Here is a 201,852-nt window from a genome sequence, read left to right as displayed (position 1 = left end):
ACAGGTACAGTAAGCGGGCTTATCGTTACGGATTGCCCCAGAGCTAGAGTTGTCAGGAAAGCGTTTGCGTAACCAAAATACGTTGCTGGGATACTACTGACGGTCTCATCCGCCGGCAGTGTGAAGCTTGATATAGAATTAAGTGGAGACCCGGTGGGTAATGTTTTAACTGTTCCAGTCGCATTGATCGTGAACGTACCATAAGGCTGCGCCATCGTTCCAGCTAGAGCTGTCGATGCGCCTATGGCGCTGAGAGCAAGAACGCCTGCAAAAACTATTGCCTTCTTCATCGCATTGTCTTTCATTTTAAATCGGAAAAAAAACGCAGACCCTTATCTGCAATTGCGTAATGCAATCGCCATGCCATTTAATTTTCTCAACGAAAACAACGCGAAACTCATTACATAATATTACTATGTAAAAAAACCAGTAATATCATTTCAAAATACTATGTATTATTAAAAATTATTTCTATCAAAATTAGTGATTATCAAATAAAATATTTTTATAAATATCGTGATCTGTTTTTCAGTAATATAATTACCACTGGTTTCCAACCATACGGACACGATACATGTCGCTACCACCGGCGGGCTGGGGCCACGCACCGTCACGGCGCTGTGCCATCTGGTCGAGCATACGGCATCGCTCGGCGGCACTCTGGTCATCGCGACGGATGCCGATCAGGCCGGCGGGCATTGTCAAGTTGATCGGATGAGGCGCGATTTGACGAGATCCGATTGATCAGGCGGCCAGTTTGGCGGTGTAGTCGGCCCAGAGCGAGAATGCGTCGGCCCGGCTGTGGCGGAATGATCGGGCGGAGAGGCGATGGCGTTTCGGGCGGAACAGGGTGACGATCTGGTCGTGGGTGGCGAGAAATCTCTGGGCATGGCCGGCGGACTTGAACCGGCCCATGATCTTTTCTCGTCGCCTTGTATGGCGGTGAGAAGCTTCGATCCGATTGTTCAACCGCTTATGGGATCGATGATCGGCACTGCGGCAATCCGTGCGGAATGCGACGTCGTAGCTTCGCAGCTTGTCGGTCACCACGACGCGCGGCTGCCCCCATCGGCGCATCAGCTTGCGGAGAAATCGTCGGGCGGCATCGGCATTGGGGCGTTTCTGGACCAGGATTTCCAGCACATCACCCCGGTCATCGACGGCGCGCCAAAGCCAGCGCGGCTCACCGCCGATGGTGATTACCATTTCGTCGATGTGCCATTTATTGCCTGCCGGCGGCCGGTCGCGCCGGATCTGTGAGGCCATCTGTGGTCCGAACCGATCGACCCACACCCGGATCGTCTCGTAGCTGACCGTCACACCCCGTTCAGCCAGCAGATCTTCAACGTCCCGCAGGCTCAGGTTGAACCGGTAATAGCTCCAGACCGCATACGCGATCACCGATCGGGGAAAGCGATACCCCTTCAAAGGCAACATCAAGCTCAGGTCGATCATGCCAAATCGCTACGGACACCCGCTGCCCTCGTCAACCTGACAATGCCTCTCCCACGCTTACGATCGGCGGCCGGGGATGTTGGCGCAGGGGCAACCGGCGATGGGCGTTCGGCCTCGGCTCCCGGCCGGTCGTGATCCTGGAACCGAAGAGGCTTGAGGGCGTCCCCCACAAATCAACTTGACAATGCCGCCGCTCCCTAATTCCTGAATGCTGGCAGCGCCGGTCGCAGATCCGTATGGATAAAATCATTGCCCTTGAAAAGCAGGGGATGATCAGTCGTCACGGCGAGCGCATAGGAAAAGCAATCTCCGATGTTCAACGCGGCGCGATGTCGCCCGCGCCCGAAGCGGCGAAAGGCGTCAATCGCGATCATCGCCTGTTGCGGCGTGACACTGACGATCTCGAAGCCGCCATCGCGCAGCAGAAGCTCGAGATCTGCCCGACCGGTCTCCCCTTTGCGACCCTCGATGACGAAGGACAACTCAACCCTGGTGACTGCGGAGATCAGTCGGACCTGTGCCTCATCCAAAGCGCGGGCGAAGTCGTCCGCGTCCGGTTCTCCAAACAGGATCGCAATCAAAGCAGAGGTATCGACGACCATTCAGCGCCACATGCCGGTTTCATCATAGCCGACGATCTCATCAGGGCTGCGTGGGTCGAGGTCGGGAAGCGCCGAACAATGCCGACCGATCTCCATCAACCGGTCCGCCAGCTTTAGCGTTCCACCTCGGCGCCGAAGTTCCCGCTCCAGCCTTTCAACCAGAGCCTTGCGGATAGCATCCGTAAGCGTCTCGCCTGTCAGCGCGGCCACCTCACGGGCAAGTCGGTCAGTTTCCTTGTCTTTCAAACTCAGCGCCACTGCGCCCTCCCGGTTCTATAATTCGAACCAAGATATAGAATGAAAATTTCATCGTGTCGACGTTCGGGGCAGTCACGCGGCAGGGGCACCGAGCGGCAGAAGATCGACGACATTGAATACCACGGCGGTCTCGGCAAAGGCCAACTCGCGCTAAAAGACGCGCTGGGACATTGTCAAGTTGAAGCGAAAGCTCTGCGGATTCAGCAATTAAACTACCTGCTTACCCATCTTGATCAGCCGCATTCCGTCATGTACAAAACAGGAACATTGAGGCATGAGCGGAGGTTTTCGATGGCGCGCAATGCGGTGCAGTTACAAAAAGGGCTGAGCGAGGCCGAATTTGATCGGTTGTACGGCACCGAGGAGCAATGCCGAGCTGTCGTGATCAAGCTGCGCTGGCGCGATGGGTTGGTGGTGTAACCTGACGTCTGGAAATTCATTTTGGGTTGGGAGTTGGTGCCCTTGCCGGGGCATGCCCCGGCAAGGGCTGTTCATTCTGGTATTCCATGCAGTTGTTCACACCAACATGGAGACCGATGAATGGACGCCAAAAAGGATACGATTATCGAGGCACTTTTGGAACATCTGATCGAAAACGGCGCAGGCGATATCGCCACGGTATTTGCCAGGACCTTCGAACTCGCCATGCAGATCGAGCGCGAACGCTTCCTCCACGCCAGTCACTACGAGCGCAACCCCGATCGTCAGGGTTACGCCAATGGCTACAAGCCCAAGCGGATCGATACCCCGGCCGGGTCGATCACCGTCGATGTCCCCAAAACCGCCGGTCACGTGGGCGAACCCTTCTACCCACAGTCCCTCGAACGCGGCCGACGCTCGGTCCGCGCCGTCATGGTCGCCGTCGCCGAAATGTACATCAAAGGCGTCTCCACCCGCGACGTCGAGGCCGTCATGCGCGAATTCGGCATCGAAAGCCTCTCCTCCGCTCAGGTCAGCCGCGCCAGCAAGCTGCTCGATGACGAACTCGCCGCCTGGCGCACCCGACCCCTCGCCGAGATCCGCTACCTCATCCTCGACGCCAGATATGAAAAAATGCGCGATAATGGCGTCGTCCGCGATGCCGCCGTGCTCTCGGCCATCGGCATCGGACCCGATGAACGCCGCCGTGTCCTCGGCGTCTCGGTCGCCCTTTCCGAGGCCGAAGTCCATTGGCGTGCCTTCCTCGAAAGCCTCCATCAGCGTGGCCTGCGAGGCGTCGAATTCATCGTCTCCGATGACCATGCCGGATTGCACGCCGCACGCCGCGCCGTCTTCGGCGCCGCACACTGGCAACGATGCCAGTTCCACCTCGCCCAAAACGCCATCCACCACGCCCCCAACCACGCCATCCGCAAACGCATCGGCGCAGAACTCCGGACCGTCTGGAACGCAAATTCCCTCGCCGCTGCCCAGATCGCTCTCACAACCCTCGTCAATGCCTATCGCGACACCGCACCAAAGCTCGCCGATTGGCTCGAACGAAATATCCCCGAAGGCCTCACCGTCTTCACACTGCCAGAACCCCACCAGCGCCGGCTTCGCACTTCCAACCCCATGGAACGCGGCATCCAGCAGGAACTCAAACGCCGCACCACCAAAATCAGGGTCTTCCCCAACGAAGCCTCCCTCGAACGCCTCGTCAGCGCCGTCCTCGTCGAAATCGATGAAAAATGGGCCGCCGACACCAAGGGCTACATCAAGTGGGACTACCAGGATGCCTGACCCCCGCTCGCCCTATTTTCCAGACATCAGGTTGCTCAATCGATGGGTTTTCCTGCCCGATCTGCGGCGGGACAACCTACAGTGAAGTCAAGACGCGCGACTTGTTCCAATGCAGCACCTGCCGTCGCCAGACCTCACCGATCGCGGGGACGATTTTCGCGTCGACCAAGCTGCCACTGCGCACGTGGTTTCGGGCGATGTATCATCTGACGCAGAGCAAACAGGGCATATCCTCGATCGAACTGGGGCGGCGCCTCGGTGTACGCCAGACCACGGCGTGGATGCTCAAGCACAAGATCCAGCAGGCGATGATGGAGCGCGACGGGCGCAAGCGCCTGAAGGGGCGGGTTGAAATCGACGACGCGGTCCTGGGCGGTGAGCGTTCGGGCGGCAAGCGTGGACGCGGGGCACCGGGCAAGACGCCGTTTGTCGCCGCGGTCGAAACCACCGATGACGGCAAGCCAGCACGCTTGAAACTGCGCCGCGTGGCCGGGTTCACCGGCCAGGCGATTTCACGATTTGCATTGAACAGCCTCGATCCGTCCTGCACCGTGGTCAGTGATGGGCTTGCCTGTTTTCATCGCGTGACCGATGCCGGATGCCAGCATCAGCCGACCCTGACGGGCAGTGGCCCCGCGGCCGTTCGCAACCCCGCCTTCAAATGGGTCAATACCGCGCTCGGCAATATCAAATCCGCAATCAACGGTACCTACCGGGCAATCAGCACCAAACACGTGCCGCGATATCTCGCCGAGTTCGAGTACCGCTTCAACCGCAGATACGACCTCGCCAGCATGATCCCCCGACTCGGCTACGCTATCGTCACGGCGCCGCCTATGCCGTATCGCTTGTTGAAATTGGCTGAGACGGCATTGTCAGGTTGACGAGGGCAGCGGGTGTCCGTAGCGATTTGGCATGATCGACCTGAGCTTGATGTTGCCTTTGAAGGGGTATCGCTTTCCCCGATCGGTGATCGCGTATGCGGTCTGGAGCTATTACCGGTTCAACCTGAGCCTGCGGGACGTTGAAGATCTGCTGGCTGAACGGGGTGTGACGGTCAGCTACGAGACGATCCGGGTGTGGGTCGATCGGTTCGGACCACAGATGGCCTCACAGATCCGGCGCGACCGGCCGCCGGCAGGCAATAAATGGCACATCGACGAAATGGTAATCACCATCGGCGGTGAGCCGCGCTGGCTTTGGCGCGCCGTCGATGACCGGGGTGATGTGCTGGAAATCCTGGTCCAGAAACGCCCCAATGCCGATGCCGCCCGACGATTTCTCCGCAAGCTGATGCGCCGATGGGGGCAGCCGCGCGTCGTGGTGACCGACAAGCTGCGGAGCTACGACGTCGCACTCCGCACGGATTGCCGCAGTGCCGATCATCGATCCCATAAGCGGTTGAACAATCGGATCGAAGCTTCTCACCGCCATACAAGGCGACGAGAAAAGATCATGGGCCGGTTCAAGTCCGCCGGCCATGCCCAGAGATTTCTCGCCACCCACGACCAGATCGTCATCCTGTTCCGCCCGAAACGCCATCGCCTCTCCGCCCGATCATTCCGCCACAGCCGGGCCGACGCATTCTCGCTCTGGGCCGACTACACCGCCAAACTGGCCGCCTGATCAATCGGATCTCGTCAAATCGCGCCTCATCCGATCAACTTGACAATGCCTGACGATCTGGTCGTGGGTGGCGAGAAATCTCTGGGCATGGCCGGCGGACTTGAACCGGCCCATGATCTTTTCTCGTCGCCTTGTATGGCGGTGAGAAGCTTCGATCCGATTGTTCAACCGCTTATGGGATCGATGATCGGCACTGCGGCAATCCGTGCGGAGTGCGACGTCGTAGCTCCGCAGCTTGTCGGTCACCACGACGCGCGGCTGCCCCCATCGGCGCATCAGCTTGCGGAGAAATCGTCGGGCGGCATCGGCATTGGGGCGTTTCTGGACCAGGATTTCCAGCACATCACCCCGGTCATCGACGGCGCGCCAAAGCCAGCGCGGCTCACCGCCGATGGTGATTACCATTTCGTCGATGTGCCATTTATTGCCTGCCGGCGGCCGGTCGCGCCGGATCTGTGAGGCCATCTGTGGTCCGAACCGATCGACCCACACCCGGATCGTCTCGTAGCTGACCGTCACACCCCGTTCAGCCAGCAGATCTTCAACGTCCCGCAGGCTCAGGTTGAACCGGTAATAGCTCCAGACCGCATACGCGATCACCGATCGGGGAAAGCGATACCCCTTCAAAGGCAACATCAAGCTCAGGTCGATCATGCCAAATCGCTACGGACACCCGCTGCCCTCGTCAACCTGACAATGCCTGCCGAGACGCTTCTGCTCTACGGCATGCAAGATCTGGTGCTGCGACGATCGATGATCGACGAGAGCCAGTCCCCGATCGAGGTCAAGCGGATCGAGCGGGCGAAGCTGGAGGCGTTGCTCGGGGTTTGCGAGACGGCGTCATGTCGCCGTCAGGCGATACTGGCGCATTTCGGGGAGCGGATGGCCGAACCCTGCGGCAATTGCGATACTTGCCTAGCACCGGTCGAGACCTGGGACGGCACCGTGGCGGCACAGAAGGCGATGTCGGCGGTGTTTCGAACCAATCAGCGTTTCGGGGTGGGGCATCTGATCGACATTCTGCTCGGTGCGAATACCGAGAAGATGCGCCGGTTCGGGCATAGCCGGCTGCCGACCTTCGGCGTGGGCAAGGAGTTCGGCAAGCCGGTCTGGAGTTCGGTCTTTCGCCAGTTGATCGTCCAGGGAGCGGTCGAGATCGACCATGATCATTTCGGGGCGATCAAGCTGACCGCGTTGGGCCGCGATATCCTGCACGGCAAGGCGGCGATTTCCTTCCGGCGCGACCGGGCGACCCGAACGGCAACGGCCGCTGTTGCGAAGAAGAGCGAGCGGATCGAGCTGGGCAAACGCGACGCCCAGCTGTTCGCGATGTTGAAGGCCGAACGCACCTATCTCGCGAAAAGCCAGAACGTGCCGCCCTACGTGATTTTTCAGGATGACACGTTCGCCGCGATCGCCGTTGCGCATCCGCATAGTCTGGCCGAGCTGGAAAGGATACCCGGGATCGACAGGACGAAGATCGACCGGTACGGAATGGCGATCCTCGATGTCATCGCAGCATTCGAACGCCCCGATGATGCCGATGAGACTACCGACGGCGATGACCAAGGCGCGATCGATCCAGATTCCTGAGCCGCATGAGTATCCGCTTTGGGGCATTATCTGATGGTGAGTCCCCTCTCGCGTTCGGCGCGGCAGCAACCAGAGCATAGGATCCCGCAGCCAGCGCGGCCACCGACGCTTGTCGATTGGCGATATGCCGATATATAAAAGGCGTATCGCCAGGAGTTTGTGCCGTGAACATAGCCATGACAGGTCTCGAAGCGGTCCGCGAAATCAGGAGCGGTCTGCCTGTCGAGCGCGTCGACGAAGCGATCCGCGACGGGCTTTTGACCGCGGTTGAAGTTGATCAGATTGCGGTCCCTCGCAAGACACTGGCGCATCGCCGTCAAATCGGCCGCCTGTCTGTCGAGCAATCGGATCGTTTTGCCCGGTTGCTACGGATGATCGCGACGGCTGAGGATGTCTTTGGAACCCGCCAAAAGGCGGCACAGTGGCTGAGGCGCCCGACGACCGTTCTCGACGGTCAGGCTCCGTTACAGTTGCTCGATACCGACGCCGGCGCAAGAGAGGTCGAATCGCTTTTGATCCGGATTTCCCACGGGATTGCCGCTTGATCGAGGCGTGGCGGATTACGAAGCGGCGCTACGCGGACTTGACGGGCTCAGGGGCCAAAATGGCAGGTGGCCGCTGGAACTCGCGGGGGTTCGCCGTGGTGTACTGCGCAGATCATCCTGCTCTGGCCGCACTTGAAGTCAGGGTTCACCTCGATCTGCCTCCTGAACTTTTGCCCGACGACTTCGTGCTGATGAAACTCGAACTGCCGTATGAGCCGCCGGAAGCGGTCAAGACGATCCCGACCGACCCCAGCGCCTGCGGCGACGGTTGGATAATCCAGGCACGAACCGCTGTGCTGCGGGTGCCGTCGATTCTTGTTCCGGATGCGTTCAATTATCTCCTGAACCCCGCCCATCCGGCTGCAGCAGAGGCCAGACTGATCGACATCAAGCCATTCTCCTTCGACGCGAGACTGTGGGGCACACAGACGTGACGAAAGCGCCGATACCGCGATCGAGGCCGTGGGCATTCCGACCACTTTCGAGCTTTGCGGGAACCTCGTGGCACCGGGCGGCATGATTGCAAATATAGGCGTGCACGGCACCAAGGTCGATCTGCATCGGGAACGATTATGGGATCGCAACGTGATGATCACAACCAAGCTGGTCGACACCGTCAGCACGCCGATGCTGCTCAACGTACTGCGCGCCAACAAGCTCGATCCCAAGCGCCTCATCACACATCATTTCGCACTCGAGCAGATCATCGATGCGTATGAAACCTTCGGCCACGCCGCCAAATCGCGCGCGTTGAAGGTCATCATTACGGCGGGAGCCCTACCCGGCTTTGCGCATGACAACCAAAAAGGACCAATGCCATGATCGGCTCTTCACCTTCACTCGATTGCCCCAAAGCCGGTGGAGAACAGCAAGAACGACGATGCAATCGAACGTGATTTAAGGAAAACTCACATCAGCGCATCGCCGCGTATGATCGGTTTTCTGTCCATGGTTGAGCCCCGCCCCCCTCGGGGTTCAACGGCGGACTGTGCGGGGGATGGGCGCCATTTTCACATTTTGCGGCAGGCCAACTCCGCGATCCTCGTTTGGCTTGCGATACACAAAAAAATAGCGGCACTCTCGTGCCGCCAAGTTTAGGGAGGAAACGTCCAAAAACAGCCAGGCGACAAAATCGCCGCTGCTGGATAATGAGATAGAACGGATCATGAGGTGGGGGAAGATAAATTTGTGCAATGCAGCAATTTGTGAACGGGATGAGTGCCGGATGGATCGGAATCAGGCATGATCTGCTACCTGCATCGGATGATAGCGACGATGACTCGCCTGGATTATGTCGTATCTCGCTAATCCTGCAGCCGGTATCAACGAGCCCTGAAGATGGTTACCGGTCGCAAACCTCTTCATGATGCCGTAACAGCCGTTCGCCGAACTGCTTGCCTCGTTCACCAAGACCACCAAAATCCTCTCCGACCCCGCTGACGAACGCGGCGCAACAAACTCCAGGAGGAAACACCAACCATGAACGATATGACGATCAACAAGCCGATCGCTACCGCTTCGCAGAAGGCGGTCGAAGCTTGGCTCGACAGATTCAATAGAGCCCTGAATGCCGGCGACACCGAAGCTGCGGCCTGTCTCTTTGCGCCAGTCAGCTTCTGGCGTGATCTGGTCGCCTTCACCTGGAACATCAAGACTGTCGAGAACCCTGATGGCGTTCACGACATGCTGGACGCGACACTCGATAATGTCCGCCCGGTCACCTTCACCCTTGCCGAGCCACCTACGGAATCTGGCGACGTCATCGAGGCGTGGCTCATCTTTGAAACCAGGCTCGGCCGCGGCGAGGGTCTCCTGCGCCTTCGGGAGGGAAAGGCCTGGACCCTTCTCACCACCCTCGCCGAACTCAAAGGTCACGAGGAACCCAAGGGCTTCCGTCGGCCGATGGGGGCGGAGCACGGTGTCAGGCGAGGTCGCCAGAGCTGGCAGGAAAAGCGCGACGAGGAAACCCGCAAGCTCGGTTACGAAACCCAACCCTACGTCCTCGTCGTGGGTGGCGGGCAGGGCGGTATCGCCCTTGGCGCGCGGCTGCGCCAGCTCGGCGTGCCCACCATCGTGATCGACAAGCACGACCGTCCCGGTGACCAGTGGCGCAAGCGTTATAAGTCACTCTGCCTGCACGATCCGGTTTGGTACGACCATCTGCCGTATATCGATTTCCCGGCCAACTGGCCGGTCTTTTCTCCGAAGGACAAAATCGGCGACTGGCTGGAAATGTATACAGAGGTGATGGAGATCAATTACTGGACTAAAACCACCGCCAAGAGTACCGCCTTTGACGAGCAAAGTGGCACGTGGCGCGTCGTCGTTGATCGCGACGGTGCGGAAATCGAACTCCGTCCGACCCAGCTTGTCCTCGCCACCGGGATGTCAGGCAAACCTAATATTCCCCAATTCAAGGGCATGAATCGCTTCCGCGGTGAGCAGCACCATAGCTCGCAGCATCCAGGACCGGATGCCTATGTGGGCAAGAGGGTCGTCGTCATCGGCTCCAACAACTCGGCGCACGACATCTGCGCCGCCCTCTGGGAGCACGACGCGGATGTCACGATGGTTCAACGCTCCAGCACCCATATCGTCCGCTCGGAGTCGCTGATGGAGGTTGGCCTCGGCGATCTTTATTCCGAGCGCGCGGTTGCCAATGGTGTGACGACCCGCAAGGCCGATATGATCTTTGCTTCGCTGCCCTACCGAATCCTGCATGAGTTCCAGATCCCGGTCTACGCCAAGATCCGCGAGAGGGACGCCGACTTCTACGCTGCCCTCGAAAAGGCCGGTTTCCTGCTGGATTTCGGCACCGACGATTCCGGCCTGTTCATGAAATATCTGCGTCGGGGCTCAGGCTATTATATTGATGTCGGCGCATGCGATCTGGTGATCGACGGTAGTATCAAGCTCAAAAGCGGCGTTGAGATCGACGAGATCACCGAGACCGGCGTGAAACTGGCCGATGGTGATGAACTCCCGGTCGACCTCATCGTCTACGCAACCGGCTACGGCTCGATGAACGGCTGGGCCGCCAATCTGATCAGCAAGGATGTTGCCGATAAAGTAGGTAAGGTTTGGGGTCTCGGTTCCGGTACGCCGAAGGATCCCGGACCCTGGGAGGGCGAAGAGCGCAACATGTGGAAGCCGACGCAGCAGGAAAACCTTTGGTTCCACGGAGGGAACCTCCACCAGTCACGCCATTACTCACTCTATCTCGCCCTCCAGCTGAAAGCACGGCAGGTCGGCATCCCCACACCCGTCTACGGCCTGCAAGAGGTGCATCATCTTTCATAACGTGGGCCTGCGTACTGGCGGGTCATCTCCGCCCGGAGCCTGCAATTCCCACAGAGGAAACGTATCTCATCCGGTCGATTCGCCTGGGCTCCGGGTGGAACTGCTCATAAGTGCGCGGCTGGGGGCTGACGGGTATACCGGGTGATAACGGATAAAGATCATCATGGGGACTGAGCGTCGACACTGCGGGCGAGACGAGAAGGATCTGCGGATTGTCGTGACGGGCAAGGTGCCGGGTACGATGTTTGTAAGGATCGCAGCGCGGCACGAAATTTCGAGAGGGCAGTCGAATGGTCGCCTCTTATAAATGGCAATTCAAGTCCAAGTTCCGCGCGAATGCTTATGGTTGGAATGGGTCGCGCCCTCACTCATCCCCTCATTACGTAGCCGGCATGGAATTGCCGAATATGCCGCTGCTGCGCAGCATTTCCGTGAACCGCCGCATCAGGGGCAGTAGCCGGTGCTTCGGCATGTTCGGGATCAATTCATAGAGCATGCACCCCTGACGGAACAACGAGTGTGAGCGGGTCTTCGAAGTGTTGGACTTGAGCTGTCGATCCATTCCCAGGCTCTCGCCTGCCGTCCCGAGCATGGTCAGCAGCGCCATCGCAAACGCGCTGATGAGCAGCAGCCGATCGCGCCGCTCTGGTTCGGCGATGCGGATCTCAGCCATCCCCATCCCAAAACGCAAATCCTTGACGTCCCTGAAGCTGGGTTCGATCGTCCAGCGCCGGGAATATTGCTTGATCAATGTCCCTGCAGACGCCACGGCGTCACTGCTCGCCAGGCACCACGGCTCCTTCATGTCACGCGCATGTACGCACACCACGGCACCGACCTGATAGGCGTGCGAGGCGGTGACGCGCGCACCACGCAGTTTGCGCGCCCGGCCCGATTTGCCGACCCAGTCCGCCGCGGTTCGCGTCTCGCCTGCGGCATCGGTGACATGGATGTTGCCGCGGAAGCGAATGATATAGGCAAAGCCAAGCTCCGTAAGATACGCGAACAGCTTGTGGTCACCGAAGCCGCGGTCGGCCAGGATGGTCACGCGGCAGCCGGGCGGGACAACCTCCGACAGGCGGCGCAGGCAAGTATCCTCGATGGCGTTGCGCTGATCTTTCAATTCCTCTTTCCACATCGACAGCCACAACAGAGGCATCGCCCGGCCATGCTTGCTCACCAGGTTGAGCGCCAACGTTGCCTGATCGTCGCCGTCGAAATCCGTCCAGTCCATGGCAACGACGATGTCGGTCTGCGAACCCACCAGATGCGGTACCCAACGGGCGAAGCTTTCCCAGACGTCGATACTCTCGTTACTGAGCATGCGATCAACCTGCTTGATCGCGTGCTTGGTCACCAGCCCGCGCGCCTGTGCCAACGCCTGACCGATCATCGCGACGGCGAGCGACGCGCCGGTCATCACGCCCAGTGTCGCAGCAGACAGGGAGTCAACGCGTTTGGCGTGGAGATCGTGGGCATACAACTCGTCAATGAATGCGCGGATGTCCTTCAACCGCCCACCATCACGCTTTTTCGATGCTGCAATTCCCATGATCCACCCTCATCCATGCATTCCAACGCTTGGTAGAGAATCGCAGCGAATCGGCGCAATACCTGGACCTATGGAAAATGGGGGGATTCCTGAGGGTCGCGCCTTGCGGTCGACCGGCTCAGGGCAGCCGTCGCCGAAATCAGGTCGGTCGTAAAGACAGATCCCCTTCTGGCTGGCGAAGGCGTCATATTGCTCGCGGAGCGCATCTGGCCATCGCTCCAAAGCATCGATAGCTCGTCCGGGGCACTCGGCTCGGCGGTATCGCGCACCCTGGACGACCTGATTCCAATCCTGATCGCTGCCCCAGCAAAACCCACTGCGCGAGGTAAATGGCTATCGCGCTTGTTCGAAGCCGTTCAGGAGGATGGCGTTGATTTCCTGTCGCCGCTCGAGGAGCGGTGGGGCGAAATTGCCCAATATCCCAAATTGATGGAAGAATATGTAGACCTGTTGGTCGGAACCGTGCGCCTCGCTTGGGCCGACCATGCAACCTTTTCCTATGTCAGCGGCACATCGATCTGCCTGTCCTGCTTACTGGAACTCGGTCGATACGAGGAACTCCAGGAACTTCTTGCCATCCGGAGGATAAAATTCTGGCCATGGCATCGGTTCGGGGCCGACGCCTTGGTCCGTCAAGGGCTATGGGAAGGCGCGATTGCCTATGCCGAAGCCGCCCGAGATCAGACGAATTCGAATTTCTCCGACCCGTCCATAGATCGGTTTTGTGAAACCGTTCTGATCAAGAACGGGCGGTCCGACGAAGCCTATCGGCGTTACGGCCTTAAAACCGCCCGAGGGACGACGAACCTCGCGGTCTACCGGTCGTTGCTCCGCCAATATCCGGACCGGGATCGGCGTCAGATGTTACTGGATCTGATCGATGCTCGCGGCGATAAGCCGAAATGGTTCGCCGCTGCGAAGGATGCTGGATTTTTTGATATCGCCCTTGAGTGCGCGTCAATGTCTGGTGCTGACCCATCGACGTTGGTGCGCGCCGCACGGGATTTTCAGAAAAAGGAACCCAAATTTGCCGCCATGGTTGCCTGGTTCGCTCTCTCCAGTTTGCTCTCCGGCGGTGGGTATGATCCCGTGCCGGCCGATGCGGCGGATGCGGTGACCTATCTTTGGGCTGCCGCTCTTGAAATTAGGGCACTCGGTTGGGGTGGTGTAACCTGACGTCTGGAAATTCATTTTGGGTTGGGAGTTGGTGCCCTTGCCGGGGCATGCCCCGGCAAGGGCTGTTCATTCTGGTATTCCATGCAGTTGTTCACACCAACATGGAGACCGATGAATGGACGCCAAAAAGGATACGATTATCGAGGCACTTTTGGAACATCTGATCGAAAACGGCGCAGGCGATATCGCCACGGTATTTGCCAGGACCTTCGAACTCGCCATGCAGATCGAGCGCGAACGCTTCCTCCACGCCAGTCACTACGAGCGCAACCCCGATCGTCAGGGTTACGCCAATGGCTACAAGCCCAAGCGGATCGATACCCCGGCCGGGTCGATCACCGTCGATGTCCCCAAAACCGCCGGTCACGTGGGCGAACCCTTCTACCCACAGTCCCTCGAACGCGGCCGACGCTCGGTCCGCGCCGTCATGGTCGCCGTCGCCGAAATGTACATCAAAGGCGTCTCCACCCGCGACGTCGAGGCCGTCATGCGCGAATTCGGCATCGAAAGCCTCTCCTCCGCTCAGGTCAGCCGCGCCAGCAAGCTGCTCGATGACGAACTCGCCGCCTGGCGCACCCGACCCCTCGCCGAGATCCGCTACCTCATCCTCGACGCCAGATATGAAAAAATGCGCGATAATGGCGTCGTCCGCGATGCCGCCGTGCTCTCGGCCATCGGCATCGGACCCGATGAACGCCGCCGTGTCCTCGGCGTCTCGGTCGCCCTTTCCGAGGCCGAAGTCCATTGGCGTGCCTTCCTCGAAAGCCTCCATCAGCGTGGCCTGCGAGGCGTCGAATTCATCGTCTCCGATGACCATGCCGGATTGCACGCCGCACGCCGCGCCGTCTTCGGCGCCGCACACTGGCAACGATGCCAGTTCCACCTCGCCCAAAACGCCATCCACCACGCCCCCAACCACGCCATCCGCAAACGCATCGGCGCAGAACTCCGGACCGTCTGGAACGCAAATTCCCTCGCCGCTGCCCAGATCGCTCTCACAACCCTCGTCAATGCCTATCGCGACACCGCACCAAAGCTCGCCGATTGGCTCGAACGAAATATCCCCGAAGGCCTCACCGTCTTCACACTGCCAGAACCCCACCAGCGCCGGCTTCGCACTTCCAACCCCATGGAACGCGGCATCCAGCAGGAACTCAAACGCCGCACCACCAAAATCAGGGTCTTCCCCAACGAAGCCTCCCTCGAACGCCTCGTCAGCGCCGTCCTCGTCGAAATCGATGAAAAATGGGCCGCCGACACCAAGGGCTACATCAAGTGGGACTACCAGGATGCCTGACCCCCGCTCGCCCTATTTTCCAGACATCAGGTTGCTCAATCTCGGTTGGGCGGAAGAGGAACTGGGCAAGCTGATAAGCCGGAGCTGCGCGCCTGGCAGGGAGATGTTTCAGCGCGTCATGAAGACGGCAATCGATCAACGGAAGCAAACGTCATGACCGGCTTGGCGGGCAGTACATGGATGTTTTTTTGCTCTTCCCGATCCATCACCTTCCGCGAGATCGTCGGGTTTGGTGCCGAAGACAGACCTGCAGGTTTGCGCTTCATCCCGGTCATAGATCGGCAGAATTGCTACACCCGAAAGTCGCCGTCCCCGGGGGCCTGCGCTTGGCTCATCGCCTCAGAGGGCCAACATTTGCTCATGCCGCTGCTGCTGATGATGAGCATCATCATCAGCATGGTGGTGATAGTGACGGTCGCGATGATGATGGTGATGATGCGTCAGTTTCCTGATTGGATCTGGAACCCCGGATAGGCGAAAGCACCCGCGATCAGCGCGCAATCACTTTCGGTGACGCCGACGCTGCGCGCGATCTCATACCAGCGATCCCGTACCGTGAGCGTCATCTCCATAATGATCGCCTCCGCAGCCTCACGGGTCAGCATGAAGCGACTGCATTGAGAGAGCAGGTTTTGCGCGTTGGCGAACCGGCCTTGGTCGCCGATCAGCAAGGCGAGATCGCGATGATCCTGGCTGACAGGTGATGTTGGCGTCAGGTCGTAGGCTGGCGACAAGCGCCAGTCGGCATGCTTGGCAATCATCGCGTGATTGCGCGGATGATCGTCTGTGTTGGAGATCAGGGCGTTGAAGCACATGCGCCTAAAGAGCTCTTGCGCGTCGGCGTCGGGACGCGCGCTGGCGCGGCGCAGCTCTTCGACCAACAGCACATACGACCAGCGATCGCGATTGCCCGGTGCATCATCGGTGCGCAAAAGAGTGAGGCCGCTGATCATGCGCGCGCGGTGGTAGCCCCCGCCGGCGCGCTCCCGATCGAAGCGTTTCACCAGCAGCACGTCACGGTCGCCGATGTTATCGAGTCGGCTTTCGGCGGTGCTGAGGCCGCACGCTCGGGCAAGCATCAGCATGGCATGCTCAATGCGCGCCATGTTCCAACGGTCGTCTTTGCGATTGAACTTCGCGATCCAGAGTCCGTCATCATCTTCGACGACGGCCTTTGGACGTGCGCCGCCCACCGACGTCCCGACCAACAGCAGTTCTTCGACCTGCGCGGCTTCTACGCCTGTCTGCGGCACCTCGTCGGCGATGATGGCGTCCGCGATCTCCTGAAGCTTGGCGAGCTGAATCGTCCTGTTGAACGCGCGCAGCGGCGCTGGCGGCACTTGGTTCAAACCAAAGCCGAGCGCCCCCGCGCGGTCGTCAGGGGAGTGGAGCAGATAATCGAGTTCGCCCAGCTGCGGCTTGCCGGCATGGCGCTCGATCACGCGCCGCCCCCAATAGTCGGGGCCGGCATCTCGGAGCGCGCCAAAAACGCCGCCCAATGCTATCGTCTCATAGGTACGATCGAAGAGCTTAAGTTCGACGGGGTCAAAGGCGACGGCGTCCTGCCGTGCGAGATAGCTACGGCCATAGACGAAGCGGCCGAGGATCAGGCTACTGCGTTGACGCTCTTGAACAAACCGGCCCGCAGTCACCGGCTCGGTTGCGCCGGGCAGCGTGATGTAGACAAAGCATTCGGTGGCGGTTCCGTCAGAAGTTGAGCCTGAGCATGCAAAGCGATGGGTTTTCGGCGGTATTTGATCACGGTATTTGAGGTTTGGCCGAGAGGCGACCTCGCGGATCGTGGATAATCTGTGGGTAGGGAATTCCTTCCTTCCATTCATTCCTTGGTAAGACTGAAAGACCATTCCTCGGCGCCGACCTGCATTTGCTACCGCCGGGAGCGCAGGCAGGGTCAAGGAGGCTCCGCGCCGCAGGCGTGGATGCCTTGACGCTGCCGAGCACCCGGCGATGCTGGGCAGGGGTGGGCCGGAAGGATCAGCCGCTGGATGCCTGAGTTTCGATGTGGGCGATCAGTGCCTGGAAGTGATCGACGAATTCCGGGTCGTAGTACTGCGGTTCCTCGAGGGCGAACGCGATGACTTTGCGGTAACACTCGATCGCCTGGCGATGGTCCCCCTTGGCCTGATGCAGCCGGCCCAGGCACTCGTAGCCGTCGTGGACGTTGGGGAAGCGTGCCAGAACGTCGTGGGCGCCCCGTTCAGCCTCATCGAATTGCTTCGCCTCGATCAAAGCAAACACCGCATTGGCGGCATCATCCAGATCGTGGTTGCAGTCCTCGCAGAGATGGGCCGAGAGGGGCGACACTGCGGCGCTTGCGGCGCGCGCGCGGGCCTCACGGGCGGTTGCCTCATCTTGAGCCATGCAGCAGCGCTTGTATTTCTTGCCGCTGCCGCAGGGACAGAGATTATTGCGTCCGACTTTGGTCATCCCGCCAATTTCAATTCAAAGGATGGTGCCCCTTGTATCAAGCAGTGCTGGCTGATGCCAAGTTTCATGAACAGTTGCTCCTGTTTGATCGCGATATCGCGGCGGCCGCCCGGGCGTCAGGATGCACGACATGCGGTGGCGTCCTTCATTCGGCGCAATTTCAGCGCAAACCGCGCGGTGGTCCCCCAGGTTTGAGTGAGGCGTTCGGCCAACGCTTCAGCTTCTGCTGCGCGATCGACGGTTGTCGCAAGCGAACCACCCCGGCATCGCTGCGCTTTCTGGGTCGTAAGGTTTATCTCGCCACAGTGGTGACGTTGATTTCGGCGATGTGCCATGGGCCCACCGCCACCCGCCTGCGGCAATTGTCAGCCACGCTCGGGATCGATCGGCGGACGGTCGCGCGCTGGCGCGTCTGGTGGCTCTCGACATTCACGTCCGAGGAGAGCGCGTTCCGCCCGATTGCCGCGGCAGCCTTCATGCCTCCGGTCGACACCGCAACTCTGCCAGCCTCGGTGCTCGCTCGTTTTCGCGGCGGCATCGAACAACAGCTCGTCTCCCTGCTTCGGTTCCTGGGGCCGTTGACCGGCGGAGCCTCGGCGATGCGCGCTTTCTGACGGGCGTCGCCGACCCGCAGAAGATGCACGTCGCCGACGATCGGCGAGGTGCTTACCGTAGGCCCGCTGATTGTTTTGGAGGGCGGACGTGACGGAACGAGGCAGATCGCGTGTTCAGGATCGCTGGGCGCAACTGCGGTTCTCGGTGATCGGTCACTTGTTGGCCGCACCGCCGGAGGCGGGCGCGCTACGCGCGGCCCTGAAGCAACTGGCGGCCCGTGAATGGCGGCATCCGAGTACCGGTGAACCGGTTCGCTTTGGTGTCTCGACGATCGAGCGCTGGTTCTACATCGGCCGGAATGAGCGCCAAGACCCGGTGGGTGTGCTGCGGCGCAAACGCCGCGAGGACGCCGGTCAGCAGGCGTCGATGACTGATGAGCTCCGCGAAGCCTTGCGAGCTCAATATCAAGCCCACAAGAGCTGGAGTGTGCGGTTGCATCACGACAACCTCGTCGCCCTGGCCGAGACCCGGTCAGAACTGCGCCCGGTGCCCTCCTACGCCACGGTCCGGCGCTTCCTGACGACCCACGGCATGACCAAGCGGTCCCCGATGACGGCGCGCCAGACCGCCGGTGCCCTGGCTGCCGCAGCCAGGCTCGATGCCCGGGAGGTCCGCAGCTATGAGTGCGAGTATGTGAACGGGACCTGGCACTGGGATTGTCATTCCGGTTCGCGCAAGGTGCTGACACCGCGAGGGGAGTGGCGAACGCCGATCCTGTTCGGCGTGCTCGATGACCGCTCGCGGTTGGCCTGCCACCTGCAATGGTATCTGTCCGAGAGCGCGGAGGTCATTGCCCACGGTCTGTCGCAGGCCATGCAGAAGCGCGGCATGCCCCGCTCGGCCATGAGTGACAACGGCGCGGCGATGACGGCGACCGAGATCACCGAAGGTCTCGCCCGGCTCGGCGTGGTTCATCAGACCACGCTGCCCTACAGCCCCTACATGAACGGCAAGCAGGAGGTCCTCTGGGGATCGGTCGAGGGTCGGCTGATGGCCATGCTCGAAGGTGTCAATGACCTCACCCTGGCCCGGCTCAACGAGGCGACCCAGGCCTGGGTAGACTACGACTACAATCGCAAGCACCACAGCGAGATCGACGCCACCCCCCTGGCGCGCTTTCTCGCCGGCCCCACCGTGACACGACCATGCCCGGATGCCGCAACTCTGAGACTGGCGTTCACCCGCAGCGAGCAGCGGACCTTGCGAAGGAGCGATGGCACGATCGTCATCGAAGGCCGCCGGTTCGAAGTGCCGAACCAATATCGGCACCTCACCACATTGGAGGTCCGCTTCGCCGCCTGGGATCTTACCTTGGTTCACCTCGTCGATCCGCAAACCGGCACCGTGCTCTGCAGGCTGTTCCCCCAGGACAAGGCCGCCAACGCCAACGGTCTGCGCCGCGGTTTGCAGCCTGTCAGCGCTGACCCGGTCGCGCCGCCGGCCCGCGGGATCGCGCCGTTGCTGGCCGACATGATCAAGCGGCAAGCGGCAACCGGATTGCCCCCAGCCTATCTCCACAAAGACGAAGGAGACGACGCGTGAACAACAAACTGCTCGCACTGTACGGTCTCAAGTGGAACCCGTTCACGCCCAACGTGCCGACCGAGGCTCTGCATGTCTCGCCTCGTCTGGAGTCGTTCTGTTGGCGCGTCCAGCATCTTGCCGGCGAAGGCGGCTTCGCCCTGGTCACCGGTGCGCCGGGTTCCGGCAAATCGGCCGCCTTGCGGATCCTGGCCGCGTCGCTGGCAACATTGCGCGACGTGACCGTCGGCGTGATCAGCCGGCCTCAGGCCAACATCGCCGATTTCTACCGCGAGATGGGCGAGTTGTTCGGCGTCGAGTTGCGCCCGCATAATCGCTGGGGTGGCGCTAAAATCCTGCGCCAACGCTGGCAGGCTCATATCCAGACGACCCTCTCCAGGCCGGTACTGCTGGTCGATGAAGCCCAGGAGATGCAGCCCGCCGTCCTCGCTGAACTCCGCCTCCTCGCCTCAGCTGACCTCGATTCCCACATCCTCCTGACCATCGTCCTGGCCGGCGACGGACGGCTCGCCGAACGCCTGCGCTCCGAGGAGTTCCTCCCTCTCGCCAGCCGCATGCGTGTCCGCCTGGCAATCGAACGCGCCACCCCCCAGGATCTGCAGGAGACCCTGCAGCTTGCCATCCGCCAGGCCGGCGCCCCCACCCTGATGACCCCGGAAGTGATCGCGACGATCTGCGATCACGCCCAAGGCAATCTACGAACCCTGATGATCATGGCGGCCGACCTGCTGGACGCCGCTGCACAGCGCGAGGCGCGTCAGATCGACGAGACGCTGTTCTTCGAAACCTTCGCCATACCCACGCCAAACACAACCAAGGCGACCGCCCGCCAACGGCGATGACCCCGCTTCCGGTCCAGCCAGCCTACCACCTCACCGACCGCCCCGAGCAGCACCGCTGGCTCGTCGAGGGACTGTGGGCCGAAGAAGCCGTCGGCATCATCGGCGGGGAACCCAAATGCTGCAAATCTTTCCTCGCCCTCGATCTGGCCGTCGCCGTCGCCGCGGGCGTCCCTTGTCTGCGCCGCTTCGCCGTGACACGCCCCGGCCGCGTCCTGCTCTACCCCGCCGAGGACGCGCTTCACATTGTCCGCCAGCGCCTCGAAAGCATCTGTGCGGCCGCCGGTACCCAACTCGCCGCACTCGATGTTCAGGTGATCACCGCACCCAGCCTGCGCCTCGATCTCGAAGACGACCGCGCGCGTCTCGCCGACACCATCGCCAGGCTGAAACCGCGGCTCCTCGTGCTCGATCCGTTCGTGCGCCTGCACCGCATCGATGAGAACGTCAGCGGCGAAGTCGCACCCCTGCTCGCCTTCCTGCGCGACATGCAGCGGCACCATGCTATCGCCGTCGCTGTCGTCCACCATGCAAAAAAAGGCGCCGGGACACTCCGCGCCGGTCAGGCCCTGCGCGGATCATCCGAGTTCCACGCCTGGGGCGATTCCAACCTCTATCTCCGCCGCGATGGCGACGATCGCATCATCCTCACCCCAGAGCATCGCGCCGCGCCCGCCATGCCCAGCATCACACTCGAACTGAACCAGCACGAGACTGCCTTGGCACTCGAACCCATTCACGCGAGCGAACCATCACCCGACAATGCCACACCAAAATCCCTCGACGATCGCATCACCGCCGCCCTCGCCGAAACCGGCCAGCCCCAGCCGTTCACCGATCTCCGCGCCCGCTGCCGCATCCGCGCCGCCACCCTCTATCAGCGCCTCACCGCGATGATCGACAACGGCTGCGTCATCAAATCCCCCGACGGATACCGCCTCACCAAAAACTGACCCCAGTCCCGCCAGGGCATCAACCGCGATTAAGGCACGGCAAACCTCAACCACCGCGCCAACCAGGCCCCGCATCACCAATGCATACTTCCGCTTCCCGCTTCCCGGCCCCCCTACAGAACACGGGAAGTGGAACCCGGAAGTCCATAAGATTTCGCGACCGGAGGACCATCAAACAACGTGATCCTGCTCAAGAAGTCATTGTCGAGTCCGCCTGTTTGGCGGGCGCGAATGCGCGTTTGATGCTTCGCCAACGCGATTCCTTCGGCGTCGTGCGAAGGGTCAGCAACGGCATCTAGATCTTGGATCAAATCGAACGCCCAAAGCAGCGCGGCATAGACGGCGACGCTCGTCGAGGGCTTGCCCTTTTCGGCGTCGCCAACGGCGCGCGAGCCCGCGCCGATCTTCTTGCCGACTCCGGCAACGGTGAGGTTACGGCGGAGCCTAGCCGTGCGTAGGCGCTGCCCGAGGCGCACGAGGGAATCCTCCACGGCAAAGGGCGGAGACGCCAGAAGTGGGTTGCGAGTGGTCATACTTCCTCAAGGGCACATTATGCAGTTTAATAGGCTCTTGAGAGCTTATAAGAAATTGAGTTGAAGTGCAAGAACTATGCCCTTGAGAGCGTATTAAGGCCTATAATATACCCTTAAGAGCTAATGAAAACCGTCAATGGTGCGCAGTGGAGATTGGTTTATAGCAATTCGTCATTGCTTGCGTACAATGCGCTTATCCCGCCAACCAAAATGCTGCTATGGTGCCACCGTAAAAGAGCCCACCTGGCGGCGAACTTCGGCGACAGCTTTACGCTTCATGGCTGTCGTTCCTAGTCTCTGTTACGCCACTCGGGGGCAGCCGTTCGTTCAGATTGAGCTCCAAGTAGGGCCGATCAATCGGTTCCACCCGAGATGCTGGTGGCAATCTCCGGACAGGAGGACCGATTGTCCGGGAACACCTGCCGCCGTCGTTCGGTTGCGCGCCTCGCGCATGCACTATACCAATGCCTCTGCGCGACCGGACGAGGGACATGCTCACGGTCAATGGCCGCCAACACGCCAACGGCAAAGTCCGTCCCTGTCCGGATCACGGCTGCCAAGCCAGGCCGGCTGGCATCTAGCGAGTCGGAGGTGGTCGCACCCACCCGAGCGCGTGCCCACCCTCGTCCCACGGTCCCGTCACGCGACCGCGACATTCTTCTCTAATGGAGTTCAAGTCACATGCAGATGCAGGATCTAACCGGGAAGGTGGCGGTCATCACCGGCGCCTCCAGCGGGATCGGCGAGGCTGCTGCCCGCCTTCTGGTGGAAGAGGGCGCGAAGGTGGTACTCGCTGCACGCCGCAAAGAGCGCATGGATGCGCTGGTCGAGGAACTGGGCGACTCCGCCACAGCCATCGGTTGCGATGTTGGAGATCCCGGCGAAGTGACCGCATTGTTCGACGCGGTACGCGAGCGGTTCGGCGGGCTCGACCTGCTGTTCAACAATGCTGGGATGGGCGTGAACGGTCCGTTTGCGGACTCCAAGCCTGAGGATTGGAAGACCCAGATCGACGCCAACCTCTATGGCGTCCTCTATTGTAGCTAGGCCGCAATCCCGCTGCTGCGCGGACGGCCGGGCGCCATGATCTCGTCCGTATCGAGCGTGGGCGGGCGCTACGGAATTGCGGGATGGTCGGTCTACAACGCCACCGAGTTCGCGGTGGTCGGCTTCCATGATGCCCTGCGCAAGGAACTCGGGCCGGACGGCATCCGCGTTTCGGTGATCGAGCCGGGTGCGGTCTGGACCGAATGGGGCCACAACGTTTCTGAAGAGGCGATGCGCGAACGCCGCGCGACTGTCGATGCGCTTACCGCAGAGGATGTGGCGCAGGCACTCATCTATTCCTTCGCACAACATCCGCGTGTCCTGGTTGAGGAGATTCTCGTGCGCCCGGTCAAGCAGATCGCACCGTAAAGCGCGGAAGCGAAGTCTGGTGGCTGAATGGCCGACAGGTGGCGTAAACTGGTCGTGGCGGCGGGGTGCGGGAGGAGGGTCAGCTTCTCCCGATCGCTCCTCAGAAGCCGACTGTTGCCTCCCGGCGAACTTCGGCCAGATCAAGCCATCAGGCGAAGGTCGCTTTTTCTCCTGGTTTCCTTAACGGGCTGCTGAATTTGCCTACCGTGCCGTTACAGTCGAGCGCTGTCACACCTAATCCTATCAGGAATCACACCGGTCGGTTCAGGTGCCGCAGGCGTAGCCAGTTTCCTCCGTCGGTCCGATTGTTGGGCACAAACACCGTGCCCACTCACCGGAAATCCCTCGTCTTCACCTTGATCCCATCGATATGCTGATCCGGAACAAAGATATCCCGTGGGGCCCGACCGAGAGTCTCGCGCGGATCGGAGCCTCCACCGGATTTTGCACCATCCCCGTGTCCGCGCGATATCGGAAATACCGCGTCGCGACCGCCGATGCTCGCGAGAGCGGTCGACATATCGGCCACGCGATGGGCAACGAGATGGACGACCTCACCCTCCCGCTGGACCTGACCGTAAACCGCGATCATGCCAGACGACAGAATGATACGCCGCTGTTTTTCGTAGAGATTTGGCCAAATGACGAGATTGGCGCATTGCCTCGCCTGAAATGCTCCCGAGGCGTGACCTGTTGCCTCACATAAATGCTCCCGATTTTGGGTATTTTATGGGGGCTGGCGATGAGGAGGGTCAGTATGGGGACGCGGGACGAGTTGGTGGCGGTGCTCAGTGAGCGATATGCTCGGAGCGACCGCTGGGAACGAGGGCGGATTTTGGATGAGTTTGTTGAGGTGACGGGTTTTCATCGCAAACATGCGATGCGTGTTCTCCGTGGCGGCCGTCCTGATCGCCGGTCTGGTCCCCGCCCGGAGCGGCGGGTCTATGATGAGGCGGCTCGTCAAGCACTGATTTTGATCTGGGAGTCGTCCGACCGGATCTGTGGCAAGCGTCTGCGGCCGTTGATCCCGATCCTCGTTGAGTCGATGGAACGTCACGGACATTTACGTCTGGCACCGGAGGTGCGGGCGAACTTGTTGAAGATGAGTGCCGCGACGATTGACCGGGCTCTGTACGCGATGAGGGCCGCAGCGGGCGGGCGGCATCGACGTCGCGCAGCCCCGTCGTCGGCGATTCGCCGGAGCATACCGGTTCGCACCTTTTCTGATTGGGGGGATCCGGTACCCGGCTTTATGGAAGCGGATCTGGTCGCGCACAGCGGGCCGTCGGCAAAGGGCAGCTTTGTCCAAACGTTGACGTTGACCGATATTGCCACGGGTTGGACGGAATGCGCTCCGTTATTGATGCGCGAGCAGCAAATTCTGACGGAGGTTCTTGGTGAGGTTCGTCGCCGAATGCCATTTCCCCTTCTTGGTTTTGACCCAACTTCCACAGTGACGAAAAAAATAAAGTTGGATTACAACGGGATAGAGGCCGTTTTGAGTTTTAGGCACCACAGGAATTCAGGTGGCGGGTTCACGTGATTTGGATGATGTCATCTCCTGGAATACGGGTGGCAGGCTCAACCCGACGGCACGGCAGACGGGATCGATGCTGGCGCGTGGGGCGGTTCGAAGCCGGGCTCTACGACCGTCCTGTTCGACGTCGACGACGCTGAGATCGGCGAGGTCATCGATGATCTGCTGCCATTCTGGCATGGGGTCTTTGCGGGTCGCGAGACGCGCAAGCAGTTCATGCCGGAGAATGAGGGCGAGAAACGTGCAGAAAATATGCCCGCGGATCGCAGCGTCGGTGCGGTGGTAAACCGGGCGGGTAGCCATCAAGGTCTTGCTGGCTAGGAAGCTTTGCTCGACCGAGAGGAGCTGGCGATAACGCAGGACCACCGCGAGCGGCGAGAGCTTCATGTTGGTTCTCAGCACGAACAGCCCGTCGAAGGCAGCGTCTGCCTCGACCTTTGCCGGATCGATGGCAAAGCCGGCGCCGTCGGGAGCGACAAGGAACCGCCGATACCCGCTGTTGCCGACGAGGGCCTTGTCACCCTGGGATAATTTGCGGCTGAGAGCGCTCAGCAGCTTGGCGCGTGTTTCAGCATCTTTGCGCGCCTCCTCGGGATTGCGGCAGACGATGTAGCGGCGACCGGCGATCTTCACCTCCTTCACGGCCAATTCGGTTACCCCTTTCTGACGCGGGATGATCAGCGGCACGCTGACCCCGTCATCCTTCAGAACCGTCTCGCGGATCTCCTTGCTGGACCGTTCGCGGGCCCCGAGGATGTAGTCGATACCCTGCGCCTCGAGTTGGGCGATCGTCGCCGCGCTGATCATGCCGCGATCCGCGACGACGCAGGCGCGGTTGATGCCGAAGCGCGATCGCAGCCGTTCGACCACGGGGATCAGCGTGGTGACATCGGTCGTGTTGCCTGGCCACAGGAACGAGGTGATCGGCCGATCGTTCTCGTCGAGCACGATCCCCAGCACGACCTGATTGAGTTGCGGGCGATAATCCTTCGAGTGACCGCGTTGCCCGAGTGTCGCACCACCACGCCCTTCGAAATACAGCGAGGTGGTGTCGAAGAATGCGACGACCGCCGCGCCGAACAACGCTCGTCGATGTGCGTACAGCGCCTCCTCGATCACCTCCGCCTGGTATCTCTCCCGGGCATCATCCGGTGTGACCGGGGCGATCGGCTCACCGAGCCAGGCCATCGCCTTGTAGGCGTGATCGAGGGTGATCCCGTCTGCGCCGGGCACCTCGATGGTTTCCCGCCATGACGCGGCACGGCGGTCGGATCCCGATACCATCAGCCGATGCAGGACGGTGAGATAGACTGCGCGCTCGACATCAAAGCCGAAATGCCGATCAGCGAGGTGCTGGCGTAGACTCCCGGCACACCCCGTTTCCTGCCAAAGTCGGCCGAACACCAGATCGGGGCCGATACTGCGTCGTCGCAGTTCTGCCAATTCGCCCCGGTAGAACCGCGACAGCACGATCGACCGCCGCGAATGTCTGGCGGCCGACGCGATCAGGCCATCGAGCAAGCCAGAGTTTTCGACATCGTCGCGCCGACCAAGCGTGCTGATGACCTTCTGAACGTGGCGACCACCCTCGCGGACGTTCTGGACAAGGTAGAGATACTCGTACTGACCGATCTTCTTGACACGGACGAACATGGCTGCTGACCTGCGATAAGGCAGAGCACCATGCCGAATCGGCATGAGTCAAGTAAAAGTCATCAATCTATTCCTGCCAACCTCACGTATTTAGCACCACATTTCGTATGGCCGTTCAAAAACTCGTGGAATTCTGCGACTTTTTCACGCGCGTGAAGGGCAAAGTGTCGAAGTTGGGTTTGATACTGATAACGACAGCGTCTTTATGAATGAGACGGTGCGTGATTATTGCCTAGCGAATGGGGTCGCATTCACGCGCTGTCGGCCATACCGCAAAAATGATCAGGCGTGGGTGGAGCAGAAAAATGGAGCGGTGGTTCGCCGTATTGTAGGATATCGGCGGTACGAAGGATTTGAAGCGGCGACCGCGTTGGCGACATTGTATCGTTCAGTACGTTTATTTGTGAACTACTTTCAACCTTCTTTCAAACTGGCGGAGAAATTTCGGGAAGGAGCCAAGGTGCGCAAGCGCTATCACGCGCCGGCAACACCCTATCAGCCTCAGGAATCCCCCCATTTTCCATAGGTCCAGGTATTGCGCCGATTCGCTGCGATTCTCTACCAAGCGTTGGAATGCATGGATGAGGGTGGATCATGGGAATTGCAGCATCGAAAAAGCGTGATGGTGGGCGGTTGAAGGACATCCGCGCATTCATTGACGAGTTGTATGCCCACGATCTCCACGCCAAACGCGTTGACTCCCTGTCTGCTGCGACACTGGGCGTGATGACCGGCGCGTCGCTCGCCGTCGCGATGATCGGTCAGGCGTTGGCACAGGCGCGCGGGCTGGTGACCAAGCACGCGATCAAGCAGGTTGATCGCATGCTCAGTAACGAGAGTATCGACGTCTGGGAAAGCTTCGCCCGTTGGGTACCGCATCTGGTGGGTTCGCAGACCGACATCGTCGTTGCCATGGACTGGACGGATTTCGACGGCGACGATCAGGCAACGTTGGCGCTCAACCTGGTGAGCAAGCATGGCCGGGCGATGCCTCTGTTGTGGCTGTCGATGTGGAAAGAGGAATTGAAAGATCAGCGCAACGCCATCGAGGATACTTGCCTGCGCCGCCTGTCGGAGGTTGTCCCGCCCGGCTGCCGCGTGACCATCCTGGCCGACCGCGGCTTCGGTGACCACAAGCTGTTCGCGTATCTTACGGAGCTTGGCTTTGCCTATATCATTCGCTTCCGCGGCAACATCCATGTCACCGATGCCGCAGGCGAGACGCGAACCGCGGCGGACTGGGTCGGCAAATCGGGCCGGGCGCGCAAACTGCGTGGTGCGCGCGTCACCGCCTCGCACGCCTATCAGGTCGGTGCCGTGGTGTGCGTACATGCGCGTGACATGAAGGAGCCGTGGTGCCTGGCGAGCAGTGACGCCGTGGCGTCTGCAGGGACATTGATCAAGCAATATTCCCGGCGCTGGACGATCGAACCCAGCTTCAGGGACGTCAAGGATTTGCGTTTTGGGATGGGGATGGCTGAGATCCGCATCGCCGAACCAGAGCGGCGCGATCGGCTGCTGCTCATCAGCGCGTTTGCGATGGCGCTGCTGACCATGCTCGGGACGGCAGGCGAGAGCCTGGGAATGGATCGACAGCTCAAGTCCAACACTTCGAAGACCCGCTCACACTCGTTGTTCCGTCAGGGGTGCATGCTCTATGAATTGATCCCGAACATGCCGAAGCACCGGCTACTGCCCCTGATGCGGCGGTTCACGGAAATGCTGCGCAGCAGCGGCATATTCGGCAATTCCATGCCGGCTACGTAATGAGGGGATGAGTGAGCCTATCAGCGGCTGTTGGCGGACAAGCGGGTCTCGGAGGAGATCAAGTGTGCAGTCGTGGATCAGTATGGTCAACTTGATCCAGTCCGCCTTCTCAGCGACATCAGGAAGGCGCAGCAGCATCTCGTGGATATCGCCGACATGACTGTCACGGCGATCGAGGTGGAACCAGATGTATCGCTGGACCAATTCTTATCTGGTCTGCAGGTCGCTTGGCAGGACGGTGAAATCCGGCCGACGACCAAACCGAAGCCAAAGGCGAAGCGACTGCGACGGCGTCCTGATCCGTTTGTTGCGGTGGCCGATAGACTCCGAGGATGGTTCGAGGCTGAACCGTGGCGGACGGCGCACGAGATATTGGATCGATTGCAAGGCGAACAGCCTAGCGTTTTTCCGGATCGCCTTCTGCGAACGTTGCAGCGTCGTTTGAAAGACTGGCGGCGGGATGCCGCGCGCCGTCTGGTATTTGGAGAAAAGCCGCTCCACCAAATGTCGCACGGCGATATCGCTGAGGAAGCCAATAACGGGGCGCGATGACATGCGTCTGATTGGAAGGATTGGGGCCGTGAAGTCACGACTGACGGCAATTCACAGGGTCTCTCGTGCGTGACCCGCCGTCAAGCCCGGCGCCTTCGGCGCCCCGCTGCGCGGCTGCGGGGCTTGACCGCGGGCCACGCACGAGAAGAGGGCATTGGTGCCGTCGAAGGCGAGCTGTGTCTTTTGCTGATTACGTTCAATTGAACATCAGCCCTGGATATGCGAGGCGAAGGGCACTTTTCGATGAGGCGACAATCAGCCTCTCGGGAACATTTCCGGATGAGGCAATACGTCGCATCGCGACAACGAGCAGAGCCAGCGGCTGGCGCGATTCCCGGCATCGGTCCCATCACGGCCAGTGCGATTGCGGCCATTGTGCCGGGCGCTCACACTATAGGTGGCTCGTCAACATCTGCGCTCTCTGTCGGGTGAGCGCGAGGATGGTTGTGCTGATGGGTACGGGGATTTCGACCCAGCTGGCGAGTTCGACGACGGCGCCGAGCAGGGCTTCGATTTCGATCGGCCGACCGCGTTCGAGGTCTTGCAGCATCGAGGTTTTATGGGCTCCAACTTCGGCGGCGCCAGCGATTCGCTTGTCGAGATCGATGCTGAAGCGGGCACCGAGCGCTTCGGCGATGGCCTGGCCTTCGGCCATCATGGCGCGGGCGACGGCGCTGGTGCCGGGGTCGGCGGTGATGCGGTCGAGCGTGGCACCGGTGAGCGCGCTGATCGGGTTGAAGGCCATGTTGCCCCATAGCTTGACCCAGATATCGTCGCGGATGCGCGGTCGGAGCGGTGCTTTCAGCCCGGCGGCAATCAGGGCGCGGCTGATGGTCTCGGCGCGGTCGGTGCGCGTGCCATCGGGTTCGCCGAGCACGAAGCGGTCGCCGTAGGTGTGGTTGATCACGCCGGGTTCGAGGATTTCGGCGGCGGGGTAGACCACGCAGCCGAGGGTCTGGCCGGGCGGCAGCGCCTGGGTGACGGCACCGGTGGGATCGACCGCGGTAATCCGGCGATCGGTGAAGGGGGCGGGCAGGCCGTGGGTGTACCACCAGGGCATGCCGTTGATGGCGGCGATGATGGTGGTGGCAGGGCCGATCAGGGGGCGGAGTTGCGGCAGGGCGGGTTCGATGCCCTGGGCTTTCAGCGTGATCAGCACGTAGTCCTGCGGGCCGAGGTCGGCCGCGTCGGCGACGCGGGGGCGGGTGACGATGCGTTCGCCGCCGGAGAGGAGGATCAGGCCGTTCGCCTCGATGGCGGCGCGATGGGGGCCGCGCGCAACGATCGAGACATCGGTGCCGGCGGCCTGCAATCTTGCTGCGACCAGGCCGCCGATGGCACCCGCGCCGAAGACGCAGATACGGCTCATGCGGCGACGAACCCGAGGCGCTGGGCGAGGCCGATGCGCTGGACCTTGCCGGTGGCGCCTTTGGGGATGGCATCCATGATCAGGATCTGGCGGGGCACTTTGAACGGTGCGAGGCGGGCGGCGGCGAAATCGCGGACGTCCTGCGCGGTGAGGGTGGTGCCGGGGCGCGGCACCACGATGACGGCGACCTCCTCGCCGAGTTTGGCGTGGGGCACGGCGAAGGTGCAGGCTTCGGCGACGCCCGGATGATCGAGGAGGGCGACGTCGATTTCGAGCGGGCTGATTTTTTCGCCGCCGCGGTTGATCATTTCCTTGAGCCGGCCGGTGAGGTGCAGATAGCCATCGGCATCGAGCCGGCCTTCATCGCCGGTGCGGAACCAGCCGTTGGTGAAGGCACGCGCCGTAGCTTCGGGGTTGCCGGCGTAGCCCAGGGTGACGTTGGGGCCACGGATGACGACTTCACCGGTGGCACCTTGATCGAGCAGGGCGCCGGCGTCGTCCATGATGGCGATTTCGGGGCCGGCGGGCAGGCCGACCGAGCCGGGCTTGCGGGGACGTGGCGGCAGCGGGTTCGCGGCCATCTGGTGGGAGGCCTCGGTCATGCCGTAGGCCTCGATCACCGGGGCGGCGAACACGTCTTCCAGTTCGGCCATGACCTGCGGCGGCAGCGAGGCGGAGGAGGAGCGGATGAAGCGGAGGCGTGCGGCGCGCATGGCCTCGGCCTCGCCGCGCACGCGCATCAGGATGGCCTGGTGCATGGTCGGGACGGCGGTGTACCAGCTTGGTTGCACTTCGTGCAGCCAGGTCGCGAAGCGGAACGCGTTGAAGCCGGGGGTGCAGCAGACGCGTGCGCCGGCGGCAAGGGAGGCGAGCGTTGCGGCGACCAGGCCGTGGATGTGGAACAGCGGCATCACGTTCAGGCAGGTATCATCGGCGGTGAGGGCGAGGCTGGTGGCGATGTGATGGGCGGATGCGGTGAGGTTGCGGCCGGTCAGCGGCACGATTTTCGGCCGCGCGGTGGTGCCGGAGGTGTGGAGGACCAGAGCCTCGTCGTCCGGTTCTGCAGGGCCGGGACGGGCTGACGGGGTTTGCATCAAGGCGGTGCAATCGAGCGCGAAAACGCCGGACATAACCGTTTCGGTAAGCTCGATCAATGGGATGGCGAGCCGGGTGGCAACAGCGCGAACAGGCGACGTGACGTTTGCGGCCACGACGACGGCTCGCGGGCGGAGATCGGTGAGGTAGAACTCGAACTCCGCGTCCGTATATGCAGGGTTGAGCGGCGCGGCGGCGGCCATGGCGGCGACAACGATGAAGGCGGTAGCGGCCGTCGGCCCGTTCGGCAGCACGATCGCGACGCGGTCGCCACGACCGATGCCGTGGGAGTTCAGCCTAGCGATCGTCGCGCGTACCAAGGCGGCGAGGCCGGGGCCGTCGAGCCAGGGTTGGCTAGGAGCACCAATGGTGGCGGGGCCAGTATGGCTGGTTGCGAGATGGTGGATTGTTTCGATCATGCGCCGTCTCCTCAATATCCTCTCTCGCCCGGTTTGGTAGGAACAACAAGGGCAGTTCCTCAAGAATCATCTCATTCCTATATCGTACCGAAGGTTTCGTTGAAGACCGGGTGTTGAGCGAGGTTTTGGGCGAAGTTTTCGATCAATGGGCGGAGACATGCATAAATGCCGCTAGCTTCGGTTGACGACTCTCATGTTTAAAAGTAGCCGTTGCGCTTCTTTTGTTCAAGCGAACCGCCATCCTCCCCATCGCTGATCCGGCCGTGACGCTCGGACGATGAAGCCCGCAGGGTTTCATTGACCACGGCAGCTAGGTCGGCTGCGTCGGACTCAACCGCGCCAGTGACTGGCCAGCAGCCGAGCGTTCGGAATCGTACGGACCTGGATTGAATTTCGTCGCCGGGCTCGAACCGCATACGGCTCTCGTCATCGACCACGATAAAGGATCCCGCCCTTCGCACGACAGGCCTGGGCGCGGCGAAATAGAGGGGCGCAAGGTCGATCTTATGGAGCAATGCGTAGGCCCAGATATCCGCCTCCGTCCAGTTGGACAGCGGAAAGACTCGCGCGGTTTGGTTCTTGCCCAAGCGGGTGTTGTAGAGCTGCCAGAGTTCCGGCCGTTGCTGGCGGGGATCCCATGCATGCCCAGCGCCGCGCACCGACACAATACGCTCTTTGGCGCGAGACTTTTCCTCGTCACGGCGAGCACCGCCGAATATAATGTCATAGCGACCGGCGTTGAGAGCGGTCTTGAGGGGCTCCGTACGCATGACCAGAGTGTAGCGATTTCCATGATCAAAGGGATTAATAGCCGCTGCTCGACCTTCTTCGTTCGCATAGGCGATGAGCGTGAAGCCATGCTTAGCCGCGAAACTGTCACGGAACTCGATAAGCGACTTAAACTCCCAGGTCGAGTCTATGTGGAGCAACGGGAATGGCGGTGGAGCCGGATAGAAGGCCCGCAACGCCAAGTGCGCCATTACGGTCGAGTCCTTTCCCGCTGAAAAGAGCATGACCGGGTTCTGGGCTTCGGCGAACGCTTCGCGCAAGATATGGATTGACTCCGATTCTAACCACGAAAGGTGAGAGCTGGCGAGATTCAAAGGTTAGATCTCCATCTTCAAAGGAGCTGCCAAATCGGCGGCGACGCTCATCGCAGTCCATTGCAGATCGTCAGCATAGCGCCAAGCCAACCTGCCAGCCTCATCAAGAGAGAAGAGATGTAGCCAGGGATTGTCGAACAGTGCGCGAACGCCATTATAACGGCTCGCCCCGGATCGTGATAACCACTTCGTCGAGATGCCATTTATCGGACGGTGCCGGCCGGTCACGCCGGATCGGCACGATCATTTGCAGACCGAAGCGATAACCTCGGGATATGGACCGATCATTTAATAGAGCTTGTTTTACGCTCAAATCCAAACCCACCGATCGGCCGCTTGCCGTTCCTGGACGGCTCCGTCCTCTGAAATCCGGAGGATATTCAACCAGCGGTTATCCACGAGGCGACGCAGGATTTCGTGATCAGCGATAATGCGATCAATAGCCTGCGCAGGCGCTTCGATAAAAGCCGACAGGCGCAGCGGTTCGTGCTGTAATCCGCCATTGCTGTCGCGCAGTGATTGTTCCGACAAGCCGATGCGCAGATCACCGCCATTGCCCTCTAGAACACCAATGGTCCCGCCGACCACGTTATGCAGAACTTTGTTACCGCAGCCTTGACGCTGATTGTCGACCGTCGAGCCATAGTATTGAAGGGCGATCCAGTTGGCGACCATGAGCGGGGCAGTCATGATCACAGTGAGGAGACCGAACCCCGGATCTTTGGCGGCGTCGTAATCGTGGAGGAACGCCCGACCGGCGAGGTTCATCTCGCGGGTTCGCCAGCGCGGCGCGGCGATGAAAGCCGCATTGCCCGCCAGCGCCCATTCCGGGCGCAGCTGAGACCAGTCTCTCCCCCGGAATATCATATCCCGTGCGATCGCATCGGGGTCGGTCAGATCGGGTTTCAGACGCGCGATGCGCTCGAGGCGGGTGAGATTGGTTGCTTGCTCCAAGGCCTGGTTGAGCTCGGCCAGACTCCGGGCATCCAATCGCGGATCATCGAGGCCGGCCAGAATTTCAACGCGATCCGTCGTCGTGTCATGGAGCGCTGGGAGGAAACAAGTCCGGTCATCCAGATCCCATCCCCGGTCGATCAGCCCCTCTCGCACCCGAGTGTCGTTCAGAAGATTGGCGGCGACTCTCGCGTTCACCTCCCCGGTCTGGCCGGCGCACGCGCCACAATCCAACCCGGTACGATGAGGATTGTTGGTGGTCGAGCTACCGTGGCCGACGAGTAGCACGATGGGTGCCACCCCACCTTGGTTGAGACCGAACCCCTTGAGAGAAAATTCAGCTATGTCCAACCGGTCGTCAATGCTGAGGGAGTCGGGCAGCGCATAGCTGAGTTTTAACCGATCCGCCGCGGTGAATCCGGCTTCATCTGGCGGCACGGATGGACGGTGCCAGCCCAGTGTATCGGCGAGCAGACGCCCGACATAGGACAATCCGGCCGCCTCCACGAAGGAGAAGCAGGAAGCGGCCGAGAGCTTGAACTGCTTCCATTCCGTACTCCGGCGCAGGCGCCGCACACGCCGCTGTATAACCGTTTCGGGGCCATGCTCCTCCACATGAACTTTGGGGCCCAGGAACACCGGCAGCTGTGGCCGGTACGCCCGATCGCCTTGCCGGCGGTAATCCATCATGAGGCCGAAGAATCCGCCAAAACCGATGGTCTCGAGGCTGGGCATCGCACTTTCCAGATGCCGTCGATAGATTTCAGAACGAACGTCGATGCAGAAGATCGCTTGAACACGGGGGGAGCATGCGGCGCTCTTTCTGCCGGACAATCGACGCTGCCTGATGTTCGCGACCACCTGACGACGGAAGGCGATTTCGGAGGCCCGGAGTAAGACCTCACCGCGCCTTGCGTCTTCGAGGCTGGCGCTCTTGTCGGTCAGCGTCCAGTCCTGGAGCTGCAATTGCCAGCGCTCCAGCGTTCGACGCCGGGCAGTCTGGCGCAGGAGCGCTTCCCACACCAGACGGATAGCCAGCAGGTCGGCGAGATCTTCGTTGCCCTTACCCTGCAATTCGGCTTGCCAGAGCAGATAGCGGCACCAGCTGGCCCAACCGCCAATCGACTTCAGTAGAACCAGAAAATAGTCCTCTTCCGCGGCTTTGGGAAGGCGCAAATGCTGCTGCGCCCAGAGTCGGGCGGCAGTGGCATCGACCGGTAATTCCAGCAGGATCGGGCGAATCGCCTTGAGCCCCATCGGCGACAGGCTGCGATCCGATAGCGTGTAGTGCCGCCAAGTGGCGAAGAGGCCCTCTCCCTCGTTTCGTGGCAGCTGCCACAAGGATTGTCCGCGGTCGTAATAGGCGGCGAGGAAGCGACTGATCTGCTCCAGCACATACTGGGAGATGGACGCGTGACCCCGCCGATCCATCAGCTCCGACAAGGTCGGCAGCCGCATGGCGGGCTCTGGAATCTCGCGCAGATAATCGCGCCATTCCTCCTCATCGGCGCCAAGGCCGAGACTCTCGGCGGCCTTCAGAATGTCAGGCATAACGGGTCTGCCGTTCCGGATCTGATCCGCATACCAGCGCCGATCCATGATCATCCGCTCGCCCACGGAGGACTGTAGCTGTGCCGCCGCTTCGGGAAACGCTTGGTCCACGAAGCCCCAATAGGGGTTGACGGCAACAAAACCATCGAGGGGCCAGACCGGGGCGATACGACGGACCACCCGGTCGAATACGGACTCGCTCGATTTTGTGACGATATCGCTCATTGTGCAGCTCCACCGTTTGCGAGGATGTCCTGATTCCGCGCCATCGCCTCCATTGACTCGAGGGCCAGGTTCTTGAGTGGAAGCTCGATACCGACTTTCTCCGACCAGAAGCGGTGCGAAAACTGCTCGACCCAGTAATCCACATAAAGGCCGTTATAAAGATGAGTGAATATCGCAAACTGCACCGAGCGGGGCAATTGCGACCGTCCCGGCCCCTGGATCCAGCTCAGGAGCAGAAAACTCACCGCCGTCAGGCACACGAGTTCGAGGTTGGGTCCCGTGCCCGATCCGGTGCGGACCGCCACATCCTGCGCAAACGCCCAGACAAAAAGGCTGTGCACCAGCAGATAGACCACGCCCATGACTCCCGCCACGACCACGGACATGAGCCTGTCGGCCAGGGTATCGAACTGGAATCCTTTGACCATGATCTGGGAGATTGCCATCGCGAAGATGATAACGAGTGCGATCCAGGCGGGATCGCGACCCGGATTTCCGCCAAAGAGCCATGCGCCCCCGGCGGAGATGACTACCCCGACGGCGACCGCGGCCCCCCAGGACGACAGACTAGGACTCTTCTTTTCCCCCGCCGGAACCTGCCGAAGTTGATCCGTGATACTCCCTGAGGACAGAAAGGCGTGGGCCTTGTACAACGAGTGCCCAACCAGATGCAGGAGTGCGAGGGCAAACAGGCCGAGCCCCAGTTCAAGAGACATGAACCCCAGCTGCGCCACGGTGGACCAGGCGAGCATGGATTTGATCGCCGTCTGGGTGGTCATGACCAGAGACGCGATGATCACCGTCATCAGCCCCACCACACCGAGCGTGAGTAACGGAGCAGGGTCGCGCACCAGAAGCGGGCTTGTACGAAGAGCGATGATCGCGCCGCTATAAACCACGCCGGCGTGCATCAGAGCCGATACCGGCGTCGGGGCCTCCATGACCTGGATCAGCCAGCCATGAAAAGGAAAATGCGCACTTTTCAGGACGACCGTGAGCACGATCAGCCACGCCGCGATTTGCAGCGAGACCGGCAGGCCACCCGGCTTGGCCACGAACTGCGCGACTTTGGCGAACTGCAGGCTGCCGGTGGTGTGTCCGATCAGAATCGTGGCCGATATCAGACATAGATCGGCGGCGCGGCTAAAAATAGATTTCTTGTGTGCCGCCATAATCGCCTTCGGTCGATAGCTGTAGAACATCAACAAACGATGCAGGCTGAAGCCGGTTGCGATGATGCCGAGTGTGAACAGACCAATGTTGCCGGCAATGACCACCAGCAGGAAAAACCCACCCGTGAACGCGAGCAGACGGGCAAAGCGCGCCTGCTGCGGATCGCCATCGAGATACTGCACGCTGTATTGCGTAATCATAACGATCACAAAAGATACCAGCGTGGCCAGTGCCAGCGTCATCCCGTTCACAATAATGGAAAAAGGCAGCGGAAAGCCGAGACCCGGCACCGGAATGGCTACCGGATTCAGACTGGCCCTGAAACCGAGCAGAAAACATAGGTCGGCGGCGAGCGCCGCCGCAAAGGCGACGACCGAAGCCGAGCGGACCCGGTTGCGGGTTGTCATCGCCGCGTGTCGGGTGGCTGCCGCCCGCGGCAGCGCGGCCAACAGCAACCCCGCAGGCATGACTGCCAACCAGCCGCCGGAGAGCCAGTCCATCGAAGCCATCACACTCATCACGTCCCCCACAGATCGATTGATTGAACCGTCTGTAACGGCGGGATCTTATTTATTCCAATTGGAAATTATGATATTTTCGATTTATGATCATAAATACATATACGACATGCGGTGAGAACCGCCAGCATCCGGATTCACCGATGTGGTCGGTATATCCTCAAAGATAGCGCGACAGGTCCGGCCACAGATCGATCAGCCGCCTGGCGATGAAATCCTGCTGGGTGGCGGAGAACTCAAGAAATTTCTGCGCCGTCAGGGAAAGGCGCCGGCCGCGAGGGTACACGAGATACCATTTACGCAGAATGGGCAGACCTTCGGCATGGAGTATCTGGATCGGTCCGCTGGTTCCTTCGAGGGCCAGACAGTGAATCGACAGGATGGAAACTCCCAAACCACTGACGATCGCGTGCTTGATGGCTTCGTTACTGCCCAGTTCCATGACGATATTCGGTTTGAGGCCTTTTTCGGCAAACAAGTTGAGATAAGCATGACGCGTACCGGAGCCGAATTCTCGAATGAGGAACGGCGCCTCAGCGATGGCCGCGAGGGGAACGGGCGATGGTGTCCGGGCCAGCGGATGACCGCGGTTGACCATGATCGTGAGGGGATTGTCAGCGAACGGAAACGCCTCAACATCGACATCGTTGTCGGGGATCTGACCCATCACGTAAAGATCGTCTTGGTTGTTTCGAAGGCGCGTGATGATTTCGTCGCGATTGTTCACGTTCATGCTGAATTCGATGCCAGGATATCGCGCGCCGAAAGCCGCGAGGAGTTCGGGGGCAATATATTTGGCTGTGGTGACGACCCCGAGGCGCAACCGGCCACGGCGAATGCCTTTGCGATCGGCGATCCTGGTATCAAGATCGTCGAATATCAGGAACAACTCCTGGCAGGCTGCGAGAAGATCCTGGCCGGCATCGGTCGCGCGAATGTCCCGGCCGTTTTGCTCAAACAGAGGCAAGCCGACGACGTCCGCCAGTTTTTTCATCTGAATCGAGATCGTCGGTTGCGCGAGATACAGTTCCTCTGCCGCCCGGGTGTAACTTCCATTGCGAACGACCGCCGCGAATATCTGAAGCTGACGGAAGGTGACATGCCGCAAGAGCGGTTTGAGGTGAGCGCGCTTCATCCGGGACCTATGGCGTTATTCGGGCTGCAGTATTGGGCTCGGCACTGTCAACTTGACTGGCTTTTCGGCAGGCAGACGGCGGACGGGTAAAAGTGGCTCGTATGGCAAATGTCGGCGGCCCAACCAACCATCTCACCGTCAGATGACTATCGGATAGCTCGCGCCATCCATTGAGATGTTGACGCCGGTGATATAGCTGGCGCGATCGGAGGCGAGGAATGTAACGGCGTTTGCGATATCTTCGGGGGTTGCCATGCGGCCGAGCGGGATGCGGGCGATTCCGCGGGTGCGGGCTTCATCGATGGTGATGCCGGCGAGGCGTGCCTCGGATGCGAGGCCTTCGTTGACGCGGTCGGTTTCGGTCAGGCCGGGGTTGATGCCGATGACGCGCAGGCGGCGTGGGGCATAGGCGGTTGCAAGGCCGGCGGTCGCGAGCATGAGGGCGGCGTTGGCGGCACCGCCGGCGAGGTGGACCGGCGAGGCGAGTTTGCCGCCGGCGCCGATGACGTTGATAATCACGCCGCGGCCGCGTGCCGCCATCAGTTTAACCACGGGATCGATCACGTTGATGTAGCTGAAGTATTTCGCGTCCATCGCCGCGCGCCAATGGGCGGGTGTGAGGTCATCGGGCGGGGTGCGTTTTGCGGCGCCGGCGCTGTTGACCAGGATATCGATCGGGCCGAGGCGGGCTTCGACCTGGGCGACCATTGTGGCGGCCGCATCCGCGTCGATCAGGTCGGCGGCAAAGCCGATAGCGGATGGGACGGTGTGCAGGGCGGCGTCGAGATTGGCCTGGCTGCGCGAGCAGATCGCGACGCGGGCACCTTCGTGCGCGAAGGCGGCGGCGCAGGCGAGGCCGATGCCTTTGGAGCCACCGGTGATCAGGACGCATTTGCCGTCGAGGTTGAGGTTCATCGGGTCAGGTCATCCTTTCGATCAGGTCGGCGATCAGCGGCGGGTCCTGGAGTTGTGGCACGTGGGCAAGCCCGGGGAGAATGTCGAGCGTGGCGCCGGGCAGTGCGGCCGCCAGGGCTTCCGCCATGGCGGGCGGGGTGGCGTGGTCTTCCGCGCCGACCAGGATGCGGGTTCGGGCGGTGATGCGGGCGATGTCGTTGGTCAGGTCGAGGGTTTCCAGTGCGGCGCAGGCGGCGGCGAACTGGGCCGGGTCGGTGTGCAGGAAGGCCGCCCGCCGTTGTTCGATCAGGTCGGGGTGATCGGCGCGGAAGGCGGCGCCGAACAGGCGGGCCATGGCGGTATCGGCGATGGCGGGCAGGCCTTTGGCCGCAGCGGCCTCGCGCATGCTGCGAAATGCGGCCCGGCCCGGATCGGAGAAGCGCAGCCCGGCGCCGATCAGGACCATGGCGCCGACGCGGGACGGATGATCGAGCGCGAGGCGCAGGGCGAGGAAGCTGCCAAAGCCATTGCCGACGACGAGCGGCGCGGCGGGCAGTGCCAGCGCGGCGATGGTTTCGGCCAGTGCCGCGGCGATCGGGGCGACGCCACCCTCGATCGGCGGTAGGCCGGCGAAGCCCGGCAGGTCAAGCACGATGGTTTCGGCACGGATCGCGAGCAGGGGCGTGATGCCGGCCCAGCTTGAGCCATCAGCCAGCAATGAGTGCAGGAAAATGATCGGCCGGCCGGCGCCGGTGCGGTGCACGCCGATCCGTTGCCGCGTGGAAACATGGTCTGTCATCGTCTCTCCCTGAGCTGTCACGATATATCAGTGCTGATGCTAGCCGATAAATTTTATCAGTTACAGGCTTTGAATCCTGCTTGTTTTTTTCATCGTGATATATCACAAACGGAACCGGGGGTTCCGGATGTTGATGCGAACGAGCGTGTATGCCGCGCTGAAGGATGACATTATCGCCTGTCGCCTGATGCCCGGCACCGAACTGCGCGAGCCCGAGATTGCGGCGCGCTACAGCGTTGGCCGCTCGCCGTTGCGTGAGGCGCTGCTGCGGCTGGAGGCCGAGGGTCTCGTGGTGATCGTGCCGCGCCAGTACTGCCGGGTCGCGCCGATTTCGCTGCGCGATGCCGCCGATATGTTCGGCCTGCGCCGTGTGCTGGAACCCGAGGCGGCGCGGCTGGTGGCGCGCACGGCCGACGATGCGGCGCGCACGCGCCTGCTCGCGGTCGCGGCGGGCGATGAGGCGGCGGATTTCATTGATGACAACCGGCGGTTCCATTGCACGTTGGCCTCGCTGGCGCCGAACCGCCGGCTGGGGGCCTCCTGCATCGAGATCATCGAGCAATCGGATCGGCTGGTCCGGGTCAGCCTCGCTCAGATCGAGGGGCGGCGGCCGGCTCTGCTGATCGGCGAACATCGTGTCATCGCGGATGCAGTGGTGCGGGGTGATGCGCGCACCGCGGCACGGCTGTTACGCGCGCATATCGATGCCGCCGAGACGCGGGTGCTCTCGGCACTGCGGCGGGCCGCCGTGATCGACTGAACGATGACACCACCATCAATCAATAAAAAATCGAGAAGCGGGAGAGAACGACAATGGATCAGGTGATATCGCAAGACAAGGCGATCATGGGTGCTTCGGCTGGGGCGCGGCTCGATCGGCTGCCGATCGGCGCGTTTCACCGCCGGGTCATGCTGCTGATCGGCATCGGCATGTTCTTCGACGGGTTCGACATCTATATCGCAGCGACCGTGCTGGGTGCGACGATCCGCAGCGGGTTCGCAACCTTGCCGCAGGCGGCGCTGTTCGTGTCAGCGACTTTCGTGGGGATGATGCTGGGCTCGGTGGTCACCGGGTTTCTCGGCGATCGGTTCGGCCGGCGCTTTACCTATCAGGCCAATCTGGCGATTTTCGGCCTCGCCTCGCTCGCCGCCGCCTTCGCGCCGGGCATGGGCGTGCTGATCGCGCTCCGCTTCGTGATGGGGTTCGGCCTCGGGGCGGAGAACGTGGTGGGGTATTCGACCCTCACCGAGTTCATCCCGCCGGCGGCGCGCGGCCGCTGGCTCGGCATGATGGCGGTGATCGTGGTGACCGGCCTGCCGGTTTCGGCCCTGCTGGGTTATGCGCTGGTGCCACATTTCGGGTGGTGGATCATGTTCATTCTTGGCGGAATCGGCGCGCTGTTCGTGTGGCAGGCGCGCAAGGTGCTGCCGGAATCACCGCGCTGGCTGCAAACCGTCGGGCGGGATGCGGAGGCTGAAGCACTGCTCAGCCGGATCGAGGCGGACGTATCCAACGGCGCGCCGCTGCCGCCGCCGGCACCCGGCATCGCGGTGCCGCTGCAACCGTTTTCCGCGCTGTTCGCACCGCCGTTGCTCGCCCGCCTGGTGCTTGGGTGCATCGCGCTGATCGTGATCAACACGCTGATCTACGGGTTTATCACCTGGCTGCCGACCTTCATGGTCAAGCAGGGGCTGAGTGTGGCGCAGAGTTTCGGCTATGCCGTGCTGATGGCGCTGGGCGCGCCGATCGGCTCGGCGATCGGCGCGTTCGGGGCGGATCGCTGGGGGCGCAAGCCGTGCATCGTCGTGGCATCCGGCCTCGCCATTGTGTTCGGCGCGATCTATCCGTTCGTGCGCGATCCGGCGTTTCTGCCGGTGATCGGTTTCGCTCTGACCATTCCGATCTATATCCTCGTCGCCATGCTGTTTGCGATCTACATTCCCGAATTGTTCCCGACCGAAATCCGGCTGCGCACGGCCGGAATTTGTAACATGTTCGGGCGCGGTGCGACCATCATCACGCCGTTCATGGTGATCCGTCTGTTCGCCGATTATGGTGTGAAGGGCGTGCTGGCCATGATGATCGGGCTGCTGCTCGCGCTGATCGTGGCGGTGCTCGTGTTGGGTGTCGAAACGAGGCAGCGCCGGCTGGAGGCGATTGCCTGACATGGATCGATCGATGCTGAACCACCGCACGACCCAATCCGAACGCGACCGCACCCGCTGGGTGACCGGAGCGGGGCGCTACACCGCCGATATCGCGGTGCCGGATGCGCTGAGCGCCACCTTCCTGCGCTCACCGCACGCCCATGCCGAGATCGTTTCGATCGATATCGGCACCGCACTTGCGATGCCCGGCGTGATCGCCGTGCTGACCGGGGCGGATTGCGCGGAAGCCGGCTTCGGCAATTTTCGTGGCCTGATGCGCTACGGGGCCGACGGGCCGCACCCGCTGATCGTGCCGTTCCGACCGGTGCTGGCCCACGAGCGGGTGCGCCATGTCGGCGAGGCGGTAGCATGCGTCGTTGCGACCAGCGAGAGCGCAGCACTCGATGCGAGCGAGGCGATTGCGGTGACCTATCGTGACCTGCCCGCCGTGATCGGCATCGATGCGGCAGGCAAGGCGGATGCCCCGGCAATCCATCCGCCAGCGCCGGGAAACCTCGCTTTCGCGCATCAGGCCGGCGATGCCGCGGCGGTGCGGGCCGCGTTCGACGCTGCGGCCAGCGTGGTGGCGACGGCGTTCGGCCTGCCGCGGCTGGCCCCTACGACGATGGAGCTACGCGGCATCATCGCCCGCTACGACGAGGCGGCGGGGATTTATCATTTGATCACGCCGCATCAGGGCATCAACGAAATCCGGGCCGATCTGGCCGCGGTGCTGAATGTGCCCGAGGCCCGGATCAGCATCGAGCTGCCCGATGTCGGTGGCGGGTTCGGCGCCCGCAGCCCGGCCTATCCCGAACATGCCGCGCTGCTGCTCGCCGCGCGCCGTACCGGCCGAGCAGTGCGCTGGGTCGCAAGCCGGAGCGAGGCGTTTATGACCGATTATTACGGTCGCAGTACGCGACTCGCCGGGCGGCTGGCGCTCGATGGAGCGGGGCGATTCACCGGGCTCGAAATCACGTATGAGACCGATCTTGGCGCGTATATCACCACGGTCGGGGCCTTCGTGAACGTGCACAACCCGCTGATGAGCGGCGGCGGCACCTACGGCATTCCGGCGATTGCCCTGAATTTCCGCCAGTATTTCACCAATACCGGCCCGATCGGGCCGTATCGCGGCGCCGGACGGCCGGATGTGGCGTTGCTGATTGAACGGCTGGTCGATCGCGCTGCCACCGCGCTGGGGGCGGACCAACTCGAACTGCGTCGCCTGAATGCGATTCCGCGCGCCGCGTTCCCCTATCGCACCGTCCTCGGATCGACCTACGACAGCGCGGATTACTCGGCCCTGATCGATGCGGTGCATCGGGCCTCCGCCTGGGACGGATTCGCCGCAAGGCGCAAAGAGGCACAGGCGCGTGGCCGCTTGCGGGGGCGTGGTGTGGCATTGTTCACCGAAATCGCCGGCGGCGGTGCCGCGACGCGCGATGAGGCGCGGGTTGTTCTAGGCGTAACCGGTGGCCGGGCGATCGCGCGGATCGAAACCGTAACCGGCGGCAGCGGTCAGAGCCAGGCCGAGACTTATGCGTTCATTCTCGCGGAGCGGCTCGGGATGGACCCCGCCGATATCGAACTCGCAGCGAGCCCGGCGCATTCGACGCTGAACGGCGGCGGCTCGATCGGCTCGAGATCGACGCTGAGTGCTGGTAGTGCGATCGCCGACGCGGGCGATCAGCTACGCCGGCACCTCCTGGCCGCTGCCGGGCTGCGGGCCAATGCGCCGCCCGCGGAGTTGGTCATGGCTGAAGGCGCGATCTGCCGGTCGGACGGCAGCGTTGTGCTGACGCTGGCCGAGGCGATTGCCTCCACCGATGCCCCCCTCGATGTGGTCGGCGCGGTGCCGGTATCGTCCAGCTTTCCCTCGGGCTGCCATGTCGCGGAGGTCGAGATCGACCCGCAGACGGGGCTGGCTGTGCTGGTGAGCTATTTCGCGATCGACGATTCAGGCGTGGTGCTCAACCCGATCGTTGCGGAAGGTCAGATCCATGGCGGCATCGTACAGGGATTGGGCGAGGTGTTCGGCGAGGCGATGCAGTATGACGAAACCGGCCAGATTCTGACCGGCAGCTTCATGGACTACACCATGCCGCGCGCCGCCGATGTGCCTAATTTCGTCACGGAAGACCGCCCGACCGCGTCGCCCAACAATCCGCTTGGCGTCAAAGGCTTGGGCGAGGCCGGTACCACCGGCGCGCTGGCCGCGGCCGCGAATGCGTTCGCCGATGCGCTGGCGATGGTGGGCGCCGAACTGCCCGCATTTCCGTGTACGGCGCACAGCATCTGGCGCAGCATTCGTGCGGCGGCGTCCGGCTGACTTTCAAGTTGTCGGATTCCCTGAACGGCTTGAACGGGTATTATCCATTGGATCCGAAGCGTTGTGATTGGGGCAAGATCTGATTGATCATACGCTCATGTAGGCTATGCGGGCTTGACAGCGGCAGGCGGTGGGACGTGATCTCTACACTTTATCAGGTCGATGGAGAGATGCATGGCGGAACAATGGCTAGCAAGGTCGATCGCGGCAACAAGGGGGGTCGGCTGGGCGCGCAAACCCAAGCTGCATGAATTGACCGAGGCGGCTCAGGGCAGGTTTCATTACACGATCGGTCCCTATTCCGATCCGGTACTCACCGTGGCCCCCGGCGATCGGATCAAGATCGAAACCCGGGATGCGTTTGAGGGCGCGATCCGCACCGAGCGCGACAAGCCGAGCAAGCGGCTACGCATGCCCTTCGTCAATCCGCAGAACGGCCCAATCATGATCGAGGGTGCCGAACCCGGCGATGCGATCGCGGTGCATATCGAGCGGATGCGCCCGCGGGGCGACAATCCACGTGGCACCTGCTGCATGATCCCCTATTTCGGCGCGCTGACAGGCACCGCGCTGACCGCCTCGCTGCAACCGCCGCTGCCGGAAATCACCCGCAAGGTCCATGTCGATGAAAAAGAGGTCCGCTGGAGCGCGCGCGTCGTACTGCCCTACGCGCCGCACATCGGCACGCTCAGCACCTCGCCCGAAATCGACAGCATCAATTCTCTCACCCCCGGACCGCACGGCGGCAACATGGATTTGCCCGATATGGGGCCCGGCAGCATCACCTATCTGCCGGTCCGCGCACCAGGCGGTCGCCTGTTCATCGGCGATGCTCATGCCTGTCAGGGCGATGGCGAGGTGTGCGGCACCGCGGTCGAATACGCATCCGAAACCACCATTCGCGTCGATCTGATCAAGGGCTGGGCGCTCGACTGGCCACGCCTCGAGCGGCAGGATTTCATCATGACGATCGGAAGCGCCCGCCCGCTGGAGGATGCCACCCGCATCGCCTATCACGATCTGGTGCTGTGGATGGAAGCCGAGTACGGGTTTGATCGATGGGACGCCTACATGATGCTGAGCCAGTGCGGTCGGGTTCGGCTCGGCAATTTCGTCGATCCCAACTACACGGTCGGTGCCGGCATTTCGAAAAAATATCTAGCCCCGGAGGGCAAATAACATGGACCTCGGCCTGCGCGGTAAACGCGCCCTGATCACCGGCGGCACCAAGGGCATCGGCCGCTCGGTCGCCGAACATTTCGCGGCCGAGGGGGCAGATGTCGCGATCTGCGCGCGCAACGCCGCCGAAGTCGCGACCGCGGTGGTCGCATTGGCGCAGCACGGCGTGCGCGCAACCGGCCGCGCGGTCGATGTCTCGGATGGCCCCGCCCTTGGCGCCTGGGTGCGCGATGTCACTGAGGAATTTGGCGGGCTCGATATCCTGGTCTCCAACGTCTCGGCTTTGGCGATCGGACAGGACGAGCCTTCCTGGCGTGCCGAATTCGAAATCGACATGATGGGCACGGTCCACGCCGTCGATGCCGCGATACCCGCCCTCGAAGTCTCCGGCGCCGGAGCCATCGTGGTGATCTCCTCCGTCTCGGGCCGCGAGGTCGATTTCGCGGCCGGTCCCTATGGGGTGTTCAAGGCGGCACTGATTCATTACGCCAAGGGTCTGTCGTACCAGCTTGCTGCCAAGGGCATCCGGGTCAACGCCCTTTCGCCGGGCAACACGTATTTCGAAGGTGGTGTCTGGGAGAAAATCGAGCGCGACAAGCCCGAATTTTACCGCGAGGCCCTCGCACTGAATCCGACCGGTCGGATGGGAAAGCCCGAGGAAATGGCGCGCGCGGTGGTGTTCCTGGCCAGCCCGGCCGCAAGTTTTATCACGGGTACTAATCTGGTGGTCGATGGCGCGCTGACCCGGGGGGTTCAATTTTAGGGCTCTATTCGTGAATTGCACCGGTCTGTGATAAACTGATTAGATTCGCTGCATGTTTCGGGGCGATGGAGCGGAAATCGCATGCTCTCCTTGTCTTCCACTGTCCGCTCGCGCGCAGATGTCGCGTCGAATTCATCGGACCGGGTCCATATCTTCGTGTCGATCAGGCCGAGCACCGCCTCGGTCTCGCTGTCGATGGCGATCACCGGATGGATGAAAAATCCAGCCGATACGTCCTCGCCTGTTGGCCCAAGACCTCGGTGACGTTGCGCGCGACCGGTTTACTTGACCTCGTCATGTCCTGTGGGGTTACAAATCCGACGTCCCTGACAGGAAGCTGGCGGGTATTACGCCAGCGCCCCAACTATCTCGCCACACGAGATGGGCTGAGAGACACCGATGGATCGCAATCACCCGCGCGAAGGTGCCGCCGAGTTGAGGATAACCAGCGAGCCGGTCTCCACCAACCGCCCACACGAACCGCGATCTCGTTGCTCGACTCCCGCCCGCGCCGCAGGAGTCCACATGAGGAGATGTGCCGCACGATCGACCGGGAGTATCATTCCCGTGATGATCCATCCGATCATTCAACGCGTCGAGATATGCCAATGTCTACGTGGGCAACTTGTTGCTGAGCGGCTCAATCGCGCACATTTACGAATTCGTGATAGGCCCGTCCCAAGCCGATCCCTCGTTCAGACGATCCCATAGGCAAATCCTGCGACCGGGTTAATCAGCTCCAGATTGTCCCCGACGCTCACAACGCCGGTGGTGTTTTCGGCGATCACGTGCAACGCCTTGCGTTCTGCATCGCTGGACACAGTACCGCCGAGATGGACGACACCAGCCTCAACCTTGATCACGATATTTCCCGGATGAGTCCATTTGGACTGATCGATCGAAGCCCGGATTTGCGATGCGATGAGGTCATCCGGCAATGTCATGTCACGGACGGTTCCGATACGGTTGACCAGGGCGGAAAGAACATCGCGCCGGGATAGCATGCCGGATAGAATGCCGTCATGAACGACCGGCAGTTGTTCAATCCCAAGCACTTCCATCAAATCGACAGCTTCGGTCAGGCTCGTATCGGGTGCAACCGTGGTAACGATTTCGGTCATCACCTCGCCTACGCGGGGACCCCGTGTCTTTGTGAAGGCACGCGCGGAAGCTGCTGGAGAGAGGACGCTGCGCCACCAGCCGATCTCTGGCGCGGTCTCGAGTTCGGGGCGATGAAGCAGATCGCCATCGCTCACGATACCGAGCAGAACCATGTCGCGATCGACAACCGCAAGCGCCGACAAACTGTGGGCGAGCATCATATTGGCTGCGTCAGCAATGGTGGCATCGGGGCTTACGGTCAACGGCCCGACGGTCATGATATCCTTGACTCTCATTTGGACCTCCTCAAGCTTCGCGGCAGCGGATTCTTATGGCAATGGGCGGTGCCGCACGAACGCCCGATCACCAGGCATTGATCGGCCCTGAAAGCGGGGACGATCCCTATATATTAGACCCTTTCAAAACGATCGGCGAATTAAATTTGACCCCAATTCCTTTCGAACGTTGGGGTCAGTCCTCATTCTCCGTCCCTCTTCACCTTGAGGAGCGACATCACATCCGGTCCACGGCTTGCGAGTGCAACATTCAACCAGGCCGGTCCATCTTTGACGTCAAGCAGATTTACCGCCTCTCCGAATACACCAGCACCTTGCCATTCCTGGCGATTCCCAACGATGTAGAGCCTCCGTCTGGCCCGGCTTGCGGCGACATTTAGCAGGTTCGGCGTGCCACCTGCCCAGCTACGTGAGCCGGCCTTTGCACCTCGCCCGGCGCCCAACATCAGGATGACCGCTTCAGCTTCCTTGCCTTGGAAGGTATGGACAGTTCCGACCCGGCTTTCCACCCATGCTTCGCGGTCCCGGGCCGGACGGTCAGGTAGAATATCCCGGGTCTGTAAGAGCAGCGATCGCAATCGTACCGCCGGCATCCGGAATGGCGAAATCACATAAAGATCCGGCGGATTCCGAAGACAGTTACAAAGCTCCGCGATCGTGCGAGCGATGAGTTCGCCTTCTTCGTAAACCCACGTGTCGCTCGATGGGGCGTCGACATCGATCTAGGCCGAGCCGCCGAGCAGGTCACCAATGGCTGACGTACCGGGCTCTGTCGCGAAAACCATTCGACTCGCATAGGCAATACGGTTTGCGAGATCGAACATCGGCTGATCGCATCGGCGATGGACCAGCAGGGGATCCCGGTCGTGCGGGGATCGTTTTCCTCGCTGCCATCCTCGAGCGGAAATCGGCCCTGGATTTGGCTTGCCCGGTCTGCGAGTGTCTGGACCGAATCTCGTGGTGCGCTCCAGGGTACGGGGTCGATTCCCTCGCTTTTGAAGATCAGCCGCATCGTCCGAGGAGGTATGCTCGTGATAGGCTCGATCTGGAGTGGATCGCCGATGACGACCGTGCGGCGGGCCCGCCAGATCGCACCGACTGCCTGGTGAGGCGCGGCCTGTCCGGCTTCGTCGATCATTAACCAGCCGATCGATCCCGCTCCGAAATCCTGGAACATCCGGCCAACCGAGGCGAAGGTCGTCGATACGACAGGAACAAGGAGGAAGAACACTCCCCAGTCCCGTGCGGTCGGTCGTGGGGCGTTCTGGTTGCCGGAGGCGGCTTTTGCGGTAATATTGAGAGAAGGTTTCAGCTTCGAGGCGCCGGCTACTATGAAGGCGCGCTGCAAGCGGATCGCCGCCATGAACAGCGCATCACGCGCAGCCTTGAACCGTCCTCCATTCCAGGGGCTCGATCGATAGAAACTGTCGTCGGGTTGGGACCAGAACTCCGGTCCTGGATATGAGTTCCCGAGATCCTCTCCCGCTTCAATCCGTTTATGACGGAGGACAACGATCTCGTCCTCCACGCCTTTCAACTGCGCTTCGATCGCGGCGCACGAACGAGCCAGGCGTTCCTCCTCATCCTTGGCCGCCGTGATATTAATCCTGGCCAGCTTCAGCGCTTGTGTCAGATCCCCCAGTTCATCCACTAGACGGCGGATCGCTGTCTCATGCGTTCGCCATGAGGGGGTTTTCAGGTGCCGGCTGAACCAAGATGGTTGGATTGTCGTCAGAGCCGCCAGCCTGATATTCAATGTCCCTTCTTCGGCCAGTAATTCTGCGTGGTGGTGCTGCGCTGCCGACAGCGCCTTGCGCGCCGATTTCAGATCGTACTGCGTTCGCAGCGCTTCGGCTCTGATGCCGGGGAGACGCGTTTCACAGCAACGCAGAGACTCATCGGTTTTGGCAATATCGGCGAGTTCGGCACGTAGTCGGCGGCATGTTGCCAATGCCCGTAAAAACTCCGCGCGGGTCTTTTTCCAGGCCTGTTTCGCTTGGGGCGGTCGTAATGGTGGATCAAGCTGAGCCAGCTTGCCGGGCGGGTGAGGGCGCGGCAGGTCTGGTGAGACGATGCGGTTGAACCAATCGTTCAGTCCCCAATCGGTGTCCCACCAGAACTTCTCCAAAAAATGACGCCGGTTATCGGCATTACCCAACCTGGCGGCGATCAGACCCCAGGCTCGCTGGGCATCGCGTGCATCCTTGGGCAGATTGAGAAGGGCGGTCGCTGTGTGTCCGAAATAATCCAGGCCGCCCTCGTTCCAAATCGAGGGATCGAGGGCCTTTTCGCGCACAGGCAGCTCAAGGCTGATATTTTCAACGGCCGCATTATTGCTACTGGCAACCACGATCGCGAAGTCCGTGAGGTCGATATTGCCCAGATCATCCCAGGGACATGCAATGGCGGCCAGGTGCTCGGCGCGCGTGATAATTACATGGGCCACGACGTCTCGCAGCAAGGTCGTTTTGCCTGTGCCCGGCGGCCCGTTGACCGCAGCGAGGCCGTTCACGCTCAGGTCCCGCACGATTGCATTGACCGCCGCCTGTTGCAGGAGGGTCAGGGGATGAAGACCATTTCCCGGCCATCGCCCCAGAGGGAACAGATCGGGCTCCAGCAATTGCGACAATTTCAGCCTGTCGCTGAGGCAATCCCACGGAGCGGTCGGGGGGTCGAGACCGAGATATGAGGCGGCGGCCCCGGTCGCAGTCCCGGTTTCGATATCGTTGAGAACCCTGGACAGGTCCGACAGGTAAAAACTCGAAAGAATATCGGTTGCCGGCGGGTCACGACTGACCATCTCGATAACGCAAGGAGTGAGGATCTGGAGGTCGTCGGGAATTCCGAGTTCAGTGACCAGCGCACGGGATACACCGCGCAGGTCGGCCCAGCTCAATGACCGAGGCTGTCCGTCCGAACCACGCGGGCTCAAGAGATCGGCGAACTGTAATTTTAGACCCCGTTCCTCGGTGAGCCAGTCAGACAGGCCATCCGGGGTGCCGTCCGTTGAAAGGCGGCCGAAGCCCCAGCAAAAGCTACTGATTGCGAGACTGTCCGGGACAATGATGCCCCACTCGTCGAGCGTTACGGAAGCCGCAACGACGTATCCGGACAAAGGACGGCTGGTTTGGTCCTCATCCGCCTCGTCGGCAAAAAACTCATCCAGTCTCTTGAATGATTCCCGTGCCGGCATCGCAGCCAGAATGATCGAATACCAGGGCCGGCGCCTTCGGTCGGGGAGATTTCCGGCCTCGATAACCGTTGGTAAAAGATCAGATGGACTTTCAGGACCTTGGGTTCCGCCCTGGCCACCTCTTTGGCCTTCGGTCAGGATTGGCCACGGCGTCGGGTCACCGTCCTGCGGTGGCTGCCAGAGGGTAGGTCCGTCATGGGCATCCGTTTTCCGGTTGCGTATCTGTCCGCCGCGGTCACAGGCGAGATCGCTCCACCCGTTTCCCTTGGTGATTTGCGGGGACAAGACCTCGCAAGCGATCCACGATCGCAATACGCTTCGGACGGTTTCGGCTGATGTCGACATGCACTACCATCGCCCAAGTCGGGACACGATCAAAATCCAGGGTTCAATTCGCATTAGCTATACGTACGAAACTGACATTCAGCATTCCCGCGGCAACGGGGAGAACCGAACGACGCGAAGGAAAGCGAGTGCGTGCGTCGAGGTACTACCGCGCCGACCATGAACTCGTGAAGGTGGTAATCCAGGCAGCCAATCTCTGGGTGCCTGAATGACCACGTGCATCTGGGCAAGATCGAGGTCAGTGGGACGATCAACTGCCGCCATATCGACGGTTCGATATCCGCGAGCGCCGTCCGCAGATGGATCGGGTTCAGGGTCCGGTATGACATGGCTGAAACTCAACCAACCTCATCCGGCATTATCAACGTCGCGGGTCAGGGCGTCATGTCGGTGCCGGGACCGGACCCGGCGTTGCCGTCGCCCAGGCCGGGTTCATGACGTCAGGCCGCGGCGGTGATACCGGGCATGAACTCGAATCGTTCGCCGGCTTCCTGCCCTGCCGTATAGGCATCACGGATGACACGCTTGCCGGGCGCGTGAGACCTTCGGCTCAGATTGAGTCCGAGCTTGGCCATTTCGTCTTCGATCATGGCGGATTTGACCGGAACCAGATCTCGACCGGACGCGCTGCGGATCGTCTCGTCGCGCGCGGTACGCATCGAATGGAGTTTCGCGCTGATACCCCGCGAAAGACCGATCTGAAACAAGTTCCTTTCGCGACCCCGCCGCTCTGGGTATCCATCTACGACCGGCAATTCCCCGCTCGGCTCGCTACGGCGGCCAGAAGATCAGTCTGGGTCACGATGCCGGCCAATCGACCCTCGGCATCGACGACGACGACAGCATGGTTCCGCCCGTCGGTCAGCGGCGCGATCAATGCGGCGGCCGGGAGATGCGCCTGGGTGATGGTCGGAATTGACATCAGCGCCCCGACATCCCGTCCCGGCCGCGCCAGCTCCCGCAATCCGATGATGCCGACCACGCGGCGCGAGCCGTCGATCACCGGCAGTGTCCTCACGTCGTGATCGAGCAGCAAAGCAATGGCGGTCCCGGTCCGCGCAGCGGCCTCGATGTGAACGACGTCGCGCGACATGATTTCGGCGCAGAGCAGTTCGCCGTGCCGGCGCTCGAATGCCCGGATTTCGACCTGCCGCAGGAGGCGGTCGAGATCGTCGGGGTCGATATCGTAGGTCTCCCCGAGATCGGCGAGCGCGCCGGTGATGTCCTCGGCCTGGAAACCAACCCGGACCGGTGCGGGACGATCGCTGGTGCCATGCGTGCTCACCGCGACCGGACCCGGACGATGCGGGTAGGAATGGCGCGAAACCTTGTGGAACAGCCAGCCGATCGCGACCAGCACGACACAGTTGAGCGCCATCGGCACGAAGGCGAACGTGAACCCGGCCGAGGTCACCGCCGGGCCACCCAATATCGCGGTCAGGGCCGCTGCGCCACCCGGCGGATGGAGGCAGCGCATCGCGGACATCACACCGATCGCCAGAGCCACCGCCAGCGCCGCCGCCAGCATCGGATCATGAACGAGCCGTCCGACCGCGACGCCGACCAGCGCGGACAGGGTGTTGCCGCCGATGATCGACCATGGCTGCGCCATCGGGCTGGCCGGCACCGCGAACAGCAGGACCGATGAAGCCCCGATCGGTGCGACCAGCAGCGGAATGCTCGCGTGGAGCCCGTGAAACACGATGACCGATGATAAATATCCGGTCAGCCCGATCCCGGCCAGGGCACCGCAGACGGCAACCAGACGATCGAAGGCGTTTGCCCCCGAAAGCCGGGGTGATAGGTCGCGAAACCGTTGGATCAGGGTGCGTCGTGGCAGGGCTGCACGGGTGGACACAGACAAGGCGGGCTCCGGATGCTTGAGCGAGGGATCTGGCGGCGGCGTGAGGGTATTTCCGATAAATTGCAAGTCAGGAATATGATCACCTGAGTCAGGCATCCTCCAGGGCCGGTTGCGTCGGCAGGCCAGTGGTCTCCCTGCGCGCGCGCCGACGCAGAAAGAACCGCTCGCGCTTGGTTTCCGCCGCGACCACGCGGTGATGAACCCGCAGCAGGTCCGCCCGGGAAATGATGCCGCAAAGCCGACCGGCATCGTCGATCACCGGAATGCGCGGCGCATCGTCCGTGATCATGCGCGCTGCGATGGTGATCGCCATCTCGCCGCTCCAGGCGGTGACCAGAGCGCGCCCGGCGGTCGCGGTGGCGAGCGAGGTCTCACGCGGCACCGCGTTGCCGAGCCAGGCCAGAATATCCGCGCGGGAGACGAGCCCGATCGGGCGGCCCGCCTCATCGGTGATCGGATAGGCGCGATGCTGTGCGTCCACGCCGAGGAAGAACGCGATGGCGGCATCGATGGTCATGTCCGCCGCCAGCGTTTCGGCGGGGGAGGCCATGATGTCCTGCGCGCGGGCGACCGCGAGCGGATCGATACTGTATTCCCGGGTCAGATGATGGCCGCGCCGCGCGATCTTTTCGGTCAGGATCGAGCGCTTCATCAGCAGGACGGTCACCGCCATGCTGGCCATGCTCGCGGTGATCACCGGCAGCAGAATGAGGTGATTGCCGGTGAGTTCGACCGCGAACAGTGTGGAGGTCAGCGGCGCGCGCATGGTGCCGCCCATCATCGCGGCCATGCCGACCACCGCCCAGAAGCCTGGTGCGGCATGTGGCAGGATGGGAGCGGCAACCGCGCCGAGCGCCCCGCCCATGATCAGCAGCGGCGCGAGCACGCCGCCCGACGTGCCGGAGCCGAGCGCCACCGCCCAGATCACCGATTTGACCAGAACGAGGCGCAGCGCCGCCCCCCCGATCAGCGCGCCGGCCAGCAGATGCGCGATGTCGGGATAGCCGACGCCGAGGGCCAGCGGGTCGATCAATCCGCCGATGCCGACCACGATGCCGCCGAGCACGGGCCACCACATCCAGTGGATCGGCAGTTTCTCGAAATAGTCTTCCGCGCCGTACACCATGATCGTCAGCAGCGCCGAGCCGAACCCGGCGGCGAGCCCCAGCCCGACCCAGCCGAGCGCGTGGAGCGGATCGACGGTGACCGACCCGGTATAAGGAAACAGCGGCGCGGGCGTGAGCACGAACCGCCGTTCGATCGCCGCCGTGATGCAGGCGACCGCGACCGGCACAAGGCTGCGGGGCTTGAGTTCGAACAGGAGCAACTCGATCGCCAGCAGGATCGCGGCGACCGGGGTGCCGAACACCGCCGTCATGCCCGCACAGGCCCCGGCGACCAGCAGGGTCTTGCGCTCCGCATCGGTCAGCGACACGCATTGTGCCATCAACGAGGCCGCCGCACCGCCGGTCATGATGATCGGCCCTTCCGCCCCGAACGGCCCGCCCGTGCCGATCGAGATCGCCGAAGAAATCGGCTTGAGGATCGCCACCTTGAAGTCGAGTTTCGAGCCGCCGAGCATGATCGCCTCGATCGCCTCGGGAATGCCGTGGCCCCGGATTTTCTCCGACCCGTAGCGCGCCATGATCCCGATGATCACCGCACCGGCTGCGGGGATCAGGATGGTCCATGCCGCGATATGGCCATGATGCACCGCCCCGCCGGGCGGCAGCATCGCCGCCGACCAGATGCCGTAATAGACCAGATTGTTGATCAACCCGATCATGCGCAGCAGCAGCCAGCCCGCGGCGACACCGAACGTGCCGGCCAGCACCGCCAAAGCCGAAAGCGGAAACAGCCGCCGGTCGGTCGTGAAATCCCCGAGCGACGTGACGCCCGCGGGTGGCTTGCTGGTGAGGTTCATGTGCAATGGTCCGGTGACAAAGGCTGCGTTTTCGCTGTTATATCGTGATACGATATATTACCGCAACATGCTCCATGCGATAGAGACAATCATGGCCGAACCTCGCCTGACCGAGCAGCATTACCAAACCCTCGCCGCCTTCCGTTTCGCCCTGCGCGAGTTCCTCTCCTTCAGCGAAACTGCCGCACGTGAAGCCGGTTTGACGCCGCGCCAGCACCAGGCCCTTCTTGGCATCAAGAACGCCCAGCATACCGGGGGCGCCAGCATCGCCGACCTCGCGACCTTTCTGGTCCTGCACCACAACAGCACCGTCGAACTGGTCGATCGCCTGGTCCGCGCCGATTACGTCACGCGCGAAAGCGACACCACGGACCGCCGCCGCGTCTTTCTCCGCCTTACCGAGGCAGGTGAGGCGCGCCTCGCGTCCCTCTCCAGCATCCACCTTGCGGAACTCGCGCGGATCGGTCCGATCTTGAAGGACCTGCTGGCCCGGATGACGGATGCCGCCGGGAGCTGACTACATTGTCATGACGAGATCTCGCTCGGTTTATACTTGCTTCACGAACGAATCACGCCATCGTGATTTGATAATTTAAGACGCCGACGACAGCTTTTTGAGACTACTGGACAAATACAACGATAAAGGAACGCCCGATATGGACAATCAACACCAGATTGCCGCCGCCCTCCTCGCGTGCGAGACTGCTCGCAGATGTTACCGGAATCCGACCGATGAATTCGCCGAACCCAAGTTGAGCCCGGAGGAAGATCATCAGCGCTACTTGATGAATCTGTACAGAGCAAACCTCCGTGACATGGCTGACGACGTGCCGGCGCATGAAAATCTGGCAGCAGGTACAAACCACGCGTCTTGATAAATGCACTCTTCGTGTTGACGATCTCAAGAAAGGTCACGTGCAGCTGAAATACCTGCGGTCGATCAGGCCGCATCAGACAGTAGGATCGCACGAAGAGGATTTCGGTGCTTCAACAGATCCGCCAGAGTGTAGCGGTCGAGCACCGACAGGAAGGCACGCACAGCTTCAGCGAGAATCGACGGCAAGGTGCAGGCCGAGCGAATCGCACAGCTGCCGCAGTCCACCAGATCGAAGCCGCACTCGGTGTGGCGGATCAAGGCGCCGAGGTTAATGTCCTTCGCCGGACGCCCAAGGCGCAGGCCGCCCTTGCGACCCCGTACAGCCTCGATAAACCCCGATGCTGCCAGGTCCTGCACCACCTTCATAAGATGGTTCTCCGAAATGTCGTATGCCCGTGCGATCTCAGCGATCGAGCACAGTCCGTCGCCGTTCACACCCAAGTGCACCAGCACCCGGATTGCGTAATCGGTGTAGCGCGTGAATCTCATATCTGACCTTCGCAAAAAAGATGTACAGCTATTGCATGTTTTTTCCAATAACTATAGTTGCATATAATATGCATCTTATCCCGATGCTACAGCCTGTTGGAGAAGAAAGCTCATGCCCAAGCCACTACGTCCTTCCACCATTGCCGTGGTGAAGGAGACTGTCCCGGCCCTGGCCGCCCACGGTTCAACGATCACAAGGGAAATGTACTCGCGTCTCTTCCGGAACGAGCATATCCGCATGCTTTTCAATCAGGCCAACCAGGGAGAAAGCGGCGCCCAGACCCATGCTCTTGCTGCGGCCATTCTCGGCTACGCTCGTAACATTGATAACCCCGGGGTGCTTGGCGCAGTGATTGAGCGGATCACTCAGAAGCATGTCGGCTACAATATAATGTCTGAACATTATCCCTTCGTGGCAGAGGCCTTACTCGAAGCGATAGCCCATGTTCTTGGTGAAGCGGCAACGCCGGAAATACTTTCGGCCTGGGGAGAGGCGTATTGGTTTCTCGCGGAAATCTTGAAGGAACGCGAGCAGACGATCAGGAATGGAATCCTGGCAGCGGAAGGCGGCTGGACGGGCTGGCGCGACTTTAGGGTCATGGAGAAGCTTCGCGAAAGTTCGGTTATCACCTCATTCTTGCTGCGACCCGACGATGGCGGCAAGGTCGTTCTGCACAAGCCAGGCCAGTATCTTACCTTCATGCTGAGCCCCGATGGTGGTGATACGATCAAGCGCAACTACTCCATCTCATCCGCTCCAAGCAGCGACACTTATCGTATCTCCGTCAAGCGGGAGGCCAACGGCAACGGCGGCTCGCGCTACCTTCACGATCAGGTCACAGTGGGGTCTGTCCTGAAAGTCTCACCGCCGGCTGGCGATTTTTTTCTCCCAGCCGATCAGAATGGTCCGGTCATTCTGTTGTCCGGAGGTGTAGGCCTTACACCAATGGTCAGCATGCTCGAAGCAGTCGTGAACCAAGGACCGCACATCGATGTTCATTATGTCCATGGCGCGCTGAACGGCGATACCCATGCTATGCGCGAGCGAGTGCAGACGCTCGCCCGACGGAACCCGCGCGTTGCGGCCACCACCTTTTACTCCGCGCCAGGTGTGGACGATGTGCTTGGTAAGACCCATGACGCCGAGGGATTTATTAACACTGACTGGCTTCTGGCCAACACGTCATTGCTGACGGCCGATGTTTTCCTGTGTGGTCCTCGCCCGTTCCTACGCACCCTTGTCGCCGCACTCGTCAAGGTCGGCGTGCAGTCAGATCGAATCCATTATGAATATTTTGGCCCAGCGGACGAACTTTTGGCGACTTAGGAAGACTCGACATCGGCGCGAATTTACCGTCGCTCAAAATTGTCACACGGAGCATGCTCATGCAGAATGCCGGAATTGAGGAACTGATGATCGAAGATCAGCCGCATGCCTTCTACAAGGTCGCATTTAGCGACCCGCTCATCGGTCCCGTCTTCGAAGCAAAGTTCGAGCACTTGCCCCCGCTATCTTGACGGCATGTGCGCCTCGGGTCGTTGGCGACGCGGATGAGTGAGCCTGAGCATGCAAAGCGATGGGTTTTCGGCGGTATTTGATCACGGTATTTGAGGTTTGGCCGAGTGGCGACCTCGCGGATCGTGGATAATCTGTGGGTAGGGTATTCCTTCCTTCCATTCATTCCATTCATTCCTTGGTGAGACTGAAAGACCATTCCTCGGCGCCGACCTGCATTTGCTACCGCCGGGAGCGGAGGCAGGGTCAAGGAGGTGTGCCTGGCATGGGCACTGGATTGGAGGTGAAAGTCCTTCGCGGGGCGAGTTGGTAGCAACCGCGAGCCAGAGGCAACTGCATGCAGGGATACGCCGTCGTGAGACGCCGGCCCTGGCGCCGCGAGGCCGTGTGGAGAAGAAGCCCGAGGCGAACCGCAGCACCGAACGAAAGTGAACCTCTGTGCAAGCCGGACCGGTCGGGTGAGCGTGTCTTCGAACGCGATGCCCAAAATCCAACCGAGGCCGGGACGGTAATGGGGGCGGAGGCGGCGGGACATCCAGTGCTCTTACCCAGGGAGATCTGCATGGGTCCGCGTGAGCGGTAGACCCGGAGGAGGCAACGACGACGGAACGATGCCCATGCAGAAGTCGGATCTCTTCGTAGGAGCGATGAAGCTGGTGAAAGCCAGCTGAGCAAAGGGAGAGATGGGTTGAAAAGGACGGGACATCGTCAATTGAGCTTCGTGTTCGCCGACAGCCCGCAAGTGTTGGCGGCGGTGAGAATCCGCGCATAAACGGCGCGGGATAGTTACCATAGTGAATTGACTTAATGAGTGCGGGGCAGTTTGACACGGTGTGGGAGAGTTGGCGGAGGAGGCAGTGGCAGTGGGTAGCTGTCCCTCTGCTCTGAGGCTGCTGCCGTGCTCGCAGCCGTCAAGGACGCTTCGCGCCGCGCAAGAGCGCGGTGGCCTTCGGCCATCCTTGACCGCCGCTGCGCGCGACAGCGTCGGAATTCGCAGGTCGGGACGACAGGATGGCCGTGCTGATCGAACTACAGGATTGGTGTTGTATCAGTGGCGCTGGCGCTTTCAGGGTGGGCGTCGCGCGCCGGTGTCGTTTTGATCAATCCTGGCAATCCGGCTCGGGCGACGTTGAGGCCGGAGACCTGTCAAGCGCACGAAAGGTGAAACGGAGCGACCGCAACGATGACAGAGGTGATGTCCTGGGGGAGTACTGCTGGTCCAGGGCTTTCGCGAAGCCCCGGCGATTGCCAATCCACGCGAAAGCGCGGTTTCCGGTTGCTTAGCAGGACCATGATCCGTCACGCGGACCGCCCGAGCGCGGTAATGGCGATTTCTCGCCGCATGCATGACACGTCCTCGCGGGGTTGCCTGATAACGTCGGCGAGCTTCTCTTTGCCGTTCACGACGAGCTTCCCGGGCGCAAGTTCGCATGCAGTAGATCTGACCTCGGTCGCACTGTGGGCAGACAAGCACTTGGCACAGACAGCGACTGCAAACGAACATTCTGCAGATTATTCCATCAACGCCTGCGGCCGAGCATGACCTGCTGACGCAATTCACACTGTCTTTGGTCATCTGGTCCAACAACTGCTCACTTCCCCAGCTGATTCAAATCCTCGAACGTTCTGCGTTTCCTGACGGACCTCGTACCCGGCCGATCTGGTTCTCGTGTGATTTAGGCGCCGGGTCCAGGTTGCCGTAAAGGCCGGTCAGTGCCGTCCATTTAAATGGACTCGGCAGCTACGCGCCGTTTATGCGCGGATTCTCACCGCCGCCAACAGCAAGGGGGCGACGACGGGAGACGCTCGGACGCATCCGAGAATCGACCGTGGCTGCTGCATACAGCGAAGCGCAAAACCACGGCAGGTCCTGCCGCCCGGGCGGCCGATCCCGATCGGCTGCTGGAGGAAGTGGCGTCCGAGGCAAACCTCGCACGGGCGCTGCTGAACGTAATACGCAACAAGGGTGCCCCGGGAGTCGACGGCCAGACAGTCGAGGAGGCCGAAGCGCAAGCTCCGCGCCTGCTGGCTGTGCTACGCCGTGATCTTCTGGCGGAACGTTTTCGTCCGGGCGACATCCGGCGGGTTTGGATTCCCAAGCCCGGTGGCGGTCAGCGCGGGCTTGGCATTCCGAACGTGGTGACGAGGGTGGTTCAGCAAGCCGTGCTCCAGGTCCTGGAGCCGATCTACGAACCATCTTTTCACACCAGCAGTCACGGTTTCCGTCCCAACCGCGGCGCCCACACGGCGATTGCCGAAGCGACCGGCTATCTGGAAGCGGGCTATCGGGTGGTGGTTGATCTGGACTTGGCGAAATTTTTCGACCGGGTTCATCATCAACGCCTGCTGGATCGTATGAGCCAGCGAATTACCGACCGACGTGTCCTCAATCTTGTACGCCGGATGCTGAAAGCTGCCGTGGTGATGCCGGACGGCACACGTGTCGCCGTCGAGGAAGGAACCCCGCAGGGCGGTCCGCTCTCGCCGTTGCTGTCGAACATCGTACTCGATGAATTCGATCAGGAACTGGCGCGGCGCGGGCTGCGCTTCGTCCGCTATGCCGACGACGCAAATATCTTCGTGCGCAGCGAACGGGCCGGGATACGGATCATGGCATCTCTTCGGCGATTTCTGGAGCACCGACTGCGGCTCCAGATCAACGAAGAGAAGAGCGCGGTCCGCAAACCGGAACAGGTTCATTTCCTTGGCTTCCGCTTCCTCTGTAACGATCGCGCGTCCCCCAATACGGGGATTACGCTGTCCGACAAGGCGAAGCGGGCGGTGATGAACACCATACGGGAACTGACGCCGCCCAATTGGGGTCGGTCGATTAACTCCTGTATGGAGGCTCTCAGCCGTTACCTGAACGGATGGATAGCGCACTACCGGCTTTGTACGCCGGAAGCGGCGCGTGAACTTGGGGCGATCGACGCCCACGTTCGCCGTCGGCTCAGGGCGATCATTGTGCGCCAGAGGAAGCGATCGCGCTTCCTCTATCGGCATCTGCTTGCCCGAAAGATCAGCAAAAAGGCCGCTGCAGGGGCAGCGTATTGCGGCAAGGGGAGCTGGGTAAAATCGAACCGGCCTGGCATGACGAAGGCTTACCCGCCCGCTTGGTTTTGCGAGCGGATGGTCTCACTCAAAACACGCTGGAGCGAACTCAACACCCCTCGGGTCAGCGACCAGCTTACGCTGGCACTCTGATATCGACCCAAGGAGCCGGATGCGGGCCCGCATGTCCGGTTCTGTGAGAGGCGTGGTGGAGTAATCTGCCACGCCTACTCGACGCTCCGCGCCGCAGGCGTGGATGCCTTGACGCTGCCGAACACCCGGCGATGCTGGGCAGGGGTGGGCCGGAAGGATCAGCCGCTGGATGCCTGAGTTTCGATGTGGGCGATCAGTGCCTGGAAGTGATCGACGAATTCCGGGTCGTAGTACTGCGGTTCCTCGACGGCGAACGCGATGACCTTGCGGTAACACTCGATCGCCTGGCGATGGTCCCCCTTGGCCTGATGCAGCCGGCCCAGGCACTCGTAGCCGTCGTGGACGTTGGGGAAGCGTGCCAGAACGTCGTGGGCGCCCCGTTCAGCCTCATCGAATTGCTTCGCCTCGATCAAAGCAAAAACCGCATTGGCGGCATCATCCAGATCGTGGTTGCAGTCCTCGCAGAGATGGGCCGAGAGGGGCGACACTGCGGCGCTTGCGGCGCTTGCGCGGGCCTCGCGGGCGGTTGCCTCATCTTGGGCCATGCAGCAGCGCTTGTATTTCTTGCCGCTGCCGCAGGGACAGAGATTATTGCGTCCGACTTTGGTCATCCCGCCAATTTCAATTCAAAGGATGGTGCCCCTTGTATCAAGCAGTGCTGGCTGATGCCAAGTTTCATGAACAGTTGCTCCTGTTTGATCGCGATATCGCGGCGACCGCCCGGGCGGCAGGATGCACGACATGCGGTGGCGTCCTTCATTCGGCGCAATTTCAGCGCAAACCGCGCGGTGGTCCCCCAGGTTTGAGTGAGGCGTTCGGCCAACGCTTCAGCTTCTGCTGCGCGATCGACGGTTGTCGCAAGCGAACCACCCCGGCATCGCTGCGCTTTCTGGGTCGTAAGGTCTATCTCGCCACAGTGGTGACGTTGATTTCGGCGATGTGCCATGGGCTCACCGCCACCCGCCTGCGGCAATTGTCAGCCACGCTCGGGATCGATCGGCGGACGGTCGCGCGCTGGCGCGTCTGGTGGCTCTCGATATTCACCTCCGAGGAGAGCGCGTTCCGCCCGATTGCCGCGGCAGCCTTCATGCCTCCGGTCGACACCGCGACCCTGCCAGCCTCGGTGCTCGCTCGTTTTCGCGGCGGCATCGAACAACAGCTCGTCTCCCTGCTTCGGTTCCTGGGGCCGTTGACCGGCGGAGCCTCGGCGATGCGCGCTTTCTGACGGGCGTCGCCGACCCGCAGAAGATGCACGTCGCCGACGATCGGTGAGGTGCTTACCGTAAGCCCGCTGATTGGTTTGGAGGGCAGACGTGACGGAACGAGGCAGATCGCGTGTTCAGGAGCGTTGGGCGCAACTGCGGTTCTCGGTGATCGGTCACTTGTTGGCCGCACCGCCGGAGGCGGGCGCGCTGCGCGCGGCCCTGAAGCAACTGGCGGCCCGTGAATGGCGGCATCCGAGTACCGGTGAACCGGTTCGCTTTGGCGTCTCGACGATCGAGCGCTGGTTCTACATCGGCCGCAATGAGCGCCAAGACCCGGTGGGCGTGCTGCGGCGCAAACGTCGCGAGGACGCCGGCCAGCAGGCGTCGATGACTGATGAGATCCGCCAGACCCTGCGGGCTCAATATCAAGCCCACAAGAGTTGGAGTATGCGGTTGCATCACGACAATCTCGTCGCCTTGGCCGAGACCCGGTCCGAACTGCGCCCGGTGCCCTCCTACGCCACGGTCCGGCGGTTCCTGATGACCCATGGCTTGACCAAGCGGTGCCCGATGACGACGCGCCAGACCGCCGGCGCGCTGGCTGCCGCAGCCAAGCTCGATGCGCGTGAGGTCCGCAGCTATGAGGCCGAGTATGTGAACGGAACCTGGCACTGGGATTGTCATTCCGGTTCGCGCAAGGTGCTGACACCGCGAGGGGAGTGGCGAACGCCGATCCTGTTCGGTGTGCTCGATGACCGCTCGCGGTTGGCCTGCCACCTGCAATGGTATCTGTCCGAGAGCGCGGAGGTCATTGCCCACGGTCTGTCGCAGGCCATGCAGAAGCGCGGCATGCCCCGCTCGGCCATGAGTGACAACGGCGCGGCGATGACGGCGACCGAGATCACCGAAGGTCTCGCCCGGCTCGGCGTGGTTCATCAGACCACGCTGCCCTACAGCCCCTACATGAACGGCAAGCAGGAGGTCCTCTGGGGATCGGTCGAGGGTCGGCTGATGGCCATGCTCGAAGGTGTCAATGACCTCACCCTGGCCCGGCTCAACGAGGCGACCCAGGCCTGGGTAGACTACGACTACAATCGCAAGCACCACAGCGAGATCGACGCCACCCCCCTGGCGCGCTTTCTCGCCGGCCCCACCGTGACACGACCATGCCCGGATGCCGCAACTCTGAGACTGGCGTTCACCCGCAGCGAGCAGCGGACCTTGCGAAGGAGCGATGGCACGATCGTCATCGAAGGCCGCCGGTTCGAAGTGCCGAACCAATATCGGCACCTCACCACATTGGAGGTCCGCTTCGCCGCCTGGGATCTTGCCCTGGTTCACCTCGTCGATCCGCAAACCGGCACCGTGCTCTGCAGGCTGTTCCCCCAGGACAAGGCCGCCAACGCCAACGGCCTGCGCCGCAGCTTGCAGCCTGTCAGCGTCGACCCGGTCGCGCCGCCGACCCGCGGGATCGCGCCGTTGCTGGCCGATATGATCGAGCGGCAAGCGGCAACCGGACTGCCCCCAGCCTATCTCCCCAAACACGAAGGAGACGACGCGTGAACAACAAACTGCTCGCACTGTACGGTCTCAAATGGAACCCGTTCACGCCCAACGTGCCGAACGAGGCCCTGCATGTCTCGCCTCGTCTGGAATCGTTCTGTTGGCGCGTCCAGCATCTTGCCGGCGAAGGCGGCTTCGCTCTGGTCACCGGTGCACCGGGTTCCGGCAAATCCGCCGCCTTGCGCATTCTGGCCGCGTCGCTGGCGACATTGCGCGACGTGACCGTCGGCGTGATCAGCCGGCCTCAGGCCAACATCGCCGATTTCTACCGCGAGATGGGCGAGTTGTTCGGCGTCGAGTTACGCCCGCATAATCGCTGGGGCGGGGCTAAAATCCTGCGCCAGCGCTGGCAGGCTCATATCCAGACGACCCTCTCCCGGCCGGTTCTGCTGGTCGATGAAGCGCAGGAGATGCAGCCCGCCGTGCTCGCCGAACTCCGCCTGCTCGCCTCCGCCGACCTCGACTCCCACATCCTCCTGACCATCGTCCTGGCCGGCGACGGACGGCTCGCCGAACGCCTGCGCTCCGAGGAGTTCCTTCCCCTCGCCAGCCGCATGCGTGTACGTCTGGCGATCGAACGCGCCACTCCGCAGGATCTGCAGGAGACCCTGCAGCTTGCCCTCCGCCAGGCCGGTGCCGCCACCCTGATGACCCCGGAAGTGATCGCGACGATCTGCGATCACGCCCAAGGCAATCTGCGAACCCTGATGATCATGGCGGCCGACCTGCTGGACGCCGCTGCACAGCGCGAGGCGCATCAGATCGACGAGACGCTGTTCTTCGAAACCTTCGCCATACCCACGCCAAACACAACCAAGGCGACCGCCCGCCAACGGCGATGACCCCGCTTCCGGTCCAGCCAGCCTACCACCTCACCGATCGCCCCGAGCAGCACCGCTGGCTCGTCGAGGGACTGTGGGCGGAAGAAGCCGTCGGCATCATCGGCGGAGAACCCAAATGCGGCAAATCTTTCCTCGCCCTCGATCTGGCCGTCGCCGTCGCCGCGGGAGTCCCCTGTCTGCGTCGCTTCGCCGTGACCCGCCCCGGCCGCGTCCTGCTCTATCCCGCCGAGGACGCGCTTCACATCGTCCGCCGGCGCCTCGAAAGCATTTGTGCGGCCGCCGGAACCAAACTCGCCGCCCTCGACGTTCAGGTGATCACCGCACCCAGCCTGCGCCTCGATCTCGATGCCGACCGCGAGCGTCTCGCCGACACCATCGCCAGGCTGAAGCCACGGCTCCTCGTGCTCGATCCGTTCGTGCGTCTGCATCGCATCGATGAGAATGTCAGCGGCGAAGTCGCGCCCCTGCTCGCCTTCCTGCGCGAGATGCAGCGGCACCATGCCGTCGCCGTCGCTGTCGTCCACCATGCCAAAAAAGGCGCCGGGACACTCCGCGCCGGTCAGGCCCTGCGCGGATCATCCGAGTTCCACGCCTGGGGCGATTCCAACCTCTATCTCCGCCGCGATGGCGACGATCGCATCATCCTCACCCCAGAGCATCGCGCCGCGCCCGCCATGCCCAGCATCACACTCGAACTGAACCAGCACGATAATGCCCTGGCACTCGAACCCAGTCACGCCAGCGCGCCGTCACCCGACAATGCCACACCAAAATCTCTCGACGATCGCATCACCGCCGCCCTCGCCGAAACCGGACAACCCCAGCCGTTCACCGATCTCCGTGCCCGCTGCCGCATCCGCGCCGCCACCCTCTATCAGCGCCTCACCGCGATGATCGACAACGGATGCGTCACCAAATCCCCCGAAGGGTACCGCCTCACCCAAAACTGACCCCCTTCGCGCCACGTGGATCAATCGCAATTAAGGCATGGCAATCCTCAACTACCAAGCCCAACGGGCCACGCATCACCACTGCGATACTTCCGCTTCCCGCTTCCCGGGACCCCTACAGAACACGGGAAGTGGAACCCGGAAGTCCATCAAATTTCGCGACCGGACGACCATCAAACAACGTGATCCTGCTCATGAGCGGCCGCTAACGCCCATGCTGGCCCACGCACCACTACCGATCGGGGATGAGCATTTCGAGCGTTGACTTGAGATAGGGACGGCGAACGCTCGTGCTCCATGTCCACCAGCCGCGGCAGCGCGGTTCATGCTGGTAACCCGCCGCATCGAACGGAGCCGTTCCGGATGGCATTGACGTCCATCGCGGTGGGTTGTCAAAACGCGGGCCCCCGACTGGGGACCTTGGCCATGTCTGATATGTAAGATGGCATGTCCGTTCCCAGACTTGGGGTGGTTCGGCCTACGCTGCGCCGTGGCGAGGGTTGCCCGCATGGGGTTGGCCTACCTTCAGCGCAGGAGGACGAACCATGGATCAGTATAGCGAGGTTTCGTTGGGCTGGACGTTGCCAAGGCCCGGCATATAGTTGCGGTAGCGGAGGCAGGCCGGAAGGCGAGGTCAGTCAGGTATTACGGGGTCCTGCCTCAATTCGTGTAAAAACCAGGGGGTTGGAACGGAAGCGTTCGGGCCCGCAGGAGAGCCACTTCGTCCATACGCTACGCCAAGATTTGGCGCCGAAATTACCAACGATCGCCCAAACCCCCAGATTCTGGACAGTCCCGCTTCACAGCGGCCCTTTGCGCATCCGAAACCAGCGCCAGGAATCATACCCGAATCACCTGGAAGAAAATCAAGGCGTAGGAAACAGGCGCAGGGGATCCGTTTACCATCAGCCGTTGGATCTCAATGACGGCTTAGCAAATCAATGATCCCATAGACGCGCTTGGGCATCAGCTATGTCGGTATTCGGGAGGGGGCACACTCTGATCGTTACCAAGGTACGGGGCCGCCGCGATCTACAAATGTGCCGGTCGGCCCATCCGGCGGCAGCATCGCCAATTGGATGATCGCTTCCGTGCCTTCCTCGATAGTTTGTTCACCGCGATGCCCATTAAAATCTGTCGCTGTGTAGCCCGGGTCGGCCGCGTTGATTCGGAAGCCAGGAAGCGCGCGAGCATATTGCAGCGTGAGCATGGTCAGCGCGCTTTTGGAGGCGCAGTAGAGTGGCATACGAATTTGGGATTCAAACCGCTGCGGATTTTGCGTGACGGCAAACGAGCCAAGCCCGCTGGATACATTCACGATGACGGGATTCGAAGAGGTTTTCATCCAAGGAATGAAGGCATTCATGACCCGGACGGGTCCGACAACGTTGGTGGCGAATACAGTTTCGGCGTCCTCGCCGGTTAGTTCCGCGGCAGGCTTGCGACTGCCGGCGATACCCGCATTGTTGACCAAAATGTCCAGACGGCTTTCGCGCTCGGCAAAACGAGCGGCCGCATCAAGCACGCTCGCCTCATTCGTGACGTCCAACTGTAGCCATTCGACACCAAGTCGTGATGCGGCTTCAGCACCTCGCTCGGGTTCGCGAGCGCCGATATAGACGCGAACGCCTTGATCTGTAAGGCGGCGGGCGGTTTCGAAGCCAAGGCCCTTGTTGCCGCCCGTGATGAGTGCAATGCGGTCAGCCATTTTCTTGCTCCTTAATTTTTACCCTGCGCGAGGTCGTCCTCGAGCACATGGGTAATGGCGTCGAGTTGCCGGGCCAGCTTGTCCAACGGCATTGTCAAGTTGATCGGATGAGGCGCGATTTGACGAGATCCGATTGATCAGGCGGCCAGGTTGGCGGTGTAGTCGGCCCAGAGCGAGAATGCGTCGGCCCGGCTGTGGCGGAATGATCGGGCGGAGAGGCGATGGCGTTTCGGGCGGAACAGGGTGACGATCTGGTCGTGGGTGGCGAGAAATCTCTGGGCATGGCCGGCGGACTTGAACCGGCCCATGATCTTTTCTCGTCGCCTTGTATGGCGGTGAGAAGCTTCGATCCGATTGTTCAACCGCTTATGGGATCGATGATCGGCACTGCGGCAATCCGTGCGGAATGCGACGTCGTAGCTTCGCAGCTTGTCGGTCACCACGACGCGCGGCTGCCCCCATCGGCGCATCAGCTTGCGGAGAAATCGTCGGGCGGCATCGGCATTGGGGCGTTTCTGGACCAGGATTTCCAGCACATCACCCCGGTCATCGACGGCGCGCCAAAGCCAGCGCGGCTCACCGCCGATGGTGATTACCATTTCGTCGATGTGCCATTTATTGCCTGCCGGCGGCCGGTCGCGCCGGATCTGTGAGGCCATCTGTGGTCCGAACCGATCGACCCACACCCGGATCGTCTCGTAGCTGACCGTCACACCCCGTTCAGCCAGCAGATCTTCAACGTCCCGCAGGCTCAGGTTGAACCGGTAATAGCTCCAGACCGCATACGCGATCACCGATCGGGGAAAGCGATACCCCTTCAAAGGCAACATCAAGCTCAGGTCGATCATGCCAAATCGCTACGGACACCCGCTGCCCTCGTCAACCTGAAAATGCCCCCCATACTGACCCTCCTCATCGCCAGCCCCCATAAAATACCCAAAATCGGGAGCATTTATGTGAGGCAACAGGTCACGCCTCGGGAGCATTTCAGGCGAGGCAATGCGCCCCGCCAATGCCATACAGACTGCTGAAAATGGAGGAGGTTTATGGGTAAGCAGGCAAGATTATGTTGCGCTGGCAACCTGATCCTAAAGGTGGATCGCGTAAAGGTGCTGAGGAATGACGACGAACCGGTCGCATCCGGGAGGTGACATAATCCGTTGGGTCAATGCGCTTGTCGAGCGCGCAATTTTGATCGGAAATCAACTCGCGGGCTTCATCATGGCCAGCGTAGCTCTGCCACGCACTTAACAGGCCGTAGACGTGACTACATGCGATGATCGCCTCGTTCCACTTTTACCCTTGCGCGACGAGGGCGTTCCAGACAGGGCGTCGCCTTGAAATTACCGAGTTGCGCGTGTGCATCCCGCCGGGCCCACAGTCGTTCTACGTAGTTTCCGAGTCTGACAGTCGCGGTGCGAACCGGTTATACCCTCACTCATCCCCTCATTACGTAGCCGGCATGGAATTGCCGAATATGCCGCTGCTGCGCAGCATTTCCGTGAACCGCCGCATCAGGGGCAGTAGCCGGTGCTTCGGCATGTTCGGGATCAATTCATAGAGCATGCACCCCTGACGGAACAACGAGTGTGAGCGGGTCTTCGAAGTGTTGGACTTGAGCTGTCGATCCATTCCCAGGCTCTCGCCTGCCGTCCCGAGCATGGTCAGCAGCGCCATCGCAAACGCGCTGATGAGCAGCAGCCGATCGCGCCGCTCTGGTTCGGCGATGCGGATCTCAGCCATCCCCATCCCAAAACGCAAATCCTTGACGTCCCTGAAGCTGGGTTCGATCGTCCAGCGCCGGGAATATTGCTTGATCAATGTCCCTGCAGACGCCACGGCGTCACTGCTCGCCAGGCACCACGGCTCCTTCATGTCACGCGCATGTACGCACACCACGGCACCGACCTGATAGGCGTGCGAGGCGGTGACGCGCGCACCACGCAGTTTGCGCGCCCGGCCCGATTTGCCGACCCAGTCCGCCGCGGTTCGCGTCTCGCCTGCGGCATCGGTGACATGGATGTTGCCGCGGAAGCGAATGATATAGGCAAAGCCAAGCTCCGTAAGATACGCGAACAGCTTGTGGTCACCGAAGCCGCGGTCGGCCAGGATGGTCACGCGGCAGCCGGGCGGGACAACCTCCGACAGGCGGCGCAGGCAAGTATCCTCGATGGCGTTGCGCTGATCTTTCAATTCCTCTTTCCACATCGACAGCCACAACAGAGGCATCGCCCGGCCATGCTTGCTCACCAGGTTGAGCGCCAACGTTGCCTGATCGTCGCCGTCGAAATCCGTCCAGTCCATGGCAACGACGATGTCGGTCTGCGAACCCACCAGATGCGGTACCCAACGGGCGAAGCTTTCCCAGACGTCGATACTCTCGTTACTGAGCATGCGATCAACCTGCTTGATCGCGTGCTTGGTCACCAGCCCGCGCGCCTGTGCCAACGCCTGACCGATCATCGCGACGGCGAGCGACGCGCCGGTCATCACGCCCAGTGTCGCAGCAGACAGGGAGTCAACGCGTTTGGCGTGGAGATCGTGGGCATACAACTCGTCAATGAATGCGCGGATGTCCTTCAACCGCCCACCATCACGCTTTTTCGATGCTGCAATTCCCATGATCCACCCTCATCCATGCATTCCAACGCTTGGTAGAGAATCGCAGCGAATCGGCGCAATACCTGGACCTATGGAAAATGGGGGGATTCCTGAGGGTTATACCGGTGATGCCACGCAACAGTACAAATATTCGTCGCGCTCTGATCCTCTAAATCTAAATCGTGAGACAGAACCAAGGAGACATAAATTGAAATTCCAGGCACAGGACTTCATTACCAGCGTTCTGTTCGTGATCGTTGCTTTTATCATTCTGAGCGTTCTGATCCGGGCGACGGTCAAGATTTTGCGGGAATACGAGCGCGGGGTTGTGTTCACCCTGGGCCGGTTCCAGAAAGTCAAAGGCCCCGGCTTCATCGTGCTCACTCCGTTCGTTCAAGAAATGGTCCGGGTCGATCTGCGCATTCAAGTCATCGAAATTCCCGCGCAGGACGTGATCTCGCGGGGCAACGTGTCGATGAAGGTCGATGCGGTGCTGTATTTCAACGTGATCGATCCGGAACACGCGGTGATCAAGGTTCAGCAATATCTTCCCGCCACGGTCATGCTCGCGCAGACCACGTTGCGGGCCGTGCTCGGTCAGCATCCGCTCGATGAAATGCTCTCCGAGCGCAAGAAACTCAGCCAGGATCTGCAAGGGATTCTGGAAGGGCAGACCGAGGTCTGGGGCATCAAGATCAGCAATGTCGAGATCCGGGCGGTCGAACTGACAGAGAACATGATCCGTGCCATCGCCAAGCAGGCGGAGGCGGAGCGGGATCGCCGTGCCAAGATCATTCACGCGGAAGCCGAGTTCCAGGCGGCGCAAACGCTGGTCGATGCGGCGACGATCCTGTCCAGCGTGCCGGCGGCGATGCAGCTGCGTTATTTGCAGACCCTCACCGAAATCGGAGCCGAACAGAACTCGACGGTGATTTTTCCGATGCCGCTCGACATCATCAAGCCGTTGCTCGCCTTGCTCGATTCCAAAGCTGCCGCCGTGCCGCCCCCGCCGTTGCCCGTCGCCGTACATGCTGTGGCATGACGCTGCCGCCCGATATGCCGCGGGCGGGCCGGTGCCCGGAGCGGCAATCGAACGGACGGCATCCATGCATTGCGGGACGTGTGCGGCGCGGCATGTCGGGCTCTGCGATGCGCTGAGCGCGGACGGTCTTGCGGAACTCGCCGACGCTGCCTGCTGGTGCAGCCTGCCCAGGGGCTGCATCCTGATGGCAGAAGGCGAACCCGGCGCGCATTTCATCAATGTGAGCCACGGTACCGTGAGGCTGTCCAAGGATATGCAGGATGGCCGACGACAGGTGATCGGGTTCGTGTCCACCGGCGCTTTCGTCGGGCTCGGTGCCGAGGCGCGATACAGTTTCACCGCGACGACCCTGGACGAGGTGCGGTTCTGCCGGTTCGACCGGACCGGGTTGCGCGAACTGTTCCTGCGCTATCCGGTGCTGGAGCAGCGGCTGCTCGCCGCGGCGTGCAACGAGCTGGCGCTGGCACAGGGGCAGATGCTGTTGCTGGGCCGCAAGCCCGCACGCGAGCGGCTGGCGACGTTTCTGATCGACTGGTCCAGTAACTTTTCCAACCGGGAGCCGACGGCGCTCGTCGTTCTGCCGATGTGCCGGGGCGATATCGCCGATTATCTCGGCCTGACCATCGAGACGGTATCGCGCTGTCTCACGGCTATGCGCAAGCAATGCCTGATCGCGATCGATGCCGAGCACAATATTTCGATCATCGATCGGACCACGCTTCAGGCGATCGGTTCGGGCGCGACCAATTAGGTATCGGTTGATCCAGATCAACGCGGGGATGCAGCGGCCCGGCTATGGTGCATCGACCGTGATTTTGCGGACCGCGCAGAGGAACAACCGCCATGGATCAGACCACGCTCCCGCTCATCAACCCACCGGTGACACCTGGCACCGCGAGCCAGCCCGAAAGCCGCAAGCTCGGCGTCATTCTGCTCAGCGGCGTCGTGGTCGGCTCGATGATCGGCGGCGGATCGTTCAACCTGCCGCAAAACATGGCGCAGGGGGCTGGGCTCGCGGCCATCGCGATCGCCTGGGTGATCACCTTCATCGGGATGTATTTTCTCTCGAACAGTTTCCGCATCCTGTCGGACAAGCGGCCCGACCTCAAGGCCGGGATCTACTCCTACGCGCAGGACGGTTTCGGCCGGTTCGCCGGGTTCCAGATGGCGTGGGGCTACTGGCTCAGTGCCGCGTTCGGCAATGTCGCCTTCGCGGTGCTGATCATGCAGATCCTGGGTTATTTTTTCCCGGTCTTCGGCAACGGGCAGAACTGGGCGTCGCTGATCGGCGCCTCCGTGCTGATCTGGGTGATGTGCCTGATCGTCATGACCGGGGTGAAGCGGACCGCCGCCCTCAACGTTCTGGCCAGTGTGCTGAACATCGTGACGATCGGCTTCGCATTGCTGGTGATGGCGTATTACGCGACCGGCGGGCACTTCACCTTCGATATCTGGGGCCAGAAGAACCACCTCGGCAGCCTGTTCACCCAGGTGAAGAGCACCATGCTGGTGACGCTGTGGGTGTTCATCGGCATCGAAGCCGCCGTGGTCGTTTCCGACCGGGCGCGCAAGATGTCCGATGTCGGCCCGGCGACGTTCATAGGGTTGGGTGTGTGTACGCTGCTCTATGCGCTGCTCTCGATCATGCCGTTCGGCATCATGCATCAGGGTGATATCGCCAAACTTGCCAACCCTTCCGCAGCCTATGTGCTGTCGGCGGTGGTCGGGTGGTGGGGGGCGGTGTTCGTCAATATCTCGCTGTTGATCGCGGTGCTCGGATGCTGGCTGGCCTGGACCATCCTGACCGCGGAACTGCCGTTCGAAGGGGCCAAGGGAGGCGTGTTTCCAAAATTTCTTGCCCGCGAAAACCGCTTTCATGCGGCGGTGCCCTCGCTGCTGGTGTCCAGCGTGGTTATGCAGATCACCATGTTCGTCGTGCTGTTCGCGCATAACGCGTGGCTCTGGCTGATCGACATCTGCGGCGTCATGATCCTGCCGCCGTATTTCACCAGCACACTGTTCCTCGCGCTCTATGCCTCGAAACCGGGCTATGTCGAAACCCATTTGGAAGGCCGCCGCACCGCGCTGATCACGGGTATTCTGGGTGCGATCTACTCGCTGTGGCTGCTCTATGCAGCCGGTCCGGAATTCGTTTTGATGTCAACCATCATCTTCGCGGTCGGCATTCCGGTGTTCTGGTACGCCAAGCGCGATCATTTCCCGCATCTGCCCGTGTTTTCCAAACGGGAAACCGCTTCGGTCGGTCTGCTGCTCGGTGTGGCGGTGGTTGCGATGGTGCTGTTCGCGAAGGGGATCGTGAAAGTCACCTGATCGGCACGGACGGCGACGCGGCAACAGGAAAGCGTAAACGCATGCCATTCGACACATTGTTCGGCCTCCTCGCATGCAGTGAAGTTCTGCACGAAACGTCGCACGAGGCGGCCCACCTCCGCGATATCCTGAGTGAGGTGACCCGGCGCGGCTACGCCGTCACGGAGACCGCGACCGTCGCGGATGCCGTGGAGGCGGTGCGGGCGGATTCCGCGATCGGGTGCGTCCTGCTCGAATGGGGCGACGGGGATTGGCGGCATGACACCGACGCGCTGATCGAGACGATCCGGGCGCGCGGGCTGGAAATGCCGATTTTTCTGCTGGTCCGGCGGCACCGGCTGGATGAAATCCCGGTCGCGGTACTCGGCAAGGTCACCGGCTATCTGTTTCTGGCCGAGGACATGCCCGACTTCATTGCGAAGAATTTGATCGGGCATCTGAAAATTTATGCCTCGACGCTGAAAACGCCGTTCTTTGGTGCGATGGTCGACTATGCCGAGGAAGGCAATCAGGTCTGGACCTGTCCGGGGCATAATGGCGGGATCTTCTATTGGAAAAGTCCGGTCGGTCGGCTGTTCGTCGAGCATCTCGGTGAGGCGATCTTTCGCAACGACCTCGACAATTCGGTGGTCGAACTGGGCGATCTGCTGACCCATGAGGGGCCGGCGTTGCAGGCGCAGCGCGAGGCGGCGGTGATTTTTGGTGCCGATCGGACCTATTTCGTGTTGAACGGCACATCGACCTCCAACAAAATCGTGCTCGGCGCCCTGGTCGCCCAGGGCGATCTCGTGCTGGTTGACCGCAACAATCATAAGTCGATCCATCATGGCGCTCTGATCAATGCGGGTGGTATTCCGGTCTATCTGCCGACCGACCGCAATCCGCAGGGGCTGATCGGGCCGATCGATTACGCCTCGCTCGACGAGGCCGCGATCCGCGCGCGGATCGCCGCTCATCCGCTCGTCTCCGACCCCGCGGCGGCGCGCGCGGCCAAGCCCTTCCGGGTCGCGGTGATCGAACAATGCAGTTACGACGGCACGATCTACAGTGCCGAAATGATCTACAGCAGGCTGAGCCCGCTATGCGACTACATATTGTTCGATGAGGCCTGGGCCGGGTTCATGAAGTTCCACCCGCTATTCGCCGGACGATTTGCGATGGGTCTGACCGATATGGCGGAAGATGGCGCCGGCATCATCGCGACCCAGTCGACCCACAAGCAGCTCGCCGGCTTCTCGCAGGCCTCGCAGATCCATGTGAAGGATCGTCATATCAAGGGGCAGCAGCGGCAGGTAACGCACAAGCGCTTCAATGAAACCTTCATGCTCCATGCCTCGACATCGCCGTTCTATCCGTTGTTCGCCTCCCTCGATGTCGGAGCGCAGATGATGAAGGGGCGTGCCGGTCAGGTCATGTGGGATGACACGATCCGCCTCGGAATCGAGCTGCGCAAGAAACTCCGGGCGTTGGCGGACGAGTTCTCAGCCGCCGCGGCCCATCCGGCGGAGGCCTGGTTTTTCGACCCGTTCGTGCCCGACCGGATTCCAGCACTCGGGACCGCCGAAGGCACGATCCGCTGGCAGGATGCCCCGACCGATCGCCTCGCAAGCGATCCGGCGTGCTGGGCGCTGGAACCCGGCGCCGCCTGGCACGGTTTCACCCATGTCGTGCCCGGCTATGCGATGACCGACCCCAACAAGCTCACGCTGATCACGCCCGGCCTGTCGCGGGCGGATGGCACGTATGAGGACCATGGGATCCCTGCGGCAATTCTTGCCGAATATCTCAGGGAAAATCGGATCGTGCCGGAAAAGAACGACTTGAACAGCATTCTGTTCCTGCTGACACCGGGAATGGAATCGAGCAAGGCAGGCACGCTGCTGAGTGCGCTGGTTGGCTTCAAGACCCTGCACGATCGCAACGCGCCCTTGAGCGAGGTTCTGCCCGACTTCACCGCGCGCCACGGCACACGATATGCGAAAATCGGCCTGTATGATCTCTGCCACGAGATGCATGAGTTCTATCGCGCGCACGATGTCAGCGCCCTGCAACGCGATCAGTTCCGCGCGGCGCATTTTCCCGAGATCGTCATGAGCCCGCAGCAGGCGATGCAGCACTTCATCCGCAACGATGTCGATTACCTGCCGCTCGATCAGTTGGCCGGTCGCGTCGCGGCAACGCTCGCGCTGGTCTATCCGCCCGGGATCGGCGTGATCGTGCCGGGCGAACGCTACGATGAGCGTGCCCGCCCGATGGTGGATTATCTGCGGATGTTCGAAGCCGCCGCCAACCGCTTTCCCGGCTTCGAAAGCGAAATCCAGGGGGTATTCCGCGAGACCGCCGAAGACGGCCGGATCAAGCTGTTCACCTATGTGGTGCGGTCATGAACGACGCTGCGAACCCGGCGGGTGCGATGGCGGAGGCACCACTCGGCACCTATTCCGAGGTCGGGGTGCTGCGCGAGGTGATGGTGCACCGGCCCGACCTCAGTCTGACCCGGCTGACCCCGGGCAATTGCCGCGATCTGCTGTTTGACGATGTGCTCTGGGTAAAAAAAGCCCGCCAGGAGCACGATGCCTTCGTCGATACCATGCGCGAGCGCGGGGTCGTGGTGCACGAATTCGGCGCGATGCTGGCCGAAACCATGGCGGACCCGGTGGCGCGGACGTGGCTGCTCGATCGCCGCGTCGATATCGGGCATCTCGGGCATGGCACGATGGGCGAGGTTCGCGCCTGGCTCGATGAATTGCCGGCAACGCAGCTCGCGACCTATCTGGTGGGCGGCATCGTGCGTGCCGATCTGCCGTTCGCCCCGACCGGGCTGTTCGGTGCGACGCGCACGCCGCACGATTTCGTGCTGCCGCCGTTGCCCAACCAGTTGTTCACCCGCGACAGCTCCTGCTGGGTCGGCAAAGGGGTGTTCATCAACCCGATGTTCTGGCCGGCGCGGCGGCCCGAAGCCATCAATGCCGCCAGCGTCTATCGGTTTCATCCGCGTTTCAGGAACGCCGATTTCGTGCGCTACCTCGACGCATCCGACCAGGATTACAGCCCGATCAGCCTGGAGGGCGGTGATGTGATGCCGCTGGCCGGCGGGGTCGTGCTGATCGGCATGGGCGAACGCTCGACGCCGCAGGCGGTAACCGATTATGCCAGCCGCCTGTTCCGGCACGGCGCGGCGACACGGGTGATCGCGGCGCTGATGCCGCGCGATCGCAGCTTCATGCATCTCGATACCGTCTTCACGTTCTGCGATCGCGATCTGGTGACGGTATTTCCCGAAATCGTCGATCAGATCACGACATTCTCGCTTTACCCCGAGGACGATGCCGGGCGCATCCGGGTGGTGCGCGAGGCAGATCGTTTCACCACCGTGGTGGCCAGCGCAATCGGCGTGCCCCATCTGCGACGGATCGCGACGGGCGGCCACACAGCGGAAGCCGAACGCGAACAATGGGATGACGGCAACAACGTCGTCGCGCTCTCGCCCGGCGTGGTGATCGCCTACGATCGTAACGTCGATACCAACACGCTGCTGCGCAAGGCCGGCATCGAGGTCATCACCATCGAGGGCGCCGAGCTTGGGCGCGGGCGGGGCGGCGGGCATTGCATGACCTGCCCGCTGGCGCGCGATCCGATCTGAACCCGTATTACGAAGGATACCAGCATGCCCATCAATCTACGCGGTCGCAGCGTGATCGATCTCAACGATTTCTCCCCAGCCGAATTGCGTTATCTTTTGGCGCTCGCAAAGGATTTGAAGGCGGCCCGCAGGGCCGGCGCGGAGCGGCCGCAACTGGTTGGCAAAAATATCGCGCTGATCTTCGAGAAGGACTCCACCCGCACCCGCAGCGGCTTTGAAGTCGCGGCTCACGATCAGGGCGCGCATGTTACCTATATGGGCCCGAGCGGCAGCCATATCGGGCAAGCCGAAACCGTGCGCGATACCGCCCGCGTGCTCGGGCGGATGTTCGATGCAATCGAATTTCGCGGCTTCGGCCAGGAGGATGCGGTGACGCTGGCGCGTTATGCCGGGGTGCCGGTTTACAACGGCCTGACCGATCAGTCGCATCCGACCCAGATCCTGGCGGATTTCATGACCATGCTGGAATTCACGCATAAATCGCTGTCCGATGTCCGCTTCGCCTTCATGGGCGATGGCCGCAACAACATGGCGCGCTCCCTGGCGATCGGTGCCGCCAAGATGGGCATGGCCCTGACGATCGGCGCGCCGGCCTCGTTGCGGCCCGATGCCGCATTCACCGCCCATATCGATGCCATTGCGCACGAAACCGGGGGTTCGGTCCGCTACGAGGCCGATCCGGCGGCGGCGGTGGCGCAGGCGGATTTCATCTATACCGATGTCTGGCTCTCGATGGGTGAAGACCAGGCCAAATGGAGCGAGCGGATCGATCTGCTGAAACCCTACCAGGTGAACGCGGCGCTGATGGCGGCTGCGGGAAACCCTCTGGTCAGATTCATGCATTGCCTCCCTGCGTTTCATGACACTGACACGAGTATCGGGCGGGACATCGCCTCGCGGTTCGGCATGACCGCGATGGAAGTGACCGACGAGGTGTTCGAATCCGCAGCCTCGATCGTGTTCGACCAGGCTGAGAACCGTATGCACAGCATCAAGGCGATCCTGCTCGCCACGCTGGGTTAGCGCCATGCGCATCCTGATCGCATTGGGTGGCAATGCGCTGTTGAAGCGCGGTGAGGTGCTTTCGCCAGCGCATCAGCAGCTTGCGATCGACACGGCGGCGCAGTCGCTCGCGGGGCTGGTCCAGGCGGGCCATCAGGTCATCATCACGCATGGCAGCGGCCCGCAGGTAGGGTTGCTGGCTTTGCAATCGGCGGCGGGGCCGGCGGAATCCGCACTTCCGCTCGACGTGCTCGATGCGGAAAGTCAGGGCTGGCTCGGCTTTGCGATCGAACTCGCGCTGCGCAATGCCTTGCCCGCCGGCACCGAAATCGTCACCCTGCTGACGCAGATCGCGGTGGCGGCGGATGATCCGGCTTTCGCCTCACCCTCAAAACCGATCGGACCAGTCTATACCGAAGCCGAGGCCGGCCGCCTCGCGAAGGCGCATGGCTGGTCGGTGGCTGCCGACGGGGCGGGGTGGCGGCGGGTCGTCGCATCGCCGTCACCGGTGGATGTCATCGAGCGGCGGTCGATCGCACGATTGGTCAGGGCTGGCGCCCTCGTGATCTGCGGCGGTGGCGGCGGCATACCCGTCGCAAGGGATGCCGCGAACCGGTGGCACGGGATGGAGGCGGTGATCGACAAGGATGCGTCGAGCGCCATGATTGCCCGTATGATCGGGGCCGATCTGCTGGTAATCCTGACCGATGTCGCCGGGGTTTATCTCGATTACGGCAAGCCGGAGGCGCGCCTGATCAGGGCGGCAAGTCCGGGCGCTCTCGCGGCGCACGCGATTGATTTTCATGCGGGCTCGATGGGCCCGAAAGTGGACGCCGCCTGCGATTTCGCCCACCGCACCGGCAGGCGCGCGGCAATCGGCGCGCTCGACGATCTGCCCGCGATCATCGAGGACCGTGCCGGAACCCGGATCACGTCACGCGAGCCGGCGCTGGTGTTTGCCACGCCGAAAGGCGTGCAAGAGATACCGAAAGGCGTGCAGGAGATACCGAAAGAGGTGACGGCGATGCCGAAGGGTGTAGCGATCACATCAATAAAGTTTCCGTGATATGAGGTATCCGCTTTATTCTTATTTTGTAATGAACCCTGTCGCCATCAGTGACCATATAAAGATGATCAATTATGATCGGTAGTTATCATGTCATCGACGATGAATGGCCGCATGGGCCCGGAATACAACGCATTTCTATTTGCGCCGATCGGCGAGGAAGCCAACGGGCTCAAGCTGAGTGTGCTTTCGGCGCTGGCCCGGCAGAACATCGATCCCTGGCAGGAAGCGGCGGCGCTCGCCCGGCTTTCAACCTCGGCGGCGCGCTCGCGGCTGGCGGGTGCGATTACCGCGGCGCTGGGGCGCGGCAGCGATGCCGATACGGTCGCGGCCCATCTCATCGTGTTGCTGCCCCGGAGCGCACCTGTGGTGGCACCCACAGCCTCCGGCTTCGCCGCCCGGCTCCGGGCGATGGGCGATCGGCCGCGTGGCAACCTGTCCTCGATGACCGGCAGGGATATCGTCATCATGATCCTGGTCATGGCCGGGCTGACCATCGGGATGAATTTGTTCGTGCCGGATCACAAGCCGGGCGCTCACCCCACCGTCCAAGCCACCACGACCAGCCAGACCAAAACGTCGGCACCCCCGTCGTAACCCAGGCCCCCAGCCATCAACGTTTACTGGAGTTTGACAATTGACTGATTTTATCACGATCGACGTGCTCATCCTCGGTGCCGGCGGCGGCGGGTATCCTGCGGCGTTCTTTCTCGCTTGCGCCGGGCTTCATGTCGTCATGGTCGACCCGATCGGTAATCTGGGCGGCGATTGTCTGGCCGAAGGGTGCGTGCCGTCGAAAGCGGTACGCGAGGGCGCACTCGCCCGGGTGATGAGCCGCAAGTACAAATTCTTTGGGCTCGACGGCACAATGCCTGCGGTCGACTGGCAAGGTGTGCTGGCGCACAAGGATCTGGTCCAGAACGCGCGCTATGCCCAGCACACCAAGGAAATCGCGGGATCGACCATGGTGTTCCATAAGGGCATCGGCCGAATCACCGGGGAACACACCGCGACGATCGCGGTCGACGGGGGCACGCCGCTGAACTATCGGTTTCGCTATCTGATCGCGGCGACCGGCTCGCGCCCGCATATCCTGCCGATCCCGGGTGCTGAACTCGCGATCACCTCGCACCATCTGTTCAGGCTCGGTGCCGACCTGCCGATGCCGGCGCGGCTCGCGGTGATCGGCGGCGGTTATATCGGCGCGGAAAGCGCCTCGATGCTCGACCATCTCGGGGTCAAGACCACCATCCTGGAAGCGACCGGCGAGTTGATGCCCGGTGCCGATCCTGATTTGCGAACCTATCTGACGCGCTGCCTCGGCCGCCGGGTCGATCTTATCTGCGATGCGTTGGTCACCGGCATCACGCAGGGCGCAGGCGGATTGCGACTGAGCTATCGCCGTGACGGGCAGGATCTGACGCTGGAGGCCGATGCGGTGCTGATGGCCACGGGGCGGGAGTCGGTTCGCCCGGAAGGGATCGGTGCAACCGGGCTCAGCGGGTCCGGCGCGATCATGGTCGATGCCACGATGCGGAGCGCGATCGATCATGTCTATGCGCCGGGCGACATCAACGGGCGCAGCATGCTGTTCCACTCCGCCGTGCGCCAGAGCATGGTCGCGGCGCATAATATTCTTGCCGGCGGCCAACCGGTGGACCGGCTCACTCATCCCCTCATTACGTAGCCGGCATGGAATTGCCGAATATGCCGCTGCTGCGCAGCATTTCCGTGAACCGCCGCATCAGGGGCAGTAGCCGGTGCTTCGGCATGTTCGGGATCAATTCATAGAGCATGCACCCCTGACGGAACAACGAGTGTGAGCGGGTCTTCGAAGTGTTGGACTTGAGCTGTCGATCCATTCCCAGGCTCTCGCCTGCCGTCCCGAGCATGGTCAGCAGCGCCATCGCAAACGCGCTGATGAGCAGCAGCCGATCGCGCCGCTCTGGTTCGGCGATGCGGATCTCAGCCATCCCCATCCCAAAACGCAAATCCTTGACGTCCCTGAAGCTGGGTTCGATCGTCCAGCGCCGGGAATATTGCTTGATCAATGTCCCTGCAGACGCCACGGCGTCACTGCTCGCCAGGCACCACGGCTCCTTCATGTCACGCGCATGTACGCACACCACGGCACCGACCTGATAGGCGTGCGAGGCGGTGACGCGCGCACCACGCAGTTTGCGCGCCCGGCCCGATTTGCCGACCCAGTCCGCCGCGGTTCGCGTCTCGCCTGCGGCATCGGTGACATGGATGTTGCCGCGGAAGCGAATGATATAGGCAAAGCCAAGCTCCGTAAGATACGCGAACAGCTTGTGGTCACCGAAGCCGCGGTCGGCCAGGATGGTCACGCGGCAGCCGGGCGGGACAACCTCCGACAGGCGGCGCAGGCAAGTATCCTCGATGGCGTTGCGCTGATCTTTCAATTCCTCTTTCCACATCGACAGCCACAACAGAGGCATCGCCCGGCCATGCTTGCTCACCAGGTTGAGCGCCAACGTTGCCTGATCGTCGCCGTCGAAATCCGTCCAGTCCATGGCAACGACGATGTCGGTCTGCGAACCCACCAGATGCGGTACCCAACGGGCGAAGCTTTCCCAGACGTCGATACTCTCGTTACTGAGCATGCGATCAACCTGCTTGATCGCGTGCTTGGTCACCAGCCCGCGCGCCTGTGCCAACGCCTGACCGATCATCGCGACGGCGAGCGACGCGCCGGTCATCACGCCCAGTGTCGCAGCAGACAGGGAGTCAACGCGTTTGGCGTGGAGATCGTGGGCATACAACTCGTCAATGAATGCGCGGATGTCCTTCAACCGCCCACCATCACGCTTTTTCGATGCTGCAATTCCCATGATCCACCCTCATCCATGCATTCCAACGCTTGGTAGAGAATCGCAGCGAATCGGCGCAATACCTGGACCTATGGAAAATGGGGGGATTCCTGAGGTGGACCGGATGAATTTCCACGGCGTGCCTTATACCGTGTTCACCGAACCGGAAATCGCGTGGGTGGGGATCGATCAACCCGCAGCACTTGCCGCGGGGCTCCCCGCCGCGACCACGCGCTACGACTACCTGACCGACTCCCGTGCGCAGATTTATGGCGAGACCGACGGGTTCATCAAACTGGTGTTCGATACGTCGAACGGCGTGCTGCTCGGCGCGCAGATCGCGGGGCTCGACGCGGCGCAGGTGATCGCACCGCTCGCGCTCGCGGTTCATGCCGGGACCACCGCGACAACTCTGACTGAAATGGTATTTCCTCATCCGATGATCACCGAAGGCATCAACAAGGCCGCTCGCCAGTTCCGGCCATAACCGGGACGACCGGGAGTCGCCCCATCCCGGACCATGCCACGACGTTATCGAATCATGGACTGTCCGGTGCGGACGCGCGGACGCGCAAAACTAAATTCGGCGCCAACGCCATGCCCGACGCCACGGAGCATCTGCCGGCTCGCATCGTTGCCAAACTGTGGGCGCCGGTGCCCAGGATGCTGGAAGCAGCGATCGTCCTGCAAATCGTGCTTGGCGACATTGTTGAGGCGGCGGTGGTTGCCGCGCTGCTGCTGTTCAATGCCGGGGCGCTGGTCCGGCGCGGCGAGGCCGTCGCCGAGGTCACCGCAACGCGCATTCACACCAAATTCGGCCGCGCCGCCGAATGTCCGGCGCATCGGCCGTCTCACCATCGCCGGAATCGTCATCGGAGTGGGTCTGCTCGCCTTCTGCACGGCAACCCTGCCGGTCGGCGCCATGTGGCTGCACCTGCCGCTTCCCGCGCTTCGCAGCCTTGCCTTCCTCGCTGTGGTTTTCGGCAGCCAGACCTCGATCTATGCCATCCGCGAACGTGGACGGTTCTGGCACTCGGTCCCCAGCTTATGGGTCATGGGCTCGACGATCGCGGCCATCCTGATCGTGTCGGGCATGGCAACGACCGGTCTCGCAATGGCCAGCCTGCCGATCCTTACGGTATTCGCTGTGCTTGGAGCAGCGATCGCGTTCGCCGCGATCGTGGAAGTCGCCAAAATCCCCATATTTCACGCAGTAGGAATGAGCTGACGTCCGCGACCCTGATATGTCGCGGCAGAAGGGGCGATCAATCCAGTGGCACTTTTCTATATATGGGAGGGATCTTTACCAATTCGTAGCCGGATTCATATAAAATGAAGGCCAATTCGATACCGTTCAGATCCGAAACAAACAGGCATCTTGTCTGGATCTCAACTACTATATTATGAAAAGCCTCAAGTTGCTCAGCACTCGTCATCGAGATTTCTGAAGGTGCGCATAGGGTTTTATAACATAGATCGTTGTTTCTGGGCATATAATGATAATATTACCTGTGCTTGATAGCGATCTGGAACAATCAAATGTAACATTGGCGCAAGAAACCGCATGTGATTGCTAAGCGGTCGAACTGACAGACGCCTCAGGAATCCCCCCATTTTCCATAGGTCCAGGTATTGCGCCGATTCGCTGCGATTCTCTACCAAGCGTTGGAATGCATGGATGAGGGTGGATCATGGGAATTGCAGCATCGAAAAAGCGTGATGGTGGGCGGTTGAAGGACATCCGCGCATTCATTGACGAGTTGTATGCCCACGATCTCCACGCCAAACGCGTTGACTCCCTGTCTGCTGCGACACTGGGCGTGATGACCGGCGCGTCGCTCGCCGTCGCGATGATCGGTCAGGCGTTGGCACAGGCGCGCGGGCTGGTGACCAAGCACGCGATCAAGCAGGTTGATCGCATGCTCAGTAACGAGAGTATCGACGTCTGGGAAAGCTTCGCCCGTTGGGTACCGCATCTGGTGGGTTCGCAGACCGACATCGTCGTTGCCATGGACTGGACGGATTTCGACGGCGACGATCAGGCAACGTTGGCGCTCAACCTGGTGAGCAAGCATGGCCGGGCGATGCCTCTGTTGTGGCTGTCGATGTGGAAAGAGGAATTGAAAGATCAGCGCAACGCCATCGAGGATACTTGCCTGCGCCGCCTGTCGGAGGTTGTCCCGCCCGGCTGCCGCGTGACCATCCTGGCCGACCGCGGCTTCGGTGACCACAAGCTGTTCGCGTATCTTACGGAGCTTGGCTTTGCCTATATCATTCGCTTCCGCGGCAACATCCATGTCACCGATGCCGCAGGCGAGACGCGAACCGCGGCGGACTGGGTCGGCAAATCGGGCCGGGCGCGCAAACTGCGTGGTGCGCGCGTCACCGCCTCGCACGCCTATCAGGTCGGTGCCGTGGTGTGCGTACATGCGCGTGACATGAAGGAGCCGTGGTGCCTGGCGAGCAGTGACGCCGTGGCGTCTGCAGGGACATTGATCAAGCAATATTCCCGGCGCTGGACGATCGAACCCAGCTTCAGGGACGTCAAGGATTTGCGTTTTGGGATGGGGATGGCTGAGATCCGCATCGCCGAACCAGAGCGGCGCGATCGGCTGCTGCTCATCAGCGCGTTTGCGATGGCGCTGCTGACCATGCTCGGGACGGCAGGCGAGAGCCTGGGAATGGATCGACAGCTCAAGTCCAACACTTCGAAGACCCGCTCACACTCGTTGTTCCGTCAGGGGTGCATGCTCTATGAATTGATCCCGAACATGCCGAAGCACCGGCTACTGCCCCTGATGCGGCGGTTCACGGAAATGCTGCGCAGCAGCGGCATATTCGGCAATTCCATGCCGGCTACGTAATGAGGGGATGAGTGAGGACAGACGCGGCAACTGCCGGAGTGACGCGGATCTGGGAAGTGTCGACCGTCTCCATCGCGCAGTGGATGGCCTCCTCGATCTGCTCGATCCGGAACGGCTTTTTCAACGTGATCGCTTCCGGTACCCTCTTGCAAACGTCGTGCAGATCGCCGCTGATGAAAATATGCGGCACCGGCCCGATCAGCGCGACGATGCGATCCATCGCCTCGATCCCATCGCCGGGCCGCAATCGGGAATCCATCACGATGAGGTTCGGTCGATGGCGGACCGCCGCCACCACCGCGGCGTCTTCGGTCGTCACGATGGCGCAGACCGTGTGACCCAGGCAGCCAAGGATGTCGCCAATCAACGGGCCGATCATTTCATCGTCATCGGCAACCAGGATGGATGTGATCGGCTCGGTCATGTTGCGCTCCCGTACTACGTTGCGACTGTAGGGGGGCGCGTCTGCTGGCGACAGACTCGGAAACTACGTAGTCGACGGCTTACGATTGTGATGTTACAATATCGCTCAAGTCCTGCGGTTCGGGACGCCACTGCGAAAGCGCGCAGCTATGCGACGCGACAAGCCGAAATCAACCATTGAGTCAGCCACCAGCCCGAGGGACGCCCCGGACGCGGATTTTTTCGTGGTCGGCATCGGCGCGTCGGCAGGAGGGCTTGAAGCGTGCCGGCTCCTGCTGCAGGCGCTCGAACCCGACCGCTCGATGGCGCTGATCGTGATCCAGCATCTCGACCCGACCCAGCGAAGCCTGCTGGCCGAACTGCTCGCGAGCCACACCGGCCTCGTCGTGCGCGACGCCGCCGAAGGCATGGCGATCGAACCCGGGCATTGCTATGTCCTGCCGCCCGGGAACTATCTGTCGGTCGGGCAGGACATGCTGCATCTCTCGCGCCCCCTCGCGCGTCACGGCGCGCGGCTGCCGTTCGATTTTCTGCTCCACTCGCTCGCGCAGGCCTATGGCGCGCGCGCCATAGGCATCGTTCTGTCGGGAACGGGCAGCGATGGCAGTGCCGGTATTCGCGACATCCGCCTCGGCCACGGCTACGTCATCGTGCAAGACCCCAACGAAGCGCAGTATGACGGAATGCCGCGCAGCGCGATCGCCACCGGGAATGTCGATGCGATCCTGCCGATCGCCGCAATGCCCGCCGCTCTGGCCGCTCACGCCACCACCCCCGTGTCGGTCCCTGCCGCCACGAACCAAGCCGATGATCCGTTCCACCAGATCGTCGAGTTGCTGCGCAATCGCACCGCTCATGATTTCTCGCTCTACAAGCACGGTACGCTGCGACGGCGGATCGAGCGCCGGGTGGGGCTCGCCGGTATGCCGCGCGGGGCTCTCGGCCAGTATCACGACCTGGTCGAGACCGATCCGCTCGAACTCGAGGCTCTTGCACAGGACCTGCTGATCAACGTGACCAGTTTCTTTCGTGATCCGAAAGTGTTCGAGACGGTACGCACCACCGTGATCCCGGCGCTGATGGCGGACCGCAACGATCCGCGTCCGGTGCGGATCTGGATCGCGGGATGCAGCACCGGTGAGGAAACCTATTCCCTCGCCATGCTGTTTCAGGAATGGGCGGATGACAATGGGACCAAGCTCAAGCTGCAGATTTTCGCGTCCGACGTCGATTCCGATGCCATCGCCCGCGCGCGCAATGGTTTATATCCCGCCACGATCGAGGATGATGTCGGTGCGGCGCGTCTCGCGCGGTTCTTCAGCCGCGAGGAGACGCATTACCGCATCAGCCGCGACCTGCGCGCGCTCGTGGTATTTACCGTGCACGATCTGCTGGCCGATCCGCCATTCTCGCGGCTCGACATGATCTCCTGCCGCAATCTGATGATCTATCTGCAGCCCGAGGCGCAGTCGAAAGTCATCGCCCAGTTCCGGTTCGCCCTGCGCGATGGCGGGGTGCTGCTGCTCGGCAGTGCCGAAACCCTTGGTCAGGTCGATCAGGGGTTCGAAGTCATCTCCAAGACCGACCGGCTGTTCCGCCGGGTCGGGCCCGCACGTGTGGCGGGGGCGATCACGCCGCCCGCGCGGATCGGTGCGCCTCGGCTGCCGCGCAACCCGCTGGTCGCCGGCCCGATGCCGCAGGCACCGCGCCAGACCGGTATTGCCGATCTGTGCCGGCGCCTGGTGATCGAGGCTTTTGCCCCTGCCGCCGTTCTCATCAACCGAGGCTTCGAATATCTGTTCTCGCTCGGCCCGACCGAACGCTATCTTCGCGTGGCACCCGGCCTGCCAACGTTCGACCTGATCGCCATGGCCCGGCCAAGCCTGCGCACCACGCTGCGCTCAGCGATCCAGCGCGCGATCGAGAGCAACGCCCGCATCATCGCCCCCGGCGGCACGATCGACGAGGATGGCCGGGCGATCAATTTCCACCTCGATATTCAGCCGGTTGCCCGCGATGGCGAGGCGTTGCTGCTGGTCTGTTTCATCGAAGACACCGGGCCGACCGCCCCGACCCGCCCGCCGCGCGGCAATCGCAACCGGAACCTGACCGTAGTGGAGCGTGAACTCGCTGCCACCCGCACCGAATTGCTCGGCGCGATCCGGGATCTGGAATTGTCCAGCGAGGACCAGAAGGCGATCAACGAGGAGGCGCTGTCGGTCAACGAGGAGTTCCAGTCGACCAACGAGGAGCTGCTCACCTCGAAGGAAGAGCTGCAATCACTGAATGAGGAACTCACCGCCCTGAACGGCCAGTTGCAGGAGACTCTGGAACGCCAGCGCATTACCGGCAACGACCTGCAGAACATTCTCTACAGCACCGACGTCGCCACCCTGTTTCTCGACACCGATCTGAACATCCGCTTCTTCACCCCGGCCAGCCGCCGCCTGTTCAACATCATCGCAACCGATATCGGCCGCCCGCTGACCGACCTGACCATGCTGGCCGAGGATGACACACTCAGCCGTGACGCGCAGGCTGTTCTACTCCACCTTGCTCCGATCGAGCGCGAAATCCTCACGACAATCGGCAAGGGGCGTGCCAGCGCCTGGCTGATCCGGCGGATCACCTCCTACCGGACCCATGAGGACCGGATCGAAGGCGTGGTGATCACCTTCACCGACATCACCGATCGGAAGACCGCAGCCGAGGCGGTGCAAGAGGCCCGGCTCAGCGCGGAACGGGCCGACGCGGCCAAATCGCGCTTCCTGGCCGCCGCCAGCCACGACCTGCGCCAGCCGCTGCAGACCCTGGCCCTGCTGCAGGGCCTGCTGGCACGGGCCGTGGCGGACCCCCCGACGCTGCACCTCATCGAGCGGCTCGATCAGACGATCGGCACGATGACCGGCATGCTCGATACCCTGCTCGATATCAACCAGATCGAGACCGGGGTGATGCAGGCCAATATCGGCATCGTTGCGCTCGACCCGCTCTTCACGCGGATCAACGCCGATTACGCGTGTCATGCCGAGGCGGCGGGCCTTGGCCTGAGCGTCGTGCCATGCCGGCTGAGCGTCCGCACCGATGCCGCGCTGCTCGAACAGATCCTTCGCAATCTCGTTTCGAACGCGATCAAATACAGCAAGGTCGGTCGCGTCCTGATCGGCTGCCGCCGCCAGGGCGATGCCGTGCGCATCGAGGTGTGGGATACCGGGCTGGGCATCGCGGAGACCCAGCTCGATGCGATCTTCGAGGAATATCACCAACTCGATAATGCAGCCCGCGAACGCAGCCGTGGCCTCGGCCTCGGCCTCTCGATCGTCCGGCGGCTCGCCCAATTGCTCCATCACCCGCTGCGGGTCCGCTCCGTGCCGGGCAAGGGATCGGTGTTTTCAATCGAGGTGCCGCGTGCAGATGCCGGGACAGCCCTGTTGCCTGTCGCGCCACTATCCACGCCCCTTCAGCGGATAGCGGGGCGTTCGGTGCTGATCATCGAGGATGATGCCGAATTGCGCGATCTTCTTGCCCGTGCCCTCGCCCAGCACGATATTTTGGTTACCCTCGCCCCCGACGGGCCCGCGGCGCTGGCGCGGATGGCTCATGCCGGGCTGATCCCCGACCTGATCCTGACCGACTACAACCTGCCGCAGGGCATGACCGGGGTCGCTGCCGCACAGGCGGTTCTGGCCGCGCTGCATACCGACATTCCGGTCTTGATCCTGACCGGGGACATCGCCACCACCACGCTGCGCGATATCGCTGCTCATGGTTATGTCCGGCTCAGTAAGCCGGTCAGCAAAGCGGCACTGCTGGATACGATCGCGACGATGCTGGACGCGCCAATCCGGCCCGCGCAGGAGAGCAGCGCGACAGAGACTGGCGCCACGGGAAGGCTCATCGGCGTCATCGAGGATGACGACGCGCTGCGGGGTGATTACTGTCGGCTGTTGGAAACCGAAGGCTTCACGATCGCCGATTATTCAAGCGCCGAAGCGTTTCTTGCGTCCTGTGGCACCACGCGCGATCCGGCCTGCCTGCTGATCGATGCGGGATTGCCTGGCATGTCCGGGATCGATCTGCTCGAGCGTCTGCACGCCCGGGACTCCCGGATTCCGGCCCTGGTGATCACCGGCGATACCGACACGGCGACCGCCGTTGCGGCAATGCGCGCGGGTGCGACAGATTTCGTCACCAAACCCGTCGCAGCCGCCGATCTGCTCGGCCGCCTCGCGCACGCGATCGACATGCCGAACGACCGCACGGCGCGAGACGAGGCCCGGGATGCCGCTCAGCGTCAACTCGCCATTCTCACGCCGCGGCAGCGTGATATCCTCGCCCACGTTCTGGTCGGCCGACCCACCAAATCAATCGCTACCGCCCTTGGGATCAGCACCCGCACAGTCGAAGCACACCGGGCCGCGATCATGCGGAAACTGAAAACGACATCTCTACCTGCGATCGCCCGCATGGCGGTCATTGCCGAGTGTTTTTGACTTTCCGAGCCATGGAGACAACACACGTTCGCCATATGAAGCCGAACAGGCGTGCTCATAGCCGTTAGTCGGCGCCAGTTCGCCTACACATTCCAGGCGGTTGCGCGGCTGAGCCATTTCCTCGGTACTGAACCGCACCGGGAATCCCGGAGGGCATTGTCAAGTTGATCGGATGAGGCGCGATTTGACGAGATCCGATTGATCAGGCGGCCAGGTTGGCGGTGTAGTCGGCCCAGAGCGAGAATGCGTCGGCCCGGCTGTGGCGGAATGATCGGGCGGAGAGGCGATGGCGTTTCGGGCGGAACAGGGTGACGATCTGGTCGTGGGTGGCGAGAAATCTCTGGGCATGGCCGGCGGACTTGAACCGGCCCATGATCTTTTCTCGTCGCCTTGTATGGCGGTGAGAAGCTTCGATCCGATTGTTCAACCGCTTATGGGATCGATGATCGGCACTGCGGCAATCCGTGCGGAATGCGACGTCGTAGCTCCGCAGCTTGTCGGTCACCACGACGCGCGGCTGCCCCCATCGGCGCATCAGCTTGCGGAGAAATCGTCGGGCGGCATCGGCATTGGGGCGTTTCTGGACCAGGATTTCCAGCACATCACCCCGGTCATCGACGGCGCGCCAAAGCCAGCGCGGCTCACCGCCGATGGTGATTACCATTTCGTCGATGTGCCATTTATTGCCTGCCGGCGGCCGGTCGCGCCGGATCTGTGAGGCCATCTGTGGTCCGAACCGATCGACCCACACCCGGATCGTCTCGTAGCTGACCGTCACACCCCGTTCAGCCAGCAGATCTTCAACGTCCCGCAGGCTCAGGTTGAACCGGTAATAGCTCCAGACCGCATACGCGATCACCGATCGGGGAAAGCGATACCCCTTCAAAGGCAACATCAAGCTCAGGTCGATCATGCCAAATCGCTACGGACACCCGCTGCCCTCGTCAACCTGAAAATGCCCTGTCGGCGCAGGGGGGACAGGCGAGATGGCCACCGCCTGAAGCACAGGCCGCCAAAAGGCTGCGGTCCGGATTCAAAAGAGTTTTTTGGTTCTTTTTTGCAAAAAAGAACCCTGTCTTTTCCTTGCTCCCTTCTCGAAATGGAGCAGCATTCACCTCATGTTGGCGTCATTTTGGTAGCGACCAGGCGCGCGAAGCGGGCGGGGTCGATGGGGGTTTCGCCGTCCTGGATGCGGGCGAGGTCGAGGAGGAGGGTGGCCCAGTCGGTCATGTCTTCGCCGGATTCGGCGTGGGGGATGAGGCGTTCGATCAGGGGGTGGGTGGGGTTGAGTTCGAGGGCGGGTTTGGGGGCGTAGGATTGGCGGCCGGCGCGGCGCATCAGGCGTTGCAGCGCGAGGTCGGGCTGGGCGCCGGAGGCGGCGAGGGCGGCGGGGCTGTCGGTGAGGCGCGATGAGACCCGGACTTCGGAGACGTGGGCATCGAGGGCGGATTTCAGGGCGGCGGTGAGGGTGGCGAGGGCGGCCGGGGTTTCGGCGGCTTCGAAGATGTCGGATGCGGCGCCGGCGTGGACCAGTTTTTTGTCGGCGTAGGTGGCGAGGCGTTCGGGCCAGAAGAAGTCGATCTGGTCGGACAGGAGGAGGATTTCGAAGCCTTTGGCGCGGAGGCCTTCGATCTGGGGCGAGGCTTTGATGCGCTCGGGGTCTTCGCCGGTGATGTAGTAGATGTCTTTCTGGGTTTCCGGCATGCGGGCGATGTAATCGTCGAGCGAGGTGAGGTCGTCGCCGTGGGTGGAGCGGAAGCGGGCGAGGGCCGCGATTTCGGTGCGGTGGTCGTTGTCGTCGTAGATGCCTTCCTTCAGGACCGGGCCGAATTGCTCGATGAAGGGTTTGTAGGCTTCGGCGTCCCTGGCGCGGGATTTGAGTTCGGTGATGACGCGGTTGACCAGGGCCTTGCGGATGCGGGCGAGGACCGGGGTGGATTGCAGCATTTCACGCGAGACGTTGAGCGGCAGGTCTTCGGTGTCGACTACGCCTTCGATGAAGCGGAGCCAGCCGGGGAGGAGTTTGGCGTCGTCGGTGATGAACATGCGGCGGACGTGGAGGCGGACGTGGGATTCGCGATCGTCCTCGGTCACCGGGAAGGGGGATTGGCCGGGGATGAAGAGCAGGGCGGAGAATTCGATCGAGCCTTCCGCGCTCCAGTGGATGGTGGCCCAGGGCTGGTCGAACATGTGGCCGAGGTGGCGGTAGAATTCGGTGTAGTCCTGTTCGGTGACGTCGGATTTGCGTTTGCGCCAGAGGGCGGTGCCTTCGTTGGCGGGCTGGAATTTGCCGTCGCGTTCGATCCTGATCGGGACGGAGATGTGGTCGGCCCATTTGCGCAGGATGGTCTCCAGGCGGACGGGTTCGAGGTATTCATCGGCATCCGGCTTGATGTGGAGGATGACATCGGAGCCCGGGGTGTCGCGGGTGGCTTCGGCGATGCGGTAGCCGCCGCGGCCATCGGAGGTCCATTTATGGGCGGCGGTGGTGCCGGCGCGGCGGGAGATCATTTCGACGGTGTCGGCGACCATGAAGGCGGAATAGAAGCCGACGCCGAACTGGCCGATGAGGCTGGGGCGTTCTTCGGGTTTGGCATCGGCCAGGGTTTCGGTGAAGGCGCGGGTGCCGGAGCGGGCGATGGTGCCGAGGTGGCTGGCGAGGTCTTCGGCGGTCATGCCGATGCCGTCATCCGCGATGGTGATGGTGCGGGCTTCCTTGTCGACGCTGATGCGGATCGAGGCGTCTTCCGGGAGGGCGAGGGATTCATCGGACAGAGCGAGGAAGCGGCGGCGGTCGATCGCGTCGGCGGCGTTGGCGACCAGCTCGCGCAGGAAGATTTCGCGCTCGGAATAGAGGGAGTGAACGACCAGGTCGAGCAGGCGGCCGACTTCGGCATCGAAGGGGCGGGTTGTTTCGGTTGTTTCGGTCATTGCGATCCTCGAAGGGTTGGCCTTGGAAGGGCGGGATTTCGATCGCGCAGATAGGCGAGAGTGGGCGATGTTGCAATCGGGGCGGGGGGATTTCGCGACGGCGGGATACGGTTTCGCTTTACGGCAAGTGTAACAATTGCTAACCGGAACATGAAGAAAAATTCAGGGAGCGACGGGATATGAGGCAGTGGATGGCGCGGCGCGGCCGGGTTCTGGCGGGGATGGTTTTGCTGGGCGGGCTTGCGGGGTGTGCCGCGCATGGGGACGCTGCGGCGACCGGGCCGGTTGGCACGGCGCAGGTGCCGGCGCAGACGGCGCTGATGGCGCGGTATGGCGAACGGATGGCGCGGCAGGTGCGATCGGATCGGGTGTTCGACGGCATATTGGAGCGGGCGCATGTCCGGACGGGGTTCGGGGTGCTGGCGGTGGTGACGCCGCTCGGGTTCGTGCAGAAGGCCGGGGTTCAGGCGGGGGTGTTGCCGCCGGCGGTTTCGGCGGCGGTGATCAGGCATCTGCTCGGCGTGAATTTCGGGCGGTTCCTGCCGGGGATGCCGGATCGTCCGTTGGTGTTCGAGTTTCCGGTGCAGCCGCCGGGTGTGGGTGCGGCTGCGGCGGGGGGTGTTGGGGGCGGTTCGGTGTTCAGGCAGCAGGAGATCGTGCTGTATCAGCCCAATGCGGTTCTGGTTGCGCGGGTGGGTTCGGCGGTGCCGCTGGGCGCTTATATCAAGCAACTCGATGCGAGTTTGGCGGCGAGTTTCGATGCGATGCCGCCGGAGGCAGGGGTGACGGCTGCGCTGGTGATGGGGGTGAAGCCGGGGATGAAGTCGCGGGCGTGGGTGGTGACCGGGCGGAATCATATGTCGGCGGCGCTGATCGAGAAGATCGAGACGGTGGCGGAGGCGGTGCCGGCGGTGCCGGTGCAGGGCGGGCCAATTGCGTTCGCGATCATTTTCAATGTGTGGGGCGGCGGGGTGCCGGTTACGGATGCGAAGCACCCGGTGCCGATGCCGAGGCAATGGTTTCAGGGCGCGGTGGGGAATGTCGAGGTGCCGGATGGGGTGTTTGCGCGAATCTGGAAGTGAGGGGTGGGGCGTCAGCGCTCTTTGACACCCGTTGCCTGATCGCCGAGCAGAAAGCGTGGACCGGAGCCGGTGAGAGCAGCCTGATCGTCGGGGTTGTAGAGGGCGCAGTGTTTGAGGGAGAGGCAGCCGCAGCCGATGCAGCCGCCGAGGCGGGCGTGGGTTTTCTGGAGGAAGGTGATCTGGGCGGCGATGCGGGCCTGGATTCGGGTTGCGATGGTCTGCCACTCATGGGCTGAGGGGGCTTGATCACGGGGGAGGGTTGCGAGTTCGGCTTCGATTTCGGCGATGGTAAGGCCGAGTTTCTGGGCGATCAGGGCGAAGGAGAGACGGCGGATGTCGGCGCGGGCGAAGCGGCGCTGGTTGCCCGCGCCGCGTGAGGCCGTAACGAGGCCGCGCTGTTCGTAGAAGCGGATGGCCGAGACGGACAGGCCGATTCTGCGGGCGAGTTCGCCGATGGACAAAGTCGGGCGGAGTTTCACGGAAATCATTCTCGGAAAATGCTTGACCTTAAGTTAACTTGAGGTTCTAGGGCTTGCAACCGGCAAGCACTCTCCGCTTGCATCAAAAGGAGATTGACCATGTCGGCGGCACGGATTGAGCATGTGAACATCACGGTGTCGGACCCTGAGCGGACGTCGCGGCTGTTGGAATCATTGTTTGGCTGGGAGGTGCGGTGGAGCGGGCTTGCTCAGAATGGCGGGAGGACGATCCATGTCGGCTCCGGGGATCATTATGTCGCTCTATATAATGGTGGGAGCGTTGCCGGCGGGTTCGGCAAGGGACGGCCCCTCAATCATATCGGGATCGAGGTTGATGATCTTGAGGAGACCGAGGCGCGGGTGCTTGCTGCGGGTTTGAGGACGTTCAGCCATGGGAATTATGAACCGGGCCGCCGGTTCTATTTTTTCGATCTCGATGAGATTGAATATGAGATCGTCTGCTACGCGGCGGAGACGGATCGTCGATCGGATAGCTGAGCTTTTGGATTTTTCGTTTTGAAGGGGTGGGCGGGGCCGAGTTTCGTCGCGACCATCCCCTGGTGGCGCGATGCGTCATGTGGCCGGAGGTGCGCAACGGGTTGCTTTCGGGGCGCTGGGGTGGAAACATGGGGTGTTGGATGAAGGAAGAACGTCATGGTGCTATCCTCGCGGATGAAGATTCTTGTGGTCGAGGATGATCCCGATGTGGGGCGGTTGTTGGTCAATGCCTTGTCAGAAGCGGGGTATGAGGTGGTTTGGGCTTCGGATGGCAAGGCCGGGGTGACGGCGGCTTTGGGGGGTGAGTATGGGCTGATCATTCTGGATCGGCAGTTGGGGGACGGGATCGACGGGACCGATATTTTGCGGGCGGTGCGCGGGAGCGGGCGGGAGGTTCCGGCGTTGTTTCTGTCCGGGTTGGGCGAGGTTTCGGATTGGGTGGCGGGGTTGCAGGCCGGGGGCGATGATTATCTGGTCAAGCCGTTCAAGATGGATGAGTTGCTCGCGAGGATCGAGGCGCTGACATCCGCCCCCGCCCTGAAATAAGCGGACGACCGCCGAGCGGCAGGACCGCAAGGAGCGAAAGTTTTTTGCTTCTTTTTTTCAAAAAAGAAGCCTTCCCTTAACTTTTATCCCTTAAGCCGCGATCGGATCGACATCGAGCGCGTAGCCCGCGGCGCGGACGGTGCGGACGAGGTCGGTTTCGGTTTCGGCGTTGATGGCTTTGCGGAGGCGGCGGATGTGGACGTCCACGGTGCGGGGTTCGACGTGGATATCGCGGCCCCAGACGGCGTTGAGCACGTCTTCACGCGAGAAGACGCGGCGCGGGTGGCGCATGAAGAATTCGAGCAGGCGGAATTCGGTGGGGCCGAGGTGGAGGGTGCGGCCGGCGCGGGTGACGCGGTGGGTTGTGGGGTCGAGTTCGATATCGTGGAAAGTGAGCGGGGTTTTGGCCGGGGTGGCGCCGGAGCGGCGGAGCAGGGCGCGGATGCGGGCGATGAGGGCTTCGGGGGAGAAGGGTTTGGTGATGTAGTCATCGGCGCCGGTTTCGAGGCCGCGCACAGCGTCCTGGTCTTCGGCGCGGGCGGTGAGCATGATGACCGGGAGGCTGCGGGTGAGCGGGCGGCGGCGGAGCTGGCGGCAGAGTTCGATGCCGGAGAGGGTGGGGAGCATCCAGTCGAGCAGGAGGAGGTCGGGCGGGGTTTCGGTGATTTTGACGAGGGCTTCGTTGCCGTCGCCCGCGTCGTCCACCGCGAAGCCGGCTTTTTCGAGGTTGTAGCGCAGGAGGGTGACGAGGGGGGCTTCGTCCTCGACGACAAGGATGAGGGGTTTGCCGTGGTCGTTCATGGCGCGGTCCGTCACGGTTTCGATTGGGCGAAGTAGGCGGCGGAGAGGTCGCCTTTGGGGCGGTTTTCCGGGAGGCTGGTGCCGGTGGCGGCGTAGTAGGTGAGTTCGGCGACGTTGGTGGCGTGGTCGCCGATGCGTTCGAGGTTTTTCGCGATGAAGAGGAGGTGGGTGCAGGCGGAGATGTTGCGGGGGTCTTCCATCATGTAGGTGATGAGTTCGCGGAAGATGGTGGTGTAGAGATCGTCGATCATCTGGTCGGCGCGCCAGACGGCGGTGGCTTTTTCGATGTCGGCGTCGCCGATGGCGTCGATGGTGGATTTGAGGTTTTCCTGCACCAGGCGCGACATCTGCGCGAGGCTGGCGAGCGGGTAGGCGGGGGAGGATTCGTTGAGGACGAGGGTGCGTTTGGCGACGTTGGCGGCGTAGTCGCCGATGCGTTCGAGGTCGGTGGTGACCTTCAGCGCGGCGACGACCTGGCGGAGGTCGTTGGCGACCGGGGCGCGGGTGGCGAGGAGGCGGATGGCGAATTGCTCGATGCTGCGTTCCTCGGCATCGACCCGTGCATCGAATTCGACGACACGGGCGGCGAGCTCGGCATCGCGGGTGATCAGGGCGGTGGTGGCATCGGCGAGTTCGGTTTCGACGAGGCCGCCCATCGCCGCGATCATGTCGCGCAGGCGGGTGAGGTCGGTTTCGAAGCTGGAGAGGATGTGGCGGGATTCGTCGCTGACGATGGGCATGGCGGTCTCCTCAGCCGAAGCGGCCGGTGATGTATTCCTGGGTGCGGCGTTCGCGCGGGGCGGTGAACATGTCGGTCGCGGGGGCGACCTCGACGAGTTCGCCAAGGTAGAAGAAGGCGACGCGGTCGGCGCAGCGGCCGGCCTGCTGCATGTTGTGGGTGACGATGACGATGGTGAAATCGCGCTTGAGTTCGGCGATGAGTTGTTCGATTTTCAGGGTGGAGATCGGGTCGAGCGCGCTGGTCGGTTCGTCGAGCAGGATGACCTGGGGGCGGACGGCGATGGTGCGGGCGATGCAGAGGCGCTGCTGCTGGCCGCCGGACAAGGCGAGGGCGGAGTTGGCGAGCTTGTCCTTCACCTCGTCCCACAGGGCGGCGCGGATCAGGGTGGATTCGACCCGTTCATCCATTTCGGCGCGGGTGAGGCGCTCGTGCAGGCGGACGCCGAAGGCGACGTTTTCGTAGATCGATTTCGGGAAGGGTGTTGGTTTCTGGAAGACCATGCCGACACGGCGGCGGAGGCGGTTGATGTCGGTGGTGGGCGCGATGATGTTTTCACCGTCGAGCATGACCTCGCCGGTGGCGCGCTGGTTGGGGTAGAGGTCGTACATGCGGTTGAGGATGCGGAGCAGGGTGGATTTGCCGCAGCCGGACGGGCCGATCATCGCGGTGGTTTCGCGGTCGGGGAAGTCGAGCGAGACGGATTTGAGGGCCTGGGTGGCGCCGTAGAAGAAATCGAGGTTGCGGATGGCGATGCGCGGGGAGGGCGTTGCAGCGGCAAGGGGCATCGGCGCAAGCTGCGCGGCGGCTTCGGGCATGGTCAGGCTCCAGAGATCGGGACCGCGCGGGGCGGCAGGGGGTGGAGCGGCATCGGGTTCATGACGCCGCTCCTTAGCCCTGTATCATGCCACGGTTATGACAGATCCATGAAGCTTTTGTGACAGATGCCCGGTTGGATCAGCTCGCGTGGGGCAGCTTGGGCTGCTTGACCATGCGGAGATAGGGCTTGAGCGTCTTGAAGCCCGCGGGATACTTGGCCTTCGCCTCGTCATCGGACACCGAGGGGACGATGATGACGTCATCGCCGTCTTTCCAGTTCGCCGGGGTGGCGACCTTGTCGGAATCGGTGAGCTGGAGCGAGTCGATCACGCGGAGGATTTCATCGAAATTGCGGCCGGTCGCCATCGGGTAGGTGAGGATCAGCCGGATCTTCTTCGCGGGGTCGATGATGAAGACCGAACGCACCGTGGCGGTGGTGCTCGCGTTCGGGTGGATCATTTCATAGAGCTTGCTGACCTTGTGGTCATGGTCCGCGAGGATCGGGAAATCGACGGTCTGGCCCTGGGTTTCCTTGATGTCTTTGGCCCAGCCGGTGTGGTTTTCACCAGTGTCGACCGAAAGACCGACCGGCTTGACGTTGCGCTTTTTCCATTCGGGCATCAGACGGGCGACCACGCCGAGCTCGGTGGTGCAGACCGGCGTGTAATCGGCCGGGTGGCTGAACAGAATGCCCCACGAATTGCCGAGATACTCGTGAAATTTGATGCGGCCTTCCGAACTGTCCTGTTCGAAATCCGGGGCGGTGTCGCCAAGTTGCAATGACATATTCAAGTCTCCGATTACGTTATGATGCCCCGCACATAGCGCCCATGGGCCGAAAGTCCAGCCACACGATCACAAGTCCTGGAGTGCGGGGCGATCAAACCCATATGGGGAGGCTGACCCCGAAATAGGAGCCCCCGCCCATGAAACCCTCCGTCCTCCTCATGCTCGGCATCACCGCACTCATCCTCTCCGGCTGCGGACTGGCCGCAGCACCCTGCCGCGTCACCTCCGCCGGGCTCAAAATCGTGCCGCTCGTCGGCCCCGTCGCCGCCGCCCCCACCGACGCCTGCGCCAACGTGATCGATCCGACCCCGACACGGAGTTGAGGCGCGAGGGCAGTAAGGCGAGGGGCGCTGCCCCTCGACCCCGCCAAAGGCGGAGCCTTTGGAATCCACTGGTTTTGGTTGGGGGAGGGCGATGCGTCATGCCTTTGAACGGCACGTGCGTGGATCGCCCTCCCCCAACCAAAACCAAAGGGTTCTAAGGGCCGCGCCCTTAGTGGGGGTGCAGGGGGCAAAGCCCCCTGCCCTTATTTGCCTTCGGGCTTAGACTGCGGTGCCGTGGTAGCGGAACTCGGTCATCATGCCGGTCATCATGTGGTAGAGGTTGTGGCAGTGGAAGGCCCAGCGGCCTGGGTTGTTGGCGTCGAGGGCGATGCGGATGGTGCCCATGGGGGGGACGACGATGGTGTCGCGCATGGCGCCGTTGAGGGGGGTGCCGTCGATGGCGATGATCTGGAAGTCGTGGCCGTGCAGGTGCATCGGGTGGGCCATCATGGAGTGGTTGACGAGGTCGATTTCGACGCGTTGGCCGGTGGTGAGCATGAGAGGGGTGACGTTTGGCCAGAATTCGTTGTTGAGGGACCAGGCGTAGGGTTTCATGTGGCCTGCGAGGTCGATGCGGTGGCGGAGGCCGGGCCGGCGCGGGGTGAGCGGGTGGCGGGCGGACAGGCGGCGTTCGAGCGAGAGGTCGACCGCGGGGGCGGGTTTGGCGGCCTGGGGGGTGATGCGGGCGATGGGGGCGCCGGGCGGGGCGAGGATGAGGCCGGTGCGGTCGGAGGTGCCTTCGAGGGTGGCGAGGATGGGGGTGGCGCGGTCGGGTGGGAGGTCGAGCAGGACGTCGAAGCGCTGGGCGATGCCGATGGGGATGCGCTTTACGGGGATTGGCAGGCAGTCGTGGCCGTCGGTTGCGATGACCGTGCCGGTGAGGCCGCCGAAATCGACCCAGAACTGGCTGGAGGATGAGCCGTTGATCAGGCGCAGGCGGATGCGGGCGCTGCGGCTGGTCCGGATGACGAGCGGGTCGGAGAGGGTGCGGTCGTTGGTGAGGAAGGCGTCGTAATGGACGTCGTTGAGGTCGGATTTGCCCATCGACATGCCGTTCATGTCCATGTCTTTCATGTCCATGCCGGGCATGGACATTCCGGGCATTGCGGCTGAGCGGGCGGGGTGTGGGGGGATGTCGCGGGTGGGGATGTTTTCGATCTCGCGGGTCATGGTGTGGATGGCGGGGAGGGATTGGCCGGTGAGGCGGGCCATCAGCGCTTCGGGGCTGTGGAAGCTGAAATCGTGCAGCATCATGACGACTTCCTGATGATCGGCGCGCAGGTCGGCCGCGGAATGGACGATCAGGGGGGCGGTCATGAGGTTCTGTTCCTGGAGACCCTGATGGGAGTGCATCCAGAAGGTGCCGGGGATGGCGGCGTAGTCGTAGGCCTGGGTGGCGCCCGGTTTGATCGGCGGGGTTTCCATCCAGGGAAACCCGTCCTGAACCCAAGGCGGGAACTGGCCGTGCCAGTGGATGATGGTGCTGGTGCCGGCGTTGTTGATCAGGTCGACCTTGAAGCGTTCGCCGGGTGCGAGGGTGATGCCGGTGTTGCCGGCCTGGTCGGTGAGCTGAAATTTGGTGGCGGCGCGGCCGTTGACCTCGATGATGCGGGTGTGGGCGGTGAGGCGTCTCGCCGGGGTGGCGGCGTGGGCGATCGCGGGGATGGCGGGCAGACTGGCGGCGGCGGCAGCACTGGCGAGGAAGCGGCGGCGGGGGATTGAGTATTGCATGACCCCTTCGTGGTGATTGCCACGGTGGGAAGGTCAAGGCGAGGTGGTTTCAGGCTGGTGTTGCGTCGTCGGGGTCGTCGGACGGGTGGTCGTGGGGTGGGAGATTGGTGCGGACGTCCGCGAGGGCCTGATATTCGGCTTGGAGGTCGGCGATGACCGAGCGGTCGTCGGAGGGGCCGCCCATGGTGGGGCCTTCGCGCAGGCGTTCGATCTGCGTGCGGATGGCCGCCATGGCGTCGTCGATCTGTTGGCGGAGGGGCTTATCGGACTCTGACATGGAGTGTGCGTAGCATGGGGAGGTGAGCCGGGACAGGACCGGTGCGGTCACCTACCCGAACAGGCTGCGCAGGATCACGATGAGGGATTCGGGATCGACGCCGAAGCCGATGATCAGGGCGCCGAGGGTCGCCATGGTGATCCAGCCGGTCATGGGGACGGCCATGGCCATTTCGGGGGTTGCGGTGCGTTCGACCGGTTTGAGCGACATCACGATGATGATGCGCAGGTAGTAGAACAGGCCGATCACGCTGGTGACGACGAGGGTTCCGGTGAGGATGCGCAGGTCGGCGTGGACGCCCGCAGCCATGATGTACATTTTGGCGATGAAGCCGATGGCGGGAGGCACGCCGGCGAGCGAGAGCAGCACCAGGGTCATGATGGTGGCGAGGAACGGGCGTTCCCAGAACAGGCCGTGGAATTCGCTGACCTGATCGAGATCGCGCCCGGCGGTGGCGCGGGAGAGGATGCCGATGATGCCGAAGGCACCGATGACGGTGATGGCGTAGGTGACGATGTAGAAGATGACGCCGGCGCGGCCGATCGCGCTGGCGGCGAGAAGGGCGACCAGAACGTAGCCGAGATGGGCGATCGAGGAATAGCCGAGGATGCGTTTGATGTTTTCCTGCATCAACGCGAGGAGGTTGCCGATCGCCATCGAGAGGATCGCGACGATGGTGATGGCGGTGATGGTGCCGTGCGAGAAGGCGACGCCGGGCATTTCGAGGATGCGGATGATCACGGCGAGGACGGCGATTTTCGGGATCACCGCGACGTAGGCGGCGGAGGGTGCGGGGGCGCCGGCGTAGATGTCCGGCACCCAGATGTGGAAGGGCACCACGCCGAGCTTGAAGCCGGCACCCGCGCCGATCAGGGCGACGGCGGCGAGCAGGATGGGCGTGCCGGTGAGCAGGGTCGCGAGGACGGGGGTGAATTGCAGATGGTTCGTCGCGAGTTCGACCAGCGCGATGCCGAACAGGACCAGTGCCGAGGACATGCCCGAGAGGATGAGGTATTTCAGCCCGGCTTCCTCGGCGCCCGGGCGGTAGCGCGGGTAGGCGATCATGCCGATCATGGCGAGGCTCATGGTCTCCAGCCCGAGGAACAGGGTGATGAAGCTGGCCGAGAGGGTGAGGGCGACCGCGCCGAGGGTCGCGATGAGCAGGAGCAGCGGGTATTCCTCGCGCGGGAGCTTGATGCCGGTGGTGAAATAGCCGGCGGCGAGGATCAGCACGCCGAGTGCCGCGAGGATGACGAGGGCGGCGAAGCCGAGAGATTCGGTGGTGAAGATGAAGAGGGTGGGCATCGGCGCGGGGCCGGTGGCGTTGATCGCCCAGGGCGTGCTGGCGATGGCGGCGAGCAGGCCGATGGCGCTGATGGCGACGCTGCCCGCGAAGCTGCGCTTGATCGCGATGGCGGCGAGCAGGATGGTGATGGCCGCCGCAAGGATGAGCAGCGGGGCGGACGCCTGCAGATGGGAGATCATGTGCCGCTCCGGGTGAGGGTCAGTCCTGCGGTGGTGTCGATCGGGACGAGGTTGCCGAGGCCGGGGGCGGCGATTTTGAGGACCGGCTGGGGGTAGACGCCGAGCCAGATGATGGCGGCGCCGAGGGCGATCATCATGATGGTTTCGCGCGCACCGAAATCGGGCAGGGTGCGGGGTTCGGCGGCGTTGCCATGAAAGGCGCGCTGGATCGCGATGAGGGAATAGAGGGCGGCGGGGATAAGGCCGATCGCGGCGAAGATGGCGATGAGCGGGGCGACTTCGTAGGTGCCGCGCAGGATCAGGAATTCGCCGACGAAATTGCCGAGGCCGGGCAGGCCCATCGAGGCGAGGACGAAGAAGGCCCCGAAGGAGGAGAGGCGCGGCACGTCGGTCCAGAGGCCGCCCATGCGGCCGAGATCGCGGGTGTGGAGGCGTTTCTGGATGCTGCCGACGGTGATGAACAACGCGCCGGTGCTGATGCCGTGGGCGATCATGAGGATGACGACGCCCTGCCAGGCGATGTAGTTGAAGGTGTAGATGCCGACCAGGACGAAGCCCATGTGGCTGATGCTGGAATAGGCCACGAGCTTCTTGAGGTCGGACTGGCCGTAGGCGAGGATGGCGCCGTAGAAGATGCTGACGACGCCGAGCCACATGGCGATGGGCGCGATATCACGCGAGGCGGCGACGAAGAGCGGCACGGCGAAGCGGAGCAGGCCGTAGCCGGCGGTTTTCAGCAGGATGCTGGCGAGGATGACCGAGCCGGCGGTGGGGGCTTCGGTGTGGGTTTCGGGCAGCCAGGTGTGGACCGGGAAGGAGGGCAGCTTGACCAGAAAGGCGATGAAGAAGCCGAGCATGACGAGATAGCCGAAGGTGCCGCCGGGCTGGCTGGTGAGGAGCGCGAAGTAGTCGAAGGTGAGTTTGCCGGTCTGCTGGTCGTGCAGGAAGGCGAGGGCGAGGATGGACAGCAGCATCAGCAGGCCGCTGCCCTGGGTGAACAGGAAGAATTTGAGCGCGGCGCGGCGGCGGTTTTCGTGGCCCCAGATGGCGATGATGAAATACATCGGCACCAGCATGACCTCCCAGAAGAAGAAGAACAGGAAGAGGTCGAGCGCGAGGAACACGCCGATCGACCCGGCGAGGGACCAGAGCAGGTTGGCGTGGAAGAAGCCGACATCGTCCTGGATTTCCTTCCAGGAGACCACGACGGAGAACACGCCGATGGCGAGGGTGAGGACGATGAGGAGCCAGCTCAGCCCGTCGAGATCGAGGCGGAGGCTGATGCCGAAGGAGGGAATCCACGGCGCGTCGAACCCGACCAGCCAGTGGCCGGGGGCGATGAGGTTGGCGGGGGTGACGTTGTGCAGGAGGGGCAGGATCAGGATCAGGTCGAGCACGAGGGCCGCGAGGCTGATGACGCGCGGCAAGGTGGGGTTGAGTTTTCCGGCGGGCCAGGCGAGCAGGCCGCCGGCGAGCGGGATGACGAGCAGCCAGAGGAGGATCATTTGAACACCAGAATGGCAATGGTTGCGATCGAGCCGACCATCAGCCAGCCGGCGTAGCGGCGGACCTGACCGACCTGGCTGCCGCGCAGCGCCTGGTGGAGCCGCAGCGCGATGGCCATGAGGAGGGTGACGATGAGATCGACCGGATCGTTGCGGAGGATGCGGACGAGGGCGAGGAAGGGACGGACGAACAGGACATCGTAGATCGCATCGAAGCCGAAGCCGCTCGCCATCAGGCGGCGGAATGCGCTGGGCGGGGCGAGGCCGACGCGTTCCCAGTGGCCGTTGCGGAACAGGACGAAGGCGATGCCGAGGCCGAACAGGGGGATGACGTAGCCTGCGCCCTCCACGATGATGTCGAGCCCGCCATGCGCCTTGATCGCGCCGACCGCGGGGGTCAGCAGGGTCAGGACCATCTGGTTGTCGCCGAGGAAGTTCGGGGTTTCGAGCCAGCCGATCAGGACCGAGCCGGCGGCGAGGATGATCAGCGGGATGGCGATGCGGATGCCGTAGGGTTCGAGCACTTCGGAATGGGCGGGGCCGAAGAAGACCAGGAAGACGACGCGGAAGATGTAGGTGGCGGTGACCAGCGCGCCGAGCAGGCCGGCGGCCCAGAGGATCGGGCCGAGGCCGGGAGCGTACCAGACCGCGCCGAGGATCATTTCCTTGCTGAACGAGCCCGCGCTGATGACCGGAAGGGCGGCGAGCGAGGCCGAGCCGATCAGGAAGCTCCAGAAGGCGAGCGGGATGCGGGTGCGCAGCCCGCCCATTTTGAAGATGTTCTGTTCATGGTGCATCCGCATCGCGATGGCGCCGGCGGAGAGGAACAGCAGCGCCTTGAACACGGCATGGGTGAGGAAGTGGAACATCGCCGCCGACCACGCGCCGACGCCGAGGGCGAGGAACATGTAGCCGATCTGGCTGATGGTGGAGTAGGCGAGGACGCGCTTGATGTCGCTCTGGACCAAAGCGGCGAAGGCGGCGAGCAGGATGGTGATGGCGGCGCCGATCGAGATTGCGGCGAGCACGTCCGGCGCCAGCAGATAGAGGACGTGGAGTCGGACCACAAGATACATGCCGGCGGTGACCATGGTGGCCGCGTGGATCAGGGCGCTGACCGGGGTGGGGCCGGCCATGGCGTCGGGCAGCCAGGTCTGGAACGGGAACTGTGCGGATTTGCCGAGGCCGCCGATCAGCAGGAGGGCGGCGGCGACGGTGATCCAGCTGCCGCCGTTGGAGGCGAGATCGACCGCGCGATCGAGCATCGGCTGGATCGAGAGGGTGCCGGTCCTGACCGCGAGAAGCAGGATGCCGACCAGCATCGCGACATCGGCGACGCGGGTGACGACGAAGGATTTGCGGGCGGCGTAGCCGTTTTTCGTCTCGTGGAACCAGAAGCCGACCAGGAGGTAGCTGCAGACGCCGACCCCTTCCCAGCCGATGAACATGACCAGAAGGTCGCTGGCCAGAACCAGCAGGAGCATGGCGGCGACGAAGATGTTGAGGTAGGCGAAATAGCGGTTGTAGCCTTCCTCGCCCTCCATGTATTCGGTGGAGAACAGGTGGATCAGGGTGCCGACGATGGTGATGACCAGCATCATCAGCAGGGAGACCGGGTCGAGATAGAGGCTCAGGCCGATATGCATGCCGGGCAGGGAGACCCAGTTCCAGAGGTGTTCGGTGTAGACATGCGAGGCGGGGGCGTCGTGGTACCAGTGGATGCCGATCAGGCTTGCGATGATTGCGGCGATGCCGACGCTGGCGGTGCCGATGAAACCGGCGACGCGGCCGGGGATGATCGAGCCGAAGAATCCGATCAGGCAGGCGCCGAGCAGCGGCGATGCGGGGACGATCCAGAGGAGGTTGTTCATGCCTTGACGTCCCGCAGCAGGGTGGCTTTGTCGCCATCGAGGGTGGTGATGCGCGCGCGCAGGCGGAGCAGCAGGATCAGGCCGAGGGCGATCTCGGCGCCCGCGAGGTTGATCACGAAGATGAACATGATCTGACCCTGGGGGTCGCCCCAGCGCATGCCGGCGGTGATGAACAGCAGGGCGACAGCGTTGAGCATGATTTCGATCGACATCAGCACGAAGACGAGGCTGCGGCGGGCGAGCAGGCCGAGCATGCCGATGGCGAAGAGGATGGCGGCGAGCGCGGTGGGCGCCTGCCAGGAGAGTGTGACCATGGTTCAGTCTCCCGCTTTGGTCGGACGGCCGAGGTGATAGGCGCCGATCAGCCCTGCGAGCAGGAGCATCGAGGCGAGTTCGACCGCGCCGATATCGGTGGTGAACAGGCGGATGCCGACCGCCTGGGGCGAGACCACGACATGGCGGCTCGCCGCACCGCCCGCATGGTTGAGCAGGACGAAGATGAGTTCACCGCCGAGGGCGGCGCCGAGCAGGATGGGGACGATCCAGATGGTGCGGGGTATCCAGCTGGTTTCGCGGGCGGCGGCGTTACGGTCGAGCTTGAGCATCATGACCACGAAGAGGAACAGCACCATGATCGCGCCGGCGTAGACGATGACTTCGAGCGCGGCGGCGAAGGGCGCGCCGAGGACGAAGAAGATCACCGCCATGCCGAGCAGGGACAGCACGAAGTTGAGCAGGCCGTAGACCGGGTTGGACCGGGTGATGGCGAGGGCGGTGGTGACCAGGCTGAACGCGGCGGCGGCGTAGAAGACGATGTTGAAGGGATCGAGGGTCATGGCAGCAATCCCCTGGGGTCGACCGGTTCGGATTCGTTCAGGGCCTTGCCTTTGTCCTTGCCGAAGGCATTGACGCCGGCGACCCGGTAGAAATTGTAGTCGGGCACCTTGCCGGTGCCGGCGATCAGCAGGTTTTCCTTTTCGTAGACGAGGTTCTGGCGGGAGAACTCGCTCATTTCGAAATCGGGGATCAGCTGGATCGCGGAGGTTGGGCAGGCTTCCTCGCAGAAGCCGCAGAAGATGCAGCGGGAGAAGTTGATCCGGAAATGTTCGGGGGTCCATTTATCGGGCTCGGCGGTTTTCTGCAGGCTGATGCAGTCGACCGGGCAGACCGCGGCGCAGAGATAGCAGGATACGCAGCGTTCCTCGCCGTCCGGATCGCGGGTCAGGACGATGCGGCCCCGGTAGCGCGGCGAGAGATAGGGCTGTTGCTCCGGGTACTGGATGGTCTCGGCTTTGTGGAACAGATGGAGGAAGGTGAGCCAGAGGGTGCGGATGGCGCTGGTGATGAACATGGCGGGTCTTCCTCAGCCGATACCGGCGAGCATCAGCGCGCCGGTGATCGCGAGATTGGCGATCGAGAGCGGCAGCATCAGCTTCCAGCCGTAGGACATCAGTTGGTCGTAGCGCGGGCGCGGCAGGGCGGCGCGGAGCAGGATGAAGAAGGCGATGAAAAAGCCGATCTTCAGGGCGAACCAGAGGGCGGGCGGCAGGAACGGGCCGTGCCAGCCGCCGAAATAGAGCACCACGGTGATCGAGGAGATCAGGACGATGCTGGCGTATTCGCCGACGAAGAACATGCCGAATTTCATGCTCGAATATTCGGTGTGAAAGCCCGCGCCGAGTTCGTTTTCGCCTTCCGGCAGGTCGAACGGGAGGCGATGGGCTTCGGCGATGCCGGCGATCAGGAAGGGCAGGAAGCCGAAGAATTGCGGGATGACGAACCAGAGATGGGTTTGCGCATCGACGATCTTTTCGAGGCTGAACGAGCCGGTCAGCATGACCACGCCGATCAAGGCGAGGCCCATGAAGACCTCGTAGCTGACCATCTGGGCGGCGGCGCGCATGCCGCCGAGCAGGGCGAACTTGCTGTTGGACGACCAGCCCGCGAGGATCACGCCGTAGACCGACAGCGAGGTCATGCCGAGGAAGAACAGCAGGCCGATATTCATGTTCGGCACGATGCCGATCAGCGGGGTGATCGGCAGGACCACGAAGCCGAGCATGACGGTGGCCATCACGATGATCGGGGCGGCGACGAAGATGATCGGGTCGGCGAAAGGCGGGGTCCAGTCCTGCTTGAAGAAGATTTTGATCATGTCGGCGGCGACCTGAAGCGTGCCTTCCCAGCCGACCCGGTTGGGGCCGAGGCGGTCCTGCCAGAAGCCGAGCAGGCGGCGTTCGGCGAAGGTGAGTGCGGCGGCGAGCAGGGTGACGCTGAGCAGGATGCCGGCGGCCTCTGCCAGCGCGATCAGGATCGGGATCATGAGCGGTCTCCCGCGCTGAAGGTGCCGGTGCCGGGCAGATGGAGTGCGGGTTCGCCGGGGAAGCCGGTGGCGATGCCGATCAGGCCGGCGGGCTGGCCGGACGCGATGGTGACGAGGCGGGTGACCGTGGTGCCGCCGATGGTGCAGTCGACCACGCTGCCGGCGGTGAGGCCGAATTGCGCGGCATCGTCCGGGCCGATCACGAGGTCGGGCGGGGCCATGCGGGCGGTGACGGCGGGGGCGAGGGCGCTGAGTTCATCCGAGCCGAAGACCCGGGCGAGCGGCAGGAACAGCGGGGCTCCGGCGGCGCGTGGCGGGGCGGCGAGGGTGGCGTAGGTGCTGCGCCCGGCGCTGCCGCCGAACATCAGCGCGCCGCGGCCGCCCGCGACCAGATCGCCGCCGATTTCGGTCTGGAATTTGTTGACCGCCTGGGCGGAGTTCCAGCCGGGGGACCAGAAATAGGGCACGATCGGCGAGCCGGCGTGGAGCGGCGGGCCTTCCATGGTGGTGCCGAGCGGGGAATCGGGGTGGGCGTGGGGCTTGGGTTCGCGCACGTCGAGCCCGGCGTTGACGGCGGTGCGGCCACTGTAGCGGTGAGGCAGGGTCGCCTGACGCTGCATGTCGCCGGACCGGGTGGCGGGCCAGACGGTTTCGATTGCGGCGAGGACCGGAAGTTCGGCGGCCATTGCGCCGATCAGGGCGGCGTGGTCGTGCCAGCGATCGGCGGAGAAGCGGCCCGATGCGATCCCGGCATCGCGCAGGACGTGCCAGGATTGCGGCGCCGTGGTGTTGGAGAAGATCGCCTTGTGGCCCCGCTGCATCCGGCCTTCGAGGTTGACGAAGGTGATGTCCGATTCGGCGAAGCTGCCGGTCGCGATGGCGATGTCGGCGTTTTCGGTGGTGGCGGTTTCGATATGGTCGAGTGCGCAGAGGGTTTCGACCCCGGCGAAGGCGCGGTCGAGCGTGGCTTCGTCCGCGCGGCGGTGAAGGTCGTTTTCGAGGACGATGACGCGTTTGGCGTGGCCGGCGGCAAGCAGGTCGAGCGCGGCGGCGAGGGGTTTGGCGTCGAGCAAAGCGAGGCCGAGGGAGTTGGCTTCGGGCAGCAGGATCGCGAGTCGGGCGGCGGCACCGGTGCGGCGCAGCGCGATGACGATGTTGGCCGCGGCCAGAATCAGATCGGGGCCGCAGGCGGCGCCGCCGACCACGATGACCGGGGCGCTGGCGCGACCGAGCACCGCCGCGATGTCGCTCGCGCGGGCCGAGGGGTTTTCGCTGTGTTCGGGCGTGGTGGTGAGGGGGGCTGCGCCGTCGAGCCGGTGGGCGATCGCGCAGGCCAGCGCGGTGAGCGGGGCCGGCGCCATGCGCGTGGCTTCGTGGGCGATGCCGTCGAGCCTTGTGGCGAGCGGGGTGGCGATCAGCAGGGGGACGCGGTGGCCTTCGGCTGCGATGCGGGCCGGGGTGTCGTTCCAGTCCGGGATCTGGCGGGCGTCGAGCGTGGCGCGGTCGGCGCGCTGGGCCATCTGGCGCAGCGACAGAGCGAGGATCGGTGCGATGTCCGACGGATCGTCGCCGAGGATGAGGGCGGTATCGGCGGCTTCGGCGTCGGCGATCGTGGCGATCGGGATGTGGTGGTCGCGCATCAGGGCGGCGGCGGTGGCGGCGATGGCGGCGTCGTGATCGGAGACCCCGGCGAAGAAGCGGTCGGGGCCGACCAGGGCGCGCAGGGCGAAATTGGCTTCGAGCGAGGCGCGGGGCGAGCCGATGCCGATGGCATCCCCGGCGCGGAGCAGGGTGGCCAGTGCGTTGCGGGCGGTATCGGCGTCGATATCGGAGCGTGCGGTGTCGCCGGTGCGCTGCTTGGATGTGCGCAGGCGGGCGGCGCTTTCGAGGAAGCCGGTGCCGAAGCGGCCGCGGTCGCACAGGAAATAGCCGTTGAGCGTTGCATTGTAGCGGTTGGTGACGCGGCGGAACTCCCCTTCGCGTTCCTGCACCGTGACGTTGCAGCCGACCGCGCAATGCGGGCAGATCGACGGGGTGGCGCGCATGTCCCATTTGCGGCGGAACCGGGCCGAGAAGGGTTTGTCGACGAAGACGCCGGTGGGGCAGACCTCGACGAGGTTGCCCGCGAATTCGTTTTCCAGCGTGCCGGATTCCGCGCGGCCGAAATAGACGTTGCGGTTGGCGCCGAACACGCCGAAATCGGTGCCGCCGGCATAGTCGCGGTAGAAGCGCACGCAGCGGTAGCAGCCGATGCAGCGGTTCATTTCATGGCGGATGAACGGGCCGAGATTCTGGTTGAGATGGGTGCGCTTGGTGAAGCGGTAGCGCCGGTCGGTATGTTTGGCGAGGACGGTCATGTCCTGCAGGTGACATTCGCCGCCGACTTCGCAGACCGGGCAGTCGTGCGGGTGGTTGGTGAGGACGAATTCGATCACCCGGTCGCGGAAGGCGGCGGCGGCGGGATCGGCGATCGACATGCGTAGACCCGGCGTTACCGGGGTCATGCAGGCCATGACGATCTGGCCGGTGTGATCGTCCGGGCCGTTGAAGACCTTGACCGCGCATTGGCGACAGGAGCCGACCGAGCCGAGCGCGGGGTGCCAGCAGAAATAGGGGATGTCTTTCTGCGCCGACAGGCAGGCTTCGAGGATGTTCTGCCCGGGCCGCGCGGTGATGGTGAGGTTGTCGACCGTGATGTCCAGATGGTTCAGGTCCATGGGCAGGCTTTCGTCGCGATATGTTGTTCGAACACGGGGCCGAAATACTGCAATCCGCTCTGCAGCGAGGCCATGGCCCCGGGGGCGAGGGCGCAGAAGGTGCGGCCGGGGCCGAGATTGCCGGTCATTTCCAGCAGGAGATCGAGATCGGTGGCGCGGCCTTCGCCGGCTTCGATCGATTTGAGGGTGCGCTCGACCCAGGGCAGGCCGTCGCGGCAGGGGGCGCACCAGCCGCAGGATTCGCGGGCGAAGAATTGTTGCAGATTGGCGATGAAGCCGACCGGGCAGGTTTTGTCGTCGAGCACGATGGCGGTGCCGGTGCCGAGGCGGGTGCCGTGCTTGGCCATATCGGCGAAGGTCATCGGGACGTCGAGATTTTCCGCCATCAGGAAGGCGGTCGAGGCGCCGCCGGGGAGCACGGCGGTGAGGCGGTAGCCGTCTTTCATGCCGCCCGCGTGGTCTTCGATCATGTCGCGCATCGGCGTGCCCATCGGCAGTTCGAACGTGCCGGGATTGCGGACGCGACCGCTGACGCCGTAGATTTTGGTCCCCAGGGCACCGTTGACGCCGAGGCCGCGATACCAGTCTGCGCCGTAGCGCACGATATGGGGGACGTTGCAGATGGTCTCGACATTGTTGACGATGGTCGGGCAGCCCCAGAGGCCGTTGACCTGCGGAAACGGCGGCTTGGAGCGCGGGATGGCGCGGCGGCCCTCCAGCGAGTTGAGCAGGGCGGTTTCCTCGCCGCAGATGTAGCGACCGGCACCGCCATGGACCTGGACCGAAAGGTCGAAGCCCGAACCGAGGATGTTTTCGCCGATCAGCCCCGCGGCCTCGGCTTCGGCGATGGCGTGGTTGAGGCGCTCGATCGCGGTGAGGTATTCGCCGCGCACGAAGATGTAGGCGTGGTCGGCCTGAAGCGCGTAGGCGCTCAGGATGATGCCTTCGATCATCTGGTGGGGGTCGCCTTCGAGCAGGAGCCGGTCCTTGAAGGTGCCGGGTTCCATTTCGTCGGCGTTGATCAAGAGGTAGCGCGGGCCGGGGCGCTGGTCCTTGCCGGGCATGAGCTGCCATTTGCGCCCGGTGGGAAAGCCGCCGCCGCCACAGCCGCCGAGGCCGGAGGCGGCGATCAGGGCGATCAGGCTGGCGGGCTCGACCTTGCCGAGCGTATCGCGCACCGCGAGGTAGCCATCGGCCTGTTCATATTCGGCGCGGCTGAACGGGGCGGCACCCCGGCGGATGTTGCGGGTGAGCGGCAGGCGCGGGATCGCACTCATGGGGTGTCGCTTTCGGCCGGCTGGAAAATGGCATCGAGCGCCGCGGTATCGACATTGCCGTGCAGGGTATCGCCGACCATCATGACCGGGGCGTGATCGCAATCGCCGAGGCAGACGATCGGCAGCAGGGTGAACCGGCCATCGGCGGTGGTTTCGCCCTGCCTGATGCCGAGGCGCTGGTGGATATGCGCGGCGAGCTGGTCGCGCCCGGTGATCCAGCAGCTGATGCTGTCGCAGAGCAGGATGACCTTTTCGCCGACCGGTTTGCGGTAGATCAGGTTGTAGAAGGTCGCGACCTCGTCGAGCTCGGCGGCGGACATGCCGAGCAGATGGGCAACCTCGTGCAGCGTGCCGTCCGACACGTAGCGGCGGCGCTGCTGCACGTATTTCAGCGAATCGATCGCGGCGGCGCGCGCGGTGGGGTAATGCGCGATCAGCTCCGCGATGGCCGCCCGCTCGGTCGCATCGAGCGGGGGCTGGCGCTCAACGATCGACATCGGCCATCACGAAATCGATGCTGCCGATGATCGCGATGAGGTCGGCGAGGTAGGTGCCGCGGCTCATCATCGGGATCGTCTGCAGATGGGCGAAAGAGGGGGTGCGGATGCGGACGCGATAGGGGGTGGTCGTGCCGTCGCTGACCAGATGATAGGTGTTCAAGCCTTTGGTTGCCTCGATGGTGGATGAGACCTCGCCGGGCGGGATGACCGCGCCCCAGGTCGAGTTGAGAAAATGCGGGATCAGGGAATCGATGTCGTTCAGGACCGCTTCGCGCGGCATCGGCATCGCCAGCGGGTGCATCGCCTTGACCGGGCCGGGCGGCATCTGTTCGAGGCATTGCCTGATGATGCGCAGGCTCTGGCGCATTTCGTCGAGGCGGAGCTGAACCCGGTTGAAGCAATCGGAGCGCTGGGCGGTCGGGACGTCGAATTCGAGCTGGTCGTAGCCGGAATAGGGGTGGGATTTGCGGTAGTCGAAATTGACGCCGGTCGCGCGCAGGCCGGGGCCGGTGATGCCCCAGTCGAGCGCTTCCTCGGCGGTGTATTCGCCGATGCCGATGGTGCGGATCTGGAAAATCTTGTTGCGCATCACCATCGCCTCGTACTCGTCGAGGCGCTTGGGCAGATAGGCCAGGAAATCGCGGATCCTGCCGTCCCAGCCCTGCGGCAGGTCGGCGGCGACGCCGCCGATGCGGAAGAACGAGGGGTGCATGCGGAACCCGCAGATCACCTCGATCAGTTCGAGCGCGCGTTCACGGTCGGTGAAGACGAAGAACACCGGGGAGAGCTGGCCGACATCCTGCACCATGGTGCCGAAGAACACGAGATGGCTGATGATGCGGAAGATTTCCGCCAGCATGATCCGGATCATCTGGGCACGGGGCGGGACGGTGATGCCCGCGAGTTTTTCGACGCCCATGACGTAGGGGAAGTTGTTCATCACGCCGGCGACGTAGTCGATCCGGTCGGTATAGGGGATGAAGCTGTGCCAGGACTGGCGTTCGCCGATTTTTTCGGCGCCGCGATGGTGGAAGCCGATTTCGGGGATGATGTCGATGATTTCCTCGCCGTGGAGTTTCACCACGAGGCGGAGCACGCCGTGCAGGCTGGGATGGTTGGGGCCGAGATTGACGATCATGGTTTCGGGATCGTTCTCGCCCGCATCGATCATGCCGGCGAGCAGGGGAATGTCGCGCAGGGCATGCTGTTCGGCGATCGCGGTCGAATCGGGCATCACGAACGGGCCCTGTTCGGTCGCGCGGCAGTAATGGTCCTTGCGCAGCGGGTGGCCGACCCAGCTTTCCGGCATCAGCATCCGGCGCAGGTCGGGGTGGCCGGCGAAGCGGATGCCGAACATGTCCCACACTTCGCGCTCGTACCAGTCCGCGTTGGACCAGAGGCCGCACAAGGTGGGGGCGATCAGTGCGTTCATGGCCAGTGGCACCTTGACGCGGATTTCGCGCCCGTCCTCGTGGCGGAACAGATGATAGAGCAGGGTGAAATCGGCGGCCCAGGGGTGGGGGCGGTTGAGGCGGGTGCGCTCGTCGATCGCGGTGATGTCGAGCAGCATGCGGTAATTCTGCGCGGGGTCGGAACGCAGACGGGTCATGACGCCGAGCAGGTCGTCGACATCGCACCAGATCGTTTCGATCCCGTCGGCGCAGATCTGCGGCGAGGTTTCGCCGCTCGCGCGCGGCGGGACCGGATGCGTGCGGGCGAGGCCGTTTTGCATCGTGGTGTGCGCTGTGTCCGGCATCGTCTCGGTCTCCCCCATCAGACGTGATCCGGCAGCCGGGCGGAGGTCATGGCCATGCGCTGGTCGTTTTTCAGGTCGCGCTGGCTCGGTTTGACGTAGGGGACCGGGCCGGTTTCGCCGATCATCCAGCTTAGCGGGCGCTTGGTCGCGCCGATCGAGTTCTGGAGCAGCATCAGGCCTTCGAACAGGGCTTCCGGACGGGGCGGGCAGCCGGGGACGTAGACATCGACCGGGAGGATGCTGTCGACGCCCTGGACCACGCTGTACACATCGTACATGCCGCCGGAATTGGCGCAGGACCCCATCGAGATGACCCAGCGGGGCTCAAGCATCTGCTCGTAAAGGAATTTCACCACCGGGGCCATTTTCAGGAACACGGTGCCGGCGATGACGATGACATCGGCCTGGCGCGGCGTGGCGCGCAGAACCTCGGCGCCGTAGCGCGCGATGTCGAATTTCGAGGTGAACGAGGTCGCCATTTCGACGTAGCAGCACGACAGGCCGAAATTGAACGGCCAGAGCGAATTCTTCTGGCCCCAGGAGACGAGGTCTTCCAGTTTGCCGAGCATGAATTTCTGGTTGTTGCCGCCGGGATCGGGCACGGATTGATTCATGCGGAGGGTCCTTTCCGGGAGGTCCAGGGCTCGGGTGTGGGCAGATGACGGCGCGGGATGGAGCGCGGGCGGGTGCGGTCGTAGGGTTTCGGACCCCATTCCAGCGCGCCGGAGCGCCAGAGATAGGCCAGGGCCACGAGCAGGAAGGCGAGGAACGCGACGATCGCGCCGTAGCCGACCCAGCCGACCTCGCGCGCGGCGACCGCCCAGGCGAAGACGAAGACCATTTCGAGATCGAAGACGACGAACAGCATCGCCACGATGTAGAACTGGCTCGGGAAGCGGATTTGCGTGTCGTGCGCGGGGATGATGCCGGATTCGAACGGGTTGGTGTCGGCCGGGCCGCGCTTGCGCGGGCCGAGCACGTAGGAGCCGCCGATCATGACCGTGACCATCGCGACGATCGCGATGACGTAGAAGCCGAGGCCGATGAAATTGGTGGGGACGACGTGATGACTCATCGGGAGAAACCGGCCCCGTCGAGATACAACTTCCCTGTATGGTGTCTGATCATCGCGTTTCCTCTCGTGATTGGCACCACCTTACTGGCTCGTGCCGCATTACCCGCGATGCGTTTCACATCACTCTTGGCGAATATGACAGAACCGCGAGAAATAAGTAAAGATAAAAAAAATATTTTCTTATTCAGGGAAACTTAATTCCGTACTGCGCCCTGAGTCAACGATCGACCCTGAGCGCGGCGCGGGGGCGGGGCAACAGCATCGGCACGGTGCGGCGATACTCGGCGTAGGCGGACCCGTAGAGCGCGATCAGCTTGCGTTCCTCGAAGTGTATGCCGATCAGGATGTAGAGCGTGCCGGCGATGGCGGTTTCGAGGCGGAACGGGGTGTCGGCGAGGCCGAACAGCAGCAGGACGACGCCGAGATAGAGCGGATGACGGACCAGGGCGTTCATGCCGCCGGTGGCGAGCGGTTCGACCGGCATCGCGGTTTCGACGACGCCGCCGCGCCATTGGGTGGTGCCGAGGAAGCGGCCGAAATCGTAGGATTTGCCGGCGAAGGCGAGGACGATGGCCCCGGCGATGGCGGCGAGCAGCATGAGGGCGCGGACCGGCCAGAGCAGGGCGAAGGATGCCGCATGGCGGAACAGGTCCATGCCGATCAGCAGCACGAGAGCGAGGTGGATCAGGGCGATGATGTTGTAGGCGAGGCGTTCGCCGGTGCCGAACAGCCTTGTCATGCGCGCGCGTATCGGGGTTGCGGCGAGCAGGGAGTGGCCGAGGCCGAAACTCACCCAGAGCAGGGCGTAGATCAGGATCTCCTGAAGAGAAACGCCGGTCGCCTGATGCACGTCGATCACCCGTGATGGTTGAGGCGGACTGATTTTATCCGCGACATCGACTATATCACATGGATGACAGAGCGGGGCCAAACCGGATGAACCGTCGTGATGCCGTGCGGATGGCGCTGGTGGCCGGGGTGGCGCTGGCGACGGGGGCTGCCGCGCCGAAGGGTAAGGTCAACGCGGCGAGCCTCGTGCGGCCGGGGGACCCCATTTATGGCAACCCGCACGGGCAGGTCACCATCATCGATTTCTACGATATCCGCTGCCCGCCCTGCCGGGCGATGAACAAGCGGATTCACAAGCTGATCGAAACCGATCATGACATCCGTTACGTGCCGGTCGAATACCCGATTCTGGGGCCGGCGGGGATGCTGGCGACCCGGGCGCTCTATGCCGCGCGGATGCAGGGGGGATATCGGCGGATGCGGGCATTGCTGATGAGCCAGAAGCCGGTGCCGACCCCGGCGCTGATGCAGCAGGATGCGACGCAACTCGGGCTCGACTGGCCGAAAATGGAGGCGGCGATGGCGGGGCCGCAGGTTGCGGCGGAGATCGCGGCGAATCTCGCGCGGGGACGGGCGCTCGGGATTCATGAAATACCGGCGATGTATATCGGGCCGGTCAAGGTGGTGGGGGGACTGACATCGGCGGATCTGCGGTCGGTGGTTGCGCAGGCGATGCGGGAGCAGGACGGGAAGTGAGGAAGGCTACTTTTTTGTAAAAAAGTAGCAAAAAACTTTCTTGAATCTGGGTCGTTGCCGTTGAAAAGGCCCGTGCCCCTGATTGCAGAAGTTTTTTGCTTCTTTTTTACAAAAAAGAAGCGCTTGCTTTCTCTGCTACTCCCCCGACAACTCCCGCCGCCGTTTGTCGAGTTCCTCGCTGTAGCGGCGCAGGGCGTATTGTTCGGTGAGTACGCCGAGGACGCGGCGGGTTTCCGGGCCGTCGAGCACGGCGAGAACGTCGCATTCGGTGCGTTCGAAGGCTTTGATCGCTTCCTTGACGGTGCCTTGCGGGAGCAGGAAATCTTCCTGGTGGCGGAGGATGTCGTGGATGGTCAGCGGCTCTTCCTCGCCGGGGGCGTGGGCTTCGGAGGGGTAGGCGAGGCCGACGTAATGCTCGTCGCCGTCGAGCACCACGACGTATTGGGTGCGGCCGAGCGGGTATTCGGTCTTGAAGGCGGGGATGCTCATGTTTTCGTGGACGGTATAGGGGGTGCGCCGCATCATGCGCCCGACCGTGAGGTTGTGAATCCAGCCGATATCGACGGCGCTGCGGATGGCTTCGCCGCGCAGGTGGAAGCGCCAGGTGGTGAAGGAATAGCCGAAGACGCGGCGGACGGTGAGCGAGGCGGCGATGGCGGCAGCGAGCACCGCGATGGTGATGCTGAAATTATTGGTGCTTTCGAGGGCGAGGAAGGTCATGGTCATCGGGCCGCCGACGATCGCGACGGCGAGGGCGGCCATGCCGACCACGGCGTAGAAGCCGATCGGCACGCCATGGGCGAAGGGCAGCATCACCGCGACATCGCCATAGGCGCGACCGAGCAGCGAGCCCATGAACAGGGCGGCGAAGAACAGGCCGCCGCGGAAGCCCGAGCCGATCGAGAAGGCCGAGGCGGTCGATTTCATCACCAGAAGGGTGACCGCGAGCAGGAGGGGATAGACCACGGCGAGCTGGGTGTGCAGCGAGGAATTGCCCGAGGCGAGAACTTTCGGGGTGATGCTGCCGAGCAGGCCGACGACGACGCCGCCGAGGATCGGGCGCAGCCAGATCGGCACCCCGGCGCGGCGGAAGGCGGCCTCGATGGTGGTGACGCCGCGCATGATCGCGATGCCGACGAAACCGGCGGTGACGCCGAGCAGGATTGCGAGCGGATAGGCGTAACCGGGGACGAAGGTGGGGAGCACGACGTCGAGCGCCTTGACCCCGCCATCCATCAGCATGTCGGCGACCAGGGTGCCGGTGAGGGAGGCGATGATGATCAGCGGCAGGCTGGTCATCGAATAGGTGCCGATGACGAGTTCGATGCCGTAGAACGCGCCGCAGAGCGGGGCGTTGAAGGCGCCGCCGATCGCGGCGGCGGCACCGCAGCCGACCAGGATTCGCAGGTCGTTGCGGCGGAGGCGGAATTGCTGGCCGACCCAGGAGGCGAGGCCGCTGCCGAACTGGGCGTAGCCCGCTTCCATGCCGACCGAGCCGCCGACCCCGTTGGACAGGACGGTCTGTGCCGCGACGATGACCGAATCGCGCAATGACAGCTTGCCGCCGTAGAGGGCGTTGGCTTCGACCGGGTCGATGAAATTGCCGGGGCGGTATTTGGCGAGCAGCCAGGTGATCGAGCCGAGCAGGGCACCGCCGAGGATGGGCACGAACATCGCGCGGATCGGGTCGATATGGCCCTGCTGGGACAGACCCTCGCCGAATTGCGGCAGGGCGAAAAACCAGAAATGGAAATGATGGCTGAAGAAATCCATCAGGAAGACCGCAATTCCGCCGAGAATCCCGACCAGGATGGCCAGCGCCGCCAGCCACAGCTCGTCGGTGCGGACCAGGGCGCGCAGATGCATCGGCGCGTCGATCGTGACCGCGCTCAGCCGGCGCTTCAGTCCGTTGAGGACACGCTGCGGATAGTCGCGGCGAACGGTGGAACTGGCCATGAGACGCCCGGAGTAGATAAGGAAAGCAGGGACGGACCACCCGCCCAGCGGTCACATGCCGTCAGTCTGTGTCAGCATCATGGCCCGATACTGTTGCCGCAGGCAAAATGGCGGGTCAACCGGCTTGTCCAGTATTTTCGACGATTGGTTCGATCGGGTCGGGTGATCGGCGGGGGGTGACAAGGGCATGGCAGGACTTTCTTTGTTGGAAAAAAGGAAGCAGAAAAACGTGTTTGCTTTTTTCAGGAGCAGCCTCTTTTCAACTCTTTACGGCTTTGAAGGACTCGCATGGCAAAAATTGCTTTTCTCGGTCTCGGCGTGATGGGGTTTCCCATGGCGGGGCATCTCGCGGCGGCGGGACATGAGGTGACGGTTTACAATCGCACGGCAGCAAAGGCCGGGAGCTGGGTGGCGCGCCACGGCGGACGGGCGGCGGCGACGCCGCGGGAGGCTGCGGCGGGGCAGGCGTTCGTGTTTGCCTGTGTGGGCAATGACGATGATCTCCGCGCGGTCACGCTCGGGGCGGAGGGTGCGTTTGCGGGCATGGCGGATGGTGCGTTGTTTGTGGATCATACCACAGCTTCGGCGATTGTCGCGCGGGAGTTGGCGGCGGCGGCGGGTGGGCGGTTCGGGGTGCTCGATGCGCCGGTATCCGGCGGTCAGGCGGGGGCCGAGGCGGGACGGTTGACGGTGATGGTCGGCGGGGGTGCGGCAGATTTCGAGCGGGCGCGGCCGGTGATCGGGGCTTATGGGGCGAATATCAGCCATATCGGGCCGGCGGGGGCGGGGCAGTTGGCCAAGATGGTCAATCAGATCTGTATTGCCGGGGTGGTGCAGGGGTTGGCCGAAGGGCTGGCTTTCGCGCAGGCGGCGGGGCTGGACCCTGCGGCGGTGATCGGGGCGATTTCCAAAGGGGCGGCGCAGAGCTGGCAGATGGAGAATCGCTGGAAGGCGATGGTGGCGGGCGAATTCGAGTTCGGGTTCGCGGTGGACTGGATGCGCAAGGATCTGGGCATCTGCCTCGAACAGGCGAAGGAAACCGGGGCTCGCCTGCCGGTGACCGCGCTGGTCGATCAGTTTTATGCCGATGTGCAGGCGATGGGCGGGCGGCGGTGGGACACAAGCTCGCTGATCGCGCGCCTCGGTCCTACGAAATAGGGCGGGTCAGAACAGCTGGGCGTTGATGGCGAGGGCCTTGCGGCAGCGGGGGGTGTTCGCCAGGGCACCGCCGTTGTTTTCGCAGGTGACGATTTCGCGCATCAGCCGGTGCGGATGCTTGTGGTAATAGGCGGTGGTACTGTCGGCGCAGCCCGAAAGCGCCAGGATGAGCAATGACCCGATGATAAAAGCAAGCGGTTTCATGGGGCTATGGGTAACACTTCACACCCGGTCTTTGCAATCGTTACGGTGATCGCCGGTTTGTTGCCGGGCGCTGCGCCCGATGCGGCGGCGAGGGCTGGCGCGGGCCTCACATCCCTTGCCGAAGGGGCCGGTGATCGGCAGACACTGGTTGGCCGGGTGCGCTGTGACGGTGGGGTAGCGGGGATCGGCGGGCACGCTGTGGGATCATGACAACGGGGGTTGGGCGGATGTTGAGTATTACGGATGCGCGGGGGCGGATACTGGCTTTGCTGCGGCCGACCGGGGCTGAGATCGTGCCGCTGGGGGAGGCTGCCGGGCGGGTGTTGGCCGCGCCGGTGATTTCGCGGCTGACCCAGCCACCGCGCGATGTTTCGGCCATGGATGGATATGCGGTGCGGGCGGATGATGCCGCGGCGGGTGCGAGGCTGCGGGTGGTCGGGATTGCACCTGCCGGGCATCCGTTCGGGGGCGCGATGGGGCCGGGCGAGGCGGTGCGGCTGTTTACCGGCAGCGTGGTGCCCGAAGGGGCCGACTGCATCGTGATCCAGGAGGATGCGACCGAGGCGGACGGGATTGTGACCCTGCGGGAGCGCGGACTGCCGGGGCGGCATGTGCGCGGGGCCGGGCTCGATTTCGCGGTCGGTGACGAATTGCTGCCGGCGGGACGGGTGTTGACGGCGCGGGATGTCGGGCTTGCGGCGGCGGCGAACCATCCCTGGTTGAGCGTGCATCGCCGCCCGACGGTTGCGATCCTCGCGACCGGGGATGAGATTGCGATGCCGGGCGAGCCGATTCCGGCGGGAGGCATTGTGAGTTCGAATTCCCACGCGCTGGCCGCCTTTGTGCGCGCCTGTGGTGGGGTGCCGGTGATATTGCCGGTGGCGCGCGACGATCGTGAGGCGATTGCAGCGGCGGCGGACGCGGCGGCGCGGGCGGATTTGTTGCTCACCACCGGGGGGGCGAGCGTCGGCACATATGATCTGGTGCAGCAGGGGCTGAGCGACCGGGGGTTGGCGCTCGATTTCTGGAAGATCGCGATGCGCCCGGGCAAGCCGCTGATGTTTGGATCGATGGGCGGCGTGCCGGTGCTGGGGCTGCCGGGCAATCCGGTTTCGGCGATGATCTGCGCGCTGCTGTTCGGCAGACCGGCGATCGAGCGGCTGTGCGGCCTTGCCGGCGATGCGCCGCCGCGCGAGCCGGCGCGGTGCACGGTTGCACTCGCCGCGAACGATCATCGGGCGGATCATTTGCGGGCGGTGCTGGCGCGCGGGGAGGATGGGATGTTGGAGGTGACGCCGTTCGGACCGCAGGACAGTTCGATGCTGCGCCGCCTCGCGCGGGCCGATGCCGTGGTGCTGCGCGCGCCCGATGCGCCGGCGGTTGCGGCGGGGGCGATGGTTGAGGTGATCCGCCTTGCGGCCTGCGGGCTGTAGCTGCGTTTTCGTTAAAAAACTTCTTGTGATTCGATTCGGGCTGTCATAAAAGACGGAACGCAATCGTTTGCGGAATACGTTTGCGAAGAATGAAGCCGGGCAAATCCGGAGCAGGAGGAAACGAATGACGGTCAGGCGCAAGCTGGCCTCGAAGGTATCGGACCGCGTGAGCGCGGCGCCACCGGATGAGCGGATCGGCGGTGCGCCGGACATTCGCGCTGCCGATCGCGGCCCGGCGACGATGCGCGATGTGGCGGCCCTCGCCGGGGTTTCGATTTCCACCATTTCTCATGTGCTGAATGGCACCCGCGCGGTGCCCGCGACCACCCGCGCCCGCGTGGCGCAGGCGATCGAAACCACCGGCTACACGCCGAATTCGGTGGCGCGGTCGCTCAAGCGCGCCGAAACCCGGACGATCGGGATTGCGATCGGCGATATCACCAACCCGCATTTCACCGCGGTGGTCGATGCGATCGAGGCGGCGGCGCGGGCGCAGGGCTATACCGTCATTCTGGTGGGGATCAGCGAATCCGCCGAACGCGAGATCGAAGGCCTCGACGCCTTGCTCGGCCGGCGGGTGGATGGGCTGATCCTGGCACCATCCGCCGATGGGGGGAGCACCGTGCTCGACCGGGTGCGCCGCCACAATATTCCGGTCGTGCAGATCGACCGGGTGGCCAGTGCCTCGTGCGATGCCGTGGTGGTGGCCAATGCCGATGGCGCACGCCGCCTCATGCGGCACGTCGCCGCGTGCGGCCACCGGCGGATCGGGATGCTCACCGGGCTGCCCGGTCTGAGTTCGACCCGCGAACGGATCAATGGCTATCGGGCCGGATTGCGCGATGCCGGGATTGCTTACGATGCCGCCCTGCTCGCCTGCGGCGATTACAGTGCCGAACCCGCGCGCCGCGCCACGACGGCACTGCTCGCTTTGCCGAACCCGCCCACCGCGATTTTCGCGTCGAACAATCTGATGACGCTGGGTGCGATGCAGGCGCTCGCCGACCACAAGTTGAGCGTGCCGGATGATATCGCGCTGGTCGCCTTCGACGATTTCGCCTGGACCGATCTGTTCAAGCCGCATCTGACCACCGTGGCGCAACCGTGCCGCGACATTGGCGTGACGGCGGTGCGGTTGCTGCTGGAACGGCTGGCGGAACCGGGGCTCAAACCACGGCTGGTGCGGTTGCCGGTGGAACTGAGGCTTCGCGAATCCTGCGGCTGTGGGGTCGGGGCGCGAGAGATTGCATGACGAAAGGGGGGCGTTATCAGAGCAGAAAGAGGGAAGACTTCTTTTTGTGAACAAAAAGAAGCAAAAAAACTTTGTTATCCGGGACTGTGGCGATGAAATCACCCGAGACCAAGAGTAATAAAAGTTTTTTGTTTCTTTTTTACAAAAAAGAAGCGCTTGCTTAAATTGATTTCCAGTCAACCAAAATCAACAGGAGAAAGCCATGTCCATCCGCAAGACCATTGCGACCAGAACCGTCCTTTCGCTCGCCCTTGCCGGCGTGCTGGGGGCGTTCGGGGTGACCACCGCTCAGGCTGCGCCGATCCGGGCGTGTTTGATTACCAAGACCGATTCCAACCCGTATTTCGTGACCATGCGCGAGGGTGCGCTGGCGGAGGCGAAGAAGCTCGGGGTCGATCTCAAGACGTATGCGGGCAAGTATGATGGCGACAATCAGTCCCAGGTCAATGCGATCGAGACCTGCATTGCCGATGGGGCCAAGGGGATATTGATCACGCCGTCCGATACCAAGGCCATCGTTCCGACTGTGGAAAAGGCGCGCAAGGCGGGGCTGCTGGTGATCGCGCTCGATACTGCGCTGAGCCCGACCAGTGCGGCGGACATGACGTTTGCCACTGATAATTTCGAGGCGGGCAAGCTGATCGGCGAATGGGCGAAGGCGAAGCTGGGGGCGAAGGCCAAGGACGCGAAGATCGCGATGCTCGATCTGTCGATCACTCATCCGACCGTGGATATCGAACGGGATCATGGCTTTCTCGCCGGGTTCGGCGTGCCGATCAAGGACCCGAACACGTTCAATGTGCCGGACAAGCAGATTGTCGGTCATGCGGAGACCGGTGGTTCGGAGGAGGGTGGCCAGAAGGGCATGGAAACCCTGCTCGCGCGCAACCCGAATATCAATCTGGTCTACGCGATCAATGAACCTGCCGCATTCGGTGCCTATCAGGCCCTGAAATCGGTCGGCAAGGCCGGACACGTGACCATTGTTGCGATCGATGGAAGTTGTGCGGGTGTCAAAGGCGTGCAGGAAGGCATTATTGATGCGGATTCGCAGCAATATCCGTTGAAGATGGCGTCGCTCGGCATCAAGGCGATCGTGAAATGGGCGAAGGATGGCGTGAAGCCGCAAGCCAGTGCCGGGAAGGACTTTTTCAATACCGGTACGCAACTGATCACTGCCCATCCCGAGCCGGGTGTTCCGTCGATCGATCCGGCGGAAGGTGCGAAGCTCTGCTGGGGTAAGTGAAGGACGGGCAGGAAAGTTAGACTTCCTTTTGTGAACAAAAAGAAGCAAAAAAACTTTGTTCTTTGGGACTGTGGCGCTGAAACCACCCGAGACCCGGATCAATAAAAGTTTTTTGCTTCTTTTTTACAAAAAAGAAGCCTTCTTTGTCTGCCTGCCTCGCCTCCCGCCCGCAAAAATTCGAAAGGGAAGTCATGTCCACCATCAATCCGGGCCCTCAGGGGTTCGAGGCTGCGATCAAGCCGGCAACGGCGGAGTCCGTGGCCGAATTCGACCACCGGAAGTCGCCACTCGAACGGTTGCAGCATCTGCTGCATGAAATTCCGTGGCTTGCGCCTTTGCTGGTGCTCATCGCCTCGCTGATCGGCTTTGGCATTGCGGTCGGGGCGCGGTTTTTTTCGGCTTATGCGCTGACGCTCATTCTGCAGCAGGTGATGATTACCGGCATTGTCGGCATTGCGCAGTCGCTGGTGATTCTGACTGCGGGGATCGACCTTTCGGTCGGGGCGATCATGGTGCTGTCGTCGGTGCTGATGGGTCAGTGCGCTTTCGTGTACGGACTGCCGGCACCGGTTGCGATTTTGTGCGGGTTTGCGTTCGGTGCGGGGGTGGGGGTCATCAACGGGGTGCTGGTGGCCAAGGTGAAGCTGCCGCCGTTCATTGTCACGCTCGGGACCTGGCAGATCGTGCTGGCGGCGAATTATCTTTATTCCAATAATCAGACGATCGGGGCGCAGCAGATCGAAAATCACGCGCCGCTGCTGCAATTTCTCGGCAATACGTTCGAGATCGGTGGCAGTAACGGGGCGACCTTTACTTATGGCGCGATCCTGATGCTCGCTCTGGTACTGCTGTTTGCCTATGTTCTGCGCCATACCGCCTGGGGGCGGCATGTTTATGCGGTGGGGGACGATCCGGCCGCTGCCGCGCTTGCGGGTGTTCGGGTGAATGCGATGCTCATCAGTGTCTATACGCTTTCGGGGCTGATCTGCGCGGTGGCCGGGTGGGCGCTGATCGGGCGGATCGGGGCGATTTCGCCCAATTCGGGCCAGTTCGAGAATATCAATTCGATTACGGCGGTGGTGATCGGCGGGATTTCGCTGTTCGGGGGGCGGGGGTCGATCATTGGCATGATTTTCGGGGCCATGATCGTGGGGGTGTTCACCCTCGGGCTCAACATGTACGGCACCGACCCGCAATGGACCTATCTGCTGATCGGCGCGCTCATCATCGTCGCCGTCGCGGTCGATCAATGGATCAGAAAGGCAGCCGTGTAATGGAACCGATCCTTTCAGGACGTAATCTGGTCAAGCGCTATGGCCGGGTGACCGCGCTCGATCACTGCGATTTCGATCTTTATCCCGGCGAGATCCTTGCCGTGATCGGTGATAACGGCGCGGGGAAATCCTCGCTGATCAAGGCGCTGTCGGGTGCGGTGCAGCTCGATGAGGGCGAAATCCGGCTTGAGGGCAAGCCAATTCGCTTTGCATCGCCCATCGCGGCACGGGCCGCGGGGATCGAGACCGTGTATCAGACGCTGGCGATGTCGCCGGGGTTGTCGATCGCGGATAACATGTTCATGGGGCGCGAGATTCGCAAGCCCGGGATTCTCGGCAGCGTGTTCCGCAAGCTTGATCATGCCGAGATGCAGCGGATCGCCCGCCAGAAGCTCAGCGAACTCGGGCTGATGACGATCCAGAACATCAATCAGGCGGTCGAGACCCTGTCGGGCGGGCAGCGGCAGGGTGTTGCGGTTGCGCGCGCCGCCGCGTTCGGGTCGAAAGTGATCATTCTCGACGAACCGACCGCCGCGCTGGGGGTGAAGGAATCGCGCCGGGTGCTCGAACTCATCCTCGATGTCCGATCGCGCGGCATTCCGATCATTCTGATCAGCCACAACATGCCGCACGTGTTTGAGGTGGCCGACCGGGTGCATATTCATCGGCTGGGGCGGCGGCTTTGCGTCATCGATCCGAAATCGCACACCATGTCGGATGCGGTGGCGTATATGACGGGAGCGAAACTGCCGGATGAAATCGCGGTTACCGCCTGAGGGCGGGGCAGTGCGATCTGGCGGGTAATGCCCGATTGGGATAAACTCTTTGTGAGCGGCCGATGCGGTCGCGCGATATCGCAGAAGGAGTTTTCTCCATGGTTTGGTCATTGGTTCGCCGGGTCGGCCTGATCGGGGCGGTGGTGTTCGGCCTCGGCCTGTCAGCGGCGCATGCTGCCGGACCGACGCCGCAGCAGATCCAGACGTTGATCGCGGGCGGTCATGCGCAGACCGCCCTGTCCGACCTTCGACCGATCGTGCGCGCTCATCCGGATAGCGGGGTGGCCTGGTACCTCACCGCCGAAGCGCGGGATGCGCTGGGGCAACGTGCCGAAGCCCGGGCGGCGCTCGCCAAGGCGGAAGCGCTGGCCCCCGGGCTGCCTTTCGCCCAGCCTGACAAGGTGGCGGCGCTCAAGGCGCATCTTGCCGGTTCCGGGACGCGGGTTGCGCCCTCGGGGTTTCATTTCAGCCCGTGGATACTGGTGATCGGTGCGCTCATCGTTCTGTTCATCATCATGCGGATGCGTCGTCGTACGGCCATGCGCGGCATGGGTAACCCTTATGGACCCGGTGGACCGCCGATGGGCCAGGGTATGCAGCCGCCTTACGGCCCGGCGGGCGGGGCGCCGTTTGGCACCGCGGCAGGGTCGGGGATCGGCGGTGCGTTGGCCTCGGGCCTTGCGCTCGGCGTCGGCGTTGCGGCGGGTGAGCGGGTCATCGATGGTCTCATGGGCGGTGAGCGGGGTCAGCGCGGGATCGATAGCGCGCCTGGGGTCGATAGCGCGGCTCCGGTCGATCCCGCCGCCGATCGGGACGACGGACTGCTCGGGGCTCCCGGCTGGGACGACAACGATATGTCCGGCGGCAGCGATTCGCAGGGTGATTTCGATCCCGACAACAACTGGTAGCCCGGCTTCAGGCTGACAGCGTCTCGATGATTGCGCGCGCTGCCGCATCGGCGGGCAGCGCGCCGGCGGGGGCTTGAAGGGTTGCGAGGGCGGCGGCGAATCCGGCGCGCTGTTCCGCCGCTGCGACAGGATTGTCGAGCAGGGTGGCGATCGTTCGGGCCAGGAGTTCGGGATTGCACTCCTGCTGGAGCAATTCTGGAACGAGGGCGTGGCGCGCCAGCAGGTTGATCATGGCGACATGCGGGACCTTGATCAGCCGCCTCGCGAATAGCGCGCTCAGCGGATTGACCCGGTAGGTCACCGCCATGGGGACGCCTGCCAGCGCGAGTTCGAGGGTCGAGGTGCCGGATTTGGTCAGCGCGGCGGCGGCGGCGGCGAAGGCGTCGTAACGGGTTTCGGGATCGGTCACGATGATCGGGCGGATCGGCCAGCCTGCGGCCATCGCGCCCAGTTCGGAGGCGATCGCCGGAGCGGCGGCCAGAACCGGCACCAGAGCGGGGTGGCGTGCGGTGAGCAGGGCGACGGTTTCGCGGAAGACCGGCATCAGCCGGGCGGTTTCGGTACGACGGCTGCCGGGCATCAGGATCAGGGGCCGTGCGCCGCCATCGAGGCCGAAGACGGTGCGAAACCGGAGGGCATCCCCGCGATCGGCCCCGGATTGCAGGACCGGATGACCGACGAAGACCGGGTTAAGGCCGAACGGTTGGAAAAACGCCGGCTCGAACGGGAGCAGGCAGAGCAGCCGATCCCACAGGCCGGGGAAATGCTTCACCCGCCCTTGCCGCCACGCCCAGACCTGCGGGGCGACATAATGCACGCGCCTGATGCCGAGCGGGGCCACGGCGCGCAGCAGGCGCAGGGTGAAGCCGGGACTGTCGATCGTGATGAGAATATCCGGCTTGCGCGCCGATACATCGGCGACGGCCTGGGCCAGCCGCTGACGCAGCTTCATTACGCGCGGCAGGATTTCCGCAAGCCCCATCACTGCCAGATCCTGCATCGGGAACAGGGATGCCAGCCCCTGTTCGGCCATGCGCGCGCCGCCGATGCCGATGAACTCGAGATCGTCGCGCTGACGCCGCAGCGCTTCGATCAGGCGTGCGCCCAGCACATCGCCGCTGGCTTCGCCGGCGACGAGGTAGATCCGCGTCATGCCAGGGACACGATGCGTGCCGGGGGGTGATGGTCCGGCCAGTCGTCGCGGTTGCGTACCGCCGGGTCGTTGCGCAAGGTGGCGAGGCGTGCCCGATCGAGCGGCACCAGCAGCAGAGCGGGGTCATCCGGCGCGCCGGAGCCGATGACCCCGTCATCGGCGAATCCGCGATCGACCGGGCCGAACGCACAGGCGTGGCCCCGGTTTTCATCGAGCGTGGCCGACCATGGCGCGATCCCGGTGGTGGGGGCGACGGCGGTGAAGCACTGATTCTCCAGCGCCCGCGCCCGCGCCGAAAGCCGCACCCGGTTGAACCCGTGTTGCGTATCGGTGCAGGCGGGAATCAGGATGATCTCGGCGCCGGCCAGCACTTGCGCGCGGGTGAGCGCGGGGAACTCGGAATCGTAACAGATCGAGATGCCGAGACGACCCCACGCGGTCTCGAACACACAGGGGGGTTGCCCTGGGACGATGCCCCAGCGTTCGGACTCGAAGCGGGTCATGACGCTCTTGTCCTGAAATCCGATCCGGCCCTGGCCGTCGATCAACGGGGCACGGTTGCGGGTCCGGCCATCGGCCCCGCGCATCGGCACGGTTCCCGCCAGAAGCATCAATCCATGGGCGCGGGCCAGCGTGCGGTATGCGGCGATCAGCTGGTCGGCCCGGCTGACCACGGCTTCGAGCTCGGCTGCGACGTCCGGGACATCGCAATACGCTCCTGCGAGGGCCATGCTCGTGTATTCCGGCAGGACGACGAGGTCGGCGCCCTGCGCCCGGGCCTGGGCCATCACCTCATCGATCCGCGCCATGAAATCATCGAAGCCGTGGGGCCGGATAATGGCGAACGGCGATAGCGCGACGGTGATCATGGCCTCGCTTATAGCGATTTCAGCCAGACTTGCAGCCGGTTTTCCACCTCCTGTGTCCCACCGATCTCGCGCCAGGCCATTGTGCAGATCAGGCCCGGCTGCGGGGCGAACCCGCGGTGATGCCAGAACGGCTCCAGCGTGCCGGCATCGGCGGGGCGGCGAGGATCGTCGGCGGACCGGATCACCGCGCAGAAGGCGGCCATCGTGACGCCCGGCAGGCTCCGGGCATGGGCTTCGCGCGCGGCGAAGAATGCGACGCCCGCTCCCTGACCGCGAAAGGCGGGACGCAGGACCGATTCCCCGAAATAGCACACGCGGGCGGGATCGACCCCCGCAGCGCGGAACGCGCCTTGCATCGAAGCCGATTCATCCGTCAGCGGCAGACAGGTGGATGCGCCGACGATGGTGTCGTCCTCGCGCGCGACGACCACGGCGGCACCGGCACTCGCCGCGTAGGTGGCGAGATACTCCTGCTCGTAGCGGAGATCGCCTTCATAGAGGTAGGGCCATGCCCGAAACACCTCCATCCGCAACGTGGCCAGACTGGCGAGGTGCGGCAGGATCGCCGCACCCTGCAAGGTCTCGATCGTCAGGTTCAGGTCAGCCGCCCGATTTTGCCGGGGGGGCTGCCATCGCCTGCACCTGCGATTGCGCCATGAACTGCTTGAGCGCCGTCTTTTTGTCCGAGATCGACGGATCTGTCGCGACGACCGGGCAATAGGTGGTCAGCAGGAACTGCTTCATTTGCGCGCCGCTCAGATGCGGGTTCGATTTTTTCACCGCCGCGATCAGCTTGTCGGTCCGGGTGCCGAGATCCTTCGCGGTCGCGCCCTGCATGATTTTCATGTCGGCTGCGGTCGGGTCGATCAGCGGATCGGTCCGCAACGGACATTCGAGCTTGCGCGCCTGCGCCGAGGCGATCGGCGAGGGATCGAGGTAATCGCCATCGGCCACGGCGACCTTGTGCGGCGGCGCGGATTTGCGGAACCCGTAGACCTGGGCGGCGGTGGCATCCGGCATACCCGGATTGCCCCAGGCGGTGCGGACATAGTTGGCGATCTGCGCGATCTGGTGATCGTCGAGGATCGCGCCGAATGCCGGCATTGCGGGGCCGTTTGCGTGCCAGGGGATCATGCCGCCGAGAACGATGCCGATGGTATTGTTGGCCGGGCCGTCCCACACTGACTGGTTGCCGGCCAGATTCGGGAACACGTCGGCCACGCCCTTTCCGTCCGCCTGATGGCAGGCGGCGCAATTCTGGACATAGAGTGTCTTGCCCGCTGCCAGCTCGCTTGCCGGCACGGTGACTTTTTTCATCGGGGTTTCGCGTGGCGGCGTCGCGGTCTGCAGATAGGCGACGAGATCCTTGACGTCCGATTTCGGGATCTGGCTGAGGCTGTAATCGACCACCGCCTTCATCGGCCCGTAGGCGGAACCTTTCTGCATGTTGCCGCCGTCATGCAGGAACGACACCAGTTCGCTCTGGCTCCAGTCGCCGACGCCGTATTGTTTCGAGGCGGAGATATTCGGCGCGTACCAGGGCTCGCCGAGGATGGGCGCACCGGCGAGGGTCTGGCCCGACTTGATGGCGAAGAGCAGGTTGCGCGGGGAGTGACATTCGCTGCAATGGCCGAGCGCCTCGGCGATATAGGCGCCGTTGCGCACCGCCGGACTCCAGGTTTTCTTCATATGCAACGGCCCGGCGCGGAAGAACATGATCCGCCAGCCGAGCTGCATCGCGCGGATGTTGAACGGAAACTTCATGTCATTCTTGACGTTCGGCGTGTTCACTGCCGGAATCGCTTCGAGATAGGCCTTGATCGCCAGAACGTCCGGCTTCGAGAGCTTGGTGTAGGAGGTGTAGGGCATCGCCGGGTAGAGATAATGCGGGAACACCGCGAGGGATGAGCCCGGGGCGATACCGTTGTGCAGGGCGTTCCAGAACTGTTTGTCGGTCCAGTTGCCGATGCCGTCGGACTTGCTGGAGGAGATATTCGGGGAATAGAGCACGCCGAACGGGGTCTCGAACGACAGGCCGCCCGCGAACGGTTTTGCCCCGGGTGCCATGTGGCACGGCATGCAATCGGCGGCGGTGGTGAGGTATTCGCCGCGTTGCACCTGCGCGACCTGCTGGGCGTTCATTCCCGTGGTGTCGGGCTTCGGCATCGCGGCATAGGAACCCGGCGCTGGTCCGGGCGTCGGCACATAGGCGTCGGTTCCATAGGCTGCGCTGGCGCCGACCGTGACCGCGACCACCCCGACCGTTGCGGCGGCGATCCAGGCGGACATTCCGAACCGTGACGATTTTGCCATGCGTGATCCTGTGTCCTCTATGGGGCGACGCAGCCGCGTCCTGAAATGGTGTAATTCGCCATATTGCCCGATTGATCAAGACCCTGCGCAGCAACCTGCGGGCTTCACAGATGGTCCCGATGTTGCTAGACGGCCTTGCAGGCAGCGGGTGGATCGACCCGTTGCCGGGATGGGCGCATAGCTCAGTTGGTAGAGCAGCTGACTCTTAATCAGCGGGTCCAAGGTTCGAATCCTTGTGCGCCCACCATTCCTCGTCTCATCGGCATACTGGTGCCGTGAACCGTCAGTGTGTGTTCATGTCAGCCAGATGTAGACTGCGATCGCCACAAGCGCCCAGAATACGAGGCCGAGCACGATCGCGAGCAGCAGGCCCCGCGCCGGGCCGAGTGGCCCGTTCGGTGCCGGTGATTTCGGCTCGTCCCTGTCAGGCACCTATCGCGCCTTGATGCATGGCACTCTCCTTTACCGGTTCGAAGTCTTGGCTTCGCCGCCGTTCGCGCCGGGCTCATGAGGGCGTTGCGCCATCAACCTCCGGCACCGAAGCGTGCGAACACGGTCCTGTTGCGGTTATCCTCCATCAGCATGCGGAATCCCTGCAAACTGGTGAAACCGAGGCCGCGTGGCAACCCGGTTTCGGGATCGGGCTCGACCGCGCCATAGGCTGCCCCCGAAACCTTCTCCCATTTTCCGGCCGGTTTTTTCGCCTCGATATTCACCACCGTCGCCTTCAGCACCATCCGGACCACGGCTTCCTTTGGCGCGGACGGCTTGGTCAGGCTCGGGTGCCCGGCGATGATCTGCCAGCCATTGCCGAGCGCCCAGGCGGTGAGTTCTTCGCGGGTCATGGCGAGTTCCTTGGAAATGTCGTGCCGCCGATCGGCGCCGTTCCAACCGTATCGCACACCAAACCGTGCATTGCGAACCGGGCGCGCGCCGTGCACCTGAATGAAACGGTTAACCGCCATCCACGAAGGGATCGATCGTTTGTCTCGAATTCTCAAGGACGTTCTGATCCTGTTCGTGCTTTATCTGGCGGCGATGATCGTGTTCGGCTTCATTGCCAGTATGCTCGCCCTCGGCTTTTTCATGATCAAGATCGTGCTGGTGATCATTGCGATCGCGCTGATCGTTCATGTCTATTCCCGTCTGACCCGGTCAACCACGAAGTCGTGAACAGCATTTCGGACTGATCCTGCAATTATCATTCGGACGAGCACTGCAAATCGGCGTAAGACCCGCACGAGACGCTGCAAATTCGACAGTTGAACCTCACAAAATCCGGAGCGAAACCCCCCATGTCGGTCACATCCACGGTCCCTGACGCCCAACTGTCCCATCAGGCGCTCGAACGCCTGCGCGGATTACGCTCCGAAGGCAGTCACGAAGGCGTGTTCACCTCGGATTTCTCGGTCAACGAGTTCCTGATGGTGCGCGAGGCCGGGTTCGAACCGCTCGGCCTCGTCGTTGGTTCGTGCATCTATCATGTCGGGGTTCAGTATACGTCCTGGAACCGCAATCAGGAAATGACCGTGCTTTCGCAGGCGATGTATCATGCCCGGGAACTCGCGATGGCGCGGATGGAGCAGGAGGCCAGCGCGCTGCATGCCGATGGCGTGGTCGGCGTTCGCCTTGAGGTGAAGCGGATGGAGTGGGACCAGGACATTCTGGAGTTCATGGCGATCGGCACCGCCATTGCGCATTCGGCGGGCCATCCGATGTTCAAGGGCGTTGCCGGCAAGCCGTTCACGTCCGATCTGTCCGGCCAGGATCTCTGGCTGCTGCTCCAATCGGGCTACCGGCCGCTCGAAATGGTGATGGGTTCCTGCGTTTATCACATGGCGCATCAGGGTGTGATGAAGTCCCTCGGCAATGTCGGGCGCAATGCGGAAATCGAGGTATTCACCCAGGCGCTCTACGATGCCCGCGAGCTTGCGATGGAGCGGATGCAGCGCGAAGCCCATGAGGCCAAGGCCGAAGGCGTGGTCGGCGTGCAGTTGCACGAGGGCTCGCATAACTGGCAGCCGCACGTCATCGAGTTCTTCGCGGTCGGCACCGCTGTCACCCCGGTCGAGGACAAATCGATCCTGCCGGAAAAACTGATCCCCCAGATCGTCCTTCCCGTGAACGATTGATCAACCCGAAGGGAGTTTTCTCATGAGCCTCATGGCCCGTTTCACCACGCTGCTCTCTGCCAAGGCCAACAAGATCCTCGACGCCGCGGATGACCCCGACGCCGATATGGACCTGTCCTATCAGAAAATGATGACCAGCCTGCAGGAGACCAAGGCCCATCTCGCGGATGTCATTGCCGAGCAGGTCACGCTGGAGCATCAGATGGCCGATCATCAGGCGGCGATCGACCGGCATGATTCGGACGCGCATATCGCGATGAAGGCCGGCCGCGAAGACCTCGCCCGGATGGCCCTTGCGGACAAGGAAGCCGAAATCCACAAGCTCGCCCCGATCCAGGCCTCCTGCGAGCACGTGAAGCAACAGGCCGAGAAGCTCAAGCAATACGAGCACAAGCTCGAACAGAAGATCGAGGAGTTCCGCACCGAAAAGGAATCGCTCAAGGCCGAGCATCACGCTGCCGAAGCGGAGCTCAAGGTCGATCAGCAGCTTGCCGGAATCGGCAAGGGGCTCGGTGGTGTCGAGGACACCATCCAGCGCGCCCGCGACAAGACCCACGCGATGTCCGCCAAGGCCGAGGCGATGGAGCGGATGATGAATGACGGCACGATCCATGATCCGCTCGACCATCGCAGCCAGAGCGAACACGAGATCGAAAAACTCCACGATACCTCGGAAATCGACGATCAACTGGCCAAGCTGCGCGCCGAGATGGGCCAGAGCGCGCCAGCCGCCGCGCCTTCTGCCGCCGACCCCGCGAAGCCATGAGTGCCGCCCGGTCATGAGCGATGATGCGATCAACAATTTCGACCTGCATGCCGCTTTCATGCGCCGTGCTGCAGCGGACCAGCCTGCCTTCATCGAGGCGCTGGCGATCCGGCTCGAGCAGGCGCTGCCCGGCCTCGTGCATGTCGAGCGGAAAAAGGACGGGCTGTTCAGCAAGACCGCCCATGTCCACACCATCAGCATCGACACCGGTGCGGCCCGCTACGTGCTCGAACAGGAGCACGGGACCCTGACCGCGACCTGCGCGCATGGCACGGGCGGCGTGATTCTCAAGCGCGAAACCCTGACCATTGCGCAGTTTCTAACCGCGGTGAACGAGGCTCTCGGCCGGCTTTCCGCCGATGCCGAAGGGGCCCATCAGGTCCTGCACGATTTTCTGATGTCATAAGGAACCCCCGCCATGTCGTTCAAGGATCTGATCAAGGGCGTGGTGGGGGCCGTTGCCGCCGGCACCACGCCGACCGACCCCGCCGAAATCGCGCGGCAGGACGCCCGCAGCGCCGCCTGGCAGTCCGCGTTGCACCATAACGCGGTGCCGGAATTCGTCTCCCACCGTCTGCGCCAGACTTCGGTTGGGCTGTTGCCCTGGGTTTCGACCGCCTCGCCCGGCGACCTGCTGACGCTGCGGACCCACGGCATCCGCACGCTCGGCATGGTCGCCGGCAATTGCTGGTATCATTTCGGCTATTCCTGGACCGAGGGCCACCGCGACGGCTGGCGCACCGCGATCGCGCGGATGCAGCACGAGGCGGTGCTGATGGGGGCCCATGCCATCGTGGAGGTTCGCCTCGCCACCCGCCAGTCCACCGAAGCCGATGATCGTAACTCGATGGACTACAGCGCCACCGGCACGGCAATCGCCATTGCCGGCATGGCGGCCGAGCAGACGCCGATGGTCGCCACGGTGTCACAGATCGAATTTGCCCGGTTGATCGAGGCCGGTATCCTGCCGATCGGACTTGCGGTCGGCGCGCATTATGAATGGATGAGCGACCCGTATGGCTGGGCCGATGCGCGGCAGAGCTATTTCAACCAGGAACTCGAAGTTCTCGCCTCATTCCAGAAGCGGGTCAGGCGTTCCGCCCTCGATGCCATGCGCAGCCATGCCCGCACCCAGCACGGCACCGGGGTGCTCGGCCGGGTCCAGTTCACCGAAATGTTCCGCGAGGCGGGCGATCGGGAGGAGCCGACCCAGTATTTGTGCCGCCACATCGCCTTCGGGACCGTGATCCAGCACAAGAAATCGAACCGCGAAAGCATCCGACCGCGCGCCGTGCTGATGACCCGCAAATCAAGGACGAAATCGCTCGAAGCCACGGAGACCATCATCTGATCTGGCATCTGATCTGGTTGTCCAGCCGCGCGCCGATTGCGGCGGCGAGCCCCTCGACATGGGGCTTGCGCAGCATCGTGATGTGGGTGCCCTCGACCATGACGACATCCAGCCGTCCGGCCAATCGCCGCCAGAGTCGCGCCGGATCGCAGCCATGGCGGTCGCCGAGGCGCGATTTGAACAGGGTTACCGGCGCATCGATCGGGGCTGGATCGTGCCGTTCGAACGCGATGATCGAGGCATTACGCACCGCCTGAAGGCGGGGGTCGAGCCCATCGACGTAATAGACCGAGCGGGTGAAATCGGCGTCCCCGGCTTTGGCTTTGAACCGCCGTCCGATATGCTGGGCCATGGCCCGGCCTCGCCCGGCCAGATGTCGCAATGCTGGCCTTGGCCGCATGCCGCGCAGCTCGCCCATGCGTCGCAGGGTTCGCAGTCCTGCCACGCGCAGCCACTCGGTACGCGGCCAGTAGGTTTCGTAGCAGGTCGTGTCGATCAGCCCGAGCAGACCGATCCGGTCGCCCAGCAGCCGCGCCATTTCCACACAGACCAGCCCGCCGAACGAATACCCGATCAGATGCACCGGGCCGGCGGGCAGTGCGCTGCTGTGCTGGTCGCGGATAGCCGCGATGTGATGCGCCGCCATGGCGCCAATATCCGCCAACGGGGTCGTCTCCCCGTCCAATCCCGGGAGTTGCAGCGCCCAGATCGGGCCGGGAAAAGGGATCGCCTGGGCGAGATCGCATAATTCGAGGACCAGCCCGGTTCCCGCGGCAATGACATAAAGGGCTTCGCTGCCCACCCCGTCCCGCAGCAGGATCGGCGCGGATGGCGGCGGCCAGTCGTTTCGCGCGATCGCGACGGCCAGCCGCTCGATTGTTCCCAACCGCATCAACGCCGTCGCCGGGACACGCACCCCGATGGCGTCCTGAACCCCATCGAGAAACCGCGTTACGCGACCGATGCCGACCGACATGCGCATCACATGGGCATCAGGCGCATGCCCTTTGGGTCCGAAGGCCCGTCGCCAGATCGGTGTCAGCACGGGGACCAGATCAGCCGTTGTCCAGGGAGGTGCGGTTTTCGCGAGCAACGCCGCCGCCATATCCGGTTCCAATCGCATCAAATCATAACCTGCAATAAATCGCTACAATATGATACATTGATATCACCGTCCTGCGAGCATGCCAATGAAAAAGACCGCCGGGCAAGTAGATGATCAATTTATAGAACATACTATTAAAAAGAACTTGAGGAACGCTCGGAGCGGGCGAGTTTTCCGGCTCACGCGCTGGTTGGCCGTCGGCGCTCCAGGCCGTCTCACGCGACCGGCGTCGGTCGCAAGTGACCTGCCCTTGCCGATGATCACGGTTCGGCGCATAAGTCGGGCTCCGAGACGGCTGAAGGCGGTCCTGGGAAATCCAAACACTCCATCGTTTTTCGAAGTCACAGCATTCCTTTGCATAAAGTTCCCCTGTCATAATCACCGATTTTGCGCCCGGACCAATGGTCCGCCGTTCCGATCATCCTGAATCGCTGAGCGCAGGGGTCCCGATCCTTCATGAGGTAGACCTTTGTTGAATAATCCAGACGAACAAGAATTGTCCGACGCTGAAACCGAAGCCCGCGTTCGCCGGTCGCTCGGCCTGTCGGTCACTCCGACCACCAACCATCAGTCTGGCGCGAGCCAGGCGCAGCCTCACACCGGTCAGAATGCCAATCCGTCCGGACATCACGGTCATGGGGGTCACAACCAGAGCCAGGCGGGGCAGTCCCATTACGGTCAGGCCGGTGGCATGCCGCGGCGCCGGTTCGTGCGCGATGGCGAGGTGCCGGTGGTTGTTCTGCATCCCAAATCCGAGGCCGACTCCCGCCATGCCGCGACGATCGCTGACCTGACCCGCCAGCGTGACAGTGAACGTGCCGCCCGCCTGCGCGCCGAACAATCGCTGCACGAAGCGCTGGCGACGATCCAGACACTGCAGACCCGCCTCGCCCATGCTGACATCGCCCGTGAGGAGCGCCGGGATCATGATGGCCGAGATCATGATGGCGATGCTCTGGGCGTCGGCTTCGAATCGCCTGCTGCCGGGTCGATCACGACCGAGCCGGCGGCTGTCGAACCCCCGGCGCTCAACGTGGGCGTTCCGGTTGAGGTCGACCAGACAATTGAGGTCGAACAAGCCAGTTCTGAGCCGACGCAGCCGGTTGAACCCCGCGCCAGCCGCCGCCGGCGAACCAGGCGCGTCGAGCCGGTCGAGCACGCGGAGTCCGAGCCCGTGAAATGGTGGCGCGATCCGGATGACGACAAAGCCTGAGCCGGCACCTCCGGTCGCGGTGCCCCCCGGCTCGAAAGTTCATATGACGCCGGAGGGCTTTCGCCGCATCGAAGCTGAATACGCAACCTTGCGAGCGGATCGCCATGGTGTCGTGGCTATCGTCTCCTGGGCCGCCAGCAATGGCGACCGCAGCGAAAATGCCGATTACAAGGAAGGCAAGCGCCGTCTTCGCGAGATCGACCGCCGGCTCGGGTTCCTTGCCGCGCGGATTGCGAATGCTGAAATCGTCGATCCTGCCATGCAGACACAGCGAGACCGTGTCTTTTTTGGTGCCCGTGTCACCTATGCGACGGAGGATGACCGCGAATTCACCATCCGGATCGTCGGCGTTGACGAAGCCAACCTCAGCGAAGGAACGGTCAGTATTGCCGCGCCGATTGCCCGCGCGCTGCTGCGCGCCCGCGTGGGCGATGAAGTTACCGTGGCGGCTCCGGGCGGCCCCGAACGTATCGAAATCCTGGCCATCAGCTATCCCGACCCGACAGCATCGCGCTGTCGCTAGAGTCGTTTCCGATCGAAAGGCAGGCGTATCCCTGGTCGTTCGCCTCTCGCAGCGTCGTCTGCACGCAAACTTCCGTCGTCACACGACCGACCGCGAGTGTCGTTATCCCATCGGCATCGAGAGGTACTCGCTACAAAACCTGAATCGGCCGTCTTCTGCCGACCGTGCCTAACCCCGGCCCGCATAAGGCATGGACGTCGCCATCACGGTGAGGAACATTGCGTTCGCATCCGCAGGCAGGCCGGCCATGTACACGATGGTCCGCCCGACGACCTCGACATCCATGGTCGGTTCGGCGCGGATGCTGCCATCGGCCTGCGGGACGCCGGTGGTCATCCGCCGGGTCATCGGGGTTGCGGCGTTGCCGATGTCGATCTGCCCGCACGCGATATTATGAACCCGCCCATCCAACGCGATGGTCTTGGTCAGGCCGGTTATCGCGTGCTTGGTTGCGGTATAGGGCGCCGAACCGGGTCGCGGTGTGTGAGCCGAGATCGACCCGTTGTTGATGATCCGGCCGCCCTGCGGGGTCTGATCGCGCATCATCCGGTAGGCGGCATTGGCGCATAGAAAGGCGCCGTTCAGATTGACGTCGATCACATGGGTCCACTGCTCGAAGGTGAGGTCGCCGAAATTCGTGCTCGGGGTGTTGTTCCCGGCGTTGTTGAACAGCAGATCGAGGCGTCCGCAAACCTCGCTCACGCGCGCGAACAACGCCGCCACCGAGGCGGGATCGGCGACATCGGCGGTAACCGCGAGCGCCCGATCGACGGCCGCCGACAACCCGATCGTCTCATCCAGCGCTTCGCGCCGCCGGCCGGTCAGCACCACGAACCATCCTTCGGCCAGGAGCGCCAGGGCCGCTGCTCGACCGACCCCGCTGCCGGCTCCGGTGACTACCGCTGTCCGCATCGCCAAGACCCTCCCCATTCTCAGGCTGCGACCAGATTGCCGCCGAGTTCATCCTCGATATGGACCCGGATGATCTCATCGAAACTCGACTCCGCGACGAAGCCCAGCGCCCGGGCCCGCGTGGCTGCGAAATTCGCCGGCCATCCCGCCACGATCCGCGCAATCGTCTCGTCGGGCTCGCGCCGGATCAGACCGACGGCCCGATCTCCGGCCACGCGCCGCAGCGCCGCGATCTGCTCGCCGACCGTTGCGGAAAGTCCCGGCAGGCTGAGCGTCCGCCGCCATCCCAGCGGTGTCAGATCCATCGTCGCCGCCCGGATCATGAACCTTACCGCCGCGCGCGGGCTGGCGTGCCAGTGCCGGACATCCTCCGACACCGGCAACACCGCCTGCCGCCCCACCAGCGGTTCACGCAGGATATTGGAGAAAAACCCCGAAGCCGCCGCATTCGGAGTGCCCGGACGGATACAGATGGTCGGCAGGCGGATTGCGATTCCGTCGATGAAGCCGCGCCGCGAATAATCGCTCAGCAGCAGTTCGCCGATCGCCTTCTGGGTGCCGTAGCTCGTCAGCGGGGTGGTGAAGAACTCATCGCCGATCACCTCCGGAAATGGTGCACCGAACACCGCGATCGAGGATGAAAACACCAGCCGGGGGCGATATCCCGAGTCCAGATGCGCCGCCCTGATCGCTTCCAGCAGCAACCGGGTTCCATCGAGATTGATCCGATACCCGGTCTCGAAATCCCGCTCGGCCTCGCCCGAAACGATCGCTGCCAGATGGACGATCACGTCGGGCCGCCCGGCGACACATCGCGCTGCCGCCGCCGGTACCGAAAGATCGAGGGTTTCGACCGTTACCGTTCCGGCAAACGCTGCAGGTGCAATCGCGGGCACCGCATCGACCAATGTGAGAGCATTGACTGGCCGTCCCTCGATCCCGCCATCTGCCGCGACCCGTGCGGCCAGCTTGCGCCCGAGCATTCCCGCGGCGCCGATGATCAGCATATGCATTCCGGTTTCCTCCGCTTATTCTGGCGCACCTTATATTTAAAAATTGACCAGACGCCAATCGCGTCGCCTCACTTCGGCAGGGGAATCTTCTTGGCTCGATCCGCCGCGCGCCAGAGATACCAGGCAGCCGTGCTCCGGTAGGGCGCATAGGCCTCGCCGATTACGGCGAATGCCCGGGGTTTCGGCTGGATCGGCAAGCCATGGATCAGCCGATATCCCTCGCGCACGCCGAAATCATCCACCGGAAACACATCCGGCCGCCCCAGCGTGAAAATCAGCAGCATCTCTACCGTCCACCGCCCGATCCCGCGCAAGGCGGACAGCCGTTCGATCAATACGGCATCGCTCATCCGCGCCGCCGCCCGGCGGGATGGCACCGTGCCATCGAGCGTCCGCAACGCCACATCCCGCAGTGCCAGAATCTTCGACCCGGAAAATCCACACCCGCGCAACGTCTCATCGGATAGCGACAATAGAGTGTCGGGTGCGGGAACCGTCGCGCCGCACACGCCCCCCAGACGCCCCAGAATCGCTTCCGCCGCCCGCGCATGGAGTTGCTGATGCGCCACCGCCGAAATCAGCGCCGCATAAGGCTCGCGCGTGCGATCCGGCACCAGAGTGCATCGTCCGACCTCCCTGATCAGGGCACCCAGTACCGGATCGACGGTGGTCAGGTGCGCGCGGGCGAGACGGGTCATGGGCGTTGATGGCGGGGGATGGCGAGGAAGAGTAAGATAGGGAAGGGCTTCTTTTTTGTAAAAAAGAAGCAAAAAACTTTTTTGATCTGGATCAGGAGTGATTGTTGGGGCGTCGGTTTAACTAATAAGAGTTTTTTTGCTTCTTTTTTTACAAAAAAAGAAGTCCTTTCCTTCCCGTTTCTTGATCCACTCATCATCGCACCCAACTTCGCCCGATCCGCTGCCGCCACGCCGCCAATCGCCGACCGAGCCGGCTGCGTTCGCCGTTACGCGCGGCAAGATGAAGCCGTTCGCGGATCGGCCGGGTCCGTTCGAGCACCCAATCCCGCGTGCGGATCACTGTGTCGTGCGCGGTACGGAACCAGGCGACCGAGAGAAGATTGGCTTCACACGCCTGATAGATCCACAAGGCAAGCAGGATGGCGAAGCCCTTGATGAACACGGCCACGATCGTCGCGGCGAACCAGTGGCCCTTGACGAACAGCACCGTTGCCCACAACCCGCTGAGGTGATCGATCGCCTCGGGTATCAGGAATAGAAACACCACGATGATCGGCGGCAGCGTCTGTAAAAAGCGTCGCAACCGCGCCACTAGGGTCAGCCGGGAAATCAGGTTGAGAAGCGCTTTCGCTCCATCCCAGATCACCCGGTCGAGAACTTCGAGCACGAGCGCCACCGGCAGGAGCAGCGCATTCTCCGCCATCCGCCGCCAGCGCCGGGCTGCGCTGGGTTTGTTGATGGCTGAAGGCGGAAGGTCGCTCATCGCCCATTCGTATCACGCCCCTGCGGGGGCGGATAGAACGACGCGGGAACGCTTCAGGGGTGATGATCGTTGGGATCGTTCGGTCGGCCCGGCGGGTGCGGCTGTGGATGAGGTTGGGGACGGGCCGGGGGGTGAAACTGCTGAGGTTGCGGGCGCGGGTGGAATTGGTGCGGCTGTGGTCGCGCTTGAGGGTGAAATTGCGGGGGCTGTGGATGGAACTGCTCCGGCTGCGGGCGCGACGGAGGATGGAACTGCTGTGGCTGAACCCGAGGCTGAGGATGAAATTGCGGGCGGCCCTGCGGACGAGGCGGTGGCGACATTGGACGCCCGGCTTGGGGACTCCCGGCTTGGGGTGGCATCGTCGGGCGTCGCACGGTGTGCGGTCCGGCTTCAGGGGGCCTGGCTTCCGGCGAGCGGAACTGGGGGGCATGAAGCTGCGGGCGTTGCTGCGGTCCCGGATGAAAGGGCGGAGTGTACGGCCTCTGTTGCGGCAGTTTATGCTGATCCGGTCCCTGATGCGGGCCGGGCGGTCGCGGCATGTTCGGCACACTCGGCATGTTCGGCATGCGGGGATGTTCCGTGATCGCGGGGGTCATCGGGCGTCCAGCCGCTACGGGATGTGTTTGAAACTCCGGTCGTCCGTTGGGAGAAGGTGCGCCGTGAGGCATCACATGCATCGGCGGGCGCATCGTGGCGTGATCGATCGGGCCCGGATGCCCGACCGGCAGGCCGCGCGCGGCGGCGAAGGGAGCCGGGCGAGGGGCTGGAGCCGCAACCCGATGCACCAGCCGACCTGGCGCCTCGGGCAAGCGGCCGAAGCCATGCGGGTCGAAATGGCCGCCGTGCTGCGCGATCGGTCCGGGCCCTGGTGGATGTGCGCCGCCCGGTCCGGGCAGCCGCCCCGGCTGGAAAGCGGCCGGTGGCACCGGGCGAGCATCGGCCAGCCATGTGCGGGGCGCGGGCCGCCCAAACCGCCCCACCGGATCGCCCCGGCGCATCGCCGCAGCCGGAATAACGGTCGCGCCATGCCAATTGATCAATCGGGCCGGTCCGTAACGATCGATAATTGCCCTATCATGGATATCGGCAAATCTTCCCGGATCCCGTACGTTGTAATAATTGATCTGCCGAACATAACGCGGCGGGCAGTGATACCACGGCAGATACGGCTCGTCGGGCGCCAGCGGCACCCATCCGATCGATCCCGCCGCGAACGCCGCCGCCGTCACCCCGACGCCGATCGAAACCCCGGACCCGACATCGAAAAAACTCACCAGCGCCGGGGCATAGACCGGCTGGTAGGTTGGCGGCTCCTGATAGGCGACAGGGGTCCAGCCCCAGCGCCCGTCTTCGTGGATCCAACGCCCGTAGTGGAACGGGGCGAATCCCCACGGGTCGTTGTCCACCCACGTCCAGCCCCAGGGGGCGACATAGGCCCAATGGCCGTCGCGGTACGGCACCCAGCTCGCGGCGACGCGCGGATACCAAACCGCGCCATACTGTGGCGTCTCGGACCAGGTCCCGTATTGTGCGAGCTGGTAGCCTCCGGTCATCTGGCTCACCGCCTGCGGCACATAGGACGGCGGTGGCGCATAGCGCACCGCCAGCAGGCGGGTGACGAACGGATCGCGCTGTTCCGGCCCCAGAGTTGCCGTTACCGGATCGGCTCCTTCCAGTGTCGCCGTCTGCCCGGTGGCGATATCGAGCGACACGTCCCGCCCTTGCAATTGGGCGGCGCCGGCGATCACGGTTACCGTGGTCGGGCTTGACTGATCGCCGGCGAGAATATCGTAGCGCCCGTTCTGGGAAATGGTCACGGTGCCGCGCGCCGTGGTGATGGCGTAGCTCTGCCCCGGTGCCAGATCGCGCACATCCAGATAGATTTCTCCCTGAGACAGCGCGCCCTGCACCACCTGCGAGCCGATGGAGGTTATCTGAAACTCGGTCGCCTGGTTGAGGCTGATCCGGCTCCAATCGATCGCGATCGCCGCCTCGCCACCGGGCTGGGTGTATAGGGCGTCGCCCCCGGTCACGGGATAATTGAGCACAGCCGTGGTCCAGTCGCTCGCGCCTGATGTATCGAACGATACCCCGCCCCTTAGCTGCGCGATCTGCCCGACCCGCTCCGGCGGCGCTGTTGGACTTTCCTGTGCCGATGCGGCGCCGGTCCCGGCGAGGATCGTCGCCACGGCGGTAGTCAAGGCCAGCGCGAAACGAAATGATGTGCGCATCAGCGTATCTCCCGATCTATCGAGCTTGTTTCTGGCGCCCGGCTGGGGCGTAATGTGGCCTGCATCGCGGCAGCATGAAGGCGAAGCGTTGCGCCATGTTACAATTTAGGCGGCAAATCGCCTCATCCCTGCCACAAGAGAGTCCCTATATCATTCATGATGTTCAAGCGAGGTGATAAGATGAAACCGATACTGCGCAAGGGACTGGTTCTGATCGCGGCCGGCGCGGCCGCCATTGGGCTCTCCGGCTGTGTCTACTATCCGAGCACGTATGGCTATGGATACGGGGGCGGCTACAATGCCTACTCCGCCTCCGCCTATCCGGCACCCGCCTATGTCGCACCCGCGCCGGTCGTGACCGGCAGCCTGTTTTTCGGCGGTGGCTGGGGTGGTGGCTGGGGCAGGGGTTGGGGCGGTGACCACGACGGTTGGGGTGGCGGCTGGGGTCACGGTGGTGGCTGGGGCGGACGACACTGAGCCGCCTGCGGATTGATTTGTTCGGGATCCGGAGAAAGAACGGGAATGGCCGACTGCCGGACCATTCCCGTCGCAGGTCTCCTTTGGCTCAGTTCCGGCGGACCGGGCAGGTACTCAGGCCGAGCAGGCGATAGGCCGGGCAATACCCGACGAAGCCGGTGAGCAGCGGCACGATGCCGATGTATCCCCAAATCCCGATCGTGTGGGTTGCAGCAGCGATGATGAGCGCGAGGCCAAGGGCGACCCGCAAACTCCGATCGATCAAGCCAGCATTTCGTGTCATGGCGCGTCGTATCCGTTCCTGGAAAATGAAGTCGGTCAATGATGTGACCGGACTCGATGCTAGACGGTGCCCGAGCGCCCGTCAGTGACTGCGCTCACCGACCAGCGCGAAAATTTTCATCCGATCGAGCAGGCGGATATGACCACGCCGCATGCTGATGAGGCCATCGGCCGCGAAACCCGACAGCAGGCGGCTCACCACCTCGCGAGCCGATCCGAGTTCCTGCGCCAGTCCCTCATGCGTCATGGCGATATCGTCATCATCGGTCGCATGGCGGAGCAGGCTGGCGAGCACCCGCTTGCCCAGCGGCTCGAACGTCACGGCGCTGACCAGCGCCATCACTTCGTTCAGACGATTGGCGAAGTTGTAATAAAGACCCATCTGCAGCGGCTCGTTACGCGACAATTCCCGACGCAGGACATTGACCGGGACAATGAGAATTGCAGATTTCACCATCGTTGTCGCGGTTGCACCATAGGGTGAATTCCCAAGCATCGCCGCGAGGCTGAGAATGCACGGCTCGTCGACCGATAATCGGTAGAGCTGGATTTCCTGCCCCGGCGCGCCATGATGCACCACCGCTACCTGCCCGCGCCGCACCACGGGAAAATTGAGGCACGGTGTGCCGGGACCGAACAGCTCTGCCCCTGCGGGAAACTCGACCTGACGACCCAGAGCCGCGAGGTCGGCGATGACCTGCGGAGCGAGGCGCGCGCCGGGTGGGCGCGTGGATGATTCTGGTTCCATACGGCGCTCTAAGCGTCAACCATCGCGATGGTCCCGGCCAACCGGCAGCAATGGTCAGTTTCAGGCGACACGATCCCTACTGATGTCCCCGCAGGAGCGCCAGAATTCCATCCAGCTGTTCGAGATTCTGATAGGACATACTGACCACGCCGCCTTTCCCGTCGAACGAAATCCGTACTTTCAACCCCAGCAGCTCGCATAACTCCCGCTCCAGCATCTTCGTTGCGGTACTCGACGGATCGGCAGGTTCGACCGGCTTGGCCTTGGGGGTCAGCGCCGCTGCGACCATCGCTTCGGTCTGGCGAACCGTCAATCGGTTGGCGATCACCGCCCGCGCCGCCGCCTGCGGGTCGGGGTGCTGCAACAACGCGCGCGCATGGCCGATGGTCAGATCGCCCGAGCGCAATACGGTCTGCACCGATTCGGGCAGATTGAGCAGCCGGAGCATGTTGGTGATGTGAGGCCGGGATTTCGCCACTGCGGCGGCGAGGTCTTCCTGGATCATCCCGAATTCCGCAAGCAGTCGTTGATATCCCTGCGCTTCTTCGATCGGGTCGAGATCCTGCCGCTGCAGGTTCTCGACCAGCCCGGCCGCCATGGCATCGGCATCCGACAGATCCCGCAGCAGCACGGGAACTTCGTGCAACCCGGCCCGCTGCGCGGCCCGCCAGCGGCGCTCACCTGCAATGATCTGGTACTGACCGGTCTTTTCAGGATGCGCCCGCACCAGCAGAGGTTGGAGCACGCCGCGCGATTTGAGCGACGCGGCCAGCTCCTCCAAGGCGTCTTCATCCATCCCCTGGCGCGGCTGGAACGGCCCGGGATGCAGCGAGGCGATCGCCAGATCGCGCACCCCTTCCGCCGGCGTGAGGGTGCGGTCCATGCCTTCGCCACCCATCAGTGCGGCAAGGCCTTTGCCCAGGCGGCGCGGTTGCTCCCTCAAACTCATACTCGCACTCCCTGCCGCTGCCGCCGGAGAAACTCCACCGCGAGCGAGACATAGGCCTGCGCGCCGGGGGAGCGATAATCGTAGAGTAACACCGGCTTGCCGTGGCTCGGCGATTCGGTGACCCGGACATTGCGCGGGATTGCGGTGTCGAACACATCGCTTTTGAAATAGGCGCGAACGTCGTCGGCCACCGCCTGTCCAAGATTGTTTCGTCGATCCAACATCGTCAGCACCACCCCTTCGAGAGCGAGGCGCGGGTTGAGCGTGCGCCGCACCAGATTGATCGTCCGCATCAACTGACTGATGCCTTCGAGCGCAAAAAACTCGCATTGCAGCGGAATCAGTACCGACGATGCGGCAACCAGCGCATTCAACGTCAGCAGACCGAGTCCGGGTGGACAATCGATGAAAATATACCCGAACTGTCCCTCCAGCCCGGTCTCGGCCAAGGCTCGCTCGACCATCCGCTCCCTGTGGTCGACTCCAGCAAATTCCAGATCCGCCCCGATCAGATCCTCGGTTGCAGGAATCATTAAAAGGCCAGGCACCTCGGTCGGCAATACCAGCGAGGCCGCCGGCGCCTCACCGGTCAGGAGCGCATAACTGCCGATCCCCCGCTCATCGGCGGCGAGGCCAAAGCCGGTGCTTGCATTGCCCTGCGGGTCCATATCGATCAGCAGCACGCGCTCTCCGGTCGCGGCCAAAGCGGTGGCGAGATTGATCGCCGTGGTCGTCTTGCCGACGCCGCCCTTTTGATTAGCGATCGCGATGATCTTAGGCGGCACGCTGCAACTCGCTGATCCGGAGGATAAATGACCCGGGCGCGGTGCGGCTGGGAAACTGCTCGACCCTCATGCGCCATTGGGCTGCAGCCTCCGCCAATTCCGCGCCAACCGACTGTCCCTTGAGGAAAAGACAGACCCCGTCGGGCGAAAGGAAATTGACGGCGTAGGCGAGCAGTTTCGGCAACGGTGCCAATGCCCTCGCGGTTACCAACGGTACCGGTGCCATCTTGACCTGCTCGATCCGCTCTGCCCGCACGGTCGCCCGCAAGCCCAAGGTCGCCACCATCGTTTGCAGAAACGCGGCCTTGCGCCGATCGGATTCGATCATCGTGACCTCGATATCCCGGCGCTCGATCGCCACGACCAGCCCGGGCAATCCGGCGCCAGACCCAAGATCGACCGCCCGATCGACACCGTCAGGTATCAACGGCAGAATCTGCAATGAATCGGCGATATGACGCTCCCAGATCGCCTCATCGGTGGCGTCGCTCCGGGCGATCAGATTGATCCGCCCGGTCCAACTCCTGATCGCCGCCGAATAGGTCCGAAATGCGTCCTTTGTTTCACGTGAAACATTGCTCGCATCGCCGATTTTTTCCTCGATCCGGGTCATGCCGCCATCGCGGTTGTTTTCCGGAGAGCCATGAAAATGGCGCCCATCGCGGCGGGGGTCATCCCCTCCAACCGCCCCGCGACGCCCAGCGTTTCCGGCCGCACGACGTTGAGCCGGCTGAGTAGCTCTGCCGACAGTCCTCCGACCATGCGGTAATCGAAATCCGCCGGAATCCGGACCGCGTCGTCCTTCGCCCGCGCCCGGATCTCGCCATCCTGACGAGACAGGTAGCCAGCGTATAACAGGTCGGCTGCCCGAATAACCGCCGCTCGTCCGCCGGGTGCAACCCCCGCGAGTTCCGCCGTCAATGCCGCGAACGCCGCGGCCCGAAACGGCCCGACGCATCCCCATGCGATCCCCTTGCCGGTCAACCGGATATCGGCGTTGTCAGCGCGCAGCCGCAGGCGATGCTCGGCGCGCGAGGTGAACATTCGATACGGCTCGGTGACACCCCGGGTCACCAGATCATCGATCAGGACCCCGAGATAGGCCTCATCCCGCGCGATCGATACCGGAGCGCACCCGGACGACCGGCGCGCGGCATTTAGTCCCGCGACCAAACCCTGCGCCCCGGCCTCCTCATAGCCGGTCGTGCCGTTAATCTGTCCGGCGAGATAAAGCCCAGGGATCGCCCGCAATGCCAGATCATGGCCGAGCGCGCGGGGATCGACATAGTCGTACTCCACCGCATAGCCCGGCTTCAGCAGGATCGCCCGGCTCAGTCCCGGCATGGTGCGGATGAAATCGCGCTGCACGTCCTCGGGCAGGCTGGTCGAAATGCCGTTCGGGTAGATCGTTTCATCGTCCAACCCCTCCGGCTCAAGGAAAACCTGATGGCGCGGCTTATCGGCGAACCGGACCACCTTGTCCTCGATTGAGGGGCAATAGCGCGGTCCGACGCCCTCGATCCGGCCGCCATACACTGCCGAGCGATGCAGGTTGGCGACGATGATCTCGTGCGTCGCTGCATTCGTCTCGCTCACCCGGCACGAAATCTGCCGGTTGGCGATGCGCGTAGTCAGCAGGCTGAACGGCACCGGGTCAGCCTCGCCACGATCCTCCGGGAGAGCGTCCCAGTCGATCGAGGCTTTTGCAATCCGCGCCGGTGTGCCGGTCTTGAGCCGACCGAGCGGTAGCCCGAGTGCGCGCAGACGGATCGCCAAGGCGTTCGACGGTTCATCCCCCGCGCGACCTCCGGCTTCGGTCCGCTCACCGAAATGCAGCACGCCGCGCAGAAACGTGCCGGTCGTCAACACGGCAGCGCGGCAGCCGATCCGTGTACCATCAGCGGTGATCACCCCGGCGACCGCGCCCGCCGCATCGATGTCGAAATCCGCCGCTTCACCTTCCGCCAGGGTCAGATTGTACTGAGCGCGCAGCAAATCCTGCACAGTGCGGCGATACAGGCCCCGGTCAGCCTGGGCTCGCGGCCCCCATACCGCCGGTCCCTTGCTGCGGTTGAGCATCTTGAAGTGAATGCACGCCGCATCCGCCGCCCGTCCCATAATGCCGTCCAACGCGTCGATCTCGCGGACGAGATGACCTTTGCCGATGCCCCCGATCGCCGGGTTGCACGACATTTCGCCAATCCGTTCGAGCCGCTGGGTCAACAGCAGCGTTCGTGCGCCGGTCCGCGCCGATGCCGCCGCTGCCTCGCAACCGGCATGTCCGCCGCCGATCACGACGACATCGAAATCTGAACTGCTCATCCTCATGGCGGCCCCTATAGCATCATTTGCCGATGCAGAAGCTGGAAAACACCTGATCCAGCACATCCTCGACCCCGATGACGCCGGTCAGTCGCGCCAGCGCATTGGCTGCCTCCTGAAAATCCGCCGCGCGCAACTCGGGTTCGGCAACACCGATCGCGCGTTCCAGCGCCGCCGCCATGTCGCGCAGGCAGGCGATCTGCCGGGGGCGAGGCAGGGACGGACCTGCACCACGCGCGACCAGCGCCGCTACTTCTCCCGTCACGGCCGCAATCAGGGCAGGGAGCCCGGCACCCGTGCGTGCGCTGACCGGCAGGCTGCCGGCGGGGATGGCACCGCCGAGGTCGGCCTTGGTCGCCACATGCAGAACGCACCGGTTGTCCGGCACCGAAGGCGCAGCAAAATCGGGGGATGCAGCGCAGAGCAGGACAATATCCGCACGCGACGCCGCCGCCTCGGCGCGCCTCACGCCCTCGGCTTCGATCTCATCGCGCGCCAGCCGCACGCCTGCGGTATCGACCAGCCGGACCGGCACCCCGCCGAGGTCGAGCCGCACGCCGATCACATCGCGCGTCGTACCCGCGATCTCGGACACGATGGCAACATCCTCACCGGCCAGCGCATTGACCAGCGTGGATTTGCCCGCATTCGGCGCGCCAAGCACCACGATCTCGATCCCCTCGCGAATCCGCTCCGCCGCCCGCCCGCCCGCAATCGCGTTTGTGATATCGTGATGCAGGCATGCCACGTCCCGCAGCATGGCGCGTTCGACTTCCGGCGGCAGATCCTCATCGGCAAAGTCGATCAGCGCGGCCTGACGGGCCATCAGCCCGATCAACTCGTTGCGCCAGGCCGCGATCGATGCGCTCATCGCCCCGTCGGCCTGATCGAGCGCAAGGCGGCGCTGTGATTCGGTTTCCGCCGCGATCAGGTCGGCAATGCCCTCCGCCTGCAACAGGTCGAGCTTGCCGTTGCCGAACGCCCGTCGCGAGAACTCCCCCGGCTCCGCAGGGCGCGCGCCCAGTGCGATCAGCGCCTTGGTCAAAGCCGCCGCGACAGCCCGCCCGCCATGGAGGTGGCACTCCGCATAATCCTCGCCGGTCACGCTCGCAGGGCCGGGAAACCAGAGGACCAGCCCGTGATCGATGGTGGTTCCCGACCCATCGCGCAGGCGGCGCAGACTGGCCCGGCGCGGAGCGGGCATTCCGCCTGTCAGGGTGCACATGATCCGGGCAATATCCGACCCGCTCATCCGGAACACCGCGATCGCGCCGCCGATTCCGGTGGCATTGGCAAAGATCGCCGCGGTCATTTGGCCGGAGCGACCTCGGCGGGCAGCATCAACTCGGGAACCGGTTGTCCGTCGCGGATATCCTCGATCAAGACCCGATCGACCGCCGCCGTATCAGCAATCCGGTACCACGTCCCCCGTGGGTAGATTACCATCGTGGGTCCATGTTCGCATCGATCGAGGCAACCCGCCGCATTGATCCTCACGCCGGTCAGGCCGAGTTCCTTGGCGCGCGCCTTCATGTAATCGCGGAGCTTTTCCGATCCCTTCTCGCCACATGACCCGCGGGGATGGCCCGGAGGACGGTGATTGCCGCAGATGAAGACATGATGCGTGAAATAGGGCGGTGGTTCGGGCTGATCGGTCATGTTGCTCTCGCACTTTTACTGGCGGCTGCTATCTAACGGGGGAACCCGGCACCAGGAACCCCTTTTCCCCATGACCAGCAATACGCTCGCCACCGCGACCTCGCCCTATCTGCTTCAGCACGCCGACAATCCGGTGCATTGGCATATCTGGCGTCCCGAGACGCTGGAAATGGCCCGGCTGGCCGACAAGCCGATCCTGCTTTCGATCGGGTATGCCGCGTGTCACTGGTGTCATGTCATGGCGCATGAGAGTTTCGAGGATGCGGAAACCGCCGCACTGATGAACGCGCGTTATGTCAGTATCAAGATCGATCGCGAAGAGCGCCCGGACCTCGACAGTATCTACATGAGCACCCTCCAGGCGATGGGCGAGCAGGGCGGCTGGCCGCTCACCATGATCCTGACGCCCGATGGCGCTCCAATTTTCGGCGGCACGTATTTTCCCCCGGAGCCGCGCTGGGGCCGACCGTCATTCCGGCAGGTGCTGACCGGGGTGGCCGAAGCGTGGGCGAACGAACGGGAGAAGCTGCTGGTGAGCGGCGCGACACTGATGCGCCGGGTGATGGCCCATTCCGAACCGGGAGCTCCGGGTCAGTTGGTCCCGGGCGATCTCGACACGGTCGCCGAGCGCTTCATCGGAATGGTCGATTGGGACGATGGTGGCCTGCGCGGCGCACCGAAATTTCCCAATCCGCCGATCTTCCGTTTCCTGTGGGGCGAATACGCGCGGACCGGGCGGCACGAGGCAGGAGCGGCGGTTGCGCTGATGTTGGCGCGGATGGCGCAGGGCGGCATTTACGATCATCTGGGGGGCGGATTCGCGAGGTATTCGACCGATGCCGCCTGGCTCGTGCCGCATTTCGAAAAGATGCTCTACGACAACGCCCAGATCCTGGAATTGCTGGCCTTCGCCCACGCGGCGGAACCCGACCTGCTCCTGGAAGCCCGGGCGGCTGAGACCGTTGGCTGGCTGGTTCGCGATATGAGGGCGAAGCATGATCCGGCACCCGACGGAAATATGGCGTTCGCCGCATCGGAAGATGCGGATTCCGAAGGCGTTGAAGGGAAGTTCTATGTCTGGACCCGCGACGAAATCATGGCGGTGCTGGGCGATGATTTCGGCCGGTTCGAGGCCCATTACCCCTGTCCGGCGGCAGGAAACTGGGAAGAGCGGATCATCCTGACCCGCGCAACCCACCCCGAGCGCGAGGATGAGGAGCGTGATCTGGCCGCTTTGCGCGCCCGTCTGTTCGAAGTCCGGGCGCAGCGGGTGCGGCCCGGCTGGGATGACAAGATCCTGGCCGATTGGAACGGGCTGACGATCGCCGCTCTGGTGCGGGCAAGCGCTGTCTTCGAGCGGCCCGACTGGCTGGATCTCGCGATCGCGGCGTTCGAGGCGGTCACCGCCCTGCTCGGACGACCCGATGGCCGGTTCGATCATGCCTACCGGCGCGGCGCCGTTTCGGCGGCAGGTCTGCTGGATGATCAGGCCGCGATGCTGCGGGCGATGATCGCGTTGTACGAAGCGACTGGCATCCAGACCTATCTGGATCGGAGCGAGCGACTTGCCGCATCGACCGCGGTGCATTTCGGTGACGGGACCGGCGGCCTCTATGCCGCTGCCGATGATGCGAGAGATCTACCCGGCGGAATGCGACCCCGCGCGGCAATGGACAACGCGGTGCCGGCGGCAGCCGGGTTGATGGCCGAAATCTATGCGCGTCTGTATCATCTGACCGGAACGCCGAAATATCGTGATGCGGCGCAGCGTCTCATAAACGCTCATGCGGGGGAGCGACGCAATCTACCCGCCTATCCCACATTCCTCGGCGCGGCCGCGTTGCTCGACGGAGCGACCAGCGTGGTCATCACCGGCGATCCGCTCGACCCCCGGTTCGCCGCCCTGCATCGCGCGGCGCTGGGCGGGTTCGATCCAGCGGTGGTGGTGCTGCCGGTCGGGATGAGTGCCGCGCTGCCGGAGGCCCATCCGGCGTATGGCAAAGGCGGGGATGCACCCGCTGCCTTCGTATGCCGCGACAATGTTTGCGGGCTTCCGGTGAGCGAACCGGCAGCGTTGCGGGAGGCCATGATCCGCGCGCCGGTCGATTGAGGCGGGCGAAGTGTCTCCGCCGCGCTCACGCGGGTCTGGTCGCGAGCTGTCGGGTTCGGCAGGCCCGGAATGTCGCGAAGGCTGCCGGTGCCGGGCGTGATCAGAACCGGTGTACCCAACGGGACCGAGCGGTACAGCGCAATGACCGCGCGCGGTGCCATCTGTACACATCCGTACGAGGCGGGGTGACCGAGCATGCCGATATTCGCCGTGCCGTGAATATAGATATGGCGCGTGTAGGTATCGACCGAACCCCCTTCATTCCAGCCCGGTTGCAGACCTTCGAGCCAGAGAACGCGGGCCAGAATGAGCTTGCTCGCGGCGGGATCGTCCGTCGCATATACCGGACGGGCGGTTGCCCCTGTCGCCGCCTGGTAGCGGAGCACCGCGTCGGGGCGCAGTCCGGTGCCGATTTTCCGTGCAATGCGAAAGGCCCCGATCGGCGTGCGGTAGGAATTCATCCGCTCCCCGAGCCCGCGCAGAGAGGTCGAGATCGTCCAAGCCTCGGCACGATGGCCGTTGCGGAACAGATAGAGCCGCTGCCGCGCGACATCGACCGCGATGAAATCCGGATCAGCGCCGGTGTGGAAGCGGGCGCGAATGATCCGCCAATCGGCACGAAACGCCTGATCGCGTCGGAGGATGGCGATCTTGCGGGTAAGGGCGGCCGGCAGATGCGGGTATACAGGCATGGCGGGCGGAATGTGCGGCGCGGCAGGGCGGATCGGAAGGGGCGCGTCACCAAATCTGCGTGAACGGCGGCAGGTTTCCGCGCGCGCAGTTCCGGTTTAGAACCGGCACGCGCAAGCGACTGAACAAATGAGGATGTTCCGGAAATGATCGATGAGGCGGCGGTTCGGGCGGCTTTAGCCGCATTTCGTACCCAGGACGACGCGGCTCTGCCGGAGTCGATGATCGACAGCGTCGCGGTGCGCGACGGCATGGTGCAGGTGGCGCTCGGGGTCGCGAAAACGGCGGCGGAACGGCTGGAACCGTTGCGGCTGCGGCTGGAGCAGCATCTGGCCGCGCTGAAGGGCGTGCGGAACGCGACGGTGATGTTCACCGCACCGCGCGCACCTGCTGCCGGTGGCCACCAGCACGGCGCGGCTGCGTCCCCCCCGCCCGCGCTGCTGACCCAGGTGAAATCGATCATTGCCGTGGCGTCGGGCAAGGGCGGCGTCGGTAAATCCACGGTTGCGGTCAATCTCGCGGTCTCGCTGGCCGCCAAGGGCATGAGCGTCGGGCTGCTGGATGCCGATATCTACGGACCCTCGCTGCCGCGAATGCTGGGGACCAGGGGCAAACCGGAACTGCTCGGCAACAAGCTGGTGCCGATCGATGCCTGGGGCCTGAAGGCGATTTCGATCGGCCACGTCGTCGCCGAGGAAACCGCGATGGTCTGGCGTGGCCCGATGGTCCTCAACGCCCTGATGCAGTTGATGACCGGGGTGGAATGGCCGGCACTCGACGTCATGGTGATCGACCTGCCGCCGGGAACCGGGGATATCCAGCTGACTCTGGCGCAGCGACTGAAACTGACCGGTGCGGTGGTGGTCTCGACCCCGCAGGATATCGCCCTGCTCGATGCGCGGCGCGGGGTTTCGATGTTCCAGCAGGTCCGGGTTCCGGTGCTGGGCATCGTCGAGAACATGAGCTTCTTCTGCTGCCCCAATTGCGGTACCCGTACCGAGATTTTCGGCCATGGCGGGGCGCGGACCGAAGCGGCGCGGATCGGTGTGCCGTTTCTCGGCGAAGTGCCGCTCCTGCCGGCGATCCGCGCGACCTCGGACGAAGGCACGCCGATCGCCGTGAGCGCACCGCAGAGCGAGGCCGGGCAGGCGTTCGCGGCAGTGGCCGATGCCGTGGCCGCGCAGATGGGTGGGGTTCGGACCGCCGGGCCCCGTATCGTGATCGAATGAGGCGATGGCGGCGATCGGGTTCTATCATCTGACCCGGACCGGGGTGGCCGAAGCCATCGCGCCGTTGCTGGGGCGCACGCTCGGGTCCGGCGCGCGAGCGGTCGTGCGCGGGGCCGATCCGGCATCGATCGCGACTCTCGATGATGCTTTGTGGCGAGCCGCGTCACCGGACTGGTTGCCTCATGGCACGGCGGCCATGGGCTTCGGTGCGGACCAGCCGATCTGGCTCACCGATGGCGATGATGTGCCGAACGGTGCCCGGTTTCTGTTTCTGGTGGGGGGCGCGGATGAGACAATCGTATCCGGTTTCAACCGGTTCGATCGGGTGTTCGACCTGTTCGACGGCAATGATCAGGCGGCGGTCATTGGGGCGCGGGCGCGCTGGGCGGCGGCAAAGGTGGCGGGGCATGGCCTGACCTACTGGCAGCAGACGGAACGGGGCTGGGTGCAGAAATCTTGACCGGATCTTAACATTTTCCGGCGATAGTGACGTTGGACGGCAAGAGGGTCAGATGTCGGTTTCAACGGCTGAAATTCTGTTCGATCAAGGCAACGCGTATGCTGGCTCCGGCGATGATCTGGCGGCGGCGGCGGCGTTTGGGGATTGCGTCGCGCTGTCACCCATGCACCCGGGCGCGCTGCGCAACTGGGCCAACGCCTTACGCGCCACGGGTCAGGATGATGCGGCGATCGCGGCATTTCAGCGCTATCTTGCGCTGGTACCAGGTGATGTCGATGCCCGGTTCGCGCTGGGAACCGCTCTGATGCAATCGGATCGCCTGATCGAGGCGGTACAGGCATATGTCGCGTGCGTGCGCCAGGCACCGGATTTCGGTGCAGCCTATGTCAATCTGGCCGGCGCTCTGCGCGGGTTGGGGGTGCTGGATCATGCGACGCAGATGGCCGTGACCGCAGTGCATCTGATGCCGGAGAATATCGATGCACTGGCCTGTCTGGCCGGGCTGCATTTCGATGCCGGTGGTTTCGAAGCCGCAATCGAGTTGTACGGGCGGGCGCTCGCTCTGGCACCGGGTCACGCCGGGTTGCTGAGCAGCCTTGCGAATGCGCTGCACGGGGCAGGAGCCATCGAGGCGGCGCTATTGTTGCACGAGCGGGCTTATGCGGTGGCACCGGAGATCCCGGATTATAGGCATAACCGGGCGTTGTGCCTGCTGGCGGCAGGTGATTTCGAACGGGGCTGGGCGGAATACGAGTGGCGGTTGAGGCGAACACGGGCGCTGCGAAGCCTGCCGGATCGGGGGGCGGCGTGGCGCGGCGAGCCCATCGCCGGTCGCACGATTCTGCTTTATGCCGAGCAGGGGCTGGGCGATACGATTCAGTTCATACGCTATGTTCCCCTGGTTGCCGCGCTTGGCGCGCACGTGGTGCTCGCGGTGCCTCCGACACTCGTGCGCCTGGCAGCGGCGATGCCGATGCCAGGGGGCAGTGTCGAGGTGATTGCGCTGGAGGGAGTGGCACGTGAGCTGGACATGGATTTCGATCTGCACTGCCCGCTCATGAGCCTGCCCTGGTGTTTCGGAACGCGGTGGAATACGATACCCGCGACGGTTCCTTACATTACAGCCCCTCGACACGAAGCTCCAACAGGGTTCACGCAATGGGTCGGCGCTCGTGGGCAGGAGCCGCGCCCGCTGGTCGGCGTGGTCTGGGCGGGCGGGAGCCATCGTGATGATGTCGAGTCGATGCTGATCGACCGGCGGCGATCATTGCCGGTAACCGCGCTCGCCGCCCTCGCGGAGGTGGATGGCGTGCGATTCGTGAGTCTGCAGAAGGACCCTGAGATCTGGCCGGATTGGCAGGGCCTGTTCGATCCGATGGAGGAATCGAAAGATTTCATGGATACCGCGGCGATCGTGGCACGGCTCGATCTGGTCATCACAGTCGATACCGCCGTCGCGCATCTGGCCGGAGCGATGGGTAAAACGGTCTGGATGATCTCGCGTTTCGACGGATGCTGGCGGTGGGGACATCGTCAAGTCGACACGCCCTGGTATCCCACGATGCGGATCTTCCGGCAGCAGCGCGACCTCGATTGGACCCTCGTGGTGGCAGACCTGGCCGCCGCCCTGCAAGAGTTCGCGCGGAATTATCGCTCCGGTGCCCCTGTTATTTCAACCGATGTCGGGGCCAAGTTTACGATGGCATAAACCACTACAGGCACGTCGTCCCGTTTCGGATTACATGCGCGCGACAGGACGGCTCGATGCTGTTGGGTCAGGATAGGGTCGCGTCCCCTTGGGTGGTGTAGGAGCTGTGGGTAAGTAGCCCGCCGGAGCGACCGGGCAACGAGTCTGGCGCAGGCGGGCTACTTATCCACAGCGGTGGTCATCGTCGGTCTTCGGTTATGGTTGGAATTGCAACCGACCAACAAAGATCCGAGGAGATCCGAACGATGACCGACCCCACAATGGCCCTTCGCGCGCTGCTGGAGAAGAGCTCCGACACCGATTTGTTGCGCGAGATGGTGGGCTTTACGGCCCAACGGCTGATGGAGCTGGAAGCGGAAAGCCTGACCGGCGCGCCCTATGGCAAACGCAGCGACGAGCGGGTCAACCAGCGCAACGGGTATCGCGACCGGACCTGAGAAACCCGGGCCGGAACGATCGAGTTGCGCCTGCCCAAGTTGCGCCACGGCAGTTATTTCCCGGCTTTTCTTGAGCCCCGTCGGATCGCCGAGAAGGCGCTGGCCGCCGTAATCCAGGAGGCCTATATCCAGGGCGTCTCGACCCGCTCGGTCGATGAACTCGTGCAATCCTTCGGCATGAGCGGGATCAGCAAAAGCTAGGTCTCACGCCTGTGCGGCGAGATCGACGACAAGATCAACGATTTTCTGAACCGTCCCCTTGAGGGCGACTGGCCGTATGTGTGGCGGAGGGGCGCAAGGTTCCAGTCGTGCGAAGCGCGGCTGGAAACGCCCCGGAGGTTGGATGCCACCTATCTGAAGGTGCGCGAGGCCGGCCGGATCGTCTCGGTCGCCGTCACCATCGCAACCGGCGTCAATGGTGATGGCCGTCGCGAGGTCCTCGGCATGGCGATCGGTGCGTCGGAGGCGGAAACGTTCTGGACCGAATTCCTCCGCAGCCTCGCCCGGCGCGGTCTGCGCGGCGTCAAGCTGGTGATCTCGGATGCCCATGAGGGTCTGAAGGCCGCCATCGCCAAAGTGCTGCACGCCACCTGGCAGCGATGCCGTGTCCATATGATGCGCAACCTGCTGGCCCATGCCGGCCGCCAGGGGCGTAGCGTTGTCGCCGCTTTCGTTGGTACCGCCTTTGCCCAGGACGATGCCGCCAGTGCTCACTGCGGCGGCTCCGGTTTTTTGGACAGTTGTTTAAGCTAAGGCTGGCCGGTCGAGAGAGGAGCCAGAGATGGGTGTAAAGAGGAAGCAGCACGGGGCGGAATTCAAAGCTCGTGTGGCGATGGCGGCGCTGTCGGGGGAGAAGACCCTGGCGGAGTTGTCGGCTGAATTTGGGGTTCATGCGACGATGATCAGCGCGTGGAAGCAGGAGTTGGTGAAGCGCGCAGGGGAATTATTCGAGCGCGGCAACAAGGCGGCCGTTGCCGAGGACGCACAGAAGATGATCGATGATCTGCACCGCAAGATCGGCCAGTTGCAGGTTGAACGGGATTTTCTTGCCGGGCAGCCCGCCATCTCCCGACTGCTGAGAGGCGGGCGATGATCGCGCCGAATGCGGAGCTGTCCATCAACCGGCAATGCGCCCTTCTGGGTGTTGCGCGCAGCAGTTTTTATCATCGTCCGCAGGCGGAGCCGGCGGAAGAGCTCGATCTGCTGGCCCGTCTTGAGCGGATTTTCACCGATTATCCGGTCTACGGCAGCCGCCGGTTGCAGGTAGCGTTGGGGCGAGAGGGAATTTCGGTCGGTCGCCGGCGGATACGGCGCTTGATGAAAAAACTCGGCCTCTGCGCGGTCCGGCCAAAGCCCGACACAAGCAAGCCCAACCACGAGCACAAGATCTACCCCTATCTGCTGCGCGACAAGGTGATCGACCGGTCCAATCAGGTCTGGTCAACCGACATCACCTACATCCCAATGCGTCAGGGGTTTCTGTACCTGGTCGTGATCTTGGACTGGTCGACCCGGAGGGTTCTGGCATGGCGGTTGTCCAATACGCTCACGGTGGGGTTCTGCATCAAGGCGCTGCGTGAGGCGCTGGCGCGGTTCAGCAGGCCAGAGATTTTCAACTCCGACCAGGGATCGCAGTTCACCAGCGAGGAGTTCACCAAGGTGCTGCGCGAGCACGGCGTGCAGATCAGCATGGACGGGCGCGGGCGCTGTCACGACAATATCTTCGTCGAGCGGCTCTGGTGGACGGTAAAGCATGAGTGGGTCTACCTGCGTCCGGCTGCGACCGGCATTGAACAAAAGCGCAGCCTGAGCGAATTCTTCGACTGGTATAATCGGCGACGACCGCACCAGGCGTTGAACTGGCAGACGCCGGACGAGGCATATTTCGGGTCGACCGCTGCGGCCATGGCGAAGGCGGCGTAACCCGATGGAGGCGAGACGCTGTGAATTTGTGGACAGTCGGCTGCGCCGATCCCCGCCTGACCGCGAAGACGCGGTCCCCTGTGGACAAGCCCGGGAAAACGAAGCGTGTTTTCCCAGCCTTGTCCACAGGTCGGCGGCTGCCCACAAGCTTCACAGCGCCACAGCCGCCAGAAGGATTGATTCTAAATTTATTTCCGGGGATCATGTTCACCACAAACCGGGAAACAAGCTTTAGCTTATTCTCCCCCGGAACCTGTCCAACCTACCGGCACCACCGCAAGTATTCCATTTATCGATGCCATTGCGCTTCCCCTCACCGTGGGCGTTCTCGCCGTTACCGCAGCTGAGGTATTGCGTGCGCACGAGGCTTCCGAGTCGCAGCTTTCAAGCCGCGATACGGCGAAACCATCCGTCGACTGCGCCGAAGCAATCCCCTGCTTCGAAACGCCGAAGGGCCAGAGCACCAAGGATATGGCGCAGCAACTCAAGGACCAGCAGGACACGATCAACGATCAGTCTCCTGAAGAGATGCAAAAGCGGCTCGACGAGGCCGATTCGCGGAGACAAACAACAGGGAGTTATCGGCCTGAAGGCGATGCCAACGCGAGAGAGAATGCGTGCAGTAATTACCAAACTGACAGGCAAGCTGAATTGGAGTCCCAATTCCAGGAGGAGGGCTTAACTCCGGAAGAAGCTGCGAAAGAAGCAGCCACCCAAACAGCAAAGGAAATGGCAGGGATGGACGCGACCCACGCTCTCGACGCGATTGCCGGCGGGGCGCAGGGAGATAGCCTTACCATGGCGAATAGGTCGATCAATAGATCGATCGGGGCACAATGGAAATCACGAGTGAAGGCGCTCAAAAAAGCAGTCAAGCAAGCGCTGAAAAGAGGTGATAAGCATATGGATGTTAAACTCGAACCGTGCGAGGATGAGCCAGAATCATGACCAATATTAACGCAAATTTCGAATATTGCATCAAAAAATTCGGTCCACCCAAAGACGGTGAAACTGTACCGACGGAAATTCGAGAAACATACCGCGGCAAGGTGCCCCAGTCATTGCTAGACTTTTGGGATGTTTATGGTACTGGCCTCTGGCTCGATGGAAAATTCCAGCTAGTTCGTCCAGACCGATATCAAAGTTTGGTTGATATGCTATTCGAAGGCGACCCGGACTTTCCACCAGGGCAGTCCGTTCTGATTGGATATACAGCCTTTGGTACGCTCATGATTTGGAACGATAAGAATTATTTTTTAAGAACTGATCTTGTTGATAAGGTGGCATTTACAAGACACGTTAGCCCCAAACATCCTATGTTAGACGGCGATAGAAATCTTCCTACAACTCTTTCTAATATTGATGGTGACGGATATGATTACATCGAGCACACTGATGCGGCGAAGCCTTTATTCGCCCGCGCGATGAAAAAATGTGGGAAGCTCGCCTATGGCGAGTGCTACGGTTTCGTCCCCGCAGTTGGATTGGGCGGCCGAGGTGTGCTTGACGAAGTGAACAAGGTCCGGGCGGCCGAGCATTTTGCGATCATCGGACAACTCGAACCGATCCAACTCCGTTACATGGATACCGAAAAGCGAAAAATCGTGGTTCTAAGGGAAATTGGTGCGCCTCAGAGTGTCGCCCTGCCGTCAGAATAGCGCCAAGTACGACATATGAGCGCGGCAAGCGAGGTGCCCAGCAGATTTGCACTCAACGGCTCCCACGCTAACCGGTCACCAGATCGGCGCGGACCTGTTTTTGCCGAGCATGGCGACGCAGGAATTCCTCTCCTGCCTGTCGAAACCGGAGATCGAGACAGTCGCGGCCGCGAACGGGATCATGCCCCGACCGACCGGAAAGGCCACCCGCGCCGCCGTGGTCGATCGGTTCAAGACCGAACGCTTCGTCTTATCCCGCAGCAAACTTCGCTCTGTCGCAGGACGAATTGACCAAGCTGGCGGAGACACAGGCAGGCCTTGCCGGGGCGAATGACGACGAGGCTTCCCGAGGGTCCGACCGAGGCTGAAGATGACGCCGAAGACGAGCCGGCTCTCGGTGCAGCACCCGAAGCCCAATCACCCAGCCAGTCGGAGCAGATGGCGGCGGAATAACGCCGCTCTCTCACCATCAACGGGCCGGGCGGGACAGACCGCCCGGTCCAAGCCGGGGAGCAACCGAATCTGCCTGACCCTGGCCGCGAGATCACAGAAGCTCACGACGGGATGCTGCGGTTGAAGAACCGGGAAGACGGACCCGGTGCCGAGGTGATCATGACGCTGAAGTGTTGAGCAACAGAGTCAGAAAAGTTGCGGCACCAATATTTATTTGTTACAGATAGATAGCGCATCCCAGAATGCAGACGTCAACAAAAGTCATCGAGAGGAAACCGCCGAGATGAGCACCGCTCTTCATATGAGGCCCGATCCTACTTTCTACCCTTCGGCACGTCTGGCGATGGAAGCCAAGGCTGAGACGATCGGGTACGTTGCGCTTTTGAGCAAGGACAATACCAAACCCGATGCGTTGGCCGTTGTAGATCTCGATCCCACATCGAGCCGGTTTGGCACCGTGCTAAATAAACTTGTGCTCCCTTATATCGGGGACGAACTCCATCATTATGGGTGGAGCGCTTGTAGCGCGTCTCTGTGTCCCACGAGCGGCCATGCCTTTAGCGAAAGACGCTATTTGGTTGTGCCCGGTATCCGCTCTTCACGTATCTATATCATCGATACCAAGCCCGACCCTCGGACACCGAAAATCGCAAAGATCATTGAGCCTGAGGAACTGAAGCGCAAAACCGGCTATTCACGGCCGCACACCGTTCATTGCGGGCCGGAGGGCGTCTATATCAGCACGCTCGGCGGCAAAGGAATCGCGGGGGACGAGAGTCCTGCGGGTGTGTTCATTCTGGACTGTGATAGCTTTGAGATCCGCGGCCAGTGGGAAATCGACCGGGGTGACCAATTCGCCCACTACGATTTCTGGTGGAACATGCCCCACGATTATATGGTTTCCAGCGAGTGGGGACTTCCTCCACTGTTCGAGAATGGCGTGGTGCCGGAAGCTCTGATGAGCGGCAAGTATGGCCACAAGCTTCACTTTTGGGATTTGCGGGGACGGCGCCATATCCAGAGCATCGATCTGGGTGCCAACCATCAAATGGCGCTCGAAATCCGTCCTGCCCACGAACCGACCAAGGATTACGGGTTCCTGGGGGTCGTGATCGACAATACCAACCTCGAAGGGTCGATCTGGACCTGGTGGCGCGAAGGCGGCAAATTCCATGCGAAAAAGACGGCTATCATTCCGCCGGAACCGGCTGACCCCGAGCTTCTGCCGGACATGCTGAAGCCGTTTGGGGCGGTTCCGCCGCTGATCACCGATATCGATCTCTCACTCGATGACCGATTCTTGTACGTTGCGTGCTGGGGAACCGGGGAGTTGCGGCAATACGACGTCAGCGACCCGATGGCCCCGAAGCACACCGGATCGGTGCGGGCCGGCGGCATTGCGGCGCGCAAACCCCATGCTTCGGGCGCCCCCTTCCACGGTGGCCCGCAAATGCTGGAAATCAGCCGCGACGGCAAGCGGATCTATTTCACCAATTCGCTCTACAGCACATGGGACACACAATTTTATCCAAGCGATGTGCCCGGGCAGATGGTAATGTGCCATGTCGATGACGCGGGCGGCCTGAGGCTCGACCCCGAGTTCAGGATTGAATTTGGTGCCGACTATGGCGCACATCAGGTCAGGCTCGAAGGCGGGGATTGTTCGACGGAAAGTTTCTGTTTCGCCTCCGTCTGAGTGACCGCACGATGATGGACCTGCGCCTGCTGTGGTTGATGGCAATCGTCATGGGTGTCTATCAGGGCTTTAATCCGCCGATCGCTTGGTTGCGCGCTGTCGGAAACGGCCTTGAGGCGCGGTCGAGCCGCGCGGTCCTGCGCACGACCTCGTGCCTTGCATTTGGCCATTTCATGTCGATGGTGGTGTTCCTGGTGCCGATTGCAATTGTCGTAGCGGAACTCCCGGCATCCGTCCTGTCGATGCAGACAATAATGCGGGTCGGCTGGGCGCTCAGCCTGACATTGATCGGTTTCGGGGTATTTAAGGTGTTACGACCGCATCATCCCCGGTTCATTGCCCGAATTCGACCGGACCAGCCGATACGGTGGTCATTCTGCATGGGGATCGTCCATTGCGGATCGCCTGTCATGATGGTGCCGGCGCTGATCAGTCTGATCACGGCGGGTGCGTGGATCTCAACGTTTCACATGTCTTCCACGGCGAAGCTGGCTGGTGCGACCATGGTGGCTTTGATATTGAGTGGCACAATGAGCCTGGCGCTGTTCTTTACCGGATCAGTGGTTGCGGTTGCTGTATACCGCCGGCTCGGTTTGCGGGCGATTACGCGCTACTGGATAAATCTTGATCTTGGCTGGGCGCTGATGTTCATTGCGATGGGCCTAATGGGCCTTTTGATGGGGTAGTCTGTAAGGCCCTCATAAGATACGTCATGATCACAACTTGACGGCGCCCTCTCAGGTCAGGAACCGCAGAATAAGCTTGATCATCCGCCTCACACGGCGCGAGTAGGGCGGAAACAGCATCGGTGCCGCACTGAACCGGTCCTTCAACACGGCGCGCTCATGCGAAAATGCTCGGAAGCCATACTGCTCATGGGCACTGCCGATCCCCGAATTGTTGATGCCGCCGAACGGCAGGTTGGCGTGCAGATACTGCGCCATCACCGCGTTCACGCAAGATCCGCCGGCTGCGGTTTGCGCAATGATTCGCTCGACGGCGGCCGCATCGTGGGAAAACACATACAGCGCCAGCGGTTTCGGCTGTGCGTTGATCGCGCGGATCGGCTCGCCGATTTCGTCGAACGGCACGATCGGCAGCACCGGGCCAAAGATCTCCTCGTGCATGATCAAGGCATCCGCAGGCACGCTGGACAGCAAGGTCGGCGCAATGAACTTGTCCGCCGCGTCGTACACACCACCGACATGCACGATTGCGCCCCGGGCGCGCGCGTCCTCGATCAGCCGCCTGATCCGCTCGAAATGCTGCGGCGTGACGATCCGGCAGTAATCCGGGCTGCGGCCGCCCTCGCCATACATCGCGGCCAGATGCCGCAGCGCAGCCGCGATGAACGGCATCACGCTGTCCCGATGCACATAGGCATGATCGGGTGCGATGCAGGTCTGCCCGTTATTGGCGAACTTGCCCCAAACGATGCTGCGCGCCGCTTTGTCCAGATCGGCGGTCCGGTCCACGATCACCGGGCTCTTACCGCCCAGTTCCAGCGTGACCGAGGCGAGGTGCCGCGCAGCGGCCGCCATCACGATCCTGCCGACGGCCGGACTGCCCGTGAAAAACACATGATCGAACGGCAGGGCGAGCAGCGCAGTCGCCATTGCGGCGTCACCCTCGAACAGCGCGACCTCATCAGCCTCAAAACACGCCGCGACGATGGCGCCGATCAGCGCAGCCGTGCGCGGCGCGAATTCCGATGGTTTGATGATGGCGGTGCAGCCTGCCGCGATCGCTGAAACCAGCGGGCCGAGCGCGAGGTTGAATGGATAGTTCCACGGCGCGATGATCAGCGCGACCCCGCGCGGTTGTGCGCGCACGCTTGCCCTTGTTCCCCACATCACCCGCGTCGGGCGCACCCGGCGCGGCGCCATCCAGCCCGCCACATTACGGCAGGCATGCCGGATTTCCTGGATCACCGGCATCAGTTCCGACAGATCGACCTCAGCCTCCGGCTTGCGCAGATCTTCGTGCAATGCCTCATACAAGGCCGCACGCTGGCGAAAAATCTCCGCCTCGAGCCGTCGCAGCGTCGCAATCCGCACCGCCGCCGAGGAGGTCCGCAGCGCCAGCGCCCGCAGGCGCTGCCGCTCGAACACCGGGCCGATCGACTCCAACCCCGAAGCGCCGGCGATCACCACGCCACGGTCTGTCCCCGATAATCGAGATAGCGCAGCCCCGGCTTGCCGGCATGCGCGGTCAGCACATCGACCACGCGGGGAATACTCTCCTCGATCGCGAGCGACGCGCCCGGCCCGCCCATGTCCGTCCGCACCCAGCCGGGCGCGATGATCGCCATGCTCCGCGCATCCCCGTCATGACGGGCGGCGAAGCTGCGCATCAGCGTGTTCAGCGCCGCCTTGCTCGCCCGATACACTTCCCAGCCGCCGCCTGTGTTATCCGCAACGCTGCCCAACCCCGACGACATCACCGCGATGGTTCAACTCTGCGGCACCAGGCTTTCGAACGCCTCGACCGCGCGCATCGGGCTGAGCGCATTGGTCACCAGCGTGCGGGTGAAGCTCTCGGTGCTCACCGTCGCGATGGTTTCAGCCGCGCCGTTCGAAATCCCGGCGTTCACGAACAGCAGGTCGATCACCCTCCCCGCCAGCGTCGCGCGCAGCGCTTGCATCTGCGCCGGCTCGTTGATATCGGCCGGCTCAATCTCGAGTCGCCCCCCGGCAGTGGCGGCGAGCGCATGCAGCCCGGTACCCGCGGCACGGCGCACCGTGCCGATCACGTGCCAGCCGCGCGCCAGATAGGTCTCGGCCAGCGCAAGGCCAAGGCCGCGCGATGCTCCAATGATCAGCGCCGTCCCGGTCGGTGTCGAAGCAGCCATCAAATGATCCTTTTACCGTGCGGCAAACCGTTCAAGATCGAGAATACAGCGGATCAACCGGCTGTCCGGCTCGCGTAACTGCGCAATGATCGTGAAATGATCCGCATGGGCCACCGGCAGCAGCACGCCCGGCGCCTGGCTGGCGGCCCGGTGGGCATGAAAATCCCGGCTGCTATGGATCAGCGCCGGCAATTCCGCCGCGCCATAGGCAATCGCAAACTCCTTGTCCACCACGGGCAGCCGCAGCGGCGAGGCTTGCGTCAAATCATCATCGCTCAGGCGCAGATACTGGTTGAGATTGGTGTCGCGCAGCGGCCCAAGTTCATAAACCCCGGAAATCCCCATCCCTGCCGCGATCAGCGGATGATCGAGCGCCATCGCCGCCAGATGCCCCCCGGCCGACCAGCCCGACACGATCACCCGCCCCGCAATGCCATGCGCCGCGCCATGTGCCTGCAACCAGTCGAGTGCAGCACGGATCTGCGCCACAATCGCACTCACCGAAACCGCCGGTGCCAGATCATACCCCGGAACAGCGACCGACCAGCCATGCGCCGCAATGCCCGCGGCGAGGCACGCAAAATCCTGCCGCCGGTTCTTCCACCAATAGCCGCCATGAATGAACACGAGGCATGGCGCCGCCGGATCGGCCGCCGGATACAAATCCCACGCCGTCCGTTCACCCGGCTGATACGCCAGATCGAGCGCGCCGCCATTCGCCGCCCGATACGCCGCCGAAGCCTCGATCCGCTCCTGGTTCAGCGCCGCACTGTTCGCCACGGCATTGGTATTGTCATAAGCGGCGGACCGCTCCGCGGTACCAAGAGTCGACCAGATCGTGTCGGGGTTCTGCATCTTTGCTATCCTCGGTTGGCCGATCGCCACGTCGCCTGCGGTAAAACAAGTCTGCATCGCTCCACTGGCAATGACAAGCCGATCACGCCGACGATGGATGGGTCGGTGTTGACGACCGGCTTGAACTGACTATCTAAGTGACTAGAATAATCGCAGTGAGATTCCACGATGAACAGTTGGCCGGTACAGGATGCGAAAGCGCGATTTAGCGAGCTCCTTGACACATGCCTGAAATCAGGACCGCAGTTGGTAACGAAGCGGGGTGCTGAGATGGCCGTTTTGGTGCCTGTCCGGGAATGGAAACGGCTCCAGAGTGCCAGCAAACCGTCCCTGAAGGACCTGCTGCTTGCGCCCTCATCCCATGCGGAAATCCCAATTCCTGAACGAAATCGGTTCAAGCGCCGGCAGTCGCTTAGTCCGGACTGAAGTATGCAGTACCTCCTCGACACCAATGTTGTGTCCGAACTGCGACGCGTTCGGCCTCATGGGGCCGTTCTCAGATGGATTGAAGCTATACCCGCTGACGATCTTTTCCTATCAGCCGTCACCATCGGCGAGATACAGGCTGGTATCGAGATCACTCGTGAGCAGGACCCAGAAAAGGCGGCCGATATCGAAACATGGCTGGATCAGGTCGTGGACTCATACAATGTCGTGCCGATCAATGGTCCAGTGTTTCGCTGCTGGGCGAAACTGATGCATCGACAAAGCAACAACTTGATCGAGGATGGCCTGATCGCAGCGAGTGCAATAACTCATAATCTCGTTGTCGTAACTCGAAATGTAAAATACTTTGCAAATTTCAGAGTTAAGACATTGAATCCGTTTGAGCCTTTACTCGAACAGTAATTCTGCAATTAAACTCTGGCGGAACCGGAGTTCGTGAAATAGCAAGCAAAAATCAACAATATTTTAGATCGATTTCCATAATCTTGATTCTACGAAATTTGGAAGCGCGAAAAATCATCAAATATAGCTCGGAAGATAACCATAGGAACCCGTACCGCCAACTGATCTTTCCGTCTCTTTCCTTCCTGCGTCATTCCAGGTGAACCGGGCTGATCAGCCGGTCAAGGCCGCTCGCCGGGGCTCGCGCCGCCCAAGAGCGGTTCGGGCGCGGTAGTGCGCCCTCTGCCCTGACCGCCCGCCCGGCCCGATCCCAGAGGACCGCACACGAGGGACGCTGCCGGCACAGGCCGCCAGCCGCCCCGGTGAAATTAATCGCGACATCAACGGTAAGGAAGGTTTTTCTCCCTGATCCGGGGCCTGCGTCCCAGGGGTCGCTTCGGACGCGTGTTGGAAATAATGTGGTATGAGGTGCGGATGTATTGGCGAATGTCATCGTTCGGAAGGGAAGGTGTCCCGAAAAGCTGAAGCCAAGTTGCACCCCGGGATGCAAGATAAGGCGCAGGTCTAAGTCCAGGCGATTGCTTCAGGATCTCGTAGGGCATTTTCAGGTTGACGAGGGCAGCGGGTGTCCGTAGCGATTTGGCATGATCGACCTGAGCTTGATGTTGCCTTTGAAGGGGTATCGCTTTCCCCGATCGGTGATCGCGTATGCGGTCTGGAGCTATTACCGGTTCAACCTGAGCCTGCGGGACGTTGAAGATCTGCTGGCTGAACGGGGTGTGACGGTCAGCTACGAGACGATCCGGGTGTGGGTCGATCGGTTCGGACCACAGATGGCCTCACAGATCCGGCGCGACCGGCCGCCGGCAGGCAATAAATGGCACATCGACGAAATGGTAATCACCATCGGCGGTGAGCCGCGCTGGCTTTGGCGCGCCGTCGATGACCGGGGTGATGTGCTGGAAATCCTGGTCCAGAAACGCCCCAATGCCGATGCCGCCCGACGATTTCTCCGCAAGCTGATGCGCCGATGGGGGCAGCCGCGCGTCGTGGTGACCGACAAGCTGCGAAGCTACGACGTCGCATTCCGCACGGATTGCCGCAGTGCCGATCATCGATCCCATAAGCGGTTGAACAATCGGATCGAAGCTTCTCACCGCCATACAAGGCGACGAGAAAAGATCATGGGCCGGTTCAAGTCCGCCGGCCATGCCCAGAGATTTCTCGCCACCCACGACCAGATCGTCACCCTGTTCCGCCCGAAACGCCATCGCCTCTCCGCCCGATCATTCCGCCACAGCCGGGCCGACGCATTCTCGCTCTGGGCCGACTACACCGCCAACCTGGCCGCCTGATCAATCGGATCTCGTCAAATCGCGCCTCATCCGATCAACTTGACAATGCCGCCGACAGTAGCACCGGAGCGGTTTCAAACTGAAGAAGCCGCTCCGGAATAACTCTCAGATACCGGTATTCCGGCGCCTTCTGATCGCAAAACCCAGAAGAACCAGCCCGGTCCCAAGCAGGGCCAGACTGCCCGGCTCCGGCACGTTGATCTGATAATTGACCAAACCCGCCGCATTCGCGCCGCCACTTACTGGATCGTATTGATAGTCAAGCGTCGAAGTGCCCCCGGCATAATAGGTACCCAACGAGGTCGGCGCGGTCAGCGTCAGCGCATATGTGCCGCTCGCCTGATTGTTATTTTGAATCCCACTGGAATAAAGATTCGACTGGCCAGCCAAAGGTGACACGCCCGCAAGATACAACTGAATGATACAGTCGGGACAATAGCTCGTGTCCACCGTTCCGATCGACCAGTTACCCGTCAAGGTAAAGCTTTGCCCCGGCGCCACATAGACAGTGTCGGGACCGTTATCCGTGATCGTGAACTGTCGCCCGATCGTATCGTACGTCACGCTGGTCGCCGGCGTGTAAGCCCCGGCATGAGCCGAAACCGAAGCCGCCAACCCCGCGAAGGTCGCTAAAGCGATAAAGATTTTTCTCATCTGAGTCTCCTGATCTATGCCCAAATTCGTTGAGCAGTCCCGCCGCCACGACAAATCGGTCTGGCGCCGAAACGTCTAGCAATTTCTATGCCAGATCATGATTCCCTTAATTTTGAATGGGATGGGACGGTTCCAAAAAACAATGTGTAAAGAATCCTGACAAATCAGGCCGACTGAGGCCGGGTGCGCTGCGAGATTTCAGCCCCCGGTCATTGATGTTCTATCAAAGACGTGCCTGCGCCGCATGCATCGGCACCACATAATCCCGCGTCAAAGGCGCCAGTTCGACGCCAGCGGCCACACCGGAATCGACCCAGATCATCTCCTCGATCTCGGCATCCGGGCGTGCCGTCCCCGAAAGCGCCACCCGGAACAACTCCGCCCGCACCACATGCCCCGGCTCATTGGCTGCGTCCGCCTCGAAACAACCGAGATAAACCGCCTGCGCCGGATGCACCGCAACGCCAAGCTCCTCCCGCAACTCCCGCACCAGCGCGGTCACCGCATCCTCATCCGGCCCGATCTTGCCCCCCGGCTGCATGAAAGCGGACGTCCCGCGCTTTCGCACCAGCAGCATCCGCCCATCCGCCGCAATCAGCAGCGCGGCGGCAATATGAATGATCCGCGAAATCGGCAGGTCCGGCACGCCCCAACCATACCGAAGCCGCAACCCGCCCGCCATTGCCGAAATCCCCGCTTTCTCACCCCCCACCCCATGTGATTAATAGCGAGGGTGTCCAGCATCGCGCCCACTCACCCCCACCACCCCGTCGCCCAGTTCGTCCGGATCCTGCGGGATCTCGTGGTCAGCGTCGCGCGCAAAACCCCCAGCCCCACCATGTCGGACTTCACGGTCGAAATCCTCCTCCGCCACCTCGACTTCTTCATCCGCCGCCTCACCCGCGCCATCACCTCCTCCGGCACCCAACCCGGACCCACACCCAAACCCACACCCAGCCCAGCACCCAAACCCGCCCCGCCGCGCCCACGCCCCAACCCCAACACCACCCCGGGCATGATCATGCGCTGCCCTGCCTGGCTGCAGCACCTCACCCCGCGCTATCTGCCGGATGCCGCCGACGACATCGCCGCCGCCACCGCCGCGCTCACCGCCCTCCTCGCCGCCGAAGCCACCGCCGACCTCATCGCCCAAACCCCGAAATCCGCCCCCACGTTGCGCTCGCTCTGCCGCATGTTCGGCATCGCCCCGCCCTCATGGCTGCAACTGCCCAAACCCGTCCCGGAACCGAAACCACCCCGACCGCCCAAACCCCGCAAACCCCGCGACTACGGCTTCACCCTGGTCGGCATCTACGACACACCCTGCTGGAACTCATGGTCCCACCGCTGGCCCGGCCCCGCAAAAAAACCCGCCTGACCCGCCGCGCCGAGCCACGTCTACGTCGTTACGATATCGTAATTATATACTTCGCCTCAAAAACAGATAAAGTTCCGCAACAATCACGCTCCGGATTATTTCTGCGCCACTCGCAAAACCCCTTGCACCGGCATGAATTGCACGCCATCTGGGCGGCGAATGAACAAATTCCCAATAAGAGCCGGTATCGCCCGGCTTGGCCTGCCATGACGCCCCGGCTAACCGGCAAACGCATCATGATCGTCGATGACGAACCAATGATCGCCCTGCTGCTCGAAACCGCCCTCGCGGACGAGGACTGCGAAATCGTAGGCCCTTTCCCCAGCGTCGCCGCCGCCCACGCTGCGGCCACCACCGAGCCGCTCGATTTCGCTTTGCTCGACGTCAATGTGGCGGACGGCAAAGTCTACCCGATCGCCGAAGCCCTCGACGCAAGGGGCATCCGCTTCCTCCTGCTTTCCGGCTACGGCGACGGCGACTGCCCCGACAACCGCTCCCACTGGCAAACCGCCGCCAAACCCTTCGCGATCGATCCGCTGATCGAACGGATCTGCACGGCCCTCGGGACCACATGACCCCGCCGACGCCGACGGACCGCCCGTCCGGCGGCATCGACCAGCTCGATCGCGGCGGCGAAATGGGATATCTCATCCGCGCTCACGATTGGGCCGCAACTCCCCTCGGTCCGCTCGAATCCTGGCCCCGCAGCCTGCACTCCATCGTCCTCATGATGGTCACCTCCCGCTACCAGATGTGGATGGCCTGGGGCCCCGATCTGACATTCCTCTACAACGACGCCTATTGTCCCACCCTCGGCGTCAAGCACCCCGGAGCCCTCGGCAAACCGGCCCGGAACGTCTGGGCCGAAATCTGGCCCGATATCGGCCCCCTGATCGCCCAGGTGCTCGAAACCGGCGAAGCCACCTACTCCGAAGCCATGCTGCTCCTGCTGCAGCGCAGCGGCTTCACCGAGGAAACCTACCACACGTTTTCCTACAGCCCCCTGTTCGACGACGATGGCGCGATCGCGGGGATGTTCTGCGTCGTCGTCGAGGAAACCGAACGGGTCATCAACGACCGCCGGCTCGAAACCCTCCGCCGCCTCGGCGCCGCCGCCGCCGCCGCGAACGACGAAGCCGCCCTGTTTTCCACCGTCGGCACCGAACTCGCCACCAACACCGCCGACCTCCCCTTCGTCCTTACCTACCTTTACGACCAGCAGCACGCGGGTGCCGACCTCGTGGCCCATTCCGGCATCGCCCCGGGCCTCACCGCCTCGCCCGTCCGGATCGAGGCCACCGACCCGGTCTGGCCGATCAATGCGATCCTCCAAACCGCCCAACCCGTCCTCGTCACCGACCTCGCCGACCGCTTCGCGACCCTCCCCCACGGCATCTGGGACCGCCCGCCCGCCAACGCCCTGATCGTCCCGATCCCCAACCAGGCCGAGCAGGAAACCACCGCCGGGGTCATGGTGGTCGGCCTCAACCCCAACCGGGCGTTCGACCCCGCGTATAACGATTTCGTCACCCTCCTCTGCGGCCAGATCGGCGCCGCCCTCGCCCGGGTCCGCGCCTTCGAGGCGGAACGCCGCCGGGCCGAGGCGCTGGCCGAGCTCGATCGCGCCAAAACCGTTTTCTTCGCCAATGTCAGCCACGAGTTCCGCACCCCGCTGACCCTGATGCTGAGCCCGCTGGAAGACGCGCTGGCCACAACCGAAGGCGCGGTCCACGACCAGATCGCGCTCGCCTTCCGCAACGGCACCCGCCTGCTGCGCCTGGTCAACAACCTGCTCGATTTCTCGCGGATCGAGGCCGGCCGCACCGGTGCGCGCTTCGCCCCCACCGACCTCGCCGCCTTCAGCGCCGAAATCGCCTCCTGCTTTCGCGCCGCGATCGAGCGCGCCGGCCTCACCCTCCAGGTCGAGACGCCCGCCTTGCCCGCGCCGGTCTATCTCGATCGCGAGATGTGGGAAAAAATTCTGTTCAACCTGCTCTCCAACGCCTTCAAATTCACCCTCCACGGCGGCATCGACCTCACTGTTCGCCCCACGGCCGATGGCACCCACGCCGAAATCCGGGTCCGCGATACCGGCATCGGCGTTCCCCCCGCCGAGGTGCCGCGCCTGTTCGAGCGGTTCCACCGGGTCGAAGCCGGCCAGGGCCGCAGCATCGAAGGCAGCGGCATCGGCCTCGCTCTGGTGCAGGAGCTGGTCCGCCTCCACGGCGGCACCATCGCCGTCGAGAGCGAACCGGGCACCGGCACCTGTTTCATCATCCACCTCGCCTTCGGCACCGCCCATCTGCCGCCCGATCAGATCGCGACCGCAAGTTCCGCTGCCGAACCCCGCAATGCCGCCCTGTTCGTCGAGGAAGCAATGCGCTGGCTGCCGGACCAGAGCGTCCCCCCCGCCATGCAGGACGGCTCGCACCCCGATCGCGCGAGGCGTGGCCAGCGCATCATCCTCGCCGACGACAACACCGACATGCGGGACTATGTCAGCCGCCTGCTGACCGGCCAGGGCTACACGGTCGAAGCGGTCCCCGATGGTCTCGCCGCCCTCGAAGCCGCGCGGCAGGCACCCCCCGATCTGATCCTCTCGGACGTCATGATGCCCCGGCTCGACGGGTTCGGCCTGCTGCGGACCGTCCGGGCCGAACGCGCTCTGGCCGGCACACCGGTCGTGCTGCTCTCGGCCCGCGCCGGCGAGGAGGCGAAAATCGAAGGCCTCGACGCCGGGGCCGATGATTACCTGACCAAGCCCTTCGCCGCCCGCGAATTGCTGGCGCGCGTCGCGACCAACATCCAGATGGCGATGGTCCGGCGTGAGGCCGCGCGCGAAATCATGCGCAGCGAGCAGCAACTGCTGATGACCCGCGAACGCCTCGACATCGCGCTGGCCACCGGACGGGTCGCGATTTTCGAACTCGATGTCGACACCAACCGCACCATGGTGTTCGGTCCCCTCGTCGCGTTTTTCGGCGTCCCCGAAGCGGTGGCGGCCCAAGGCCTCCCGCTGGAGCAGTTCACCCAGGGGATCGACCCTGACGATCGGGATCGCGTGGTTGACGCGATCGCGGCAGCCATCATGGAAAATCGGCCCTTCGAGGCGGAATACCGGATTCTCGGCGGCGATGCCCCGCGCCACGTGATCGCCCGCGGCATGCTCGAAGCGGGTTCCGCCACCGGGACCCGGCTGATCGGCGCGGTGATCGACATTTCCGGCGAAAAGGCGGCGCAGGATGAGCTGCGAGCCCAGACCCGCGCGATGGAACGGCTGAATGCCACCCTTGAGGAACGGATCGCCGTCGCCGTCGCCGAACGCCTGCAGGCGGAAGATGCCCTGCGCCAGGCGCAGAAAATGGAAGCGGTCGGCCAGCTCACCGGCGGGGTCGCCCATGATTTCAACAATCTGCTCACCGTAATCATCGGCGGTCTCGATACCATCCGCCGCCGCGGCCCGCAGGACAATCCCCGCGTCACCCGCGCCCTCAACCTCGCAACCCAGGGCGCCCAGCGCGCCGCGACCCTCACCGCCCGCCTGCTCGCCTTCTCGCGCCGCCAGCCGCTCGACCCCAGGCCGCTCGACCTCAATGCCGTGGTCCGCGACAGCACCGAGTTGCTGCACCGGACCCTCGGCGAAACCATCGAGCTAGAAACCGTCACCGCCGCGCGGCTCTGGCCGGTCGAGGTCGATCAGAACCAGCTCGAAAACGCCATCCTCAACCTCGCGGTCAACGCCCGCGACGCGATGCCCGGCGGTGGCAAGCTGACGATCGAAACCGGCAACACCATGCTCGATGATTCCTACACCGCGCGGGATTCCGAAGTGATCCCCGGCCAGTACGCCGTGGTCTCGATCAGCGACAGCGGCAGCGGCATGGACACCGAAACCTTGGGCCGGGTGTTCGAGCCGTTCTACACCACCAAGGAGGTCGGCAAGGGCACCGGCCTCGGGCTCAGCATGGTCTATGGCTTCGTCAAGCAATCCGGCGGCCACATCACCATCTATAGCGAATTGGGCCAGGGCACCACGGTCCGGCTCTATTTCCCGCGCTATCGGGGCGATCTGACCGATACCGCCGCCACCGTCGCGGTCGCCCCGCCCGGCGGCCTCAAGGAGGAGATCATCCTCGTCGTCGAAGATAACGACGATGTGCGCAGCTACAGCGTCATGATGCTCAACGAACTCGGCTACAGCGTGCTCGAAGCCGCCGATTCCGACGCTGCGATGGAGATCATCCGCACCCCGGGCCGGATCGACCTGCTGTTCACCGACGTGGTGCTCCCAGGCCGCACCGGCCGGGTACTGGCAACCGAAGCCCAGATCATCCGCCCCGACCTGCGCGTCCTGTTCACCACCGGCTATTCCCGCAACGCCATCGTGCATCAGGGCCGGCTCGATGCCGGGGTCGCGCTGCTGACCAAGCCGTTCACCTTCGAACAGCTCGCCACCCGCATCCGCGACGTTCTCGACCAGCCGCACCGCTGATCATCGCAACCCTGACAACGGCCCGTTCCCGATCGATCACCACCGGTTGACCGGGCCGTGAACAATGGGTCATCTCCGCATCTGCCGGTTGCGGTCCCCGCCGCCTCGCATCACCTGCGGTAAGGTTTTATAAATTCGCAGGAGATACCATCATGTTCTACCATCGCAAGGAAACCATCCGGCCCGTCAAAGTCGGGACGCCGAATCCGGTTTTCGGCCAGTATCTGCTCGAACAGTTCGGCGGCGCGACCGGTGAATTGACGGCGGCGCTCCAGTACTGGGTCCAATCCTTCCACGTCGAAGATCCCGGCATCCGTGACATGTTGCAGGACATCGCGATCGAGGAGTTCAGCCACCTCGAAATGGTCGGCAAACTCATCGTCCAGCATACCTCCCAGAAGCAGCATCACAAACTCCACGATGTGCCGCTGTTCGCAATCAAGGGCATCGGCCCGCATTTCGTCGACAGTCAGGGCTCGGCCTGGACCGCTTCCTATATCAACGAAGGCGGCAACGTGGTGCGCGATCTGCGGGCCAATATCGCTGCCGAAGCCGGGGCGCGCCAGACCTACGAAGCCCTGATCCACCAGTGCGACGATGAGAGCACCCGCGAAACCCTGGTCCATCTGCTGACCCGCGAGATCACCCACGCGCAGATGTTCATGAAAGCGCTCGATTCGCTCGGCAAACTGACCGACCCGATGTTCGGCACCATCCAGCCGGACGAGACCGTCAATGTCGTGTACAACCTGTCGCAGGGCGAGGACATGCGCGGTCCGTGGAACACCGCGCCGTTCGAATACGTCGCCGACCCGAAGCCGACCGGTGGCAAGCCGCCCGGCATGTCAAATCCCGATGACGAAAAAACCTCGTCGCACGCCAAGGCGGCCTGAATTGCGATCACGTGACCGGCATGACGAGCAATGCCGGTCACGTGAACTTTCCGTTTCGACTTCAAGATATAGTGTATTGAACAATTATATGTGACCACTGGATTTGTAAACGCCAGTTGATCGATTCGTAACATGCGCCGATATGTATGCCACTACAGGAATACGGCTCGGACTTACGAAGGGATAAAAACGTTTGGGTACGTTCAGCACGGGTGACGCCATGAATGCCCGACTCGATTTGCCGGCCCAGCCCGAAGCGAAGGCGCAGCCCGCAAGGGCGAACTGGCGCCGCTGGATGGGCCGGGCACCGATGGGTCTGGCTTTGTTGCTCGGCGGCTGCAGCGACACCCATATCCGCCTGTTCGATCCGGTCGGCACGATCGCGCGCGCCGAATGGCGCTTCACCGTGATCGACGTGCTGATCATGCTCTGCATCATTCTGCCAACCCTGATTTTCATCCTGATCGCGATGTGGCGCTACCGGGCCTCGCGTCAGGCGAAATACGATCCCGAATTCACCCATTCGGTCCGCCTCGAATTGCTGATGTGGGGGATTCCGCTTATCGCGGTGATCGCGCTCGGCTATTTCTCCTGGCAGGGCGTGTTCGGGGTCAACCCCTATAACCCGACCATACTCAACCGGAAGACCTCGGCGGCGAACCCCCCGCCCGGCGGGGCCGTGGCGGTCCACCCGCTGATCATCAACGTGGTCGCGACCGACTGGCAATGGCTGTTCATCTATCCGAAACAAAAGATCGCGACCCTCAACACGGTCTATGTGCCGACCGGGCGGACCGTCGAATTCCGCCTGACCGCGACCGATGTGGTCAACGATTTCTATATCCCGCAACTCATCGGCATGATCGACGTGATGCCCGGCATGCGGACCAAGGACGTCATGCGGGTCGATCATCCCGGAAAATGGATCGGCTTCTCGGCGGATATCAGCGGCGCCGGCATGTCGTGGATGCAGTTTCCGACCCACGCGGTCTCCGCCGCCGATTTCAAGACATGGGTGGCCAAGGTCAAGGGCGGCACCAGCCGCCTCAGCTACGCCGCATTCGAGAAACTCGCCCGTCCCACGGTCAATATCACGCACCATCACGCGATCTACGCTGATGTCGAGCCGCATCTGTTCCGGCATGTCATCACCGCGGCGATGGACGGCAAGACCTACCGGACCCCGATTTTCCTGACCAAGGACATGCTCAGGAACAAGCGTGATCATGCCGGATATCTGACCGCCTACGCTTCGCAGAAATCATAACGAGGGACATCACAGTGCTGGTTCATCTCCAAGGCCCCTGGACGCCGCTGTTCGGCCGGCTCACCCTCGGCCAGATCCCCTATCACAACGGCATCGTGCTCGGTGCCTTCATCTTCGCGGCAGGTGCCGGCCTCGTGATCATGGCGGCGCTCACCTACTACCGCAAATGGGGCTATCTGATCCGTGAATGGATTACCTCGCTCGACCACAAGAAAATAGGGGTGATGTACATCATCGTCGGGCTGGTCATGCTGTTTCGCGGCTTCATCGACGGGGTGATGATCCGGACCCAGCAGGCGATGGCCGATGGCCCCCATTCCGCCGGTCATCTTCAGGCGCTGCACGGCTACCTGCCGCCGTTCCATTTCGATCAGATCTACAGCTCCCACGGCACGATCATGATCATCTTCGCGGTCACGGTCGTTCTCACCGGGTTCCAGAACATCATCGTCCCGCTCCAGATCGGCGCGCGGGACATGGCGTTCCCCTACCTCAACGCGGTCAGCCTGTGGCTCACCGCCGCGGGAGCCGCGCTGGTGATGATCTCGCTGTTCGTCGGCGATTTCTCGCATGCCGGCTGGGTCGGCATCATTCCGCTGACCGAACTGCCCTACAGCCCCGGCGTCGGCGTCGATTACTGGGATTGGGCGCTGCAACTCAGCAGCCTCGGCACCACGCTCGGCGCGCTCAACCTGATCACCACCATCGTGATGATGCGCGCACCGGGCATGACCTGGTTTCGGATGCCGTTCTTCACCTGGGCGAGCCTGAGCACCCAAACCATCGGCCTCACCGCCTTCCCGGTGCTCGGCGTGGCCCTGGCCCTGCTCAGCTCGGACCGTTACCTCGGCACCCATTTCTATACCGGCGGCATGGGCGGCAACCTCATGCTCTATACCGATCTGTTCTGGATCTGGGGCCACCCCGAGGTCTATTTCATCATCCTGCCGGCCTGGGGCATCATGTCCGAAGTCATCCCGGTATTCTCGGAAAAGGCCCTTTTCGGCTACACCGTGATGGTCGCGGCAACCCTCTCGATCGCCGGGCTGTCATGGGCGGTGTGGCTGCACCATTTCTTCACCATGGGGGCGGGACCGGGCGTCAATCTGTTCTTCAGCGTCTCGACCATGCTGGTCGGCATCCCGACCGGGGTGAAAGTGTTCAACTGGTCGCTCACCCTCTATCGTGGCCGCCTGCGCTTCGAAACCCCGATGCTCTGGGCGATCGGCGGCCTGATCCTGCTGCTGGTCGGCGGGCTCACCGGCATGATGCTGGCGATTCCCGCGATCAACTACACCGTCCATAACAGCGTGTTCGTCATCGCGCATTTCCACATGATGTTCCTGGTCAGCGTGTACGGCATCTTCGCCGGGATGATGTTCTGGTTCCCAAAAGTGTTCGGCTTCCGGCTCGATGAAAATTCGGGCCGCAAGTTCTTCATCTTCTTCTCGCTCGGCACCGCGACCACCTTCAGCGCCATGTTCACCCTCGGTTTCATGGGCATGACCCGGCGGCTGGACTATCTTTACGATCCGCACTGGCAGCCGCTGCTCGACATCGAGGAATTCGGCATTTTCCTCTATTGCGTGGCGGTCTTCTATTTCTTCAAGATGATCTATGTCAGCCTACGCGACCGCGCCAAGGAATCGCATGGCCAGGACGTGTGGTCGACCTCGCGCACCCTGGAATGGATGACGCTGACGCCGGTGCCCTACTATAATTTCGCGGTCATCCCCGAAGTTCACGGGCGGGACGAATGGGCCTCGCGCCGGGAAAGTGGTTTCGAGGATTCCGGACCGGAAGAGTATGAGGACATCCATCTGCCGAAAAGCTCCATCGCCCCCGCCGTCATCGGTGCGCTGGCCTTCGGCTTCGGCTTCGGCATGACCTGGCGGATCTGGTGGATGGCAGGGCTGAGCCTGCTCGGCATCATCGGCGTGGTCATCCTGCGCTCCTTCGCCGATCAATCCGGCATCGTACTGAGCGCCGACGCTGTCCGGCGGATGGAACAGAAACCCGAAGGAACCGGCATCATCACCGACCATATCTCCCCGCCGGTTGCCGAGCTTGAGGCGCTGTCATGAGCCGTACTGAGCGATTGACGCCCTCCCACCGGCTCTGGGCGCGCCACCACCCCGAGCCCGACCCCATCGCGATGAAAACGCTGGGCTTCTGGCTCTACATGATGAGCGACGCCCTGATCTTCGCCGGGCTGTTCGCCGCCTACGCGGTGCTGGATCACAAATTCAACGCCGCCGGCGGCCCGCAGATCAAGAATGTCGTCCACCCGCTCGAAGCCTTCGTGCAGACCATCGTGGTGTTCACCAGCGTGCTCGCCTACAGCCTCGCCATGGTCGGGTTGAAGGCGCGCAACCGGATGTTCGTCCTCGCCGGCCTGCTCTCGGCCTTCGTGCTCGGCGGCGTGTTCCTTGGCCTCGAAATCAACGATTTCGCAACGCTGGTCGCCCACGGCATCACACCGGAACGCAGCGGCCTGATGTCGATATTCTTCGTCCTGATCGCGACCCACGGCCTGCACATGGCCTTCGGGATGCTGTGGATGGCCGTGATGATGGCTCAGGTGGCGCTCAAGGGGTTCACCACCGAAGTCGTCACCCGCCTGCTCAACCTGCGCCTGTTCTGGGTCTTTCAGGCCTCGATCTGGGTGTGCATGTTCGTGTTCGTCTACCTCAATGGAGCGTTCTGATGTCAGCCCATGAAGCCGATCCGCTCGATCACCCCGAAGTCCGCCACGCCAGCCCGCTCGCCTACGTCTCGGGCTACCTGCTCTCGGTCATCTTCATGGCGATCGCCCTGCTGCTGACGCTGCGGCACACCATGCACTACCTCAACTTCATCATCGCGGTCTCGATCCTCGCAGGCCTCGCTTTGCTCGCGCAGGCCCTGCTGATGTTCCGGCTCGACCTGTCGAAATCGCAGCAGTGGAAAACCTTCTCGCTCATCCTGGTCCTGCCCCTGTTCGTGCTCTCCGTCGGGCTGACCGGCTGGATGTTCCACACTTTGTACCCCCGCACCATGATGCACTTCATGCAGGTGCAGGGCGCGGATATGTGAGGGCGGGGGTCGAGAAGGGCAGCACTTCTTTTTTGTAAAAAAGAAGCAAAAAACTTCCGTTCGCTGTGCTCGTGCCTGTGAAACCACCCGTGCCCCAGATCAAAAAAGTTTTTTGCTTCCTTTTTTTCAAAAAAGAAGCGCTTTCTTCCTTAACCCCCCCCGATCACGCCGCCCGTGCCATGCTCCGCAGCACGTACTGCAAAATCCCGCCGTTTTCGTAATACATCACCTCGTCCCTGGTATCGACGCGGCAGAGCAATGTCGCCTTGTCGGTGGTGCCGTCGGCGCGGTGGATCAGCATGTCGATATCCATCCGCGGCGAGAGGGAATCGAGGCCGAGGATGTCGATGGTTTCATCGCCGCGCAATTCCAGCGTCTTGCGGGTCATGCCGTTCTTGAAGACCAGCGGCAGCACGCCCATGCCCACCAGGTTTGAGCGGTGGATGCGTTCGAAGCTTTCGGCGATCACGGCGCGGATGCCGAGCAGCATGGTGCCTTTCGCGGCCCAGTCGCGCGAGGAGCCGGTGCCGTATTCGCGCCCGACGATGGCGACCAGCGGCACGCCCTCGGCCTTGTAGCGCATGGCGGCGTCGTAAATCGGCATCTGCGCGCCGGAGGGGTAGTGTTTCGTGTAGCCGCCTTCGACGTTGTCGAGCATTTCGTTGCGGATACGAATATTGGCGAAGGTGCCGCGCATCATGATTTCGTGGTTGCCGCGCCGTGAGCCGTAGGAGTTGAAATCCTTCGGCAGGATCTGCCGTTCGGCAAGATATTCACCAGCTGGGGTGGTGGCGCGGAAGCTGCCGGCGGGGGAGATGTGATCGGTGGTGATCGAATCGCCGAGCAGAGCCAGAATGCGCGCACCGGTGATGTCGGTCACCGGTTTCGGCTCCATGGTCATCCCCTCGAAATAGGGCGGGTTTTTCACATAGGTCGAGGAACCGGACCAATGATAGGTCTCGGACTCGCCTTCCACCTCGATCGCCTGCCACTGTTTCGGGCCCTTGAACACATCGCCGTAGCGGTCGAGGAACATCTCGCGGGTGAGCGATGATTTCACCAGATCGGCGATCTCCCGCGTGGTCGGCCAGATATCCTTGAGATACACGTCGTTGCCGTTCTGATCCTGGCCGATCGGCGCGGTGGTGATGTCCACCATCATGGTGCCGAGCAGGGCGTAGGCGACCACCAGCGGCGGGGAGGCGAGGTAGTTCGCCCGGACATTGGGGTGAACCCGGCCCTCGAAATTGCGGTTGCCGGACAGTACCGAGACCGCGACCAGCTTGTTGTCCTCGATGGCCTCGGCGATCGCATCGTCCAGTGGGCCGGAATTGCCGATGCAGGTGGTGCAGCCGTAGCCCACGGTTTCGAAACCGAGCGCATCGAGATCGGCGGTGAGGCCGGATTTGTCGAGATACTCGGTGACGACCTGCGAGCCGGGGGCGAGGGAGGTTTTCACCCAGGGCTTGGGCTTCAAACCGAGCGCGCGGGCCTTGCGCGCAACCAGCCCGGCGGCGACGAGGACCGAGGGGTTGGAGGTGTTGGTGCACGACGTGATGGCCGCGATCACGACATCGCCATGGGTGATCGAGAAATTCCGGCCCGCGACCTCGCCCTTGGCACCGACATCGTTGGCCGGGACCCCGAGCGACTTGGTCAGTTCAGTGGCGAAGGCGGATGCGGCTTTGGACAGCGCCACCCGGTCCTGTGGCCGCTTGGGTCCGGCGAGCGAGGGTTCGACGCTGGAAAGATCGAGTTCGAGCGTGTCGGAGAAGGTAAGTTCACTGTCGTCGCGCCAGAGGCCCTGCGCCTTGCAATAGGCCTCGACCAGCTTGATCCGGTGCTCGTCGCGCCCCGAAAGCTTCATGTAATCGAGCGTGATCTGATCGACCGGGAAAAACCCGCAGGTCGCGCCGTATTCCGGCGCCATGTTGGCGATGGTCGCCCGATCCGCCAGCGGGAGCTGATCCAGCCCGGCACCGTAGAATTCGACGAATTTGCCGACCACGCCCTTCCTGCGGAGCATCTGGGTGACGGTCAGGACCAGATCGGTCGCGGTGATGCCCTCGCGCAGCGTGCCGGTGAGTTTGAAGCCGATCACATCCGGGATCAGCATGGCGATCGGCTGGCCGAGCATCGCGGCCTCCGCCTCGATCCCGCCGACGCCCCAGCCGAGCACGCCCATGCCGTTGACCATGGTGGTGTGGGAATCGGTGCCGAACAGCGTGTCCGGGTAGGCGAGGGTCCTGCCATCCGCCGTCGCGGTCCAGACCGCCTGGGCGAGGTATTCGAGATTGACCTGATGGCAGATGCCGGTGCCGGGCGGGACGACGCGGAAATTGTCGAACGCGTCCTGCCCCCAGCGGAGGAATTCGTAGCGCTCGCCGTTGCGCTCGAACTCGATATCGACATTGCGTTCCAGCGCGTCCTTGCGGCCGGACACATCGACCATCACGGAATGGTCGATCACGAGATCGACCGGCACCAGCGGGTTGACCCGGGCGGCGTCCCCGCCGAGCTTGACGATGCCATCACGCATCGCGGCGAGATCGACCACGGCGGGAACCCCGGTGAAATCCTGCATCAGGATCCGCGCGGGGCGGAACGGCACGTCCCTGTCCGAGTGGGCGGAGGCGGTCCACGCGACCAGCGCCTTGGCATCCTCCACCGTGTAGGACGTGCCGTTTTCGAAGCGCAGCACGTTTTCGAGCAGGATTTTCAGCGTGCGCGGCAGGCGGGAAATGTCGCCGAGCTTTTCAGCCGCCGCGTTGAGTGCGAAATAGGTATAGTTCCTGCCCTCGACACTCAGCGTCGTTTCCGTTTTCAGACTGTCCTGACCGATCATGTTCATGATGCTTCATCCTCTTGGCGGAGTTCGGCGTTTCGCGCCGCAGCAAAACCGATACGTGATCCGCTTAAATCACGCACGCCGCCGCGCGTCCATTGTCGCAGCGGTCAATTAGCCATGCTTGAGGCACGCTCCCTCGCCGCGATTCGCGGCGAACGACTCGTGTTCCGCGATGTTTCGTTCCGGCTGGCGGCGGGCGGCGCGCTGCTGCTGGTCGGGCCGAACGGGGCGGGGAAATCATCATTGATCCGCCTGCTCGCCGGGCTGACCCCACCCGCCGCCGGGGCGCTGCTCTGGGATGATCAGGATGCGCTCGACGATCCGCCCCTTCACGCCACCCGGCTCGTGTTCGTCGGGCATATGGACGCGATCAAGCCGGGGCTGACGGTTGCGGACAATCTCGGCCTCGCGCGCCGCCGCTCGCGCGCCGATATCGTGGCGGCGCTGGCCACGGTCGATCTGGAGCGGTTCGCGGATCTGCCGGCGCGGCTGCTGTCCTCGGGGCAGCGGCGGCGGCTCGCGCTCTCGCGGCTGGCCCTGTCCAGCGCGCCGCTCTGGCTGCTCGATGAACCGACCACCGGGCTCGATGCCGCCTCGGTCCGCCGGCTGGAGGCGAATTTCGCGCGCCACCGGGCGGGCGGCGGCATGATCATCGCGGCGACCCATCTGCCGCTCGACCTGCCGGGTTCGGTCGGGCTCGATCTCAGCCGGGCCGGATCGTGAGGGCGTTTTTCGCGCTGATCCGCCGCGAACTCGTGCTGGCACTGCGCCATGCCGGGGATTCGGTGGCGTCGCTGCTGTTCTTCGTGATCGCCGCCAGCCTGTTCGCCTTCGCGATCGGGCCTTCGGAGCAGGTGCTCGCGGGCATCGCGCCGGGCGTGGTGTGGGTGATCGCGCTGCTCGCAGCGCTGCTGCCGCTCAACCGGCTGTTCGCCGCCGATTACGAGGATGGCGCGCTCGACCAGCTGATGGTGTCCGGCCTGCCGGCCAGCGCCGTCGCCTTCGGCAAGATCATCGGCCACTGGCTGACCACCGGCCTCCCGCTGCTGATCATCGCCGGCCCTGTCGCGATCATGCTGCGGCTCGATGATGCCGCCGTGCCGCAACTGCTGCTCACCCTGCTGCCCGGCACCATCCTGCTCTCGCTGGTGGGCGGGATGAGTGCGGCGGTCACGCTCGGGGCGCGCGGCGGCACCGTGCTGCTGCCGCTGATCGCGCTGCCGCTGATGATCCCGGCGCTGATTTTCGGCGCGGCGGGGGCGGTCGCGACCCATCCGTTATCCGAATTCGCCATGCTGCTTGGCCTGCTTGCGCTGTTCCTGCCGATGGCCCCGCTCGCGGCGGGGGCGGCGTTGCGGGCCGCGGTGTCCTGAACGCGGTTGCGCGGGCGCGTGGTTTTGCCTATACCGCCGCTTCCAGCGCGATCTCGTCGCGAGCCCGGGCGTTTTGGCATGCCCGGCCGCACACCGCGCACCCGGAGTCCGGGCATGGACGTGAAGGAGATGAAAATGCCGAAAATGAAGACCAAGTCGTCGGTCAAAAAGCGGTTCAAGATCACCGCGACCGGCAAGGTGTTGTGCGGCCACGGCAACAAGCGCCACGGGCTGATCAACCGTTCCCAGAAAATGAAGCGCACCAATCGTGGCACGATGGCGCTGCCCGAGCAGGACGGCAAGACCGTCAAGCAGTGGGCCCCCTACGGTCTCGGTTAAGGAGCGATAACACATGGCACGCGTAAAACGGGGCGTCACCACCCACGCCCGGCACAAAAAAGTTCTCAAGCAATCCAAGGGCTTCGTCGGCCGCTCGTCGACCAGCTACCGGATCGCGCTCGAACGGCTCGAAAAGTCGCTCCAATACGCCTACCGCGACCGGCGCGTTAAGAAGCGCGAATTCCGCGCCCTCTGGATCCAGCGCATCAACGCCGCGGTGCGCGAGCACGGGCTGACCTACAGCCAGTTCATCGCGGCGCTGAAAACCGCGAATATCGACCTCGATCGCAAGGTGCTCTCGGCCATGGCATTCGACGATCCGGCGGGCTTTGCCGCTGTCGTCGAGGCGGCCAAGGCCGTGCGGGCGTAAGGTCGGGTAAAAAACTTCGGTTCCTCAAGGGCTTCGGCTCTTGGGGGCTCAGGCCTCCATCGGGACCAGATGGGTCATGAAGAGGCTGGCGCAGGATTTCCATGAGAAATCTTCGGCGAAACGGCGGCAGGCGGCGCGGCTGAGGCCCAGCGCGCCGAGCGCCGCCAAGCGCAAATCTTCATCGAGGATACCCACCGCCGGGATGACGCCGCCGATGATGTCGCGCGGTCCGGCCACCGGATAGGCCGCGACCGGGACGCCCGAGGCCAATGCCTCCAGCACGACCAGCCCGAACGTGTCGGTCCGGCTGGGGAACACGAAAACATCCGCACTCGCGAACAATCCCGCCAGCTCCACTCCCTGCCGCGCACCGAGAAACACCACATTCGGACCGGCATAGCGCCGTTCCAGCCGCGCCCGCTCCGGCCCGTCGCCCACCACGACCCGCGTGCCCGGCAGATCGAGATCGAGGAACCCGGTGAGGTTTTTCTCGACCGCCAGCCGCCCGACCGAAAGAAAGATCGGGCGATGCCAGGACCGTGCCATCGCCCGGTCCGGATGGAACAGCACCGGATCGACGCCGCGCGACCAGAGGCGGATGTTGGTGAAACCGCGGCCCCGCAATTCATCGGCGAGCGATGCGGTGGCCACCATCGTGCCGGCACCGCGCCCGTGAAACCATCGCAGCCACGCATAGGCAAACCGGCGCGGCATGGCGATCCGCGCGGCGAGATAATCGGGGAACCGCGTGTGATAGGCCGTGGTGTAGCGCCACCCCGCCGCGCGGGCGAGGCGTGCGGCGCTCATCCCCAGCGGACCTTCGGTCGCGATATGCAGCGCATCGGGCCGGAAGGCGCGCATCAGCCGCGCGAGACGCCGGCCCGGCAGCACCGCGAGGCGGATTTCGCGATAGCCGGGGCAGGGCAGGGTTCGGAACTGGTCCGGCCCGACCACCATCACCTCATGCCCCAGCGCTTCCAGTTGCGCGGTCAGCATCGAAAGCGTGCGCACCACGCCGTTGACCTGCGGGTGCCAGGCATCGCTGACGATCATGATCCGGCAGGGCGTGGCACAGGCCGGGTCAGGCGGCGGCGGCATCCATCAGCCCCGCGACCGCGGCCGGCTTGCGCGGCACAAGGAACGACAACTTGTTGAGCGCCGCCCAGTCGATCAGTTCCAGCCGCCCGTCCCAATGTTCGACCAGAGCGGTGCAGCTTTCCACCCAATCGCCATCGTTGATGTACATCACGCCATCGACCATCCGCATCTCGGGATGATGGATATGGCCGCAGACCACGCCGTCGAACCCGCGGGCCCGCGCATCCGCCGCGAGCGCGGTCTCGAACCGGTCGATCGCCTTGACCGCCTCCTTGACCTGGCGCTTCAGATAGGCCGAGAGCGACCAGTAGGGGTAGCCGAACGAGGACCGCGCCATGTTGAAATAGCGGTTCAGCACCAGCGCCGCCGCGTAGGCCCAGTCCCCCAACAGCGCCAGCGTCTTTGCGTAGCACACCACGGAATCGAACTGGTCGCCATGGGTGATCAGCAGCCGCATCCCCGCCGCCGTGACGTGCTGCGCCTCCGCCTGGAATGTCACCCCGGCCATTTCGAGCCCCAGCGGCAGGAAGCGCCGTACCACCTCGTCATGGTTGCCGGGCACATAGGTGATTTTGGCGCCGTTGCGGGCATGGCGCAGAATTGCGTTCAGCACGTCGTCATGATGGCTGTCCCAGTACCAGCCCCGCTTGAGCCGCCAGCCATCAATGATGTCGCCCACCAGATAGATATGATCCGCGCTCATGCGGGCGAGGAAATCGGCAAGAAAATCCGCCCGGCATCCCCGCGTGCCGAGATGCGTGTCGGAAATGAACACGCTGCGGTAGCCGGTCGGGGCACATGAAGCTGTCATGCCCGCTCGTTACGCGATCGGGCGGTGTCGGGCCTAGTGAAACTCTGATGACAGGGTATGGGCTTTTTGCAAAATCATGACGGTTTGCGCGCCCGCCATTCCTCGCGGGTGAGCGCCCAGATCTCGGTCGGATGGCGGCCGGAGACGTAATCGCGTTCGTCGGTGGCGACCAGCCGCATGCCCTGCCGCCGCGAAACCGCGCGCGAGGCGGTGTTCTGGACCGCCTTGGAAACCCGCAATTCGGGTTGACCGAGGATTTCGAAGTAATGATCGGTCACCGCCGCCACCGCTTCGGTGACATAACCACAGCGCTGGAACGCGCGCGCGATCCAGAAGCCCCGGTGTTCGTCCGTCCCGATCCGCAGGTTGATCTGGCCGATCGGCGTGCCGCTGTCACGCAGGCGGATCGTCCAGGCGCAGGCCTCGCCCCGCGCGATCTGCGGCAGCAGCACATCGCGCAGGAACACCAGCGCACCATCCGCCGGATAGGGCCACGGCACCCGCGCGTTCATGAATTCGACGATCTCCCAATGCGGGAATTCGGCCTGCACGAAGGCGGCATCCTCCAGGGACACCGGCACCAGATCGAGCCGCGCCGTGGCAATGACCGGGACGGTCATGTGGCCCCCACCTGCTTCAGCCAGTCCTCCAGATTGTAGTAATTGCTCACGCGCGCGATCAGGCCGTCGCGGATTTCAAAGAATGCCCCGGCGGGCAGGACGTAGCGCTGGCCATGCGCTGCCGGCAATCCGGGATCGGTGCGCAGATATTCGCCATGGACCACGAACTCGGCGGCGGCGCGCGATCCGTCCGCGCTGGTCATCACCACGATATCGGTCAGTCGTTCGCGATAGGCGATGTTCATATGGTCGAGAAACCGGGCGAATTTTTCGCGCCCGATCTCCCTTGCACCCTGATTGATGTCGTGCACCACATCTGTGGTCAGCACATCGAGCATCGCCTGCGACTGGCCGGCGTTGAAGGCGGCGTAGTAGGAATCGATCAGGGTCTTGGTGGCTGTCGGCATAGGGCGGGCTCCGGTCGGATGTGCGGCGAGCATTCCAAGTTTCGGCCGCGATATCAAGGGACCGAAGCGACCTTGCGGGCGAAACCGGCCGACACGGCATGGCGCGCGGTCAGAAATGCGGGATCGGAAAGCTGCGGACCAGACTGCCGCAGATCAGCTGCCAGCCATTGATCATCACGAAGAAGATCAGCTTGAACGGCAGCGATACGCCGGTGGGCGGCAGCATCATCATGCCCAGGCTCATCAGGATGGCCGCGACCACGAGGTCGATCACCATGAACGGCAGATAGATCATGAACCCCATCTCGAAGCCGCGCCGGAGTTCGCCGACCACGAAGCTCGGGATCAGGACCCGCCATGTGACCTCGGCCCGATGCGCCGGGATGGTGGCATGGGCGATGGTGGAAAACATGCGGATATCGACCGGTCTGGTGTTCTGGGCGAGGAAGGTGTGGAACGGGGCGGCGGCGCGGCTGATGCCGGTCATGGTATCGATGCTGCCCTGGGTCATCGGCAGCAACCCGACATGCCATGCCTGCGCAAAGACCGGCTGCATCACGAAATAGGTCAGGAACAGAGCGAGGCCGATCCTCACTCATCCCCTCATTACGTAGCCGGCATGGAATTGCCGAATATGCCGCTGCTGCGCAGCATTTCCGTGAACCGCCGCATCAGGGGCAGTAGCCGGTGCTTCGGCATGTTCGGGATCAATTCATAGAGCATGCACCCCTGACGGAACAACGAGTGTGAGCGGGTCTTCGAAGTGTTGGACTTGAGCTGTCGATCCATTCCCAGGCTCTCGCCTGCCGTCCCGAGCATGGTCAGCAGCGCCATCGCAAACGCGCTGATGAGCAGCAGCCGATCGCGCCGCTCTGGTTCGGCGATGCGGATCTCAGCCATCCCCATCCCAAAACGCAAATCCTTGACGTCCCTGAAGCTGGGTTCGATCGTCCAGCGCCGGGAATATTGCTTGATCAATGTCCCTGCAGACGCCACGGCGTCACTGCTCGCCAGGCACCACGGCTCCTTCATGTCACGCGCATGTACGCACACCACGGCACCGACCTGATAGGCGTGCGAGGCGGTGACGCGCGCACCACGCAGTTTGCGCGCCCGGCCCGATTTGCCGACCCAGTCCGCCGCGGTTCGCGTCTCGCCTGCGGCATCGGTGACATGGATGTTGCCGCGGAAGCGAATGATATAGGCAAAGCCAAGCTCCGTAAGATACGCGAACAGCTTGTGGTCACCGAAGCCGCGGTCGGCCAGGATGGTCACGCGGCAGCCGGGCGGGACAACCTCCGACAGGCGGCGCAGGCAAGTATCCTCGATGGCGTTGCGCTGATCTTTCAATTCCTCTTTCCACATCGACAGCCACAACAGAGGCATCGCCCGGCCATGCTTGCTCACCAGGTTGAGCGCCAACGTTGCCTGATCGTCGCCGTCGAAATCCGTCCAGTCCATGGCAACGACGATGTCGGTCTGCGAACCCACCAGATGCGGTACCCAACGGGCGAAGCTTTCCCAGACGTCGATACTCTCGTTACTGAGCATGCGATCAACCTGCTTGATCGCGTGCTTGGTCACCAGCCCGCGCGCCTGTGCCAACGCCTGACCGATCATCGCGACGGCGAGCGACGCGCCGGTCATCACGCCCAGTGTCGCAGCAGACAGGGAGTCAACGCGTTTGGCGTGGAGATCGTGGGCATACAACTCGTCAATGAATGCGCGGATGTCCTTCAACCGCCCACCATCACGCTTTTTCGATGCTGCAATTCCCATGATCCACCCTCATCCATGCATTCCAACGCTTGGTAGAGAATCGCAGCGAATCGGCGCAATACCTGGACCTATGGAAAATGGGGGGATTCCTGAGAGGCCGATCAGCACGGTATTGGGCGGCATGGTCTGCATGCCCAGAGCGGTGCGCAGGATGCTGAGGACGATGATGATGCGGGTGAAGGCGGTGAGCATCACGAGCAGGCTGGGGGCGAGCGCCATCAGCCCGATGAACAGCACGAGCTGGATCAGTTTCGCGGTTTCCGGTGCGCCGCCATGCCCGAGATCGAGCGAAACCGACTGGGCGTGCGCAATGCCGACCGATCCGGCGGCGGCGATCGCGACGATGCAGGCCCGGCGCAGGACAGATTTGCGCATCAGACGCTCTCCTTGCGCGCGGGGGCTTCGAGCATGAGCAACTGATCCGACCTCCCGCCCGTGAGCACGGCGAAGCGCCAGCCTTCCACCTCCACGATCGAAAGGCGGCGGCCCTTGTCGAGCGCCAGGGACACCCGCCCCGCGATGCGGCGGGGGGTTCCGGCGCGGTCGAGCAGAGCGATCAACCCGAGCCGGCGGATCAGCCACGCGAGGCCGGTGATGAGCCCGAGCATGACGGCCAGCGCGAGGGTTGCGTTCAGGATTGTCGGTTGCAACATCGAAACTTCATCTCCGCGCCACGGGGAAGGCGAACCGGGCGGGCGCGGGATGCGCCTCGGGGTGCCTGCCATGCGGATAATCTGCACCGGAAAGGTTAATTTCCGGTTTCCATTGCGGCGAACCGGAGCGATTTTCAAAAAATCAAATCGGTGGCCCGTTAGTCGTTCGTTAATGATTGCGGGTTATGGTGCCGTCATGATCGGAATGACACCATGACCCAGGACCTGATGAGTATTGCGGCCAGCCGCATCGACTATCTGGCGCAGACGCAGAACGTGCTTGCGCAGAACATCGCGAATATCGATACGCCGGGATATTCGCCCCGCACGCCCATCCGGTTCGCGGACATGCTCGATGGCAGCCAGGTTTCGATGAGCCTGACCCATCCGGACGATATCGCACCGGCGGCGGATAATACTGTGGGCAGCGAGGATGCAACGGTCGCCGAACGCGCGCCGGACGGCAATGCGGTATCGCTCGACCAGGAACTCGCGGCCGTGGCCCGCACCCAGATCAATCAGCAATACGCTGTGAATATCTACAAATCATATCTCGGCATGTTCAACACCGCGCTCGGGCCGAGCATCTGATTCCGTCAACTTCAACTGAATATCGGGAAAAAATCCATGGAATTCGGAACTTCGTTATCCATTTCGGCGTCAGGGGCGGCAGCCCAGAGCGATCGCCTCCGGGTGATCGCGGAAAACCTGGCGAATGCGGACAGTACCGGCTCGACGCCGGGCAGCAATCCCTATCGGCGGCAGACCATCACCTTCAAGGACCAATATGATCGCTCGCTCAATGCCGATCTGGTCTCGGTCGGCCGGATCGGGACCGATCCTTCGGCATTTCCGACCAAATACGATCCGTCGAACCCCGCAGCGAATGCCCAGGGATATGTCAAGACGCCCAACGTCAACAGCTTCGTCGAACTGATGGACATGCAGCAGGCGGAACGCGCATCGGACGCCGATCTTTCGGTGATGAACGCCACGCGCGGCATGCTGACCCGCACGCTGGACCTGATCTGATGTCGGGCAGTGTCATGTCAGGCATGAGCTCGTTGTTCGGCGTCGCGCCCGGCGCGGCCGCCTATCAGCGCACCGCGCAATCCGCCAGCGGATCCGGCGAGGATTTCACCAAATATCTCTCGAACATGCTCACCAGCACGGTCGATCAGAGCGCCACCACCGAGGGGTTGGCTCAAAACGGCCTCATGGGCAACGGCGATCTCACCCAGGTGGTGACGTCGGTGGCGAAGGCGCAACTCGCGTTACAGACCACCGTCGCGATCCGTGACCGGTTGATCCAGTCATATCAGTCGATCATGAGCATGCCGATATGAGCCGCTTCGGCCGTGCGGCCCCTGCTCTGCGCGCGCAAGCAGCCATGCTGCGGGATGGTGCGGCATGACCGATCCCTCGGTTGCCCTGATGCTGCATGAGGCGCTCTACGTCACCGCCCGGCTGGCCGCGCCGCCGCTTCTGGCGTCGCTGGCCACCGGGTTGGTGATCTCGATTATCCAGGCCGTAACCCAGATCAACGAGCCCAGTCTGGTATTTCTGCCGAAAGTGGTGGCGATTGCCGGGGTGTTGGTGATGATGGGGGGGTATTCGGTCACGCTCCTGACCGCTTTCTCACGCTCGATCTTTTCCGCGATGATTCACGTGGGCTGAGCGGATGAACGATCTGCTGACCGGGGTGGTGTTCGATTTCCTGATCGTGTTCGTGCGGGTTTCGAGCGCCGTGATGCTGATCCCCGGCTTCAGCGCGTCGGGCGTGCCGCCGATGGTCAGGATCGGGCTGTCTCTGGCGCTGACCACGATGATCGCGCCGCTGGTGGCACCGGGTCTGCCCGCGATGCCGAGCCAGCCCGCCACATTGATCGCGATGATCCTGCTCCAGATCGTGATCGGTTTGTCGATCGGGTGGCTGACCCAGGCGGTTCTGGTCAGCCTGCCGATGGCGGGACAGGCGATATCGTACCAGATCGGTCTTTCCAGCGTGCTGCTGCCGAGCACCGAACTGGGCGCGAACAGCACGTTGCTGTCGAGTCTGTTCAATCTGATTCTGCCCGTGCTGTTTTTCGGCACATCCCTCATCATGCTGCCGCTGCTCTCGCTCACCAACTCGTTTCACCTGATCCCGGTGGATCTGCTGGCCCATACCGGCGATCAGCGGATCGCAAGCGGATTGATCCGCCTGGTGGTTCGGACAGTCGGTTCGGAATTCGTCGTGGCGATCCAGATCGCCGCGCCGTTTCTGGTGATCGGGATGATCTGGCAGGCCGGTCTCGGGTTGATGGCGCGCGCGGCACCGCAGTTGCAGATTTTCTTCGTCGCGGCACCGCTGCAGATTCTGGCCGGGCTGGTGCTGCTGGCGGTGTTTCTCGGCGCGATCCTCGGCACGTGGCAACATGCCGCAGGCGCCATGCTGATGCATTATGTCCGCCTTTGAAATGAGCCGCCCGCATCGGCCGCCGGCCGGCACCGCACGATCGCCGGGAAAGGCATCACACTATGGCTGAGCAGGAAAGCAAGACCGAAGCGGCCACGCCGGCGCGGATGACCAAGGTCCAGGCCGACGGCGATATCGCGGTCTCGCGTGAATTGACGACCTTGGCCTCGCTCGCGACAGGACTTGCCGTGCTCGGGGCGCTCGCGCCGGCGATGGCGCAGCATCTGACCCTCGTTCTGGCGGGGTTGATCCGGGACTCCGCCCGGGTCGACACCGCGTCCGGTATCGCCCGTGTCCTGCGGGCGGCGGGGGCTGCGAGTGCCGCCATCGTTCTGCCGATCGGTGCGGCGATCTCGGTCGCGGTGCTTGCAGCCACGTTTCTGCAGTCGGGGCTGCGCCTGAACGGCAAGGCGGTCGGCCTGCATTTCAACCGGCTCAACCCGTTATCGGGCTTCGCCAATCTGGTCTCGGCGCGGCACACGTTCGCGTCGGCCCAGTCGATCGTCAAGATCGCCTGCGTCGGGGTTGCGATCTACGTCATCGTCCACCAGAAAATCGGCGCGTTGTCCGGTGAATTCACCGTACCGGCCACCACCATGCCCGCGATGATCGGGCGCGCCCTGTTCGCGATGCTGCTTGCGGGAACTGCGGCGCAGGCAATGATCGCGGCGGCGGATTTCGCGTGGACCCGGCGCCAGTTCGCGACACGGAACCGGATGTCGCAGGAGGAAATCAAGGACGAACAGCGCGAGACCGACGGCGATCCCGCGGTCAAGGGCCGGTTACGCCAACTCCGCGCCCGGCAGGCGAAACGGAATTTACAGCGCGCCATGGCGCGGGCGACGGTGGTGATCACCAACCCGACCCACTACGCCGTGGCGCTGGAATATAATGAAGGCCAGACCCAGGCCCCGCGGGTCGTCGCCAAGGGGTGCGATCACGTCGCGGCGCGGATCAGGGAGATGGCGGTCGATTTGCGGATACCGATCGTCGCCAACCCGCCGCTCGCGCGCGCGCTGTTCACGCTCGATGAGGATAGTGAAATCACGCCGGAGCATTACCGGGCGGTCGCGGAGGTCATCGCCTATGTCTGGCGCCTGGCACAGCGCACGGCGGCGGCCAATCACTCGTGAGGGCCGTGGCCGTTGATTTCGAGCAGTGCCAGAAGCGCGGCGGCGCGTTCCGCCTCGGTGGGAGCTTCGAGCAACGCCTGTTTCTCGATCGCGGTGAACGGGCACGCCATGCATAATGTGGTGATCAGGGCCGGGTCCGATATTTCCTCGATCGCATCCCAGTTGGCATCGACTCCGGTGGCCACGAAGTAACGATGGAGCGATTCCAGCAGGCGATCGCGCGAGACGCCTTTGGCGGTCATCGGCTCGGGGAGCGGCGCGCCACCTGCAAGATCGTGGCGGAAGTCGGAGATATCGCCGTGGACCCGCCGGTAGCCGCGCCGCATTTCGGCTTCCTCGACGATGCTGAACCGGACCACTCCGAGCAGGGTGATGAGGTAGCGCCCGTCCTCGGTTTCGCTGAAGGCGACGATCCGCCCGAGGCACCCCTGACGGTACAGGGCAGGACCGGTTTCGTGGGCCGGCGCCGTGTAGTCGGGCTGGATCATGCCGATCAAACGACCGCTGCCGAGGGCATCATCCACCATGGCGAGGTAGCGAGGCTCGAAAATGTTCAGTGGCAGACGGCCACCGGGCAGCAACAATGCCCCGGTCAGCGGAAAAATCGGGAAGATTTCCGGGATGCTGTCGATACGACCGGTGACCGGGCTCATGCCTCGCGCCAGATTCAGCTGAACAGCAGCGTCGAAAGTTTTCGGCGCGCCGACATGGTTTCGGCGGCGTCGATCCCCCAGGCATCGAAGAATTTCAGGAGCTGGAGCCGGGCGGCATCCTCGTTCCAGCCTCGGTTGCGGCGCATGATCTCAAGGAGCGCATCGGCCGCACCGTCGCGGTCGCCCGTGGCGTTCAGCGCGCTGGCCAGCGCGAACCTCGCTTCATGATCGGCAGGGTCGGCGGCGAGGCGTGCCTCGAGCGCGGACAGTTCGCCGGCGGCCTGACGGCCCTCGCGCGCGACCGCGAGGGCGGTTTTCGCCGCCGCGATGTCGGCATGCTCGGCAAGTGCCGCGGGGATTTCGGCCAGAACGGCCTCGGCCTGATCATCGTCGCCCAGGGCGATGAGGCTGCGGGCAAGGCCGGCCCAGGCTTCGGGGCGCTCGGGGTCTTCATTGAGTGCGGCGCTGTAGAGATCGGCGGCCTGGGCGTGATCGCCCGCTTCGGTGGCCTTGCGGGCATCCGCGATCACATCGGCGGCGGGGGCGGCGGAGCCCGCGAGTTTCAACACTGCCTCGATGAACCGGCGAACCTCGCTTTCCGGAAGCGCGCCCTGGAACAGATCGGCGATCTGTCCCTGCCAGAATGCTGCGACCGTGGGGACCGATTGCAGCGGCAGCCCGAGGCTCGCCAGCTGCTGAACCAGGGCCCGGTTCTGGTCGATGTCGATTTTAACGAGGCGGACCCGACCGCCCATGGAACCCACGATTTTTTCCAGCGTCGGCGTCAAGGTCTTGCAGGGTCCGCACCAGGTGGCCCAGAAATCGACCAGAACCGGCAGGTTGCGCGACGCCTCGACCACGTCGGTCATGAACGTGGCCTGCGAACCGTCGATGATCGACGGCGTGGCACCCGGGGCCGGGCGAGCGGGTTTGGGGGTGGTGGTATGGTCCATGGTCGCTGATCCGTTCATCGTTGAGCGTACATGATACCCAGACGCCATCATGCAAGCCAGACGGCATCGGGGCGGCGCCCGGGGTCAGTCATGCACGAGCGATTGTCAAGCCGGCGGTGGAAACGCGGGCTACGGAAAACTCACGGTATTGCGCAGCATCGCATCGCGGGGCGAGGCAGGCTTCCTATTCATCGGATAGACGTCTTTCTACCGCCCCGCCGCCCAGACCGAAACCGCCGCCTCGGTCCGCTCCCCGGCGATCGCGCCGGCAATCCCGTCCCCGATCAGCGGCCCCAGCTTGAAGCCGTGGCCCGAACAGGCGCTGCCCAGCCACCCGCGCGCGCCCTCGCGCCGCACGAGAAATCGCTCATCCGCCGTCACGGTATAAAAACACGCCTTGCGTTCCAGCACCGTGTACTCATCGAAATCCTGCCACGCCCGCCGGGCCGCCTCGGTCAGCCGCGCGACATCGGCATCGGTCCCGACGCGATCCTCATCGGGATCGCCGCGCCGGGTGAACTGATGATCCCCGATTTTCAACCGCGTTGCCGCCCGCGGCGGCAAGGTATAGGTGCCGCTTTCGGCCCCCAGATCGATCAGCACCGGTGCGGCCTGCCACGCAGCGGCGAAACGCGGGGGCGGGGCCAGAAACATCACCGCCTGACGCGACGGCACCGCCTCACCGATGGTCGAAGGCACCAGCCGGTTGACCCACGCCCCCGCCGTCACCACCACCGCATCGCCACCGACCACCCCGCCGCCGGTCCTTACCAGACCCGCTTCCAGATCGACCGCCTCCACCCGGGTATCCGGGTGCAGCACCACGCCCAGCCCGGCGATCAGCTTGACCAGATCGGTCAGAATCCGGATCGGGTACAAAATCCCGGCCCCCTCGGTCCGCACCACCCGCGTCACCCCGTCGGGATTGACCATTGGATACAGCGCCATCGCCGCCTCGATCGGGATATCCTCGCACGCCACGCCCATCCGCCCCATCGAGCGCCGGGTGGTTTCGTACCATTCGCTTTCGCCGCGCATCAGATAGATCACCGGCATCGCATCGTAATGCGTGGCCCCGATCGCCGCCCACAGCGCCTCCCAGACCCGGAACGCCGACGGCATCAGATACGCATAGCCCTCCATGTCGCCATAGGCGTGCCGGATGATACGATGCTCGTCATACGACGAGGCCCTGGCGTAGGGCAGCGCGCCCTGCTCGAACAATTCCACCGCAAACCCGCGCCGCGCCAGCGCCCAGGCCGTGCTCAACCCGGCAATTCCGCCGCCGACCACCAGTACCTTGCCCCGGCTCATGCCATCACCTCGGCGCGCGGCGTCACCCACCCCTGCAACCGCCGCCAATCCGGGTCCAGCCCGGCAAACCGGGCCAACGACAATTTGCCGATCTCGGCGAACCCGCATCGCCCATCCATCACCAGATCCCGGACCGCCCGCCCGCTCGCGGGTGACAGGCCGAACCCCACGCTCGACATCGTTGCCACCGTCACGTTCCCCGGCGCTTTGGGCCGGTCCAGCACCGGGCGTCCGTCCGGCGTGTTCTCGACAATTCCGGCCCAGGAACGGATCACCCGCGCATGCGCGGCCTTGGGCAGTATCTGCGCCAGCCGCAACGCGATCTGGGTTATCGTCGGCGTCGAAGGCCGCGGCAGTTTACCGGCAAGCGGCAGATCATCCATCCACTCGTGCCAGCCGCCGCCATAGGCCAGATTTCCCCGCAGCGTCTGGCGTCCGTACAGCCCGTTGCCATCCACGCCGCCGAGCGGCATCAGCGGGAGCGCCTCGGTCACGATCATCTCGGCCCGCGCGGGCGCCACCGGCAGGTCGATCCCGATGCCCCGCAGCAGCACTCCCGATTGCGGCCCCGCCGCGACCACGAGTTGATCGCAGCCGATCGTCCCGTCCCTCGTCCGCACCCCGACCGCGCGGCCTTGCGCCATCTCGATCCCCAGCACCGGCACATGCTGCGCGATCCGCGCGCCATGATCCTGCGCCGCCCAGGCGTAGGCCTGCACCGTCCGCTGCGGATTGGCCTGACCGCCGGTGCGGATATGCACTCCGCCGATGTGCCGGTCCCCGGCCAGCGGCACCGCGTCGCGCACCTGCTGCGGGTCCATCATGTCCGCCCGATAACCGAGCCCGGCCAATATCCGCTGCATCCGCCGATATCGCGCCATCTGGTCCTCGGTCATCGCGATCACGATCCGCTCGGGCCGATGCTCGGTCGGATAGCCGAGCAACTGATCCATCAGCGGCCACAACCGCTGCTCCTCATGAAACAGCGGGCTCTGGTAATGGGTCGCCCCGCCGCCATTCCGGCTCGACGCCTCGTAGCCGATCACTCCCTTGTCGAGCACCAGCACATCCACCCCGTCGCGCGCCAGCCACCACGCGGCACTCAGCCCGGTGACCCCCGCGCCGATAATGACGACCGCAGCCCCTTTCATAAATGCATGTCCCCGGCGATGTATTCGGCCTCGCGCGCCGTGCCGATCTCGTCATACGGCACCCACTGGCTCACGATCCCGAACCACACATCCCACCCCTCCCGGCTCGCGGCGTCATCCGCCGCCGCCAGCGCGGCGAGGCTCAGCGGCCGCACCGGCGCGCGATATCCCGCCCGATTGACCGCGCCGATCTCCACATTCGCCCCGATCGCCAGCAGCATCGCCACCTGCTCGCGGCACCGCCTTGCCTGGCACGGCCCCATCGAAACCCGGGTGAGCCGCTTCATCTGGTCGTGATCGGGCGGCCCGTCGCCGAGCAGCGAGGCGTAATCCCGCGCCGCCATCGCCTCGGAATCCGCGCCGAGATAGCGGGGGGGATTGAGCGCGAACACATCGCCGCGTGTCACCTCCTCGCAGGTGCAGGCCAGCACGTCGCTGCCACCGGTGTCGAGCAGGGCGCGCATCCACTCCATCCGGTAGGCAAGCCCGCCCGGTTCATCGACCCCGGCACATTCCCCCGCGACACTGATCGCCGCGAGCGAGGTCTGCCCCGCGACCTGCACCGGCACGTAGCCGCCGCGATCAGGATCGAGCGCAAGTTCGCCCCCCAGCACGTCGAGCAGATCGACCTGCGGCACCAGCCCCAGTGCCAGGCATACGGTGTCGCATTCGATCCGCACGACCGTCCCGCCCGCCACCGGGATCACCCGCAGCGCCACCACCCCGTCGGACGTGGTCTCGGCCAGCAGCGGCACCTCGCCGCACCTGATCGCGACCCCGCGCGCCCGGACCGCCGCCACCAGCTCCGCGGGCCCCTGCGGCGCGTCCCGCACCTCGATCAGCGCGGCCACGGCCACCCCGTGATCCAGCGCGAGCAGCGCGGTTTCCAGCGCGAGCCGCCCGGAGCCGAGGATCGTGACCACCCGCCCCGCGAAGGCCGCATAGCGAACCAGCAGGGCATGCAGCCCCTGCGCGCCGATCACGCCCGGCTGATCCGATCCGGCGAACGACACCACCAGATCCCGCGCCCCGGTCGCGATCACCGCGCGGCCATAGCCGCATAAAAATGAACCTGTCTCGGTCGCCAGCCCGGCGATCGGGCAGGGCAGCACCTGCAATCCCGGCCCCGCGACCCACAGGCCCCAGACGCTGGTGTTGAGCATCACCTCGACGCCCGCCTCGAAGGCCGCTTCCAGCCCCGGCATCGCCCCGGCCACCTGCTCGGTCATCCGCGCCGGGTTGCCGAGCGCTGCCGTCGCGCGCCCTCCGAACAGATACGGCACATCGAGCCCCGCCATCGCCGTACTCACCGGATGCTCATCGACCAGCAGAACCGTTGCCCCCGAAGCCGAAGCCGCCAGCGCCGCCGCGATCCCGGCGGGGCCGGCACCGACCACCAGAACATCGACGACCCGATCGGGCCGCTTCAGCTTGCCGACCGCGCCGTGCGGATCGAGCCGGTGATCGGCGTGCATCTCACCATCCATGAATCATATCCTTTCCAGCGCCTGGGCGAGATCGCCGATGATATCCGCCTCGTGCTCGATCCCGACCGAGAGCCGGATGGTCGCATCGCTCACGCCGGAGGCTTCGCGCCGCGCTTTCGGGACCGAAAAATGCGTCGTCGTCGCGGAATGGCAGATCAGCGTTTCGGTCCCGCCGAGACTGACCGCGAGGCGCAGCACCCTGAGCGCATCGAGCATCCGGAACGCTTCGGCCTCGCCGCCCTTGATGTCGAACACGAAGGTCGATCCCGCCCCGGCGCATTGGCGCTCGAAGGTCGCGCGCGCGGCGCTGCCTTCGGGCAGAAACCCGGCATAGGTCACCCGCGCGACTTTCGGGTGATCGCGCAAAAACCGCGCCACGGCTTCGGCGTTGCGCCCCGCCCGTTCGGTGCGCAGCCCCATGGTCTCCAGCGAGCGCAGCAGCAGCCAGCACCCGTGCGGATCGAGATGCGTGCCCATCAGTGTCCGCATCTTGCGCAGGGGCTCGACCAGGGCGAACCGCCCCGAAACGCTGCCGCCAAGCAGGTCGCTATGCCCGCCCGCGTATTTGGTCAGCGAGGTCATGCAGAGATCCGCGCCCTGTTCCAGCGGGTTCTGCAACAGCGGCCCCATGAAGGTGTTATCCACCACGACCAGCGGTGCGGCTCCCTGCTGCAACTCCAGCCGCCGGGCGATCCGGGCGATCAGCGCGATATCGGCGATCCCGGCCAGCGGGTTCGACGGGGTTTCGACCCAGATCACCCCGAGCCGGCCATGCGCCAGCGCCCGGTCGACCGAAGCGGAAATCGCGGATTCATCGACCG

190 protein-coding genes, 1 tRNA gene and 12 pseudogenes (1 of these 203 running past the window's edge) are annotated in these 201,852 nt (G+C 63.2%); 102 read left to right on the top strand and 101 right to left on the bottom strand.

The features are described 5' to 3' along the window. The 4 genes from SIL87_RS19960 to SIL87_RS19945 all read right to left on the bottom strand — a co-directional run. Positions 1 to 305 (bottom strand): hypothetical protein (locus SIL87_RS19960; protein WP_319615893.1); only part of this gene is annotated, 305 nt, incomplete at its 3' end. Positions 306 to 744: 439 nt separating this feature from the next. Continuing rightward, entirely contained in the window at positions 745 to 1,455 is a 711-nt protein-coding gene (locus tag SIL87_RS19955) for an IS6 family transposase (protein WP_405055254.1), read from the bottom strand. Positions 1,456 to 1,652: 197 nt separating this feature from the next. Then, positions 1,653 to 2,057 (bottom strand): type II toxin-antitoxin system VapC family toxin, encoded by a 405-nt coding sequence (locus SIL87_RS19950; RefSeq protein ID WP_319615891.1) that lies wholly within the window; start codon positions 2,055 to 2,057, stop codon positions 1,653 to 1,655. Beyond that, positions 2,058 to 2,315 carry a type II toxin-antitoxin system VapB family antitoxin gene (locus SIL87_RS19945; RefSeq protein WP_319615890.1) on the bottom strand — a complete coding sequence of 86 codons (258 nt, stop codon included), beginning with the start codon at positions 2,313 to 2,315 and terminating at the stop codon, positions 2,058 to 2,060. Positions 2,316 to 2,606: 291 nt separating this feature from the next. On the opposite strand from SIL87_RS19945, the pseudogene SIL87_RS20255 reads away from it, so the two are divergent. The 4 genes and pseudogenes from SIL87_RS20255 to SIL87_RS19925 form a co-directional block, all read left to right on the top strand. Then, positions 2,607 to 2,723, top strand: a pseudogene (locus SIL87_RS20255) (IS1595 family transposase); the annotation flags it as partial. 132 nt (positions 2,724 to 2,855) lie between these two features. Next, a complete protein-coding gene (locus SIL87_RS19935; protein WP_319612316.1) occupies positions 2,856 to 4,037 on the top strand; it encodes an IS256 family transposase in 1,182 nt (393 codons plus the stop codon). A 41-nt stretch (positions 4,038 to 4,078) separates the two neighbouring features. After that, a pseudogene (locus SIL87_RS19930) lies at positions 4,079 to 4,921 on the top strand (IS1595 family transposase); the annotation flags it as partial. A 31-nt stretch (positions 4,922 to 4,952) separates the two neighbouring features. Next, positions 4,953 to 5,663 (top strand): IS6 family transposase, encoded by a 711-nt coding sequence (locus SIL87_RS19925; RefSeq protein WP_405055252.1) that lies wholly within the window; start codon positions 4,953 to 4,955, stop codon positions 5,661 to 5,663. 57 nt (positions 5,664 to 5,720) lie between these two features. Here SIL87_RS19925 and SIL87_RS19920 read toward each other — a convergent pair. After that, positions 5,721 to 6,317: pseudogene (locus SIL87_RS19920) on the bottom strand (IS6 family transposase); the annotation flags it as partial. 42 nt (positions 6,318 to 6,359) lie between these two features. Between SIL87_RS19920 and SIL87_RS19915 the strand changes: the two are divergent. The 5 genes from SIL87_RS19915 to SIL87_RS19895 all read left to right on the top strand — a co-directional run bounded on the left by SIL87_RS19915 (position 6,360) and on the right by SIL87_RS19895 (position 11,101). Further along, entirely contained in the window at positions 6,360 to 7,256 is an 897-nt protein-coding gene (locus SIL87_RS19915) for a RecQ family ATP-dependent DNA helicase (protein ID WP_319615888.1), read from the top strand. 176 nt (positions 7,257 to 7,432) lie between these two features. Next, positions 7,433 to 7,801 (top strand): type II RES/Xre toxin-antitoxin system antitoxin, encoded by a 369-nt coding sequence (gene parS / locus SIL87_RS19910; protein WP_319615887.1) that lies wholly within the window; start codon positions 7,433 to 7,435, stop codon positions 7,799 to 7,801. Further along, on the top strand, positions 7,798 to 8,235 hold the full coding sequence (locus tag SIL87_RS19905) for an RES family NAD+ phosphorylase (protein WP_319615886.1): 438 nt from the start codon (positions 7,798 to 7,800) through the stop codon (positions 8,233 to 8,235). The genes parS and SIL87_RS19905 overlap by 4 nt, the downstream gene beginning before the upstream one ends. A 28-nt stretch (positions 8,236 to 8,263) precedes the next feature. After that, entirely contained in the window at positions 8,264 to 8,623 is a 360-nt protein-coding gene (locus SIL87_RS19900) for an MDR/zinc-dependent alcohol dehydrogenase-like family protein (RefSeq protein ID WP_319615885.1), read from the top strand. A gap of 657 nt (positions 8,624 to 9,280) precedes the next feature. Continuing rightward, the gene (locus tag SIL87_RS19895) at positions 9,281 to 11,101 is read left to right on the top strand and encodes an NAD(P)/FAD-dependent oxidoreductase (protein WP_319615884.1); all 1,821 of its coding nucleotides are present in this window, start codon (positions 9,281 to 9,283) and stop codon (positions 11,099 to 11,101) included. Between the two features lie 379 nt (positions 11,102 to 11,480). Here SIL87_RS19895 and SIL87_RS19890 read toward each other — a convergent pair whose 3' ends face one another. After that, on the bottom strand, positions 11,481 to 12,653 hold the full coding sequence (locus SIL87_RS19890; protein ID WP_319612376.1) for an IS4 family transposase: 1,173 nt from the start codon (positions 12,651 to 12,653) through the stop codon (positions 11,481 to 11,483). 189 nt (positions 12,654 to 12,842) lie between these two features. Here SIL87_RS19890 and SIL87_RS19885 point away from each other — a divergent pair, with 189 nt between their 5' ends. From SIL87_RS19885 to SIL87_RS19875, 3 genes are all read left to right on the top strand, one after another. Then, positions 12,843 to 13,829, top strand: coding sequence for a hypothetical protein (locus SIL87_RS19885; protein ID WP_319615883.1), 987 nt, complete (start codon positions 12,843 to 12,845; stop codon positions 13,827 to 13,829). Between the two features lie 115 nt (positions 13,830 to 13,944). Then, positions 13,945 to 15,126 carry an IS256 family transposase gene (locus SIL87_RS19880; protein WP_319612316.1) on the top strand — a complete coding sequence of 394 codons (1,182 nt, stop codon included), beginning with the start codon at positions 13,945 to 13,947 and terminating at the stop codon, positions 15,124 to 15,126. A 153-nt stretch (positions 15,127 to 15,279) separates the two neighbouring features. After that, positions 15,280 to 15,600 carry a hypothetical protein gene (locus SIL87_RS19875; protein WP_319615882.1) on the top strand — a complete coding sequence of 107 codons (321 nt, stop codon included), beginning with the start codon at positions 15,280 to 15,282 and terminating at the stop codon, positions 15,598 to 15,600. Here the strand turns inward: SIL87_RS19875 and SIL87_RS19870 are convergent. Both SIL87_RS19870 and SIL87_RS19865 read right to left on the bottom strand, forming a co-directional pair. After that, positions 15,567 to 17,042 (bottom strand): type II toxin-antitoxin system HipA family toxin, encoded by a 1,476-nt coding sequence (locus SIL87_RS19870; protein WP_319615881.1) that lies wholly within the window; start codon positions 17,040 to 17,042, stop codon positions 15,567 to 15,569. The genes SIL87_RS19875 and SIL87_RS19870 overlap by 34 nt on opposite strands. Before the next feature lie 79 nt (positions 17,043 to 17,121). Next, positions 17,122 to 17,574, bottom strand: coding sequence for an SEC-C metal-binding domain-containing protein (locus tag SIL87_RS19865; RefSeq protein ID WP_319612349.1), 453 nt, complete (start codon positions 17,572 to 17,574; stop codon positions 17,122 to 17,124). 191 nt (positions 17,575 to 17,765) lie between these two features. On the opposite strand from SIL87_RS19865, the gene SIL87_RS19860 reads away from it, so the two are divergent. The 4 genes from SIL87_RS19860 to SIL87_RS19845 all read left to right on the top strand — a co-directional run bounded on the left by SIL87_RS19860 (position 17,766) and on the right by SIL87_RS19845 (position 21,523). Next, positions 17,766 to 18,188 carry a hypothetical protein gene (locus SIL87_RS19860; protein ID WP_319612350.1) on the top strand — a complete coding sequence of 141 codons (423 nt, stop codon included), beginning with the start codon at positions 17,766 to 17,768 and terminating at the stop codon, positions 18,186 to 18,188. Between the two features lie 88 nt (positions 18,189 to 18,276). Further along, on the top strand, positions 18,277 to 19,731 hold the full coding sequence (locus SIL87_RS19855; RefSeq protein ID WP_319612351.1) for a DDE-type integrase/transposase/recombinase: 1,455 nt from the start codon (positions 18,277 to 18,279) through the stop codon (positions 19,729 to 19,731). Next, on the top strand, positions 19,728 to 20,573 hold the full coding sequence (locus tag SIL87_RS19850; RefSeq protein WP_319612352.1) for an ExeA family protein: 846 nt from the start codon (positions 19,728 to 19,730) through the stop codon (positions 20,571 to 20,573). The genes SIL87_RS19855 and SIL87_RS19850 overlap by 4 nt, the downstream gene beginning before the upstream one ends. Further along, positions 20,570 to 21,523 (top strand): AAA family ATPase, encoded by a 954-nt coding sequence (locus tag SIL87_RS19845; RefSeq protein ID WP_319612353.1) that lies wholly within the window; start codon positions 20,570 to 20,572, stop codon positions 21,521 to 21,523. The genes SIL87_RS19850 and SIL87_RS19845 overlap by 4 nt, the downstream gene beginning before the upstream one ends. Before the next feature lie 113 nt (positions 21,524 to 21,636). On the opposite strand, the gene SIL87_RS19840 is transcribed toward SIL87_RS19845, so the two are convergent. Continuing rightward, positions 21,637 to 22,056, bottom strand: coding sequence for a helix-turn-helix transcriptional regulator (locus SIL87_RS19840; RefSeq protein ID WP_319615880.1), 420 nt, complete (start codon positions 22,054 to 22,056; stop codon positions 21,637 to 21,639). Between the two features lie 681 nt (positions 22,057 to 22,737). Between SIL87_RS19840 and SIL87_RS19835 the strand changes: the two are divergent. The 3 genes and pseudogenes from SIL87_RS19835 to SIL87_RS19825 all read left to right on the top strand — a co-directional run. Further along, positions 22,738 to 23,472, top strand: a pseudogene (locus SIL87_RS19835) (SDR family oxidoreductase). Between the two features lie 370 nt (positions 23,473 to 23,842). After that, positions 23,843 to 24,178 carry a hypothetical protein gene (locus SIL87_RS19830; protein ID WP_319615879.1) on the top strand — a complete coding sequence of 112 codons (336 nt, stop codon included), beginning with the start codon at positions 23,843 to 23,845 and terminating at the stop codon, positions 24,176 to 24,178. 36 nt (positions 24,179 to 24,214) lie between these two features. Further along, positions 24,215 to 24,913, top strand: a pseudogene (locus SIL87_RS19825) (ISNCY family transposase); the annotation flags it as partial. An 81-nt stretch (positions 24,914 to 24,994) separates the two neighbouring features. On the opposite strand, the gene SIL87_RS19820 reads toward SIL87_RS19825, so the two are convergent. Continuing rightward, entirely contained in the window at positions 24,995 to 26,662 is a 1,668-nt protein-coding gene (locus tag SIL87_RS19820; RefSeq protein WP_319615878.1) for an IS1634 family transposase, read from the bottom strand. Positions 26,663 to 26,834: 172 nt separating this feature from the next. Here SIL87_RS19820 and SIL87_RS19815 point away from each other — a divergent pair. The 3 genes and pseudogenes from SIL87_RS19815 to SIL87_RS19805 all read left to right on the top strand — a co-directional run. Next, positions 26,835 to 27,161: pseudogene (locus SIL87_RS19815) on the top strand (ISNCY family transposase); the annotation flags it as partial. 95 nt (positions 27,162 to 27,256) lie between these two features. Next, positions 27,257 to 28,429 carry an IS4 family transposase gene (locus SIL87_RS19810; protein WP_319612376.1) on the top strand — a complete coding sequence of 391 codons (1,173 nt, stop codon included), beginning with the start codon at positions 27,257 to 27,259 and terminating at the stop codon, positions 28,427 to 28,429. A 30-nt stretch (positions 28,430 to 28,459) separates the two neighbouring features. Beyond that, on the top strand, positions 28,460 to 28,981 hold the full coding sequence (locus SIL87_RS19805) for a hypothetical protein (RefSeq protein ID WP_319615877.1): 522 nt from the start codon (positions 28,460 to 28,462) through the stop codon (positions 28,979 to 28,981). A 391-nt stretch (positions 28,982 to 29,372) separates the two neighbouring features. Here the strand turns inward: SIL87_RS19805 and SIL87_RS19800 are convergent, their stop codons facing one another. The 9 genes and pseudogenes from SIL87_RS19800 to SIL87_RS19765 all read right to left on the bottom strand — a co-directional run bounded on the left by SIL87_RS19800 (position 29,373) and on the right by SIL87_RS19765 (position 40,216). Further along, positions 29,373 to 30,350 carry a 2-dehydropantoate 2-reductase gene (locus SIL87_RS19800; protein WP_319615876.1) on the bottom strand — a complete coding sequence of 326 codons (978 nt, stop codon included), beginning with the start codon at positions 30,348 to 30,350 and terminating at the stop codon, positions 29,373 to 29,375. Next, positions 30,347 to 31,864: an acyl--CoA ligase gene (locus SIL87_RS19795; RefSeq protein WP_319615875.1), complete on the bottom strand. Its 1,518-nt coding sequence runs from the start codon at positions 31,862 to 31,864 to the stop codon at positions 30,347 to 30,349. The genes SIL87_RS19800 and SIL87_RS19795 overlap by 4 nt, the downstream gene beginning before the upstream one ends. Positions 31,865 to 32,061: 197 nt before the next feature. Further along, the gene (gene cysD / locus SIL87_RS19790) at positions 32,062 to 32,967 is read right to left on the bottom strand and encodes a sulfate adenylyltransferase subunit CysD (RefSeq protein ID WP_319615874.1); all 906 of its coding nucleotides are present in this window, start codon (positions 32,965 to 32,967) and stop codon (positions 32,062 to 32,064) included. Between the two features lie 166 nt (positions 32,968 to 33,133). Next, a pseudogene (locus tag SIL87_RS20205) lies at positions 33,134 to 33,229 on the bottom strand (IS6 family transposase); the annotation flags it as partial. A gap of 47 nt (positions 33,230 to 33,276) precedes the next feature. Then, positions 33,277 to 35,697 (bottom strand): YbcC family protein, encoded by a 2,421-nt coding sequence (locus SIL87_RS19785; RefSeq protein ID WP_319615873.1) that lies wholly within the window; start codon positions 35,695 to 35,697, stop codon positions 33,277 to 33,279. Further along, the gene (locus SIL87_RS19780; protein WP_319615872.1) at positions 35,694 to 37,388 is read right to left on the bottom strand and encodes a proton-conducting transporter transmembrane domain-containing protein; all 1,695 of its coding nucleotides are present in this window, start codon (positions 37,386 to 37,388) and stop codon (positions 35,694 to 35,696) included. Before SIL87_RS19780 ends, SIL87_RS19785 begins: the two co-directional genes overlap by 4 nt. A gap of 160 nt (positions 37,389 to 37,548) precedes the next feature. Then, positions 37,549 to 38,523 carry a LysR family transcriptional regulator gene (locus SIL87_RS19775; RefSeq protein ID WP_319615871.1) on the bottom strand — a complete coding sequence of 325 codons (975 nt, stop codon included), beginning with the start codon at positions 38,521 to 38,523 and terminating at the stop codon, positions 37,549 to 37,551. A 138-nt stretch (positions 38,524 to 38,661) separates the two neighbouring features. Further along, complete coding sequence (locus tag SIL87_RS19770; RefSeq protein WP_319615870.1) at positions 38,662 to 39,438, bottom strand: SDR family oxidoreductase; 777 nt, start codon at positions 39,436 to 39,438, stop codon at positions 38,662 to 38,664. A gap of 4 nt (positions 39,439 to 39,442) precedes the next feature. After that, a complete protein-coding gene (locus tag SIL87_RS19765) occupies positions 39,443 to 40,216 on the bottom strand; it encodes an alpha/beta fold hydrolase (protein WP_319615869.1) in 774 nt (257 codons plus the stop codon). Between the two features lie 133 nt (positions 40,217 to 40,349). Between SIL87_RS19765 and SIL87_RS19760 the strand changes: the two genes are divergently transcribed. From SIL87_RS19760 to SIL87_RS19740, 5 genes are all read left to right on the top strand, one after another. Continuing rightward, complete coding sequence (locus SIL87_RS19760; RefSeq protein WP_319615868.1) at positions 40,350 to 40,976, top strand: GntR family transcriptional regulator; 627 nt, start codon at positions 40,350 to 40,352, stop codon at positions 40,974 to 40,976. A gap of 53 nt (positions 40,977 to 41,029) precedes the next feature. Continuing rightward, positions 41,030 to 42,382 carry an MFS transporter gene (locus SIL87_RS19755; RefSeq protein WP_319615867.1) on the top strand — a complete coding sequence of 451 codons (1,353 nt, stop codon included), beginning with the start codon at positions 41,030 to 41,032 and terminating at the stop codon, positions 42,380 to 42,382. A gap of 13 nt (positions 42,383 to 42,395) precedes the next feature. Further along, on the top strand, positions 42,396 to 44,696 hold the full coding sequence (locus SIL87_RS19750) for a xanthine dehydrogenase family protein molybdopterin-binding subunit (RefSeq protein WP_319615866.1): 2,301 nt from the start codon (positions 42,396 to 42,398) through the stop codon (positions 44,694 to 44,696). A gap of 174 nt (positions 44,697 to 44,870) precedes the next feature. Beyond that, entirely contained in the window at positions 44,871 to 45,875 is a 1,005-nt protein-coding gene (locus SIL87_RS19745; protein ID WP_319615865.1) for an acetamidase/formamidase family protein, read from the top strand. A gap of 1 nt (position 45,876) precedes the next feature. Continuing rightward, the gene (locus SIL87_RS19740) at positions 45,877 to 46,638 is read left to right on the top strand and encodes an SDR family NAD(P)-dependent oxidoreductase (RefSeq protein ID WP_319615864.1); all 762 of its coding nucleotides are present in this window, start codon (positions 45,877 to 45,879) and stop codon (positions 46,636 to 46,638) included. A 695-nt stretch (positions 46,639 to 47,333) separates the two neighbouring features. Here the strand turns inward: SIL87_RS19740 and SIL87_RS19735 are convergent. The 6 genes from SIL87_RS19735 to SIL87_RS19715 all read right to left on the bottom strand — a co-directional run bounded on the left by SIL87_RS19735 (position 47,334) and on the right by SIL87_RS19715 (position 55,361). Continuing rightward, entirely contained in the window at positions 47,334 to 48,035 is a 702-nt protein-coding gene (locus SIL87_RS19735) for a CBS domain-containing protein (protein WP_319615863.1), read from the bottom strand. A 182-nt stretch (positions 48,036 to 48,217) separates the two neighbouring features. After that, positions 48,218 to 48,691 carry an AAA domain-containing protein gene (locus SIL87_RS20200; RefSeq protein ID WP_405055279.1) on the bottom strand — a complete coding sequence of 158 codons (474 nt, stop codon included), beginning with the start codon at positions 48,689 to 48,691 and terminating at the stop codon, positions 48,218 to 48,220. After that, positions 48,643 to 51,573: a DEAD/DEAH box helicase family protein gene (locus SIL87_RS19730; protein WP_319615862.1), complete on the bottom strand. Its 2,931-nt coding sequence runs from the start codon at positions 51,571 to 51,573 to the stop codon at positions 48,643 to 48,645. Before SIL87_RS19730 ends, SIL87_RS20200 begins: the two co-directional genes overlap by 49 nt. 440 nt (positions 51,574 to 52,013) lie before the next feature. Continuing rightward, positions 52,014 to 52,232 carry a hypothetical protein gene (locus SIL87_RS19725; protein ID WP_319615861.1) on the bottom strand — a complete coding sequence of 73 codons (219 nt, stop codon included), beginning with the start codon at positions 52,230 to 52,232 and terminating at the stop codon, positions 52,014 to 52,016. An 83-nt stretch (positions 52,233 to 52,315) separates the two neighbouring features. Then, positions 52,316 to 53,431: an HPP family protein gene (locus SIL87_RS19720; protein ID WP_319616022.1), complete on the bottom strand. Its 1,116-nt coding sequence runs from the start codon at positions 53,429 to 53,431 to the stop codon at positions 52,316 to 52,318. Between the two features lie 94 nt (positions 53,432 to 53,525). Further along, positions 53,526 to 55,361 (bottom strand): chloride channel protein, encoded by a 1,836-nt coding sequence (locus SIL87_RS19715; protein ID WP_319615859.1) that lies wholly within the window; start codon positions 55,359 to 55,361, stop codon positions 53,526 to 53,528. A 91-nt stretch (positions 55,362 to 55,452) separates the two neighbouring features. On the opposite strand from SIL87_RS19715, the gene SIL87_RS19710 reads away from it, so the two are divergent. Together SIL87_RS19710 and SIL87_RS19705 are read left to right on the top strand one after the other, a co-directional pair. Then, positions 55,453 to 55,878 (top strand): MarR family winged helix-turn-helix transcriptional regulator, encoded by a 426-nt coding sequence (locus SIL87_RS19710; RefSeq protein WP_319615858.1) that lies wholly within the window; start codon positions 55,453 to 55,455, stop codon positions 55,876 to 55,878. A 139-nt stretch (positions 55,879 to 56,017) separates the two neighbouring features. Continuing rightward, positions 56,018 to 56,236: a hypothetical protein gene (locus SIL87_RS19705; RefSeq protein WP_319615857.1), complete on the top strand. Its 219-nt coding sequence runs from the start codon at positions 56,018 to 56,020 to the stop codon at positions 56,234 to 56,236. 65 nt (positions 56,237 to 56,301) lie between these two features. On the opposite strand, the gene SIL87_RS19700 is transcribed toward SIL87_RS19705, so the two are convergent. Then, positions 56,302 to 56,727 carry an Rrf2 family transcriptional regulator gene (locus tag SIL87_RS19700; protein ID WP_319615855.1) on the bottom strand — a complete coding sequence of 142 codons (426 nt, stop codon included), beginning with the start codon at positions 56,725 to 56,727 and terminating at the stop codon, positions 56,302 to 56,304. A gap of 112 nt (positions 56,728 to 56,839) precedes the next feature. On the opposite strand from SIL87_RS19700, the gene hmpA reads away from it, so the two are divergent. The 3 genes from hmpA to ltrA all read left to right on the top strand — a co-directional run bounded on the left by hmpA (position 56,840) and on the right by ltrA (position 61,447). Further along, the gene (hmpA, locus tag SIL87_RS19695) at positions 56,840 to 58,054 is read left to right on the top strand and encodes an NO-inducible flavohemoprotein (RefSeq protein ID WP_319615854.1); all 1,215 of its coding nucleotides are present in this window, start codon (positions 56,840 to 56,842) and stop codon (positions 58,052 to 58,054) included. Between the two features lie 59 nt (positions 58,055 to 58,113). After that, a complete protein-coding gene (locus SIL87_RS19690; protein ID WP_319615853.1) occupies positions 58,114 to 58,245 on the top strand; it encodes a hypothetical protein in 132 nt (43 codons plus the stop codon). A gap of 1,726 nt (positions 58,246 to 59,971) precedes the next feature. Next, a complete protein-coding gene (ltrA, locus tag SIL87_RS19685; protein ID WP_319615852.1) occupies positions 59,972 to 61,447 on the top strand; it encodes a group II intron reverse transcriptase/maturase in 1,476 nt (491 codons plus the stop codon). Between the two features lie 158 nt (positions 61,448 to 61,605). Here the strand turns inward: ltrA and SIL87_RS19680 are convergent, their stop codons facing one another. Next, entirely contained in the window at positions 61,606 to 62,058 is a 453-nt protein-coding gene (locus SIL87_RS19680; protein ID WP_029314279.1) for an SEC-C metal-binding domain-containing protein, read from the bottom strand. After that, positions 62,055 to 62,270: a hypothetical protein gene (locus tag SIL87_RS19675; protein WP_319615851.1), complete on the bottom strand. Its 216-nt coding sequence runs from the start codon at positions 62,268 to 62,270 to the stop codon at positions 62,055 to 62,057. Before SIL87_RS19675 ends, SIL87_RS19680 begins: the two co-directional genes overlap by 4 nt. On the opposite strand from SIL87_RS19675, the gene SIL87_RS19670 reads away from it, so the two are divergent. From SIL87_RS19670 to SIL87_RS19655, 4 genes are all read left to right on the top strand, one after another. Further along, positions 62,250 to 62,672: a hypothetical protein gene (locus SIL87_RS19670; RefSeq protein ID WP_319615850.1), complete on the top strand. Its 423-nt coding sequence runs from the start codon at positions 62,250 to 62,252 to the stop codon at positions 62,670 to 62,672. The genes SIL87_RS19675 and SIL87_RS19670 overlap by 21 nt on opposite strands. 88 nt (positions 62,673 to 62,760) lie before the next feature. Further along, a complete protein-coding gene (locus tag SIL87_RS19665; protein ID WP_319615849.1) occupies positions 62,761 to 64,215 on the top strand; it encodes a DDE-type integrase/transposase/recombinase in 1,455 nt (484 codons plus the stop codon). Continuing rightward, positions 64,212 to 65,057: an ExeA family protein gene (locus SIL87_RS19660; protein ID WP_319615848.1), complete on the top strand. Its 846-nt coding sequence runs from the start codon at positions 64,212 to 64,214 to the stop codon at positions 65,055 to 65,057. The genes SIL87_RS19665 and SIL87_RS19660 overlap by 4 nt, the downstream gene beginning before the upstream one ends. Next, the gene (locus tag SIL87_RS19655) at positions 65,054 to 66,007 is read left to right on the top strand and encodes an AAA family ATPase (protein ID WP_319615847.1); all 954 of its coding nucleotides are present in this window, start codon (positions 65,054 to 65,056) and stop codon (positions 66,005 to 66,007) included. The genes SIL87_RS19660 and SIL87_RS19655 overlap by 4 nt, the downstream gene beginning before the upstream one ends. Before the next feature lie 1,006 nt (positions 66,008 to 67,013). Here the strand turns inward: SIL87_RS19655 and SIL87_RS19650 are convergent. The 3 genes from SIL87_RS19650 to SIL87_RS19640 form a co-directional block, all read right to left on the bottom strand. After that, positions 67,014 to 67,715: an SDR family oxidoreductase gene (locus tag SIL87_RS19650; protein WP_319615846.1), complete on the bottom strand. Its 702-nt coding sequence runs from the start codon at positions 67,713 to 67,715 to the stop codon at positions 67,014 to 67,016. A gap of 137 nt (positions 67,716 to 67,852) precedes the next feature. After that, positions 67,853 to 68,563 (bottom strand): IS6 family transposase, encoded by a 711-nt coding sequence (locus SIL87_RS19645; protein WP_405055249.1) that lies wholly within the window; start codon positions 68,561 to 68,563, stop codon positions 67,853 to 67,855. A 601-nt stretch (positions 68,564 to 69,164) separates the two neighbouring features. Further along, positions 69,165 to 70,337: an IS4 family transposase gene (locus tag SIL87_RS19640; RefSeq protein ID WP_319612376.1), complete on the bottom strand. Its 1,173-nt coding sequence runs from the start codon at positions 70,335 to 70,337 to the stop codon at positions 69,165 to 69,167. Here SIL87_RS19640 and SIL87_RS19635 point away from each other — a divergent pair. From SIL87_RS19635 to SIL87_RS19595, 9 genes are all read left to right on the top strand, one after another. Further along, a complete protein-coding gene (locus tag SIL87_RS19635; RefSeq protein WP_319615845.1) occupies positions 70,336 to 71,358 on the top strand; it encodes a slipin family protein in 1,023 nt (340 codons plus the stop codon). The two genes, SIL87_RS19640 and SIL87_RS19635, sit on opposite strands and share 2 nt — an antisense overlap. After that, complete coding sequence (locus tag SIL87_RS19630; protein WP_319615844.1) at positions 71,345 to 72,109, top strand: Crp/Fnr family transcriptional regulator; 765 nt, start codon at positions 71,345 to 71,347, stop codon at positions 72,107 to 72,109. The genes SIL87_RS19635 and SIL87_RS19630 overlap by 14 nt, the downstream gene beginning before the upstream one ends. Before the next feature lie 92 nt (positions 72,110 to 72,201). Continuing rightward, on the top strand, positions 72,202 to 73,689 hold the full coding sequence (locus tag SIL87_RS19625) for a basic amino acid/polyamine antiporter (protein ID WP_319615843.1): 1,488 nt from the start codon (positions 72,202 to 72,204) through the stop codon (positions 73,687 to 73,689). Between the two features lie 41 nt (positions 73,690 to 73,730). Beyond that, positions 73,731 to 76,076 carry an Orn/Lys/Arg family decarboxylase gene (locus tag SIL87_RS19620; RefSeq protein ID WP_319615842.1) on the top strand — a complete coding sequence of 782 codons (2,346 nt, stop codon included), beginning with the start codon at positions 73,731 to 73,733 and terminating at the stop codon, positions 76,074 to 76,076. Then, positions 76,073 to 77,332 carry an arginine deiminase gene (locus tag SIL87_RS19615; RefSeq protein WP_319615841.1) on the top strand — a complete coding sequence of 420 codons (1,260 nt, stop codon included), beginning with the start codon at positions 76,073 to 76,075 and terminating at the stop codon, positions 77,330 to 77,332. The genes SIL87_RS19620 and SIL87_RS19615 overlap by 4 nt, the downstream gene beginning before the upstream one ends. A 24-nt stretch (positions 77,333 to 77,356) precedes the next feature. Then, the gene (gene argF / locus SIL87_RS19610; RefSeq protein ID WP_319615840.1) at positions 77,357 to 78,355 is read left to right on the top strand and encodes an ornithine carbamoyltransferase; all 999 of its coding nucleotides are present in this window, start codon (positions 77,357 to 77,359) and stop codon (positions 78,353 to 78,355) included. 4 nt (positions 78,356 to 78,359) lie between these two features. Then, positions 78,360 to 79,400 (top strand): carbamate kinase, encoded by a 1,041-nt coding sequence (locus SIL87_RS19605; RefSeq protein ID WP_319615839.1) that lies wholly within the window; start codon positions 78,360 to 78,362, stop codon positions 79,398 to 79,400. A 90-nt stretch (positions 79,401 to 79,490) separates the two neighbouring features. Next, complete coding sequence (locus tag SIL87_RS19600; RefSeq protein WP_319615838.1) at positions 79,491 to 79,997, top strand: hypothetical protein; 507 nt, start codon at positions 79,491 to 79,493, stop codon at positions 79,995 to 79,997. Positions 79,998 to 80,037: 40 nt separating this feature from the next. Continuing rightward, positions 80,038 to 81,087, top strand: a complete 1,050-nt coding sequence (locus tag SIL87_RS19595; RefSeq protein ID WP_319615837.1) for an FAD-dependent oxidoreductase — start codon at positions 80,038 to 80,040, stop codon at positions 81,085 to 81,087. Here SIL87_RS19595 and SIL87_RS19590 read toward each other — a convergent pair. Next, positions 81,080 to 82,252 carry an IS4 family transposase gene (locus SIL87_RS19590; RefSeq protein ID WP_319612376.1) on the bottom strand — a complete coding sequence of 391 codons (1,173 nt, stop codon included), beginning with the start codon at positions 82,250 to 82,252 and terminating at the stop codon, positions 81,080 to 81,082. The genes SIL87_RS19595 and SIL87_RS19590 overlap by 8 nt on opposite strands. Before the next feature lie 103 nt (positions 82,253 to 82,355). Between SIL87_RS19590 and SIL87_RS19585 the strand changes: the two genes are divergently transcribed. Beyond that, positions 82,356 to 82,718 carry an NAD(P)/FAD-dependent oxidoreductase gene (locus SIL87_RS19585; protein ID WP_319616021.1) on the top strand — a complete coding sequence of 121 codons (363 nt, stop codon included), beginning with the start codon at positions 82,356 to 82,358 and terminating at the stop codon, positions 82,716 to 82,718. Next, positions 82,658 to 82,858 (top strand): annotated as a pseudogene (locus tag SIL87_RS20195) (hypothetical protein); the annotation flags it as partial. The gene SIL87_RS19585 and the pseudogene SIL87_RS20195, both read left to right, overlap by 61 nt. Here the strand turns inward: SIL87_RS20195 and SIL87_RS19580 are convergent. Beyond that, positions 82,763 to 83,104: a hypothetical protein gene (locus SIL87_RS19580; protein WP_319615836.1), complete on the bottom strand. Its 342-nt coding sequence runs from the start codon at positions 83,102 to 83,104 to the stop codon at positions 82,763 to 82,765. The pseudogene SIL87_RS20195 and the gene SIL87_RS19580 overlap by 96 nt on opposite strands. A 4-nt stretch (positions 83,105 to 83,108) precedes the next feature. Here SIL87_RS19580 and SIL87_RS19575 point away from each other — a divergent pair, with 4 nt between their 5' ends. Both SIL87_RS19575 and SIL87_RS19570 read left to right on the top strand, forming a co-directional pair. Then, positions 83,109 to 83,459: a hypothetical protein gene (locus SIL87_RS19575; protein WP_319615835.1), complete on the top strand. Its 351-nt coding sequence runs from the start codon at positions 83,109 to 83,111 to the stop codon at positions 83,457 to 83,459. Between the two features lie 463 nt (positions 83,460 to 83,922). Further along, the gene (locus SIL87_RS19570; protein ID WP_319612376.1) at positions 83,923 to 85,095 is read left to right on the top strand and encodes an IS4 family transposase; all 1,173 of its coding nucleotides are present in this window, start codon (positions 83,923 to 83,925) and stop codon (positions 85,093 to 85,095) included. On the opposite strand, the gene SIL87_RS19565 is transcribed toward SIL87_RS19570, so the two are convergent. After that, the gene (locus SIL87_RS19565) at positions 85,088 to 85,519 is read right to left on the bottom strand and encodes a response regulator (RefSeq protein WP_319615834.1); all 432 of its coding nucleotides are present in this window, start codon (positions 85,517 to 85,519) and stop codon (positions 85,088 to 85,090) included. The genes SIL87_RS19570 and SIL87_RS19565 overlap by 8 nt on opposite strands. 148 nt (positions 85,520 to 85,667) lie before the next feature. Here SIL87_RS19565 and SIL87_RS19560 point away from each other — a divergent pair, with 148 nt between their 5' ends. Beyond that, positions 85,668 to 90,011, top strand: coding sequence for a CheR family methyltransferase (locus tag SIL87_RS19560; protein ID WP_319615833.1), 4,344 nt, complete (start codon positions 85,668 to 85,670; stop codon positions 90,009 to 90,011). Between the two features lie 202 nt (positions 90,012 to 90,213). Here the strand turns inward: SIL87_RS19560 and SIL87_RS19555 are convergent, their stop codons facing one another. Both SIL87_RS19555 and htpG read right to left on the bottom strand, forming a co-directional pair. Continuing rightward, positions 90,214 to 90,924 (bottom strand): IS6 family transposase, encoded by a 711-nt coding sequence (locus SIL87_RS19555; protein ID WP_405055249.1) that lies wholly within the window; start codon positions 90,922 to 90,924, stop codon positions 90,214 to 90,216. A 203-nt stretch (positions 90,925 to 91,127) separates the two neighbouring features. Further along, the gene (gene htpG / locus SIL87_RS19550; protein ID WP_319615832.1) at positions 91,128 to 92,942 is read right to left on the bottom strand and encodes a molecular chaperone HtpG; all 1,815 of its coding nucleotides are present in this window, start codon (positions 92,940 to 92,942) and stop codon (positions 91,128 to 91,130) included. Positions 92,943 to 93,121: 179 nt separating this feature from the next. Here htpG and SIL87_RS19545 point away from each other — a divergent pair, with 179 nt between their 5' ends. Further along, positions 93,122 to 94,024: a hypothetical protein gene (locus SIL87_RS19545; protein ID WP_319615831.1), complete on the top strand. Its 903-nt coding sequence runs from the start codon at positions 93,122 to 93,124 to the stop codon at positions 94,022 to 94,024. Between the two features lie 11 nt (positions 94,025 to 94,035). Here SIL87_RS19545 and soxR read toward each other — a convergent pair whose 3' ends face one another. Beyond that, on the bottom strand, positions 94,036 to 94,503 hold the full coding sequence (gene soxR, locus SIL87_RS19540; protein WP_319615830.1) for a redox-sensitive transcriptional activator SoxR: 468 nt from the start codon (positions 94,501 to 94,503) through the stop codon (positions 94,036 to 94,038). 99 nt (positions 94,504 to 94,602) lie between these two features. On the opposite strand from soxR, the gene SIL87_RS19535 reads away from it, so the two are divergent. Next, positions 94,603 to 95,001, top strand: a complete 399-nt coding sequence (locus SIL87_RS19535) for a VOC family protein (protein ID WP_319615829.1) — start codon at positions 94,603 to 94,605, stop codon at positions 94,999 to 95,001. 156 nt (positions 95,002 to 95,157) lie between these two features. Then, the gene (locus SIL87_RS19530) at positions 95,158 to 95,547 is read left to right on the top strand and encodes a response regulator transcription factor (RefSeq protein ID WP_319615828.1); all 390 of its coding nucleotides are present in this window, start codon (positions 95,158 to 95,160) and stop codon (positions 95,545 to 95,547) included. Between the two features lie 90 nt (positions 95,548 to 95,637). Here SIL87_RS19530 and phoB read toward each other — a convergent pair whose 3' ends face one another. The 4 genes from phoB to SIL87_RS19510 all read right to left on the bottom strand — a co-directional run bounded on the left by phoB (position 95,638) and on the right by SIL87_RS19510 (position 98,692). Next, positions 95,638 to 96,348: a phosphate regulon transcriptional regulator PhoB gene (gene phoB / locus SIL87_RS19525; protein ID WP_319615827.1), complete on the bottom strand. Its 711-nt coding sequence runs from the start codon at positions 96,346 to 96,348 to the stop codon at positions 95,638 to 95,640. Positions 96,349 to 96,359: 11 nt separating this feature from the next. Beyond that, positions 96,360 to 97,088: a phosphate signaling complex protein PhoU gene (gene phoU, locus SIL87_RS19520; protein WP_319615826.1), complete on the bottom strand. Its 729-nt coding sequence runs from the start codon at positions 97,086 to 97,088 to the stop codon at positions 96,360 to 96,362. Between the two features lie 10 nt (positions 97,089 to 97,098). Next, a complete protein-coding gene (gene pstB / locus SIL87_RS19515; protein WP_319615824.1) occupies positions 97,099 to 97,905 on the bottom strand; it encodes a phosphate ABC transporter ATP-binding protein PstB in 807 nt (268 codons plus the stop codon). Between the two features lie 139 nt (positions 97,906 to 98,044). Further along, complete coding sequence (locus tag SIL87_RS19510) at positions 98,045 to 98,692, bottom strand: peroxiredoxin (RefSeq protein ID WP_319615823.1); 648 nt, start codon at positions 98,690 to 98,692, stop codon at positions 98,045 to 98,047. Positions 98,693 to 98,832: 140 nt separating this feature from the next. On the opposite strand from SIL87_RS19510, the gene SIL87_RS19505 reads away from it, so the two are divergent. Further along, complete coding sequence (locus SIL87_RS19505) at positions 98,833 to 99,018, top strand: DUF6726 family protein (protein ID WP_319615822.1); 186 nt, start codon at positions 98,833 to 98,835, stop codon at positions 99,016 to 99,018. 219 nt (positions 99,019 to 99,237) lie between these two features. Here the strand turns inward: SIL87_RS19505 and SIL87_RS19500 are convergent, their stop codons facing one another. The 16 genes from SIL87_RS19500 to SIL87_RS19425 form a co-directional block, all read right to left on the bottom strand. After that, the gene (locus SIL87_RS19500; RefSeq protein ID WP_319615821.1) at positions 99,238 to 100,749 is read right to left on the bottom strand and encodes a multicopper oxidase family protein; all 1,512 of its coding nucleotides are present in this window, start codon (positions 100,747 to 100,749) and stop codon (positions 99,238 to 99,240) included. A gap of 49 nt (positions 100,750 to 100,798) precedes the next feature. Beyond that, a complete protein-coding gene (locus SIL87_RS19495) occupies positions 100,799 to 101,026 on the bottom strand; it encodes a hypothetical protein (RefSeq protein ID WP_319615820.1) in 228 nt (75 codons plus the stop codon). 51 nt (positions 101,027 to 101,077) lie between these two features. Beyond that, the gene (locus SIL87_RS19490; RefSeq protein ID WP_319615819.1) at positions 101,078 to 102,511 is read right to left on the bottom strand and encodes an NADH-quinone oxidoreductase subunit N; all 1,434 of its coding nucleotides are present in this window, start codon (positions 102,509 to 102,511) and stop codon (positions 101,078 to 101,080) included. Beyond that, the gene (gene nuoM / locus SIL87_RS19485; protein WP_319615818.1) at positions 102,508 to 104,016 is read right to left on the bottom strand and encodes an NADH-quinone oxidoreductase subunit M; all 1,509 of its coding nucleotides are present in this window, start codon (positions 104,014 to 104,016) and stop codon (positions 102,508 to 102,510) included. The genes SIL87_RS19490 and nuoM overlap by 4 nt, the downstream gene beginning before the upstream one ends. After that, entirely contained in the window at positions 104,013 to 105,887 is a 1,875-nt protein-coding gene (gene nuoL / locus SIL87_RS19480) for an NADH-quinone oxidoreductase subunit L (RefSeq protein ID WP_319615817.1), read from the bottom strand. Before nuoL ends, nuoM begins: the two co-directional genes overlap by 4 nt. Further along, positions 105,884 to 106,201 carry an NADH-quinone oxidoreductase subunit NuoK gene (nuoK, locus tag SIL87_RS19475; RefSeq protein ID WP_319615816.1) on the bottom strand — a complete coding sequence of 106 codons (318 nt, stop codon included), beginning with the start codon at positions 106,199 to 106,201 and terminating at the stop codon, positions 105,884 to 105,886. The genes nuoL and nuoK overlap by 4 nt, the downstream gene beginning before the upstream one ends. 3 nt (positions 106,202 to 106,204) lie before the next feature. After that, entirely contained in the window at positions 106,205 to 106,723 is a 519-nt protein-coding gene (gene nuoJ, locus SIL87_RS19470; protein WP_319615815.1) for an NADH-quinone oxidoreductase subunit J, read from the bottom strand. Continuing rightward, a complete protein-coding gene (gene nuoI / locus SIL87_RS19465) occupies positions 106,720 to 107,232 on the bottom strand; it encodes an NADH-quinone oxidoreductase subunit NuoI (protein ID WP_456304839.1) in 513 nt (170 codons plus the stop codon). Before nuoI ends, nuoJ begins: the two co-directional genes overlap by 4 nt. An 18-nt stretch (positions 107,233 to 107,250) precedes the next feature. Next, positions 107,251 to 108,210: an NADH-quinone oxidoreductase subunit NuoH gene (gene nuoH / locus SIL87_RS19460; RefSeq protein ID WP_319615813.1), complete on the bottom strand. Its 960-nt coding sequence runs from the start codon at positions 108,208 to 108,210 to the stop codon at positions 107,251 to 107,253. Further along, positions 108,207 to 110,927 (bottom strand): NADH-quinone oxidoreductase subunit NuoG, encoded by a 2,721-nt coding sequence (nuoG, locus tag SIL87_RS19455; RefSeq protein ID WP_319615812.1) that lies wholly within the window; start codon positions 110,925 to 110,927, stop codon positions 108,207 to 108,209. The genes nuoH and nuoG overlap by 4 nt, the downstream gene beginning before the upstream one ends. After that, positions 110,918 to 112,204, bottom strand: coding sequence for an NADH-quinone oxidoreductase subunit NuoF (gene nuoF, locus SIL87_RS19450; protein WP_319615811.1), 1,287 nt, complete (start codon positions 112,202 to 112,204; stop codon positions 110,918 to 110,920). The genes nuoG and nuoF overlap by 10 nt, the downstream gene beginning before the upstream one ends. Beyond that, positions 112,201 to 112,701, bottom strand: coding sequence for an NADH-quinone oxidoreductase subunit NuoE (gene nuoE, locus SIL87_RS19445; protein ID WP_319615810.1), 501 nt, complete (start codon positions 112,699 to 112,701; stop codon positions 112,201 to 112,203). Before nuoE ends, nuoF begins: the two co-directional genes overlap by 4 nt. Continuing rightward, positions 112,688 to 114,436, bottom strand: coding sequence for an NADH-quinone oxidoreductase subunit C/D (gene nuoC / locus SIL87_RS19440; protein ID WP_405055278.1), 1,749 nt, complete (start codon positions 114,434 to 114,436; stop codon positions 112,688 to 112,690). Before nuoC ends, nuoE begins: the two co-directional genes overlap by 14 nt. Before the next feature lie 41 nt (positions 114,437 to 114,477). Next, complete coding sequence (locus SIL87_RS19435; RefSeq protein WP_319615808.1) at positions 114,478 to 115,074, bottom strand: NADH-quinone oxidoreductase subunit B; 597 nt, start codon at positions 115,072 to 115,074, stop codon at positions 114,478 to 114,480. Continuing rightward, positions 115,071 to 115,535: an NADH-quinone oxidoreductase subunit A gene (locus SIL87_RS19430; protein WP_319615807.1), complete on the bottom strand. Its 465-nt coding sequence runs from the start codon at positions 115,533 to 115,535 to the stop codon at positions 115,071 to 115,073. The genes SIL87_RS19435 and SIL87_RS19430 overlap by 4 nt, the downstream gene beginning before the upstream one ends. A gap of 217 nt (positions 115,536 to 115,752) precedes the next feature. Further along, a complete protein-coding gene (locus SIL87_RS19425; protein ID WP_319615806.1) occupies positions 115,753 to 116,385 on the bottom strand; it encodes a methyltransferase family protein in 633 nt (210 codons plus the stop codon). An 86-nt stretch (positions 116,386 to 116,471) separates the two neighbouring features. Between SIL87_RS19425 and SIL87_RS19420 the strand changes: the two genes are divergently transcribed. Then, positions 116,472 to 117,080, top strand: a complete 609-nt coding sequence (locus SIL87_RS19420) for a DsbA family protein (RefSeq protein ID WP_319615805.1) — start codon at positions 116,472 to 116,474, stop codon at positions 117,078 to 117,080. Between the two features lie 135 nt (positions 117,081 to 117,215). Here the strand turns inward: SIL87_RS19420 and SIL87_RS19415 are convergent, their stop codons facing one another. Continuing rightward, positions 117,216 to 119,036 carry a chloride channel protein gene (locus SIL87_RS19415; protein WP_319615804.1) on the bottom strand — a complete coding sequence of 607 codons (1,821 nt, stop codon included), beginning with the start codon at positions 119,034 to 119,036 and terminating at the stop codon, positions 117,216 to 117,218. Positions 119,037 to 119,324: 288 nt separating this feature from the next. Here SIL87_RS19415 and SIL87_RS19410 point away from each other — a divergent pair, with 288 nt between their 5' ends. After that, on the top strand, positions 119,325 to 120,194 hold the full coding sequence (locus SIL87_RS19410) for an NAD(P)-dependent oxidoreductase (RefSeq protein ID WP_319615803.1): 870 nt from the start codon (positions 119,325 to 119,327) through the stop codon (positions 120,192 to 120,194). Positions 120,195 to 120,200: 6 nt separating this feature from the next. On the opposite strand, the gene SIL87_RS19405 is transcribed toward SIL87_RS19410, so the two are convergent. After that, positions 120,201 to 120,398 (bottom strand): EexN family lipoprotein, encoded by a 198-nt coding sequence (locus SIL87_RS19405; RefSeq protein ID WP_319615801.1) that lies wholly within the window; start codon positions 120,396 to 120,398, stop codon positions 120,201 to 120,203. 18 nt (positions 120,399 to 120,416) lie between these two features. Then, a complete protein-coding gene (locus tag SIL87_RS19400; protein WP_319615800.1) occupies positions 120,417 to 120,593 on the bottom strand; it encodes a hypothetical protein in 177 nt (58 codons plus the stop codon). 32 nt (positions 120,594 to 120,625) lie between these two features. Here SIL87_RS19400 and SIL87_RS19395 point away from each other — a divergent pair, with 32 nt between their 5' ends. The 6 genes from SIL87_RS19395 to SIL87_RS19370 all read left to right on the top strand — a co-directional run bounded on the left by SIL87_RS19395 (position 120,626) and on the right by SIL87_RS19370 (position 127,287). Further along, the gene (locus tag SIL87_RS19395) at positions 120,626 to 121,831 is read left to right on the top strand and encodes a molybdopterin molybdotransferase MoeA (RefSeq protein ID WP_319616020.1); all 1,206 of its coding nucleotides are present in this window, start codon (positions 120,626 to 120,628) and stop codon (positions 121,829 to 121,831) included. A 124-nt stretch (positions 121,832 to 121,955) separates the two neighbouring features. Further along, a complete protein-coding gene (locus SIL87_RS19390; RefSeq protein ID WP_319615798.1) occupies positions 121,956 to 123,083 on the top strand; it encodes a LacI family DNA-binding transcriptional regulator in 1,128 nt (375 codons plus the stop codon). A gap of 202 nt (positions 123,084 to 123,285) precedes the next feature. Further along, positions 123,286 to 124,329 carry a substrate-binding domain-containing protein gene (locus tag SIL87_RS19385; RefSeq protein WP_319615797.1) on the top strand — a complete coding sequence of 348 codons (1,044 nt, stop codon included), beginning with the start codon at positions 123,286 to 123,288 and terminating at the stop codon, positions 124,327 to 124,329. Positions 124,330 to 124,520: 191 nt separating this feature from the next. After that, positions 124,521 to 125,603 (top strand): ABC transporter permease, encoded by a 1,083-nt coding sequence (locus SIL87_RS19380; RefSeq protein ID WP_319615796.1) that lies wholly within the window; start codon positions 124,521 to 124,523, stop codon positions 125,601 to 125,603. Then, positions 125,603 to 126,379, top strand: a complete 777-nt coding sequence (locus SIL87_RS19375) for an ATP-binding cassette domain-containing protein (protein WP_319615795.1) — start codon at positions 125,603 to 125,605, stop codon at positions 126,377 to 126,379. Before SIL87_RS19380 ends, SIL87_RS19375 begins: the two co-directional genes overlap by 1 nt. A gap of 98 nt (positions 126,380 to 126,477) precedes the next feature. Beyond that, on the top strand, positions 126,478 to 127,287 hold the full coding sequence (locus tag SIL87_RS19370) for a tetratricopeptide repeat-containing protein (RefSeq protein ID WP_319615794.1): 810 nt from the start codon (positions 126,478 to 126,480) through the stop codon (positions 127,285 to 127,287). A 7-nt stretch (positions 127,288 to 127,294) separates the two neighbouring features. Here SIL87_RS19370 and lpxB read toward each other — a convergent pair whose 3' ends face one another. Genes lpxB through SIL87_RS19350 form a run of 4 tightly spaced genes read right to left on the bottom strand, consistent with a single transcriptional unit; the run spans position 127,295 to position 131,622 of the window. Then, on the bottom strand, positions 127,295 to 128,440 hold the full coding sequence (gene lpxB / locus SIL87_RS19365; RefSeq protein ID WP_319615793.1) for a lipid-A-disaccharide synthase: 1,146 nt from the start codon (positions 128,438 to 128,440) through the stop codon (positions 127,295 to 127,297). Then, positions 128,437 to 129,309 carry a carbon-nitrogen hydrolase family protein gene (locus tag SIL87_RS19360; RefSeq protein ID WP_319615792.1) on the bottom strand — a complete coding sequence of 291 codons (873 nt, stop codon included), beginning with the start codon at positions 129,307 to 129,309 and terminating at the stop codon, positions 128,437 to 128,439. Before SIL87_RS19360 ends, lpxB begins: the two co-directional genes overlap by 4 nt. A gap of 8 nt (positions 129,310 to 129,317) precedes the next feature. After that, positions 129,318 to 129,887 carry a GNAT family N-acetyltransferase gene (locus SIL87_RS19355; protein WP_319615791.1) on the bottom strand — a complete coding sequence of 190 codons (570 nt, stop codon included), beginning with the start codon at positions 129,885 to 129,887 and terminating at the stop codon, positions 129,318 to 129,320. 22 nt (positions 129,888 to 129,909) lie between these two features. Beyond that, complete coding sequence (locus SIL87_RS19350) at positions 129,910 to 131,622, bottom strand: c-type cytochrome (RefSeq protein WP_319615789.1); 1,713 nt, start codon at positions 131,620 to 131,622, stop codon at positions 129,910 to 129,912. Between the two features lie 171 nt (positions 131,623 to 131,793). Here SIL87_RS19350 and SIL87_RS19345 point away from each other — a divergent pair. Then, positions 131,794 to 131,869 (top strand) — tRNA-Lys (locus tag SIL87_RS19345). A 47-nt stretch (positions 131,870 to 131,916) separates the two neighbouring features. Here SIL87_RS19345 and SIL87_RS19340 read toward each other — a convergent pair. Together SIL87_RS19340 and SIL87_RS19335 are read right to left on the bottom strand one after the other, a co-directional pair. Then, complete coding sequence (locus SIL87_RS19340; RefSeq protein ID WP_319615788.1) at positions 131,917 to 132,054, bottom strand: hypothetical protein; 138 nt, start codon at positions 132,052 to 132,054, stop codon at positions 131,917 to 131,919. Positions 132,055 to 132,146: 92 nt separating this feature from the next. Beyond that, on the bottom strand, positions 132,147 to 132,467 hold the full coding sequence (locus SIL87_RS19335) for a hypothetical protein (RefSeq protein ID WP_319615787.1): 321 nt from the start codon (positions 132,465 to 132,467) through the stop codon (positions 132,147 to 132,149). A 100-nt stretch (positions 132,468 to 132,567) separates the two neighbouring features. Between SIL87_RS19335 and SIL87_RS19330 the strand changes: the two genes are divergently transcribed. From SIL87_RS19330 to SIL87_RS19310, 5 genes are all read left to right on the top strand, one after another. Further along, positions 132,568 to 132,795, top strand: coding sequence for a hypothetical protein (locus SIL87_RS19330; protein ID WP_319615786.1), 228 nt, complete (start codon positions 132,568 to 132,570; stop codon positions 132,793 to 132,795). A 122-nt stretch (positions 132,796 to 132,917) separates the two neighbouring features. Next, positions 132,918 to 133,754 carry a heavy metal-binding domain-containing protein gene (locus SIL87_RS19325; protein ID WP_319615785.1) on the top strand — a complete coding sequence of 279 codons (837 nt, stop codon included), beginning with the start codon at positions 132,918 to 132,920 and terminating at the stop codon, positions 133,752 to 133,754. Between the two features lie 22 nt (positions 133,755 to 133,776). Then, complete coding sequence (locus tag SIL87_RS19320) at positions 133,777 to 134,520, top strand: PspA/IM30 family protein (RefSeq protein ID WP_319615784.1); 744 nt, start codon at positions 133,777 to 133,779, stop codon at positions 134,518 to 134,520. A gap of 13 nt (positions 134,521 to 134,533) precedes the next feature. Continuing rightward, positions 134,534 to 134,926, top strand: coding sequence for a hypothetical protein (locus tag SIL87_RS19315; RefSeq protein WP_319615783.1), 393 nt, complete (start codon positions 134,534 to 134,536; stop codon positions 134,924 to 134,926). Between the two features lie 12 nt (positions 134,927 to 134,938). Then, the gene (locus SIL87_RS19310; RefSeq protein ID WP_319615782.1) at positions 134,939 to 135,871 is read left to right on the top strand and encodes a heavy metal-binding domain-containing protein; all 933 of its coding nucleotides are present in this window, start codon (positions 134,939 to 134,941) and stop codon (positions 135,869 to 135,871) included. Here the strand turns inward: SIL87_RS19310 and SIL87_RS19305 are convergent. Further along, positions 135,864 to 136,994 carry a thioesterase domain-containing protein gene (locus SIL87_RS19305; RefSeq protein ID WP_319615781.1) on the bottom strand — a complete coding sequence of 377 codons (1,131 nt, stop codon included), beginning with the start codon at positions 136,992 to 136,994 and terminating at the stop codon, positions 135,864 to 135,866. The genes SIL87_RS19310 and SIL87_RS19305 overlap by 8 nt on opposite strands. A 478-nt stretch (positions 136,995 to 137,472) precedes the next feature. Here SIL87_RS19305 and SIL87_RS19300 point away from each other — a divergent pair, with 478 nt between their 5' ends. Then, positions 137,473 to 138,189 carry a hypothetical protein gene (locus SIL87_RS19300; protein ID WP_319615780.1) on the top strand — a complete coding sequence of 239 codons (717 nt, stop codon included), beginning with the start codon at positions 137,473 to 137,475 and terminating at the stop codon, positions 138,187 to 138,189. Between the two features lie 43 nt (positions 138,190 to 138,232). Continuing rightward, entirely contained in the window at positions 138,233 to 138,712 is a 480-nt protein-coding gene (locus tag SIL87_RS19295) for a GreA/GreB family elongation factor (protein WP_319615779.1), read from the top strand. 168 nt (positions 138,713 to 138,880) lie between these two features. Here the strand turns inward: SIL87_RS19295 and SIL87_RS19290 are convergent, their stop codons facing one another. The 5 genes from SIL87_RS19290 to SIL87_RS19270 all read right to left on the bottom strand — a co-directional run bounded on the left by SIL87_RS19290 (position 138,881) and on the right by SIL87_RS19270 (position 144,329). After that, positions 138,881 to 139,624: an SDR family oxidoreductase gene (locus tag SIL87_RS19290; RefSeq protein WP_405055251.1), complete on the bottom strand. Its 744-nt coding sequence runs from the start codon at positions 139,622 to 139,624 to the stop codon at positions 138,881 to 138,883. A 20-nt stretch (positions 139,625 to 139,644) separates the two neighbouring features. Next, on the bottom strand, positions 139,645 to 140,637 hold the full coding sequence (gene denD, locus SIL87_RS19285; protein WP_319615777.1) for a D-erythronate dehydrogenase: 993 nt from the start codon (positions 140,635 to 140,637) through the stop codon (positions 139,645 to 139,647). 68 nt (positions 140,638 to 140,705) lie between these two features. After that, on the bottom strand, positions 140,706 to 141,335 hold the full coding sequence (locus SIL87_RS19280; RefSeq protein WP_319615776.1) for a DNA-3-methyladenine glycosylase family protein: 630 nt from the start codon (positions 141,333 to 141,335) through the stop codon (positions 140,706 to 140,708). Between the two features lie 193 nt (positions 141,336 to 141,528). After that, on the bottom strand, positions 141,529 to 142,098 hold the full coding sequence (locus SIL87_RS19275) for a hypothetical protein (protein WP_319615774.1): 570 nt from the start codon (positions 142,096 to 142,098) through the stop codon (positions 141,529 to 141,531). Positions 142,099 to 142,151: 53 nt separating this feature from the next. After that, complete coding sequence (locus SIL87_RS19270; RefSeq protein ID WP_319615773.1) at positions 142,152 to 144,329, bottom strand: DUF6600 domain-containing protein; 2,178 nt, start codon at positions 144,327 to 144,329, stop codon at positions 142,152 to 142,154. A gap of 180 nt (positions 144,330 to 144,509) precedes the next feature. Between SIL87_RS19270 and SIL87_RS19265 the strand changes: the two genes are divergently transcribed. After that, positions 144,510 to 144,806 (top strand): hypothetical protein, encoded by a 297-nt coding sequence (locus SIL87_RS19265; protein ID WP_319615772.1) that lies wholly within the window; start codon positions 144,510 to 144,512, stop codon positions 144,804 to 144,806. Positions 144,807 to 144,894: 88 nt separating this feature from the next. Here the strand turns inward: SIL87_RS19265 and SIL87_RS19260 are convergent, their stop codons facing one another. The 8 genes from SIL87_RS19260 to SIL87_RS19225 form a co-directional block, all read right to left on the bottom strand. Then, positions 144,895 to 145,089 (bottom strand): YgaP family membrane protein, encoded by a 195-nt coding sequence (locus SIL87_RS19260; RefSeq protein ID WP_319615771.1) that lies wholly within the window; start codon positions 145,087 to 145,089, stop codon positions 144,895 to 144,897. Positions 145,090 to 145,170: 81 nt separating this feature from the next. Beyond that, positions 145,171 to 145,836, bottom strand: a complete 666-nt coding sequence (locus tag SIL87_RS19255; protein WP_319615770.1) for a Crp/Fnr family transcriptional regulator — start codon at positions 145,834 to 145,836, stop codon at positions 145,171 to 145,173. Between the two features lie 76 nt (positions 145,837 to 145,912). Next, entirely contained in the window at positions 145,913 to 146,785 is an 873-nt protein-coding gene (locus tag SIL87_RS19250) for a ParB/RepB/Spo0J family partition protein (protein WP_319615769.1), read from the bottom strand. Continuing rightward, positions 146,782 to 147,570, bottom strand: a complete 789-nt coding sequence (locus SIL87_RS19245; RefSeq protein WP_319615768.1) for a ParA family protein — start codon at positions 147,568 to 147,570, stop codon at positions 146,782 to 146,784. The genes SIL87_RS19250 and SIL87_RS19245 overlap by 4 nt, the downstream gene beginning before the upstream one ends. After that, positions 147,560 to 148,183: a 16S rRNA (guanine(527)-N(7))-methyltransferase RsmG gene (gene rsmG / locus SIL87_RS19240; protein ID WP_319615767.1), complete on the bottom strand. Its 624-nt coding sequence runs from the start codon at positions 148,181 to 148,183 to the stop codon at positions 147,560 to 147,562. The genes SIL87_RS19245 and rsmG overlap by 11 nt, the downstream gene beginning before the upstream one ends. Then, positions 148,180 to 149,892, bottom strand: a complete 1,713-nt coding sequence (gene mnmG, locus SIL87_RS19235; RefSeq protein ID WP_319615766.1) for a tRNA uridine-5-carboxymethylaminomethyl(34) synthesis enzyme MnmG — start codon at positions 149,890 to 149,892, stop codon at positions 148,180 to 148,182. Before mnmG ends, rsmG begins: the two co-directional genes overlap by 4 nt. Positions 149,893 to 149,914: 22 nt before the next feature. Beyond that, positions 149,915 to 151,204 carry a tRNA uridine-5-carboxymethylaminomethyl(34) synthesis GTPase MnmE gene (gene mnmE / locus SIL87_RS19230; RefSeq protein ID WP_319615765.1) on the bottom strand — a complete coding sequence of 430 codons (1,290 nt, stop codon included), beginning with the start codon at positions 151,202 to 151,204 and terminating at the stop codon, positions 149,915 to 149,917. Further along, positions 151,201 to 151,551 carry a (2Fe-2S) ferredoxin domain-containing protein gene (locus SIL87_RS19225; RefSeq protein ID WP_319615764.1) on the bottom strand — a complete coding sequence of 117 codons (351 nt, stop codon included), beginning with the start codon at positions 151,549 to 151,551 and terminating at the stop codon, positions 151,201 to 151,203. Before SIL87_RS19225 ends, mnmE begins: the two co-directional genes overlap by 4 nt. Positions 151,552 to 151,621: 70 nt before the next feature. On the opposite strand from SIL87_RS19225, the gene SIL87_RS19220 reads away from it, so the two are divergent. Beyond that, positions 151,622 to 153,661 carry a thioredoxin domain-containing protein gene (locus SIL87_RS19220; RefSeq protein ID WP_319615763.1) on the top strand — a complete coding sequence of 680 codons (2,040 nt, stop codon included), beginning with the start codon at positions 151,622 to 151,624 and terminating at the stop codon, positions 153,659 to 153,661. Positions 153,662 to 153,819: 158 nt separating this feature from the next. Here the strand turns inward: SIL87_RS19220 and SIL87_RS20190 are convergent. Continuing rightward, positions 153,820 to 154,353: pseudogene (locus SIL87_RS20190) on the bottom strand (L,D-transpeptidase); the annotation flags it as partial. Positions 154,354 to 154,497: 144 nt separating this feature from the next. Here SIL87_RS20190 and SIL87_RS19210 point away from each other — a divergent pair. The 9 genes and pseudogenes from SIL87_RS19210 to SIL87_RS19170 all read left to right on the top strand — a co-directional run bounded on the left by SIL87_RS19210 (position 154,498) and on the right by SIL87_RS19170 (position 164,601). Further along, positions 154,498 to 155,580 carry an Mrp/NBP35 family ATP-binding protein gene (locus SIL87_RS19210; RefSeq protein WP_319615760.1) on the top strand — a complete coding sequence of 361 codons (1,083 nt, stop codon included), beginning with the start codon at positions 154,498 to 154,500 and terminating at the stop codon, positions 155,578 to 155,580. A gap of 4 nt (positions 155,581 to 155,584) precedes the next feature. After that, on the top strand, positions 155,585 to 156,040 hold the full coding sequence (locus SIL87_RS19205; RefSeq protein ID WP_319615759.1) for a DNA polymerase III subunit chi: 456 nt from the start codon (positions 155,585 to 155,587) through the stop codon (positions 156,038 to 156,040). 52 nt (positions 156,041 to 156,092) lie between these two features. Beyond that, positions 156,093 to 157,748, top strand: a complete 1,656-nt coding sequence (locus tag SIL87_RS19200; RefSeq protein WP_319615757.1) for a tetratricopeptide repeat protein — start codon at positions 156,093 to 156,095, stop codon at positions 157,746 to 157,748. A gap of 245 nt (positions 157,749 to 157,993) precedes the next feature. After that, positions 157,994 to 158,926, top strand: a pseudogene (locus SIL87_RS19195) (transposase); the annotation flags it as partial. Positions 158,927 to 158,966: 40 nt separating this feature from the next. Next, a protein-coding gene (locus SIL87_RS19190) for an IS3 family transposase (protein WP_405055250.1) occupies positions 158,967 to 160,108 on the top strand; the annotation gives its coding sequence in 2 pieces (ribosomal slippage) (positions 158,967 to 159,234 and positions 159,234 to 160,108; 1,143 coding nt in all). Positions 160,109 to 160,459: 351 nt separating this feature from the next. Further along, positions 160,460 to 161,056 carry a polymorphic toxin type 15 domain-containing protein gene (locus tag SIL87_RS19185; protein ID WP_319615753.1) on the top strand — a complete coding sequence of 199 codons (597 nt, stop codon included), beginning with the start codon at positions 160,460 to 160,462 and terminating at the stop codon, positions 161,054 to 161,056. Next, positions 161,053 to 161,766 carry a GAD-like domain-containing protein gene (locus SIL87_RS19180; RefSeq protein ID WP_319615752.1) on the top strand — a complete coding sequence of 238 codons (714 nt, stop codon included), beginning with the start codon at positions 161,053 to 161,055 and terminating at the stop codon, positions 161,764 to 161,766. The genes SIL87_RS19185 and SIL87_RS19180 overlap by 4 nt, the downstream gene beginning before the upstream one ends. Before the next feature lie 736 nt (positions 161,767 to 162,502). Further along, positions 162,503 to 163,915: a selenium-binding protein SBP56-related protein gene (locus SIL87_RS19175; protein WP_319615751.1), complete on the top strand. Its 1,413-nt coding sequence runs from the start codon at positions 162,503 to 162,505 to the stop codon at positions 163,913 to 163,915. Positions 163,916 to 163,926: 11 nt separating this feature from the next. Beyond that, on the top strand, positions 163,927 to 164,601 hold the full coding sequence (locus tag SIL87_RS19170) for a hypothetical protein (protein ID WP_319615750.1): 675 nt from the start codon (positions 163,927 to 163,929) through the stop codon (positions 164,599 to 164,601). 51 nt (positions 164,602 to 164,652) lie between these two features. Here SIL87_RS19170 and SIL87_RS19165 read toward each other — a convergent pair whose 3' ends face one another. The 3 genes and pseudogenes from SIL87_RS19165 to SIL87_RS19155 all read right to left on the bottom strand — a co-directional run bounded on the left by SIL87_RS19165 (position 164,653) and on the right by SIL87_RS19155 (position 167,621). Next, complete coding sequence (locus SIL87_RS19165; protein WP_319615749.1) at positions 164,653 to 166,068, bottom strand: aldehyde dehydrogenase family protein; 1,416 nt, start codon at positions 166,066 to 166,068, stop codon at positions 164,653 to 164,655. Beyond that, positions 166,062 to 166,766 (bottom strand): annotated as a pseudogene (locus SIL87_RS19160) (SDR family NAD(P)-dependent oxidoreductase). Before SIL87_RS19160 ends, SIL87_RS19165 begins: the two are co-directional and overlap by 7 nt. 12 nt (positions 166,767 to 166,778) lie before the next feature. After that, positions 166,779 to 167,621 carry an alpha/beta hydrolase gene (locus SIL87_RS19155; protein WP_319615748.1) on the bottom strand — a complete coding sequence of 281 codons (843 nt, stop codon included), beginning with the start codon at positions 167,619 to 167,621 and terminating at the stop codon, positions 166,779 to 166,781. Between the two features lie 168 nt (positions 167,622 to 167,789). Between SIL87_RS19155 and SIL87_RS19150 the strand changes: the two genes are divergently transcribed. The 3 genes from SIL87_RS19150 to SIL87_RS19140 all read left to right on the top strand — a co-directional run bounded on the left by SIL87_RS19150 (position 167,790) and on the right by SIL87_RS19140 (position 169,825). Next, positions 167,790 to 168,047, top strand: coding sequence for a type II toxin-antitoxin system Phd/YefM family antitoxin (locus SIL87_RS19150; RefSeq protein WP_319615747.1), 258 nt, complete (start codon positions 167,790 to 167,792; stop codon positions 168,045 to 168,047). Between the two features lie 3 nt (positions 168,048 to 168,050). Beyond that, entirely contained in the window at positions 168,051 to 168,470 is a 420-nt protein-coding gene (locus SIL87_RS19145) for a type II toxin-antitoxin system VapC family toxin (protein WP_319615745.1), read from the top strand. A gap of 644 nt (positions 168,471 to 169,114) precedes the next feature. Further along, complete coding sequence (locus tag SIL87_RS19140) at positions 169,115 to 169,825, top strand: IS6 family transposase (RefSeq protein ID WP_405055249.1); 711 nt, start codon at positions 169,115 to 169,117, stop codon at positions 169,823 to 169,825. A gap of 105 nt (positions 169,826 to 169,930) precedes the next feature. Here the strand turns inward: SIL87_RS19140 and SIL87_RS19135 are convergent, their stop codons facing one another. Further along, the gene (locus tag SIL87_RS19135) at positions 169,931 to 170,479 is read right to left on the bottom strand and encodes a PEP-CTERM sorting domain-containing protein (RefSeq protein WP_319615744.1); all 549 of its coding nucleotides are present in this window, start codon (positions 170,477 to 170,479) and stop codon (positions 169,931 to 169,933) included. Between the two features lie 223 nt (positions 170,480 to 170,702). Then, positions 170,703 to 171,161, bottom strand: a complete 459-nt coding sequence (locus tag SIL87_RS19130) for an NUDIX hydrolase (RefSeq protein WP_319615743.1) — start codon at positions 171,159 to 171,161, stop codon at positions 170,703 to 170,705. 51 nt (positions 171,162 to 171,212) lie between these two features. Here SIL87_RS19130 and SIL87_RS19125 point away from each other — a divergent pair, with 51 nt between their 5' ends. The 8 genes from SIL87_RS19125 (at position 171,213) to SIL87_RS19090 (ending at position 181,584) form a co-directional block, all read left to right on the top strand. Continuing rightward, on the top strand, positions 171,213 to 171,857 hold the full coding sequence (locus SIL87_RS19125; protein ID WP_319615742.1) for a hypothetical protein: 645 nt from the start codon (positions 171,213 to 171,215) through the stop codon (positions 171,855 to 171,857). A gap of 206 nt (positions 171,858 to 172,063) precedes the next feature. Then, complete coding sequence (locus SIL87_RS19120) at positions 172,064 to 172,432, top strand: response regulator (protein WP_319615741.1); 369 nt, start codon at positions 172,064 to 172,066, stop codon at positions 172,430 to 172,432. After that, on the top strand, positions 172,429 to 176,349 hold the full coding sequence (locus SIL87_RS19115) for an ATP-binding protein (RefSeq protein WP_319615740.1): 3,921 nt from the start codon (positions 172,429 to 172,431) through the stop codon (positions 176,347 to 176,349). Before SIL87_RS19120 ends, SIL87_RS19115 begins: the two co-directional genes overlap by 4 nt. Positions 176,350 to 176,501: 152 nt before the next feature. After that, positions 176,502 to 177,242, top strand: a complete 741-nt coding sequence (locus tag SIL87_RS19110) for a manganese catalase family protein (RefSeq protein WP_319615739.1) — start codon at positions 176,502 to 176,504, stop codon at positions 177,240 to 177,242. A 220-nt stretch (positions 177,243 to 177,462) separates the two neighbouring features. Beyond that, the gene (locus tag SIL87_RS19105) at positions 177,463 to 178,509 is read left to right on the top strand and encodes a ubiquinol oxidase subunit II (protein ID WP_319615737.1); all 1,047 of its coding nucleotides are present in this window, start codon (positions 177,463 to 177,465) and stop codon (positions 178,507 to 178,509) included. Between the two features lie 47 nt (positions 178,510 to 178,556). Further along, a complete protein-coding gene (locus tag SIL87_RS19100; RefSeq protein ID WP_456304838.1) occupies positions 178,557 to 180,593 on the top strand; it encodes a cbb3-type cytochrome c oxidase subunit I in 2,037 nt (678 codons plus the stop codon). Beyond that, on the top strand, positions 180,590 to 181,216 hold the full coding sequence (locus SIL87_RS19095; protein WP_319615734.1) for a cytochrome c oxidase subunit 3: 627 nt from the start codon (positions 180,590 to 180,592) through the stop codon (positions 181,214 to 181,216). Before SIL87_RS19100 ends, SIL87_RS19095 begins: the two co-directional genes overlap by 4 nt. Then, a complete protein-coding gene (locus SIL87_RS19090) occupies positions 181,216 to 181,584 on the top strand; it encodes a hypothetical protein (RefSeq protein WP_319615733.1) in 369 nt (122 codons plus the stop codon). Before SIL87_RS19095 ends, SIL87_RS19090 begins: the two co-directional genes overlap by 1 nt. Before the next feature lie 163 nt (positions 181,585 to 181,747). Here the strand turns inward: SIL87_RS19090 and acnA are convergent, their stop codons facing one another. Beyond that, positions 181,748 to 184,435, bottom strand: a complete 2,688-nt coding sequence (gene acnA, locus SIL87_RS19085; protein ID WP_319615732.1) for an aconitate hydratase AcnA — start codon at positions 184,433 to 184,435, stop codon at positions 181,748 to 181,750. 114 nt (positions 184,436 to 184,549) lie between these two features. Here acnA and ccmA point away from each other — a divergent pair, with 114 nt between their 5' ends. The 4 genes from ccmA (at position 184,550) to rplT (ending at position 186,514) form a co-directional block, all read left to right on the top strand. After that, positions 184,550 to 185,155 (top strand): heme ABC exporter ATP-binding protein CcmA, encoded by a 606-nt coding sequence (gene ccmA, locus SIL87_RS19080; protein WP_319615731.1) that lies wholly within the window; start codon positions 184,550 to 184,552, stop codon positions 185,153 to 185,155. Beyond that, positions 185,152 to 185,805: a heme exporter protein CcmB gene (gene ccmB, locus SIL87_RS19075; protein WP_319615730.1), complete on the top strand. Its 654-nt coding sequence runs from the start codon at positions 185,152 to 185,154 to the stop codon at positions 185,803 to 185,805. Before ccmA ends, ccmB begins: the two co-directional genes overlap by 4 nt. A 135-nt stretch (positions 185,806 to 185,940) precedes the next feature. Continuing rightward, entirely contained in the window at positions 185,941 to 186,144 is a 204-nt protein-coding gene (rpmI, locus tag SIL87_RS19070; RefSeq protein ID WP_319615729.1) for a 50S ribosomal protein L35, read from the top strand. 13 nt (positions 186,145 to 186,157) lie between these two features. Next, complete coding sequence (rplT, locus tag SIL87_RS19065) at positions 186,158 to 186,514, top strand: 50S ribosomal protein L20 (RefSeq protein WP_319615728.1); 357 nt, start codon at positions 186,158 to 186,160, stop codon at positions 186,512 to 186,514. Between the two features lie 48 nt (positions 186,515 to 186,562). On the opposite strand, the gene SIL87_RS19060 is transcribed toward rplT, so the two are convergent. The 8 genes and pseudogenes from SIL87_RS19060 to SIL87_RS19025 form a co-directional block, all read right to left on the bottom strand. Next, complete coding sequence (locus SIL87_RS19060; RefSeq protein ID WP_319615727.1) at positions 186,563 to 187,612, bottom strand: glycosyltransferase family 4 protein; 1,050 nt, start codon at positions 187,610 to 187,612, stop codon at positions 186,563 to 186,565. Beyond that, the gene (locus SIL87_RS19055; RefSeq protein ID WP_319615725.1) at positions 187,596 to 188,423 is read right to left on the bottom strand and encodes a UDP-2,3-diacylglucosamine diphosphatase; all 828 of its coding nucleotides are present in this window, start codon (positions 188,421 to 188,423) and stop codon (positions 187,596 to 187,598) included. The genes SIL87_RS19060 and SIL87_RS19055 overlap by 17 nt, the downstream gene beginning before the upstream one ends. Positions 188,424 to 188,497: 74 nt before the next feature. Continuing rightward, positions 188,498 to 189,043 (bottom strand): GNAT family N-acetyltransferase, encoded by a 546-nt coding sequence (locus SIL87_RS19050; protein ID WP_319615723.1) that lies wholly within the window; start codon positions 189,041 to 189,043, stop codon positions 188,498 to 188,500. After that, complete coding sequence (locus SIL87_RS19045) at positions 189,040 to 189,450, bottom strand: ketosteroid isomerase-related protein (RefSeq protein WP_319615722.1); 411 nt, start codon at positions 189,448 to 189,450, stop codon at positions 189,040 to 189,042. The genes SIL87_RS19050 and SIL87_RS19045 overlap by 4 nt, the downstream gene beginning before the upstream one ends. 109 nt (positions 189,451 to 189,559) lie before the next feature. Next, positions 189,560 to 190,045: a flagellar type III secretion system pore protein FliP gene (locus SIL87_RS19040; RefSeq protein ID WP_319615721.1), complete on the bottom strand. Its 486-nt coding sequence runs from the start codon at positions 190,043 to 190,045 to the stop codon at positions 189,560 to 189,562. 11 nt (positions 190,046 to 190,056) lie between these two features. Then, positions 190,057 to 191,229 carry an IS4 family transposase gene (locus SIL87_RS19035; protein WP_319612376.1) on the bottom strand — a complete coding sequence of 391 codons (1,173 nt, stop codon included), beginning with the start codon at positions 191,227 to 191,229 and terminating at the stop codon, positions 190,057 to 190,059. Positions 191,230 to 191,319: 90 nt separating this feature from the next. After that, positions 191,320 to 191,604, bottom strand: a pseudogene (locus SIL87_RS19030) (flagellar type III secretion system pore protein FliP); the annotation flags it as partial. Further along, entirely contained in the window at positions 191,604 to 191,882 is a 279-nt protein-coding gene (locus SIL87_RS19025) for a hypothetical protein (protein ID WP_319615720.1), read from the bottom strand. The pseudogene SIL87_RS19030 and the gene SIL87_RS19025, both read right to left, overlap by 1 nt. A gap of 213 nt (positions 191,883 to 192,095) precedes the next feature. Between SIL87_RS19025 and SIL87_RS19020 the strand changes: the two genes are divergently transcribed. The 6 genes from SIL87_RS19020 to SIL87_RS18995 all read left to right on the top strand — a co-directional run bounded on the left by SIL87_RS19020 (position 192,096) and on the right by SIL87_RS18995 (position 195,473). Beyond that, positions 192,096 to 192,473 carry a flagellar basal body rod protein FlgB gene (locus SIL87_RS19020; protein ID WP_319615719.1) on the top strand — a complete coding sequence of 126 codons (378 nt, stop codon included), beginning with the start codon at positions 192,096 to 192,098 and terminating at the stop codon, positions 192,471 to 192,473. A gap of 36 nt (positions 192,474 to 192,509) precedes the next feature. Further along, positions 192,510 to 192,914 (top strand): flagellar basal body rod protein FlgC, encoded by a 405-nt coding sequence (gene flgC / locus SIL87_RS19015; RefSeq protein ID WP_319615718.1) that lies wholly within the window; start codon positions 192,510 to 192,512, stop codon positions 192,912 to 192,914. Beyond that, complete coding sequence (locus SIL87_RS19010; RefSeq protein WP_319615717.1) at positions 192,914 to 193,228, top strand: flagellar hook-basal body complex protein FliE; 315 nt, start codon at positions 192,914 to 192,916, stop codon at positions 193,226 to 193,228. The genes flgC and SIL87_RS19010 overlap by 1 nt, the downstream gene beginning before the upstream one ends. A gap of 64 nt (positions 193,229 to 193,292) precedes the next feature. Further along, positions 193,293 to 193,559: a flagellar biosynthetic protein FliQ gene (locus SIL87_RS19005; protein WP_319615716.1), complete on the top strand. Its 267-nt coding sequence runs from the start codon at positions 193,293 to 193,295 to the stop codon at positions 193,557 to 193,559. A 4-nt stretch (positions 193,560 to 193,563) separates the two neighbouring features. Continuing rightward, complete coding sequence (locus SIL87_RS19000) at positions 193,564 to 194,340, top strand: flagellar biosynthetic protein FliR (RefSeq protein WP_319615715.1); 777 nt, start codon at positions 193,564 to 193,566, stop codon at positions 194,338 to 194,340. Between the two features lie 62 nt (positions 194,341 to 194,402). After that, positions 194,403 to 195,473, top strand: a complete 1,071-nt coding sequence (locus SIL87_RS18995; RefSeq protein ID WP_319615714.1) for an EscU/YscU/HrcU family type III secretion system export apparatus switch protein — start codon at positions 194,403 to 194,405, stop codon at positions 195,471 to 195,473. Here SIL87_RS18995 and SIL87_RS18990 read toward each other — a convergent pair. The 6 genes from SIL87_RS18990 to SIL87_RS18965 form a co-directional block, all read right to left on the bottom strand. Continuing rightward, a complete protein-coding gene (locus SIL87_RS18990) occupies positions 195,464 to 196,126 on the bottom strand; it encodes an LON peptidase substrate-binding domain-containing protein (RefSeq protein ID WP_319615713.1) in 663 nt (220 codons plus the stop codon). The two genes, SIL87_RS18995 and SIL87_RS18990, sit on opposite strands and share 10 nt — an antisense overlap. A gap of 14 nt (positions 196,127 to 196,140) precedes the next feature. Continuing rightward, positions 196,141 to 197,079: a tetratricopeptide repeat protein gene (locus tag SIL87_RS18985; protein ID WP_319615712.1), complete on the bottom strand. Its 939-nt coding sequence runs from the start codon at positions 197,077 to 197,079 to the stop codon at positions 196,141 to 196,143. Positions 197,080 to 197,286: 207 nt separating this feature from the next. Continuing rightward, entirely contained in the window at positions 197,287 to 198,393 is a 1,107-nt protein-coding gene (locus SIL87_RS18980) for an NAD(P)/FAD-dependent oxidoreductase (RefSeq protein ID WP_319615711.1), read from the bottom strand. Then, positions 198,390 to 199,544: an NAD(P)/FAD-dependent oxidoreductase gene (locus SIL87_RS18975; RefSeq protein ID WP_319615710.1), complete on the bottom strand. Its 1,155-nt coding sequence runs from the start codon at positions 199,542 to 199,544 to the stop codon at positions 198,390 to 198,392. The genes SIL87_RS18980 and SIL87_RS18975 overlap by 4 nt, the downstream gene beginning before the upstream one ends. Next, a complete protein-coding gene (locus tag SIL87_RS18970) occupies positions 199,541 to 201,031 on the bottom strand; it encodes an FAD-dependent oxidoreductase (RefSeq protein ID WP_319615709.1) in 1,491 nt (496 codons plus the stop codon). Before SIL87_RS18970 ends, SIL87_RS18975 begins: the two co-directional genes overlap by 4 nt. Positions 201,032 to 201,034: 3 nt before the next feature. Further along, positions 201,035 to 201,852, bottom strand: the 3' portion of a protein-coding gene (locus SIL87_RS18965; protein WP_319615708.1) for a cystathionine gamma-synthase family protein. 436 nt of this gene lie beyond the right edge of the window; only the last 818 of its 1,254 coding nucleotides appear in the window; the start codon falls outside the window, past its right edge; the stop codon is at positions 201,035 to 201,037.

Origin of the sequence: Acidiphilium acidophilum (genome assembly GCF_033842475.1) — a bacterium.
Lineage (GTDB): Bacteria > Pseudomonadota > Alphaproteobacteria > Acetobacterales > Acetobacteraceae > Acidiphilium > Acidiphilium acidophilum.
The sequence above is the reverse complement of the archived record's forward strand: the minus strand, read 5'-3'. Positions and strand labels throughout refer to the sequence as shown.

What these genes read in the sequence shown, in the direction of transcription:
- SIL87_RS19955 (WP_405055254.1), bottom strand. Translation starts at nt 1,455, where the DNA reads ATGATCGACCTGAGCTTGATGTTGCCTTTGAAGGGGTATCGCTTTCCC.
- SIL87_RS19950 (WP_319615891.1), bottom strand. Translation starts at nt 2,057, where the DNA reads ATGGTCGTCGATACCTCTGCTTTGATTGCGATCCTGTTTGGAGAACCG.
- SIL87_RS19935 (WP_319612316.1), top strand. Translation starts at nt 2,856, where the DNA reads ATGGACGCCAAAAAGGATACGATTATCGAGGCACTTTTGGAACATCTG.
- SIL87_RS19925 (WP_405055252.1), top strand. Translation starts at nt 4,953, where the DNA reads ATGATCGACCTGAGCTTGATGTTGCCTTTGAAGGGGTATCGCTTTCCC.
- SIL87_RS19915 (WP_319615888.1), top strand. Translation starts at nt 6,360, where the DNA reads ATGCCTGCCGAGACGCTTCTGCTCTACGGCATGCAAGATCTGGTGCTG.
- parS (WP_319615887.1), top strand. Translation starts at nt 7,433, where the DNA reads ATGACAGGTCTCGAAGCGGTCCGCGAAATCAGGAGCGGTCTGCCTGTC.
- SIL87_RS19895 (WP_319615884.1), top strand. Translation starts at nt 9,281, where the DNA reads ATGAACGATATGACGATCAACAAGCCGATCGCTACCGCTTCGCAGAAG.
- SIL87_RS19890 (WP_319612376.1), bottom strand. Translation starts at nt 12,653, where the DNA reads ATGGGAATTGCAGCATCGAAAAAGCGTGATGGTGGGCGGTTGAAGGAC.
- SIL87_RS19880 (WP_319612316.1), top strand. Translation starts at nt 13,945, where the DNA reads ATGGACGCCAAAAAGGATACGATTATCGAGGCACTTTTGGAACATCTG.
- SIL87_RS19875 (WP_319615882.1), top strand. Translation starts at nt 15,280, where the DNA reads ATGACCGGCTTGGCGGGCAGTACATGGATGTTTTTTTGCTCTTCCCGA.
- SIL87_RS19865 (WP_319612349.1), bottom strand. Translation starts at nt 17,574, where the DNA reads ATGACCAAAGTCGGACGCAATAATCTCTGTCCCTGCGGCAGCGGCAAG.
- SIL87_RS19845 (WP_319612353.1), top strand. Translation starts at nt 20,570, where the DNA reads ATGACCCCGCTTCCGGTCCAGCCAGCCTACCACCTCACCGACCGCCCC.
- SIL87_RS19840 (WP_319615880.1), bottom strand. Translation starts at nt 22,056, where the DNA reads ATGACCACTCGCAACCCACTTCTGGCGTCTCCGCCCTTTGCCGTGGAG.
- SIL87_RS19830 (WP_319615879.1), top strand. Translation starts at nt 23,843, where the DNA reads ATGCTGATCCGGAACAAAGATATCCCGTGGGGCCCGACCGAGAGTCTC.
- SIL87_RS19820 (WP_319615878.1), bottom strand. Translation starts at nt 26,662, where the DNA reads ATGTTCGTCCGTGTCAAGAAGATCGGTCAGTACGAGTATCTCTACCTT.
- SIL87_RS19810 (WP_319612376.1), top strand. Translation starts at nt 27,257, where the DNA reads ATGGGAATTGCAGCATCGAAAAAGCGTGATGGTGGGCGGTTGAAGGAC.
- SIL87_RS19800 (WP_319615876.1), bottom strand. Translation starts at nt 30,350, where the DNA reads ATGAGCCGTATCTGCGTCTTCGGCGCGGGTGCCATCGGCGGCCTGGTC.
- SIL87_RS19795 (WP_319615875.1), bottom strand. Translation starts at nt 31,864, where the DNA reads ATGATCGAAACAATCCACCATCTCGCAACCAGCCATACTGGCCCCGCC.
- SIL87_RS19785 (WP_319615873.1), bottom strand. Translation starts at nt 35,697, where the DNA reads ATGAGCGATATCGTCACAAAATCGAGCGAGTCCGTATTCGACCGGGTG.
- SIL87_RS19780 (WP_319615872.1), bottom strand. Translation starts at nt 37,388, where the DNA reads ATGAGTGTGATGGCTTCGATGGACTGGCTCTCCGGCGGCTGGTTGGCA.
- SIL87_RS19775 (WP_319615871.1), bottom strand. Translation starts at nt 38,523, where the DNA reads ATGAAGCGCGCTCACCTCAAACCGCTCTTGCGGCATGTCACCTTCCGT.
- SIL87_RS19770 (WP_319615870.1), bottom strand. Translation starts at nt 39,438, where the DNA reads ATGAACCTCAACCTCGACGGCAAATGCGTCCTGATCACCGGTGGCTCC.
- SIL87_RS19765 (WP_319615869.1), bottom strand. Translation starts at nt 40,216, where the DNA reads ATGACAGACCATGTTTCCACGCGGCAACGGATCGGCGTGCACCGCACC.
- SIL87_RS19760 (WP_319615868.1), top strand. Translation starts at nt 40,350, where the DNA reads ATGCGAACGAGCGTGTATGCCGCGCTGAAGGATGACATTATCGCCTGT.
- SIL87_RS19755 (WP_319615867.1), top strand. Translation starts at nt 41,030, where the DNA reads ATGGATCAGGTGATATCGCAAGACAAGGCGATCATGGGTGCTTCGGCT.
- SIL87_RS19750 (WP_319615866.1), top strand. Translation starts at nt 42,396, where the DNA reads ATGCTGAACCACCGCACGACCCAATCCGAACGCGACCGCACCCGCTGG.
- SIL87_RS19745 (WP_319615865.1), top strand. Translation starts at nt 44,871, where the DNA reads ATGGCGGAACAATGGCTAGCAAGGTCGATCGCGGCAACAAGGGGGGTC.
- SIL87_RS19740 (WP_319615864.1), top strand. Translation starts at nt 45,877, where the DNA reads ATGGACCTCGGCCTGCGCGGTAAACGCGCCCTGATCACCGGCGGCACC.
- SIL87_RS19735 (WP_319615863.1), bottom strand. Translation starts at nt 48,035, where the DNA reads ATGAGAGTCAAGGATATCATGACCGTCGGGCCGTTGACCGTAAGCCCC.
- SIL87_RS19730 (WP_319615862.1), bottom strand. Translation starts at nt 51,573, where the DNA reads ATGTCGACATCAGCCGAAACCGTCCGAAGCGTATTGCGATCGTGGATC.
- SIL87_RS19725 (WP_319615861.1), bottom strand. Translation starts at nt 52,232, where the DNA reads ATGCGTACCGCGCGCGACGAGACGATCCGCAGCGCGTCCGGTCGAGAT.
- SIL87_RS19715 (WP_319615859.1), bottom strand. Translation starts at nt 55,361, where the DNA reads ATGAACCTCACCAGCAAGCCACCCGCGGGCGTCACGTCGCTCGGGGAT.
- SIL87_RS19710 (WP_319615858.1), top strand. Translation starts at nt 55,453, where the DNA reads ATGGCCGAACCTCGCCTGACCGAGCAGCATTACCAAACCCTCGCCGCC.
- SIL87_RS19705 (WP_319615857.1), top strand. Translation starts at nt 56,018, where the DNA reads ATGGACAATCAACACCAGATTGCCGCCGCCCTCCTCGCGTGCGAGACT.
- SIL87_RS19700 (WP_319615855.1), bottom strand. Translation starts at nt 56,727, where the DNA reads ATGAGATTCACGCGCTACACCGATTACGCAATCCGGGTGCTGGTGCAC.
- hmpA (WP_319615854.1), top strand. Translation starts at nt 56,840, where the DNA reads ATGCCCAAGCCACTACGTCCTTCCACCATTGCCGTGGTGAAGGAGACT.
- SIL87_RS19690 (WP_319615853.1), top strand. Translation starts at nt 58,114, where the DNA reads ATGCAGAATGCCGGAATTGAGGAACTGATGATCGAAGATCAGCCGCAT.
- ltrA (WP_319615852.1), top strand. Translation starts at nt 59,972, where the DNA reads ATGGACTCGGCAGCTACGCGCCGTTTATGCGCGGATTCTCACCGCCGC.
- SIL87_RS19680 (WP_029314279.1), bottom strand. Translation starts at nt 62,058, where the DNA reads ATGACCAAAGTCGGACGCAATAATCTCTGTCCCTGCGGCAGCGGCAAG.
- SIL87_RS19655 (WP_319615847.1), top strand. Translation starts at nt 65,054, where the DNA reads ATGACCCCGCTTCCGGTCCAGCCAGCCTACCACCTCACCGATCGCCCC.
- SIL87_RS19650 (WP_319615846.1), bottom strand. Translation starts at nt 67,715, where the DNA reads ATGGCTGACCGCATTGCACTCATCACGGGCGGCAACAAGGGCCTTGGC.
- SIL87_RS19645 (WP_405055249.1), bottom strand. Translation starts at nt 68,563, where the DNA reads ATGATCGACCTGAGCTTGATGTTGCCTTTGAAGGGGTATCGCTTTCCC.
- SIL87_RS19635 (WP_319615845.1), top strand. Translation starts at nt 70,336, where the DNA reads ATGATCCACCCTCATCCATGCATTCCAACGCTTGGTAGAGAATCGCAG.
- SIL87_RS19640 (WP_319612376.1), bottom strand. Translation starts at nt 70,337, where the DNA reads ATGGGAATTGCAGCATCGAAAAAGCGTGATGGTGGGCGGTTGAAGGAC.
- SIL87_RS19630 (WP_319615844.1), top strand. Translation starts at nt 71,345, where the DNA reads ATGCTGTGGCATGACGCTGCCGCCCGATATGCCGCGGGCGGGCCGGTG.
- SIL87_RS19625 (WP_319615843.1), top strand. Translation starts at nt 72,202, where the DNA reads ATGGATCAGACCACGCTCCCGCTCATCAACCCACCGGTGACACCTGGC.
- SIL87_RS19620 (WP_319615842.1), top strand. Translation starts at nt 73,731, where the DNA reads ATGCCATTCGACACATTGTTCGGCCTCCTCGCATGCAGTGAAGTTCTG.
- SIL87_RS19615 (WP_319615841.1), top strand. Translation starts at nt 76,073, where the DNA reads ATGAACGACGCTGCGAACCCGGCGGGTGCGATGGCGGAGGCACCACTC.
- argF (WP_319615840.1), top strand. Translation starts at nt 77,357, where the DNA reads ATGCCCATCAATCTACGCGGTCGCAGCGTGATCGATCTCAACGATTTC.
- SIL87_RS19605 (WP_319615839.1), top strand. Translation starts at nt 78,360, where the DNA reads ATGCGCATCCTGATCGCATTGGGTGGCAATGCGCTGTTGAAGCGCGGT.
- SIL87_RS19600 (WP_319615838.1), top strand. Translation starts at nt 79,491, where the DNA reads ATGTCATCGACGATGAATGGCCGCATGGGCCCGGAATACAACGCATTT.
- SIL87_RS19590 (WP_319612376.1), bottom strand. Translation starts at nt 82,252, where the DNA reads ATGGGAATTGCAGCATCGAAAAAGCGTGATGGTGGGCGGTTGAAGGAC.
- SIL87_RS19585 (WP_319616021.1), top strand. Translation starts at nt 82,356, where the DNA reads ATGAATTTCCACGGCGTGCCTTATACCGTGTTCACCGAACCGGAAATC.
- SIL87_RS19580 (WP_319615836.1), bottom strand. Translation starts at nt 83,104, where the DNA reads ATGACGATTCCGGCGATGGTGAGACGGCCGATGCGCCGGACATTCGGC.
- SIL87_RS19570 (WP_319612376.1), top strand. Translation starts at nt 83,923, where the DNA reads ATGGGAATTGCAGCATCGAAAAAGCGTGATGGTGGGCGGTTGAAGGAC.
- SIL87_RS19565 (WP_319615834.1), bottom strand. Translation starts at nt 85,519, where the DNA reads ATGACCGAGCCGATCACATCCATCCTGGTTGCCGATGACGATGAAATG.
- SIL87_RS19560 (WP_319615833.1), top strand. Translation starts at nt 85,668, where the DNA reads ATGCGACGCGACAAGCCGAAATCAACCATTGAGTCAGCCACCAGCCCG.
- SIL87_RS19555 (WP_405055249.1), bottom strand. Translation starts at nt 90,924, where the DNA reads ATGATCGACCTGAGCTTGATGTTGCCTTTGAAGGGGTATCGCTTTCCC.
- htpG (WP_319615832.1), bottom strand. Translation starts at nt 92,942, where the DNA reads ATGACCGAAACAACCGAAACAACCCGCCCCTTCGATGCCGAAGTCGGC.
- SIL87_RS19545 (WP_319615831.1), top strand. Translation starts at nt 93,122, where the DNA reads ATGAGGCAGTGGATGGCGCGGCGCGGCCGGGTTCTGGCGGGGATGGTT.
- SIL87_RS19535 (WP_319615829.1), top strand. Translation starts at nt 94,603, where the DNA reads ATGTCGGCGGCACGGATTGAGCATGTGAACATCACGGTGTCGGACCCT.
- SIL87_RS19530 (WP_319615828.1), top strand. Translation starts at nt 95,158, where the DNA reads ATGGTGCTATCCTCGCGGATGAAGATTCTTGTGGTCGAGGATGATCCC.
- phoB (WP_319615827.1), bottom strand. Translation starts at nt 96,348, where the DNA reads ATGAACGACCACGGCAAACCCCTCATCCTTGTCGTCGAGGACGAAGCC.
- phoU (WP_319615826.1), bottom strand. Translation starts at nt 97,088, where the DNA reads ATGCCCATCGTCAGCGACGAATCCCGCCACATCCTCTCCAGCTTCGAA.
- pstB (WP_319615824.1), bottom strand. Translation starts at nt 97,905, where the DNA reads ATGCCCGAAGCCGCCGCGCAGCTTGCGCCGATGCCCCTTGCCGCTGCA.
- SIL87_RS19510 (WP_319615823.1), bottom strand. Translation starts at nt 98,692, where the DNA reads ATGTCATTGCAACTTGGCGACACCGCCCCGGATTTCGAACAGGACAGT.
- SIL87_RS19505 (WP_319615822.1), top strand. Translation starts at nt 98,833, where the DNA reads ATGAAACCCTCCGTCCTCCTCATGCTCGGCATCACCGCACTCATCCTC.
- SIL87_RS19500 (WP_319615821.1), bottom strand. Translation starts at nt 100,749, where the DNA reads ATGCAATACTCAATCCCCCGCCGCCGCTTCCTCGCCAGTGCTGCCGCC.
- SIL87_RS19495 (WP_319615820.1), bottom strand. Translation starts at nt 101,026, where the DNA reads ATGTCAGAGTCCGATAAGCCCCTCCGCCAACAGATCGACGACGCCATG.
- SIL87_RS19490 (WP_319615819.1), bottom strand. Translation starts at nt 102,511, where the DNA reads ATGATCTCCCATCTGCAGGCGTCCGCCCCGCTGCTCATCCTTGCGGCG.
- nuoM (WP_319615818.1), bottom strand. Translation starts at nt 104,016, where the DNA reads ATGATCCTCCTCTGGCTGCTCGTCATCCCGCTCGCCGGCGGCCTGCTC.
- nuoL (WP_319615817.1), bottom strand. Translation starts at nt 105,887, where the DNA reads ATGAACAACCTCCTCTGGATCGTCCCCGCATCGCCGCTGCTCGGCGCC.
- nuoK (WP_319615816.1), bottom strand. Translation starts at nt 106,201, where the DNA reads ATGGTCACACTCTCCTGGCAGGCGCCCACCGCGCTCGCCGCCATCCTC.
- nuoJ (WP_319615815.1), bottom strand. Translation starts at nt 106,723, where the DNA reads ATGACCCTCGATCCCTTCAACATCGTCTTCTACGCCGCCGCCGCGTTC.
- nuoH (WP_319615813.1), bottom strand. Translation starts at nt 108,210, where the DNA reads ATGATCCCGATCCTGATCGCGCTGGCAGAGGCCGCCGGCATCCTGCTC.
- nuoG (WP_319615812.1), bottom strand. Translation starts at nt 110,927, where the DNA reads ATGGACCTGAACCATCTGGACATCACGGTCGACAACCTCACCATCACC.
- nuoF (WP_319615811.1), bottom strand. Translation starts at nt 112,204, where the DNA reads ATGAGTGCGATCCCGCGCCTGCCGCTCACCCGCAACATCCGCCGGGGT.
- nuoE (WP_319615810.1), bottom strand. Translation starts at nt 112,701, where the DNA reads ATGTCGATCGTTGAGCGCCAGCCCCCGCTCGATGCGACCGAGCGGGCG.
- nuoC (WP_405055278.1), bottom strand. Translation starts at nt 114,436, where the DNA reads ATGCAAAACGGCCTCGCCCGCACGCATCCGGTCCCGCCGCGCGCGAGC.
- SIL87_RS19435 (WP_319615808.1), bottom strand. Translation starts at nt 115,074, where the DNA reads ATGAATCAATCCGTGCCCGATCCCGGCGGCAACAACCAGAAATTCATG.
- SIL87_RS19430 (WP_319615807.1), bottom strand. Translation starts at nt 115,535, where the DNA reads ATGAGTCATCACGTCGTCCCCACCAATTTCATCGGCCTCGGCTTCTAC.
- SIL87_RS19420 (WP_319615805.1), top strand. Translation starts at nt 116,472, where the DNA reads ATGAACCGTCGTGATGCCGTGCGGATGGCGCTGGTGGCCGGGGTGGCG.
- SIL87_RS19415 (WP_319615804.1), bottom strand. Translation starts at nt 119,036, where the DNA reads ATGGCCAGTTCCACCGTTCGCCGCGACTATCCGCAGCGTGTCCTCAAC.
- SIL87_RS19410 (WP_319615803.1), top strand. Translation starts at nt 119,325, where the DNA reads ATGGCAAAAATTGCTTTTCTCGGTCTCGGCGTGATGGGGTTTCCCATG.
- SIL87_RS19405 (WP_319615801.1), bottom strand. Translation starts at nt 120,398, where the DNA reads ATGAAACCGCTTGCTTTTATCATCGGGTCATTGCTCATCCTGGCGCTT.
- SIL87_RS19395 (WP_319616020.1), top strand. Translation starts at nt 120,626, where the DNA reads ATGTTGAGTATTACGGATGCGCGGGGGCGGATACTGGCTTTGCTGCGG.
- SIL87_RS19390 (WP_319615798.1), top strand. Translation starts at nt 121,956, where the DNA reads ATGACGGTCAGGCGCAAGCTGGCCTCGAAGGTATCGGACCGCGTGAGC.
- SIL87_RS19385 (WP_319615797.1), top strand. Translation starts at nt 123,286, where the DNA reads ATGTCCATCCGCAAGACCATTGCGACCAGAACCGTCCTTTCGCTCGCC.
- SIL87_RS19380 (WP_319615796.1), top strand. Translation starts at nt 124,521, where the DNA reads ATGTCCACCATCAATCCGGGCCCTCAGGGGTTCGAGGCTGCGATCAAG.
- SIL87_RS19375 (WP_319615795.1), top strand. Translation starts at nt 125,603, where the DNA reads ATGGAACCGATCCTTTCAGGACGTAATCTGGTCAAGCGCTATGGCCGG.
- SIL87_RS19370 (WP_319615794.1), top strand. Translation starts at nt 126,478, where the DNA reads ATGGTTTGGTCATTGGTTCGCCGGGTCGGCCTGATCGGGGCGGTGGTG.
- lpxB (WP_319615793.1), bottom strand. Translation starts at nt 128,440, where the DNA reads ATGACGCGGATCTACCTCGTCGCCGGCGAAGCCAGCGGCGATGTGCTG.
- SIL87_RS19360 (WP_319615792.1), bottom strand. Translation starts at nt 129,309, where the DNA reads ATGATCACCGTCGCGCTATCGCCGTTCGCCATTATCCGGCCCCACGGC.
- SIL87_RS19350 (WP_319615789.1), bottom strand. Translation starts at nt 131,622, where the DNA reads ATGGCAAAATCGTCACGGTTCGGAATGTCCGCCTGGATCGCCGCCGCA.
- SIL87_RS19335 (WP_319615787.1), bottom strand. Translation starts at nt 132,467, where the DNA reads ATGACCCGCGAAGAACTCACCGCCTGGGCGCTCGGCAATGGCTGGCAG.
- SIL87_RS19330 (WP_319615786.1), top strand. Translation starts at nt 132,568, where the DNA reads ATGAAACGGTTAACCGCCATCCACGAAGGGATCGATCGTTTGTCTCGA.
- SIL87_RS19325 (WP_319615785.1), top strand. Translation starts at nt 132,918, where the DNA reads ATGTCGGTCACATCCACGGTCCCTGACGCCCAACTGTCCCATCAGGCG.
- SIL87_RS19320 (WP_319615784.1), top strand. Translation starts at nt 133,777, where the DNA reads ATGAGCCTCATGGCCCGTTTCACCACGCTGCTCTCTGCCAAGGCCAAC.
- SIL87_RS19315 (WP_319615783.1), top strand. Translation starts at nt 134,534, where the DNA reads ATGAGCGATGATGCGATCAACAATTTCGACCTGCATGCCGCTTTCATG.
- SIL87_RS19310 (WP_319615782.1), top strand. Translation starts at nt 134,939, where the DNA reads ATGTCGTTCAAGGATCTGATCAAGGGCGTGGTGGGGGCCGTTGCCGCC.
- SIL87_RS19305 (WP_319615781.1), bottom strand. Translation starts at nt 136,994, where the DNA reads ATGCGATTGGAACCGGATATGGCGGCGGCGTTGCTCGCGAAAACCGCA.
- SIL87_RS19295 (WP_319615779.1), top strand. Translation starts at nt 138,233, where the DNA reads ATGACGCCGGAGGGCTTTCGCCGCATCGAAGCTGAATACGCAACCTTG.
- SIL87_RS19290 (WP_405055251.1), bottom strand. Translation starts at nt 139,624, where the DNA reads ATGCGGACAGCGGTAGTCACCGGAGCCGGCAGCGGGGTCGGTCGAGCA.
- denD (WP_319615777.1), bottom strand. Translation starts at nt 140,637, where the DNA reads ATGCATATGCTGATCATCGGCGCCGCGGGAATGCTCGGGCGCAAGCTG.
- SIL87_RS19280 (WP_319615776.1), bottom strand. Translation starts at nt 141,335, where the DNA reads ATGACCCGTCTCGCCCGCGCGCACCTGACCACCGTCGATCCGGTACTG.
- SIL87_RS19275 (WP_319615774.1), bottom strand. Translation starts at nt 142,098, where the DNA reads ATGAGCGACCTTCCGCCTTCAGCCATCAACAAACCCAGCGCAGCCCGG.
- SIL87_RS19270 (WP_319615773.1), bottom strand. Translation starts at nt 144,329, where the DNA reads ATGCGCACATCATTTCGTTTCGCGCTGGCCTTGACTACCGCCGTGGCG.
- SIL87_RS19265 (WP_319615772.1), top strand. Translation starts at nt 144,510, where the DNA reads ATGAAACCGATACTGCGCAAGGGACTGGTTCTGATCGCGGCCGGCGCG.
- SIL87_RS19260 (WP_319615771.1), bottom strand. Translation starts at nt 145,089, where the DNA reads ATGACACGAAATGCTGGCTTGATCGATCGGAGTTTGCGGGTCGCCCTT.
- SIL87_RS19255 (WP_319615770.1), bottom strand. Translation starts at nt 145,836, where the DNA reads ATGGAACCAGAATCATCCACGCGCCCACCCGGCGCGCGCCTCGCTCCG.
- SIL87_RS19250 (WP_319615769.1), bottom strand. Translation starts at nt 146,785, where the DNA reads ATGAGTTTGAGGGAGCAACCGCGCCGCCTGGGCAAAGGCCTTGCCGCA.
- rsmG (WP_319615767.1), bottom strand. Translation starts at nt 148,183, where the DNA reads ATGACCCGGATCGAGGAAAAAATCGGCGATGCGAGCAATGTTTCACGT.
- mnmG (WP_319615766.1), bottom strand. Translation starts at nt 149,892, where the DNA reads ATGAGCAGTTCAGATTTCGATGTCGTCGTGATCGGCGGCGGACATGCC.
- mnmE (WP_319615765.1), bottom strand. Translation starts at nt 151,204, where the DNA reads ATGACCGCGGCGATCTTTGCCAATGCCACCGGAATCGGCGGCGCGATC.
- SIL87_RS19225 (WP_319615764.1), bottom strand. Translation starts at nt 151,551, where the DNA reads ATGACCGATCAGCCCGAACCACCGCCCTATTTCACGCATCATGTCTTC.
- SIL87_RS19220 (WP_319615763.1), top strand. Translation starts at nt 151,622, where the DNA reads ATGACCAGCAATACGCTCGCCACCGCGACCTCGCCCTATCTGCTTCAG.
- SIL87_RS19210 (WP_319615760.1), top strand. Translation starts at nt 154,498, where the DNA reads ATGATCGATGAGGCGGCGGTTCGGGCGGCTTTAGCCGCATTTCGTACC.
- SIL87_RS19205 (WP_319615759.1), top strand. Translation starts at nt 155,585, where the DNA reads ATGGCGGCGATCGGGTTCTATCATCTGACCCGGACCGGGGTGGCCGAA.
- SIL87_RS19200 (WP_319615757.1), top strand. Translation starts at nt 156,093, where the DNA reads ATGTCGGTTTCAACGGCTGAAATTCTGTTCGATCAAGGCAACGCGTAT.
- SIL87_RS19180 (WP_319615752.1), top strand. Translation starts at nt 161,053, where the DNA reads ATGACCAATATTAACGCAAATTTCGAATATTGCATCAAAAAATTCGGT.
- SIL87_RS19175 (WP_319615751.1), top strand. Translation starts at nt 162,503, where the DNA reads ATGAGCACCGCTCTTCATATGAGGCCCGATCCTACTTTCTACCCTTCG.
- SIL87_RS19170 (WP_319615750.1), top strand. Translation starts at nt 163,927, where the DNA reads ATGATGGACCTGCGCCTGCTGTGGTTGATGGCAATCGTCATGGGTGTC.
- SIL87_RS19155 (WP_319615748.1), bottom strand. Translation starts at nt 167,621, where the DNA reads ATGCAGAACCCCGACACGATCTGGTCGACTCTTGGTACCGCGGAGCGG.
- SIL87_RS19150 (WP_319615747.1), top strand. Translation starts at nt 167,790, where the DNA reads ATGAACAGTTGGCCGGTACAGGATGCGAAAGCGCGATTTAGCGAGCTC.
- SIL87_RS19145 (WP_319615745.1), top strand. Translation starts at nt 168,051, where the DNA reads ATGCAGTACCTCCTCGACACCAATGTTGTGTCCGAACTGCGACGCGTT.
- SIL87_RS19140 (WP_405055249.1), top strand. Translation starts at nt 169,115, where the DNA reads ATGATCGACCTGAGCTTGATGTTGCCTTTGAAGGGGTATCGCTTTCCC.
- SIL87_RS19135 (WP_319615744.1), bottom strand. Translation starts at nt 170,479, where the DNA reads ATGAGAAAAATCTTTATCGCTTTAGCGACCTTCGCGGGGTTGGCGGCT.
- SIL87_RS19130 (WP_319615743.1), bottom strand. Translation starts at nt 171,161, where the DNA reads ATGGCGGGCGGGTTGCGGCTTCGGTATGGTTGGGGCGTGCCGGACCTG.
- SIL87_RS19120 (WP_319615741.1), top strand. Translation starts at nt 172,064, where the DNA reads ATGACGCCCCGGCTAACCGGCAAACGCATCATGATCGTCGATGACGAA.
- SIL87_RS19115 (WP_319615740.1), top strand. Translation starts at nt 172,429, where the DNA reads ATGACCCCGCCGACGCCGACGGACCGCCCGTCCGGCGGCATCGACCAG.
- SIL87_RS19110 (WP_319615739.1), top strand. Translation starts at nt 176,502, where the DNA reads ATGTTCTACCATCGCAAGGAAACCATCCGGCCCGTCAAAGTCGGGACG.
- SIL87_RS19105 (WP_319615737.1), top strand. Translation starts at nt 177,463, where the DNA reads ATGAATGCCCGACTCGATTTGCCGGCCCAGCCCGAAGCGAAGGCGCAG.
- SIL87_RS19095 (WP_319615734.1), top strand. Translation starts at nt 180,590, where the DNA reads ATGAGCCGTACTGAGCGATTGACGCCCTCCCACCGGCTCTGGGCGCGC.
- SIL87_RS19090 (WP_319615733.1), top strand. Translation starts at nt 181,216, where the DNA reads ATGTCAGCCCATGAAGCCGATCCGCTCGATCACCCCGAAGTCCGCCAC.
- acnA (WP_319615732.1), bottom strand. Translation starts at nt 184,435, where the DNA reads ATGAACATGATCGGTCAGGACAGTCTGAAAACGGAAACGACGCTGAGT.
- ccmA (WP_319615731.1), top strand. Translation starts at nt 184,550, where the DNA reads ATGCTTGAGGCACGCTCCCTCGCCGCGATTCGCGGCGAACGACTCGTG.
- rpmI (WP_319615729.1), top strand. Translation starts at nt 185,941, where the DNA reads ATGCCGAAAATGAAGACCAAGTCGTCGGTCAAAAAGCGGTTCAAGATC.
- rplT (WP_319615728.1), top strand. Translation starts at nt 186,158, where the DNA reads ATGGCACGCGTAAAACGGGGCGTCACCACCCACGCCCGGCACAAAAAA.
- SIL87_RS19060 (WP_319615727.1), bottom strand. Translation starts at nt 187,612, where the DNA reads ATGCCGCCGCCGCCTGACCCGGCCTGTGCCACGCCCTGCCGGATCATG.
- SIL87_RS19055 (WP_319615725.1), bottom strand. Translation starts at nt 188,423, where the DNA reads ATGACAGCTTCATGTGCCCCGACCGGCTACCGCAGCGTGTTCATTTCC.
- SIL87_RS19050 (WP_319615723.1), bottom strand. Translation starts at nt 189,043, where the DNA reads ATGACCGTCCCGGTCATTGCCACGGCGCGGCTCGATCTGGTGCCGGTG.
- SIL87_RS19045 (WP_319615722.1), bottom strand. Translation starts at nt 189,450, where the DNA reads ATGCCGACAGCCACCAAGACCCTGATCGATTCCTACTACGCCGCCTTC.
- SIL87_RS19035 (WP_319612376.1), bottom strand. Translation starts at nt 191,229, where the DNA reads ATGGGAATTGCAGCATCGAAAAAGCGTGATGGTGGGCGGTTGAAGGAC.
- SIL87_RS19025 (WP_319615720.1), bottom strand. Translation starts at nt 191,882, where the DNA reads ATGTTGCAACCGACAATCCTGAACGCAACCCTCGCGCTGGCCGTCATG.
- SIL87_RS19020 (WP_319615719.1), top strand. Translation starts at nt 192,096, where the DNA reads ATGACCCAGGACCTGATGAGTATTGCGGCCAGCCGCATCGACTATCTG.
- flgC (WP_319615718.1), top strand. Translation starts at nt 192,510, where the DNA reads ATGGAATTCGGAACTTCGTTATCCATTTCGGCGTCAGGGGCGGCAGCC.
- SIL87_RS19010 (WP_319615717.1), top strand. Translation starts at nt 192,914, where the DNA reads ATGTCGGGCAGTGTCATGTCAGGCATGAGCTCGTTGTTCGGCGTCGCG.
- SIL87_RS19005 (WP_319615716.1), top strand. Translation starts at nt 193,293, where the DNA reads ATGACCGATCCCTCGGTTGCCCTGATGCTGCATGAGGCGCTCTACGTC.
- SIL87_RS19000 (WP_319615715.1), top strand. Translation starts at nt 193,564, where the DNA reads ATGAACGATCTGCTGACCGGGGTGGTGTTCGATTTCCTGATCGTGTTC.
- SIL87_RS18995 (WP_319615714.1), top strand. Translation starts at nt 194,403, where the DNA reads ATGGCTGAGCAGGAAAGCAAGACCGAAGCGGCCACGCCGGCGCGGATG.
- SIL87_RS18990 (WP_319615713.1), bottom strand. Translation starts at nt 196,126, where the DNA reads ATGAGCCCGGTCACCGGTCGTATCGACAGCATCCCGGAAATCTTCCCG.
- SIL87_RS18985 (WP_319615712.1), bottom strand. Translation starts at nt 197,079, where the DNA reads ATGGACCATACCACCACCCCCAAACCCGCTCGCCCGGCCCCGGGTGCC.
- SIL87_RS18980 (WP_319615711.1), bottom strand. Translation starts at nt 198,393, where the DNA reads ATGAGCCGGGGCAAGGTACTGGTGGTCGGCGGCGGAATTGCCGGGTTG.
- SIL87_RS18975 (WP_319615710.1), bottom strand. Translation starts at nt 199,544, where the DNA reads ATGAAAGGGGCTGCGGTCGTCATTATCGGCGCGGGGGTCACCGGGCTG.
- SIL87_RS18970 (WP_319615709.1), bottom strand. Translation starts at nt 201,031, where the DNA reads ATGGATGGTGAGATGCACGCCGATCACCGGCTCGATCCGCACGGCGCG.